The organism is Sulfurospirillum sp. hDNRA2 (genome assembly GCF_024206095.2).
GTDB lineage: Bacteria > Campylobacterota > Campylobacteria > Campylobacterales > Sulfurospirillaceae > Sulfurospirillum.
The window spans coordinates 2,354,720-2,585,405 of record NZ_CP159800.1 but is presented as its reverse complement, the minus strand read 5'-3'; the positions used below and the strand labels follow the sequence as shown (position 1 = coordinate 2,585,405).

Annotated in this window: 242 protein-coding genes, 1 tRNA gene and 1 riboswitch (1 of these 244 only partly in view); of the genes, 175 read left to right on the top strand and 68 right to left on the bottom strand. The window is 43.9% G+C overall.

Features of this window, described 5'->3' with window-relative positions; translation table 11 throughout:
- The first annotated feature begins 6 nt into the window (after positions 1-6).
- The 7 genes from rpsU to NL930_RS12770 all read left to right on the top strand — a co-directional run bounded on the left by rpsU (position 7) and on the right by NL930_RS12770 (position 4,649).
- A complete protein-coding gene (gene rpsU / locus NL930_RS12800) occupies positions 7-219 on the top strand; it encodes a 30S ribosomal protein S21 (protein ID WP_039671852.1) in 213 nt (70 codons plus the stop codon).
- Positions 220-353: 134 nt separating this feature from the next.
- A complete protein-coding gene (locus tag NL930_RS12795) occupies positions 354-1,061 on the top strand; it encodes a helix-turn-helix domain-containing protein (protein ID WP_039671853.1) in 708 nt (235 codons plus the stop codon).
- A 7-nt stretch (positions 1,062-1,068) separates the two neighbouring features.
- Positions 1,069-1,707: a UPF0323 family lipoprotein gene (locus NL930_RS12790; protein ID WP_039671854.1), complete on the top strand. Its 639-nt coding sequence runs from the start codon at positions 1,069-1,071 to the stop codon at positions 1,705-1,707.
- Between the two features lie 2 nt (positions 1,708-1,709).
- Positions 1,710-2,891, top strand: a complete 1,182-nt coding sequence (locus NL930_RS12785; protein WP_039671855.1) for a glutathionylspermidine synthase family protein — start codon at positions 1,710-1,712, stop codon at positions 2,889-2,891.
- 3 nt (positions 2,892-2,894) lie between these two features.
- The gene (locus NL930_RS12780) at positions 2,895-3,827 is read left to right on the top strand and encodes a D-2-hydroxyacid dehydrogenase (RefSeq protein WP_254376918.1); all 933 of its coding nucleotides are present in this window, start codon (positions 2,895-2,897) and stop codon (positions 3,825-3,827) included.
- A 9-nt stretch (positions 3,828-3,836) separates the two neighbouring features.
- Positions 3,837-4,334 (top strand): YajQ family cyclic di-GMP-binding protein, encoded by a 498-nt coding sequence (locus tag NL930_RS12775; protein WP_254376917.1) that lies wholly within the window; start codon positions 3,837-3,839, stop codon positions 4,332-4,334.
- 69 nt (positions 4,335-4,403) lie between these two features.
- Positions 4,404-4,649 carry a hypothetical protein gene (locus NL930_RS12770; protein WP_254376916.1) on the top strand — a complete coding sequence of 82 codons (246 nt, stop codon included), beginning with the start codon at positions 4,404-4,406 and terminating at the stop codon, positions 4,647-4,649.
- 14 nt (positions 4,650-4,663) lie between these two features.
- On the opposite strand, the gene NL930_RS12765 is transcribed toward NL930_RS12770, so the two are convergent.
- Complete coding sequence (locus tag NL930_RS12765) at positions 4,664-4,909, bottom strand: hypothetical protein (protein ID WP_254376915.1); 246 nt, start codon at positions 4,907-4,909, stop codon at positions 4,664-4,666.
- 90 nt (positions 4,910-4,999) lie between these two features.
- On the opposite strand from NL930_RS12765, the gene NL930_RS12760 reads away from it, so the two are divergent.
- The 4 genes from NL930_RS12760 (at position 5,000) to NL930_RS12745 (ending at position 10,372) form a co-directional block, all read left to right on the top strand.
- Positions 5,000-5,365, top strand: a complete 366-nt coding sequence (locus tag NL930_RS12760) for a diacylglycerol kinase (RefSeq protein ID WP_254376914.1) — start codon at positions 5,000-5,002, stop codon at positions 5,363-5,365.
- A 64-nt stretch (positions 5,366-5,429) separates the two neighbouring features.
- Positions 5,430-7,601, top strand: a complete 2,172-nt coding sequence (locus NL930_RS12755; RefSeq protein WP_254376913.1) for a malate synthase G — start codon at positions 5,430-5,432, stop codon at positions 7,599-7,601.
- A gap of 230 nt (positions 7,602-7,831) precedes the next feature.
- The gene (locus NL930_RS12750) at positions 7,832-9,169 is read left to right on the top strand and encodes a cytochrome c (protein ID WP_254376912.1); all 1,338 of its coding nucleotides are present in this window, start codon (positions 7,832-7,834) and stop codon (positions 9,167-9,169) included.
- 9 nt (positions 9,170-9,178) lie between these two features.
- A complete protein-coding gene (locus NL930_RS12745; RefSeq protein WP_254376911.1) occupies positions 9,179-10,372 on the top strand; it encodes a hypothetical protein in 1,194 nt (397 codons plus the stop codon).
- 90 nt (positions 10,373-10,462) lie between these two features.
- Here the strand turns inward: NL930_RS12745 and NL930_RS12740 are convergent, their stop codons facing one another.
- From NL930_RS12740 to NL930_RS12700, 9 genes are all read right to left on the bottom strand, one after another.
- Positions 10,463-10,759, bottom strand: a complete 297-nt coding sequence (locus tag NL930_RS12740; RefSeq protein WP_254376910.1) for a c-type cytochrome — start codon at positions 10,757-10,759, stop codon at positions 10,463-10,465.
- Positions 10,760-10,831: 72 nt separating this feature from the next.
- Complete coding sequence (locus tag NL930_RS12735; protein ID WP_254376909.1) at positions 10,832-11,167, bottom strand: hypothetical protein; 336 nt, start codon at positions 11,165-11,167, stop codon at positions 10,832-10,834.
- Positions 11,161-12,348, bottom strand: coding sequence for a HAMP domain-containing sensor histidine kinase (locus NL930_RS12730; RefSeq protein ID WP_254376908.1), 1,188 nt, complete (start codon positions 12,346-12,348; stop codon positions 11,161-11,163). The genes NL930_RS12735 and NL930_RS12730 overlap by 7 nt, the downstream gene beginning before the upstream one ends.
- On the bottom strand, positions 12,305-12,979 hold the full coding sequence (locus NL930_RS12725) for a response regulator transcription factor (protein ID WP_254376907.1): 675 nt from the start codon (positions 12,977-12,979) through the stop codon (positions 12,305-12,307). The genes NL930_RS12730 and NL930_RS12725 overlap by 44 nt, the downstream gene beginning before the upstream one ends.
- Complete coding sequence (locus NL930_RS12720) at positions 12,951-13,196, bottom strand: DUF1104 domain-containing protein (RefSeq protein ID WP_254376906.1); 246 nt, start codon at positions 13,194-13,196, stop codon at positions 12,951-12,953. The genes NL930_RS12725 and NL930_RS12720 overlap by 29 nt, the downstream gene beginning before the upstream one ends.
- 5 nt (positions 13,197-13,201) lie before the next feature.
- A complete protein-coding gene (locus NL930_RS12715; RefSeq protein ID WP_254376905.1) occupies positions 13,202-13,801 on the bottom strand; it encodes an ABC-type transport auxiliary lipoprotein family protein in 600 nt (199 codons plus the stop codon).
- 15 nt (positions 13,802-13,816) lie between these two features.
- The gene (locus NL930_RS12710) at positions 13,817-14,758 is read right to left on the bottom strand and encodes an MlaD family protein (RefSeq protein ID WP_039671868.1); all 942 of its coding nucleotides are present in this window, start codon (positions 14,756-14,758) and stop codon (positions 13,817-13,819) included.
- A 7-nt stretch (positions 14,759-14,765) separates the two neighbouring features.
- Positions 14,766-15,488 carry an ABC transporter ATP-binding protein gene (locus tag NL930_RS12705; RefSeq protein WP_060827006.1) on the bottom strand — a complete coding sequence of 241 codons (723 nt, stop codon included), beginning with the start codon at positions 15,486-15,488 and terminating at the stop codon, positions 14,766-14,768.
- 8 nt (positions 15,489-15,496) lie between these two features.
- Positions 15,497-16,630 (bottom strand): ABC transporter permease, encoded by a 1,134-nt coding sequence (locus NL930_RS12700; protein ID WP_254376904.1) that lies wholly within the window; start codon positions 16,628-16,630, stop codon positions 15,497-15,499.
- A gap of 140 nt (positions 16,631-16,770) precedes the next feature.
- Between NL930_RS12700 and msrA the strand changes: the two genes are divergently transcribed.
- Positions 16,771-17,331: a peptide-methionine (S)-S-oxide reductase MsrA gene (gene msrA / locus NL930_RS12695; protein WP_254376980.1), complete on the top strand. Its 561-nt coding sequence runs from the start codon at positions 16,771-16,773 to the stop codon at positions 17,329-17,331.
- A 26-nt stretch (positions 17,332-17,357) separates the two neighbouring features.
- Here the strand turns inward: msrA and NL930_RS12690 are convergent, their stop codons facing one another.
- From NL930_RS12690 to NL930_RS12670, 5 genes are all read right to left on the bottom strand, one after another.
- Complete coding sequence (locus tag NL930_RS12690) at positions 17,358-18,041, bottom strand: CatB-related O-acetyltransferase (protein ID WP_254376903.1); 684 nt, start codon at positions 18,039-18,041, stop codon at positions 17,358-17,360.
- 9 nt (positions 18,042-18,050) lie between these two features.
- Positions 18,051-18,464: a MarR family winged helix-turn-helix transcriptional regulator gene (locus NL930_RS12685; RefSeq protein WP_254376902.1), complete on the bottom strand. Its 414-nt coding sequence runs from the start codon at positions 18,462-18,464 to the stop codon at positions 18,051-18,053.
- Between the two features lie 111 nt (positions 18,465-18,575).
- On the bottom strand, positions 18,576-19,184 hold the full coding sequence (locus NL930_RS12680; protein ID WP_254376901.1) for a MarC family protein: 609 nt from the start codon (positions 19,182-19,184) through the stop codon (positions 18,576-18,578).
- Between the two features lie 11 nt (positions 19,185-19,195).
- Positions 19,196-20,887 carry a methyl-accepting chemotaxis protein gene (locus NL930_RS12675; protein WP_254376900.1) on the bottom strand — a complete coding sequence of 564 codons (1,692 nt, stop codon included), beginning with the start codon at positions 20,885-20,887 and terminating at the stop codon, positions 19,196-19,198.
- A 32-nt stretch (positions 20,888-20,919) separates the two neighbouring features.
- Positions 20,920-21,051 carry a hypothetical protein gene (locus tag NL930_RS12670; protein WP_256497260.1) on the bottom strand — a complete coding sequence of 44 codons (132 nt, stop codon included), beginning with the start codon at positions 21,049-21,051 and terminating at the stop codon, positions 20,920-20,922.
- Here NL930_RS12670 and NL930_RS12665 point away from each other — a divergent pair.
- Together NL930_RS12665 and NL930_RS12660 are read left to right on the top strand one after the other, a co-directional pair.
- Entirely contained in the window at positions 21,050-22,180 is a 1,131-nt protein-coding gene (locus tag NL930_RS12665) for an MFS transporter (RefSeq protein ID WP_254376899.1), read from the top strand. The two genes, NL930_RS12670 and NL930_RS12665, sit on opposite strands and share 2 nt — an antisense overlap.
- A 70-nt stretch (positions 22,181-22,250) precedes the next feature.
- Positions 22,251-22,571 (top strand): hypothetical protein, encoded by a 321-nt coding sequence (locus tag NL930_RS12660; RefSeq protein ID WP_041962724.1) that lies wholly within the window; start codon positions 22,251-22,253, stop codon positions 22,569-22,571.
- A 35-nt stretch (positions 22,572-22,606) separates the two neighbouring features.
- Here NL930_RS12660 and NL930_RS12655 read toward each other — a convergent pair whose 3' ends face one another.
- Complete coding sequence (locus NL930_RS12655) at positions 22,607-23,245, bottom strand: class I SAM-dependent methyltransferase (RefSeq protein ID WP_254376898.1); 639 nt, start codon at positions 23,243-23,245, stop codon at positions 22,607-22,609.
- A gap of 129 nt (positions 23,246-23,374) precedes the next feature.
- Between NL930_RS12655 and NL930_RS12650 the strand changes: the two genes are divergently transcribed.
- The 6 genes from NL930_RS12650 to NL930_RS12625 all read left to right on the top strand — a co-directional run bounded on the left by NL930_RS12650 (position 23,375) and on the right by NL930_RS12625 (position 28,998).
- Entirely contained in the window at positions 23,375-24,535 is a 1,161-nt protein-coding gene (locus NL930_RS12650) for an ABC transporter substrate-binding protein (protein WP_254376897.1), read from the top strand.
- Positions 24,528-26,150, top strand: coding sequence for an ATP-binding protein (locus tag NL930_RS12645; RefSeq protein ID WP_254376896.1), 1,623 nt, complete (start codon positions 24,528-24,530; stop codon positions 26,148-26,150). The genes NL930_RS12650 and NL930_RS12645 overlap by 8 nt, the downstream gene beginning before the upstream one ends.
- Positions 26,151-26,813 carry a response regulator gene (locus NL930_RS12640; RefSeq protein ID WP_041962721.1) on the top strand — a complete coding sequence of 221 codons (663 nt, stop codon included), beginning with the start codon at positions 26,151-26,153 and terminating at the stop codon, positions 26,811-26,813.
- Positions 26,813-27,337: a peptidylprolyl isomerase gene (locus NL930_RS12635; RefSeq protein WP_254376979.1), complete on the top strand. Its 525-nt coding sequence runs from the start codon at positions 26,813-26,815 to the stop codon at positions 27,335-27,337. Before NL930_RS12640 ends, NL930_RS12635 begins: the two co-directional genes overlap by 1 nt.
- Positions 27,338-27,384: 47 nt before the next feature.
- Complete coding sequence (locus NL930_RS12630; protein WP_039671875.1) at positions 27,385-27,723, top strand: P-II family nitrogen regulator; 339 nt, start codon at positions 27,385-27,387, stop codon at positions 27,721-27,723.
- Positions 27,724-27,813: 90 nt separating this feature from the next.
- Positions 27,814-28,998: an ammonium transporter gene (locus tag NL930_RS12625; protein WP_254376895.1), complete on the top strand. Its 1,185-nt coding sequence runs from the start codon at positions 27,814-27,816 to the stop codon at positions 28,996-28,998.
- A gap of 49 nt (positions 28,999-29,047) precedes the next feature.
- On the opposite strand, the gene NL930_RS12620 is transcribed toward NL930_RS12625, so the two are convergent.
- A complete protein-coding gene (locus NL930_RS12620) occupies positions 29,048-30,067 on the bottom strand; it encodes an aldo/keto reductase (protein ID WP_254376894.1) in 1,020 nt (339 codons plus the stop codon).
- 81 nt (positions 30,068-30,148) lie between these two features.
- Here NL930_RS12620 and pyrC point away from each other — a divergent pair, with 81 nt between their 5' ends.
- The 4 genes from pyrC to NL930_RS12600 are packed head-to-tail and all read left to right on the top strand — an operon-like array spanning position 30,149 to position 33,831.
- The gene (gene pyrC, locus NL930_RS12615) at positions 30,149-31,156 is read left to right on the top strand and encodes a dihydroorotase (protein ID WP_254376893.1); all 1,008 of its coding nucleotides are present in this window, start codon (positions 30,149-30,151) and stop codon (positions 31,154-31,156) included.
- Complete coding sequence (locus NL930_RS12610) at positions 31,146-31,811, top strand: response regulator transcription factor (RefSeq protein ID WP_039671879.1); 666 nt, start codon at positions 31,146-31,148, stop codon at positions 31,809-31,811. The genes pyrC and NL930_RS12610 overlap by 11 nt, the downstream gene beginning before the upstream one ends.
- 34 nt (positions 31,812-31,845) lie before the next feature.
- Positions 31,846-32,646 (top strand): sensor histidine kinase KdpD, encoded by an 801-nt coding sequence (locus NL930_RS12605; RefSeq protein WP_254376892.1) that lies wholly within the window; start codon positions 31,846-31,848, stop codon positions 32,644-32,646.
- A 36-nt stretch (positions 32,647-32,682) separates the two neighbouring features.
- On the top strand, positions 32,683-33,831 hold the full coding sequence (locus NL930_RS12600; RefSeq protein WP_254376891.1) for a PilZ domain-containing protein: 1,149 nt from the start codon (positions 32,683-32,685) through the stop codon (positions 33,829-33,831).
- 28 nt (positions 33,832-33,859) lie between these two features.
- Here NL930_RS12600 and NL930_RS12595 read toward each other — a convergent pair whose 3' ends face one another.
- The 5 genes from NL930_RS12595 to NL930_RS12575 all read right to left on the bottom strand — a co-directional run bounded on the left by NL930_RS12595 (position 33,860) and on the right by NL930_RS12575 (position 37,164).
- Entirely contained in the window at positions 33,860-34,825 is a 966-nt protein-coding gene (locus tag NL930_RS12595) for an amino acid ABC transporter permease (RefSeq protein ID WP_254376890.1), read from the bottom strand.
- 3 nt (positions 34,826-34,828) lie between these two features.
- On the bottom strand, positions 34,829-35,629 hold the full coding sequence (locus NL930_RS12590; protein ID WP_254376889.1) for a transporter substrate-binding domain-containing protein: 801 nt from the start codon (positions 35,627-35,629) through the stop codon (positions 34,829-34,831).
- A 35-nt stretch (positions 35,630-35,664) separates the two neighbouring features.
- Positions 35,665-36,405: an amino acid ABC transporter ATP-binding protein gene (locus tag NL930_RS12585; RefSeq protein ID WP_256497259.1), complete on the bottom strand. Its 741-nt coding sequence runs from the start codon at positions 36,403-36,405 to the stop codon at positions 35,665-35,667.
- Positions 36,406-36,492: 87 nt separating this feature from the next.
- The gene (locus tag NL930_RS12580; protein WP_254376888.1) at positions 36,493-36,813 is read right to left on the bottom strand and encodes a cytochrome C; all 321 of its coding nucleotides are present in this window, start codon (positions 36,811-36,813) and stop codon (positions 36,493-36,495) included.
- A 24-nt stretch (positions 36,814-36,837) separates the two neighbouring features.
- Positions 36,838-37,164, bottom strand: a complete 327-nt coding sequence (locus NL930_RS12575; protein ID WP_254376887.1) for a c-type cytochrome — start codon at positions 37,162-37,164, stop codon at positions 36,838-36,840.
- 182 nt (positions 37,165-37,346) lie between these two features.
- Between NL930_RS12575 and NL930_RS12570 the strand changes: the two genes are divergently transcribed.
- Positions 37,347-38,258 carry a DMT family transporter gene (locus NL930_RS12570; protein ID WP_254376886.1) on the top strand — a complete coding sequence of 304 codons (912 nt, stop codon included), beginning with the start codon at positions 37,347-37,349 and terminating at the stop codon, positions 38,256-38,258.
- Here NL930_RS12570 and NL930_RS12565 read toward each other — a convergent pair.
- Genes NL930_RS12565 through NL930_RS12555 form a run of 3 tightly spaced genes read right to left on the bottom strand, consistent with a single transcriptional unit; the run spans position 38,245 to position 40,696 of the window.
- Complete coding sequence (locus NL930_RS12565; protein WP_254376885.1) at positions 38,245-39,042, bottom strand: metal ABC transporter permease; 798 nt, start codon at positions 39,040-39,042, stop codon at positions 38,245-38,247. The genes NL930_RS12570 and NL930_RS12565 overlap by 14 nt on opposite strands.
- Positions 39,039-39,800 carry a metal ABC transporter ATP-binding protein gene (locus NL930_RS12560; RefSeq protein ID WP_254376884.1) on the bottom strand — a complete coding sequence of 254 codons (762 nt, stop codon included), beginning with the start codon at positions 39,798-39,800 and terminating at the stop codon, positions 39,039-39,041. Before NL930_RS12560 ends, NL930_RS12565 begins: the two co-directional genes overlap by 4 nt.
- Positions 39,801-39,811: 11 nt before the next feature.
- A complete protein-coding gene (locus tag NL930_RS12555) occupies positions 39,812-40,696 on the bottom strand; it encodes a metal ABC transporter solute-binding protein, Zn/Mn family (RefSeq protein WP_254376883.1) in 885 nt (294 codons plus the stop codon).
- 192 nt (positions 40,697-40,888) lie between these two features.
- Here NL930_RS12555 and NL930_RS12550 point away from each other — a divergent pair, with 192 nt between their 5' ends.
- From NL930_RS12550 to NL930_RS12450, 21 genes are all read left to right on the top strand, one after another.
- Positions 40,889-41,260, top strand: coding sequence for a Fur family transcriptional regulator (locus NL930_RS12550; RefSeq protein ID WP_254376882.1), 372 nt, complete (start codon positions 40,889-40,891; stop codon positions 41,258-41,260).
- Positions 41,257-41,739, top strand: coding sequence for a hypothetical protein (locus NL930_RS12545; RefSeq protein ID WP_254376881.1), 483 nt, complete (start codon positions 41,257-41,259; stop codon positions 41,737-41,739). Before NL930_RS12550 ends, NL930_RS12545 begins: the two co-directional genes overlap by 4 nt.
- A 10-nt stretch (positions 41,740-41,749) precedes the next feature.
- The gene (nfo, locus tag NL930_RS12540) at positions 41,750-42,613 is read left to right on the top strand and encodes a deoxyribonuclease IV (RefSeq protein WP_041962706.1); all 864 of its coding nucleotides are present in this window, start codon (positions 41,750-41,752) and stop codon (positions 42,611-42,613) included.
- A complete protein-coding gene (locus NL930_RS12535) occupies positions 42,610-43,851 on the top strand; it encodes an OmpP1/FadL family transporter (protein ID WP_254376880.1) in 1,242 nt (413 codons plus the stop codon). The genes nfo and NL930_RS12535 overlap by 4 nt, the downstream gene beginning before the upstream one ends.
- Positions 43,852-43,856: 5 nt before the next feature.
- On the top strand, positions 43,857-45,425 hold the full coding sequence (locus NL930_RS12530) for a fatty acid--CoA ligase (protein ID WP_373028078.1): 1,569 nt from the start codon (positions 43,857-43,859) through the stop codon (positions 45,423-45,425).
- A gap of 96 nt (positions 45,426-45,521) precedes the next feature.
- Entirely contained in the window at positions 45,522-47,255 is a 1,734-nt protein-coding gene (locus NL930_RS12525) for an ATP-binding protein (RefSeq protein WP_041962704.1), read from the top strand.
- Between the two features lie 81 nt (positions 47,256-47,336).
- Positions 47,337-47,726, top strand: coding sequence for an NAD(P)H-quinone oxidoreductase subunit 3 (locus tag NL930_RS12520; protein WP_039671896.1), 390 nt, complete (start codon positions 47,337-47,339; stop codon positions 47,724-47,726).
- The gene (locus NL930_RS12515) at positions 47,708-48,217 is read left to right on the top strand and encodes an NADH-quinone oxidoreductase subunit B family protein (RefSeq protein WP_039671898.1); all 510 of its coding nucleotides are present in this window, start codon (positions 47,708-47,710) and stop codon (positions 48,215-48,217) included. The genes NL930_RS12520 and NL930_RS12515 overlap by 19 nt, the downstream gene beginning before the upstream one ends.
- The gene (locus NL930_RS12510; protein WP_254376878.1) at positions 48,217-49,014 is read left to right on the top strand and encodes an NADH-quinone oxidoreductase subunit C; all 798 of its coding nucleotides are present in this window, start codon (positions 48,217-48,219) and stop codon (positions 49,012-49,014) included. The genes NL930_RS12515 and NL930_RS12510 overlap by 1 nt, the downstream gene beginning before the upstream one ends.
- A gap of 2 nt (positions 49,015-49,016) precedes the next feature.
- On the top strand, positions 49,017-50,243 hold the full coding sequence (gene nuoD / locus NL930_RS12505; protein WP_039671900.1) for an NADH dehydrogenase (quinone) subunit D: 1,227 nt from the start codon (positions 49,017-49,019) through the stop codon (positions 50,241-50,243).
- A gap of 8 nt (positions 50,244-50,251) precedes the next feature.
- Positions 50,252-50,494, top strand: coding sequence for an NADH-ubiquinone oxidoreductase subunit E family protein (locus NL930_RS12500; protein WP_039676275.1), 243 nt, complete (start codon positions 50,252-50,254; stop codon positions 50,492-50,494).
- Complete coding sequence (locus NL930_RS12495; RefSeq protein ID WP_254376877.1) at positions 50,487-51,323, top strand: hypothetical protein; 837 nt, start codon at positions 50,487-50,489, stop codon at positions 51,321-51,323. The genes NL930_RS12500 and NL930_RS12495 overlap by 8 nt, the downstream gene beginning before the upstream one ends.
- 7 nt (positions 51,324-51,330) lie before the next feature.
- The gene (locus NL930_RS12490; protein WP_254376876.1) at positions 51,331-53,808 is read left to right on the top strand and encodes an NADH-quinone oxidoreductase subunit G; all 2,478 of its coding nucleotides are present in this window, start codon (positions 51,331-51,333) and stop codon (positions 53,806-53,808) included.
- Positions 53,801-54,793 carry an NADH-quinone oxidoreductase subunit NuoH gene (nuoH, locus tag NL930_RS12485; protein ID WP_039671904.1) on the top strand — a complete coding sequence of 331 codons (993 nt, stop codon included), beginning with the start codon at positions 53,801-53,803 and terminating at the stop codon, positions 54,791-54,793. Before NL930_RS12490 ends, nuoH begins: the two co-directional genes overlap by 8 nt.
- Before the next feature lie 9 nt (positions 54,794-54,802).
- Positions 54,803-55,417: an NADH-quinone oxidoreductase subunit NuoI gene (gene nuoI / locus NL930_RS12480; protein WP_039671905.1), complete on the top strand. Its 615-nt coding sequence runs from the start codon at positions 54,803-54,805 to the stop codon at positions 55,415-55,417.
- Between the two features lie 7 nt (positions 55,418-55,424).
- Positions 55,425-55,979, top strand: a complete 555-nt coding sequence (locus NL930_RS12475; protein WP_060826815.1) for an NADH-quinone oxidoreductase subunit J — start codon at positions 55,425-55,427, stop codon at positions 55,977-55,979.
- A complete protein-coding gene (gene nuoK / locus NL930_RS12470) occupies positions 55,976-56,278 on the top strand; it encodes an NADH-quinone oxidoreductase subunit NuoK (protein WP_039671907.1) in 303 nt (100 codons plus the stop codon). Before NL930_RS12475 ends, nuoK begins: the two co-directional genes overlap by 4 nt.
- 3 nt (positions 56,279-56,281) lie before the next feature.
- Positions 56,282-58,138, top strand: coding sequence for an NADH-quinone oxidoreductase subunit L (nuoL, locus tag NL930_RS12465; protein WP_254376875.1), 1,857 nt, complete (start codon positions 56,282-56,284; stop codon positions 58,136-58,138).
- Between the two features lie 10 nt (positions 58,139-58,148).
- Positions 58,149-59,675: an NADH-quinone oxidoreductase subunit M gene (locus NL930_RS12460; RefSeq protein ID WP_254376874.1), complete on the top strand. Its 1,527-nt coding sequence runs from the start codon at positions 58,149-58,151 to the stop codon at positions 59,673-59,675.
- Positions 59,675-61,162, top strand: coding sequence for an NADH-quinone oxidoreductase subunit NuoN (gene nuoN / locus NL930_RS12455; protein WP_254376873.1), 1,488 nt, complete (start codon positions 59,675-59,677; stop codon positions 61,160-61,162). The genes NL930_RS12460 and nuoN overlap by 1 nt, the downstream gene beginning before the upstream one ends.
- Before the next feature lie 40 nt (positions 61,163-61,202).
- Positions 61,203-63,596 carry a hypothetical protein gene (locus tag NL930_RS12450; RefSeq protein ID WP_254376872.1) on the top strand — a complete coding sequence of 798 codons (2,394 nt, stop codon included), beginning with the start codon at positions 61,203-61,205 and terminating at the stop codon, positions 63,594-63,596.
- Here NL930_RS12450 and NL930_RS12445 read toward each other — a convergent pair.
- Positions 63,593-65,011 (bottom strand): aldehyde dehydrogenase family protein, encoded by a 1,419-nt coding sequence (locus NL930_RS12445; RefSeq protein WP_254376871.1) that lies wholly within the window; start codon positions 65,009-65,011, stop codon positions 63,593-63,595. The genes NL930_RS12450 and NL930_RS12445 overlap by 4 nt on opposite strands.
- Positions 65,008-65,925 (bottom strand): tRNA (adenosine(37)-N6)-dimethylallyltransferase MiaA, encoded by a 918-nt coding sequence (miaA, locus tag NL930_RS12440; RefSeq protein WP_039671914.1) that lies wholly within the window; start codon positions 65,923-65,925, stop codon positions 65,008-65,010. Before miaA ends, NL930_RS12445 begins: the two co-directional genes overlap by 4 nt.
- A 99-nt stretch (positions 65,926-66,024) precedes the next feature.
- On the opposite strand from miaA, the gene mqnP reads away from it, so the two are divergent.
- From mqnP to NL930_RS12425, 3 genes are read left to right on the top strand one after another with little or no spacing between them, the layout of a single operon-like run.
- A complete protein-coding gene (gene mqnP / locus NL930_RS12435; protein WP_039671915.1) occupies positions 66,025-66,894 on the top strand; it encodes a menaquinone biosynthesis prenyltransferase MqnP in 870 nt (289 codons plus the stop codon).
- 1 nt (position 66,895) lies between these two features.
- Complete coding sequence (locus tag NL930_RS12430; RefSeq protein ID WP_039671916.1) at positions 66,896-67,435, top strand: hypothetical protein; 540 nt, start codon at positions 66,896-66,898, stop codon at positions 67,433-67,435.
- Positions 67,425-67,931, top strand: coding sequence for a DUF6115 domain-containing protein (locus tag NL930_RS12425; protein WP_041962689.1), 507 nt, complete (start codon positions 67,425-67,427; stop codon positions 67,929-67,931). Before NL930_RS12430 ends, NL930_RS12425 begins: the two co-directional genes overlap by 11 nt.
- A gap of 75 nt (positions 67,932-68,006) precedes the next feature.
- Here NL930_RS12425 and NL930_RS12420 read toward each other — a convergent pair whose 3' ends face one another.
- Both NL930_RS12420 and NL930_RS12415 read right to left on the bottom strand, forming a co-directional pair.
- Positions 68,007-69,461 carry a methyl-accepting chemotaxis protein gene (locus NL930_RS12420; protein WP_254376870.1) on the bottom strand — a complete coding sequence of 485 codons (1,455 nt, stop codon included), beginning with the start codon at positions 69,459-69,461 and terminating at the stop codon, positions 68,007-68,009.
- Positions 69,427-69,939, bottom strand: coding sequence for a PAS domain-containing protein (locus NL930_RS12415; RefSeq protein ID WP_041962688.1), 513 nt, complete (start codon positions 69,937-69,939; stop codon positions 69,427-69,429). The genes NL930_RS12420 and NL930_RS12415 overlap by 35 nt, the downstream gene beginning before the upstream one ends.
- A 121-nt stretch (positions 69,940-70,060) precedes the next feature.
- On the opposite strand from NL930_RS12415, the gene moaA reads away from it, so the two are divergent.
- Positions 70,061-71,029, top strand: a complete 969-nt coding sequence (gene moaA / locus NL930_RS12410; protein ID WP_039671919.1) for a GTP 3',8-cyclase MoaA — start codon at positions 70,061-70,063, stop codon at positions 71,027-71,029.
- Positions 71,030-71,156: 127 nt separating this feature from the next.
- Here the strand turns inward: moaA and NL930_RS12405 are convergent, their stop codons facing one another.
- Positions 71,157-72,272 (bottom strand): molybdopterin molybdotransferase MoeA, encoded by a 1,116-nt coding sequence (locus NL930_RS12405; RefSeq protein ID WP_039671920.1) that lies wholly within the window; start codon positions 72,270-72,272, stop codon positions 71,157-71,159.
- Between the two features lie 81 nt (positions 72,273-72,353).
- Here NL930_RS12405 and NL930_RS12400 point away from each other — a divergent pair, with 81 nt between their 5' ends.
- From NL930_RS12400 to NL930_RS12330, 15 genes are all read left to right on the top strand, one after another.
- Complete coding sequence (locus NL930_RS12400) at positions 72,354-72,764, top strand: hypothetical protein (RefSeq protein WP_254376869.1); 411 nt, start codon at positions 72,354-72,356, stop codon at positions 72,762-72,764.
- A gap of 1 nt (position 72,765) precedes the next feature.
- Positions 72,766-73,434, top strand: a complete 669-nt coding sequence (locus tag NL930_RS12395) for a 16S rRNA (uracil(1498)-N(3))-methyltransferase (RefSeq protein WP_254376868.1) — start codon at positions 72,766-72,768, stop codon at positions 73,432-73,434.
- 101 nt (positions 73,435-73,535) lie between these two features.
- On the top strand, positions 73,536-73,736 hold the full coding sequence (gene rpmE, locus NL930_RS12390; RefSeq protein ID WP_039671923.1) for a 50S ribosomal protein L31: 201 nt from the start codon (positions 73,536-73,538) through the stop codon (positions 73,734-73,736).
- Between the two features lie 15 nt (positions 73,737-73,751).
- Complete coding sequence (rsmI, locus tag NL930_RS12385; RefSeq protein WP_254376867.1) at positions 73,752-74,564, top strand: 16S rRNA (cytidine(1402)-2'-O)-methyltransferase; 813 nt, start codon at positions 73,752-73,754, stop codon at positions 74,562-74,564.
- A gap of 90 nt (positions 74,565-74,654) precedes the next feature.
- Positions 74,655-75,338: a 23S rRNA (guanosine(2251)-2'-O)-methyltransferase RlmB gene (gene rlmB / locus NL930_RS12380; protein ID WP_254376866.1), complete on the top strand. Its 684-nt coding sequence runs from the start codon at positions 74,655-74,657 to the stop codon at positions 75,336-75,338.
- On the top strand, positions 75,331-76,266 hold the full coding sequence (locus NL930_RS12375; RefSeq protein ID WP_254376865.1) for a hypothetical protein: 936 nt from the start codon (positions 75,331-75,333) through the stop codon (positions 76,264-76,266). Before rlmB ends, NL930_RS12375 begins: the two co-directional genes overlap by 8 nt.
- Positions 76,267-76,277: 11 nt before the next feature.
- Entirely contained in the window at positions 76,278-77,075 is a 798-nt protein-coding gene (locus NL930_RS12370) for a hypothetical protein (RefSeq protein ID WP_254376864.1), read from the top strand.
- A gap of 10 nt (positions 77,076-77,085) precedes the next feature.
- Positions 77,086-78,306 (top strand): LL-diaminopimelate aminotransferase, encoded by a 1,221-nt coding sequence (locus tag NL930_RS12365; RefSeq protein ID WP_254376863.1) that lies wholly within the window; start codon positions 77,086-77,088, stop codon positions 78,304-78,306.
- Positions 78,303-79,574, top strand: coding sequence for a homoserine dehydrogenase (locus NL930_RS12360; protein ID WP_254376862.1), 1,272 nt, complete (start codon positions 78,303-78,305; stop codon positions 79,572-79,574). Before NL930_RS12365 ends, NL930_RS12360 begins: the two co-directional genes overlap by 4 nt.
- A complete protein-coding gene (locus tag NL930_RS12355) occupies positions 79,575-79,901 on the top strand; it encodes a YraN family protein (protein WP_254376861.1) in 327 nt (108 codons plus the stop codon).
- Between the two features lie 85 nt (positions 79,902-79,986).
- A complete protein-coding gene (trxA, locus tag NL930_RS12350) occupies positions 79,987-80,304 on the top strand; it encodes a thioredoxin (RefSeq protein ID WP_039671931.1) in 318 nt (105 codons plus the stop codon).
- Positions 80,305-80,431: 127 nt separating this feature from the next.
- Positions 80,432-81,370 carry a thioredoxin-disulfide reductase gene (trxB, locus tag NL930_RS12345; protein WP_254376860.1) on the top strand — a complete coding sequence of 313 codons (939 nt, stop codon included), beginning with the start codon at positions 80,432-80,434 and terminating at the stop codon, positions 81,368-81,370.
- Positions 81,371-81,381: 11 nt separating this feature from the next.
- A complete protein-coding gene (gene dapB, locus NL930_RS12340) occupies positions 81,382-82,149 on the top strand; it encodes a 4-hydroxy-tetrahydrodipicolinate reductase (protein WP_254376859.1) in 768 nt (255 codons plus the stop codon).
- A gap of 14 nt (positions 82,150-82,163) precedes the next feature.
- Positions 82,164-83,501, top strand: coding sequence for an amidophosphoribosyltransferase (gene purF / locus NL930_RS12335; protein ID WP_039671934.1), 1,338 nt, complete (start codon positions 82,164-82,166; stop codon positions 83,499-83,501).
- Positions 83,501-84,463, top strand: a complete 963-nt coding sequence (locus tag NL930_RS12330) for a TIGR01212 family radical SAM protein (protein ID WP_254376858.1) — start codon at positions 83,501-83,503, stop codon at positions 84,461-84,463. The genes purF and NL930_RS12330 overlap by 1 nt, the downstream gene beginning before the upstream one ends.
- Here NL930_RS12330 and NL930_RS12325 read toward each other — a convergent pair.
- From NL930_RS12325 to NL930_RS12305, 5 genes are read right to left on the bottom strand one after another with little or no spacing between them, the layout of a single operon-like run.
- Positions 84,460-85,002: a DUF2393 family protein gene (locus tag NL930_RS12325; RefSeq protein WP_041962676.1), complete on the bottom strand. Its 543-nt coding sequence runs from the start codon at positions 85,000-85,002 to the stop codon at positions 84,460-84,462. The two genes, NL930_RS12330 and NL930_RS12325, sit on opposite strands and share 4 nt — an antisense overlap.
- 9 nt (positions 85,003-85,011) lie before the next feature.
- Positions 85,012-85,548: a DUF2393 family protein gene (locus tag NL930_RS12320; RefSeq protein ID WP_039671937.1), complete on the bottom strand. Its 537-nt coding sequence runs from the start codon at positions 85,546-85,548 to the stop codon at positions 85,012-85,014.
- On the bottom strand, positions 85,538-86,221 hold the full coding sequence (gene hisIE / locus NL930_RS12315) for a bifunctional phosphoribosyl-AMP cyclohydrolase/phosphoribosyl-ATP diphosphatase HisIE (RefSeq protein ID WP_041962674.1): 684 nt from the start codon (positions 86,219-86,221) through the stop codon (positions 85,538-85,540). Before hisIE ends, NL930_RS12320 begins: the two co-directional genes overlap by 11 nt.
- Entirely contained in the window at positions 86,218-87,309 is a 1,092-nt protein-coding gene (locus NL930_RS12310; protein WP_039671939.1) for a prohibitin family protein, read from the bottom strand. Before NL930_RS12310 ends, hisIE begins: the two co-directional genes overlap by 4 nt.
- Before the next feature lie 13 nt (positions 87,310-87,322).
- Positions 87,323-88,237, bottom strand: coding sequence for a branched-chain amino acid transaminase (locus NL930_RS12305; RefSeq protein ID WP_039671940.1), 915 nt, complete (start codon positions 88,235-88,237; stop codon positions 87,323-87,325).
- Positions 88,238-88,395: 158 nt separating this feature from the next.
- Between NL930_RS12305 and bcp the strand changes: the two genes are divergently transcribed.
- Positions 88,396-88,860, top strand: coding sequence for a thioredoxin-dependent thiol peroxidase (gene bcp, locus NL930_RS12300; RefSeq protein WP_039671941.1), 465 nt, complete (start codon positions 88,396-88,398; stop codon positions 88,858-88,860).
- 9 nt (positions 88,861-88,869) lie between these two features.
- On the opposite strand, the gene NL930_RS12295 is transcribed toward bcp, so the two are convergent.
- A complete protein-coding gene (locus NL930_RS12295; RefSeq protein WP_254376857.1) occupies positions 88,870-91,752 on the bottom strand; it encodes a DUF748 domain-containing protein in 2,883 nt (960 codons plus the stop codon).
- 213 nt (positions 91,753-91,965) lie between these two features.
- On the opposite strand from NL930_RS12295, the gene NL930_RS12290 reads away from it, so the two are divergent.
- From NL930_RS12290 to NL930_RS12245, 10 genes are all read left to right on the top strand, one after another.
- Complete coding sequence (locus tag NL930_RS12290; RefSeq protein WP_254376856.1) at positions 91,966-93,054, top strand: epoxyqueuosine reductase QueH; 1,089 nt, start codon at positions 91,966-91,968, stop codon at positions 93,052-93,054.
- Positions 93,055-93,087: 33 nt separating this feature from the next.
- Positions 93,088-93,537, top strand: coding sequence for a 3-hydroxyacyl-ACP dehydratase FabZ (fabZ, locus tag NL930_RS12285; RefSeq protein ID WP_039671944.1), 450 nt, complete (start codon positions 93,088-93,090; stop codon positions 93,535-93,537).
- Between the two features lies 1 nt (position 93,538).
- Positions 93,539-94,330: an acyl-ACP--UDP-N-acetylglucosamine O-acyltransferase gene (gene lpxA / locus NL930_RS12280; RefSeq protein ID WP_254376855.1), complete on the top strand. Its 792-nt coding sequence runs from the start codon at positions 93,539-93,541 to the stop codon at positions 94,328-94,330.
- Positions 94,320-95,555 carry an ATP-dependent Clp protease ATP-binding subunit ClpX gene (gene clpX, locus NL930_RS12275; protein WP_254376854.1) on the top strand — a complete coding sequence of 412 codons (1,236 nt, stop codon included), beginning with the start codon at positions 94,320-94,322 and terminating at the stop codon, positions 95,553-95,555. The genes lpxA and clpX overlap by 11 nt, the downstream gene beginning before the upstream one ends.
- 16 nt (positions 95,556-95,571) lie before the next feature.
- Positions 95,572-96,606, top strand: a complete 1,035-nt coding sequence (locus NL930_RS12270) for a rod shape-determining protein (protein WP_039671946.1) — start codon at positions 95,572-95,574, stop codon at positions 96,604-96,606.
- On the top strand, positions 96,599-97,345 hold the full coding sequence (mreC, locus tag NL930_RS12265) for a rod shape-determining protein MreC (RefSeq protein WP_039671947.1): 747 nt from the start codon (positions 96,599-96,601) through the stop codon (positions 97,343-97,345). Before NL930_RS12270 ends, mreC begins: the two co-directional genes overlap by 8 nt.
- A 61-nt stretch (positions 97,346-97,406) precedes the next feature.
- A complete protein-coding gene (carB, locus tag NL930_RS12260; RefSeq protein ID WP_254376853.1) occupies positions 97,407-100,664 on the top strand; it encodes a carbamoyl-phosphate synthase large subunit in 3,258 nt (1,085 codons plus the stop codon).
- A 4-nt stretch (positions 100,665-100,668) separates the two neighbouring features.
- Complete coding sequence (locus NL930_RS12255; protein WP_254376852.1) at positions 100,669-101,109, top strand: Sua5 YciO YrdC YwlC family protein; 441 nt, start codon at positions 100,669-100,671, stop codon at positions 101,107-101,109.
- Positions 101,109-101,732: a hypothetical protein gene (locus tag NL930_RS12250; protein ID WP_254376851.1), complete on the top strand. Its 624-nt coding sequence runs from the start codon at positions 101,109-101,111 to the stop codon at positions 101,730-101,732. The genes NL930_RS12255 and NL930_RS12250 overlap by 1 nt, the downstream gene beginning before the upstream one ends.
- Before the next feature lie 43 nt (positions 101,733-101,775).
- Positions 101,776-102,777 (top strand): DUF4424 family protein, encoded by a 1,002-nt coding sequence (locus tag NL930_RS12245; protein WP_254376850.1) that lies wholly within the window; start codon positions 101,776-101,778, stop codon positions 102,775-102,777.
- Between the two features lie 60 nt (positions 102,778-102,837).
- On the opposite strand, the gene NL930_RS12240 is transcribed toward NL930_RS12245, so the two are convergent.
- Both NL930_RS12240 and surE read right to left on the bottom strand, forming a co-directional pair.
- Entirely contained in the window at positions 102,838-103,482 is a 645-nt protein-coding gene (locus NL930_RS12240) for a ThiF family adenylyltransferase (RefSeq protein ID WP_254376849.1), read from the bottom strand.
- Positions 103,482-104,267, bottom strand: coding sequence for a 5'/3'-nucleotidase SurE (surE, locus tag NL930_RS12235; protein ID WP_254376848.1), 786 nt, complete (start codon positions 104,265-104,267; stop codon positions 103,482-103,484). The genes NL930_RS12240 and surE overlap by 1 nt, the downstream gene beginning before the upstream one ends.
- Before the next feature lie 128 nt (positions 104,268-104,395).
- Between surE and lpxB the strand changes: the two genes are divergently transcribed.
- From lpxB to NL930_RS12200, 7 genes are read left to right on the top strand one after another with little or no spacing between them, the layout of a single operon-like run.
- Entirely contained in the window at positions 104,396-105,427 is a 1,032-nt protein-coding gene (gene lpxB, locus NL930_RS12230) for a lipid-A-disaccharide synthase (protein ID WP_254376847.1), read from the top strand.
- A 25-nt stretch (positions 105,428-105,452) separates the two neighbouring features.
- Positions 105,453-105,947 carry a transcription elongation factor GreA gene (gene greA, locus NL930_RS12225; protein WP_039671959.1) on the top strand — a complete coding sequence of 165 codons (495 nt, stop codon included), beginning with the start codon at positions 105,453-105,455 and terminating at the stop codon, positions 105,945-105,947.
- 2 nt (positions 105,948-105,949) lie between these two features.
- The gene (gene argC / locus NL930_RS12220) at positions 105,950-106,963 is read left to right on the top strand and encodes an N-acetyl-gamma-glutamyl-phosphate reductase (RefSeq protein ID WP_254376846.1); all 1,014 of its coding nucleotides are present in this window, start codon (positions 105,950-105,952) and stop codon (positions 106,961-106,963) included.
- A complete protein-coding gene (locus NL930_RS12215; RefSeq protein ID WP_254376845.1) occupies positions 106,953-107,690 on the top strand; it encodes a UDP-2,3-diacylglucosamine diphosphatase in 738 nt (245 codons plus the stop codon). The genes argC and NL930_RS12215 overlap by 11 nt, the downstream gene beginning before the upstream one ends.
- 9 nt (positions 107,691-107,699) lie before the next feature.
- Positions 107,700-108,650 carry a chemotaxis protein gene (locus tag NL930_RS12210; protein ID WP_039671961.1) on the top strand — a complete coding sequence of 317 codons (951 nt, stop codon included), beginning with the start codon at positions 107,700-107,702 and terminating at the stop codon, positions 108,648-108,650.
- 10 nt (positions 108,651-108,660) lie between these two features.
- The gene (locus NL930_RS12205; protein WP_254376844.1) at positions 108,661-111,006 is read left to right on the top strand and encodes a chemotaxis protein CheW; all 2,346 of its coding nucleotides are present in this window, start codon (positions 108,661-108,663) and stop codon (positions 111,004-111,006) included.
- Between the two features lie 13 nt (positions 111,007-111,019).
- On the top strand, positions 111,020-111,514 hold the full coding sequence (locus tag NL930_RS12200; RefSeq protein ID WP_039671963.1) for a chemotaxis protein CheW: 495 nt from the start codon (positions 111,020-111,022) through the stop codon (positions 111,512-111,514).
- Between the two features lie 43 nt (positions 111,515-111,557).
- Here the strand turns inward: NL930_RS12200 and NL930_RS12195 are convergent, their stop codons facing one another.
- Positions 111,558-112,472 carry a methylenetetrahydrofolate reductase gene (locus tag NL930_RS12195; RefSeq protein ID WP_039671964.1) on the bottom strand — a complete coding sequence of 305 codons (915 nt, stop codon included), beginning with the start codon at positions 112,470-112,472 and terminating at the stop codon, positions 111,558-111,560.
- Between the two features lie 163 nt (positions 112,473-112,635).
- Between NL930_RS12195 and NL930_RS12190 the strand changes: the two genes are divergently transcribed.
- The 15 genes from NL930_RS12190 to NL930_RS12120 all read left to right on the top strand — a co-directional run bounded on the left by NL930_RS12190 (position 112,636) and on the right by NL930_RS12120 (position 127,731).
- Positions 112,636-113,109, top strand: coding sequence for a bacteriohemerythrin (locus NL930_RS12190; protein ID WP_039671965.1), 474 nt, complete (start codon positions 112,636-112,638; stop codon positions 113,107-113,109).
- Positions 113,110-113,235: 126 nt separating this feature from the next.
- Entirely contained in the window at positions 113,236-113,856 is a 621-nt protein-coding gene (gene serB / locus NL930_RS12185; protein ID WP_039671966.1) for a phosphoserine phosphatase SerB, read from the top strand.
- Positions 113,857-113,873: 17 nt separating this feature from the next.
- Positions 113,874-114,872, top strand: a complete 999-nt coding sequence (locus tag NL930_RS12180) for a transaldolase (protein ID WP_039671967.1) — start codon at positions 113,874-113,876, stop codon at positions 114,870-114,872.
- Between the two features lie 17 nt (positions 114,873-114,889).
- On the top strand, positions 114,890-116,089 hold the full coding sequence (locus NL930_RS12175; protein WP_039671968.1) for a type IV pilus twitching motility protein PilT: 1,200 nt from the start codon (positions 114,890-114,892) through the stop codon (positions 116,087-116,089).
- Positions 116,090-116,151: 62 nt separating this feature from the next.
- Positions 116,152-116,688, top strand: coding sequence for a 50S ribosomal protein L25/general stress protein Ctc (locus tag NL930_RS12170; RefSeq protein WP_039671969.1), 537 nt, complete (start codon positions 116,152-116,154; stop codon positions 116,686-116,688).
- Positions 116,689-116,694: 6 nt separating this feature from the next.
- The gene (gene pth / locus NL930_RS12165) at positions 116,695-117,270 is read left to right on the top strand and encodes an aminoacyl-tRNA hydrolase (protein ID WP_039671970.1); all 576 of its coding nucleotides are present in this window, start codon (positions 116,695-116,697) and stop codon (positions 117,268-117,270) included.
- Positions 117,267-118,325 (top strand): LptF/LptG family permease, encoded by a 1,059-nt coding sequence (locus NL930_RS12160; protein ID WP_254376843.1) that lies wholly within the window; start codon positions 117,267-117,269, stop codon positions 118,323-118,325. Before pth ends, NL930_RS12160 begins: the two co-directional genes overlap by 4 nt.
- A gap of 66 nt (positions 118,326-118,391) precedes the next feature.
- Entirely contained in the window at positions 118,392-119,597 is a 1,206-nt protein-coding gene (gene lysA, locus NL930_RS12155) for a diaminopimelate decarboxylase (protein ID WP_039671972.1), read from the top strand.
- Positions 119,598-119,647: 50 nt separating this feature from the next.
- On the top strand, positions 119,648-120,715 hold the full coding sequence (gene pheA / locus NL930_RS12150) for a prephenate dehydratase (protein ID WP_041963506.1): 1,068 nt from the start codon (positions 119,648-119,650) through the stop codon (positions 120,713-120,715).
- A gap of 3 nt (positions 120,716-120,718) precedes the next feature.
- Positions 120,719-121,819: a histidinol-phosphate transaminase gene (hisC, locus tag NL930_RS12145; RefSeq protein WP_254376842.1), complete on the top strand. Its 1,101-nt coding sequence runs from the start codon at positions 120,719-120,721 to the stop codon at positions 121,817-121,819.
- A gap of 9 nt (positions 121,820-121,828) precedes the next feature.
- Entirely contained in the window at positions 121,829-123,556 is a 1,728-nt protein-coding gene (gene fliF, locus NL930_RS12140) for a flagellar basal-body MS-ring/collar protein FliF (RefSeq protein WP_254376841.1), read from the top strand.
- Entirely contained in the window at positions 123,553-124,581 is a 1,029-nt protein-coding gene (gene fliG / locus NL930_RS12135) for a flagellar motor switch protein FliG (protein WP_254376977.1), read from the top strand. Before fliF ends, fliG begins: the two co-directional genes overlap by 4 nt.
- 1 nt (position 124,582) lies before the next feature.
- Entirely contained in the window at positions 124,583-125,383 is an 801-nt protein-coding gene (gene fliH, locus NL930_RS12130; RefSeq protein ID WP_254376840.1) for a flagellar assembly protein FliH, read from the top strand.
- Between the two features lie 15 nt (positions 125,384-125,398).
- The gene (gene dxs, locus NL930_RS12125) at positions 125,399-127,237 is read left to right on the top strand and encodes a 1-deoxy-D-xylulose-5-phosphate synthase (protein ID WP_254376839.1); all 1,839 of its coding nucleotides are present in this window, start codon (positions 125,399-125,401) and stop codon (positions 127,235-127,237) included.
- 83 nt (positions 127,238-127,320) lie between these two features.
- The gene (locus NL930_RS12120) at positions 127,321-127,731 is read left to right on the top strand and encodes a Fur family transcriptional regulator (RefSeq protein ID WP_254376838.1); all 411 of its coding nucleotides are present in this window, start codon (positions 127,321-127,323) and stop codon (positions 127,729-127,731) included.
- 57 nt (positions 127,732-127,788) lie between these two features.
- Here NL930_RS12120 and NL930_RS12115 read toward each other — a convergent pair whose 3' ends face one another.
- Positions 127,789-128,385 carry a peroxiredoxin gene (locus tag NL930_RS12115; protein WP_039671980.1) on the bottom strand — a complete coding sequence of 199 codons (597 nt, stop codon included), beginning with the start codon at positions 128,383-128,385 and terminating at the stop codon, positions 127,789-127,791.
- A gap of 111 nt (positions 128,386-128,496) precedes the next feature.
- The gene (locus NL930_RS12110; RefSeq protein ID WP_039671981.1) at positions 128,497-130,467 is read right to left on the bottom strand and encodes a methyl-accepting chemotaxis protein; all 1,971 of its coding nucleotides are present in this window, start codon (positions 130,465-130,467) and stop codon (positions 128,497-128,499) included.
- A 402-nt stretch (positions 130,468-130,869) separates the two neighbouring features.
- Here NL930_RS12110 and NL930_RS12105 point away from each other — a divergent pair, with 402 nt between their 5' ends.
- From NL930_RS12105 to NL930_RS12080, 6 genes are all read left to right on the top strand, one after another.
- Complete coding sequence (locus tag NL930_RS12105) at positions 130,870-131,154, top strand: NADH-quinone oxidoreductase subunit I (RefSeq protein WP_039671982.1); 285 nt, start codon at positions 130,870-130,872, stop codon at positions 131,152-131,154.
- 143 nt (positions 131,155-131,297) lie between these two features.
- Positions 131,298-131,711, top strand: coding sequence for a nucleoside-diphosphate kinase (gene ndk / locus NL930_RS12100; protein WP_039671983.1), 414 nt, complete (start codon positions 131,298-131,300; stop codon positions 131,709-131,711).
- A gap of 5 nt (positions 131,712-131,716) precedes the next feature.
- A complete protein-coding gene (locus tag NL930_RS12095) occupies positions 131,717-132,085 on the top strand; it encodes a DNA-binding protein (protein WP_039671984.1) in 369 nt (122 codons plus the stop codon).
- Between the two features lies 1 nt (position 132,086).
- Positions 132,087-132,239, top strand: a complete 153-nt coding sequence (gene rpmF / locus NL930_RS12090; protein ID WP_039671985.1) for a 50S ribosomal protein L32 — start codon at positions 132,087-132,089, stop codon at positions 132,237-132,239.
- Entirely contained in the window at positions 132,240-133,235 is a 996-nt protein-coding gene (plsX, locus tag NL930_RS12085) for a phosphate acyltransferase PlsX (protein WP_254376837.1), read from the top strand.
- Between the two features lie 12 nt (positions 133,236-133,247).
- Complete coding sequence (locus NL930_RS12080) at positions 133,248-134,240, top strand: beta-ketoacyl-ACP synthase III (protein ID WP_254376836.1); 993 nt, start codon at positions 133,248-133,250, stop codon at positions 134,238-134,240.
- Between the two features lie 59 nt (positions 134,241-134,299).
- Here the strand turns inward: NL930_RS12080 and NL930_RS12075 are convergent, their stop codons facing one another.
- A complete protein-coding gene (locus tag NL930_RS12075; RefSeq protein WP_039671988.1) occupies positions 134,300-135,127 on the bottom strand; it encodes a prephenate dehydrogenase in 828 nt (275 codons plus the stop codon).
- 127 nt (positions 135,128-135,254) lie between these two features.
- Between NL930_RS12075 and bamA the strand changes: the two genes are divergently transcribed.
- Positions 135,255-137,501 carry an outer membrane protein assembly factor BamA gene (gene bamA / locus NL930_RS12070; protein ID WP_254376835.1) on the top strand — a complete coding sequence of 749 codons (2,247 nt, stop codon included), beginning with the start codon at positions 135,255-135,257 and terminating at the stop codon, positions 137,499-137,501.
- Positions 137,502-137,558: 57 nt separating this feature from the next.
- Here bamA and NL930_RS12065 read toward each other — a convergent pair whose 3' ends face one another.
- From NL930_RS12065 to plsY, 6 genes are all read right to left on the bottom strand, one after another.
- On the bottom strand, positions 137,559-139,031 hold the full coding sequence (locus NL930_RS12065; protein ID WP_254376834.1) for a Ppx/GppA phosphatase family protein: 1,473 nt from the start codon (positions 139,029-139,031) through the stop codon (positions 137,559-137,561).
- Entirely contained in the window at positions 139,031-139,282 is a 252-nt protein-coding gene (locus NL930_RS12060) for a YfhL family 4Fe-4S dicluster ferredoxin (RefSeq protein WP_012856037.1), read from the bottom strand. The genes NL930_RS12065 and NL930_RS12060 overlap by 1 nt, the downstream gene beginning before the upstream one ends.
- A 67-nt stretch (positions 139,283-139,349) precedes the next feature.
- Positions 139,350-140,660 (bottom strand): HAMP domain-containing sensor histidine kinase, encoded by a 1,311-nt coding sequence (locus tag NL930_RS12055; RefSeq protein WP_254376833.1) that lies wholly within the window; start codon positions 140,658-140,660, stop codon positions 139,350-139,352.
- Complete coding sequence (gene hsrA / locus NL930_RS12050; protein ID WP_012856039.1) at positions 140,639-141,310, bottom strand: homeostatic response regulator transcription factor HsrA; 672 nt, start codon at positions 141,308-141,310, stop codon at positions 140,639-140,641. The genes NL930_RS12055 and hsrA overlap by 22 nt, the downstream gene beginning before the upstream one ends.
- A 79-nt stretch (positions 141,311-141,389) precedes the next feature.
- A complete protein-coding gene (locus NL930_RS12045) occupies positions 141,390-141,725 on the bottom strand; it encodes a dihydroneopterin aldolase (RefSeq protein WP_039671991.1) in 336 nt (111 codons plus the stop codon).
- The gene (gene plsY, locus NL930_RS12040; protein ID WP_060826758.1) at positions 141,725-142,351 is read right to left on the bottom strand and encodes a glycerol-3-phosphate 1-O-acyltransferase PlsY; all 627 of its coding nucleotides are present in this window, start codon (positions 142,349-142,351) and stop codon (positions 141,725-141,727) included. The genes NL930_RS12045 and plsY overlap by 1 nt, the downstream gene beginning before the upstream one ends.
- A gap of 107 nt (positions 142,352-142,458) precedes the next feature.
- On the opposite strand from plsY, the gene nadA reads away from it, so the two are divergent.
- From nadA to ribD, 14 genes are all read left to right on the top strand, one after another.
- Positions 142,459-143,451 carry a quinolinate synthase NadA gene (gene nadA, locus NL930_RS12035; RefSeq protein ID WP_254376832.1) on the top strand — a complete coding sequence of 331 codons (993 nt, stop codon included), beginning with the start codon at positions 142,459-142,461 and terminating at the stop codon, positions 143,449-143,451.
- Positions 143,448-144,278, top strand: coding sequence for a carboxylating nicotinate-nucleotide diphosphorylase (nadC, locus tag NL930_RS12030; protein WP_254376831.1), 831 nt, complete (start codon positions 143,448-143,450; stop codon positions 144,276-144,278). The genes nadA and nadC overlap by 4 nt, the downstream gene beginning before the upstream one ends.
- Before the next feature lie 17 nt (positions 144,279-144,295).
- Entirely contained in the window at positions 144,296-145,354 is a 1,059-nt protein-coding gene (gene flhB / locus NL930_RS12025) for a flagellar biosynthesis protein FlhB (protein WP_039671995.1), read from the top strand.
- A gap of 57 nt (positions 145,355-145,411) precedes the next feature.
- Positions 145,412-146,356, top strand: coding sequence for a bifunctional oligoribonuclease/PAP phosphatase NrnA (locus NL930_RS12020; protein WP_254376830.1), 945 nt, complete (start codon positions 145,412-145,414; stop codon positions 146,354-146,356).
- Positions 146,353-147,723 (top strand): M23 family metallopeptidase, encoded by a 1,371-nt coding sequence (locus tag NL930_RS12015; RefSeq protein WP_254376829.1) that lies wholly within the window; start codon positions 146,353-146,355, stop codon positions 147,721-147,723. Before NL930_RS12020 ends, NL930_RS12015 begins: the two co-directional genes overlap by 4 nt.
- Before the next feature lie 104 nt (positions 147,724-147,827).
- The gene (locus NL930_RS12010) at positions 147,828-148,331 is read left to right on the top strand and encodes a septum site-determining protein MinC (RefSeq protein WP_254376828.1); all 504 of its coding nucleotides are present in this window, start codon (positions 147,828-147,830) and stop codon (positions 148,329-148,331) included.
- On the top strand, positions 148,328-149,212 hold the full coding sequence (gene lpxC / locus NL930_RS12005) for a UDP-3-O-acyl-N-acetylglucosamine deacetylase (RefSeq protein ID WP_039671999.1): 885 nt from the start codon (positions 148,328-148,330) through the stop codon (positions 149,210-149,212). The genes NL930_RS12010 and lpxC overlap by 4 nt, the downstream gene beginning before the upstream one ends.
- 71 nt (positions 149,213-149,283) lie before the next feature.
- Entirely contained in the window at positions 149,284-149,667 is a 384-nt protein-coding gene (locus tag NL930_RS12000; RefSeq protein WP_254376827.1) for a hypothetical protein, read from the top strand.
- 10 nt (positions 149,668-149,677) lie between these two features.
- Entirely contained in the window at positions 149,678-150,562 is an 885-nt protein-coding gene (gene thrB / locus NL930_RS11995; protein ID WP_039672001.1) for a homoserine kinase, read from the top strand.
- Positions 150,563-150,597: 35 nt separating this feature from the next.
- Positions 150,598-150,849, top strand: coding sequence for a DUF448 domain-containing protein (locus tag NL930_RS11990; RefSeq protein WP_039672002.1), 252 nt, complete (start codon positions 150,598-150,600; stop codon positions 150,847-150,849).
- Positions 150,842-153,490 (top strand): translation initiation factor IF-2, encoded by a 2,649-nt coding sequence (gene infB, locus NL930_RS11985; RefSeq protein ID WP_254376826.1) that lies wholly within the window; start codon positions 150,842-150,844, stop codon positions 153,488-153,490. Before NL930_RS11990 ends, infB begins: the two co-directional genes overlap by 8 nt.
- Positions 153,487-153,864: a 30S ribosome-binding factor RbfA gene (gene rbfA, locus NL930_RS11980; RefSeq protein ID WP_254376825.1), complete on the top strand. Its 378-nt coding sequence runs from the start codon at positions 153,487-153,489 to the stop codon at positions 153,862-153,864. Before infB ends, rbfA begins: the two co-directional genes overlap by 4 nt.
- Positions 153,857-154,285 carry a ribosome maturation factor RimP gene (locus NL930_RS11975; protein ID WP_254376824.1) on the top strand — a complete coding sequence of 143 codons (429 nt, stop codon included), beginning with the start codon at positions 153,857-153,859 and terminating at the stop codon, positions 154,283-154,285. The genes rbfA and NL930_RS11975 overlap by 8 nt, the downstream gene beginning before the upstream one ends.
- Positions 154,279-155,289, top strand: a complete 1,011-nt coding sequence (gene ribD / locus NL930_RS11970; RefSeq protein ID WP_254376823.1) for a bifunctional diaminohydroxyphosphoribosylaminopyrimidine deaminase/5-amino-6-(5-phosphoribosylamino)uracil reductase RibD — start codon at positions 154,279-154,281, stop codon at positions 155,287-155,289. The genes NL930_RS11975 and ribD overlap by 7 nt, the downstream gene beginning before the upstream one ends.
- Positions 155,290-155,294: 5 nt before the next feature.
- Here the strand turns inward: ribD and NL930_RS11965 are convergent, their stop codons facing one another.
- Together NL930_RS11965 and NL930_RS11960 are read right to left on the bottom strand one after the other, a co-directional pair.
- The gene (locus NL930_RS11965) at positions 155,295-155,642 is read right to left on the bottom strand and encodes a DUF309 domain-containing protein (protein ID WP_254376822.1); all 348 of its coding nucleotides are present in this window, start codon (positions 155,640-155,642) and stop codon (positions 155,295-155,297) included.
- Complete coding sequence (locus NL930_RS11960; protein ID WP_254376821.1) at positions 155,614-158,109, bottom strand: EAL domain-containing protein; 2,496 nt, start codon at positions 158,107-158,109, stop codon at positions 155,614-155,616. The genes NL930_RS11965 and NL930_RS11960 overlap by 29 nt, the downstream gene beginning before the upstream one ends.
- A 208-nt stretch (positions 158,110-158,317) precedes the next feature.
- Here NL930_RS11960 and NL930_RS11955 point away from each other — a divergent pair, with 208 nt between their 5' ends.
- Positions 158,318-158,533: a cold-shock protein gene (locus NL930_RS11955; RefSeq protein WP_039672007.1), complete on the top strand. Its 216-nt coding sequence runs from the start codon at positions 158,318-158,320 to the stop codon at positions 158,531-158,533.
- Positions 158,534-158,538: 5 nt separating this feature from the next.
- Here NL930_RS11955 and NL930_RS11950 read toward each other — a convergent pair whose 3' ends face one another.
- From NL930_RS11950 to NL930_RS11940, 3 genes are read right to left on the bottom strand one after another with little or no spacing between them, the layout of a single operon-like run.
- Positions 158,539-159,699, bottom strand: coding sequence for a cell wall metabolism sensor histidine kinase WalK (locus NL930_RS11950; RefSeq protein ID WP_254376820.1), 1,161 nt, complete (start codon positions 159,697-159,699; stop codon positions 158,539-158,541).
- Positions 159,680-160,345, bottom strand: coding sequence for a response regulator transcription factor (locus NL930_RS11945; protein WP_254376819.1), 666 nt, complete (start codon positions 160,343-160,345; stop codon positions 159,680-159,682). The genes NL930_RS11950 and NL930_RS11945 overlap by 20 nt, the downstream gene beginning before the upstream one ends.
- A complete protein-coding gene (locus NL930_RS11940; protein ID WP_254376818.1) occupies positions 160,342-161,316 on the bottom strand; it encodes a cache domain-containing protein in 975 nt (324 codons plus the stop codon). Before NL930_RS11940 ends, NL930_RS11945 begins: the two co-directional genes overlap by 4 nt.
- Before the next feature lie 91 nt (positions 161,317-161,407).
- On the opposite strand from NL930_RS11940, the gene NL930_RS11935 reads away from it, so the two are divergent.
- The 3 genes from NL930_RS11935 (at position 161,408) to NL930_RS11925 (ending at position 164,586) form a co-directional block, all read left to right on the top strand.
- Positions 161,408-162,412, top strand: a complete 1,005-nt coding sequence (locus NL930_RS11935; RefSeq protein WP_254376817.1) for a c-type cytochrome — start codon at positions 161,408-161,410, stop codon at positions 162,410-162,412.
- 137 nt (positions 162,413-162,549) lie between these two features.
- Positions 162,550-162,897 carry a nitrous oxide-stimulated promoter family protein gene (locus NL930_RS11930; RefSeq protein ID WP_254376816.1) on the top strand — a complete coding sequence of 116 codons (348 nt, stop codon included), beginning with the start codon at positions 162,550-162,552 and terminating at the stop codon, positions 162,895-162,897.
- A 30-nt stretch (positions 162,898-162,927) separates the two neighbouring features.
- Entirely contained in the window at positions 162,928-164,586 is a 1,659-nt protein-coding gene (locus NL930_RS11925; RefSeq protein ID WP_254376815.1) for a TIGR01212 family radical SAM protein, read from the top strand.
- 52 nt (positions 164,587-164,638) lie between these two features.
- Here the strand turns inward: NL930_RS11925 and NL930_RS11920 are convergent, their stop codons facing one another.
- Entirely contained in the window at positions 164,639-165,103 is a 465-nt protein-coding gene (locus NL930_RS11920) for a HEPN family nuclease (protein WP_254376814.1), read from the bottom strand.
- Positions 165,104-165,256: 153 nt separating this feature from the next.
- Here NL930_RS11920 and NL930_RS11915 point away from each other — a divergent pair, with 153 nt between their 5' ends.
- From NL930_RS11915 to NL930_RS11865, 11 genes are all read left to right on the top strand, one after another.
- Positions 165,257-165,721, top strand: coding sequence for an SRPBCC family protein (locus NL930_RS11915; RefSeq protein ID WP_254376813.1), 465 nt, complete (start codon positions 165,257-165,259; stop codon positions 165,719-165,721).
- Between the two features lie 396 nt (positions 165,722-166,117).
- Positions 166,118-168,409 carry a thiosulfate reductase PhsA gene (phsA, locus tag NL930_RS11910; RefSeq protein ID WP_254376812.1) on the top strand — a complete coding sequence of 764 codons (2,292 nt, stop codon included), beginning with the start codon at positions 166,118-166,120 and terminating at the stop codon, positions 168,407-168,409.
- Positions 168,410-168,424: 15 nt separating this feature from the next.
- Positions 168,425-168,997, top strand: a complete 573-nt coding sequence (locus NL930_RS11905) for a 4Fe-4S dicluster domain-containing protein (protein WP_039672021.1) — start codon at positions 168,425-168,427, stop codon at positions 168,995-168,997.
- Entirely contained in the window at positions 168,994-169,947 is a 954-nt protein-coding gene (gene nrfD / locus NL930_RS11900; RefSeq protein WP_039672022.1) for an NrfD/PsrC family molybdoenzyme membrane anchor subunit, read from the top strand. The genes NL930_RS11905 and nrfD (NL930_RS11900) overlap by 4 nt, the downstream gene beginning before the upstream one ends.
- 125 nt (positions 169,948-170,072) lie before the next feature.
- Positions 170,073-172,877 (top strand): EAL domain-containing protein, encoded by a 2,805-nt coding sequence (locus NL930_RS11895; protein ID WP_254376811.1) that lies wholly within the window; start codon positions 170,073-170,075, stop codon positions 172,875-172,877.
- 74 nt (positions 172,878-172,951) lie between these two features.
- Complete coding sequence (gene phsA / locus NL930_RS11890; RefSeq protein WP_257561100.1) at positions 172,952-175,216, top strand: thiosulfate reductase PhsA; 2,265 nt, start codon at positions 172,952-172,954, stop codon at positions 175,214-175,216.
- 2 nt (positions 175,217-175,218) lie between these two features.
- Positions 175,219-175,785: a 4Fe-4S dicluster domain-containing protein gene (locus NL930_RS11885; RefSeq protein ID WP_039672025.1), complete on the top strand. Its 567-nt coding sequence runs from the start codon at positions 175,219-175,221 to the stop codon at positions 175,783-175,785.
- Positions 175,782-176,750, top strand: a complete 969-nt coding sequence (gene nrfD, locus NL930_RS11880) for an NrfD/PsrC family molybdoenzyme membrane anchor subunit (RefSeq protein ID WP_254376809.1) — start codon at positions 175,782-175,784, stop codon at positions 176,748-176,750. Before NL930_RS11885 ends, nrfD (NL930_RS11880) begins: the two co-directional genes overlap by 4 nt.
- Before the next feature lie 8 nt (positions 176,751-176,758).
- Entirely contained in the window at positions 176,759-177,427 is a 669-nt protein-coding gene (locus NL930_RS11875; RefSeq protein ID WP_041963547.1) for a response regulator transcription factor, read from the top strand.
- Entirely contained in the window at positions 177,414-178,595 is a 1,182-nt protein-coding gene (locus NL930_RS11870; protein ID WP_254376808.1) for a HAMP domain-containing sensor histidine kinase, read from the top strand. The genes NL930_RS11875 and NL930_RS11870 overlap by 14 nt, the downstream gene beginning before the upstream one ends.
- Complete coding sequence (locus tag NL930_RS11865; RefSeq protein ID WP_254376807.1) at positions 178,592-179,443, top strand: cache domain-containing protein; 852 nt, start codon at positions 178,592-178,594, stop codon at positions 179,441-179,443. Before NL930_RS11870 ends, NL930_RS11865 begins: the two co-directional genes overlap by 4 nt.
- Here the strand turns inward: NL930_RS11865 and NL930_RS11860 are convergent.
- The gene (locus tag NL930_RS11860) at positions 179,433-180,698 is read right to left on the bottom strand and encodes a coproporphyrinogen III oxidase family protein (RefSeq protein ID WP_254376806.1); all 1,266 of its coding nucleotides are present in this window, start codon (positions 180,696-180,698) and stop codon (positions 179,433-179,435) included. The genes NL930_RS11865 and NL930_RS11860 overlap by 11 nt on opposite strands.
- A 182-nt stretch (positions 180,699-180,880) precedes the next feature.
- On the opposite strand from NL930_RS11860, the gene NL930_RS11855 reads away from it, so the two are divergent.
- The 9 genes from NL930_RS11855 to NL930_RS11815 all read left to right on the top strand — a co-directional run bounded on the left by NL930_RS11855 (position 180,881) and on the right by NL930_RS11815 (position 188,776).
- Complete coding sequence (locus NL930_RS11855; RefSeq protein ID WP_254376805.1) at positions 180,881-181,561, top strand: hypothetical protein; 681 nt, start codon at positions 180,881-180,883, stop codon at positions 181,559-181,561.
- A gap of 72 nt (positions 181,562-181,633) precedes the next feature.
- Positions 181,634-182,551, top strand: coding sequence for a manganese-dependent inorganic pyrophosphatase (locus NL930_RS11850; protein WP_254376804.1), 918 nt, complete (start codon positions 181,634-181,636; stop codon positions 182,549-182,551).
- Positions 182,552-182,562: 11 nt separating this feature from the next.
- Positions 182,563-183,330, top strand: a complete 768-nt coding sequence (locus NL930_RS11845) for a hypothetical protein (protein ID WP_039672032.1) — start codon at positions 182,563-182,565, stop codon at positions 183,328-183,330.
- A 62-nt stretch (positions 183,331-183,392) separates the two neighbouring features.
- Entirely contained in the window at positions 183,393-184,112 is a 720-nt protein-coding gene (ubiE, locus tag NL930_RS11840) for a bifunctional demethylmenaquinone methyltransferase/2-methoxy-6-polyprenyl-1,4-benzoquinol methylase UbiE (RefSeq protein WP_256497255.1), read from the top strand.
- Positions 184,109-185,368 carry an exodeoxyribonuclease VII large subunit gene (xseA, locus tag NL930_RS11835; protein WP_254376803.1) on the top strand — a complete coding sequence of 420 codons (1,260 nt, stop codon included), beginning with the start codon at positions 184,109-184,111 and terminating at the stop codon, positions 185,366-185,368. The genes ubiE and xseA overlap by 4 nt, the downstream gene beginning before the upstream one ends.
- A 207-nt stretch (positions 185,369-185,575) precedes the next feature.
- Positions 185,576-186,922 carry a COG3014 family protein gene (locus tag NL930_RS11830; protein ID WP_041963558.1) on the top strand — a complete coding sequence of 449 codons (1,347 nt, stop codon included), beginning with the start codon at positions 185,576-185,578 and terminating at the stop codon, positions 186,920-186,922.
- A complete protein-coding gene (locus NL930_RS11825; protein ID WP_039672036.1) occupies positions 186,909-187,316 on the top strand; it encodes a DUF1425 domain-containing protein in 408 nt (135 codons plus the stop codon). Before NL930_RS11830 ends, NL930_RS11825 begins: the two co-directional genes overlap by 14 nt.
- Before the next feature lie 11 nt (positions 187,317-187,327).
- Positions 187,328-187,945, top strand: a complete 618-nt coding sequence (locus NL930_RS11820; RefSeq protein ID WP_254376802.1) for a penicillin-binding protein activator LpoB — start codon at positions 187,328-187,330, stop codon at positions 187,943-187,945.
- 3 nt (positions 187,946-187,948) lie between these two features.
- A complete protein-coding gene (locus tag NL930_RS11815; protein ID WP_254376801.1) occupies positions 187,949-188,776 on the top strand; it encodes a hypothetical protein in 828 nt (275 codons plus the stop codon).
- Between the two features lie 35 nt (positions 188,777-188,811).
- Here NL930_RS11815 and NL930_RS11810 read toward each other — a convergent pair whose 3' ends face one another.
- The gene (locus NL930_RS11810) at positions 188,812-189,000 is read right to left on the bottom strand and encodes a CCE_0567 family metalloprotein (RefSeq protein WP_039672040.1); all 189 of its coding nucleotides are present in this window, start codon (positions 188,998-189,000) and stop codon (positions 188,812-188,814) included.
- Positions 189,001-189,046: 46 nt separating this feature from the next.
- Positions 189,047-190,039 (bottom strand): adenosine deaminase, encoded by a 993-nt coding sequence (locus NL930_RS11805; protein WP_254376800.1) that lies wholly within the window; start codon positions 190,037-190,039, stop codon positions 189,047-189,049.
- A gap of 73 nt (positions 190,040-190,112) precedes the next feature.
- Between NL930_RS11805 and NL930_RS11800 the strand changes: the two genes are divergently transcribed.
- Both NL930_RS11800 and ribB read left to right on the top strand, forming a co-directional pair.
- Complete coding sequence (locus NL930_RS11800; protein ID WP_254376799.1) at positions 190,113-190,997, top strand: DMT family transporter; 885 nt, start codon at positions 190,113-190,115, stop codon at positions 190,995-190,997.
- A 32-nt stretch (positions 190,998-191,029) separates the two neighbouring features.
- Positions 191,030-191,183, top strand: a riboswitch (FMN riboswitch).
- A 95-nt stretch (positions 191,184-191,278) separates the two neighbouring features.
- On the top strand, positions 191,279-191,914 hold the full coding sequence (gene ribB, locus NL930_RS11795) for a 3,4-dihydroxy-2-butanone-4-phosphate synthase (protein WP_060826722.1): 636 nt from the start codon (positions 191,279-191,281) through the stop codon (positions 191,912-191,914).
- A 1-nt stretch (position 191,915) separates the two neighbouring features.
- Here the strand turns inward: ribB and NL930_RS11790 are convergent, their stop codons facing one another.
- On the bottom strand, positions 191,916-192,797 hold the full coding sequence (locus NL930_RS11790; RefSeq protein WP_254376798.1) for a LysR family transcriptional regulator: 882 nt from the start codon (positions 192,795-192,797) through the stop codon (positions 191,916-191,918).
- A gap of 195 nt (positions 192,798-192,992) precedes the next feature.
- Between NL930_RS11790 and NL930_RS11785 the strand changes: the two genes are divergently transcribed.
- Positions 192,993-194,018, top strand: a complete 1,026-nt coding sequence (locus NL930_RS11785; protein WP_039672046.1) for a YeiH family protein — start codon at positions 192,993-192,995, stop codon at positions 194,016-194,018.
- Positions 194,019-194,022: 4 nt separating this feature from the next.
- Here NL930_RS11785 and NL930_RS11780 read toward each other — a convergent pair whose 3' ends face one another.
- From NL930_RS11780 to NL930_RS11770, 3 genes are read right to left on the bottom strand one after another with little or no spacing between them, the layout of a single operon-like run.
- On the bottom strand, positions 194,023-194,874 hold the full coding sequence (locus tag NL930_RS11780; RefSeq protein WP_254376797.1) for a YitT family protein: 852 nt from the start codon (positions 194,872-194,874) through the stop codon (positions 194,023-194,025).
- On the bottom strand, positions 194,871-195,731 hold the full coding sequence (sppA, locus tag NL930_RS11775) for a signal peptide peptidase SppA (protein ID WP_254376796.1): 861 nt from the start codon (positions 195,729-195,731) through the stop codon (positions 194,871-194,873). The genes NL930_RS11780 and sppA overlap by 4 nt, the downstream gene beginning before the upstream one ends.
- Entirely contained in the window at positions 195,725-196,951 is a 1,227-nt protein-coding gene (locus NL930_RS11770; RefSeq protein ID WP_254376795.1) for a metal-dependent hydrolase, read from the bottom strand. Before NL930_RS11770 ends, sppA begins: the two co-directional genes overlap by 7 nt.
- A 453-nt stretch (positions 196,952-197,404) precedes the next feature.
- Here NL930_RS11770 and aroQ point away from each other — a divergent pair, with 453 nt between their 5' ends.
- From aroQ to NL930_RS11695, 15 genes are all read left to right on the top strand, one after another.
- Positions 197,405-197,884 carry a type II 3-dehydroquinate dehydratase gene (aroQ, locus tag NL930_RS11765; RefSeq protein ID WP_039672049.1) on the top strand — a complete coding sequence of 160 codons (480 nt, stop codon included), beginning with the start codon at positions 197,405-197,407 and terminating at the stop codon, positions 197,882-197,884.
- Positions 197,885-198,910 carry a M24 family metallopeptidase gene (locus NL930_RS11760; protein WP_039672050.1) on the top strand — a complete coding sequence of 342 codons (1,026 nt, stop codon included), beginning with the start codon at positions 197,885-197,887 and terminating at the stop codon, positions 198,908-198,910. It abuts the gene before it with no gap.
- Entirely contained in the window at positions 198,907-199,374 is a 468-nt protein-coding gene (gene folK / locus NL930_RS11755; protein ID WP_039672051.1) for a 2-amino-4-hydroxy-6-hydroxymethyldihydropteridine diphosphokinase, read from the top strand. The genes NL930_RS11760 and folK overlap by 4 nt, the downstream gene beginning before the upstream one ends.
- 3 nt (positions 199,375-199,377) lie before the next feature.
- The gene (gene flhF, locus NL930_RS11750) at positions 199,378-200,655 is read left to right on the top strand and encodes a flagellar biosynthesis protein FlhF (protein ID WP_254376794.1); all 1,278 of its coding nucleotides are present in this window, start codon (positions 199,378-199,380) and stop codon (positions 200,653-200,655) included.
- Positions 200,636-201,511: a MinD/ParA family protein gene (locus NL930_RS11745; RefSeq protein ID WP_254376793.1), complete on the top strand. Its 876-nt coding sequence runs from the start codon at positions 200,636-200,638 to the stop codon at positions 201,509-201,511. The genes flhF and NL930_RS11745 overlap by 20 nt, the downstream gene beginning before the upstream one ends.
- 22 nt (positions 201,512-201,533) lie before the next feature.
- Positions 201,534-201,902 (top strand): hypothetical protein, encoded by a 369-nt coding sequence (locus tag NL930_RS11740; RefSeq protein WP_039672054.1) that lies wholly within the window; start codon positions 201,534-201,536, stop codon positions 201,900-201,902.
- On the top strand, positions 201,874-202,587 hold the full coding sequence (locus NL930_RS11735) for an RNA polymerase sigma factor FliA (RefSeq protein WP_039672055.1): 714 nt from the start codon (positions 201,874-201,876) through the stop codon (positions 202,585-202,587). The genes NL930_RS11740 and NL930_RS11735 overlap by 29 nt, the downstream gene beginning before the upstream one ends.
- Positions 202,580-203,635, top strand: coding sequence for a flagellar motor switch protein FliM (gene fliM / locus NL930_RS11730; RefSeq protein WP_039672056.1), 1,056 nt, complete (start codon positions 202,580-202,582; stop codon positions 203,633-203,635). Before NL930_RS11735 ends, fliM begins: the two co-directional genes overlap by 8 nt.
- Before the next feature lie 15 nt (positions 203,636-203,650).
- Entirely contained in the window at positions 203,651-204,523 is an 873-nt protein-coding gene (gene fliY / locus NL930_RS11725; RefSeq protein ID WP_039672057.1) for a flagellar motor switch protein FliY, read from the top strand.
- On the top strand, positions 204,468-205,268 hold the full coding sequence (locus NL930_RS11720) for a TIGR00730 family Rossman fold protein (protein ID WP_254376792.1): 801 nt from the start codon (positions 204,468-204,470) through the stop codon (positions 205,266-205,268). Before fliY ends, NL930_RS11720 begins: the two co-directional genes overlap by 56 nt.
- Before the next feature lie 2 nt (positions 205,269-205,270).
- On the top strand, positions 205,271-206,962 hold the full coding sequence (locus NL930_RS11715) for a hypothetical protein (protein WP_254376791.1): 1,692 nt from the start codon (positions 205,271-205,273) through the stop codon (positions 206,960-206,962).
- Between the two features lie 21 nt (positions 206,963-206,983).
- The gene (locus NL930_RS11710) at positions 206,984-207,913 is read left to right on the top strand and encodes a glycosyltransferase (RefSeq protein ID WP_254376790.1); all 930 of its coding nucleotides are present in this window, start codon (positions 206,984-206,986) and stop codon (positions 207,911-207,913) included.
- Positions 207,910-208,599, top strand: a complete 690-nt coding sequence (locus NL930_RS11705) for a WbqC family protein (protein ID WP_039672061.1) — start codon at positions 207,910-207,912, stop codon at positions 208,597-208,599. The genes NL930_RS11710 and NL930_RS11705 overlap by 4 nt, the downstream gene beginning before the upstream one ends.
- 124 nt (positions 208,600-208,723) lie before the next feature.
- On the top strand, positions 208,724-209,857 hold the full coding sequence (gene rffA, locus NL930_RS11700) for a dTDP-4-amino-4,6-dideoxygalactose transaminase (protein WP_254376789.1): 1,134 nt from the start codon (positions 208,724-208,726) through the stop codon (positions 209,855-209,857).
- Positions 209,857-210,219, top strand: coding sequence for an EamA family transporter (locus NL930_RS11695; protein WP_254376788.1), 363 nt, complete (start codon positions 209,857-209,859; stop codon positions 210,217-210,219). The genes rffA and NL930_RS11695 overlap by 1 nt, the downstream gene beginning before the upstream one ends.
- A 27-nt stretch (positions 210,220-210,246) precedes the next feature.
- Here the strand turns inward: NL930_RS11695 and NL930_RS11690 are convergent, their stop codons facing one another.
- Together NL930_RS11690 and NL930_RS11685 are read right to left on the bottom strand one after the other, a co-directional pair.
- A complete protein-coding gene (locus NL930_RS11690) occupies positions 210,247-210,543 on the bottom strand; it encodes an EF-hand domain-containing protein (protein WP_039672064.1) in 297 nt (98 codons plus the stop codon).
- Positions 210,540-211,367, bottom strand: a complete 828-nt coding sequence (locus tag NL930_RS11685; protein ID WP_254376787.1) for a DUF4405 domain-containing protein — start codon at positions 211,365-211,367, stop codon at positions 210,540-210,542. Before NL930_RS11685 ends, NL930_RS11690 begins: the two co-directional genes overlap by 4 nt.
- A gap of 168 nt (positions 211,368-211,535) precedes the next feature.
- Between NL930_RS11685 and NL930_RS11680 the strand changes: the two genes are divergently transcribed.
- From NL930_RS11680 to NL930_RS11670, 3 genes are read left to right on the top strand one after another with little or no spacing between them, the layout of a single operon-like run.
- Entirely contained in the window at positions 211,536-212,465 is a 930-nt protein-coding gene (locus tag NL930_RS11680; RefSeq protein ID WP_039672066.1) for a ribose-phosphate pyrophosphokinase, read from the top strand.
- Positions 212,465-214,258, top strand: coding sequence for a translation elongation factor 4 (gene lepA / locus NL930_RS11675; protein ID WP_254376786.1), 1,794 nt, complete (start codon positions 212,465-212,467; stop codon positions 214,256-214,258). The genes NL930_RS11680 and lepA overlap by 1 nt, the downstream gene beginning before the upstream one ends.
- A 12-nt stretch (positions 214,259-214,270) precedes the next feature.
- Positions 214,271-214,843, top strand: a complete 573-nt coding sequence (locus NL930_RS11670; protein WP_254376785.1) for a ComF family protein — start codon at positions 214,271-214,273, stop codon at positions 214,841-214,843.
- Between the two features lie 413 nt (positions 214,844-215,256).
- On the opposite strand, the gene NL930_RS11665 is transcribed toward NL930_RS11670, so the two are convergent.
- On the bottom strand, positions 215,257-215,742 hold the full coding sequence (locus NL930_RS11665; protein ID WP_254376784.1) for a hypothetical protein: 486 nt from the start codon (positions 215,740-215,742) through the stop codon (positions 215,257-215,259).
- An 84-nt stretch (positions 215,743-215,826) separates the two neighbouring features.
- Here NL930_RS11665 and NL930_RS11660 point away from each other — a divergent pair, with 84 nt between their 5' ends.
- The 9 genes from NL930_RS11660 (at position 215,827) to NL930_RS11620 (ending at position 224,846) form a co-directional block, all read left to right on the top strand.
- Positions 215,827-216,585 carry a transposase gene (locus NL930_RS11660; protein WP_254376783.1) on the top strand — a complete coding sequence of 253 codons (759 nt, stop codon included), beginning with the start codon at positions 215,827-215,829 and terminating at the stop codon, positions 216,583-216,585.
- A 78-nt stretch (positions 216,586-216,663) separates the two neighbouring features.
- A complete protein-coding gene (gyrA, locus tag NL930_RS11655) occupies positions 216,664-219,198 on the top strand; it encodes a DNA gyrase subunit A (RefSeq protein WP_254376782.1) in 2,535 nt (844 codons plus the stop codon).
- Between the two features lie 39 nt (positions 219,199-219,237).
- A complete protein-coding gene (locus NL930_RS11650) occupies positions 219,238-219,678 on the top strand; it encodes an LPP20 family lipoprotein (protein WP_039672072.1) in 441 nt (146 codons plus the stop codon).
- On the top strand, positions 219,654-220,046 hold the full coding sequence (locus NL930_RS11645) for a hypothetical protein (protein WP_254376781.1): 393 nt from the start codon (positions 219,654-219,656) through the stop codon (positions 220,044-220,046). Before NL930_RS11650 ends, NL930_RS11645 begins: the two co-directional genes overlap by 25 nt.
- A gap of 23 nt (positions 220,047-220,069) precedes the next feature.
- Entirely contained in the window at positions 220,070-221,233 is a 1,164-nt protein-coding gene (locus NL930_RS11640; RefSeq protein WP_254376780.1) for a sigma-54 dependent transcriptional regulator, read from the top strand.
- An 87-nt stretch (positions 221,234-221,320) separates the two neighbouring features.
- Positions 221,321-222,349 carry an aspartate-semialdehyde dehydrogenase gene (locus NL930_RS11635; RefSeq protein ID WP_254376779.1) on the top strand — a complete coding sequence of 343 codons (1,029 nt, stop codon included), beginning with the start codon at positions 221,321-221,323 and terminating at the stop codon, positions 222,347-222,349.
- Positions 222,349-222,861, top strand: coding sequence for a YqhA family protein (locus tag NL930_RS11630; RefSeq protein ID WP_254376778.1), 513 nt, complete (start codon positions 222,349-222,351; stop codon positions 222,859-222,861). Before NL930_RS11635 ends, NL930_RS11630 begins: the two co-directional genes overlap by 1 nt.
- Entirely contained in the window at positions 222,861-223,883 is a 1,023-nt protein-coding gene (gene hemE / locus NL930_RS11625; protein ID WP_254376777.1) for a uroporphyrinogen decarboxylase, read from the top strand. Before NL930_RS11630 ends, hemE begins: the two co-directional genes overlap by 1 nt.
- A gap of 51 nt (positions 223,884-223,934) precedes the next feature.
- On the top strand, positions 223,935-224,846 hold the full coding sequence (locus NL930_RS11620; protein ID WP_254376975.1) for a radical SAM protein: 912 nt from the start codon (positions 223,935-223,937) through the stop codon (positions 224,844-224,846).
- A 24-nt stretch (positions 224,847-224,870) separates the two neighbouring features.
- Here the strand turns inward: NL930_RS11620 and NL930_RS11615 are convergent, their stop codons facing one another.
- Positions 224,871-226,946 carry a TRAP transporter fused permease subunit gene (locus NL930_RS11615; protein WP_254376776.1) on the bottom strand — a complete coding sequence of 692 codons (2,076 nt, stop codon included), beginning with the start codon at positions 226,944-226,946 and terminating at the stop codon, positions 224,871-224,873.
- A 66-nt stretch (positions 226,947-227,012) separates the two neighbouring features.
- Positions 227,013-227,966 (bottom strand): TAXI family TRAP transporter solute-binding subunit, encoded by a 954-nt coding sequence (locus NL930_RS11610; protein ID WP_039672080.1) that lies wholly within the window; start codon positions 227,964-227,966, stop codon positions 227,013-227,015.
- Positions 227,967-228,140: 174 nt separating this feature from the next.
- Between NL930_RS11610 and NL930_RS11605 the strand changes: the two genes are divergently transcribed.
- Positions 228,141-228,215 (top strand) — tRNA-Asn (locus NL930_RS11605).
- 281 nt (positions 228,216-228,496) lie between these two features.
- On the opposite strand, the gene NL930_RS11600 is transcribed toward NL930_RS11605, so the two are convergent.
- Complete coding sequence (locus NL930_RS11600) at positions 228,497-229,381, bottom strand: AraC family transcriptional regulator (protein ID WP_254376775.1); 885 nt, start codon at positions 229,379-229,381, stop codon at positions 228,497-228,499.
- 120 nt (positions 229,382-229,501) lie between these two features.
- Here NL930_RS11600 and NL930_RS11595 point away from each other — a divergent pair, with 120 nt between their 5' ends.
- The gene (locus tag NL930_RS11595; protein WP_254376774.1) at positions 229,502-230,239 is read left to right on the top strand and encodes a MipA/OmpV family protein; all 738 of its coding nucleotides are present in this window, start codon (positions 229,502-229,504) and stop codon (positions 230,237-230,239) included.
- 169 nt (positions 230,240-230,408) lie between these two features.
- On the opposite strand, the gene NL930_RS11590 is transcribed toward NL930_RS11595, so the two are convergent.
- Positions 230,409-230,686 carry the end of a sensor histidine kinase gene (locus NL930_RS11590; protein ID WP_254376773.1) on the bottom strand. 1,699 nt of this gene lie beyond the right edge of the window, so the window shows 278 of its 1,977 coding nt (coding positions 1,700-1,977); the start codon falls outside the window, past its right edge — the gene reads right to left on this strand; the stop codon is at positions 230,409-230,411.

Sequence of the window (230,686 nt, the reverse complement as noted above, 5' to 3'; positions counted from 1 at the left end):
TAGAGTATGCCAGGAATTAAAGTACATCCTAATGAATCGTTTGACGAGGCGTATCGTAAGTTTAAAAAACAAGTTGATCGTAACTTAGTTGTTACGGAAGTACGTGCAAGACGCTTTTATGAAACTGCGACTGAAAAGCGCAAAAAAGATAAAATCAGTGCTCGTAAAAAACAACTTAAACGACTTTATATGCTTCGCCGTTACGAGTCAAGACTCTAACACACACGGCCAAGAAGTTAGCTTCTTGGCTTCTTCTTTATTGCTTCAAATCTTCTGTCTAAAATAAAACTAATTAAAGCTATGATACCATACAGTACCAATCAACTTCTTTTCGTTAGTAAAGGTCGTAATTTATGGAAAAAAAACTAACCGTTACCGAAGCGGCGAAACTTTTAGGCGTGAGTAAAGAGGCGATATACAACCGATTGCGACGAGGTTCTTTACAAAGTGTCGTCGAAGAAGGTGTGAAATATATTTTACTAACGAAAACGTCTTCAAAAGAGACTCTTTCTTCGCGTAAAGCGACGGAGAATAATGCGGCGGAGAGTGCTTATATCGAACTGCTCAAAAATCAAGTCGAAGAACTCAAACAAAAAAACGAGAAGTTAGAAAGCGATAAAGAGCGTTTGGTTGCAGACAAAGAGCGTTTGTTGATCGAGTCGAAAGAAAAAATCGAGATGATTTATAAAGAAAGAGACGAGCAGCTCAAAGCAATTCTATCACTCGCCAATCGGCAAATCGGTGTTGTTTCGGGAGTTACTTCGCCCTCATCAAATACGTTTCAAAGCGCGTCGGCGGAACATGGATACGTGGAAGAAGTCGATGTGACGGATGAAGAAGACGATGTGAGCGTGCAAGAGGAAGAAGAACTTTTAGAGTCGTATAGCGATTGGCGCGATTTGAGAAGTTATTTAAAGGAAAAAGGGTTTTCAAAGAAAGAAAAGCAGCAAATCAACGACGTATTAACAAAAAAAGCGAATCAGCTCAATGACGTTTTAGATAAAAACGGAAAAATCTTTATTAAAAAAGGTAAGAAACTCAAAGAAATTTTAGGAGAATAAAACGCGAATGAAATACGTAAGAAAAATATCCGATTATATGATCGCAGGGGGGCTCGGTGTCCTTGTTGTTGCAGGATTACAAGGATGCGATAGCAAAGACGACAATAAAAACGCGTTAGCCGAAGCGGCGAAAACGCAGGGCGCAACCGTGATTGTCGACGAAACGGCTCCGGGCGTGTATAAAATTGCCGAAGAGTATCCGAGTTCCGGCGGTACGCGAGTCGTCGTTCGAGGGCTGGACGGAACCGAGCGTTTGTTGTCTCAAGCGGAAATCGACGCGTTAGTTCAAGATGAAGCCAAAAAAATCGACAACAACACTTCGGCATTGACTAATCCTCAAATGAGTTCCGGCGGTATGGGTCTTGGCGGTGTATTGCTTTCCAGTATTGCCGGAGCGATGATTGGCAGTTGGATCGGTAACAAACTTTTTGGCAATGCCAATTATCAAAACCAGCGTGCCACGACGTATAAAACGCCCCAAGCGTATACGCGAAGCAGTACCAGTTTTAACAAGCCTGCCGCTACGACGACTCCGAGCAGCAGTGCGACGAAAAGCAGCGGATTTTTCGGCGGAAGTTCCGGAACGTCAGGCTCGTCGTCTAGCGGAACGTCAAGTTCAAGTACCCCTAGCAGTTATGGAAGTTAATCATGTTACATGTAGAAAAAATTAAACCTTTAAGCAAAGAGTTTTTAGAATCCATCGGTTTTTATTGGCATACGGATCAGGATCAAACGTCTTATGTTGCGGACGAATTAATCGTGATTACGCCGCAAGAGGCGGAAGCGTACTACGAAGCGGCAAACGAATTGTACGACATGTACGCGGAAGCAGGGCAGTACGTTATCGATAACAATCTTTTTCATGAACTCAATATCCCTTTTAATTTGGTGGAATTGATCAAAAATTCGTGGGAAAACGACGTGCATTGGCATCTTTACGGGCGTTTCGATTTCGCAGGAGGCGTGGACGGGAAACCGATTAAGTTGCTTGAATTTAACGCCGATACGCCGACTTCGTTGTATGAAACGGCGATTATTCAGTGGGCGATGCTCAAAGCAAACGGGATGGACGAAGCCAAGCAGTTTAACACCGTATTTGAAGCACTTAAAGAAAATTTCAAACGCTTGGTCGTTTTAGGCGGCGATACGGAAGATTTTGCACAGTATTACGAAGGGTGGAAAATCCTTTTTTCATCGATTCGCGGAAGTATCGAAGATGAAAATACGGTTCGTTTTTTACAAATCGCCGCCAACGAGGCAGGATTTCATACCGATTTTGCGTATGTCGACGAAGTCGGTTTCAACGGTAAAGAGGGTATTTTTAAAGGCGACGAAAATTTCGAGTATTGGTTTAAACTCGTTCCGTGGGAAAATATCGCGATCGAAGAAGGCGACTTGGCGTTATTGTTAGACGAGATCGTCCGCGAACAACAAGCGATTATTCTCAATCCTGCCTATACCCTGCTGTTTCAAAGTAAAGCATTTATGAAAATTCTTTGGGATCTTTTCCCGAACCATCCTTTATTATTAGAAACGTCGTTTGAACCGCTTAAAGGTAAAAAACAGGTCGAAAAACGTGCTTTTGGACGTGAGGGTGCTAATACCGTCATTTTTGACGAAGCGATGAACGTCATCGAAAAAACGGAAGGCGAGTATAAAGGGTTCAAACCGATTTATCAAGAATACGTCGAACTTCCCAAAGACAACGAGAACCGTTCCTATCAAGCGGGTGTTTTCTTCGCATATGAGGGATGCGGTCTTGGTTTTAGACGCGGTGGACTCATTATGGAAAACTTCTCGAAATTCGTAGGACATCGTATTAAGGATTAGGGTATGACAATAGTTTTTTTAGATGCCGGAACATTGGGAAACGATATCGATTTAAGCGCATTTCATGCATTGGGCGAGTTCAAAACATTTGATACGACGCGTACGGACGAGCGAATAGCCCATATTGCGGATGCGCAGATCGTTTTGAGCAATAAAGTCGTGATTGATCAAGAAGTGATGGATGCATGTCCCAATATTAAACTTATTTGCGTGACCGCGACGGGAACGAACAACGTGGATTTGGAATATGCTAAGGTCAAAGGCATTGAGGTCAAAAACGTAGCAGGATATTCGACCGCTTCGGTTGCGCAAACGACTGTTATGTTAGTGTTGGATCTCATCGGTAAAAGCGCATATTATAACGATTTTGTCAAAAACGGCGGTTGGGTGAAAGCCGCAAGTTTTACGCATATCGAAAAACCGTTTTGGGAAATCAAGGGAAAACGTTGGGGCATTATCGGTCTTGGAACTATCGGCAAAGAGGTTGCCAAAATTGCGACGGCGTTTGGTGCGGAAGTGGCGTATTATTCGACAAGCGGTGCCAACAACGATGCCGCGTACGAGCGTTTGCCGCTGGAAACAATGCTAAAAACGTGCGATATTATCACGATTCACGCACCCTTGAATCCTCAAACGAAAAACATAATCGATGCACACGCGTTAGCGATACTCAAAGAGGGTAGCGTACTTGTGAACGTCGGTCGCGGCGGTATCGTCGATGAAGCGGCGTTAGCAAAAATTATCGATGAAAAAGAGCTGTACGTCGGGCTTGACGTCTTAGAAATCGAACCGATGAAAGCGCATCATCCACTCTTACATGTTAAACATCAAGAACGCCTCATCATCACGCCGCATATTGCGTGGGCAAGCATGGAAGCACGCAAAAAGCTTATGGACTTGGTTGTTCAAAACATTCAAACATTTTTAAACCGATAAGGAGAACGTATGGCGAAAGAACACAGTTTTGATATTACGGCCGAGATCGATAAACAAAAACTCAAAGACGCTTACGAACAAGCAAAAAAAGTGATCACCAACCGTTGGGACTTTAAAGGGATTACATGTGAGTTTGATTATAACGAAAAGAACAAAGCGTTTACGCTGATTACGACTAGTGATAACAAAGCCGACGCGATGGTCGATGCCTTGATTTCTGAAGCGATCAAGCGTGATATTTCCGCCAAAGCGTTAAAAGAGAGCAAACGCGAACCTTCAAGCGGAGGCAATACGAAAGTAACGGTTGCGATCGTCGATGCGATTTCAAGCGACGATGCCAAAAAAATCGTTAAAGAGATCAAAGAGCTTAAACTCAAAGTTCAAGCTTCGATTCGCGGCGACGTCGTAAGAGTCGAGGGTAAGTCGATCGATGATTTGCAAGAAGCGATCAAAGCGATTCGTGGATGCGATTTTGATTTTCCGGTCAATTTTACCAACTTAAAATAGATGAGCGACGATTCTTTACCGCCTCTCATCGAGCCGGTGCCTCGTGTTCGAGGTTTTAAGTGTCGTTTGATGATGGTCGTAGTGTATACGGCGATCAGTTTTACGCCGCTTCTTTTAGGCGGTTGGCTGGGATATACGTACAACGTATGGATCGGCATTGCTTTTTTTCTATTTTTAACGCTGATTAGCGGCATTGTGAGTTCCAAGATGCGTATTGCTTCCATTCCTCCGGTGCAGCGGGAGATGAATTATTCGACTTTGGCTATCGTCAAATGGTATGTGGCAAAAAATATCTGTTTTGAGGAACGATCGTAATCGCATTGATGCAATTACGACCAAGTAGGATGTGAAAAACTGGCGGTATGCAACTCCGTATTTATCAAACCGGCCGCTACTATCGGCGGTTTTGTAACGCTGATACCTTCGATGAGGGATGAAGCCTCTTTACCGGCATTCATCAAGCCTTGAAGTGCCGTTTTCGGATTGGCTTCGCTTCCGTCGGGTTTTTTAACATTCGGTGAGGTAAACTCTTTAAGAGCCAAGTTGGCGGTAGGTCGGCAAAGCGTGATCGTCACGGCTTGTTGCTAAACGTTTTCGTACCGTCATAGTAAAAAACATAATTGAAATGATTGCTTTTATTTTGAATATCGATGCAAAGGATGTACGTGAGAAATCAACCCAAATACCATTTTATTAAAAATACTTCGTATGCGCTTAAGGGACTGAAAGACCTTTTATTAACAGAAACTTCGTTTCGAATCGAATTGGTTGCCGTGTGCGTATTGCTTCCTCTTTTATGGTTCTTTTCGTTGGAGTTGTGGTATAAACTTCTCATGTTTTCTTCGCTGACGGGCATATTGATCGCCGAAGCGATTAACAGTGCGATCGAACGCGTAACCGATCTGGTGACGCTCGAGCATCATGAAATGGCCGGACGTGCTAAAGATATGGGCAGTACAGTCGTTTTTTTGAGCATCGGCGTATGCCTAGTGATTTGGTGCTTCGGCTTATGGCAATGGTCACAGCACTGAGCGCTGGATTGACAGATTAATATCATAACGCTGTGGTAATCTTAACGGATTAAAAAGGAACGAAATGAAAAGCATCACGTACGGAACATTGCAGATCGATACGGCATTGTACGATTTTATCGGTAACGAAGTTTTACCCGACACCGGCATAAGCGTTGAAGCTTTTTGGAACGGTTTTGAAACGGCGGTGTTGGATTTTGGACCTCGTAATATCCAACTACTACGAAAACGAGACGTATTTCAGTCCCAACTTGACATGTGGTATAAGAACCATCAAAAAACGTTCAATCAAGAAGAACATATCACTTTTTTAAAAGAGATCGGCTATTACTTAGATGAAAAAGAGCCGTTTGAAATTACCGTCGGCATGATGGATCCGGAAATTTCCGAGATTGCCGCACCGCAGTTAGTCGTCCCGGCAGACAATGCGCGTTATGCGCTCAATGCCGCTAACGCGCGATGGGGAAGTTTACTCGATGCGTTGTACGGTACGGATGTCATTGAAGATGCCGAACCGTACGAAAAACGCTTCGCCTACAATCCCAAGCGCGGTGAAAAAGTTTTTGAATTCGTTTATGCTTTTTTAGACCGGATCTTTCCTTTAAATTCAGGCAGTTATGCCGACGTCGAAGCCTTTCGTTTGGATGGGAATACACTAACGGCACGGTGTTTAGGCGGAAACGACGTTTCGCTTCGTGAACCTGAGAAATGGGTCGGATATACGGGAGAGCGTTGTGACCCGAGCAGCCTTTTATTGCAAAATAACGGCTTACATGTCGAAATTCGTTTGGATCGTAACGGCACGATAGGGCAGACGAATCTTGCGGGTATTCAAGATATAATACTCGAATCGGCGCTGAGCGTAATTCAAGATTGCGAGGATTCCGTTGCCGCGGTCGATACGGAAGATAAAATCCGCATTTACCGCCATTGGCTCGGAATGATGAAAGGTGATTTAAGCGTCAGCTTTGAACATAAAGCTCAAACGATCGTACGTGCACTCAACCCCGACAAAACGTTTCTTTCCAAAGACGGTACGCCGTTTGTTCTCAAAGGACGCGCTCTTTTATTGATTCGAAACGTCGGGCTTCATATGATGAGTTCTTGCGTTACATGTAACGAAAAACCGATCGCCGAAGGATTATTAGATGCATTTGTAACGGCATTGTGCGCGCTTCACGACCTTAAAAAAGAGAGCGGATTGCGTAATAGCGTTGCCGCTAATATCTATATCGTCAAACCCAAATGTCACGGACCTGAAGAAATTTCCTACGTCAATGAAGTTTTCGCACGCGTCGAAGAGGTATTAGGACTACCTGCGTATACGATTAAGATGGGCATTATGGACGAAGAAAGACGCACGAGCATCAATCTTTTAGAATGCATCAGGCGAGCGAAAGAGCGTGTCTTTTTTGTCAATACGGGCTTTTTAGATCGAACGGGCGATGAAATCCACAGTTGTATGGAGTACGGCCCGGTTTTACCCAAAGAGGAGATGAAACAAAGCATTTGGCTCAAAGCGTATGAAAACCGTAACGTCGATATCGCACTTGAATCCGGATTTGCTTTGCATGCGCAAATCGGCAAAGGCATGTGGACGATGCCCGACGCGATGCAAAAAATGCTAACGCAAAAAATCGCTCATCTGCGCTCAGGTGCTACGACGGCGTGGGTTCCTTCCCCGACGGCAGCGACATTACACGCATTGCATTATCACGACGTGAATGTTTTTAAAAAGCTTGAAGAAATTAGAACGCGCAAAATTGCATGCGTCGAAGACATTTTAACGCCGCCGTTGTTAGATCGTACGCTTTCACGCGAAGAGGTGACGCAAGAGGTCGAAAATAACGTCCAAAGTATTTTAGGCTACGTTGTGCGTTGGGTCGAGCAAGGTATCGGTTGTTCCAAAGTTCCCGATATTCATAATATCGAGTTGATGGAAGATCGAGCGACGCTTCGTATTTCGAGCCAACATCTTGCCAATTGGTTACACCACGGTATCATCGACGAGAAAGAGCTCAAAGAAATCTTGGAAAAAATGGCACGCGTCGTTGATACCCAAAATGCGCATGATCCAAAATACCGCCCGATGGCACCGCATTTTAGCAAGAGCATCGCCTTTCAAGCCGCATGCGAACTTATTTTTAAAGGTCGATGCCAGCCGAACGGCTATACGGAATTTATCTTACATGTGAAGCGCAAAGAGGTCAAACAAGCGTTGCCCGAATATCCGTAAAACGTTCTTTCTTCGCAATGCGCCAAGGTCTCACTTTGGCGCAAATGTTTTTCTTTTTTCCTTCTTCTTTCTCGAGAGTTCTTCACATGTAAGCTTCCAAAAATGATTCTTTAAGAAAATATTCTGTTTCATTATTGATATAAAAAATTAAAAAAAATTAAAATTAACACTTATTTAACACGGTGCTTCTATAATCCTAGTTGTTAAAAATTTTACACAAAGGAGACTTCATGGATATAATAGGGCAATTCCCGTTGTTTTATTTTCCTGAATATGGAAGTGCTTGGATGATGGGTATAACGGGTACGATACACATCTTATTCTCGCATACGTCGGTCGGTGCGGCGATGCTTTTTGCCTTTTTAGCGCACAAAGCGTACAAAGAGAATCGAAGCGATTATTATCCGTATATGAAAAAATACGGTATGTTTTTGCTGATTTTCTCGTATGTTTTAGGTTCCATCACGGGACCTGGTATTTGGAATACCGCAACGGCGGCAAGCCCGAGAGGTATTAGTGCGCTTATTCATAACTTCGTATGGGTATGGGCAACGGAATGGGTCTTTTTTATCTATGAAGTCATCGGTGTTTTCGTGCTGGTCTACTTTATCGATAGAATAGATCGAAAAACACACCTCAAACTTACCTATACGTTTGCGCTAGCTTCGGTTGGAACTTTGGCGCTTATCATCGGTATTATCAGTTTTATGATGTGGCCCGGAACGCAAGCCTTCTATGCAACGGGAAGTGCAAGCGATGCCTTCTTCGGTATCAATACGTTCCCGCATATGTTTTTACGTATAGGGTTTATGATCATGATGTCGGGCGTTATCGGTTTGGTTATTTCCAGTTCGATGCGTAAAGAGAACGAAGAACTCTCCAATGAGCTCAGCCGTAAGATGGGTTATATCAGCATTATCGGCGGTTTCATAACTTTGTTTTTCTTTATTTGGTATATGGGTACGCTTCCTGAGAATGCTCATGCGGTTTTTGCTTTCTCAAAAGATGCCATTATTCAAAATAGAATTATCTTGACGATGGTATTTGTCGCTTACTTTGCCATTGCGATTATTAAGCCAAGATGGATTAATCCCGTTATTGCGAGCGTTATGATCGGTGTTATTTTGATTTCCGGTTTATGGTCTGGCGAGAAGTTAAGAGAGTCCATGCGTAAGCCTTATGTTGCAGGACAATATATCTATTCCAATCAAATTATCAGCCGAGACGTTCCCGGCAAAAATATTAAAAGCGAGCTTCCGATTATCGCCGAGAAAGGGCTTTTGCACCTCAATCCTTTCGTCCCGGCGCGCCTTAAAACGATTACCGATGAAAATAGGAAGGATGCCGGTGAACTTTTAGCCAAAATGGCGTGTTCCAACTGCCACTCTTTAGAGAAGACGGGTGTCTTCAGACCTCTCAAAGATAGGCTAACGGGTATGGACAAAGAGGGTATCAAATCCATCTTGTATGCGATGGGCGAGGGTGCATTCTCATATATGCCGACACTCAAATTACCAGAAACAGAATACGATGCGATCGCGGAATATTTTGCATCGTTACACTACTAAGGAGAAATAATGGACGCATCAGTATTATTAGCGCTTAGGGATCCCGCGGGAGTTCCATTTTATCCCATAGTTTTTCAAGTACTTTATATTTTAACGTGGGCGTTGCATGCGGCGTTCGTACTGCTTTCATTGGGCGCTATGGGTCTTTCGCTTTACGGTTCGGCAAAAGGAAATCAGGACAAACATTGGAGTATTCTTACGCCACATTTGATTCAAACGGGTAAGATCAGTGTTTCTATCTTGATCGTTTTAGGTGTAGCACCGCTTCTTTTTACACAAGTCATCTATGATCCGAACTGGTATGTCACCAATACGTTATCGGGTATGTGGATTTTTATCTTCGTGTATACGATGATCGTCGGTTATTGTATGTACTATTGGTACTATTATGCGCACAAAGCGCAACGAACAGGACATTCGTTGATCGGTTTCGTATCGTTCGGTATCTTGGTATTTGCCGGAATTTTGATGCATAGTTTTGCGGTTACGTCGATTATGCCGCACGATTGGATGAACATGTACGCACCTAACGGTATCGTCAATACGAGCGGATGGACGTTTAATATGGATATAATCCGATTGGCGTTTATGGTGAGTCTCTCTATCCCCATCGTAGGTATTTTCTTACAAAACTACAGCCGCTTCTTATCGACGCGAAAAGATTTTGACGCTTCGTTTATCAGTTATAGCGCAAAACTAGGAACCAATTTTGCGGTTGTAGGTCTTTTGATCAGTGCGGTCTTGTTTGTTTTGTGGATGTTGCAAATTAAATACCTTTTTCATCCCGTATCAATCGCAACGATAATCGGCGTATTAGTTTTGCTTGCTATGGCAAAAACGAATCGCAATAGCTACTACACAACTTTGGTTTTAGTCGTGGTTGCACTGTTGATCTCTACCATGAGAGAGTTGATTCGCTTCGATATTATGTCGGCTTTAGGATACAGCATTTACGACTATCCTATGAACTTGGAAATTCCTTCCATCGTTATGTTCTTATCGACATTCTTGATTATGGGATTTGTCGGTGTGGCATATCTTTTAACGATGGCATGGAAAGTCGGTAAACGCGAAGGTGTTTTTGACGGCTCTAAAGATGTCGTGGTCACGAAATTGGGTCAAGCAACGCTTTATATTATGATTGCGTGGATGGCTATCTATTTTGCTTGGGGCATTGTAACTTTGTTTAAAAATATTCTCTAAAATATACGATACGCCGATTCACAATAAATCGGCGTATCGGCTTTCGTTGAAGAAACGTGCCTCTTTGGAAGACAAAGAAGGCATATGTAACTATTTCAGACCTTCGATATATTTGGATAATGAAGTGATCGCATCGGCATCAAGATTTTTAACTTGTCCTGCCATCGTTGCTTTCAAAGGACCACCGTAAGTACCTGCTTTATAACCGTTGAGCGCAGCAGCAATTTTATCGGCACTCCATCCGGCAATAATCTGAGATTTATTCAAAGCGGCTTTTTCCGCTTTTGCACCGTGACATGTAGCACAGGTTTTATAAAGTGTTGCCCCATCGGCGGCAAAAATTGAGGTAGCACATAAAATGCTAGCCAAGACTAAGACCTTTTTCATAGTGACTCCTTATTAAATAATTAACGTTATTATATACAAAAAAAGTGAATTTATAGTGAAACAAAAGTGTTACTATTTCAATTTATTGAAAACTTTATACGTTTCCCAATAGGTATCTAAAGCTTCACTTAAGGCTGCATCGCTGAGCGTCGTTTTTTTCTTGACGCCGAAACGGTTAATCAACCCGTCGGTGAGGATCGAAGTCTCTTTTGTAGGATTTTTGAGATAGTGCGTCATAGCGCGTTTGACTTCGTTTTCACTGCTGTATTTTAATAAATAGCGGTAAAAAAATTTGTCGATTTTGACCGGCATCTCTTTATGACAAGGCACGCAATGACGCTCATAGACGCTTTCGCTGCCAAAAGCCCATGCAACGCAGATGAAAAAGAGACCGACTCCTTTTACCATGAAATACTCACTTTCGTACCTTCGTTGCGTTTGGATTCGATATCGACGTTGAGTCCGTACTCCTTAGCGATCGCGGCTACGATGCTCAGTCCGATGCCAAATCCGCCCACGCTTCGATCGAATCGAACGTAACGTTCAAACGCATGTTTAGTTTTTGATGCGTCCATACCGCGTCCGCTATCGCTAATTCGGATCAGTTTATCGTGGAGCTCGACGTCAATCGTTCCGCCGATATGATTGTATTTAACGGCATTGGAGAGAATATTGTCGAGCAATTTCGTGATTTTTTTACGATCGATCGACATAACGACGTTTGCTTCTAGGCACGTGCCGACACGGATTTTTTTTGATTCGCAGAGCAAAGAGAAGTATTCCAGTCGTTCTTCTAGCAATAGTTGAAGATCAACGGTTTCGTCATGGGACGATAAGCGGTGCGAAAGGATTAAGTAGGTTAAATCGTCGTATAAATTTGAAATGGTTTTGGATGCGATCGTAATACGGTTAATTTTCTTCAAAAGTGCCGGATCGAGTTGTGTCGGATCGATCATCTCGATATTGGAGAGGATCGTATTGACCGGTGTGTTGAGCTCGTGCGTCGTATCTTTGATGAAACGATCCAGTAACGAGATAGCATCTCGCATCGGGCGCAATAAGAGTTTCAATAAAAAATAACCGATCAATACCGTAAGGGCAAAAATAATACCGCCGTAGAGAAAAAGCGTGCGGTAAATCTTCTTATCCCAATGCGCAGGCTCGGGTACTTCCAGTGCGATGTAACGTGCGCCGAGGTAGTAAGACTCTAGCTCTTTGATAAAGTAGATTTTATGCTCTTTGATATAAATATCGTCGTAAAGATTGACGTTTTGCGAACGTAAAGTCGAAAAGATTTCATGCAAACCGCTGTCGTAGATGGCCGAGTTAAACCGTTCGTCTCGTGGATAAAGACGCTCTTTGTCAAAGGTGACATGTAAGGTTTTTAAACGGTTAATTTGCTCGTTGGTCAAATTGGAAAGAGCTTCTTTTTGGTGTTGTAAAAAGAGTTCCCGTTGAAGGTCGTAGTACAAAAATGCAACGAAAAAAAGGCTGATAAGCACCAAAAAAGCATAGAGAAAAAGAAACGACCAAAGCGTCTTTTTCTCACGCGAGTGTAAATTTGTATCCCAGTTTTTTAAGACTAACAATGCGCTCTTTCCCTATGATTTTGCGTAAGTTTTTAATGTAGGTGCGAAGGGTTTCGTCACTGCCGGTTTCCTCAAAATCCCATAAATGTTCCATCAACGTTTCATGACTGATAATTTCGTTCTTTTTTTGCAAAAAAAGTTTGAGAAGTTTGGCTTCTTTGTTTTGCAGTTGCACGATTTTTTGATCGATATAAAGTTGATGCGTTGCGGTATCGTACTCGACATGTTCGTCGATGCGTAAGCGCGCTTGAGGCGTATGAAAAAATTCACGTTTTAACAAGGTTTCGATGCGAAACAAAAGTTCTTTAAGCGCAAAAGGCTTGCGTAGATAATCGTCGCAACCGCTTTCATAACCCTCTTCGACGTCTTCGATCGCATTTAACGAGGTGAGGAAAATAGCCGGTGTCGTTTTACCTTCCAAGCGAAGTTGGGAGAGGAGCTGGAAACCGTTTAGTACAGGAACGTTCACATCAAGCAATAAAAGATCGAAGCGCGTTTCGTAAATTGCAACTTCCGCCTCTTTGCCGTCGTAAACCGGTATGACGTCGTAGTCTTTCGAGACTAAAAATTCGCATACGGTCTCGCTAAGATTGGTATCGTCTTCAAGGAGTAGGAGTTTGGCTTTGGGCATCTTTGCGCCTTTGAGATTGGTCTTTTTCGTAAAGTGTTTTTTGCGTTTCGTCCATTTGTGAAACGCGTTTTTCAAGTTCACGGTAGAAAGGTTCTTCTTTTTCCGCATCGACGTAGCCTATAAGTGCGATGAGCTCTTCGGTACTCATTTCGCTAAAATCGGCTTTGGCGATGAGCAAGGTTACGCTCAACATAAGGAGAGAGAAAAATCGTTTCATTGTGTTTACCGTACCGTATTGATCCATACGGCAAGGTGTTCGATAAGCTCTTTAGTAGCAAGATTAAAGGCTTCGACCGTACCTTCGGCTCCGTTTTGTTTCGTCACGGTTTTTTTCGAAGCGATACGTGTCGTACCGAGTACGTTACCGCTTTTAATATCGATTAAGCGAAAGCGGATATTGACGTAAACATAAGAATTATCGTTAGCATCGAAAACCTCTTCGAAATTTTGTAAAACGGATTCAAGTACCAAGTTATTCGATGCCATTGAGGTACCGGAGATAACCGATTCAAAATGATTTTGGTCTTGAAGGGCTTCTGCGATGAGGTATTGGAGTTTGAGCGGAGGCGTTTCGCTCCACGTACCGTATTTATAGGGAAGCATAGCTCCTTCTTGTTTGTAAAGAATCGCGCGGCTGTTCAGTCCACTTGGAGCATCGATGCGTGCAATCTTTAAAACGTCGTGATTGGGGGTGTTGGTGCGCGTAAGATTAACCATAGGCTCTAAAGAATAGGTGTAAGGTTTTAGATTCGTCTCTTTGAAACTGCAACCGCTGAGGCCTAAGAGCATGAAGACTAAGCTCAAAAATCCGACTATTTTCATATTAACTCCTTTGGTTTAGCGTTCGTGAGGTGCCGGAGCAACGGTCTCGGCTTTAAATAAAAGATCGCTCGGACTGTCTTTCAAGTTTGCAATCAGCTCTTTTGTTTCGGCAAGTACGACTTCTAAATCGTATAACGTACTTTGCAAAGGCATGAGCGTCTCTTTAACGTCGAACGCTCCCGAATCGATTTTTTGATGCAATCCGCCCATCACGTTTTTGACGCTTATAGAGGCGTCTTTAATGCCTTTCATCGTTTCTATGCCCGTCGTATCGACCGCGCGGGTTAACGAATAGGACATCTCTTTAATACCCTGAACCGCCGCGACGGATTCTGCTAAAAGACGATTGATCTCTTTGTTATGCGCTTCGAGGTTGGCTAAGGTTTTACTGGTAGATTCGGTAATTTTAGCACTGTTTTCGATAATGGCTTCAATATTTTTAATATTTTTATCGCTCATAACTTGTTCGATACGGCTAAAAATAACCTCGGCTTTTTCACTTAAAGACGTTACGGTTTTATCGAGCCTTGAAAAAGTGGAAGGATACGACGGAATGAGCGCGTACTCTTCCGGATTGGAGTTTGTTTTAAGCTCTTTAGCGTCGTTCGTACCGCCTTGGAGTTGAATGTAACTTAAGCCCGTAATGCCTTGCGCTTCGATCAATGCGTAAGTATTTTCTTTGACGGGAACGTCTTCTTGAATACGAATCGTGACCAAGACTTCTTCGGCATTTTTATGGTTAATAGCGATGCCGCGGACCTCTCCGACTTGAACGCCTTTAAATTTGACGGGTGCTTTGTCGTTGAGTCCCGATACCGATTCTTTCGTTGCGATCTTGTAAAATTTAAAGTTACCCTTTTCCGAATAGTTTCCCAGCCACAAAATAGAAACGACGCCGCCGATCAGCAAGACAAACAGAAAGAGACCTACCAAGATATAACTTAAGCGATTTTCCATCTTTCCCTCAATTTAAAAAATTTTTGAGCTCTTCGTCGGTCGTTTGACGCAATGTTTCCATTGAACCCTCGAATCGTACTTTTTGATTGCCCAAAATAATAAAACGATCCAATACGTTTTCAATCGTATCTTTATCGTGCGTGACCATGACAACGCTGATACCGAGTGTTTTTCGCAAGGTTGCGATGAGTTCGTCAAACGCACGTGCGCTTTTAGGGTCTAGCCCCGACGTCGGCTCGTCCAAAAAAAGAAGTTTAGGATCTAAGGCTAACGCCCGCGCCAACCCCGCTCTTTTTTTCATACCTCCGCTCAGTTCGGAGGGAAACATCGTAGCGACCTTTGTCGGAAGCCCCACCATGGAAAGTTTCATGCGTGCGGATTCTTGAATAATCCAATCCGGAAGGTTTGTATATTCGCGCATCGCTATCATAACATTTTCTAACACGGTTAGTGACGTAAAGAGTGCGCCGAATTGAAACAAAATGCCCCATTGACGCATGAGCTTTTGTGCTTGTACATGTGAGGCTTTGGAGACGTCGACGCCTAGCACTTTCATCTGCCCGCCTTGGATCTTTTGAAGCATAATCATCTCTCGAAGCAATGTCGTTTTACCGCTACCGCTACCGCCTAAAAGTCCGAAAATTTCGCCTTGTTGGATTTTAAAACTCACGCCGTTATGGATCGTATGTTCCCCAAAGCGGGTAATAATATCTTTGGCTTCGACGACGATGCGCTCTTTCACAATCCCATCTCCGTCAGTAAAACCGAAATTAACGCATCGACGGCGATAACCCAAAAAATAGCGTTAACGACGCTAATCGTCGTGTATTTGCCGACACTTTCGGTGCTACTATCGATTTGAAATCCGCGAAAACATCCGATCGTCGCGATAATCGCTCCAAAAATAGGTGCCTTGATGAATCCGATCACGAGGTGTTTGAGAGCGACGGTTTGTTTGATACGATCGATAAATTCGACAAAACTCACGTCAAGCTTGGTGGAAGCAATGACCATACCGCCGAAAACCGAGACGATGTCGGCAAAAAAAACAAGCAGAGGAAGCGAAACGACGAGTGCGAACAATCGGGGCAATACCAAAAAATCCCACGGCGAAAAACCCATTGAACGCATGGCATCGACTTCATCGGTAATTTTCATAACGCCGATTTGCGCGCTGTAAGATGATGCGCTTCGCCCCGCTACGACGATGGCGGTGAGTAAGGGAGCTAATTCGCGCACGGAAGAGATCGTTACCATCTCGACGATAAAAATATTGGCTCCGAATTTTTCAAGCTGCGTCGCTCCTTGGTAGGCGATGACGATACCGATCAGAAACGAGGTGAGTAAAATGATCGGAATGGCTCCGGCTCCGCTTTGTTCGATGTGATAGAGCGTGGCTTTCCATCGAATAGAAAGCGGTTTGAGAACGGCGGCGACGCATGCATGCGTAAGCTCTCCCGTGAACGAAAAAAACGAGGCGAGCGTGCGGTATCCTTCGACGCTTTGTCGTCCTACGTTTTCAAGAGAATCAAGGATGAAAATGCCTTTTTTGTCTTCAATCTCTTCGAGGGGATAATGGGTGTCACAAATGTGTAGGAGTTGTTGCATGGAAGGGCTTTCGCCTTGAAAAACGACGCTTTTACCGTGTCTCTCCAATGTTTTAGCAAAGTGCAAAATCAGCATAATACCGTGTGTATCAAAATCGGTAACGGCAGAAAAGTCAAACGTGTACGAATGCGTTGTTTGAGACGGTGCGATCGGTATATCGGTTTTACATAAAGCGGCTATACGCTCTTTAACCCAAGAGCCTTGTAAGAGCACAAGAGCGGTTTGTTCTTGGATATCAAGGCGCAAAGAGGGTTTTTGTTTCATACGACCTCTTTTTTTGAAGTATTATAACATAAATCGATTATGTCGGTCGTAAGAGGAAAAGTTTCAGCGCACCGTGTTATAATCGTACCAAAAAGGGGCGCATTATGAAATGGTTCCGAGTCGTAGCGTTTGTTTTAGGCATGTGTCACATACTTTATGCACAGGAGAATAGCGTGGTTTATGAAAAAGCGACATTCGGCGGCGGCTGTTTTTGGTGCTTGGAAGCGGTGTTTGAAGAGACGCGTGGCGTGGTCGATGTGATCAGTGGGTATGCCGGAGGACAAACGTCAAGCCCAACGTATGAACAGGTGTGTAGCGGCAATACCGGACATGCCGAGGTGGTACAAATCACGTTTGATCCTAAGCTCATTTCGTATGAGGCGCTTTTGAAAATCTTTTGGTTGATCCACGACCCGACCACACTGAATCGTCAAGGTAACGATGTCGGAACCCAGTACCGTTCGGTCATTTTTTACCATAATGAAACACAAAAAACGCAAGCCGAGGCGTCTATGAAGGCGTTTGCTAGTAAATTTACCAAGCCGATCGTAACGGAGATCAAACCCTTAGAAGTCTTTTACAAAGCTGAAGCGTACCATCAAAATTATTTTAAAAACAACCCCAATCAAGGTTATTGCATGTTTGTTGTCTCCCCAAAAGTTGAGCATTTCAAACATGAATATAAGGATTTGGTGAAATAGCTCAATCCTTTACATGTAAAATGTTTTTAGTGTCGTGGTGCGACCTTTTCGCTCAATGCTAACAACGCTTCAAGATCGTTGCCTGCGATGACATCTTTGTGCGCTTCGATGGTTTCAATCGACCAGTTCCACCATTGAATACGCTCTAACGCCTGAATGACATTAGCATCGAAGCGTTGTTTGATCACGCGGGAAGGATTGCCGCCAACGATGGTATAAGGTGCTACATCATGGGTTACAACAGATTTCGCAGCGATGATAGCACCATCACCGATTCGCACACCTGGCATGATGGTTGCGTCCATGCCGATCCACACATCATTTCCAACGATCGTATCGCCTTTGTTTTGAGCCGCTTCAAACATCGCAACAATATCTTCGCTGGTTGTTTGTGCGTTCATCATAAAATTGGCAAACGGATAGGTTGAAAATCCACTCATTGGATGATTGGCGGAACTCGTGATAAAACGAACCCCGTGCGCAATTTGCACAAATTTACCGATGATAAGACGATCCAAGCTTAACGGAAAAAGATAGGGTGCAATAAATGAAGCGTAATCTTCCAACCGTTCAAAATGGTGATAGTATGTGAATTCACCCACGCGGATACGCGGATGATCAATCACTGCTTTAAGATGGACAACGTGTTTGATGCAGGTTCCATCGGGCATGTGCATCGGGTATTTTTTGTGACTATCCAGTAATGGCATAATGATTCCTTATCGTATTTTCGTGAGCGCATTTAAAAGCAGCACTAAATTTTGCTCGTTCAGCGGTTCTAAAAAAAGATCGGCTGTTTGCAAGACACTTTGTGTGGCATAGGTGAAAAGTTCACTGCCAGCACTGGTTAGTTTCACAAGACTGACCCTTGCATCGCGGGCATTTTGTTCTTTCTCTACGATGTTTAATTTCTCCATAGGGTTAAGAAGTCTGGTAATACCCGAAGCACTCATGCCCGTTTTTTCTGCTAAATCGATCCTGCGCATTGACTGGTTGGTCATTTTTGACAACTCATACATTACCAAGTATTCGGAAAAAGAGATTCCGTGAACACTTAAGCAGCGATCCATTGTTTTGAAGATTTTGGTGTACGCCAAAGACAATCCAAGAATAAGTTCAAATTTTGAATTCATTTTATTTCCTTGCAATATATTTGATTAAGCAAGTATATTGCACGTTTCTTGTTTTGTCAAGATAGTTTACATGTAATCTTTTGTACACTGGCAAAAGCGTTACATGTAAACCTAAAACGTGTGGATAATGCCTCTCATACCATCGATGAACATCTGTACTGACATCATCAAAAGGAGCATGCCCATCAAGCGTTCAAGGGCTGAGAGTCCTTTATCTCTTAGGAGTTTGTAGAGTAAAGGTGAGAGGTACATGATGAGTGCGGAGATCAGCCATGCTAAAATCAGTGCGGCAAAGACGCTTCCAAGTTCATTGGTGTGGGATTTACCCAACACTAAAAGTGTGGCAAGCGTGGATGGTCCTGCGATGAGCGGCATGGCGATGGGCACCATAAAAGGCTCTTTGGAAGAGCCGTACAGCCCACTACTGCCCTCATCACCCGGGAAGATCATCTTTAATCCGATGACGAAAAAGATAATGGCACCTGCGATGCGCACCGCTTCGGTTTCAAGGTGGAAAATATTTAAAAAGAGTTCGCCGGCAAATAAAAAGAGCGTTAAAATTGCCAAACCGAATAGCATCTCACGCATAATGATGGCTTTACGCCTTGCAAGAGGAACGTCTTTTAAAATGGATAAAATGACGGGAACCGCACCGAAAGGGTCGATAACGAAGATCAGGACGATAGCCGTCGAAACAATTGAAAATTCAGCACTCAGCACGATGGAATTCCTTACGTTCGAAACTCGGAGAGTTTAAGATTTAAGGTTTCGGTCATGCGACTGAGATGCTCTGCTGCGCCGGCAATTTCTTCGACGCTTCTGGCATTTTGGCTTGAAATATCGTTGATTTGATTGACGTTGGCGATCATGGTTTCGATGTCCGAACCGGTTTTAAGGTAATTTTGAGTTGTTTTATCGGAGACAAGCGTTGCGTTGTTCATCACGGAGAACATACCGTTAATTTTGACCTCAACCGTGCTTGCCGCTTCCGCTAACGATTCTACTTTTTGAGAGTTGCTCGTCATACGTTCGCTACTGTCGACGATGGATTGGACGATAACGTTAATCGTCGCATTAATTTCTTGAAGGCTCTTTTGCGTACGCTCGGCAAGCTTGCGCACTTCATCGGCGACAACCGCAAAGCCTCGTCCGTGTTCTCCCGCGCGTGCCGCTTCGATGGCGGCATTGAGGGCAAGTAAATTGGTCTGATCGGCAATATCGCCGATGACGACCAAGACCTCTTTCACTTGTTCGGCGTCATGGCTGAGTTGTTGAATCTTTTGTGCTAGTTCGATTTCGGTTTGGGCACTGTTTTGAATCTCTTGCGTGAGCGTTAAAATCGCTTGGTTTGCGTCTTTTAAGAAGGCATTGGCTTTGGTAAGCTCCTCTTTCCCCTCTGTTGCTTCGTGAATGCCCGTACTCAATTCATTTTTAAGACCGAGTGCTTTGGTTGTGGTGTCGCCGACGATTTGCATGGACGTCTCGACGGCTCGTCCGACTTGTAAAGAAGTAGAGGAGAGTTCGTGCGAAATGGACGAATTCTCGTTAGAAAGCCCTTTCGCTTCACTGATCAGTAGGCGTACTTTTTCGATAAACGCATTAATACTACGGCTGGCTTGAGCAATTTCGTCGTTACCGATAATGTCTAGTTTTCGCGTCAAATCGCCCTCGCCGCTTGAAAGATTGTCGGCTCTTTGCATCAATCGTACCAGTGGATTTGAAATTGTTTTTTTGATAATAAATACGGTTGAAAAAACGCTTACAAGCACTAAGACGGTCGCAATCGCTAAGAAGGTTTTGATTTGTGAGGAGAGGGTATCGTCGATCTCTTTTTGTAAAATAGCAATCTCCTTTTCCACGTTATCGACATAGATACCCGTACCCATTGTCCAGTTGTAAGGTTCAAAAGGCATAGCGTAGGCAAATTTTAAAAGAGGTTGTCCGTCTTTGCTTTTGGGGAATTCGTATTTGACCAATCCTCCTCCTCTTTGCGCTGCATGAATAAGTTCTTGAACAAAAGGAACACCTTTGGAATCTTTCAATCCGATAAGGTTTTTTCCTTCCAAGGTTTTATTAGTCGGTAAAAGTATGTTAGTACCGTCTTGTTGATAGACAAAGAAATAACCGCTTTTATCGTTAAAAAAGCGAGGATCGTTCAGCTTTTCTAAAATAGCTTCTTTGATTTTTTCATCACTAATGCCCTTGGCTTTTTGGGAATTATAAATAGACATAGCCGTTTGGCGCATTAAATCCATAATGGTTTTGAGCTCGTTTTCATGAAACGCATAAGCACTTTTTTGATAGTGTTCAAGAAAAAATCGAGCATTTTTTTGTGTATTGAGGTAAGTCATAGCAATGATGGAACCGCCGAGAAAGCTTAACGAGAGAATCAGCGAGATTAAAATACGCGTTGAAATTTTCATATTCGATTCCTTTTTCGAAGGTATTAGTCTTTTCATTGTAGCATAAAATCGGCATAGCCCTCGTGCGGGAAAAGCGATACAATAGCGTTTTGGGAAAAAGAGGTAAAAATGAAACGGTACGTTAACGTGTTATATTCGTATGCGGCATTACGGCGATTAAGCATGATCCAACTCATTTGTTATTTCGGTGCATGGTTTAGCCATATGGCGATTTACACGTTGCTTATCGAACTGCATGCTCCGGTTTGGGCTTTAAGCGCGGCGGCGGCATTTACGTTTTTACCTTCGATGCTTTTAGCCCCTTTTAGCGGAGCGATTATCGATAAAGTCGATACTAAACGATTGATGTTAAGTTTAACGATCATTGAGATCGTCACGGTTTTTTTCTTACTCTTTATCGACTCTTTAGAGATGTTGTGGTGGCTTTTAGCTCTTATTTTTATCCGTATGGGCGTCGGAAGTATCTATTTTCAAACGGAAATGTCGCTTTTGCCGAAGCTCTTAGGAAACGACGACCTTAAAATCGCCAATGAGATTCATTCTATCATTTGGTCGATTTCGTATGCGTTGGGTATGGCTGTTGCGGGATTTTATATTCACTATTTTGGAACGACGAGCGCATTTGTCGCCGATATGCTTTTGTATTGCGTCGGATTTTACCTGCTCTTGGGGCTCAAGCTTCCTACGCTTAAAGTTCACACGCTCTTTTCTATTCAAGAGATGATCGTCGGCGGATTTTTGTATCTCAAAGCGCATCCGAAGTTAATGCACTTGATCGCCTTACATGCCAGCGTCGGGTTAAGTGCTTACGATGCTTTGATTGCCTTATTGGCGGATTACGAGTATAAGCATCTTTTGTCGATTCCTCTCGTGATGGGTTTTATCAATGCATCTCGTGCCGTTTCGTTGGTAGCGGGTCAGTTTATCTTGGGGCGCTGGATGAGTCAAAAGACGCTTTTTTACGCTTTGGTGTTGCAAGGTGTAAGTATCATCGTATGGAGTTTGTTGCAACATGATTTTTATTGGAGTTTTCTCGGCGTCGTCTTGTGCGGGCTCTTTACGACGGCACTTTGGTCGTATACCTATACGCTTTTACAGTACGAGACGCACGAAGCGTATTACGGTAGAGTCGTTGCCTATAACGATATGGTTTTTATGGGAATGAGTACGCTCGTTTCATTTGCGATCGGAGCACTTTTTGAGTGGGGAATGGCGTTGTGGATGATTACGTGTTGTTTGGGAGTCGGATTCATTGTGTTTGGGTTTTATTGGCGATGGATTCAACGGTTATAATTTCAAATTTCACGAATAGTTCACGATTTTACGCTAGAATTTCACTGTAAAAGTTAAAAAGGAGTATCCAATGAAAATCGTAAAAATGAGTTTAGTTTCTATCCTTTTGGTACTCAGTGCAAGTACAAGCTCTTATGCATGGGGTGATAGAGAACAAGGAGCACTTATCGGTGCGGGAGCCGCTATTTTATTGGGAAGCATGATTAATAATGCCGCACAACAACCTCGCTACGTTGAAAGCCGTCCCGTTTACGTCGAAAGTCGTCCCGTTTATTACGAGACAAGACCGACCGTCGTGTATCGAGAGCCGTATGTCAGAGAGAGGGTTATTGTGATCGATAGACCGTCTCATCGTTATCATGACGAGTACTATCGTCCTTATTACCGTTAATCCAAAATTTACCACCGGAAAAGGTAGCCCTCACGCTACCTTTTCCTTAAAACCGCTATACGTCTTCCATCAGTTTTAATCATTTCAAAGCCGCACCGTTTTGCCATTATTTCGATTGTTTTGGGTGTGTAAAACGTAATATGCGTCGGATCGCGACGATACCACCATTGCAAAAAATCCGCTTGCGTTTTTGGATGAAACAGCGTCATCAAAGCAACGATTCCGCCTTGATGCACATGTACAGTTAATTCGTTTAAAATTGCGATCGGATCGTCGAGGTGTTCGAAAACTTCGGTTGAGGTGATGCCGTCGTAGATTCGATCGGTGTAGACTTTTTGAGGCTGATACCATTTGTCGTAACAATCGACGCGGACGTTTCGTCTGTGTAAAAGTTCGCTTAAAACGGGAGTCGGGCCGGAACCGAAATCCAACAAACTCTCTTTGACATGTAAAGTATCCCAAAAAAAATCGATGAAGTTTTCGAACATACGCACGTAGCCTTCGTTTTCCAAAGAATTGTGATGGTTTGCGTAAACGTTTTGTTCCGTTTCCGATGAAGGATAAAACCGCGCATCAAGAAAAATACCTTCGCAATGCGGGCAGGTATAATAGTCGTGCTCGTATCGTGGATTTTTCCATAGTATGGTTTCAAAATTGCAAATTTTACATCTCATTTTTTTAACTCTTGATAGTTTTTTGCAAAAAAACGCTTTAAGTAAATATTTTTTTACTAAATTAAGCACTTTTATAAAAAATAATTGCTATTATAACGATTAAAATATTTTTTACGGACATCAACTCAGATGCGTAGACTCATCGGAGCGATTCTCGTCGCTTCTTTTTTATTGATACCCTACTATCTTTCACATGTCACGTTTGAAGGTAATGTCATACGTTTAGGTATGAGCGGTCCTTTTAGCGGTGGACTCAATAGCGTGGGCAACCAATTCCTTCTCGGTGCGGAAATTTACCTCAAAAATTTAAACGATAACGGCGGCGTGTACGGTCGCAAAATAGAGATTATTGCTAAAGACGATCGTTATGAGCCGAAAATTGCCGTGGAAAACGTGAACGAGTTGATTGAAAAAGAGAAAATTTTTGCGCTTTTCGGCATTATCGGTACGCCCGTTGCCGAAGCGATTTTTCCCATCGCCGTGGAAAAACGCATTCCATTTGTGGGTGCTTATTCGGGAGCCGAGTTTTTACGCAATCCTCCCAATCCGATCGTCTTAAACGCACGTGCCGGCGATTTGGATGAGATTGAACGTTTGGTTAAGTATTATGCCGAAGAGCAAAAATACAAGCGATTCGCACTTTTTTACCAAAACGACAGTTATGGAAGAGCCGGACTTAAAGGCGTTAAAACTGCACTTGCCAAACGCAATCTCGTCTTGGTAGGGGAGGGAAGCTATAAGCGCAACACGCTTTCGGTCGGCAATGCGCTTTATGAAATAGAACAGTGTAATCCGGAAGTTATTTTAATGATCGGCTCGACCAACGCTGCTGCCGAGTTTATCAAGCGTGCACGCAAAAGTCACAAAATCAGAAAAGAAGTACGTTTTGGACTCTCGTCGTTTATGGAGCCTAAACCGCTCATCGATCTTTTGGAAGGCAACGGAGAGGGCATCGTCTTCGCGCAAGTCGTTCCTTCGCCTTGGACGTCCGATGTCGACGAGGTCGAAAACTATCGTACGCTAATGCGTCAGTATTACCCCAAAGAGAGTTTAAGCCATGTCTCGCTTGAGGGTTACTTCGCGGCACGTATGATTGCCGAAGTGTTTAAAACCTTAGGGCCGGAATTTACGAAAGACCAATTTATTCAGGCCTTGGGGGAGTTTTCCAAAACCCTGGATGAAGACGGCATCTCTAAAAACAGGGACGAACGTTGTAAGTGCTTGCATCGCGTGCATTTGAGCGAATATGTCGACGATGATTTTTATTCGGTAGGAAAAGACGATGAGTAACGATACCCGCACGCCTTTTCATGATTTTATGAGTAGCATCGACGAGATGACGATTGCTAAAAAAACAACGCTTCTTTTTTTGATTATGGTCGTAGGGATGTTTTTTATCGGGAGTTTTGCTCATATGAGCATCAACCGTATTAAAAATAATTTCGATATTTTGTATACGAAGCGAATGCTTCCGACGATTCGATTGGAAAACTTGAAAGACATTTACACGGTCAATATCCTAGATACGATTCGTGACATCGAAAAGGGCAATATTTCCGCACATGAGGGAAAGGTCGTCATCGCTTTAGCGCAAGAATTGATTCAGATCGAACTGCAAGAATATAAAAGCAGTTTGGGAATCGACGAAAGCGATTGGTTGATTAAATTGGCGCGTTCGTGGGGCATTTTCAAAGAGAATCAACCGAACCATTTTCCGACAAAAGAAGACGACGTTCTTACCTCTAAAATTGAACAAAAAATTCATACGATTGACGGTATTTTATTAAAAATGTTCAGTTATTTTGAGACGAAGCAGACGTTTAAAGCGATTGAAACCTTGCAAAACGAACTGTATCCAAGCGTCTATTCGATCAATATCGACTTGACGGGATTGATCAATATGAATCTTGATAATGCCAAAGAAGGTTACGCTCGAACTGAAAAAGTCTACGATAATACTTTTGAATGGATCGTGGTTGCAACGATCGGTACGATCGCTTTTGCCGCCTTGCTCGCCATCGTGTTGCTTCAAAATATTCGTTTATTGCATACGAAACTTGCCAAGATGGTAGACGAAAAGACGCAAGAACTGCAACAACTGAACCGCGATTTGGAACTCAAAGTCCAGTACGAAGTCGAACAAAGCCGTAAAAAAGACCAAATCATGTTTCGCCAATCAAGACTGGCTTCTATGGGTGAAATGATCGGTAATATCGCCCATCAATGGCGGCAACCTCTCAACGCGATCGTTTTGGTGGTTCAGAGTTTTCAGATGAAACGAATGGCGGGATTGGAACTAAGCGACGCGTTTATCGATAAACAAGTCAAAGAAGGTATCGAATTGGCTTCGCTGATGTCGCACACGATTGACGATTTTCGTAATTTTTTCAAGCCCAATCACAGTGAAGAGCGTTTTAGCGTCAAATCGATCGTTCAATACAGCATCAATCTCGTGAAAGAGTATTACGAAAAAGCGGGGATCGAAATTTTGTTATACGATAGTGCTAGCGTTGAAGTGAGGGGCTATCCTAATGAATTTTCGCAAGTCATGATGAATTTGCTCTCCAATGCCAAAGATGCCTTGGAAGAGCGAGGCATTGCTACGAAACTGATCGAAGTTTCTATCACGAAAGAGGGCGATAATGCGCTTATCGGTGTTATCGACAACGGCGGCGGCATTTGCGATGAGGTTTTGGACCGGATGTTTGAACCGTATTTTACGACCAAGCACAAATCTTCGGGAACGGGAATCGGGCTTTACATGTCAAAACAAATTATCGAAAAACAGATGCAAGGGACCATCAACGGAGCGAACATCGCTTATACGTTTCAAAATGCGCAACATTACGAGCAGTGTGCGATGATTACGATCGTCATCCCTTTAGATAAACAAGAGGAGTCATAAATGGATTTTAACGGGTTAAAGGATTGCGTTGTTTTGTACGTCGAAGACGAAAAATCGGTACAGACGCAAACGCAAATGATTTTAAAAGATTTCGTCAAAGAAGTCTATTTGGCAAACAACGGAGCGGAAGGGCTTAAAATTGCCCTTGAAAAAGAGATCGACATTATCGTGACCGATATTTTAATGCCGGAGATGAACGGTATCGAGATGCTGAAAAAGCTTAAAAACGAGCATCAACGCGAGATTCCGGCGATTATCACGACGGCGTTTACGGAGACGGAGTATTTGATAGAAGCGATTGCACTTAAAGTAGACGGCTTTATTATGAAGCCGATTAACGTGAAAGATTTAATTAGCAATATTTACACCACGATGTTACCGAAACTTCACAATAAAGAGCTACAAGGATGTTCGTTTATTATTGAAGGGCTTGCGGCGTTGATCGGAGGTAAAAAAATTGAAATCTTGCGGTATATTATCAACCATTTGGATGAAAATAAGATTTTTAACGGTTCGTATCAAGACATTATCGATAATATCGGCGTGAGTAAGCCGACGGTGGTTCATATGTTTCAACAGTTAATTAAAGTCGGCATTTTGGAAAAAGTAAAAAATAAAATGTATCGTTTTCGCAATACGAAACTGATCGGAGAATCTTTATGATGGTAAGAGCATTTGTGATTTCGGCGTTATTGGGTTTTTTGACTTTGGCATCGGCGGCGCATGAAGTTGTTTTTGAGACGACGCAAGGCAAAATCGTTTTTGCGTTAAAACCCGAGATTGCGCCAAAAGCGTGTGAAAATTTCGAAGGTTTGGTCAAAAAAGGCTACTACGACGGCATCATCTTTCATCGTATTATCAAAAATTTCATGGTTCAAGGTGGAGATCCGACCGGAACGGGCAGCGGCGGTCAATCGATTTACGGACGTGCGTTTGAGGATGAGTTTAAACCGAACGTCGTTTTTGACAAAGCGGGTATTTTAGCGATGGCAAACGCCGGACGCAATACGAACGGAAGTCAATTTTTCATTACGACCGTACCCACACCTCACCTTAACGGAAGGCATACGATTTTCGGAGAGGTCGTCGAAGGGATGGAGACGCTCCGAAAACTGGAAAACGTTGTGACGGATCGGCAAGATAGACCGCTTGAGTCACAAAAAATTCTCAAAGCGTATTTAAAATAATTTAAGATACAATAGCTCAATTTTGAACGTTACGAGGAGAAATAAGGATGAAAAAGATCGAAGCAATTATTAAACCTTTTAAACTAGAAGAGGTCAAAGATGCATTGGGAAGCATCGAAGTAACCGGTATGACCGTTCATGAAGTCAAAGGTTACGGCAGACAACAAGGTCATTCCGAACTCTACAGAGGTGCGGAGTACGTGGTAGACTTTTTACCTAAAATTAAAATCGACATCGTCGTGGCTGATGAAAATGTAGACAAAGTCATCGCAACGATTACAGAAGCCGCAAAGACCGGTAAAATAGGCGACGGCAAGATATTTGTAAGCGAAGTAGAGCGCATTATTCGTATTCGAACCGGTGAAGAAAACGAGGACGCTATCTAGAAACGAGTACCGAGTGATTAAAATTTAATCACTCGAACTTCCTGCATTTTTGTACAATCCTCCATTACATTTTATTTAAGGGCACGTGTAATGGAACTCTCGCATCTTCAGTATATTATCGATACTCTCTTTTTACTTTTCACGGCGGTTTTAATTATTTTGATGGTTCCCGGATTTGCTATGCTGGAAGCGGGGCTTGTTCGCGGTAAAAACGTTTCGGCGGTCTTGACGGGAAACGTACTTTTGTACGCCATTACGTCGTTTGTCTTTTTGCTATGGGGCTACAACGTTATGTTCGGCGGAGACGGATTTTTCCTCTCGGGCGTTTCGACGCAGGGGTATAGTGCATATGCCTATTTTTTCTTTCAGATGGCATTTGTGAGCAAGAGCGTTTCAATTATGAGCGGCGGCGTAAGCGAGCGTATTCGTATCATTCCGTTTATGATTTTTGCGGTCTGTATGAGCGGATTTCTCTATCCGGTCGTCGGGCGTGCAATTTGGGGTGGAGGCTTTTTAAGCGACGTTCACGATCTTGCCGGTTGTACGGTCATCCATTCCGTAGGCGGCTGGGCACTTTTAGCGGGTATTTTGGTTTTAGGCGCACGACGAGGTCGTTACGGTAAGGAAGGGCAAGTTCGCGCGATTCCGGCATCGAATATTCCGCTCGTGACACTCGGTGCGATGTTACTTTGGATCGGATGGTTCGGCTTTAACGGCGGAAGCGCATTTCATATCGCAACCGATAAAGAAGCGGCCGATTTGGTAGGGTTGATTATCGTCAATACCAACACCGCAGGACTTGCCGGAGCGATCGTCGCGGCGTGTATCGTTTACATTCAGTACAAAAAATTGGATATTACGATGATTTTAAACGGTGCTTTAGGCGGCTTGGTTGCCATTACCGCCGGAGCGGACGTCGTAGGCCTTTGGGAGCCGATCTTCATCGGTGCTATCGGCGGAGCACTGGTCGTGTTTGCCGTACCGCTTTTCGATAAACTTCAAATTGACGATCCGGTGGGTGCGTTGTCGGTACATTTGGTTAACGGAATTTGGGGTACGATTGCCGTGGCGATTTTTGCCGATTTTTCATTGACGACGCAACTGAAAGGGATCGTTGTGACGGGTGCATTCGTTTTTCCTCTTTCCTACGTTATTTTCAAAGGCATTCAAAAAGTCGTGGGACTACGAAGCGACGAAGAACACGAATACGTCGGGCTCGACGTCGAAGAGTGCGGTTTAGAAGCCTATCCCGAATTTGTGAAATCCAAAGCTTAAATAGGCACTTACATGTAAGGATTTTTGCTTACATGTAAGTCTTCTTTCCTTAACCCAAAGGGTATAAAATCTCTTTTTGTACGGCTTCGATCTCACGCAATATCTCAGGGCTGAGTTTGAGATCAAAGGCTTTGAAACTCTCTTCCAGTTGACTCGCATAGCGCGCGCCGATGATCGTTGATGCTACAAAATCAAAATGCATACTCCAAGCAACCGCAAGTGTTACAGGGCTCATGCCATATTTTTGAGCGATTTCGATGTATTTTGCCGTCGCCGCGAGTGATTTTTCATTGACAAATCGGCTATACATCGCTCTTTGGCGTGCTTCACCTGCATTGAGGTATTCACCAAAACGTGTTTTAGGGTCGATAAACGCTTGGTTGTATTTACCGCTTAAGACGCCGCCACCGATGGGAGAATAGGGTAAAAGAGAGACTTTCTCCTTACGGCACGCACTGGCAAGTTCATCTAAAAAGCGTGGATTGAGCAGTGAAAAATTGTTTTGAATGGACTCAAAACGGGAAAGCTTTTCATACTGTGCGATGGTGTTGGATTTGGTGAGTCCGTACGTCGTGTCATTGGATGTTCCAAGGTAGCGTACTTTTCCGCTTTTGACCAGTTCATCCAGCGCTCGCATCGACTCTTCTTTGGGAACGATTTCATCGGGCCAATGAACCTGATAAAGATCGATGTAGTCGGTTTTAAGGCGTTTTAAACTTCCCTCAACAGCGCGTTGAATGTGAAAGCGATCGATCGCTGTGTAGCCATGACGAATGGGCGGTACAAACCAACCATTTGCCGCACCCGCTATTTTCGTCGCTAAAATAATGCTCTCACGTGGTTTGGTTGCAAGCCACTCGGAGATAATACGCTCCGTCTTGCCCGCGTAATCACCACGTGGAGGTACCGGGTACAGTTCTGCGGTATCAAAAAAATTGATACCCCGCTCATAAGCAGTATCGAGGATTTTAAAGGATTCTGCTTTGTCACTCCAGCTCCCAAAACTCATTGTTCCCATACAAATAGGGGTTACTCGTAAACCGGTCTTACCAATGTAGCGATATTCCATAACGATACCTTAATATTTTTGCTGAAAGTATAACATTTTGGGCTTGCTTTGCTATAATTAAAACAAAAAAGGGACTTTTTGATGACCCATACGCTGATTTCTCCTTTGGATATGCATCTGCATTTACGCGACGAAGAAATGCTTAATCTTGTAGCACCCTTAAGTGCTTACGGTTTTGCCGGAGCAATCGTCATGCCAAACCTTGTTCCTCCGATTACGACGATTGAAGCGGTTTTTGCTTATAAGGAACGTATCGTACGCGCAATCGGACAAAACCACTTTGAACCTTTAATGACGCTTTTTTTTCGTAGCGATTATACGCGGGAGTTTTTAGAAAAAGCCGCTTTACATGTTAAGGCTTTAAAACTTTATCCATCCGGCATTACGACCAATTCCGAAGGCGGCGTGGCGAGTATGGACATCGAGCTGTTGCGCCCCGTTTTAGAAGCAATGAGCGACTTGGGACTCGTCTTATGCGTTCACGGAGAAACGAACGGCTTTGTGATGGATAGGGAAAAAGAGTTTGTTTCGATTTACGAAAGTCTTGCCGAAGCGTTTCCAAAGCTCAAGATCGTTATGGAACATATTACCACCCAAGAGAGTGTAGCACTTCTAGATCGCTACGAAAATTTGTATGCCACGGTAACGTTGCATCATTTGTTGATTACGCTAGATGACGTTGCCGGAGGAATGCTTCAACCGCATCTTTTTTGCAAGCCGATCGCCAAACGTTACGAAGATCGAGAAGCCCTTTTACATGTCAGTCTCGCGGCGCATCCTAAAGTGATGTTCGGAAGCGACTCGGCACCGCATCCGATTCATAAGAAAGAGTGTTGCGGATGTGCGGCAGGTGTTTTTACCGCACCCATCGCTTTGCAAGTGCTCACGGAACTTTTTGACAAACATAACGCATTAGCTTCGTTACAAGCGTTTGTGAGTAACAATGCACAAACTATTTACGGCTATAAAGCCCTTCATAAAGAGGTTATTTTAGAAAAAACTCCTATGAAAGTAACACACGCTTACGGTAACGTTGTCCCGATGTTTGCAAACGAAACACTGGCGTGGAGCATCCAACATGTCGTATAAACTTTTAATCTTAGAGGATAATGCGCTTTTGCTCAATACGCTTGAAGATTTCTTGAGCGAAAACGATTACACCTGTGTTTTGGTTCAAAACGGCAAAGAAGCGCTGAAGCGTTGTTACGAAGAGAAGTTCGATCTGTATCTTTTGGACGTGAAAGTTCCCGAAATGAACGGATTTGATTTTTTACGAGAACTGAGGGCTTCGGGAGACAGAACGCCCGCGATTTTCGTCACTTCTTTAAACGATCAAGAGAGTTTAACGCAGGGGTTTACCTTGGGAGGCGACGATTATATTAAAAAGCCTTTTGATTTGGGTGAACTTTTGTTACGCATTCGCGCCATCTTAACGCGTGCAAAAGGAATTGTAGACGATTGGCTCGTCATCGATGAACACTATAAGCTCAATTTAGCACGTAAGCGTCTTTTTTTCGACGATGAAGAGTTAGACGTACATCTTAAGGACTTTGAGTTGCTGTATCTTTTGGTGAAAGAAAGAGGTTACGTGGTGACCAAAGAGATGATCCATGAGCGATTGTGGAGCAGTAGCGAAGAGATGAACGAGGGTTCAATTCGCGTTTACGTCAACAATCTCAAAAAAATCTTCGGTAAAGAGAGCATCTCCAATATTAGAGGAATCGGGTATCGTTTTGAGAAGTAACGATCGAAAATTTCTCATCAAAACGGCGATAAGTTTGAGCATCAGCTTATTTATTTCGATGAGCTTTACCTTTATCTTGTGTTTATGGATCGATTCATGGATATGGATATTTGCGCTTAGTCTACTCTTTGCAAGTATCGTCGGCTATGTAACCGTGACGTATTGTCTCTCGACGCTTTTGAAAACCAATCGTTTTTTGGATATTTTGCTCAAAGATACGTTACACGAGCTCAATATTCCTCTTTCGGTTATTAAAGCAAATTTGCAAATGATTAGAGATAACGAAAACGATCCGAAAAAGCAAAAGCGTTTGGAGCGGATTGCATTGGCAAGTGACGATTTGTATGCGCTTTACAAAGAAGTGGATTATTACATCAAAAAAGAGATACAAGAGGTAGTAAAAGAACATTTTATCTTGGAAGATTTGCTCAACCGCATTATTGAAAAGCAAAAAGAGATGGCGCAAGACGTTGTTATTCAAACGCAAAACGTACATGTACAACTTTATGCGGATAAACACGGATTAGGCAAAGTCGTTTCGAATCTATTGCATAATGCCGTAAAATATAACAGAAACAATCGTCCGATCTCTATCGCGTTGGATGCCGGAATCTTAACGATTCGGGATCAAGGAATCGGGATGAGCGAAGCAGAACTTTTCTTGGCTTTTGATCGCTATTACCAAGCCGATACGAGCAAAGAAGGGTACGGCATAGGATTGAGTCTTGTAAAAGCATATTGCGATGAATGTAAAATTCCTTTGCGTATTTTTTCCAAAAAAGAGGAAGGAACCAGCGTTGTTTTAGATATTTCCCGTCTCATCGATACCGAATGATAGCTCCACTAAATTTACCGTAAGAGGAACATTTTCATGGAAAAAAAGAGTATTTCTCAAGACGAAAAAGAACTTTTTCTTATTAACCTCGCTCCGTTTGATCAGGAGTTAGAAACGGTTTTTTGCGATTATTTCGCGTGTCTTTATACTGATAGTGATACAAAGATCTCACCTCACGAAGCAAAAAAGGTTGCTTTGGCGACGTATCGAAGCTTGCTCCAATGCGAAAACGAAGTTCCGCAAGAACTTTTGGAGCATTTACGTTGCGGTAGTCGTGAATTGTATTATGTCGTTGCAAGGAGTTTTTTGTTTCTTCTTGAGAAATACGGCGAATTAAGCGAGCGGCATGTCAAGTGTTCGCAACTTGGGATTTTGATCGGATACGTCAACCGTTTTGTCGATGCCCTGCCAAGCGATCTTCTTGAGAGCACAACATGTCAACCCTGCGACGCGTCGTTTGATACGGGCTTTAGTCAAGAGAGTATCTTTACGCCGAGTAACACTCTGATTGACGTGTTTCAACGTATGCGAGGAGAGAAGCAAAAAATTACGTTCTTAAATCTCTATAAAGGCGTGCCTATCAGCTCGGAAGCGGAAATTATAGAAATAGAAGATGAAAACGTTACATTTAAGATCGATCGACTGCAAGAAATAGCGATGAAACTTGAAGCGCAAGCGTTTATCGTCAAAAATGAGTGGTTCAGTAAGCACCTAAAAGCCGATATTATCGAGAGTAATTTTCAAACCAATACGATTGTACTCAGTAATTTTACCTACCTTTTAAACATGCCGGCCATTCAAAGAGAATTTGTGCGTGTTCATCCCGATATTTTGGCGAAAGTCTATTTGCGCCCTTCCCATAGCCTACCAACGTCGGGACGGCTCTACGATCTTTCAATTAACGGTCTGGGTGTCGTCAGTAGCGAAAATAACGGCATTTATGTCGGCGCAAAGGTAAGCGTAACGTTTGAGCTTAACAGTGCTACAATCGCAATTGACGGAGATAAAACGATTGAACTGCAAGGTGAAATCGTCAATATTATCGATTATCAAGGCTCGTTTCGTTACTGTATGCGAATTTTTCCCGATCGCATTATGAGCAAAAAGATTTTAAATTATATTTCCCAACGAGAAAAAGAGATTTTGGAAGATTTAAACCAAGAGTTGGAGGCGTATAGCGTATAAACAATACGGGTATGAAAGCCGGGGAAGCTTACATACCGCCTTGTTTTTTCATTCGAGATTCGATTTTGTGTCCGAGTGCCGTTAACGTAAATGTGATCGTAAAATAAACCGCAGCAACGATCAACCATGTTTCAAACGGCGAAAAAGTATTGGCAACGATTTCGCGTCCGACTTTGGTCAAATCGGTAATGGAGATAACCGAAACCAACGAAGAGTCTTTGACAAGTGCTATCATCTCTCCTACCAACGTAGGCAAAGCGCGTTTCAATGCTTGAGGCATAATGATATAAATCATTGTTTGCGTGTAGTTCATACCGAGCGATTTAGCGGCTTCGTATTGACCTTTATCGATCGATTGAATCGCTCCTCGCAATACTTCTGCGATATAAGCACCAAAGAAAAGACCGAGTGAAACGGCTCCCGCTAAAAAGCGTTCCAATTCAAAGATTGTCGCAATAATAAAATAAAAAATAAAAATTTGTACGAGAAGAGGTGTTCCGCGAATAATGGCGATGTAGACCGTAGCGATGTCTTTCAGGAACTGCAGATCGGAAATACGCATAAACGCTAAAAGCGCACCGATAGCAAATGCAAGTATGGCGGCTAATGCCGACACTTCCAATGTTACGATCAAGCCTTCGATCAGCGGTCCGGCTTTTAAGTAGGTTTTAGATGCAATAACGTCGTTTTCGTAGATATGATCGCCTTCTTGGACTTTTGATGAGAACCCTGCTTCGATAATGACTTCTTTACTATCGCTCGTACCTTGAACGATAATAGCATTGTTGCTTAAACGTACCGTACCGTCTATCGGTGAAGCAATCGTATCGGTTTGTTCGTAAGCAAAATATTTGGGAACGCTGGTCCATTTCCAAATATAGTTCATATTGGAAGCTGCCGTAAAAAGGAGATAGCCTAATGCGACGTAAAACATAACGGCCACGACGTGGCCGAATGTTTTATTGTGTAAAAGTGGTTGTTTCTCTTTTGCCACTGGTTACATTACCTTTTTTTGCCATGAAGAGTCGTTAAACCAACGATCGTAAATTTTTTGATACGTACCGTCGTGTTGTGTTTGGTTTAGGAAGTTGTTGAGCCAGTTTAAGAAATCCGGATCACCTTTGCGAATGGCAAAACCAAGAGGTTCGTATGTAAGTTCTTCATCCATATGCACGAGTTTGCCTGCGCCTTTTTCGGCAAAGAAGATAGCATTATACGGCTTATCGTATACTAAAGCGTCGGCATTGCCGTTAAGAACTTCTTGTGCGGCATCCGCTTCGGTTTCAAACGTTCTGATTTTGGCTTTTTTGAACATTTTACGTGTCGCAATTTCGCCGGTTACGCCGATTTTTGTGACGATAGTGTATTCGGGTTTATCCAAATCGCTCCATTTTTTACCGGCATGTTTTTTAGGCGCAAGAAGGGTTTGTCCGACGCTAATATAAGGGTTTGCAAAATTGATTTTGAGGTTTCTCTCTTGCGTAATCGTCATACCGGACATAATAATGTCGTATTTACCCGTAAGCAACCCCGCAATAATACCGTCCCATGCTGTTGGAACCAGCTTGAGTTTAACACCCATCGCTTTTGCCATTTCATTCGCTAAATCGACGTCAAAACCGATAATATTGCCTTGTTTATCTTTCATCTCGAAAGGCATATAACCAGGCTCCAATCCGACGGTTAATTCACCTTTTTGTAAGATGGCGTTGAGGGTTGATTTTTGCCAAAGGTTGATATCGTCAGCCGAGGCATTGAGTCCGAGCATTACGAGTAATGCGGCAAGAATTTTTTTCATTGACACTCTCCTTAAAGAATAGATTTTTATAATGATTAATGCGTAAGCACTTCTTGTAAAAATTTTTGAGCACGTTCGGTTTTCGGATTGGCAAAAAATGCTTCAGGGCTAGCTTCTTCGATAATCACCCCTTCGTCCATAAAAATCACGCGATCGCTCACTTCTTTGGCAAAACCCATTTCGTGGGTTACACAAATAATCGTATAATTTTCATGCGCTAATTCTCGCATAACGTCTAAGACGCCTCCGATCATTTCCGGATCGAGCGCGGAAGTCGGTTCGTCGAAAAGAATGATTTTAGGTTTCATCGCGAGCGTTCTTGCGATGGCAACTCTTTGCTTCTGCCCGCCGCTCAGTTCGTTGGGATATCCGTGCGCTTTATGCACCAGTCCGACACGTTCCAATAATTTGAGGGAAAATTCATTTGCTTCGTTTTTTGAAGCACCTTTCACTTTACGTTGTGCAATCGTGATGTTGTCTAAAATGGTTAAGTGGGGAAAAAGATTGAAGTGCTGAAAAACCATGCCGGTTTCGGCACGTACTTGGTTAATGTTTACTTTTTTATCGTAAAGATCGAATCCGTCGACAAAAATATCGCCGCTATCGATCTCTTCGAGTTTATTGATGCAACGAATTAGGGTTGATTTACCGCTACCGCTTGGACCGCATATAACGACGATTTCACCTTCGGTAACGGAAAAATTAATATTTTTTAGGACATGAAAATCGCCGTAGTATTTATCGACGTTCTCCATACGCACAATTGCTTGGCTCATTCAAACCTTTCTTTACGTATATCTCGCACAAACCATAATTGTAGCAATAGAATATAAAAGTAAGATAAAGCCCCTAGACAAAGATTTTTAATTGCACGAAGGCACGTTACCGCTATCGCTTGCAAACGAACTGAGGAAGTGGTAGAGGTTTAAAAGATCGTTTTGTTCTGTAATATCGGGAGCTTGCGGGCAAAGCACTTTTATGGCAAGGGAGAGTTGATTGTTTTCGTAAAATTGTTTCCATTCGCTGACGGTATGTTTTTTACCCATAACGTCACCGTTAAAGCCGCATACGGGTTTGAGAATTTTTGCATAAAAAATTTTACCTTTTACGGTGCTTGCAGATAACGAGGAAGGAATCATAACCAAAGATGCTAGTAATAAACAAAAATAAGTCGTTTTTTTCATCGGTATAAGGCCTCTCTTTGCATTTTATTTGGGTAATTTCGAAATATAATGCGCAACGTCGCTAATATCTTGTAGACTCATATTTTTGGTTTGTTTTGACATCACCAGCGATGTGCCGTGTGCTTTGAATTCGCTTTCTCGGTAAAATTTAATACTCTCCATCAAATCTTCGGCACTTTGTCCCGCGATGATACCGCTTTTACCGAAAGCTTTGTTACGACCGTCGGCTCCATGGCATCCTGCGCATTGTTTAAAAAGTTGTGCCCCGTGTTCGACGGAGGGCTCTTGCGCACAGGCGATTGAGGAGAGAAAAAGGAGTGTTCCGAATGAATAGCTTAGGAGACGCAGCATAGAAAAACCTCCAAAATATTAAATGAGTATAAAAATATTTTACTAAGTTAGGATTATAGCATGTTATTCTGAGAGATTTAAATAAATATTTCCTTTTAGCAAGTATTGACGGGATTTTGGCACGTTTTTTCCTATCGCTTATGCTACAATAACGCCTTTACATGTAATTAAGGAAAAGTCTAATGCATTATCGATGGAAAGAAGCGGGAGCCGATTTTTTATTACTGTTGGTTGCCATTTCATGGGGGAGTACCTTTGTCGTCGTCCAAACGGCCGTAGACGAAACGCCGGTATACACGTTTTTATTTTGGCGATTCTTTTCGGCGGCACTTTTAATGGGATTGATTTCGTATAAGCAATGGAAATACCTGAATTACGAAGTTATCAAAGCCGGCGTACTGCTCGGACTTTTTATGTTTTTAGGCTATGCGTTTCAAACTTTTGCGTTAACGTATACGTACTCTTCTACGGTCGGTTTTATTACGGGATTAAGCGTGATTATCGTTCCGTTTGGATCGTATCTTTTATTTAAACACAAGGCATCGTTTTTTTCGCTTGCCGGTGCGGTTATCGCCGCAATCGGGCTTTACCTCTTGACGCTTAAGAGCGAGATCGGCTTTTCATGGGGTGAAATTTATGCGTTCGTGTGTGCCATTATGTTTGCTTTGCATATCGTGTGTACGGGGCATCTTTCACGTAAAAACAATGTTTATCTTTTGGTCAGCATTCAATTTTTAACCGTTGCGGCATGCTCTTTCATCGGAGGTTTGTGGAAAGAAGGAAGCATTACGCCTCCGCACGTTAACGATACGTTCGTCGAAGCGGTAATGATCACGGTGCTATTCGCCACGATTTTTGCATTTTGGGTTCAAACGGCGATGCAACGTTTTACGACCGCGGCGAAAACCGCCATTATTTTTACGATGGAGCCCGTGAGTGCGGGTGCATTCGGCTATTGGTTCGCTGCAGAAGTTTTGAGCTTTTCTCAATTATGCGGCGCGGGTTTGATTCTTGCGGGAATGCTAATTGCCGAGGTCGGTTCGTATGCGTTTGCATGGTATCAAACGCGTCGGAGTAAACCTAGCGTTTTTTAAAAGGCAATTGAAGCAAAAAAGCACTTGTCGCGACAAGGATAATGGAAGCGCCGGCACTCAGATTGAAATGATACGACAACAAAAGTCCTATACCGCAAAATACCAGTGCCAAAAAACTTGAAAGCGTCATCATTCCGGCAATCGAGGCGGTAAATTTTTCGGCGATGTAAGGCGGAATCGTTAAGAGGGCGATGACCAAGATCAGTCCGACCGCACGAATGCTCATCACGACGCTGAGCGCGACGATTAAGATCAATAAGGTGTAAAGCAGTTCGGTATCGACACCGCGAAGTTTTGCAAATTTGGCGTCGAAACTCATCGCAATCAACTGGCGGTAAAAAACGAGAACAAACACTAAAATAAGCGCCAAGATGGATCCCATTCCGTAAAGATCTTCTAAAGAGACCGATAAAATCGCCCCGAAAAGATAACTCATTAAATCGACGTTGTATCCCGGCGTCAAATCGGTCATAATAATGCCGAATGCCATACCGAATGCCCATAAGACACCGATGAGAGAGTCGAGTCTCGTATTGTTTCGATGCGTAAGGTATGCCATAATGCCGCCTAAACCCAGCGCAAACAACGAAGCACCTACAAGCGGCGATATGCCTAAAAAGAGTGCCAATCCGATTCCGCCGTAAGAGCCGTGCGCGATACCTCCGGCAATAAACACCATACGGTTAATGACGATCAGCGTTCCGATAATGCCGCAGATAAAACTTACGATCAGCGCAGCGTAAAGCGCGTATTGCATAAATTCGAAGTGAAGGATGTCGCTCATAGGTTTTGCTTTGGATGAAGGTGGTTGCATCGTGTCGCACTAATCAGTTCGATATCGCATACGTGGGCTTTTTGGTTTTGAAAAAGTTTAAAATCGTGTGCGCTGGGAACGTCGTGCATGTAGAGCGTTTTGTTGACATGTGCCACTTTAGTCGCATAGTTCAACGCGACGTTGACGTCATGGCTAATCAAGACGATGCCGATGGTGCGGTTTAGTTCTTTAAGCAGCTCAAAAACGGCGATTTGACCTGCCGTATCGATACTCGCCGTCGGTTCGTCTAAGAAGATAATTTTGGCTTCGCATGCAAGGGCGCGCGCAATAAAAACACGCTGGCGTTGTCCTCCGGAAAGCGTATGGATTTTATGGGTTTCAAAATCGCTCATACCGACATGCGATAACATATTTAGTGCAATTTGCTTGTCTTCTTTAGAATACCTTCCGGTACTCTTAGGCGAGAGCCTGCCCATTAAAACGACGTCTAAAACGCTGATCGGGAAATCCTTATTTGCCATCGTATTTTGCGGAACATAGGCTATTTGGGAACTTACATGTAAGGGTTTTTGTCCAAAAAGAAGCACTTCGCCGCACGAAGGTTCTAAAAGGCCGATCATCAATTTTAAAAGCGTACTTTTACCGCCGCCGTTAGGACCGATGATTGCCAAGAACTCTTCTTTGGCGTATCGGAGGTTGATTCCCTCCAATACGTCCGTACCCTCATAATTAAAGCTAAGATTGTTGATTTCGATGTCGTAATGCATAAAGCATTATATCATTTTAGTTCTGATTGAAAGATTTTGGCAACGCTGAGCATATTCTCTTTCCATTCGTACGCCAAAGGATCGATGGTTAAAGTTTTTCCGTTGATCTGTTTCGCAATCGTTTCGGCACTTTTTTTAGAAAATTGAGGAGAGACGAAAACGACTTTGGCACCTTCTTCTTTTGCTTCGTCGATAATTTTAGCAAGCTCTGCCGGCTTTGGCTCTTTACCGCTGACTTCAACGGGGATTTGCTCTAAGCCGTAATGTTTGGCAAAATAACCGAAAGAAGGATGGAAAACGATAAATTTGCGATTTTTAACATCGGCAAGGGTTTGTTGAATGGAAACGTCTAACGCATCGAGCGACGTCATAAAGGCTTCATAGTTTTGAGCAAAGAGCGCTTTTTGTTCGGGATAAAGCGTTACCAAAGCTTCATAGATATTTTGTGCTTGGGTTTTGACCAAAATCGGATCAAGCCAAACGTGCGGATCGAGTTCGCCCTGCTCGTGATCATGGTCGTGATGCGCATGACCTTTATGTTCTTTGCCTTCGTCTTCGTGGTGATGTTCCGCCATCGGAATTTTTTCGATACCTTTAACCGTATCGACCATCATCAGCTTAGGATTGCTGCTTTTAAACTTCGGAAGCCATGCTTTTTCAAAGCCGTCGCCGATACTAAAATAAGCGTCCGATTGTGCCAACTCTTTCATTTGAGAAGGTTTAGGCTCGTAAGTATGAGGGCTTGAGCCCGGAGTGACCATCACGTTAACGTGTAAAAAATCTTTGGCGATTTGTTCGACAAAGTATTTTTGAGGGATGATACTGACCGTAACGGTCGGTTTGGCGCATAAAAGCGAACCTAAGAAAAGAACCAACAGAAATACAAAACGTTTCATAAGAAATCCTTTGCGACTAAGTTGCATAAATTTGTGGAATCTTAGTCTTTTGCAACTTAGTCGTGACTTAACACTTCGCGTTAAACGGGTGTCGGGACTCTTCTAAGATCGTCTCCAAATGAAGCACTTCAAAAACTCTAATTAAAAATTAGATACCATTCAAGATAATTTTTACATGTAAGCGAGTTGAAGATGAATGAGCAGATACAAACGCTTTGTAGAGAGCACAATATCAAATTTACGACCGCGCGCTCTTTGATTTTAGAAGTGCTGAAGAGGGCGTCGCATCCGCTTAGCTACGAACAAATCAAAGATAAAATGAACGCTTCGATGGACAAAGCGACGTTTTATCGTAATATCGCTTTGTTTGAAGAAGCGGGCATCGTGCATAAGTTTGAGTCGGACGATCGTAAATGGTATTTTGAGCTCTCCGGTACGACGCACGCTCATTTTATTTGCGAGCACTGTCATCAAATTACATGTATGGAGGTTGATTTGGGAAAGGTTGAAGGGGAAGTGAAAAGTATCGTTTTGAAAGGTTTGTGCAAGGAGTGTCATCAATGAAACGGCTGTGGACGATCATTGTTGCGACGGCGTTGATCCTAAGCGGTTGTGCCGTGAAAAAAGAGATTGAGAGTTCCCAAGCGTACGTGATCACCGTCAAAAACCCTTCGATCGCCCTTTCCGATACGGGTTTTGTAAACAAAGGTCCTCATTATACGAGCGTTCAAATTTTTGCGGCAGGTAACGTGTTGTTTCATCTGGAAATGATGGGAGAGTATATCTGTTTAGAGGGAAAATGCCTCGATAAAGTGGCATTCAACCGACAGTTTTTTATGCAAGAACATTACGCAGAATTGATGCAAGAACTGCTCAATAAAGAACCGATTTACCACGGTGAAAAATTGAAAAAAACCGCTTCGGGCTTTGAACAATCCCTTCAACTTGATTCGGCGGATATTTTTTATGCGGTCGATCACGATTCCGTTCTGTTTAAAGATACGAAAAACGGCGTTTTGTTTCGCCTCAAACCACTACCTTAAAGGAATTTCAATGAAATACGTCGGCGCACATGTCAGTGCCAGCGGCGGGGTTTTTAACGCACCGATTAACGCCAAAGCGATCCATGCGAAAGCCTTTGCCCTTTTTACGAAAAATCAACGCCAATGGGAAGGTAAAGCTTTGTCAAAAGAAGAGATTCTGAGGTTTAAAAACGAATTGGATAAGGCGGAGATTTTACCCAAACACGTGTTGCCTCACGATAGCTATTTAATCAATCTCGGTCATCCCGAACGTGAAGCGCGTGAAAAATCGTTGCAGGCGTTTTTGGACGAAGTCAAGCGATGCGAAGCTTTGGGTCTTGACAAGCTCAATTTTCATCCCGGAAGCCATTTAAAGCAAATCAGTGAAGAAGCCTGTTTGGAATACATCAGTGCCGCGATGAACGACGTATTGCGCCAAAGCGAGTCCGTCACGCTGGTCGTGGAAAATACGGCAGGTCAAGGTAGCAATCTAGGTTACAAAATGGAACACTTGGGCTATTTGATGGAACATTCGATCGACAAAGAGCGTGTCGGGGTTTGCATCGATACATGTCATCTTTTTACGTCGGGTTACGATATCCGAACCGAGGAGTGCTATAGCGAAACGATGGAAAAATTTGATACAATCGTCGGATTTAAGTACCTCAAAGGAATGCATCTCAACGATTCCAAGCCCGATCTTGGGACGCGCGTCGATCGCCATGAGAGTCTCGGTAAAGGTAAATTGGGACTCGATCCTTTTGCGTTTATCATGAACGATCCGCGGATGGATGATATACCTTTGGTGCTTGAAACCATTGACGAATCGCTTTGGGAAAACGAAATTGCCATGCTTTATCGTCTGATGAAATCACCTCTTAAGGAACATGCATGACACACTCTTTACGAATCGCTACGACTCTAAGCCTTTGTGCGGCGAGCCTTCTTGCTTCCGGATACCGCATTCCCGAGCAATCACTCAATTCCGTTTCTTTGAGCGCGGCATACGTCGCTAGCGCAAACGGCGCGGATGCGAGTTATTATAACCCCGCGAATATGGCGTTTATGGCGCAAGGCGCTTACAGCGAAGTCGCATTAACCTATATTAATTTACCGCAAGTTAACTACGACGCTGCGGCTACGACGCCAAGCGGTAATGCGGACGGCGATTCGAAAGAAGAAAATTTTTTAATGCCTAACTTGCATTATGTCTCTCCAAGTGTCGGTAATTGGCGTTACGGTCTTTCCATTACGGCACCGGCAGGGTTGTCGAAGCGCTGGAATGAAGCTTACCAGATGCGCACTGCCGAAGAGTTTACGCTCAAAGTCATCGAAATTAATCCGACGGCAAGCTATAAAGTGAACGATCAATTTGCGCTTGGTTTCGGCTTAAGAGGCGTTTACACCGACGGGAAGGTCGCAGCGATTCAAAATCCCGTATATGCTCAAGAATTAACGGGAGATTCGATTGACTTCGGTTACAATTTAGCACTGAGTTATAAACCGATTCAAGATTTAACGTTTGCGGCGACATACCGCTCCAAAGTCGATTTAACGGTTAAGGGCGATGCTAATGGTCAGATTAGCAGATACCTTTTGACGCATTCTCTTGCGGATTTATCGACGCGCATTCCTTTTAACACGAACGCTTCGGTCGAAATTCCGCTTCCGGCATCGCTAGTGTTGGCAACGGCGTATACGTATGCAAAAACGACGGTCGAGTTTGTCTTTGAGCGAACGTATTGGTCAAGCTATAAAGAGTTGGATTTTGATTACGGCGATAGTACTGCTAACGCGGTTTTCGGTACGGCGAAGCCTAAAAATTGGAAAGATGCCAATGCGTATCGTATCGGCGTGACGCATCAATGCACCGATAATCTTAAAATGATGCTCGGTTTTGCGATCGACAAAAGCCCAACGCCCGATTCGACTTTAGGATTTGAACTTCCAGATTCCGATGCCAAGCTCTATTCGATCGGTTTTGAATACAAAGTTAATGAAAAAACAAGTGTCGGTTTGGCCTATTTGTATGACGATAAAGAAGAAAGAACGGTTTCAAACGGTACGGTCAACGGAACGTTTACCGATTCGTCGGCACATCTTTTAACGGCATCGTTTAAGTATAAGTTTTAGCGATGTTGCAGTATACGTATCAAAATTTTTACGAGATTATCGAAGCGAATGCAAAAAATGCGCCTAAAAAAACGGCTATTTTTATCGAAGATCACAAAATTTCGTACCTGAAGCTCAAACAAAGCATCGATACGTTTTCGCGCTTTTTGGAATTTAGCGGTATTCAGCACCAAGACAGAGTTGCCATGATCGTCGGCAACTCTGAGGATTTTCTCATCGCACTCTTTGCGATTACCAAAATCGGTGCGATCGCCGTTCCGCTCAACACGTTTTTGAAAAAAGAAGAGTTTGAGTACATCTTAAACGATTGCGGTGCGAAAATGCTGGTGTGTTCTTCGGCGTATGCCAAAGAGACGCAAACCCTTTTGGATACGACGAAGATCCAAAAAATCGTTTGGACCGATAAAAACGACGGTTTGGACGAGCGTAATTACAGCTTTGCAGAAATCGATAGCTCTTTGGAAGCGTTGGAGCGTTTTTCCAAGCGACCCGTTTTGGACAATATCGCGTGTATCGTCTATACTTCGGGTACAACGGGAAAACCCAAAGGCGCACAACTCTCGTACCGCAATATTTTCTCCAACGCGATCGGCGGAGCGGAGTCGTTTCAGATTACCGATAAAGATCGTTTTATCGTCTTTTTACCGATGTTTCACTCGTTTACGCTTTCCATCATGGTTCTTTTGCCGATGTATACATGTTCTTCGATCGTGATTGTTCGCTCCGTTTTTCCGTTTGCCAAAGTTTTAAAACAAACCTTGCTCAAACAAGTGACCATCTTCTTAGGCGTACCAACCCTTTACAATGCGCTTTTAAAGGCAAAAATTCCGTGGTATTTTATGTGGTTTAATAAAGTACGCATTTTCATCTCGGGAAGTGCTCCTTTAAGCGAACAGTCGCTCAACGAGTTTAACGCCAAATTTAAAAAAGCAAAACTTTTGGAGGGTTACGGACTCAGCGAGTGCTCGCCTGCGGTGTGCGTCAATCGTTTGGATCGTCAAAAGCCGCTTTCGGTTGGTTTGCCGCTTCCGAGTTATGATGTAAAAATCGTCAACGAAGAGCGTTTAGAAGTGAAAAACGGCACGGTCGGCGAGATTATGGTCAAAGGTGATTGCGTTATGCAAGGTTATTTGAATCATCCCGACGCTACCGATGAAACGATCATGAACGGATGGCTTTTAACGGGCGATCTGGGTAAAAAGGACGATGACGGATTTATTTACATCGTCGATCGCAAGAAAGATTTGATTATTTCCAAAGGAATCAATATCTATCCAAGAGAAATTGAAGAATTGATTTACAAATTTGAAGGCGTGGATGCCGTCGCGGTTATCGGACTGAAAGACGAAACCAAAGACGAAGAGGTCATTGCTTTTATTCAGCCTAAAGACAGTATAAGCTTAAAAGAGAATGAATTACGTGCTTACTTGAAAACGCATTTGGCAAATTTTAAACTCCCAAAACAGATCTATTTCGTAGAAGAGCTTCCCAAAAATGCAACGGGAAAAGTCCTAAAACGTGTGCTTAAAGAGAAAATCGAAGCCGGCGGATTCATACGTAAACACCCAAATTAACTTTCTCGTCAAAGGGTTATTTTATTATCATCTTGTCATTATATAAACCTTATATAAAAGTACGACACTTTTTCCATAGGCTCAAAAGGGTATTCATTGCAGTATTTGGTTGATTTTCTTGAAAACAAAGAGGTACAGACCTGTCAGATTTATGAGCATTTAAAATGTTCTCCCGACGAATTAAATTTCTTAAAAATGATGACGAAAGAGTACGTTATAGGTAACGTAGATATCGTTGTTTCGGACATTTTGATTAAACTGTTCGGCGATAAAAACTATGCACATTTAAAACATCTCTCCGTGGTCAAGGAATTAATCGAACAAGGATGGATCGTTCAAAATAGTTTTTTAAACTCAAAGATCGTCGACGTTTCGAATTTAGAGCTTTTAAACAGCAGCGTTACGTTAAGTTCCGCCTTTTTAAAGCTGTTGGAAGAGGGAACGCTCGAGGTTGTGTTACCTGACGTTACGCCTTATGCCGATCATCTTGAATATTTGAAAGATCAATTTTACCGAATCGAACTGTATCAAAAGTTTACGCAAACCAAACACGGTGCGACGGAGAGCTCTCCGAGTCTCGGGCGACTGAAAAATAAATTGGAACTTTTGGAAAGCCGTATTAGCGAGCGTTTAAAAGTAACGCAAAACGACATTATCGTCGAGTCGATTTTCAAAGAGAACGAGTTAAACCCTAAAGAACAGTTAATTTTTTTAGCGCTTTTAAAAGAGGAGTATGCGGGCGAATTTGAGAGTTTGCGCGATATGAACACGCTGATTAGCTTGATTAGTATGGACGATTACGAAAAGATCAAAAATCGCTCGTTACTGGAAGAAGGTTCCAAACTTATCGAAAATATGATCATCGATTACGACGAGATGCTGAGCACTTTCGGCGGCGTAACGCGAAGTTTTTTCATTTCCGAAGAAATTTTGCAAAAAATTATGCACCCTAATAAAGAGAAGAAAAGCAAGAAAATTAAACTGGATATGCTTATCGGCGAGCAAGAACTTTTTGAATTGATCGATCCCAAAACCAATTTAGACGACGTGATTTTGCATCCTAAAACCAAGGAAGTGCTCGATAATTTACTCAAGCAAATCGATAAAAGCGTCGTAAAACTCTTACGAGAGTGGGGCATCAAAGAGCGACGTAGCGGTATCGATGCCAAAGTCATTTTATACGGTCCTCCGGGTACGGGTAAAACCATGACGGCACTTTCTTTAGCAAAATCGATGAAAAAGAGAGTTTTGAGTTTCGATTGTTCAAAAATTCTTTCCAAATACGTCGGAGAAAGTGAAAAAAACGTACGCAATATTTTTGACACCTATAAAGAGTTGTGTAAAAAAACGAAAAGCGAACCTTTGTTGCTTCTCAACGAAGCCGATCAGTTTTTAAGCGCGCGTTCTACCGATAGCGGGGCGAGTGCCGATAAAATGCATAATCAAATGCAAAATATTTTTCTAGAGCAGATTGAGCGTTTCGACGGACTACTTATTGCAACGACCAATCTTTTGGAAACGATCGACCCCGCATTTTCAAGGCGTTTTGATTACAAGATCGCGTTTGAAAAACCCGACTTTGCTCAACGCGTTTTGTTGTGGAAAAAACTTTTGCCGGACAATGCCCCTTACGAAGAGGGCTTTGATGTCGAGAAATTGGCGACTTTTTCACTGACGGGCGGACAAATTCGCGTGGTGCTCAAAAATACGGCTTTGCGCGTTGCGATCAAAAAAGAGCCGCTTTTTACCTATGAAGATTTTAAACTCTCGATCGATCGTGAAACCAAAGGAGCTTTCGGCGATACGAAGTCGGTCGGTTTCATGAGTTAAGGCACGTCAAACGTGCTATTGCGAAGCTTACATGTAAGTTTGGCAACAGCGTTGTTTTGAAAAATTATCGAAGGATTTGGTATGACCCATATGGATTTTGCGCATCCCTATTTCGGAGCGTTTTTCCTCTTTGTTTTCGGTGCGGTCGTCTTTTACGGCATTACGGTTTTAGCGCGTCGCGTCAGTCGCAATATGGCACGTCTCGATACGGAAAAATTGAAACTGACGATTTACGAATGCGGCCCTGAGGTCACCAAACAACCCAATAAAATCTCGGCGCATTTTTACCTTTTTGCCGTGCTTTTTATTTTGTTTGACGTGGAAATTATTTTTATGTTTCCGTGGGCGGTCGACTTTAAGGTCTTAGGAATGTTCGGATTTATCGAAATGATTCTCTTCGTCGTTATTTTAACGATCGGATTTGTCTATGCATGGAAAAAAGGAGCGCTTGAATGGCACAGCATAAAATAAATTACCTTCAAGAAGCAGGTCTTCCCGTTGCCTTAACGACGGTTGACAAACTGGTGCAATGGGGTCGTAGTAACTCGCTTTGGCCGCTTACGTACGGACTTGCCTGTTGTGCAATCGAAATGATGGCGACGGGTGCAAGCCGTTACGACTTCGATCGTTTCGGAACGATTTTTAGAGCGAGTCCGAGACAGTCGGACGTTTTGATTATCGCCGGAACGCTGACCAAAAAACACGCGCCGTTTATGCGCCGTTTGTATGATCAAATGCCCGACCCTAAATGGGTTATCAGTATGGGCAGTTGTGCCAATACCGGCGGTATGTTCAATACGTACGCTACCGTTCAAGGCGCCGATCGTATCGTTCCGGTCGATATTTACTTGCCCGGATGTGCCCCACGCCCCGAAACCCTTCAATATGCGTTGATGTTGTTGCAAAAGAAGATTCGCTCCGAAAAAGCATCGCGCAAATTAGCTCCCAAAAGGTTAGTGTAATGAGACCGTACAGCGATAAACAAAACGTACAAAAAAAACCTTACTATTCGGATCGCTATTTCGTAGCACCGCAAATACCCAAAGAAGCGGTAGAAAACGACGCGGTTTTTGCACAAGACCTTGCAGTGCTCCAAGCGAAATTTGAGATTAAAGAGGCGTATATTCAACGCGGACAATTGGTTGTTTATATCGATGCGCGGGACAACGTTGCACTCTTGCAGACGTTGAAAGACGAGTGTGCCTACAATATTCTGAGCGAACATAGTGCGATTGATTGGTTGGCAAAAAGTAACGAATTCGAACTTTTTTATCAACTGCTTTCAACCTCCAAACGTAAACGCCTTCGCGTCAAATGTTTCATTCACGAAACAGAGGTGCTTCAAAGTGTTTACGGCGTGTATAAAAGCGCCGATTGGGCGGAACGCGAGATGTACGATATGTTCGGTATCGTCATCAGCGGACACCCGTACATGAAACGCCTTTTAATGCCTGACGATTGGTTCGGGCATCCGCTCTTAAAAACCTATCCTTTACACGGCGACGAAGCGGCGCGCTGGTATGAAATCGATAAGATCTTCGGTAAGGAGTATCGCGATGTTATCGGCCCTGAAGAGCGCGATAGTGCCCGCGTGGACGAAAACGATACGTATCGCTTTGCGCGTTTGGGACATGAAGTGCCTTTCGGTGCCGAACCGAGCCGTGAAAAAACCTTCTACGATTACCAAGAAGAAGGCGGCGTAACGATCGTGAAGTCACTCAAGAAAAGCGAGAGTAAAATTGTGAAAGAGAGGCCCTAAATATGCAAAAAGTTAATCGTTTAAAGCCCTTTTTCGAAAACATCGCGTTTGAACGCGAAGACAATCATATGATCGTCAACTTCGGTCCGCAACATCCCAGTGCGCACGGACAGTTGCGTTTGATTTTAGAATTGGACGGCGAGAAAGTCTCCAAAGCCACTCCCGACATCGGCTATTTGCACCGCGGTATGGAAAAGATGGCGGAAAATATGATTTACAACGAATTTTTGCCGACGACGGATCGTATGGATTACATCGCGGCGACGTCCAATAACTACGGTTTTGCGTTGGCGGTCGAAACGCTGATCGGTTTGGAAGTGCCAAGACGCGCAAAAGTCATTCGTATGTTGCTGTTAGAACTCAACCGCATTACCTCGCATCTGTTTTGGCTTGCGACGCATGCCCTAGACGTCGGAGCGATGACGATTTTCTTGTATGCGTTTAGAGAAAGAGAATATGCGCTTGATTTGATTGAGGACTATTGTGGAGCACGTTTAACGCATTCGTCCGTTCGTATCGGCGGCGTACCGCTTGATTTGCCTAAGGGCTGGCTCGAAAAACTCAATGCCTACGTGAATCGTTTACCGTACGACATCGAAGATTACGAAGGTTTGCTGGATCAAAACCGTATTTGGAAAATGCGTTTGGAGGGTGTCGGTATCGTAACGCCCGAACAAGCGCAAAGTTGGGGTTGTTCGGGTCCGATGCTTCGCGGAAGTGGCATTGCGTGGGATATTCGAAAAGAAGAGCCTTACGAGTTGTACGACGAAGTGGAGTTCGACGTACCCGTCAGTACGACATGCGATAGTTACGGAAGGTATAAACTGCATATGGAAGAGATGCGTCAAAGTATCCGTATCTTAAAACAATTGATGCCGATGTACGACGAAACTGCACCGGAAATTATCGCGCATGCGCCGCAGTACGTTTCGGCTCCTAAAGAGCAGATTATGACGCAAAATTATTCGCTAATGCAACATTTCGTTTTGGTAACGCAAGGTATGAGACCGCCGGTAGGAGAAGTGTACGTACCGACCGAATCGCCCAAAGGAGAACTCGGTTTTTATATCAATTCACAAGGCGACCCGTATCCGTACCGTTTAAAACTTCGCGCGCCGAGTTTTTTTCATACGGCTCTTTTGCAAGAGATGCTCGTAGGAGAGTATTTAGCGGACGTAGTGGCGATTATCGGTAACGCCAATATCGTCTTCGGTGAAATCGACAGATAGGAGAGAGGATGCAACGTTACGATTTACGTCATTTAGGAGATGATTTTTACGGGCGAATGCTCGAAATTATCGATGAAACGAATGAAGGCGAAGTCTCTATCTTCATGTTTGAAATCGGCGATTTTTCTGCGGTACAAAAGAGTGCCGACGTGATTAAGGAAGCGGGTTGGACGCTTTTAAATTCGTTGAAATTTAACGAGACCGATTGGACGATCGTGATCAAAAAAGTCAAGGTCGCAAACGGTGAATAGAGTATTTTTAAGCGCTTTAGGTCAAAGCGATTTATCCCATTTTACAACGACATGTAAAGATTGTGACGTTATTTTCTTGATCGGCTCTTTGCCTTCGCGTCATAATCGTGCTTTAGCCCAAGAGATTGTTTCGTGCGTCGATGCGGGTGCAAAGTTGATCTATCTTTTTACGATGGAAGATCCGATTTTAAGTCCGAAAAGCACGTTTTTTAGCCGTTACGAAGTCGGTTCGGAAGAGGGTGTTTTGTCCTTGCTTGCCAAAAGCTTTTTAGCCGAAAGTAGCCTTTCTGAAGCCTATAAAACCTATTTTTCAACCTTAGACGACGGTTATGTCAGTGCCGAGAGCAATATCGGCGAAGAAGAGATCGAAGAGATCGAAACGTTATGCGCCGGTGTCACAAAGGGCGTTTTGATTTTGGGAGAAGACCTTTTTTACCATCCAAGAGCCGAGCAGATTGCACGTTTTGCGGGATTAATCGCCCGCCATACGCCGATAAAGCTTCAAATTTCGGGTACAACGCAACACGATTGGATCGTTGCGGAAGAGACGATGGTTGAAGAGGTGGAAGATATTGCTAGCTTTGACGGCGTCGTCGTGTACGAATGTCCGTGCATCGATGCGAAAGAAGAGCGTTTTTTAATCGGCTCTTCTCAATTTCAAGCGGCCGCCAAGGTTCAACACGACGAGGCGATTCACGTCGTTTCCGATCGTGAAACGTATCCTCGCGTTTTCGTACGCGACGAGCGTCTAAAAGGCGTCATCGCTTTATTGCCTTTAGTCAAAGCGAACAACGCTTATCCTTACCATGTAACAAAAATAGTGAAGTGAGAGTGCCATGAGCGAAGTAGTCATTACGATTGACGGGAAAGAGTGCAAAGCCCAAGAGGGAGAGTATGTTTTAGGTGTCGCGCGCCGAAACGGGATTTTTATTCCCGCTTTGTGCTATGTGACGGGATGTTCCCCTACGCTTGCATGTCGTTTATGCTTGGTCGATATCGACGGCAAAAGGGCGTATAGTTGCAATGCCAAAGCCAAAGAGGGTATGCAAATTATGACCTCCAGCGAAGAGATCGAAAAAGAGCGTCGCGCGATCATGGAGATTTACGATATTAACCATCCTTTAGAGTGCGGCGTATGCGATCAAAGCGGCGAGTGTGAATTGCAAAATTATACTTTGCATATGGGCGTCGATAGCCAACGCCATTGTATTGCCGATACGCATCGACCGACTAAAAACTGGGGTAAAATTCATTACGACGCTTCGTTATGCATCGTATGTGAGCGCTGTGTGACCGTCTGTAAAGACATGATCGGCGAATCGGCTTTGAAAACGACGCCAAGAGGCGGAGCGGAGCTCGATAAGGCATGGAAAGATAAAACCGAAAAAGACGCATACGCGATGTGGAACAAACTGCAAAAATCCATTATCGGCGTTGCCAGCGGCGCGGAGAGCTTGGACTGTACGCAGTGCGGCGAATGTACGGCGGTCTGTCCGGTGGGCGCGTTGGTCGGAACGGATTTTCAATACACTTCCAATGCGTGGGAGCTGAAAAAAATCCCTGCGGCAAATCCGCACAGTTCGGATTGTTCGCTTTTGTATTACGACGTCAAACATACCGGTATTCACGATGCAAAACCGAAAATTTACCGCGTGAGCAGCGAACACAATTATGCACCGCTTCATGCGGCGGCACGCTACGGATTTGATTTTCAAAACGAAGCGGAAGGTAAAGACGAAGCGGCATTTCGCAAGGTCGTCGAGTTGCTCAAAACAAAAGTCGATACGATTGCCTTTGACAGCTATATTACCAACGAAGAAGCGTTGATTTTACAAAAATTGAAAGAAAAGTACGGATACAAACTCGTCAACAAAGACGCTAAAGCCTATCAAGATTTTTTAAAAGCGTATGCTAGCACTTCGGGGAAAAGCCTCTACGGCGGAGATTTAGAGAGCGTTAAAGCAAGCAATTTCGTCGTTAGTTTCGGCGGTGCGATCAAAACCGACAGTCCCAACGCCGGTTATGCGATGAACAACGCGCTCGTTATGAACAAAGGAGCGGGGCTTTATTTTCATCCGATTTTCGACCCTATCGTAGCGGGCTATTCAAAAAACCTTCTGAGTATTACGCACAAAATCGGCGCCGAGGAAGCAATCGCGTATCTGTTACTCGATCTTTTCGGTGATAAAGAGCGTATGCCGCAAAGCTTGAAAACCTATTTGAATTCCTTTCACACGGTAGAAAAGAAAAAAATTCAAGAGAGCGTCAAAGAAGAGATCAAAGAGATGCTCAAAGACGAAGAGAGCGGTGAAGAAAAAGAGGTCGTCAAAAGCGTGACGAAAACGATCGAAAAAGAGATCGAAGTCGATACCAACGCTTTGGTCGCTATGATCGGAGCGCAAGACGACCTTCTCGAGGCGATAACAAAGTTGTTGGATAAGAAAGATCGTTTCAGTTTGATTGCAGGAGCCGACTTGTACACGCATCCGCGTGCACACAATATTGCCGCACTGCTCGGACTGATCGAGCGATTGACGCCGTTTGAGGTTTTAATCGTTCCTTCGCGAACCAACACGTTAGGCATTGCCTTGACATGTGAACTTGAGGACGCTCAGGGTAACTTTACGCTCGGCTACAACGTTCAAGGCGATGTCACGTTGAGCGCTTTGGGAAAAGGCGATTTGGCGATGCCCGCTTTAAATCAGCAAGAAGGAACGTTTACGTCGATGAACAAACGCGTCGTTCCGACCAATGCCGCATTGGCGTTTAACGGATATTGTCTGAACGACGTAGCCAACGCCTTGGGGCTGGACGCGGAATGGACGATTGATTATACGCCTCTATTACCGAGCGAAAAGGGCTTTAAAGCCGAAAAATTCGATGCTTTACCCAATCGTTTCGAAAACGACGGAACGGAACAAAGAGGGTATCTTTTAACGATGCACGATCTTACATGTCACGATGAGGTCGAGCCGATCGAAAACCTTACATGTCAGGGAAGCGATTTTGTGTATAACGCCAATCCCGTACACCAATTTAGTGCTTTTACGAACCGAGCGCACCAACTTAACGAAGCGGGAGCGTTGTACGCTTCGGCGGCGTTTTTGGAAGCAAAAAATTTAAAAAATAACGATACGGTCGTACTGGAAAACAAAGAGGGCGATCGCTTGGTGATCGCCGTGAAAGAAGATAAAACACTCGGCGGAATGATCCCTTACTTGCCGAGTTTTGATACGAAAATCGATACGACGCCGTTTTTCAAAACGGGGTATCGATTTGCCGACGTAACGATCAAAGGAGTCCATCATGTTTGATACGGCCGTTATCATTGAAACTGTCGTAAAAGCCGTTATCGTCGTTGCCGTTATCGCGGCATTGGCGGGGTTTGCGACGTTTATCGAACGTAAAGTCTTGGCCTTTATGCAGCGTCGTTTGGGACCGATGCACGTCGGACCTTACGGATTATTGCAATTGGCGGCGGACGGAATTAAACTGTTTACGAAAGAAGATATTATTCCTCAAAATGCCATCAAGCCGATTTTTATGATTGCTCCGGTTATTGCCGCAACGACGGCATTCGTCGCAATGGCGGCGGTTCCTTATTTTCCGGAATTTACGCTTTTTGGATACACGATTCATCCGATTATCTCCGACATCAACGTTGCGTTGCTTTACGTTATGGGCGTAGCGTCGGTCGGTATTTACGGGCCTCTGCTTGCGGGTATGAGCAGTGCCAATAAATGGTCTCTTTTGGGTGCGGCGCGTGCCGTGGTGCAAATGTTGTCGTTTGAAGTGGTCAGCGGACTCTCCGTTTTAGCTCCGATTATGATGATAGGTTCGCTCTCCTTGATCGATATTAACGATGCGCAAACGGGCGGTATCGGCGATTGGTTGATTTGGAAGCAACCGTTGGCGTTTGTGCTATTTGCAATTGCGGGTTTTATGGAGACTAACCGCGCACCTTTCGATACGGTCGAGTTTGAAGCCGAAATCGTCGCCGGATATGCGACGGAGTATTCGGGTATGCGTTGGGGGCTCTTTTTTATCGGCGAATATGCCAATATGATTACGATTTCAGTGTTAGTCAGCATCATTTTTATGGGCGGATACAATGCGTTTTGGTTTATCCCCGGCGGTCTTATGATGCTTCTTAAGGTCTCGTTTTGGATTTTTCTGTTCTTGTGGGTTAGAGCCGCATGGCCGCATGTACGTCCCGATCAATTGATGTGGGTATGCTGGAAAGTGTTGATGCCTTTATCGGTCGTCAATATTGTCATTACCGGCTTTGCGCTACTTTAGGAGGCGATGATGGAGCTCAAAGATTTCAAACGCAGGGATGTCGGTTCCGCGTATATTTTTTTAAAGACCGAAGCGACGCCTAACGACGGCTGGCAAGCGTTCAAACGTTTTGTTAAGCGAACGCTCAAAGGCGAGCTTTTCGTCGGTCTTTGGATCGTTTTGCGAGAGATGATTCGTTTTGATATTCATACCTTACAGTATCCTTTGGAAAAGATCGAAATGGGTTCGAGATACCGTGCGATTCATCGTTTGTTGCGCTTGTTTGAAAGCGGGAGCGAGCGTTGTATCGGGTGCGGATTATGCGAAAAGATTTGCATTTCCAATTGTATTCGTATGGACACGCACGTGGATGAAAAAAGTCGCAAAGTCGTGAGCGAATACAGCATCAATTTTGGGCGTTGTATCTTTTGCGGTTACTGTGCGGAGGTTTGTCCCGAACTTGCGATCGTTCACGGAGCGGAGTATGAAAACGCCGGTGAACAACGTGCGCATTTTGGATTGAAAGAAGATATGTTAACGCCTTTGGATACGTTCAAAGCCAAACAACAAAAAGAGTTTCAAGGCTTCGGCGCGTTAAGTGCCAATGCCGACGAAAACGTTAAACAAACACCATTAGCGTATTGAGGTTAGCATGTATGAAGTGATAGCTTTTTATCTTTTTGCCGCACTGACGATCGCAATGTTTACGATTGTGGTGATGAGTAAAAATGCGCTTTACGCCATGAGCGCGTTAGCGGGCGGTATGATTTTTATTTCGGGATTCTTTTTCCTCTTGGATGCCGAATTTTTAGGTGTCGTGCAGATCGTCGTTTATTCGGGTGCGATTATGGCGTTGTATGCGTTTGGTATGATGTTTTTCGATACCACGAGAGACGTGAGCGAAAAAATGCGTTCCAAAAAAATCGCCTACACGCTTTTTGTGTTAAGTGCGATTTTAATGGTCGTCATTTTGTCCGCACCGCTTGTTTCTTCAAGCGTGCAGGCAAACTTTCCGATCGTAGAGCATGTCGGTAACGTACAAATGATCGGATTGGTTTTGTTTACAAAATACCTCATTCCGTTTGAACTAGCGGCGATTATGCTCTTAGTGGCGATGATTGCCGGCATCGTTTTGGCGAGTAAAAAGATGGACGAACATTTAAACATTGAAGACGAAGAGATCGGAAACGTAAAGGAGAGTCGATGATAGGATTAACGCATTACCTTGTTTTGACGGGTATTTTATTCTCGATCGGGCTTGTCGGCGTGATGCGTCGAACCAACCTTTTGATGCTCTTCTTTTCAACAGAAATTTTGCTCAATGCCGTCAATATCGGTTTTGTCGCCGTGTCTAAATTTTACGGCGATTTGAGCGGTCAAATGTTTGCCTTCTTTATTATCGCCGTAGCGGCAAGCGAAGTCGCCGTCGGTCTTGGACTTTTAATTTTGTGGTATAAACGCAACGGTTCGGTCGATCTAAACAGTTTACAAATGATGAAGGGATAAGGCATGGAAAACTATCTTTATACGGCGCTCTTCTCGCCGCTTGTCAGTTCCCTGTTCGTCGCCGTGTTTGCGGCACGTCCGAAAATGCTTTTTACGGGGATCGTCGCATCGCTGCTGATTGCCGTTTCGATGGTTTGCTCGTTTGTGTTGCTCATCGACGTCAATACCTACGGACCTTTACATGTAACGATGATGGATTGGATTGCCGCGGGCAATTTGGAAATACCCTTCGGCTTCGTCGTCGATGAGGTTTCGGTCATTATGATGGTAACCGTCACGCTGGTTTCGACGATTGTGCATATTTACTCCATCGGTTATATGGATCACGATAAAAGCTTTAACCGCTTTTTCTCGTACCTTTCCGCGTTTGTGTTCTCGATGATGATTTTGGTCATGAGCGACAACTTCGTCGGACTTTTTATCGGATGGGAAGGCGTGGGACTTTGTTCATGGTTGTTGATCGGATTTTGGTATCATAAACACTCCGCATCTTGGGCGGCAAACGAAGCGTTTATTATGAACAGAATCGCGGATCTTGGAATGTTGATGGGTCTTTTCTTGATTTACTGGAATGTCGGATCGTTTCAATACGACGACGTTTTTGCCGCTGCACCGGAACTTCCCGTTAGCATCGTCGTCACGATCGGCATTTTCTTATTTATCGGTGCGATGGGTAAATCGGCACAGTTTCCGCTTCATACGTGGCTTGCGGATGCGATGGAAGGTCCGACACCCGTTTCGGCATTGATCCATGCTGCAACGATGGTTACTGCGGGCGTTTATTTGGTGATTCGTGCCGGCGAGTTGTACAGTTTAATCCCACATGTAGGATTTGCTATCGCTTCTTTAGGCGCTTTCGTCGCCGTTTTTGCGGCTTCGATGGCATTGGTCAATAACGACTTAAAACGCATTATCGCCTATTCGACGCTTTCGCAACTCGGGTACATGTTCGTTGCGGCAGGTTTGGGCGCTTACTGGATTGCACTGTTTCACTTGATGACGCATGCCTTTTTTAAATCGTTGCTTTTCTTGGGTGCCGGTAACGTTATGCATGCGATGCACGACGAGCTAAACATCAAAAAGATGGGAGGGCTTTACGGTTCCATGAAGGCCACCGCGATTTTGATGAGTGTGGCTTCGGTTGCCTTGGCGGGTATTTATCCGTTTGCGGGATTCTTCTCCAAAGATAAAATTTTGGAAGTCGCGTTTAACGAAGGGGCGTACGGTTTATGGCTCGCTTTGTTTATCGGTGCGGGCTTAACGGCGTTTTACAGCTTTCGTTTGGTTATGTTGGTCTTCTTCGGCGAAAAAGAACATGTCAAATACGGCATTCATCCTCACGATGCGCAACCTTTCGTCATTTACGCCCTTTTACCCTTAGGTTTATTGGCAATTATTGCGGGCTTTTTTGAACCGATGTTTGAAGCGTTCGTTACCCGCTTGGTTAGCGAATACCATATTCATATTCCGCACGCAACCGAGTATCTTTTAATTGCCGCAACGCTGGGAATCGCGCTAAGCGGTATCGGCTTTGCCGTGTACAAATACAAACGGGGCGGTTTTTCCAAATCGTTGGAAGAGAAGGCGTGCTATCGATTATTAAGCAATCAATACTATATTCCTAAGGTATACGAATACTATATTATGCGACCGTTTACGGTGCTCTCCAAATTCGTATGGCAAAAAATCGATATGAAAGTGGTGGATTTTACGGTAGATATCATCGCTAAATGCATTTATGCAAGCGGTCAAGAGGCGAGAAAGATTCAAAGCGGAAATCTTTCCGATATGTTACGATGGATGATCGTAGGGATGCTGGTTCTCCTTGCGTTTGCAATCGTCTATAGCGCGATGATGTAGGAGTGAGGTAATGGAGCATATTTTATCCCTTTTGGTATTTTTTCCGGCGATGGCCGGACTTTTAGGCTTTTTGGTTGTAAAAGAGAGTATTCGTGCGTACGGTATCTGCGTGAGTGCTATCGAGTTTGTTTTGTCTTTAATCTTATGGATGGTTTTTGATACGAGTAATCCGGGCTATCAGTTCGTCGAGTTTTTTCCTTTCGTCCCCAGTTACGGTATGAATTATTATCTGGGCGTTGACGGTATTTCGCTCTTTTTGATTATATTATCGACGTTTATCACGATGATCGCATTAATCGGATTGAGCATTGAAAAAGAGATTAAAAATCTCGTCATTACCGTTTTATTCTTAGAGATGACGATGGTCGGCGTTTTCGTTATTTTAGACGTCGTATGGTTTTATGCGTTTTGGGAACTCTCCTTAATTCCGATGCTCTACATCATCGGTGCGTGGGGCAGTGCCAATCGTATGTATGCGGCGATCAAATTTTTCCTTTACACTTTTTCCGGCTCGGTTTTAATGTTGGTGGGTATTTTGTATATGGGGTATTTGTACCACGATGCAACGGGTATTTGGAGTTTTGCATTGCCCGATTGGTACGCTTTACAAGTACCGTTTGACGCACAATTATGGCTTTTCGGAGCTTTCTTCGTAGGCTTTGCGATTAAAGTACCGATGTTCCCGTTTCATACGTGGTTGCCCTATGCCCACGGTCAAGCTCCGACAATCGGTTCGGTCATCTTGGCGGCGGTGCTTTTAAAAATGGGAAGTTACGGTTTCGTGCGTTTTTCACTGCCGCTCTTTCCGGACGCATCGGTCTATTTTCTGATTCCGGTTGCGATCATTTGTATTATTATGGTGATCTATGCGGCGATGATCGCTTACGCACAAGAGGATATGAAGCAAGTCATCGCGTACAGTTCGATTTCGCATATGGGTATCGTGATTTTAGGAACGTTTGCGATGAACGGCGAGGGAATTACCGGTTCGATTTTTTTAATGCTCAGTCACGGTATCGTGAGCGGCGCATTGTTTATGCTAGTGGGCGTCATTTACGATAGACGACATACGAAGATGATGAAAGACTTCGGCGGTTTGGCTTCGGTAATGCCCAATTTTGCGACGATTTACGGCATTATGCTGATGGCTTCGGTGGGACTTCCTTTGACCGTAGGTTTTGTCGGAGAGTTTCTCTCTTTGGCGGGTTTTTACCGTATCAATTGGGTGATGACGCTTTTGGCGGGAACGGGCATTATCTTAGGTGCGGTTTATATGTTGGTGCTCTATAAAAAGTCCTTCTTCGGCGAAGTCGTACATGTGGAAAACAAAACCCTCAAAGATTTAAATGCCAAAGAGCTAAGCGCACTGATTCCTTTAGTCGCTTTGGTCGCTGTTTTGGGCATTTACCCTAAACCGATTTTAACGACCATCGATGCGAGCGTCGAAAAAATGTTGGTTTTAATGGATCAAAAAGCCCTTCAAGATAAGACCAAAGAGCTCTTAATGAAAGCGAATACGATAGGAGGGAATCACTAATGTTAGAGCCTATTTCAATCGATATCGCAGGGCTAAATTTACAAGCGCTTTTGCCGATGGCAATTATGACGATCGGCGCGTTAGCGCTTATTTGCGTCGACTTGGCGGTTAAAGGGCTGAATCGTAGCTTTCTAACGATGATTACGATTTTGTTCATTGTCTTGGATTTTGGGGCGGTTATCGGATACAAAGGCGACGTGCGCGGCTTCTTCGACGTTCTGTTGATCGACGGTATTTCGCTGATCGCACAAGTCATTATTTTGGTTGCTTCCGCGCTCTTTTTACCGCTTTCCATGAGCCATCGCCATTTTAGAGAATTTAAGATGGCGGAATTTTACGCACTTTTTATGTTTATGATCGTCGGCTTTCAATGCATGGTGACCAGCGATAACTTGATTTTAATTTTTATCGGTTTGGAAACGTCAAGCCTTGCACTGTATACGCTGATCGCTCTTCACAATCGCGCCAAAGCGTTTGAGGCGGCAATTAAGTATTTTACGATGGGTGCCTTGGCGGCGGGTTTTTACGGTATGTCTGCATTGATTTTCTATGCGTTGACCGGCAGCGTCGAAATCCATCAGATCGAACATGTTTTACAAGAACGTCACTTTGAGCCGTTGGTCGGCGTTTTAGCGGCTACGATTTTTATGGTGGCGGCTCTTGGATTTAAACTCTCGTTAGTCCCTTCCCATACATGGACGCCCGACGTTTACGAAGGAAGTTCCGCACCGCTTGCCGGTTACATGTCAATCGTTCCGAAGATTGCGGGTTTCGTCGTCGCGATGCGTTTGTTTGAAATGCTCGTTGCTTCGGGCGTGGTATGGTTGGAATACGTATTGTACGCTGCGGTGGTGCTGACGATGACTTTAGCCAATATCACGGCGTTGGTGCAAGAAGACGTTAAACGTATGTTGGCGTTTAGTTCGATTTCGCATGCGGGTTCGATGATGGCGGCGATTTTGATCGGAACGACCCAAGCCAATACGGCGTTGTTTGTTTATTGGATCTTCTTTCTTTTTACCAATTTGGGTGCGTTTACGATGTTGTGGATCGTGCGACACCGCGAGAATCTATGGGACGAGCGTTATCAACATCCTTATACGAAATTTTCGGGGTTAGTGAAAATTATGCCGATGACGGCGACGATTATGGGTATTTTTATGTTTGCGCTTGCGGGAATGCCGCCGTTTTCGGTTTTCTGGGGAAAACTGTATTTGATCAGTGCCGCAATTAACAGCGACTATATTTGGCTCGCCGTCGTGATCGCACTTAACAGTGCCGTTGCCGTTTATTATTATATGAAATTGGTCGTTTACATGTTCTTGCACGAACCAGTCACGATCGATGCAAGACTTTATGCGACCAATGCTTCGACATCGCTCAAAGTCATCGTAGGTTTTGCCGCTATCGTGACGATATTTTCGATTGCTTTTGTGGAACCGCTTTTAGAAGTTATTACGCACTACGTCGCTTCCAGCGGCTTTTAGATAAGGGGAGAAAATCCCCTTATTTTGCTATAATGTAGGCATGAAATACATTTTTCTTCTTTGGGTTTTATCGGCACAACTTTTTGCTTTAGAGATCGTATTTAACAGCGGCAAAGAGAATAAAATCAATTATGCTATTTTACACCTTATCGACGCATCGCCCTTTACATGTGAGACGATTCCCGACGCTTTAGAACACAAACGCTACTTATGCAAAATCGAAAGAGCGATCGATAAACCGATTGAGCCGAAAAAGATGAAGTTTGCCGAGCTCGATTTTTATGAGAAAGAGGGTGCTTTTTATATTGCTATCGAGCCCAAGGTCGATTCTCAATTAATCGCGGTCGAAGAGAGCTTGTTCGAAACGAAAGAGGTGTTAGGTAAGCCTAAACTCAAACGTTATGCGCATTGGACGATTCTTTTTCAAGAAAAACCGCTATACACGCAAAAAAAACCGCTTGACGCTATTGATTTTCCCGTCGTTTATTCCAAACAAGAGATGCCTTACGTCGGGGCGTTGGATCTGAACGGAAAACCGATTTCGTATGCGCAAAGTAAAGACATAACCCTCTATTTGGATATTAAACAAGCCTACGAAAAAGGCGACTATGAAAGCGTCGTCAAGGACGTAACGCGCGTATTAAACGCTTTTCCCAATTCGATTTTCCGTAGTGAACTCGAGTTGTTTCAAATGCGCTCTATGGATAAAATATTAAGTGCACGGAGCGAAGATTCGGCGGAGCTTAGTTTTAACGATACGACGATTGCCGAGATCGCCAAACGTTGGAGTAAAGAGTTTACGAGCGATGAAAATTTACCCGAAGTCTTAATGCTGATGACCAAAGCGTATCTGAAAAGCGGTTCCAAATCGGACGCCAATTACTTTTTGGATATTTTAGTCAGCGAACATCCCGATAACATTTTTACAAAAAAAGCTATTTTACTGTATGCCGACCATCTCTTTGCCAAAAAAGAGAAAGAAAAAGCGATGAAGCTTTACTTAGACGTTCTGTACGGCGCGCAAGACATCGACGTTGCTTCCGAAGCCGCGATTCGACTGAGCGATTATCAAATGGATGCGGGTAAGTTAAAAGAGGCGAAAGAGTATTTACTCAAAGTCTTGAACGTCAACGCGGCGTATTTACTCAAAGATACGTCGGCAAGCTATAAATTGGCAAAGCGGTTGTACGAGCATAAATTGTACGATCTTGCGGCGTCGATTACCGATCTTTTATTGGCGAATATGTCTAAAAAAGAGGAAAATCGCGAGTTGCTCCTAAAAGAAAGCGGCGATTGGCACGCCAAAGCCAACGAAACGGAAGCAGCATACGGACGCTACCAAGAGTACCTAAGCGACTATAAAACAAACGGCGAATACCTACAAGACGTGAACGAAGCTTTGGACGAACTCTTCTTTAAACGTCCGGAAAATAACGAAACGAAATTGGAAAATTATTACGATAAATTGATCGAAAAGTACAATAACGAAATCGGTCAAAAAGCCCTTTTGGAAAAAGCCAATCTTTTGATGAAACAAAAACGGTATCAAGACATTTTGGGAATGCAAGACGCATTGGCGAAAGTTCCCGATCGTTTTGATCTTAAAGGTGAAGAACTCGTTTACGAAGCGGCAAAATCCCTTGCGCTGCAAGCGTTGGAAAAAAGCGAATGTCCAACGACGATCGACTTAATCGAAACCTATAAATTGCAATTGAGCGACGGCACGCACGACGATAAGCTTTTTGAGTGTTTTATGCGCCAATCGCGCTTTGATCGTGCTAGAGAAATATCCAGTGCGCATTTGAAAGACGCGTCGCTTCAAAAGCGTTACGAATGGACGCAAAAAGAGGTACAGGCGTTGGTGAAAACGGGACGCTTTAAAGAGGCGATCGCGTTTAAAGAAGATTTGAAAACCTTAACGTTTTCGCTGCGACAAAAGATCGACTTGGCGACGCTTCGCGATCTCTTTTTTGCTTACGCGGGGTTGAAAGACTTAGAAGGAGCTTCTTCGTTGGCGGAAGGTATTCGCATTTTATACCCTAACGAAGCCGGGACGATCGATCTGTATTATGAAATCGTTAAAATGGCAAACGACGCTAAAAACGATCTGCTTTTGAGCCAGTACGCCAAGATTATTATGCAGATGCAAGCACAGTTTAAAACGACCGCATATACGCCGAGCGTGGAGCTCTTGTATATTGATGCCCTCAAACGTTTAGAGCGTAACGAAGAGGCGTTGAGTATTGTTGAGCCGCTATTAAACGTCCATGTCGCACCTAAAGATAAAATACGCCTCTTGTACCACGCGGGAGAGCTCAGTATGAAATTGAAAAATACCGAAAAAGCAAAAGCTTATTTCACGCAATGCGTCGCGGTGAACGACCAAAGCTCGTGGAAAAGCATTTGCCAACAAAATCTCGATTTGTTGCCCTAAAAAAGGATCGACTTTATCTCGCTAAAAGCGTCCATCGAGTATCTTCCTCCCATGCGCCCCAGACCCGATTGTTTCATGCCTCCAAAAGGCGGTGTTTTAGCGTTGGACGTTGCCGTATTGATTAAAACCCTTCCGCTTCGTATCTGTTTGGCAAACGCCAAAGCTCTTTGCTCGTCGTCGGAAAAAACGTATGCCGAGAGGCCGAAAATCGTATGGTTCGCCATGCGTTGGGCTTCGGCTTCGTTTTCATACGTAAGCACGCATAACACCGGACCGAAAATCTCTTCTTGAACGATTTTGAGATCTTCGTCTTCGCAAATAAAAATCGTCGGTTTGACGAAATAGCCGCGCGTTAAGCCTTCCGCCCTCCCGAGTCCGCCGCACAAAAGTCTTGCTTTTGCGTCGATGCCGCTTTGAATATACGATTGAACGGTATTAAACTGTGTTTGCGTGATCATCGGTCCGATATGAGTCGTTTCTTCTTTGGGATCGCCGATACGAAGGCGTGCAACGGCTTCAAGAAGCAAACGTTCCGTTTCGGCAAGTCTAGCTTTGGGAACCAAAAGGCGGCTTCCGGCATGGCAGGCTTGTCCGCTATTGCTAAAAGCACTGCTTAAAACGTGCGGAATGGCTTTTTCAAAAGAGGCGTCTTCTAGAAGAACCGTCGGAGATTTTCCGCCGAGTTCTAAGGTCATACGCTTAACGCTCTTGGCGCACTTTTCAAAAATACGCTTTCCCGTTTTCGTACTTCCGATAAACGAGACGGCATTGATCAGCGGATGGGAAGTTAAGGCTTCGCCGACGCCCTCTCCGGTTCCTTGCACGACGTTGATAACGCCTTTAGGAATGCCGGCTTTGTGAACGCATTCCAAAAAGGCTTGCGTTTCGAGGGCGTTCAGTTCGCTCGGTTTAATGACCAGCGTACACCCCATGGCGATGGCCGGAGCGATATTGCCGCAAAGATGGGCAAGATTGGCATTCCACGGGATAATGACGCCGATAACGCCGACGCCTTCTTTAAGGGTAATGGAAAAAGCATCTTGCTTGATAAAATCGTAGGTTTGAAGCTCGTCTTTAATATCCAAAAAGAGGCGAATCGCATTTTTCGTGCGTCGCTTCGTCGTCGTAATCGTTGCCCCGAATTCTAAAACCGCCAGATCGATCAGCTCGCTCTCGCGTTCGCTCAATGCGTCGTGAAGGCGTTCAAGCATCTGCATTCTCTCTTCGATCGACGTCTTTGAAAACGTTTCAAACGTTTGTGCGGCACAGGTAATCGCTTCGTCCATTGCTTGGGGCGTACTCAGGTAAATTTGCGCGATGGCTTCTTCGGTCGTCGGATTTTTAAGGATAAGGCTTTCGTGAGAACGAATAGGCGTAAATGCGCCGTTGATGTAATTGTGATCGATAATTTTCATACGACAATAGACCTTGTTTCGGAAGTAAAATATCGTGTAATCGTATCGAAAAGATGTTCAATATCGCCTTTGACATGTAAGGGGAATTGTGAAGCGTTGAAGGTGCGTTGGCGCTTGGCCAAATGAATCGTATTGAAACTGATGCGCTCGACAAGATCGTTGTATTTCAAGCTTCCGTCAAAATAGTCCAAGACCTCTTTAATACCGATAGCTTTCATGCATTGAGGAGCTCTGCCGTAACGTTTTTCCAAGCCGAAAACTTCATCAACCAAGCCGAGTTTGATCATGGTTTGCGTGCGTAACGTAATCTTTTGCGCGAGAACTTCTCTTGGGACGTCGATTTCGAAGAGGGCAAGCTCCCTGATTAAAGGCGCTTGTTTAGAGTGTTCCAGATAGACGGAGGGTATCTCTGCCGTCGCGATAAAAATTTCCAACCATTTTTCGATTCGGTAGCGATCGCTAGACGCGATTTTGGAAGCATACGAAGGATCCGTGCGTCGTATGAGATCGTACGCCAACGGTATATCGCACATCAAGCGTCGAATTTCGTCTTGGGCGGAATCTGAAATCTCGGGTCTAAGACTGAGCCCTTCCATCATGGCCTTGAGGTAAAAGCTCGTTCCTCCGACGATAATCAGATTTTTTCCTTCCGCTTCGGCGCACGCTTTGGCTTCTTCGTAGAGTCCGAAGAACATCGTCACGTCAAAATGTTCATCCGGAAACAAGACGTCGATTCCCAAATGTGTGATGCCTTCTCTTTCCGGAAGGCTAGGCTTTGCCGAAGCAATATCGATGTAACGATAGATGCTTAAGGAGTCCAACGAGAGGATTAAGGCGTTATGGCGTTTAGCAAGTGCAATGGCAAGGGCGGTTTTGCCGGATGCGGTCGGACCTAAAATAGCGACGGTTTTCACGAATATCTCTTTAGTATGAGGGGTTGGTAATGGGCAATTATAACACTTTTAAAGGGTTTTGTTGTAAAATCGAGCTATCTTACTCTAAAAAGGTTTCGCGTGCAATCGTTTTGGCAAAAACTGAAAGATATCGGCGATTTGATCGTCTTTAAACACTCTATCTTCGCCCTTCCGTTTATTTTCACGGCCATGATCGTTGCCTCTAAAGCACAAAACGATACGGTTTGGTTCGGGTTTAAATTATTAATTTTAGGTCTAGCCGCCGCCGTGAGCGCGCGTAATTTTGCCATGGCGTTTAATCGATACGCCGATCGCGATATCGATCAATACAATCCAAGAACCGCCGGTCGTCCGAGCGTGGACGGGCGCATCGGAAGCTCCAATCTTCTACTGTTTATCGCAATCAATGCAGGCGTCTTTATTGGAGTCGCTTATCTTATTAACGATCTCGCATTTGGACTGAGCGTACCGATTTTGATCGTCTTAGGCGGGTATTCGTTGTTCAAACGCTTTTCGCCGTATGCCCATTTGGTCTTGGGTATGTCTTTAGGCCTTGCCCCGATCGCGGGCGTGATCGCCGTCCAAGAAGCGACGCCGCTTTGGGCGATTTTACTTTCGATCGGCGTGATGTATTGGGTCGCGGGATTTGATCTTTTGTACTCTTTACAAGATATGGAATACGACAAGGCTAACGGGCTTTTCTCGATTCCTTCGCGTTTCGGTAAAGACGCGACGTTTTTTATCTCGCGGCTTTTTCATGCCCAAACGATTCTCTTTTGGTTTTTATTTGCGTTAAGCGCCTCGTTGGGCTTTTTCGCTTACGTCGGCGTTGCACTTTCTGCGGTAGTGCTTTTTTTCGAACACCGCATCGTCGCGCGCGATTTTACGAAAATCGACCGTGCTTTTTTTACGCTTAACGGTTATTTAGGCATTCTCTTTTTTATCTGTATTTTGATCGATAGGTTTTAGCATGGATTCGATTCGCTTGGTCAACGCGTGCTTAACGCTCTTTTTTGAAGAAGGCGTCTATAAAGAAGAACAACGTTTTACGCACGAATATGAAGAGCTCTCCGTTTTAAACGACGATGCTTTGGGCGCATGGCTCAAGTCTTCGAAAACGCGCAAAGAGGTGCAAGAAAGCGATCCCGTTTTATTGGCGTTGATCATCGAGTTGCATCGAAAGGTTGACATGTTAACGCGTATGGTGGAACAAAAAGAGCAGCCTTTGCATCTTCCTTTGCGCGGTGAAGCAACGATTCATGCCGTAGGTTACGACGGTTATTTTGAATGCGACGTTCCCGTATTGCAAACGGAATATTCGTACTACGGACGATTTACGCTTCCGAGCTTTCCCAAACGCGTCACGCCGCTTTTTTTTCAAGCGTTGTCGCCCACGCTTGCCAAGATCACGACGATGCATCACGAAGACGAGCGGGAGTGGGACACCTACGTGGCTTCATGCGAGAGAGCGATGATTCGAGAGATGAAAGGATTTGACGATGAGTATTGAGACATTGGCGTTTATCGCATTGGCGGCGTTGATCGTCATTATTTTTTTGATGGTTTACATTCGAGACGTTGAAGTCAATAAAAAACTTTTGATTTACGAAAAAAGCATTGAAGAGCTCAACTACCAAAACCATGTACTCAATAAAACGCTCACGGAGATGAAGGCGCAAGAACAAACCGACCCGAAGGCGTTGGAAAAGAGGATTCTCGATCAGGCAAAACAAGAAGTGCAACACAGCCTACTTCCGGTCGTCGCTTCGCTCAAAGACGTCGAAAAGATTATGCAGCATTTCAGAGACGAACAAAGTGCGCGTATCGACCGCATCGAAAGCCGAACCAAAGAGATGAGTTTTGCTTCGGTCGTACCTTCCAGTTCGAATGAAAAGATGATTTTATCTTTATTTGCCAAAGGTAAAAGCGAAGCGGAAATCGCAAAAGATTTGCGTATCGGCGTGGGCGAAGTGGATTTGGTGCTCAAACTGGCCAACCTCAAGTAGAACGTTCGAGGGGATTTAACGCGTTACATGTAAGATTTTGACGATCGTAAAATCCTACATGTAAGCTTTATTTTTTTACGAAGAGCGGGAATGGCGACAGTGCGTCACACACTCTTCGATCATCGCATCGAGGGTTTTAAACAAGGTCATGCTCGCTTCTTCCATCTGTTTGAAATTATCGATAAATATTCCGATATTTTGAAGACGGTTACCCGTTTCACGCAACGTTTCCAGATTGTTCAAAACGCAACTATGAACGGTCTTGTGCGGTGCTTCGAGTGCCGCATACGATTTTGTAACGCTAAAGCGCTCTTTGGTAAAAGGGTTGAGGTACCATTTACCTAAGCGACAATTTTCGTGATCGACGAAATGCGTGTCCGTTTTTTCGTTGAGCACCGCGGAATAGGCGTTGGTTTTGTAGACGATGTGGTCGATTTTCGCCAAAATAGTAAAAATTTTATTTTCCAAGCGGTAAGACGTATCCGCCGTGCGGTTGGCATCGTGATTGAACGCTTTTAACGCTTCTTCGAAATGAACGACGTTTTGACCGCTGGTATCGGCTATCACGCTGATGCGTTCGGAGTTGGCATAGATGCCGTTGGTCTCTTGTTGAAGCGTTTGAATCGTCATGGCAATCTCTTGCGTCGCTTTTTGCGTACGTTCGGCAAGTTTGCGTACTTCATCGGCAACGACCGCAAAACCTCTGCCGTGTTCTCCCGCACGCGCCGCTTCAATGGCGGCATTGAGTGCTAGAAGGTTGGTTTGATCGGCAATATCTTTGATGAGGTTGACGACGGAGGAGATTTCGGAGGTGCGTGCGCTAAGTGAGGTAATGGCTTCGTTCGAGCTGTTTAAAAGTTCCAATAACTCTTGAATGCCTTGCGTCAATTCGGTAACGGTTTGAAGACTTTCGTCCGATTTGTGTGCCGTCTCATCGGAAATTTGCGTGATTTTTCCCATCTCTTCGATGCTTGACATCAAGTCTTTTTGAATGCTCACGACGCCGTTATTTCCGTTGCCCAAGTCGGCAAAAGCCGAAGAAAGCATGCCTCTGGCTTTACCTTTTTGTCCTTCTAAAATACCTTGAACACCCGAAGCAATATAACGTGCGTTCACCGAAAACAGACCGCGAAAGCCTTCGTTGAAGATATTGCGATACGTTTTTCCGGCACCCGCCAATTCGATAGACGTTTTGGTTTCCCGCATCAACGCTTCGATTTGATCTAAAAGGTCGTTAATTTCTAAGGCAATTTTTCCCATCGGTTTGTTGGCATCGACTTCAATCACGCGCGGTTCCAAGTTCCCTTGTGCGGCTTCGCGAATCACATGTAAGGTTTTTTCGTACAATGTGCTATCGCACTGCATCGTTTTTTGACTGCCCCAAAACGATCCCGCGACCAGTCCCGTAATCAAAAGAGACGAGTCGACGACGCTTGGGGTCGGATATAAAACGTTAAGTGCCAGCAAGACGACGAACAATCCCGCCAAGGGAAATTTATAAGCGTTGAAGAGCGTTTGAAAATTCGTCATAGTCGACTCCTTTTTCGTGTAAATAGTGCGTTAAATACTCTGATGAGGCATCGATGCCTCCTGTCTTTTCCAACGAAAGCAGCTTTTCGTATAAAGGTTTGATGATCTCCAAAGCTTTGGGATTGGCTTTACGTCGAATCGAATAGTATCCGACGATACGCCGATTGGAATCGGTCGATGCCGTAACGTTGGCATAAACCCAATAATAGCCTCCGTCAAAGCTAAGATTTTTGATATAGGCAAAGATTTCTTCTTGACGCGCAATCTTTTCCCACAAATATTTAAAGATAATTTTGGGCATATCGGGATGACGAATAATACGATGGGGTTGACCCAAGAGGTCGGACTCTTGCGCGCCGACGATCTGCAAAAAGGGTTGATTACAATAGGTAATATGTCCCTTCGTATCGGTTTTGGAGACTAAAAAGGCATCGAGTTTAACATCGTGCTCTTTGGATGTCGGAACAATTTTTTGCATCGTGCTTGCTCCTTAAAAATTAGGGTAGACTTTAGTATTGTAGGCGAAAACATTTTATAAATAGCTTCAAAGTGACATTTTATGTATAATACCTCTTCGGATTTAAACAAATGGGGAAAAGATGCTGATTGACGGATTTGGAAGGGAAGTAACGTATTTGCGTGTTTCGGTGACGGAACGGTGTAATTTTCGGTGTTTGTATTGTATGCCGGAAAAGCCCTTTTCTTGGGTGCCTAAAGAGAATTTATTGTGTTTTGAAGACCTTTTTTTATTTATTAAAACGGCGATAGACGAGGGGATTACCAAGATTCGTATCACGGGAGGTGAGCCGCTTTTGCGAGCCGATCTTGATCGTTTTATCGCGATGATTAACCACCATAAAAGCGGTCTTGATCTGGCGTTAACGACCAACGGATTTTTACTCAAGGACGTGGCGTTAAAACTCAAAAATGCGGGACTTCAGCGCGTTAACGTTTCGTTAGACAGCCTTAAAGCCGACGTGGCGGCAAAAATGGCGCAAAAAGATGTTCTGGGCAAAGTCAAAGCGGGTATCGAAGAGGCTTTGAAAGTCGGGCTTACCGTCAAAATCAATATGGTTCCGATTCGAGGCGTGAACGATAGCGAAGTCGTCGATATTTTAGAGTTCTGCAAAGAACGCGGTATGAGCGTTCGTTATATCGAATATATGGAAAACACGCATGCTAAAGAGAAGCTTCAAGGCTTAAGCGCGCAAGAAGTTCAAGAGATTATTGCCCAAAAATATCCGTTTAAAGCGATCGGTCGTTCCGGTCCGAGTCCGGCACATCTTTTTGAGTTGGAAGACGGGTACGTGTTCGGCATTATCGATCCGCATAAACACGATTTTTGCGAAGATTGCAATCGTATTAGGCTGACGGCGGAGGGGATGTTGATACCGTGTCTTTACTTTGATGAAGCGATGAGCATTAAAGAAGCCGTACAACACGGAAATATCGAAAAAGCTACGGAGATTTTAAAAGAGGTTTTACGCAACAAGCCCGAAAAAAATAAATGGAGCGAAGACGACCAAAACGAGACTTCCAATCGCGCTTTTTACGAAACCGGCGGATGATAAGGCTTTGACATGTAAGGATAAAAGCTTACATGTCAAGAAAGCGTAAGCAAATATTCTGCCTCGCACGAGGCAAGCTTTAGTGCATAGCGCAGCGTAGGGGTTCGGGCTTTGCCCGAGCCTCGTATTAAAAATAGAAAAAAGCGATCTCTTCTCCCTCTTCAATCACCTCTTTGTTTTCGATCAACGTATAACCGTTACACGCGCTTAAAATATTTAAACGTCCCGCTTCGTAATAAGGCGCATGAAGAAAATGCCTACCGTCGCTAAATCCGGGAACGGCATTCATACTTGAAGCCTTACATGTTAAACGTTTTTGGTTGATACACGTAATCATATCGGGAAGCATACAGGTGTAATGTTGCAAGTGGCGCAAGAGCGGAACGCCTAGCATTTCAAAGCCGAGCATGCACGAAAGAGGCAAGCCCGGAAGGTGCAAAATCGGCGTTGCGTTTAAAAGCGAAAGTGCACTCGGCTGAGAAGGCGTTAGTTTGACGCGATCAAACAGCGTCTCAAAGACGTTTTGATTGATCAACGCGCGCATAGCATCTTTATGGCTTAACGCACCGGTGGTGACGATGCAATCACACACGGAGCTTAAACGGTGTAAGTGTTCCAAAATGGTTTCGGTATTCTCCCGACAAACGACCATTGTTTCGATCGTTCCGCCAAGCTCGATAATGCGTCCAGCAAGGCTCATGGCGTTTGAGTTGGCGACATGCCCGTTTGCAAGGGCTTCTCCGATGCTAATAATACCGATAACGGGTTTTTTCAAAACTTTAATGCGATGAATGCCTTGCGACGATAAGGCGGTAATTTTATAGGCACTAATCCGTTCAAAACGTTGAAGCAGGATTTCGCCTTTGGCAATATCTTCGCCTTGGTGTTTAATATTTTGGTAGAGTGAAGGTTTAGCGTTTAAAATCATACGGTTCGTTTCGTAATCGATATGAGCGTCTTCTTCGGCAACGACGGCGTTAATGCCCGCCGGAACGAAATCGCCCGTCGAAAGCCTGACGGTTTGACTCCAAGGAATGCATAAAGCATCGTCCGTCGGCTCTTTGAGAATAAATCCGTATCCCTCTTTGAGGCTCATAGGGTATTTCGGTAGCGCAAAGTGGGCGTGTACGTTTGCCGCCGAAATGCGATGCATCGCCTTCAATAAAGAGAGCGTTTGTGTTTTTCGTAAAGGCGCAACGGCGGTTTGAATTGTTTTGAGTGCTTCTTGGTATAAAACGGGCATGGGAAAACCTTATGATTTATGCGGGATATTATACTAAAACGGGTAAAATTTGAGACTATTTTTTGTGAAGGAATTTTCATCATGGAAGAACTTATCGCACTCTCTTCCGACTTGCATCTTTTATTTATTGTTCTTTTAGTCGGTTTAATCGGAGGGAATCTTTATTTGCTTAAAAGCGATCGCTCGTTCGTTTCGTTGTCCAAACGACTCGAACTGTTGGCACCGCAATATTACATCGTATTGGCAGCAATTTTTTTTACGGGCTTGATCGTAATGGCGGTACGCCAGTTTACATTTTCGCTCTTAGTGTGGGTGATGATCGGCGTTTGGGTTTATATCGTCGCGTTTGGCATCCGAAACCATAAAAGTTATAAAAAGGTGCGCATCGCGCAAATGGATCTGAACCGTTACAAAACGCTCACGATTCGTAAGTACCTTATCGACGCCCTTTTAATCGTTATCACGTCGCTTCTGTTTTACACGGTGCGATAAAATGCAGTTTGTGTATCATTCTCATGCCGGTGAGGAAACATTACATGTAGACGTCAAAGCTTACGAGCATCTCTTTAAAGTTAGGCGTATCGGGATCGGTACGACGCTTTTTTGGCGCAATGCTGTAGACGATATTTTATACGAATACGTCATCGAGAGCATCGGAAAAAAAGAGGCTCTCTTGCGCTTAACGCACCCAACGTACGCTCCCGTTTTTTCTGCACGATCTTTACATGTCGGTTGGAGTATCGTCGATCCGAAAATCGTTGAAAAAACGTTACCGATGCTCAATGAATTGGGTGTCGAGAAAATGACTTTTTTTTACGCCGAATTTTCGCAAAAACAGTTTAAACTCGATCGTGAACGTATGGAGCGCATCGTGATCAATTCTTCGCAACAATGCGGACGAAGCCGCTTGATGCAATTTGAAATGCTTCCGACCTTAAAGGCGTTTCTAAGCGCGTATCCCAAAGCGACGATCATCGATTTTAGCGAACGTAAACTCACGGCTCAAGATGACGTTCAAACGCTCGTCGTAGGACCTGAGGGAGGTTTTAGCGACAAAGAGAGAGCGATGTTTGACGCGCACCGTATTTTGGGTCTTTCGTGCTCGAGTATATTAAGAAGCGAAACAGCGGTCACGGCGGCCGTCTCGAAAATCTTGGCATGACTTGAAATAATCAATCTTTTGTGCTATAATTTGCACCCTTTGGCAAAACATGCCAAATAACAGATTTTATTTTTATGATAAACAATTTAAGGAAAAACGTTATGAAAAAAGATATTCATCCCGAATACGTACCGTGTGTCGTTACTTGCGCATGCGGTAACAGCTTTGAGACGCTCTCGAATAAATCCGAGATCAAAATCGACATTTGTAGCGCATGCCACCCTTTCTTTACGGGCAGTGAGAAAATCGTGGATGCCGCAGGTCGCGTTGAGAAATTTAAGAAAAAATACAACTTAAAATAATTCTCGAATAAAACATTGGTCTATTTTATTCCTACTCCCATAGGAAACTTAGATGATATTTCGGTAAGAAGCCTCAAACTTCTTGCCGAATGTAAAACGCTCTTTTGCGAAGACACCCGCATTACGAAAAAACTCCTTACACTTTTAAGCGACAAACACCGCGTTACGTTTCACGTCGAACGTTTTATTTCCATGCATTCACACAACGAACAAAGCGTTTTGAACGAAATTGATTCGGCTGTTTTTCAAGAAAACGTCGGCTATTTAAGCGATGCCGGGATGCCCGGTATTAGCGATCCCGGAAGCGTTTTGATACGTTACTGTCAAGAACACGCCATTGCGTATGAAATTTTACCCGGAGCCAATGCTGCACTTTTGGCGTATGTTGCAAGCGGGTTGGGGACGCACCGTTTCATTTTCTACGGATTTTTAGCGCATAAAGGAAATGACCGCTATAACGAATTGACGGAAGTTTTAAATCTTCCTTACGCCGTTATCGTGTACGAATCGCCGCATCGTATCGAAAAGCTAATGGACGAGTTAGCTCATTTTGCGCCTGAACGTAGTATTTTTGCGATTAAAGAAGCGACGAAATTGCATGAAAAACGCTTTTTAGGAACGGCGTTAGAAGTACAAAGTGCCTTTAAAAACGCTAATTTAAAAGGCGAATGGGTCGTGATCGTGTCTCCCGAAAAAAAAGAGAATGCAGAAGCGATTACCAAAGAAGATATTCTAAGCCTCGATTTACCTCCGAAACAAAAAGCGAAACTTCTCTCGAAGCTCACCGGAAAAAGCATCAAAGAGTGGTATGTCGCGCTTCAAAAGTAAGTAACTTTTTTGCTATAAGCCTTAACGATCGATGCTACTTTTTGTGCCAAACTCGTATTATTTTAAGCCATTTTAGATACAATAATTGTCATGATTATTTACGGTAAACAACTATTTTTACATCTGTTAGAGCACTATCCTTCAAAGCTCCAAACGGTTTTTTTGTCCAAAAAATGCGATCCGAAACTTTTTTCACGCATTGCCAAAGCGACATCAAAAATTTGTAGCATCGATGAACGTAAAGCGCAAGCCTTATGTCACGGAGGAAATCATCAAGGGTTTATTGCCGAAATTGAAGCAATGAATTTAACGCCTTTTAACGAGATTAAGCACGGCTCTTTTTTGGTGGTTCTTGATGAAGTAACCGATGTCGGAAATATCGGAGCAATCGTACGAAGTGCCTACGCATTCGGTGCGGACGGATTGATTTTAAGCGGCGTCAAAAATTGTAACCTCGAAGCCATTTTACGTACGAGCAGTGCCGCGGCATTTGAACTGCCGATCGCGTTGTGCCCTTCGACGCGTGATATGCTTAACGAATTGAAACAGATGGGTTTTACGCTTTACGGAGCCGATATGGGCGGTGAGGACGTAAAAGATGTTAGTTTCCCTTCCAAAAAAGCGTTAGTGATGGGAAGTGAAGGAAAAGGGCTTTCTCCCAAAATCAAAGAGCGGTTAGATAAGATTATTTCAATCAAAATGGCAAGAGCATTCGACTCTTTAAACGTAAGTGCGGCAGCTGCGGTACTGTGTGATAGGATAGCCAATGGATAAAGATATCAGGGTATTGGAAAAAATCGGATTGCAAGAAGTTTGTAAGCGAACACATATCGAAGTCGCTCAGTTAGAGTATATGATCAACAATCAATATGAAAAGCTCAATAAGATCAATACTTTAGGATTCGTCAAAATTCTTTCTCGCGAATATAAACTGGATTTGAGCGATTGGTTAGAGGGTTTCTACGACTATTGGGCAGAACATAAATCGGAAGAAGACGAGCAAAAAGAAAAAATTTTTGTTCGTGCCAAGAGCGATCGAAGTTCTAAAAAAGCGGCAATTCTTTTTTTATTCATTGCCTTTATTGCCGGAATGTTCGGTATTTTTTCTATTTTTAAAATCGATTTTGATTTAGGGAACATGTTAGATCAAGTCAAAGGCGAAACCAATCAAACGTCCGCATTTCAAAACGCTCCCGTCGTTCAGGAAGCGGCAAGCTCTTTGGGTGTCAAAGTTGAAGAACGCAGTGTGGAAACCAATAGTTCCAATGCCACCGTTCGTGCGGTTGTCGTTCGAATCGACGAAAATTTGACGCGCGCATCGGAGGCGAATACGAGCGGTGAGCGCAATGAAAGTAACGTTTCGTTACCGCTTCCGCTTTCTCCCGTCGATACGAATGTCTCATTGGTCTCGAATATTCCTCAAAACCGAGCGATTATCGTACCGACAAAGCGTATTTGGATCGGTAGGGTCTCCTTGGACGATATGAGCCGCAAAGAGACTACGGGCGATCAAAATATCACGATCGACTTAACCAAACGCCAACTGATTAAAACGGGTAACGGTTTTTTCAAGCTCTCTTACGACGGAAGCACCGAGGATTTTGTTGAACAGGGCAGTACCCGTTTCTTGGTGGAAAACGGCAAAATACAAAAAATTTCCGAAGAAAAGTTTATCGAGTTGAATCGAGGTAAAAATTGGTAAAAAAATTATTTTTGATCCTAATAGCGAGTCTTTCGTTATTCGGCGCACAGAGCGTTCAAGAAAAAGTTAAAAGTTTTGTCGGCGCAACGCAATACGACAAACAGATCAATTTGATCCAAGTCTTATTTGCGCAACCTGCCGCTTTTACTTTACCTAACGGCGAAGTGGATAGTGTTAAGGTCATTTCCGTTTTGAAGAAAAACGGCTTAGTGCAATTGCTGTACGATAGACCGATACAACTTCGTCTGGCGTTTCGTACGCAAAGCGATCCGCTGATTTTTTTGAAAATTATTAACGAATCGCTCGAGACGATGGGATATAACTATTTCTTAACCAATAACGCTTTACGCGATAGTGCCGGATTTGTATGGGAAATTTACCTTCAAACCGAACATGTCGTCGATCCCGAAGCATTTGCCCGCGCCCTTGGGGCTAGGGGATGTACTATAACGAATATCGTGAAAAACGATGAACACTATTGGTTTTACGATATCGACTCTAGCAATGCGTATCTTGCGGCACGCAAAGTCGAGGTCGGTACGACAAGTTTAGGAAAGCCTTTAAAACCTTATTGGATCGACGTACATAATCTTAAAGAGATCAGTTTGACGGTTCAATCGGGAGACAAATGGTTTCCGGATGTTGCCTTTTTTGATGAGCACTTACACCTTTTAAGCGATATCAAATCAGAAGAGTCGACGCGTGTACTCAAGCTTAAAGTTCCAAACGGTGCCGCTTATTTGAAAATAAGCGATGCTTTTTTGCTGGAAAACATTAAGCACGGGTTGTCATTGAATGTCAAAGAGTAAAGGATAAACAATGTTTGACGAAATTCGATTTAATACGATTGAGAGATTACCGGGTTATGTTTTTGCAGAAATTAATGAGTTAAAATTAGCCGCACGTAGAGCCGGCGAAGATATTATCGATTTTTCGATGGGAAATCCAGACGGAAGAACACCGCAACATATTATCGACAAATTAGTCGAATCGGCACAAAAAGACGGAACTCACGGTTACTCTGTGAGCAAAGGTATTTATAAACTTCGTCTAGCTATCTGTAATTGGTATGCTCGAAAATACGGTGTTACGCTTGATCCTAATACCGAAGCGGTCGCAACGCTCGGCAGTAAAGAGGGTTTTGTACACTTGGCTCAAGCAATTATGAATCCGGGTGACGTTGCCGTTGTTCCCGATCCGGCCTATCCGATTCATGCGTATGCGTTTATGATTGCAGGCGGAAACGTACATAAATTTGCCTTGGATTATAACGAGCATTATGAATTGGATAAAGAACAATTTTTTACCAAACTCAAAAAAGTGTTTAAAGAATCAGCCCCCAAACCAAAATTCGTCGTCGTCAATTTTCCGCACAATCCGACGTGCGTAACGACGGATAAAGCGTTTTACGAGGCTTTGGTTGCTTATGCAAAAGAGGAGCGCTTTTATATTATTAGCGATATTGCGTATGCCGATCTCTCTTTCGACGGATACGAAACACCTTCTATTTTTCAAGTCGAAGGCGCTAAAGACGTGGCGGTAGAGTGTTATACGCTTTCCAAAAGTTACAATATGGCGGGTTGGCGCGTCGGGTTTGTCGTCGGTAATAAGAAATTGGTCGGGGCGCTTCAAAAAATTAAGTCATGGTTCGACTACGGTATGTTTACGCCGATTCAAGTTGCTTCAACCGTCGCATTGGACGGTCCGCAAGAGTGTGTCGACGAGATTCGCGCAACGTATAAAAAAAGACGCGATGTTTTGGTTGAGAGTTTCAACCATGCAGGTTGGCCGATGGAAAAACCCAAATCGACCATGTTCGTATGGGCTAAAATTCCTAAAGTTGCCGAACATTTGGGAAGTATGGAATTTGCAAAACAACTGCTCCAAGAAGCCAAAATTGCCGTGAGCCCCGGTATTGGTTTTGGAGAAGCCGGAGACGGATACGTGCGAATTGCGTTGATTGAAAACGAAAACCGCATTCGCCAAGCCGCGCGCAATGTCAAGAAATATTTGAAAAGTCTAGAAGGTACAAACGTATGATCAAAGTCGGAATCATCGGTGTCGGAACCGTCGGTAGCCATGTGGTAAAAATCTTACGTGAAAACGAGGATATTATTACTGCGCGTACCGGTAAAAAAATCGTTCCGATACTCGGTGTCGTGAGAGATTTAAACAAACCAAGGGAGGTTGACCTCCCTTTAAGCGATTCGGTAGACGCTGTTTTGGAAAATCCGGAAATCGATGTCGTCGTCGAGTTGATGGGCGGTGTAGAAGCGGCGTATGCAATCGTGACGAAAGCCCTGAAACATAAAAAAGCGGTTGTGACCGCCAATAAAGCGTTGCTGGCGTATCATCGTTACGAACTGAAAGATTTGGCGGGAGAGACGCCGATCGGATACGAAGCGAGCGTCGCAGGCGGAATTCCGATTATTAAAGCGTTAAGAGAAGGGTTAAGTGCCAATCATATTGAAGCAATTAAAGGCATTATGAACGGTACATGTAACTTTATTTTGACGAAAATGATGAATGAAAAAGCCGAATTTGCGGACGTCTTAAAAGAAGCACAAGCGTTAGGTTATGCCGAAGCCGATCCGAGTTTTGACGTCGGCGGATTCGATGCGGCGCATAAATTGTTGATCTTGGCGAGCATCGCTTACGGTATCGACGTTAAGCCCGAAGAAATTCTCATCGAAGGCATCGAGCAGATTAATAGTGAAGATATCTATTTTGCCAAAGAGTTCGGTTACAACATCAAACTTTTGACGATTGCTAAAAAAAGCGGTGATCAAGTCGAACTTCGCGTTCATCCGGCACTGGTTCCGATGCAACAGATGATTGCTAAGGTCGACGGCGTTATGAACGGTATTAGCGTTATCGGCGATCGTGTCGGCGAGACGATGTATTACGGTCCGGGAGCCGGCGGAAGTGCAACGGCAAGTGCGGTCGTATCCGACTTGATCGATATTGCCCGTCATGCACAAAATTCGCCGATGTTAGGGTTTATCAGCTCTTTGGAAAAAAGCGGCTTAACCTTAATGTGTAAAGACGATATTGCCACGCAGTACTATATTCGCGTGAGCGTTATCGATAAAATCGGTGTTCTTTCGAAAATTTCGGAAGTGTTAGGCAAACACTCTATTTCTATCAGTAGCTTTATTCAAAAGCAAGATTCAAAGAAGAGTGAATGTGCCGTTTTACTTTTTTCGACGCATACATGTAAAGAAAAAGATATTCAAAAAGCTTTATGCGAAATTAGCGATTTAGAGTTTGTCGAACGCAAACCGACGATGATTCGTATCGAGTCGTAAATGGGGCTTGAACAGGGAAAAGAGGCCGAAGAAAAAGCCTCTTTATACCTTCAATCGTTAGGTTATCGTATTTTAGAGCGTAATTTTCATTCTAAGTTCGGCGAACTTGATATCGTTGCGCTTAAAGGTGACATTCTACATTTTTGTGAAGTAAAATTTTCGCATCATTACGATCCGCTTCCGCGCATTACACCTTCCAAAATGCAAAAAATCATCAAAACCGTTCAGTACTATTTTATGCGACATCCCTCTTCTTACGATTATGAAATCGATGCGATTCTTGTCACGCCGGGAACTATAGAAATAATAAAAAATATTAGTTACTAAAAAAATAACTTTACTCGCTATGGTAATTTTAAAGTTAGAGTGAGTATAATTGAATATCTATAAAATAACGTTTTAGGGGAAAAAAATGGGTAAATATCTAGAATTAAACGCTTCAAATTTTGATAGCACCGTTGCCGAAGGCGTCGCATTAGTTGATTTTTGGGCACCTTGGTGCGGACCTTGTCGTATGATTGCTCCCGTTATCGATGAGCTTGCCGGCGATTTCGACGGAAAAGCTAAAATTTGTAAAGTTAATACCGACGAAGAACAAGACGTTGCGATTAAGTACGGTATTCGTTCGATTCCGACGATTTTATTCTTTAAAAACGGGGAATTGGTCGATCAAATGATCGGTGCGTCGTCTAAACAAGTATTAGCGGATAAAATCAACTCTCTTCTTTAATTATTAAAACCGAGGATACTAAGGAGAGACAGCACTCTTTTGTATCCTCGACTTCTTGAGACTAAATGGTAGATGACCTTTTGCCGGTCATTCGCAAAACAGTCCGAAAACGAATAAGGAAATCAGCATGTTAGATTTAGCGATTGTCGGCGGAGGTCCCGCAGGACTTAGTGCCGGATTGTACGCGACGCGAGGCGGACTTAAAAACGTGGTTATGTTTGAAAAAGGAATGCCCGGAGGCCAAATTACGAGCAGTAGCGAAATAGAAAATTATCCCGGTTCGGCACAAGTCCTTAGCGGCTTAGACTTCATGGCACCGTGGTCCGAACAGTGCATGCGCTTTGGGCTTAAACATGCAATGGACGAAGTTACGCGCATTTCAAAAAACAGTGACGGGACATTTACCCTCAGCCTTGCAGGCGGTAAAAGCGAAGAAGCTAAAAGCGTCGTTGTTTGTACCGGAAGCACGCCTAAACGTGCCGAATTTGAAGGCGAGGCCGAGTTTTTCGGTAGAGGTATTAGTACATGTGCTACATGTGACGGGTTTTTTTACAAAAATAAAGAAGTTGTCGCTTTAGGCGGCGGTGATACGGCTTTGGAAGAAGCTTTATACCTTTCCCATATTTGTTCAAAAGTCTATTTGGTGCATCGACGTGATAGTTTTAGAGCCAGTCCAAGCACCGTCGAACGTGTGAAAAATAATCCGAAGATAGAATTGGTATTAAACGTTTCGGTTAAAAAAGCATACGGCGATAAAATGGGACTTAACGGAATTATTGTTGTCGATAAAGAGGGAAAAGAGCGTGATATTGCAGTTCCGGGCGTGTTTGTTTTTGTCGGTATGAACGTTAACAACGGTATCTTAAAACAGCAAGACGGCGCGTTTCTGTGCGATATGGATGAAAACGGAAACGTGATCGTCGATCTTTCAATGAAAACTTCCGTTGCGGGTCTATTCGCCGCCGGAGATTTGAGGACAAAAGCCTCAAAACAAGTCGTTTGTGCCGCCGGAGACGGAGCAACCGCGGGTATTCAAGCCCTTGAATACGTTAATCATCATGCATAAGGAATAGACATATGATCAATGTCGGAATTCACGGCTCAACCGGTAGAGTCGGAAGATTATTAATTGAAAATCTTATGAAAGATGCTCAAGCCCGTCCTTATATTTTACATGCTATTGAGGCGTTTAGTTTTTCCGTACCTTCGGAAATTTCTACGACAAACGACGTGGGTGTTTTGTTAGAGAGAAGCGATGTCGTGATCGATTTTACGATTGCGACGGGGTCGGAAACCTTATTGGAAAATGCACTCAAATCACCTACGCCTCTTGTTATCGGTACGACCGGATTAAACGAACATCAGCATAATCTTTTAAAAGAGGCGGCTAATCATATGCCGATTTTATATTCGACTAATATGTCTCTAGGCGTTGCGGTTTTAAATCGTTTGGTTGAACTCGCTTCCAAAAGCCTTAGTGATTTTGATATCGAAATCGTAGAACAGCATCATCGTTATAAAAAAGACGCTCCAAGCGGAACGGCTTTGACGCTCGGCGAACATGCCGCACGTGCTCGCGGATTGGTCTTAGACGACGTGCGCGTTAGCGGGCGTAACGGATTGATCGGTGAACGTAGTAAAAACGAAATTGCAATTATGGCGTTACGCGGAGGCGATATCGTCGGTCGCCATACCGTCGGTTTTTATAATGACGGGGAATTTATAGAGATGAACCATACGGCGACCAGTCGCGATACCTTTGCAAAAGGCGCGATTAAAGCGGCAAAATGGATTGTCCATCAACCAAACGGTCTCTATACGATTAGCGATTGTTTGGGTCTTTAAAAAGGTAGAAGCGTATGTGTGCAATTGTCGGTGTATTTGATGTAAAACATGCTTCCAAAATAGCGTATTATGCGTTATTTGCGATGCAACATAGAGGTCAAGAGGCAACAGGAATCAGTTCAAGTGACGGAAAAAGAATCCGTACGATTAAAGATAACGGACTTGTTACCGAAGTTTTTAACGAAACAAAACTCACTTTTTTAGACGGCGATATGGCAATCGGCCATAACCGTTATTCAACCGCGGGAAGCGATTCGGTTAAAGATGCGCAACCGGTTGCGGCAAGTTATAAACTCGGCGATATTTCGATCGTGCATAACGGAAATCTGATCAATAAGCACGAAGTTCGCAGTCGCCTCATTGAACAAGGTGCTATTTTCCAATCTTCGATGGATACCGAAAATATCATTCATTTGATCGCACGTTCTCAGCAGGATAAACTTAAAGACCGTATTGTCGAAGCGTTAAACGTCATTAAGGGTGCGTATTGTCTTTTAATTCAAAGCCGTACCAAAATGTTTGCAATTCGTGATCGTTACGGGGTTAGACCGCTTTCGATCGGAAAACTCAAAGAGGGTGGATACATTGTTGCTAGCGAAACATGTGCGCTTGATTTGGTTGATGCCGAATTTATTCGAGACGTCAGACCGGGGGAAATGGTTATTTTTCGACACGGACAAGAAGCGTTTGAAAGCATTCAACTTTTTGAACCCGATCCGCATATTTGTGCCTTTGAATTTATCTATTTCGCTCGTCCCGATAGTGTGATCGAGGGTAAAAACGTTTATGCGGCACGTAAAAGAATGGGAATGAAATTGGCGGATCTCTCACCCGTGAAAGCGGATTTTGTGATTCCCGTTCCAGACAGCGGCGTGAGTGCGGCATTAGGCTACGCTCAGCAAAGCGGTATTCCTTTTGAAATGGCGATCGTGCGTAATCATTATGTTGGAAGAACGTTTATCGAGCCTACGCAAGCAGTACGCGATTTAAAAGTTAAGCTTAAACTCTCTCCGATTCATAAAATTCTAGAAGGTAAAAGAATCGTCGTAATTGACGACAGTATCGTTCGAGGAACGACGTCGCGCCAGATTGTTAAAATGCTCAAGCGTGCCGGTGCGGCAGAAGTTCACATGCGCATCGCTTCTCCTACGATCGAACATCCTTGTCTTTACGGTATCGATACTCCAAGCTACAAAGAACTAATTAGCGCCAATAAAAACGTGGAAGAAGTACGCGAGTATATCGGAGCCGATTCGTTAGCTTTTTTAAGCATCGAAGCCCTTAAAGAGAGCATCGGGAACGATATGAACTATTCGCTCGTGAGTTTTGATGGAAACTATTTTATTAAATAATGCGCGCTATTTTAACCGCAGGACGGTATTTTAGAGAAAAATTTAATGTTAACGTTTATAAAGTTCCGATTTCAATTTTTGGATTTACATGTCCGAATATTGACGGAAGTGTGGCTAAAGGCGGATGCATTTTTTGCGAAAATGAGTCCTTTAGCCCCAATTTGGAGCATAGTAAAGAGCGGCCAAAGCGCTTTTTTTTACAACCGAATACTTCCCATAACCCTTATTTAGACTTTCAGCTTTTACAGCTTGAAACACAATTTAAAAAAACTCAAAACAGTTTGCGTAAAAAATTTGGAGCAAAAAAATTTATCGTCTATTTTCAATCGTTTACCAATACATATGCTCCTTTGGAGACTCTAAAGGCGTTGTATACGAAGGCGCTTGGTTTTGAAGACGTGATCGGTTTGAGTATCGGTACGCGTACCGATAGCATTTCACCGGACATTTTAGAATATTTGGCTGAGTTGGCGCAAACACATGAAATTTGGGTGGAGTACGGCGTGCAATCGTCTTTTGATACAACGTTGCAACGCATCAATCGCGGGCATGATAGCGCTAATATCGCTTCCAGTATTAAGATGACACGTCGGTACGGATTGAACGTCTGCACGCATATGATTTTTGGATTACCGCAAGAGACACAGGAAATGATGCTTGAAAGCGTTAAATTTGCGCTTAGTCTTGATGTACAATCGTTCAAGTTTCACCCGCTTTATGTTGTCAAAAAAACGGCTCTTGCGCATGATTTGAATAAAGGGACGTTTACGCCGATCACGGAAGAGGTATATATCGATACGCTTGTCAAAGCGGTAGCGCTTCTTCCCTCACATGTCATGATTCAGCGCGTAAGTGCCGGCATAGGCGATACGTCGTTGTTAGCACCCGATTGGTGTTATGATAAACATCGACAAATGTTCAATATTCGTCAAGCGTTTGCCCATCAGGGCTGGTTATATTAGTGGCAGAAAAGTTCGTAACGCGTATAAGGTTTGCTAAAAGAGGGTGGATAGCGCATAAAGACCGTAAAGTTACGTAATTCTCCGGGGCGAAGATCTTCGGCAATGACGAATTCTTTGGTCGTCTCGACGCCGATATCATCGTCTTTGCGTTTAAATAAACTATCTAACGCCGATTTGGGCACAAAAATAGCACTATCGGTTCCCGTTTTTTCGATAGCGTTATTGGAAACTTTGACTTCTAAAGTGCATTGTGCAATCTGAAAATTTCCGATATTGCGAATTTGACCGCTGATGGCAAACGATTCGTTCACGAGCATTTTTTTCTGAATCACGTTATCAAGTTGTGCCAATTTGGTGTATTTGTCCAAAACATAAATACTGAAAAAGGTTAAAATCGACATCGCTAAAATATTGGTTAAAATAGGTGCCGCTAAAGAAGATTTTTCGTCACGGTTTTGGATTGTCAAAACCAAAAAAAGTATAAACAGTACGGCAATAATAGAAACGGCAATCCAATGTAAAATCGTAAAATAAGTCATTGGGTCTCCTTAATAACATTCCGCCTTTAAAGTGGCGTTGACATCTCCTTGATAGGTAAAATCATCAAAGAGAATGCGAATATTCGTCAACTCATTCGGGGAAAGACTCTCTTGAACTAGTATCGACTGATTTGCGATAGGCTTTAATCGAGTCATCCAAGCTTTAATTCCTTTTGCCGAAGTTTGTTTGATTGCGCTTGTTTGAACCAAACAACGTTTGAAGGGTTTTTTAGAGAGGTTTTGAAGGGTGGCTTCGACAATGAGGGTATCCGAAAAAACCAATTTTTTTACCATCGTAATTTCCGTAACATTTTGGCGTAAAAGCGTATTGAGTTTGTAGTGAATCAAAAAAGGCGAGGCTGCAAAAAAGATCAAAGAGAGAATAATGATAAGTACGGAGAGCGCTGAAGAGCGTTTAGCGATCAAAATCGCAAACGCAATCAGCATTAAAAACGTCACGATAAGCCATGCAAACGCTAGATAATCATACAAACCTAAATTTCTAAAATAGGTTAAGAGTGAAATTTTAAGCGCGTCAATGAGCATTGCGACTGTTTTTTTCCTCGATGCCGCTTAAGCCGAATCGACGCTTAAGCTCTTGTTTAATACGATCGGGGTGAATATTTTTTGCTCCGAGCGCTACAATCGTATGGAACATCAAATCCGCCGCTTCGTAAATGATAGCTTCTTGCTCTCCGTCTTTACATGCAAAACAAAATTCGCCCGCTTCTTCAACGACTTTTTTTAACATGCTATTATCGCCTTTTTGAAGCAGCGAAGCAACGTAAGAACTTTTCGGATCGGCATGTTTTCGTTCTTGAACAATGTGATAGAGCGTATCGGCGATCGAATATGCTTCGATAGTTTTTTGAGGTTCTTTAGGTGCTTCATCGATATCGACGCGATTAAAAAAGCACGACATACGTCCCGTATGGCATGCGACGCCCTCTTGTTTGACTTTGATGAGTAAGGTATCGTTATCGCAATCTAAATAAGCCTCTTTGACATACTGTAAATGCCCGCTCGTCTCGCCTTTTTTCCATAGCGTTTGGCGACTACGTGAAAAATAGTGTGCAATTCCCGTCTCCAACGTCAGTTTCAACGCTTCCTCGTTCATGTATGCGAACATCAGAACTTCTTGCGTATCATACGCTTGAGCGATTACCGGAAGAAGGGGAAATTTCCCCCAATCGATTGTTTTTAAAAGTTCGGTACTCATTTGGCGACGCTAACAGCTTTTTGGCTATCTTTCGTATCGACCCAAATGTTAGGAACCGAGCCGCCCGGCGTTAAGAAAATTTTTGCGTCTTTGTTTTCTTTTAACGCTTCGTTAAATTTGCCTTGAACTTCGATTTGACGGAGGTTCAACAAAGGAGCGGAGATACTTTCGCTAATTTTTTTATTGGCATAAGCATCAGCGTCCGCTTCGATTTTAATCGCATTGGCTTGACCTTGCGCGTTAATTTCTCTGGCTTTAGCTTGACCTTCTGCCTCTGCGGCACGTTTTAGAGCTTCTTGATTTGCACGCTCGACTTCGTATTTTGTACGTTCGACTTCTTGGCGTGCGACTTGTACGCGTTCGATTTGCTCTTTAATTTTAGCCGGAAGCACGATTTCACGGAGTTGAACCGTTAAAAGCTCGACGGGTTGACCCGGTTGGGCATCGATCGCTTTGCGAATACCTTCTTCGATATTGACGGCAATTTCATTGCGCTTTTGCGGAAGTTCCTCTGCGTTAAATTTACCGACAACGCTTCGCGTCACATCGCGAACGACGGGATTGATGATTTTATCTTCCCATGACATACCCCATGTTGCAATGGTTTGCGGTGCGGTCGAAGGCTCGAGCTTGTATTGCACGGTCAGTTCGATCGAAACGGGTAACCCTCTAGCATCCAAAACGGAAATAGCGGCATTGCGCTTAATGCCGGAACCGCGTTGTACCACTTCGCCCAAATCTTCGGTTGAAGAGTAGTTCATAATACGTACTTTCGTGTCGACGATAAAAACTTGTTGAATAAACGGAAGAAAAAGATGAAATCCAGGTTCCATCGGAATCGGTTCAAACTTACCCGTCGTCGCTTTAATTCCCATTTCACCGGAATTAATAATGACAAACGGTTTAGCGATAATAAAAATAACGATGATCGCAATGACGGCGTAAATCAATCCGGCTTTTTTCCCCAAGTTTTTCATAAAATCGGGAGGTTCAACGTTGAAAGGCGTACGATTGTCGTTGTCGCCTCCGCCTCCAAAACCGCCGCCGTTATTTTTTTTCTTAAAATAGTCGTTCAAATCTGCTGGCATATCTTTCCTTTGGTTAAATAAATGTTAAGAGGTGCTTGTATTTTGGATTGCGTCCGTAAACGACGTCAAAATAAGCCTCTTGAAGTTGGCGGGTTATAGATCCACGTTTTCCATCGCCGATGACGTAATTATCGACGTCTTTAATCGGCGTTACTTCTGCGGCGGTTCCCGTAAAAAATGCTTCGTCTGCAATATACACTTCATCGCGAGTGATGCGTCTACGCTCGATAGGAATACCCGCCTCTTTAGCCAAATCCAGTACGGTTGCTTGCGTAATACTCTCTAAAGACGTATCGTTCGGAGGCGTAATCAACGTACCGTTTCGGACGATAAAAAAGCACTCCCCGCTGCCTTCGGCGATAAATCCTTCGTCGTCAAGTAAAAGAGCTTCTTCATAACCGGCTTCCAAAGCTTCGTATTTAGCCATTTGTGAATTGAGATAATTAGCAGCCGATTTGGCTTTGCCCATCATTGATTTGGCAGGATTTCGGGTAAACGAAGAGATTTTAACGCGAATGCCGTTTTCCAATCCTTCGTCGCCGAGGTAACTTCCCCATTGCCATGCCGCAATAGCCGTATTAACGGGTGCTTGGATATGATTAAGTCCCATGACGCCGTATCCGAGATAAATCAGAGGACGAATGTAAACGTTGGCGGTAAAACGGTTGGCTCTTAAAAGATCAAGGTGAGCCTGCTCTAACTCTTCTTGTGAAAAATTGGCCTTAATCCGTGTAATTTTCGCCGAGTTCAAAAGGCGTTTCGTGTGTTCTTTAAGCTTGAAAACGGCCAAACCTTCTTTGGTCATATAAGCACGTGTACCCTCAAAAACACCGTTACCGTAGTGAAGCGTATGGGTTAAAATATGTACTTTTGCATCATCCCACGCAACTAGTTTGCCGTCCATCCAAATAAATTGTGCTTTATCCATTGTCTAGCCTTATCGTGAAGTCGTTTGTAAAGAGAAATTATAGTAGCTAAACTTTAATTAAAGATAGTTTTATGGTTAAAATCAACGCTGCAATCTTAAAGAAGATCGTGCTAATCTATGTTAAGATGCTACAAAAATTCTACATGTAAGGATGATTGATGCTTAAGATCGGCGATAATGCCCCAGAATTAACGCTTCCCAACCAAGACGACGTTGAAATTTCGCTTCGCGATTTGGCGGGGAAGTGGATTGTTCTTTATTTTTATCCCAAAGATAACACCCCAGGATGCACAACGGAAGCATGCGATTTTACGGCAACTTTGCCGCAATTTGATACTCTAGGAGCGGTCGTTTTGGGCGTTAGCCCCGATAGCACAGCGTCGCATCAAAAGTTTATCGCAAAGCAAAAACTAGATATTACGCTTTTGTCCGATTCGACCACCCAGATTGCACAACGCTACGGCGTATGGCAATTGAAAAAGTTTTGCGGTAAAGAGTATATGGGAATCGTGCGTTCGACGTTTTTGATTGATCCCGAAGGAAAAATCGCAAAGATTTGGTCCAACGTCAAAGTGAAAGATCACGCAAGTGAAGTGAAAAAAGTATTAGAGGCGCTCGTATAAAGCGCCTTCTTAATTGCTGATCGAAATGGCACAGCCTACCCATGATTCCCGTTGTGCGTCTACCGCTTGAGCCTCTTGTTTAATAAGTCTTTCGGGAGCGATGTTGTAGGAATTTGTAAGCTTTTGAACAATCGCCTCGGCGCGCTTTTGCGCAAGGGTGTGAAGGACCGCTGGATCGATTACGACCGTTTCGGCAATTTTAGTGATTAGGCGGTCGTTAATAGCGGGAGGATCGAGTTGTTCTTCCTTATACTGTTTCATCAGCGTACCGTATGCAACGTCTCCGTATTTTTGAATGAAGAGTTTTTGCACGGCTCGGGCATAAGCATCTTCCGTGCTATTTTTAGAGAGCTTTTGTTCGATTTGTGCGGTTATGTTATTTTCTTTTAAAGCCTGCATATCGAGTGTTTCGTTGTAGCTAGGAGTAATAAGCAACTTTAAGGCGGATCGTTTTTCCAAAATTTGTCGGTACTGTGCCATTTTCTCTTCTTCCGAAGCAATCAGTACGGCTTCACCCGCCGCGAAGTCGATGCTTTGAAGATTTTCGGCTTCAATGCCCAAAAGAGAGCCTAAAAGTTTAAACGGGGAGGTAACGATGCCTCCGATGAGATTGCCGAGTGCTTTCCAGACGACGCTTCCGTAACGAAACTCCGGATCGTTAAGGTCTCCGCTGACCGGAAGATCCAGATCGATTTGTCCTTTCGAATCTTTTAAAAGAGCTATCGCTAAGTCTAGCGGTAGATTGAGGGCATCTTCGCTTTCGATCTTTTCACCTAAGACCAAAGAGTCTAAATTGATTTTGTTTTGACCCTCCATAAGTCCTTTTTTAATTTTATAGTTCAAATCCAATGAAAGTTTTCCCTCTTTAATCGCATACCCGACGAATTTTCCTGAATAAGGCGTTAATTTAGGCATCGCGATATTTTTGAAGATTATTTTGAGATTGGCATGGTTTTTGATGTCAAACGGCAATAAGGTGCTGTCGATTTTTGCATAGCCGTACTTATCGACCTTTCCTTCTATCTTTAACGTGGACGGTTTCGTACTTTTCGTATCGAGCGTGGAGAGTGAGCCGTTGAGATTATCCGCAAACGTTGCAAAAGGGATCGGCAATGAAGCGTCTTGAAAATGCGCCGTTCCTCTTTTTAAAGAGATATTGCCTAAAAAAAGTGTCAAAGCACTCTCTTTGGAGACGGATTTTTGATCGTGAGTCGTCGTAGGAGGGGCTTTTTGTTGGACAAGAAGGTCGGCAAAATTCGTGCTATGGTCTTTTTTGATATCCAAATTTACGTACGGTTTGTCAAGTGCTATTTTTTGAATACGCAATACTTCAGGGTCTAAGGTATACGATAATGCGCTTAAATTCAAGCTCTCCCAGGCAACCAAAGGCGTTTTAAAACGATCTGCAAGCGAAAACTTTGAAACCGTAATATCGCCTTGAACGTCAAGCTTGGTTTGTCGATCAAACGAGGCTTTAAGCAGTGTATCGAGCGAAACGTAACCGTCTTGGATCAGTACCGTCGTAAAGGGTTTAAGATAAGGTTGTACTTTTTCTAACGAGAGCGTATCGGCAACAACACGCATATCCAAGGAGGAACGAGCGGGAAGAAACGTGCCTTTGAGCTTCAAGGAAGCATCTTGATCGATCGTGCCGTTGAGATCGAATGCAACCGTTTGATTGGTATCATTGGTGATGTTATCGACGATTAAAGAAAGCGGAGCACAATCGATGGGCGAAGATTTCACGTTTTGATCGACGACATGTACGCGAGCCGAATCGACGTAGAGTCGACGGAGCGAAAAGCTCCACGGTGAAGGCGTAGCGGAAGAGGACGAGGCTACTGTGTTTTCGCTTGCTGGGTTTGTTTTGGAAGCAGGCGTAAACAATCTTTCAAAATTGACGCGATACGCTTTTTCGAGTTGCAAACGAATATTCGGTTGTGTCAAAGATGCTTCCGCAATGTTGACATGTGAAGCCTGTAGATCAAAATCGATTCCGTCCAGCTTGAGCGAAGGGATGTGAATCACGGATTGATTTGCATCGGTAAATTCGGTATTTTCGACCAGTAAGGAGCCTTTTTCGATGAGCACGGAAGGCGAGCTTTTACTTAAATCGATCCAGAAAGGAATGCGAAGCGTTAGATCGCCTTTAGAGAGCTTTGCGGGAAGAGCGCTTAAGGTGTAACCCCAAAGCGTAGAAAGCGGTAGCTTCGTTAGGTTAAGTTCTCCGTAAAAAATAAGCGGTTCAATAATAAGGCTGCTCGCGATGGAGAGTTTTTCTTCATTTTGTAAAACGGCTTTGATCGCATGAAGGCTCAAATCGTCTTTATAGAAACTCAAATTATCGGCAGTATAGGAGATAGGTCCGATTTCAAATTGGAAAGGATGTTCACCCCTTGGGTCTTGAAAAAGCGTATGCGCATTGTGAATTTCCACATGTTTGACGATGAGCGGCATGGTAAGAGAGGTTGTCGTTTCGGATGCGTTGTTCTCTTGCTCTTGCGTTTGCGTGTTAGGAAAAAGTTTGAGAAGTTTGAGCGAACCTTCTTGATCGAGGCTTAGATCGATGTCTGGATTGTCGATGTGAACCGCTTTAATCGAAAACTCTTTTTTAAACAGAGCCGAAGGATCGTAATTGAGATAGATATGTCCGATGCTAAGGGCTTTAGCGGCATTAGAGTCTAATAGCGCTAATGACTCGAGATTGACTTCAAACGTAAAAGGGTTAAAGCGAACGTGCTCGACGTTGATAAGAATACCGACTTTTTCGTGCAGGAGCGAAGGAAGTTGCGTGCGTACCCACCATGGAAGGATCACAAAACCGCACAGTGTGTAAAACAACGGGAGGCTAATCAGCCAAAATACAATCGTCTTCATATTTTTTGTGAGCATAAAACACTCCTGTTATCGATTGAAATTATTATACACTAAAAACAAAAAAATATTTTTAAAACTATGAGTTTTATGAGGTTGCCATTGCTTTTGCTAGCGCGCTACGGTCTTTTATACATCATTACGTAAAGGAGAATACTACCTAGTGCATATACGAATGAGAGCAAAGAGATGGTATACTTTTAGCAAATTTATTCCGTAAAGAAACCATGCATGCTCGTTCATATCTGTTGCTCGGTCGATAGCCATTTTTTTCTTCAAAAATTACGTGAAGCGTACCCTAACGAACCGCTGATCGGTTTTTTTTACGATCCGAATATCCATCCTTACGACGAGTACCGTTTACGTCTTTTGGACGTTCGCCGCAGTTGCCGAAAATTGGGCATTGTTTTATGGGAAGGCTCGTACGATTATGAAGCATGGATTAATGCGGTAAGAGGCTTGGAACATGAACCCGAAAAAGGCAAACGGTGCAATGTTTGTTTTGATAACAGGTTAGAAGAGAGTGCTAAAAAAGCACTGGAACTTGGGGAAAAAATCATTACGACCACTTTACTAACAAGTCCTAAAAAGTCTTTACAACAGTTAGAACAAGCGTTAGAAACGATTGCACAAAAATATGGTTTAACAATCGTCGTACCCGATTTTCGAAAAGACGGCGGTACGCAAGCGCAATTTGCCTTAGCGCGAGACGCGATGCTTTATCATCAAAACTATTGCGGGTGCGTGTTTGCTCTTGCTAAGCAACGCGAACAGCAAAAACGTTTTGCCGACGAATTATGTTCTCCTTTGCGTCCGCAATGTTTGTCCGGTTCGATCGAAGAGCGTTTACGTCTTTACGAAGCGGTGATTTGCGCGGAGGAAGAACGTCGGCCGTTTCGTATTGTGCGGGAAAAATTTTTAAATTACCGTCTTTTGCGGGCATGGTTACAAAACGATATTCAAGAAATCGTGCCAAGTTATATCCTTTTTTATTCGACATGTCAGAAAAAAATATCTAAAACGCGAGTAGCTTTTATGGCGTCGGGTGTGGGGTACGCAACCAAAGAAGAGATACGTTTCGTAACGATCGATCGGTTTAACGAGACGGCAAATACATGCTTTTGCGATGTCAAAGAGATGCTAAGAAATCCTCCCGATCTCGAATGTGAAATGAAAGTTCGTGCGCATCTTTTCCCCTCCGCGGTACTCTCTTTAAGCCCGATCATTATTGTTGACACGCTTGATGCGAGGGAATATACGCTTTTTCTCGAGAGCGTAAGCTACCCGGACATTAGAGAAAATTTAGTATTTATTAGCTAAAATATTTGAATTTTGTTAATAAGGTTTTTAAAGATGTTAATGGATGTTGTAGAGATTCAAAAAATACTTCCCCACCGATTTCCTTTTTTGTTGATTGATCGTATTACGGGATTGACGCCGGGAGAATCCATAGAGGGATTCAAAAACGTGACGATCGGCGAACATATTTTTCAAGGGCATTTTCCTGAACACCCGATTTATCCCGGAGTCATGATTATCGAGGGAATGGCGCAAGCCGGCGGCGTGTTAGCGTTTCAAAGTATGGATAGCGAAAAACAAGAAGATACGAAAAACAAAGTCGTTTATTTTATGAGTATCGATAATGCAAAATTTAGGAATCCGGTTCGCCCAGGCGATCAGCTGGTGTATAAACTCGGCGTGATCAAGCATAGAGGAAATATTTGGGTTCTCGACGCCAAAGCGTATGTTGACGAAAAGCTTGTGGCGGAAGCGGAACTCAAAGCAATGATCGTGGATAAATAACATGTCGAACATTCATCCGACTGCTATCATCGAGGACGGGGCTTTGATTAGCGCAGACGTTGAAATAGGCGCATTTTGCTATGTTTCAAGTCAAGCGAAGATCGGGCAAGGCACAAAAATAGCGCAAGGTGCGCACATCTACGGTAATACGACGATCGGTAAACATAACCAGATTTTTTCGCATGCGGTTTTGGGGTCGATTCCTCAAGATTTGAAGTATGCAGGAGAAGAGGTCGAGCTGATTATCGGAGATTACAATAAAATTCGAGAGTTCACGCTTTTCAATCCCGGAACGGCGGGCGGCGGCGGAAAAACCGTTATCGGCAGTTACAATTTATTTATGGGATACGTGCATATCGGACATGACGTTCATGTCGGTAATCACTGTATCTTAGCCAACGCGGCGACGCTTGCGGGGCACGTCGAATTGGGAAACCACACGGTAATCGGCGGTATGACGCCGATTCATCAGTTCGTTAAAGTCGGAGATTACGTGATGATCGCGGGAGCTTCGGCCTTATCGCAAGATATCCCGCCGTTTTGCTTAGCCGAAGGCAATCGTGCGATGTTACGCGGCTTAAACCTTACGGGGCTTCGCCGTCATTTGGAACGTCAAGATATCGACGAGCTGAAGGCGGCGTATCGAAAATTGTTTGAATCGGGTCAACCGATTCAAGAGACGGCGACCTTGTTATTGCAAAGCGCTTCTAACACGTACGTCGTGCAAATGTGTCGATTTATTATGGAGTCCAAACGCGGCATTCCATTTGAGAGGAAAAATAATGGTGAATAGAGAGTGCAGTTTCTGCGGAACGAAAGAGAGCAACGATACGAGGTTGATTGCGGGCGACGATGTTTTTATTTGCGAACATTGCGTCATTTCGGCGTATAAAATTTTCTTCGGCGATATTCCGGAGACGACCGCCGCATTAAGCCATGATGAAGCGTTTAATCAAGAACTTCTCGTCCCCAAAGAGCTCAAAAAAGTTTTAGACGATTTTGTCATCGGTCAAGACCAAGCGAAAAAGATTTTTTCGGTGGGCGTTTACAATCACTATAAACGTATTTTTAAACAAAGCACGATTCAAGACGATACGGAAATTTCAAAATCCAATATTTTATTAATCGGACCGACCGGAAGCGGTAAAACGCTTATGGCGCAAACGTTGGCGCGCTTTTTAGATGTGCCCATCGCTATTTCGGATGCGACGAGTTTAACCGAAGCCGGATACGTCGGTGAAGACGTCGAAAATATTTTGACGAAGCTACTTCAATGTGCTAACGGCGATATTAAAAAAGCCGAACAAGGGATCGTGTTTATCGATGAGATCGACAAAATTGCCCGCATGAGCGAAAATCGTTCGATTACCAGAGACGTATCGGGAGAGGGTGTACAACAAGCACTTTTAAAAATTATCGAAGGAAGCGTCGTTAATATTCCTCCTAAAGGCGGACGTAAACACCCGAACCAAGATTTTATTCAAATCGATACGACCAATATTTTATTTGTTTGCGGCGGTGCTTTTGACGGACTCGAAGAGATCGTTAAACGTCGTATCGGCAAAAACGTACTCGGATTTGAGCAGGAAAAACGTACCAAAAGTCAAGACGAAGGACTTTTTGATTTAGTCGAGCCCGACGATCTGGTACATTACGGCTTGATTCCGGAGTTGATCGGTCGCTTACATGTCACCGCAAAACTTTCTGCTATTACGCAAGAAGATATGGTGCGAATTTTAACGGAACCTAAAAATGCTATTTTTAAACAATATCAAAAGCTCTTTGCCATCGATAACGTACTTCTCTCGTTTACGAAAGAAGCCTTGAGTGCGGTTGCGGAGCTTGCGATTAAACGTAAAACGGGAGCTCGCGGACTGCGAAGTATTATGGAAGATATTATGGTTGACGTTATGTACGAACTTCCCGAGCTTGCCGGTTACGAAGTCGTGATAACCGAAGACGTCGTTTTAAAGGGCGATAAACCGCTTTATGTCAAAAAAGATAAAAAAAGTGCGTAAATAAAGGATTGTAGAGATGATTTTAGACAAAGTGATAGGCTTTTTTTCAAGCGATATGAGTATTGACCTCGGAACGGCCAATACGCTTGTTCTCGTCAAAGGCAAGGGTATCATTATTAACGAACCCTCCGTTGTCGCCGTACAAAGAAATCGCATGGGAAAACAGAGTATTTTGGCTGTCGGTAAAGAGGCTAAAAATATGGTGGGTAAAACTCCCGGCGATATCGAAGCGATTCGTCCGATGCGTGACGGCGTGATTGCCGATTTTGATATGACCGAAAAAATGATTCGCTACTTTATTGAGAAAGCCCATCGCAGAAAAAGTTTTTTACGACCACGCATTATTATCTGTGTTCCTTACGGTTTGACGCAAGTCGAGCGTAAAGCGGTTCGCGAATCGGCGATGAGTGCGGGCGCGCGCGAAGTTTTCTTGATCGAAGAGCCGATGGCAGCGGCTATTGGAGCCGGACTTCCGGTACGAGAGCCGCAAGGAAGCCTTGTTGTCGATATCGGCGGCGGTACGACCGAAATAGGCGTAGTCTCTTTGGGCGGCTTGGTTATCAGCAAATCGATTCGCGTTGCCGGCGATAAAATCGACTTGGCAATCGTAGATTATGTGAAGAAAAAATACAACCTTTTGATCGGCGAACGAACCGGAGAAGAGATAAAAATTGCTATCGGAACAGCCGTGCCTATGGATGAACCGCTTTCGATGATGGTCAAAGGCCGCGATCAAGTCAGCGGACTTTTAAGCCGTATCGAGTTGACCAGCGAGGACGTACGCGACGCTATTAAAGAGCCTTTGAAAGAGATTGCCGATGCGCTCAAAGACGTTTTAGAGGTTATGCCTCCCGATTTGGCGGGCGATATCGTGGAAAACGGTATCGTATTGACGGGCGGCGGTGCGTTGATCCGTGGATTTGACAAATACCTCTCCGACATCGTCAAACTCCCCGTTTTCGTAGCGGACGAACCGCTTTTAGCCGTTGCTAAAGGAACGGGAAAAGCTTTGGAAGAGATAGAGATATTGCAACAACTATCGAATGAATAAATTTAAAATCCTTATACTTTTAGCGGCTTTCGTTTTCGTATCGTTTCGGTACGGAACGGAAGCAAAGCATTATATCGGCGGATTAAATACGAAAGTATTATCCGCTTACGTTGATCTAAAAACGAGTATCGAAAATCGTGTGAACGAGCATTTTGCCCAACAAGAAGAGATTAAACGGTTGCGTGCCGAGAATCAGACGTTGCAAAAATCGGCCGTATTATCCATCGCGTTTGCGAGCAAATTGAACGATCTTTTAAAAGAAAACAACGTTACGGCATACTCTCCTAAAATTGCATTGATTCAGTCGATCGGCTATACCGACCTTAACGATTACGGTAAAGTATGGCTTGATTTTAAAGATTTTAATCAAAGTAAAATTTACGGTCTTTTAACCCAAGGATATGCCGCGGGTATCGTCGTATCAAATGACGGGCATCCGCAAGGTTTGTTGTTAAGCGACCCAAAATCGATTTTTTCGGTTTATGTGGGAGATCAAAAAATGCAAGGCGTTTTACAAGGAAACCGCAAAGAAATTTTAGTGAAATATATTTCGCAATGGTTGCAACCGCAAGTCGGAGACGAAGTGGTCACCAGCGGACTGGACGGTCTTTTCTTCGAGGGAATTAAAGTCGGAACCGTGACGCAGGTCATTGAAGAGGAGTCATCCAAAACCGTGGTCGTTAAGCCTTATGCCAATGCCCATGTCCCTGCATTTATGCATGTAATTTTACAAAATTAGTCTTGAACCCAGAACCTAAAAGGTGTTGGGTTGAAGACTACATGTAGATTAAAGGAAAGAGATGCCAAAACGCCAAGATATTAAAACCATACTATTAATCGGATCAGGTCCTATCGTTATCGGACAGGCATGTGAATTTGACTATTCGGGAACGCAAGCGGCAAAAACACTCAAAGAACTTGGATACCGCGTCGTACTGGTCAATTCAAATCCCGCAACGATTATGACCGACCCGGAATTCGCCGATCGTACGTATATCGAGCCGATTACCGAAGAGGTTATCGCGCGTATTATCGAAAAAGAGAATATCGACGCGATTTTACCGACGATGGGCGGACAAACGGCCTTGAACGTTGCCATGCGTATGCACGATCTGGGATTGCTGGAAAACGTCAAATTTTTAGGCGCAAACCCTGCGGCGATTAAAAAAGGCGAAGACAGACAAGCGTTTAAAGAAGCCATGATGAAAATCGGTATGGATTTGCCGATTAGCGCGTATGCCTATACGATGGAAGATGCGTACGCGGCGGCGGAAAAAATCGGATTCCCTTTGATTATCCGCGCTTCGTATACCTTAGCGGGCGGCGGAAGCGGCGTCGCGTACAATATCGACGAGTTTAAAGAGTTAGCAAGTGCCGGCTTGGATGCGAGTCCGATCAACGAAATCTTAATCGAAGAGTCGCTTTTGGGTTGGAAAGAGTACGAGATGGAAGTTATTCGCGATCGTGCCGATAACTGCATTATCGTCTGTTCGATCGAAAACTTTGACCCGATGGGCGTGCATACGGGCGATTCCATTACCATTGCTCCCGCTCTTACGCTCACCGATAAAGAGTACCAACGTATGCGAAATGCCTCGTTTGCGATTTTGCGTGAAATCGGCGTTGATACCGGCGGTAGTAACGTACAGTTTTCGATTTGCCCCCAAACGGGACGCATGACCGTCATCGAAATGAATCCGCGCGTGAGCCGTAGCTCGGCATTGGCTTCGAAGGCGACGGGGTATCCGATTGCCAAAGTCGCCACGCTTTTAGCCGTCGGATTTACGCTTGACGAGATTAAAAACGACATTACGGGTACGGCGGCGAGTTTTGAGCCGGTCATTGATTATATCGTGACGAAAATTCCTCGTTTTACGTTTGAAAAATTTCCGCTTGCCGATTCGACGTTGACCACGTCGATGAAAAGCGTGGGCGAAGTCATGGCGATCGGGCGAACGTTTAAAGAGTCGTTTCAAAAAGCGTTATGTTCTTTAGAGACCGGTTTGAGCGGTTTTGAAATTCAAAAAGTCGAAGAAGAAAAACTTAAAAACGAGATTCGACGTCCCAATTGCGACCGTGCACTTTACGTTGCGGAAGGGTTTCGAAGAGGCTATGACGTTGAAGAAGTGTATCGTTTGAGTAAAATCGATCCATGGTTTCTAGGGCAAATCAAAGAGATCGTCGATTTTGAAAAAGAGATCGACATGTTTATCCTCAATAACGAAACGATGTTACGCAAAGCAAAAACGATGGGTTTTTCGGACAAGATGATCGCAAAATTGATCAACAAAGAGGACAATTTAGAGTTAACCGAAAACGATATTTACTTTGCGCGTAACAAGCTCGGTATCGACTTTGAATACAACGAAGTCGACACGTGTGCGGCGGAATTTAAAGCCTTAACGCCGTATTTGTATTCGACGACAAATATCATGAAAGTGCCTCAACCGTCCAAGACGACGGATACACAGAAAAAAGTGATGATCATCGGCGGCGGTCCGAATCGTATCGGACAGGGTATCGAGTTTGACTACTGTTGCGTTCACGCGGCATACGCGTTAGGCGATATGGGCGTGAAAACCATTATGTACAACTGCAATCCCGAAACCGTTTCAACCGACTACGACACCAGCGATATTCTCTATTTTGAACCGATCGATTTTGAACATGTCAGAAGCGTGGTCGAAAAAGAACAACCCGATGGAATTATCGTGCATTTCGGCGGACAAACACCGTTGAAATTGGCGAAGAAATTGACCGTTATGGGTGCAAAAATCATCGGAACGACCGCTCGCGTGATCGATATGGCGGAAGATCGAGAAAAGTTTTCGCAATTTATTAAAGAAAATCATATTAAACAGCCCAATAACGCAACGGCGACCAGCGAAGAAGAGGCGATCGAAAAAGCTAAGATCATTGGCTATCCCGTTTTGGTTCGCCCAAGTTATGTTTTAGGCGGTCGTGCGATGCGCATCGTTTACAATGAAAGCGAACTAAGAACCTATATGAACGAAGCGGTGAGTGTGAGTCACAATTCGCCCGTTTTGATCGATCAGTTTTTAGATCGTGCGATCGAAGTCGACGTGGATGCGATCAGCGACGGTAAAGACGTCTACATCGGCGGCATCATGCAACATATCGAAGAAGCGGGTATTCACAGCGGCGATAGTGCGTGTTCTTTGCCTTCCGTTAGCCTCAGCGAAACGATTTTGGCAAAAATAGAAACGCAAACACGCCAAATTGCTTTAAATCTCGGTGTCGTAGGACTGATGAACATTCAATACGCCATTTATCAAGACGACGTTTATATGATCGAAGTCAATCCCAGAGCCAGTCGTACCGTACCGTTTGTGAGTAAAGCCACCGGCGTTCCGATGGCAAAAGTCGCAACGCGCGTGATGTTCCAAGGCAATCTCCGCGAAGCGCTTAAATTTTACGACAAATTTAACATGGTAACCGAAGTCGGCGGACTTTTAAAACCCAAGCCGCTTAGTCATGTTGCGGTCAAAGAGGCGGTCTTTCCGTTCAATAAACTTCAAGGCGCGGACTTGATTTTGGGTCCTGAAATGAAATCCACCGGCGAAGTTATGGGCATTAGCAAGAATTTTCCGGCATCGTTCGCGAAAAGTCAGATCGCGTCGGCGAATATCTTACCGAAAAGCGGTGCGGTGTTCATCTCTTTAGTCGATATCGATAAAAGCTATGCCAAGCAGATCGGCGAAAAATTTGTTCAGCTCGGTTTTAAAGTCGTCGCGACCGGCGGAACGCATAAAGCCTTGCGCAATGCGGGCGTGGAAGCGGAATTTGTTTATAAAATCTCCGAAGGACGTCCGAATATCGAAGATAAACTCAAAAACGGCGACATCGCTTTAGTGATTAACACGAGTGACGCCAAATCGAGCAAAGACGATGCGAAAAAGATCCGCCAAGCGGTTCTTCGCTTCAAAATTCCTTATTTTACGACCGTAGCGGCGGCAGCGGCGGCAACGGAATCTATCGCGTACATTCAAGACAAAAGCGCGCTTGAACCACGTGCTTTACAAGACTATCTCAACTAAAACCATGAACCCCGACCGTGTTTATCTAGCCCAAACAGAAACAACGGCGGGGTTTCTCTCCCAAAATGCCGAGGCATTAGCAACCATCAAAAACCGCCCAAATGGTAAGCCGTTTTTGATGAGTGTGGACAGCTTACAGACACTTCGTACTTTTACCCGCGTTCCAAAAGAGCATAAAAACCGTATCCGAAGAGCCAAAAAAACCACCTTCGCCTATCCGTGTGGACTAGCAATTCGTGTGATCCAAGACACGGATCACTTGCCGTTTTTACGAAAACTGACATGGAGTTATTCCACCTCGTCTAACCCCAGCGGGAAGGGTTTTGATGAAGCTTTTGCCATCGAAAAAGCAGACATCGTTGTGTTTACATGTAAAGGTTTTTTTGAAGACAAACCCTCAAAGATTTTCAAACTCGGTAAACAAAAGATGAGGAAATTACGGTAATGAATCTGCAAAAGCTCAAAGAGGCAGAAGCCTATTTTTTGGAACTCTATCCACAAGGTTTTGAAGATGTAGGGCTTTTGCCTATCATAAAAAGACATAACACCGCTAAAATTGGTGAACAAGTCCGTGAGATGTTTGCTAAAGAGAACTTTACACAACCTGAGCTCATCTGCGAAAACTTCACCAAAATCGTCTCAAAATCGACCCTAATTTCACTCTTTGAAAAACCAAAAGTAAGAGATATGATCAAATCGATGCGCATGGAGCGAAGAGATATGTTCGCTATTGGTCTGTACGAAATGCTTTTTGGTGACAAAAAAGAGGGATTTGAGACGTTGGTAGAGGTGCTCTCTTTTTATAGTTTGGCAAAATGGTCAATCGTCACGCTTATACCTTACTACTTTTACAGAGATAAAGAATTTTTCATTAAGCCAACAACAACGAAAAATGTCATCAACTTTTTTGAGATAGAAGGTTTAGTCTATAAGCCACGACCGAGTTATGAATTTTATGTCCAGTATACAAAAGTCTTAGAAGGTATGAGAACAAAAGTCAGTCAGAAGATAAGTCCTAATGACAATGCTGGATTTACGGGATTTTTGATGATGGCGATGGAAGAGTAGACAAGTTTTTTATTTTTACATGTAAAGACAAATGGAGGAAAAATTGAAGAAGGTTATTTTAACACTGTTGGTGATTGTGACATATTTTTTTGCCAATGATGGGTATGGCGCTTTGGGTGCAGGAGGAATTATTATCGGTAAAACGGATGATATTGCGATGGCAAAAGAGGTACTTGAGATAAGTTATAACAAGATAAAAGTTGATTATGAATTTATTAACGAGAGCGATAAAGACATCACCGAGACGATTGTATTTCCTTTACCTGAATTTATGATTGGTGAAGCACCGTTTCATGACCATGTTTCATATCTTAAGTTAATTGATAGCTTTAAAGTAGTTGTCGATGGAAAACCGATTGCATTTCAGACTAAGGTTAGAACGGTAGCAAATAGGGGTGAATTTGAAGGTCAAGACATCACCGAAAAACTATTGAAACTAGGGTTTAGCGAGCGTGATATTATCGCCAGTGAAGATCAGTATAATGAGATTATCGAGCCAAAAATGAAAATTTTGCAAGAAAATGGGCTTAGTGTAGATATAAATTTCAAAGACGATGACTATATACAATGGACAAATTATATTACCTATGAGTGGAAGCAAACATTTAAAGCGCACCAAAAAGTAAAAATTTCGCATGAATATCAACCGCTTACAGGTGGAGGTGCAAGTTGGAGGTATTATTGCCATTCTTCAATGCCTGAGTCTCAAGAAGGTAGATTCTCTCGCGATTATTGTATGTCAAAAGAAACATTTAAGCTACTTGATAATTACTGTTTTAAATACTATGGCTCTCCTTCTGCAAAAGATTATTATCCAGAAAATAATCTTTGGGGAACAGATGTAAGTTATATTTTGAAAACAGCCAACACTTGGAAAGATGGCATTAGGGATTTTATATTAATAATACATAAAAAGTCTGATGAAGTTGTATCGTTTTGCTTTCCTACTCCTTTAAAGCATATCAACCCTTTTCGAGATGAGATTCATTTGGAGAATTTTAAACCAGAACAAGATTTGAATATATATTTTGGGAATGCTGATTAATTACTATAAAGCATATTGAGTGGTATTTATTAAAATACCGCTCATTTTTACATGTAAACCCTACATCTTCCCCGTAATCTTCCGAATTGCCAACGAAGCGAGCGTTAAACCAAACGAAGCCGTTACGCACATCAAACTTCCCATTTCTTTACAGATCGGTTTTTCATCGGAAAATACCGTTAAAAATGAGCCTTGAAAGCCCGTTTTTTTAAGCCCTTCACGAAAGTTTTTTGCCAGTGCATCGCCATAGGTATCCCAAATAGGGGCATAGTGAATTTTGGTTGGATCTATTTTTTTCGCGCCACCTGCGGAACTTAGAAGTTTTGCATGAGCTTTGTGTGCCACGGCGATTTTCGCTTCCATATCATCTATCGCGTCAATGACAATGTCGTAGGGTTCAAAGTCAAAACTCTCGACCCATCCAGGGGTTACTTTTGCCACGATAGGTGTAACACCTTTATAAAGGCTTGCCATATGCAAGACTTTGACTTCACCCACGGCTTCTGAGCCTAGCTGTCTGTTTTGATTCGTCACATCATAGGTATCAAAGTCAACGATGGTGATGTCACTCACCCCAGTGCGGTAAAGTGCATCTAAACAGGGGCTTCCGACACCGCCGATGCCTAAAAGAAGGATTTTTGCCTTTTGGAGTTTTTCAAAATCTTCGCCAAAAACGCGTCTGACACGAGAGTAACGATCTTCCATTATTTTATCCACTCTTTTAAGGCTTCAAGTTCATCGTGCGCGGTCATATCGAGCTTTATCGGCGTAATCGAGACGTAGCCCTCTTCGATAGCACTCAAATCGCAGTCGCTAAGTGCTCCTTTTTTCCACTCCAGCGTGTGAACGCCCAGCCAGTAGAACTCTTCGCCTCTAGGATTGCGGTGCAGATGCGCGTCGTTTCCGTACATACGGTATCCCGCGCGCGTGATTTTATAGCCTTTGCACTCTTCGGGTTTCAACGGCGGCACGTTGACGTTTAAAAAGCGACGTTCGTTCAAAGGAAAGGTTTTTTCCAAAATCTTTTTGGAAAGATCGTACACGACGCGCTCCGCCAAATCATAGCCGTGCGTCAATTCGATGTTTTGGGGGCTACCTTCGTAAACTTGCGAAATCGCGATGGACGGAACGCCGTGAAGTGCGCCTTCCATTGCCGCGCTAGCCGTACCGCTGTAGGTGATGTCTTCGCCCAAATTGGAGCCTTTATTGATGCCGCTAACGATCAGATCGGGTTTGCTCTCTCCTTCAAAAAGTGCGTTGAGCGAGAGGTAAATGCAATCGGTCGGCGTGCCGTCGTCGAGTTTAAAAAAATCGTCGCTAATGGAGATAAAGCGAAGCGGACGCGTTAAGGTTAAAGAGTGTCCGCATGCTGATTTTTCGGTGGTGGGAGCTACGATCGTGACATGTCCTAAAGGACGAAGCGCGCGTGCAAGCGCATGTAAGCCCGGACTTTCAAATCCGTCGTCATTGGTAATTAAAATACGTTTCATGAAAAGACCTGTCTTTTTTAAAACCATTATAACGAAACGGGCTTATAGTAGACTTCGTTTAAAGCTCCAAGGCGCGTCTATTTTTAAGAGATTTTTGTATAGACTTATACAAAAAAGAAGGTATGCGTTTGAAACTTTTAATCTCGGCATTGGAACCCTCCGCAAATTTGCATCTCGAACCTATTTTAGAAGGCTTGGAGTCCTGTGAAATTTTCGGTATTTTCGACGAGCGTTTCGGGAAGCCGTTTTTGTCTTCCGGTGCTTTTTCGATTATGGGCTTTTTGGATGCACTTCCTAAAATTCGCGAGGCGAAACGGGCGATTAAAGTGATGGCGCGTATGAGTTTTTTTGTGGATAAGGTTTTGCTGATCGACTCTCCGGCTTTTAATTTGCCTTTGGCGAAAGCGATTAAAACGATCAATCCGAACGTCCAGATCATTTATTACATTTTGCCGAAAGTATGGGCTTGGAGACCCAAACGCGCGGTGAAATTGGAGAAATATTGCGATATTTTGGCGTCGATTTTCCCGTTTGAGAATTTATGTTATACCAAATCGACGTATGTGGGCAATCCCTTGTTGGACGAGATACCGCACTTCAAGATACGCCATGAAAAAACGGGAACGATCGCCTTTCTGCCCGGAAGCCGCAAGAGTGAGATAAGGGCTCTATTGCCTATCTACAAAGAACTTGCGGCAAAAATCGAGGATAAAGAGAAGCTTCTGGTCATTCCGGCGCATTTTACGTATCGGGAAATCGTCGATATATACGGGGATTTGGGTATGTTCAAAATTTCACGCAATACGTACGACGCGTTTTTACAAAGCGAGTTCGCGTTTGTCTGTTCGGGAACGGCGACTTTGGAAGCGGCTCTTGTGGGGGTGCCTTTCGTGTTGGCGTACAAAGCCAAAGCGTTTGATTATTGGATTGCGAAGCAATTTGTTAAGCTTAAACATGTCGGATTGGCGAATATTTTGTTTGATTTTGAACAAGAGGAGCCTTTACATGTAGAGTTGCTTCAAGAAGAAGTCTATGCGGACAACTTGCTTCACGTTTACGAGCAAACCGATCAAGAGGTTTTTTTCGAACGTGCCACAAAACTCCGAACGCTTTTGGAACACGGAAGCAAAGAGGCAATGATAAGTATAATGAAGCTATAATAGGTGCTTTTTGAAGGAGAACTCAATGGAAAATAAAGAGCCGATGACCGAGTTCGGTTATCAAAAATTATCAAACGAATTACAAGATTTACGAAAAAAACAACGTCCCGAGACGGTCATAGAATTGGATATTGCGCGCAGTCACGGGGATCTTAAAGAGAATGCCGAATACCACGCGGCGAAAGATCGTTTAGCGTTTATCGATACGCGCATCGGCGAACTAAGCGATCTTTTGGCACGTGCCCACGTGATCGATCCTAGCTCGTACGAACACGATAAAGTACGATTTGGTTCGAGCGTGATGTTGGAAAATACGGACAGCGGTGAAGAGGTAAGCTATACCATCGTCGGCAGTACCGAAAGCAATCCCGATCGCGGGTTGATTTCGTTTCACTCTCCGCTTGCCAAGCAGCTCATGGGACGTAGCGAAGGCGAAGAAGTAACGATCAAATTACCGAACGGCTCGCAAGAATATGAAATCCTCGAAATCGCTTATCGCGAGATCGACTTTGAAGGATAAGCATGCCTAAAATCGATGTAGCTATTATAGGGGCTAGCGGATATACGGGATTGGAATTGATCAAAATCTTGATCAACCATCCTCATTTTGCGATTCGTTATATCGCAACGAGCGAAGGAGGCGTGAGCGCAAGCGAGCTTCATCCCTCGCTTGCGGGCGTTTTTGAACAAGACGTGCAAAAAGCCGACGTCAAGGAGGTGGCAAAGCATGCAACGCTGGCGTTTTTAGCGCTTCCTCACAAAGCCGCGATGGGATTTGCGAAAGAGCTTTTAGACTTACATGTTAAGGTCGTCGATCTTTCGGCGGATTATCGCTTGGAGTTGGAAGCCTACGAAAAACACTATTGCGAACACGAGGATAAAGAGCATTTAAGCGAAGCGGTTTACGGATTGCCCGAAATTCACAAAGCGCGCATCCAAAACGCTCGTTTGATCGCCAATCCGGGGTGTTATCCTACGGCATCGATTTTGGGAATTTTGCCGTTTTTGCCGTATCTAAACAAAGAAGCACCGATTTTTATCGATGCGAAAAGCGGTGTGTCGGGTGCAGGTAAAAAGTTAACGCCTACGGCGCATTTTGTTGCTATTAACGAAAATATGTTTGCCTACAATCCGCTAAAGCATCGCCACGAACCCGAAATTGCGGAAAAATTGCGCCAGATAAGCACGCATGCATTTGAAGTCAACTTCATTCCGCATTTGCTTCCCCTGACGCGCGGAATGTTGGTAAGTTCTTATTTGCAAACCGACGAGACGATTGATGCGAAGGCGGTTTTGAGGGCGTATTACGCCGATGCGACGTTCGTACGCGTGCGCGAAACACCTGTAGAGATTAAAGCGACGGCGGGAACCAATTTTTGCGATATTTTCGTGACGCAAAAAGGCAAATCCCTTTTCGTTTCGTCTGCTATCGATAACCTTTTACGCGGTGCTTCATCCCAAGCGGTGGTCAATGCCAACTTGATGTGCGGTTTGGACGAAACCGCCGGTATTCCTATGATCGCGTATGTCCCCTAATCTGTACATTCAAGAAGGAGCGCTTTTCATTGCCGACGCGCATGATTCAAGCGAGCGCTCTTTCTTCTTCGATTTTCTTTTACATGTCAAGAACAATCCTCCGCCTCAACTCTTTTTGATGGGCGACATGTTCGATCTTTTGGTCGGAAACGTGCGCTACGGCATGGATCAATACCGCCCTTACATCGACTTGATCGACGCGATTGCCGAGCGATGCGAAGTCTATTATTTTGAGGGCAATCACGATTTTAATCTAGCCAAAGTCTTTTCCCATGTCACGGTCGTCCCCATTGAACGCCAACCGCTGGCATGTAATCTTCCCGATGGCAGAACGTGCCTGCTGTTGCACGGCGACAAATACGGAACGTTGCTGAACCGTTGTTATACGAAAGCGATTCGTAATCCAACGCTTTTAAGTGTTTTAAACGTTTTGGATCGACTCTTCTCACATGCAATCTCCAAAAAGATTCAAAACGATCAACGTAAAAAAAATCTCTGCAAGAAAATCGAAGGCTTTGCAACGCAAATACAACGCAAGCTCTCTTTTTACCCTAAAACCGAGGTCATTGCCGAAGGACACTACCATCAAAACGTCGATTTTACGGTATCTAGCGTTCATTATGTCAATTTTTCTTCTTTTGCGTGCAATCAAAGCTATTTTAGTGTACAATCCTCTCCAGAGACACACTTTGCATCCATGCAATTGAGGTCATGTCCAAGTAAATAAGGGGCAGCAATGGCTAAAGAGAGTATTTTAAAAGTAGGTTCCAATGAAATGGAACTGGTGGATTTTCGTATTTTCAAAAAGGAAGAGAAGGGTGTGTATGAGGGAATCTACGGCGTCAACGTCGCCAAGGTTCGTGAAATCATCAAAATCCCCAATCTAACCGAACTCCCCGGAGTTCCCGAGTACATCGAAGGCATCTTCGATCTTCGCGGTATCGTCATACCCGTCGTTAACCTTGCGAAGTGGATGAATATTAAAGAGCCCGACGACGGATCGATTAAACCGCGTATTATCATTACCGAGTTTAGCGATATTTTGATCGGTTTTGTCGTTCACGAAGCAAAACGAATTCGTCGCATTAGCTGGAAAGACATCGAACCCGCATCGTTCGTTGCTGGCATGGGTTCTTTGGATAAAAGCCAAATTACGGGCGTAACGCGCATCGAAAACGACGACGTACTGTTGATTTTGGACTTGGAAAGCGTCGTACAGGCGTTGGGAATTTACCAGCCCAAAATGGACATCGACGACCATCAAATCGTCAAAGTCGAAGGAACGGCACTCATCTTGGATGACAGTATGACGGCGCGAAAACTCGTAAGCGATGCGTTGAAAAAAATGGGAATGCGCGTCGTGGAAGCCAAAGACGGCTTGGAGGGAATTCAAAGGCTCAATGAGCTTTACACGACCTACAACGAGCGTATCGGCGACGAAGTTAAGATTATTATCAGCGACGTCGAAATGCCGCAAATGGACGGATTCCACTTTGCCGCAAACGTCAAAGAAGATACGAGGTTTAAAAATATTCCGATCGTATTCAACTCCTCCATTAGCGATCACTTCAGCGAGATCAGAGGCAAAGAGGCGGGCGGAGAGGCTTATTTAACGAAATTTGATGCGTCGATTTTTTACAAAGAAGTTTCTAAAGTAATAAAATCGCATGTAAAAACTGCACAATAGGGGTAGAACGATGGAAGATATTCAAGAAATTTTAGAAGATTTTTTGGTTGAAGCGTTCGAACTTATTGAACAACTCGATCAAAACTTAGTGGAGCTTGAGTCCAATCCCGACGATCTGGAACTCCTCAATAGCATCTTTAGGGTTGCCCATACGATTAAAGGCTCTTCATCGTTTCTTAACTTTAACATTTTGACGCAATTAACGCATCATATGGAAGATGTTTTAAACAAAGCACGCCATGGAGACTTGAAATTGACGCCGGAAGTTATGGACGTCGTTTTGGAGTCGATCGATTTGATGAAGACATTGTTACATTCCATTCGCGATAACGGAGACGACACGTCTATCGGATTAGATATTACCGATATTTGCCGTCGCTTGGACATCATTTCAAACGGTGAAGAGGTTGTCGAAGTTTCAACGCAATCCGCAGAAGAGACGACGGCACCGGTAGCGGTAGACGACAATGCGGACTATTCTAAACTTAGCGATCAAGAGGTTGAAGAAGAGATCGAACGTTTATTGAAAATGCGTAAAGAAGAAGATCGTAAGCGTAAAGAAGGCCATGCGAAAGAAAGCGCCGCACCGACTCCGGTCGCACCGACTCCTTCTGCGGCACCTTCGTTTGCGGGACTTGGCGATCACGACGAGAGTGAAGAAGCTCCGGCGGAAAAATCGACGGCAAAACGAAGCGGCGGCGAGAACACTAACGCTCCGGCTAAAAAAGAGTCCGCAAGTACGATGGAGCAGACGATACGCGTCGAGGTTAAACGACTCGACCATCTTATGAACCTTATCGGCGAGCTTGTTTTGGGCAAAAATAGATTGTTAAAAATCTACGACGACGTCGAAGAACGTTATGAGGGCGAGAAATTCTTGGAAGAACTCAACCAAGTCGTATCGTCGATTTCACTCGTAACGACCGACCTTCAAATTGCGGTTATGAAAACAAGAATGCTTCCTATCGCAAAAGTTTTCAACAAGTTTCCGCGAATGGTTCGCGACCTTTCCCGCGAGCTCGGTAAACAAATCGAGCTTGAAATTTCGGGAGAAGAGACGGAGCTTGATAAATCGATCGTAGAAGAGATCGGCGATCCTTTGGTGCATATTATTCGTAACTCGTGCGACCACGGCATTGAAGACGCTGCGTCTAGACGTGCTAAAGGCAAACCCGAAATGGGTCTCATTCAGCTTAAAGCGTACAACGAGGGTAACCATATCGTCATCGAAATTACCGACGACGGTAAAGGTTTGGATGCCGATCTTTTACGTTCCAAAGCGATTGAAAAAGGAATGATCAGCGAGCGTGAAGCCGACGCTATGAGCGATAAAGAGGCGTTTTCATTGATTTTTAGACCTTCTCTATCGACGGCAAAAGTGGTAACCAACGTTTCAGGTCGCGGTGTAGGTATGGACGTTGTCAAAACGAATATCGAAAAATTAAACGGCATTATCGACGTTGACAGCGAGTTAGGTCGCGGTACGGTTATCAAACTTAAAATTCCGTTGACGTTGGCGATTATTCAAGCCCTATTGGTCGGTGCGCAAGAAGAGTATTACGCGATTCCGTTGGCATCGGTTTTAGAAACCGTTCGCATTCCTTTGGATGAGATTTATACGATTGAAGGCAAAAATGTTTTACGCCTTCGCGACGAGGTGCTCTCTCTTGTTAGACTCTCCGATATTTTCGGAGTGAAACAAGTTTATGAGGGCGGAGAACACACTTACGTCGTCGTTATCGGACTTGCCGAATCTAAACTCGGCGTCGTCGTCGATACTTTGGTCGGACAAGAAGAGATCGTTATTAAATCTTTGGGCGATTATTTGCAAGGCATCGAAGGCATTGCGGGTGCGACGATTCGAGGCGACGGACGCGTTACGCTGATCGTGGACGTAGCGGCGTTAATGAATCTTGCCAAAGGTATTACGGTCGATATTCGTGCAACGGCGGAAACGACGGTTAAAACGAAAAGTGTACCGAGTGATTACGTTGTACTTGCCGTAGACGACAGTGCGATGGATCGCAATATTATGAAAAAATCGATGGAACCTATCGGCTTAACGGTGATCGAAGCCAGTAACGGTCAAGAGGCATTAAATATGCTCAAATCGGCAGAATACAGTATCGATGCGGTTTTAATCGATATCGAAATGCCGCGTATGGACGGCTATACCTTGGCGAGCGAGATCCGTAAGTATTCCAAATACAAAAACCTACCGCTTATTGCGGTGACGTCGCGTACCTCAAAATCCGATCGACTCAGAGGCGTGGAATCGGGCATGAGTGAATATATCACCAAGCCGTACTCTCCGGAATATCTTGAGAGTGTCGTACGAAAAAATATTAAACTATAAGTGAGGCAAGAAGATGAACGATAAACTCAATCAAATTCTTCAAAAGCAACAAAAACAGATTGAAGAGCCTCAAAAAAAAGAGGATGACGTTGTCCAATTGGTAGGATTTATTATCGGGCAAGAAGAGTACGCCGTGCCCATTTTGAGCATTCAAGAGATCATCAAACCGATTGAATATACGCGTGTTCCGAGTGTCCCGACGTATATCTTGGGTGTCTTTAACCTCAGAGGAAGCGTGATCCCGTTGATCGATCTTCGTAGCAAGTTTAAGATGGATCCTTCTAAAGTGACCGAAGAGACGCGTTACATCGTGATGAAAGGTAAAGACAATACCGCCGGTTTCGTGATCGATCGTCTGACTGAGGCGATTCGTATTAAAAGCAGTCGTATCGGACCGCCGCCGGAAACGATTCATGCCGAGAAAGGGCTTGTTTACGGTATCGGTATGCGCGATGAAAATATTTTGACGATTCTTAAAGTCGAAGCTCTGCTCAAACGCGATTTCTAATTAAAAGAGACTACAAACCGTTTTGAGGCTTGTAGTCTCTTTCTTACGCATTTAAAATATCTGCAATCAGTTCAAAATGGTTGGCACTCATGATGTGTGTTTTCGGATGCACGCGTCGCAACGTTTGAAACGTTTGAAGCGAAAGTTCAAACCCTACTTTTTTTTCTTCGTTTTCACCGATTTTTTTTGCATGTAAAAGCTTTTCCGTCCATATATCGGGAACATGAACGCCCGGTACGTGAGCACTTAAAAATTGGGCCGTTCGAAGATGCACGATTGGGAAAAAGCCTAAAATCAATTCGCACGGAGACTCTTTCTTTCCGGAGAGTGTTTTTGCTTCGTCAAAAAGTTCCAAAAGCATACGCGCATTTTCTTCGCTGTAAACGGGTTGCGTGATAATTCCGATCGCTCCGTGGCTAATTTTTGTCGCCATTTTTTTTGCGAGATGCTTAGGCGTATTGGCATGCGCATTGCATACGGCGAACGGATAGATCGGCTTAGGTGGCGTCTTAAACGGTTTTCCGGAGTAGTCGATGCTTGCGTTAAAGCATTGGATAATCTCCATTAAAAGCGTACTGTTTCCCTCAAAAACACCCTTCAGCTGCGGCTGGTCGCTTGCGCCGGCCGGATCGCCCGTAAGGCATAAAATCGTTCGCAAATCGTGTTCATTGGCTCCCAATAAATCAGATTGCAACGCTAATTTGTTGCGATCACGCATACTCATCGTTGCAATGACGGGTTTGTGAAAACGATGCTGGAGTTTGAGGGCACCCATTAAAGCATTGTACTTTAAACGCGCTAAGGGATTGTCGGTCGTGCTAAAGCCGTCTACTTTTTGATCCAATTTCAAAGAAGCTATTTTTTCGATAATCGGTTCGAACGTCGGCTCGTGCATCGGTGTCGTCTCTAGACTTAAGAAAGTATCGCTGCGTAGTTTTTCGATGAAAGATTCAACCATTTTATATCCAATACGTATAACTTTTCCGTATTATAACCAATTGTATTCGAAAACGAAAAAAGCCGGTATCGTTAAAAATTAGGTTTGTGAGTTTAAATTATTTTTGTGGTATACTTAACCATTTTAGTACTACATTACGAGACCGGATTAAAGGAGTTTTCGCATGGCGTATTGGGTCTGGGAGCCGGCATTTTCAGTGGGAATCGCCGTGATTGATAACCAGCATAAACGTATTATCGACTACATTAACGAATTAAATAACGCACTCGTGTACCGTGATTCGGAAAAGGCAAAAGAAGTATTGTCTTACCTCGTCGATTACACGCTTTCGCATTTTTCGTTTGAAGAAAGTTTGATGCAAGAAGCCGGATATGCGATGTTGGAGCCCCATAAAAAAGTTCATGAGTCGTTTATCAAGCGAATCGATTTTTTTAAAGAGCGCTCTTTAAACGGCGAAGAAATTACGCGGCAATTGATGAACGAACTTCAAATTTGGCTGATTAACCATATTCAGCATGACGACAAAGATTATCAAGAAGCCGTGATCGACATGTTAGAAAAAAAACAGATTTCAGCCGCAAAGCAGACGGCAAATGAAGGCTGGCTTAAAACATTGGCTGATACCTTTTTCAAATAACGCCTGCACTTTTATCCCGTGCTTCTTTGCTTGTTTGTCCAATAAAGATTGTAAGCAAGCACGTGTTATAATAGTTTCTTTTATCCACATAAAAAATGCGAAGAGTCGTAAAGGAGCTTGTACGGAATGAAGTTATGCGTTTTTGATTTTGATTCAACGCTTATGGACGGAGAAACGATTGACTTTTTGGCAAAAGAACACGGAGTATTTCGCGAAGTTTCTTCGATTACCGAAGCGGCGATGCGCGGAGAACTCGATTTTTTTGAAAGTTTGAGCACGCGCGTAGGACTTTTAAAAGGGATGAACGCCAAAAAAGCGGAAGAAATTTGTGCTTCGCTTCCATTGATGAACGGTGCGAAAGATGCCATTAAGGGACTGAAAGCGCAAGGCTACAACGTTGTTGTGTTTAGCGGCGGTTTTCGCATTGCTACAACGCCGGCTAAAGCGTTTTTGGATTTTGATGCGGATTTTGCGAATGTCTTACATGTGAAAGATAATCATCTCAGCGGCCGTGTTGGCGGCGATATGATGTTCGGCTTCTCCAAAGGCGACATGTTACGCCGTCTTCAAAATTTGTTACATGTCAGCTACGAAAATACCGTTGCGGTAGGTGACGGAGCCAACGATATTTCGATGTTTGAATGCGCGGCGAAAAAAGTAGCGTTTTGCGCAAAACCGATTTTAAAAAATGCGGCCAATATCGTCATTGACGAAAAAGATATGCGCCGTCTTTTAGATTTTATTTAAGTAAGTAGGTAGTTAACATGTATAAAGACGATATCAAGTTTTCATTGTGGTGCGATTTTGTCGAACGCAGTTTTTTAGAGGGCGAATTTACGGAATTAATCGAGAAAAAAATTATCAACGCGGCAACAAGCAATCCGGCAATTTTCAAGTCGGCTTTTTTAAGCTCTTCGGCTTACGCCGAAGATAAAGCCGCTTTAAAAGGTCGACCGGCTAAGGAAATTTATGAGGCTTTAGCGATTCAAGACGTGACTTTGGCCGCAAGCAAACTTTTACCGTCTTATGAAAAAAACGATGACGGATTTATTAGTATCGAAGTCGATCCTTTTTTATGCGACGACGCTCAAAAGACGATCGAGGAAGGGAAAAGGCTGTTTAAGGCGATCGGATACCCTAACGTGATGATCAAAGTTCCGGCGACGCAAGCGGGATTCGTTGCGATGGAAGCACTTTTGAGTGAAGGCATTAACGTCAATGCGACGCTCATTTTTTCCATCGAGCAAACACATCGTTGTTTGGAAGCTTTTCGCAAAGCGAACGACGCTTTAAAGGCACGAAACGTTCATGCATTGCCGCAAGCCGTCATCAGTATTTTTGTCAGCCGTTTTGATCGTAAACTCGACGATGCGCTAAAAGCGATCGATTTCCCGACCGGAAGAGTCGGCGTCATGAATGCATTACGATGTTATGCCGCGATTCAGCACGACGCTATGCCTAACGTTAGAGCGTTATTTGCCAGTACGGGCGTGAAGGGCAATGCATTAAGTCCGGATTATTATATTAAAGAACTTTTGGTTAAAAATGCGATTAATACGGCTCCTCTTGGAACGATCTACGCTTTTGTCGCCGATACGAGAGACAATCTTGTAGTCGAGGTTCGTACGGACTTAATCGATAACTTTTTTAATGCGTTAGCGGCAAACGGTATTGCAATCGAAAGCGTTTGCGAGGAGCTAATGCACGAAGGACTTGATGCCTTTAAAGAGGCGTTTACGGAGATTTTAGACGCACTAAAATAAGACAAGGGAGTTTCAAAATGAGTGTTGAAGTCAACGTTAATGAACTCACGTTTGAAATGACGAAAAAGCTTAAATTTTATTTGAGTAAATTAGTCGAGCATGAAGGCAGCGATTTACATATCAAAACGGGAACGACGATTCGAGGGCGAATTAACGGTGAAATCGTTCCTTTTACGAAAGAAGCGTTGAGCCATGCCGACGGTTTAACGTTGGCAAAAGAGTTGTTACGAAGTCGTTTCGGCGAGCTGGTCGAAAAGAAAAACATCGACTTTACATTTAAGCTCAACGACGATTATCGTTTCCGTGTTAACATGTTCTTCCAAGTCGACGGCGTTTCGGCGGTATTTCGAACGATTCCGATGGTTTTGCCGACCGTGGAGTCGCTTCATTTACCGCCGATTATTAATACGTTAAGCGATCTTTCCAGAGGACTGATTTTGGTCACGGGACCTACGGGAAGCGGTAAAACGACGACCCTTGCTTCGATTATCAACCGCATCAATAAAACTCAAAGAAAGCATATTATCACGATCGAAGATCCGGTAGAATTTATCTATCAAGACGAAGCATGTATTGTTAACCAGCGTGCGATCGGACAAGATGCGTTAACGTTTTCGGATGCTTTGCGCGCGGCATTACGTGAAGATCCGGACGTCATTCTCGTCGGCGAGATGCGGGATTTGGAGACGATAGAAACTGCGATACATGCCGCAGAAACGGGTCACTTGGTGCTTTCAACCTTGCATACGATCGATGCCAAAGAGACGGTTGGGCGTATTATCGGAATGTTTCCCGGAAACGAACAAAACCGCATTAAGATGTCTTTATCATCGGTTTTGCAAGGCGTCATTGCGCAACGTCTGGTTAAAACCGTGAATCACGGTCGAACGGCGGCAGTGGAAATATTGGTAAAAAACGCTCGAATCGAATCGCTGATCTTGGAAGGAAGAGAGAGTGAAATTCCCGATGCGCTCAAAGAAGGAAAAGAGGTTTATAAAACGCAAACGTTTGATCAATCGCTTTTAAACCTCTATGCGGAAGGAAGAATTTCCCGTGACGAAGCTCTCAAAAGCGCAACCAGCCGCAACGATCTTACGATGGCACTCGATTTTTACGATGCCGATAAGAGTCAAAAAGAGATCCGAAAATCCGAATCTGCGACCAACATCAAAGAGTTGCAAACGTACGATAAAGATATTATCAGTCTTAAAAAATAATTTAGAGAGTTTTTAGATTTGTTTTTATATAATATCTCCCTTATTTTTTACAAAGGAAAACTATGTTAGAAGGCATCATTAGAGATAGTATCGAAAAAAAGGCTACTAAAGCGCTTCGTAGAGATGGATATCTAATTGCTAATATTTACGGTAAAGGTGAACAAAACATCAATGCTGCATTTAAAGCAAACGAATTCATCAAAGCAGCAAAGAGCAAAGACAGCCTCATTTTCCCTGTTAAAGTTGCGGGTACTGAGTACAACGTCGTGATTCAAGATTACCAACGAGATCCAGTCAACAGTAATCTTTTACATGTAGATTTGCGTATTGCACTTCCGGGCGTATTGACGAAATACCTTGTTCCCGTTAAACTTGTCGGCGTACCGAAAGGTACAAAAAATAAAGGCGTTTTGATTCAATCTAAAAAACGTTTAGCGGTTAAATGTACGGCTGAGAATTTACCGAACGACTTTACGATCGACGTAAGCGATCTTGACGTAGGCGATACGGTTCTTGTTCGCGATATTACGGTTCCCGCTAATGTTAAAATCGTTGATGAAACCCGCGTTTCCGTAGCCGGAGTTATTAAAGCGAAGTAACGCTTAATGACACTGATCGTAGGCTTAGGTAACCCTGACTTACAGTATAAAAACAATCGACATAACGTCGGTTTTATGGTCGTCGATGGACTTATCGACGGCCAAACTTCGTGTGAAAAAATTACCAAAACCAATTTTAAAGGCGAGCTTTTCAAAGCGCCTTCCATGCTTTTGCTTAAACCTTCGACCTATATGAACCTTTCCGGAGAGAGCGTACGGGCGGTAAGCGATTATTTTAAACCCGACCACGTGATCGTCATTCACGATGATTTAGACCTTCCTTTCGGAACCCTGCGTTTTAAAATCGGCGGCGGACACGGAGGGCATAACGGGCTTCGTTCGATTGACGCGCATATCGGAGTCGAGTATACGCGGGTTCGTATCGGTATCGGGAAACCGGCACACAAAAGCGATGTGGCAAAATACGTACTTTCCGATTTCTCGGCCTGTCAAAGAAAATTTCTACCCGAAATTCTTGTACATGTCACCAAAAGCGTTCAAGCATTGCTCCTGCACGATTTAAAAGAAGTTTCGCTACAATACTCCCTCAAACAAACGTTATGCGGCGGGGATGAGGTATGAAACTTTTTGAGAAATACATTGTTGTCAATTATCTCAAAAACTTTTTTATTATCTTTATCGCACTCGATCTTTTTTACGTCGGCGTCGATATCCTAACCAACTACAATACGATTCCGGATTCTGCAAATTTACAATTATTGTACGCATTGTTTCAAGGTATGAATGCGGTCAATTACGTTTTGCCTCTTTCGGTTGTTTTCGGAATGATCGTGACCTATTTTAGTATGCTGAAAACAAATGAGCTTATTTGTATGTACGCATCGAGTATTTCTCAAAGAGCGTTTATTCGCCCTTTCGTGATTACGGCGTTAGCGATTACGTTAGGCTATATCGGGCTCAACAGTACCGATTTTGCGTATGCGTATGAATACGGTTCCAATCTTAAAAAGTACAATCGTATCTCAAGCAATTCCGAAGACCTGTTTCTCAAACACAATAATCAATACGTTTATTTTAAAAAACTAGATCCGCTCAAACAAATTGCATACGATATTGCGATTTTCGAAGTCGACCACACGGATTTATCAAAAGTGATACGCGCAGATACGGCGACGTTTATCGATCATTATTGGGTATTGGAAAATGTCACGATCACGCATAAACCGCATGTCGCTTCTTTAGACGATGCGGGCTTAAAAATCGAGAAGGTCGCTAAACTGCAAACAATGCAAGATTTTAAGCCTAAAATTATGGATAACGTCTATCAAAGCGAATATGCTTTGTCCATCAGCGACGGCATCGACGCATTACATTTTTTCGATTCTCAGGGTATCAATACGAGTAAAATTAAAGCGACGCTGTTCTATCAGCTCTTTTTTCCGTTTTTCGCACCGCTTTTGCTGGTTATTTTGTATTTTAAAGCCCCTATTATGGGCAGGTATTACAACAGTGCGCTGATCGCTTCCTTGTTCGCTTTTATTACGCTAATTGTTTGGAGCGGACTTTTTTTATTGAGCCGTTTAGCCGCTAGCGGCGTTTTATTTTCGGAAGTTGCTATTTTACTTCCGATTGTTCTTTTAGTGTTTACCGCTCTTTATTTCTACACCAAACATTAAAGGGTTTAATCGTTTTTTGTTGAACTTTTCGATAAAATAAAGCAGTTATCTCTATTAAGGTTCACAATGACGAAATTTTCTGCTTTAGCTCAACAATACGGTACGCCTTTATACGTTTACGATTTTGACGTGATTTCCCAAAAATTTTTAGCACTTAAAGAGGTTTTTAAAGCGCGTAAATCGTTAATTTGCTTCGCACTAAAAGCCAATTCTAATCTTTCGGTTTTAAAGCATATGGCAGATTTAGGCGCTGGATGCGATTGTGTCTCGATCGGAGAGGTCAAACGTGCTTTAAAAGCAGGCGTTCCTAAATATAAAATTATCTTTAGCGGTGTCGGCAAACGAGACGACGAGATCGAAGAAGCGCTTAAAAGCGATATTTTGATGCTCAATTTAGAGAGTGAAGAAGAGATGAAGCGTGTTGAAACCATTGCGTCGAATTTAGGCGTAGTCGCACGTATTAGTATTCGCGTCAATCCCAATATCGATCCCAAAACGCATCCGTATATTTCGACGGGATTGCATGAAAACAAGTTCGGCGTCGATGTTGAAAGCGCAAAACGTATGTACCTTTACGCTAAAAATGTATCTTCGCTTGATCCCGTAGGAATCCATTTTCATATCGGAAGTCAAATTACCGACGTAACGCCGTTTAAAGAAGCGGCCGTCGTACTTGCGAATCTGGTGCGCAGCTTGAAAGCTTTGAACGTCGACATTAAATTTTTCGACGTCGGCGGCGGAATCGGCATTCGTTATAACGACGAAGAGACAATCGCGCTTTACGATTACGCCCAAGCGATTTTTAGTGCGATGAGTGGGCTTGACGTCACCTTAGTATGCGAGCCGGGACGCTATTTGGTCGGCGATTGCGGTTTCTTCTTAACACGGGTTTTGTACGAAAAGCAAAACGGTCATAAGCGTTTCGTGATTATCGACGGCGCTATGAACGATCTGATTCGTCCGAGCCTTTACCAAGCGTATCACGAAATTGAAGCCGAAGGAAAATCGAAGGAGCATACGAGTCTGTGCGACGTTGTTGGACCGATTTGCGAAAGCGGTGATTTTTTTGCGAAAAATATTGCATTGCCGCCTCTGGAACACGACGATCTTTTGATCGTAAAGAGTGCCGGTGCCTACGGTTTTGCAATGAGTAGCAATTATAATTCTCGTGCGCGTGTCGCCGAGGTTGCGTTGGAGCAAGGAGAAGGACGTTTGATTCGTCGACGCGAAAGTTTCGAGGATATGATCGCTTTGGAAGAAGCGTATATGTAAGGGTAAGCCTTACATGTGAAAAAAATGAGTGTATGATTAAAGGGTATGGTATGAAAGAGATCGAGACGTATCGAAAACAAATCGATGAGATCGACAACCAAATTTTAAAATTTTTAAACGATCGTATGGAAATCGTCAAAGAGATTGGACGTGTCAAGCAAACGAGCGGGACGTCAATTTACCGTCCTGAACGTGAAAAAGAGATTTTGGATCGTCTAAAATTGCTGAACAAAGGCGCACTCAATCCTCAGGCGATCGACGCTATTTTTTTGGAAGTTTTTGCCGTCAGCCGCAATTTGGAATTTCCGGAAAAGATTGCGTATTTAGGGCCGGAGGGAAGCTATACGCATCAAGTGGCGGAGAGCCGTTTCGGAGCTATGGGCAATTACATCGGCGTAAGTTCGATTGAAGCGGTTTTTCATGCGTTGGAAAACAAAGAAGCAAAATACGGAGTCGTTCCGGTCGAAAACAATACCGAAGGTGCGGTAGGAACGACGCTTGACTGCTTGGGGAAATTTAGTGCCAAAATCGTTGCGGAAATTTACATGGATATTCATCACTCGTTCGCAACCGCGTGCGAGGATATTAAAAAGGTAAAACGCATCTACTCCCATCCGCAGGGCTACAATCAGTGTCGGCGATTTTTAGAAGAACATATGCTCTTAGGCATTGAGTTCGTACCTACAAAATCCACGGCCGAAGCCGCACGCAAAGCGAGTGAAGAAGAGGGAGCTGCTGCGATTTGTTCACATATTGCGGCAAAATTGTGCAATTTACCGATACTTTTCGGAAAAATCGAAGACAATTTAGCGAATCAAACGCGCTTTTTAATTCTCAGCGATTTTAAAAATAAAAAAAGTATTCATAACAAAACGTCGATTTTGGCAAAGACGGACGATAAACCGGGCGGGTTGGTCGAATTTTTGCAGACGTTTCAAGCTCAAAAAGTGAATCTTACGAAGATTGAATCGCGTCCGACGAAAGAAAGAGGCTTTCAATCGATGTTTTATATGGATTTTGAGGGACATATCGATGATGAAAATGTCCAAAGAGTGATCGAAGAAAACAAAGATCGCTATGATATTAAATGGCTCGGTAGCTATATTTGCGGAGGATGAAAAATGCAATTTAACGGGGTTTTAGCAAATTTAAAAACGTATGAAGCGGGTAAACCGATTGAACTTGTCGTACGAGAATACGGTATTGAGGCCAAAGACGTTATCAAACTGGCGAGTAACGAAAATCCGAGAGGATGCAGCCCGAAAGTGATCGAAGCGGTACGTGCGGAAGCCGTACATATGAATCGTTATCCCGATGATAGTATGTATGAACTCAAAGAGGCTTTAGCGCACATGTATCGCGTCAAAGATAAAAATATTATCATCGGCTCGGGAAGCGACCAAGTGATTGAAATGGCGATTCATGCTAAAGCCAATGCCGGTACGAAAGTTTTAATGGCGGGAATTACGTTCGCGATGTATGAAATTTATACGTTACAAACAGGTGCCAAAGTACTTAAAACGCCATCCGCCAGACACAATTTGAAAGAGATGTTGGAAATTTACAAAGCCAATCCGGATATTTCTATCATTATGCTTTGTATTCCAAACAATCCTTTGGGCGAGTGTTTAGACGCTAAAGACGTGTACACATTTTTAGATCAGATCGATCGCGAAACCTTGGTGGTTGTCGATGCGGCGTATTTGGAATACGCACGTTTTAAAGATCCCGCTAAAAATATCGATGCACATGATTTGATTAGCAAATATCCTAACGCGATCTATACGGGAACGTTTTCAAAAGCATACGGATTGGGCGGTATGCGTTGCGGATACGGCATTGCTCAGCCTGAGATGATTCAAGCTTTTTTAAAACTGAGAGCACCTTTTAATATTACCAGTCTGACGCTCAAAGCGGCTATTGTCGCCCTGAGCGATCAAGCGTTTGTCGAGGCTTCCGTTCGTGAAAATTTTGAGCAAATGAAAGCGTACGAAGCGTTTGCCGAAGAACTCGGGTTTAAATCGATGGAAAGTTACACAAACTTTATCGTTTTAGAGTTTGATGCTACGAAAAACTCCGCAGAGATAGCACAAAAGTTGATGGAAAAAGGTATAATCGTTAGAAACTTAGGCTCGTACGGTATGAACGCGATTCGTGTCACTATCGGAACGCCGGAACAAAACGCACGCTTTTTTGAATGCTTTAAAACCCTTTATAAATAAGAGAGATCCATGGAGTTTAGAACGCTTTTAAATCAGATAGCGACGCTTATTCAAAACTTAACGTTACGCCAGCGCATCGTTGCGGCTATGTCTATTGTCGTGCTGATCGGTTTTTTAGTGTTTTTAATGTTGTATAAAAACAGCAACTCTTCCAATACGAGTGGGTATAGCGTTCTATTTGAAAATACCACAGCGGGCGATTCGGCGTTGATTATTCAACAACTCGAAAAAGATAAGGTGCCTTATAAAATTTTAAACGAAGGAACGATAGCCGTTCCCTCGGAGATGGTGCATAAACAACGTATTGCTATCGCCGCACAAGGTATCCCGAAAAACAGTAAAGTCGGCTTTGAAATTTTTGATAAAACAGAATTCGGTGCAACCGATTTTGAACAAAAAATAAAGTATATCCGCGCTTTGGAAGGTGAACTGGCTCGTACGATCGAAAGCTTAGGTCCGATTGCCAATGCAAGCGTGCATATCGCTGTACCCAAAGAGACGGTTTTTGCACAAAAGCAAGCCTCACCTACCGCATCGGTCGTCTTAAATATTCGATCGGGAATGAGCCTTTCTTTAAAACAAATTACGGGTATTAAAAACCTTATTGCCGCATCGATTGCCAATCTTACGGCAGAAAACGTCTCGATCGTTAATCAAGACGGAGAACCTTTAGGCGATAACGACAGCAATTTATTTCAAGGCGAACTTGTTAAAAGTCAAATCCGTTATAAAAAAGAGTTTGAACACAATATTGAACAGAAAATTATTAACGTATTGGCCCCCGTTATCGGCGGTATCGATAAAGTCAACGCTAAAGTAACGATTGATTTTGATTTTTCGCAACAAGATTCCGTCAGTGAAATTTACGATCCCAATTCGGTACCGAGAAGCGAACAAAGCATCGAAGAAAAACGTGAAGGCAAAGAACCTCAAGACGTCGGAGGCGTACCGGGTGCTATTAGCAATATCGGTCCGGTGCAAGGGTTAGAGAGTACGAAAAAGGGTGAAACATACCAAAAAAGTTCGACCACGACGAATTATGAAATTTCTAAAAAAGTTGTTAACTCCAAAGACGAATTTGCCAAAATTAAACGCATTACTGCCGCAGTCGTCGTTGACGGTGCGTATAAATACGGTTTAGACGAAAAAGGAAATAAAAAAAGCGAATTAGAATACACGCCTTTGAGTAAAGAGCAGATGGACGCTATTCGTGATATCGTACGCCAAACGGTAGGGTATAACGCGACGCGAGGCGATGAAGTGACCGTCAGTAATTTCGAGTTTAAACCGCTCTCAAGCGACGGAACGCGTGTTGCGACGAAAGACTTTATGGACAAAGTCTCACGCTATGTTACGCCGCTGGTTCCCTTGCTTAAATATCTTATGGTTGCAATTTTACTCTTCGTTTTCTACAAAAAAGTTATTCTTCCGTTTAGCCAAAAAATGGTTGAAACAAAGTTGGACGATTTCGAAGATGAGGTTGAACCGATTAAACTAGACGAAGAAGAGGGTGCGGAAGATACGTTAGAAAAATTCAAACAGGCGCGTAAAAAAGTCGAAGATCAATTGGGCATCGGGCAAGACTTTAATGAAGAAAGTTTAAAATACGACGTCTTGCTTGAGAAACTGAAACATTTGGCGGAACAAAAGAGTGAGGAGTTTGCCTCTTTATTGCAATCGATGATTCGTAACGAAGGCGATTTTGATACGCGTAATAGTTCAAAGGATCTTGGATAATGAAATTAACGGAAGAGCAAAAAACCCTTTACAATGAACTAACTATGGCGGAAAAAGCGGCTATTTTATTGATACAACTCGGGGAGGATTCTACGGCAAATCTTTTTTCACATATGGAAATCGATGTCGTAACGGATATCTCCAAATATATCGCAACGGCAAAAAATATTGATAAAGCCGTTGCCAATGCCGTGTTAGAAGAGTTTTACGTTATTCTTCAGTCTAATCAATATATTCGAAGCGGAGGCTTGGAATACGCAAAAGAGATCTTATACCGAACGTTCGGTGCCGAAGATGCACAAAAAATTTTAGATAAGCTCTCTAAATCGATGGAAAATTCGCAAAGCTTTGGGTATCTTTCCCAAATTAAGCCCCAACAGTTGGGTGATTTTATTATCAATGAGCATCCTCAGACCGTGGCACTTATTTTGGCGCATATGGATCCTACAAGTGCAGCAGAGACGCTCTCTTTTTTCCCCGATCAGCTTAGAAGCGAAGTAACAATCAGAATGGCAAACCTCGGCGAAATTTCACCCTCCGTCGTTAAACGTGTTTCGGCAGTATTGGAAAACAAACTTGAATCGTTGACGTCGTATAAGGTTGAAGTCGGCGGTCCAAGAGCCGTTGCCGAAATTCTTAACCGTTTGGGACAAAAAGCATCTAAAACGACGATTGCTTATATTGAGCAGGCCGATGAAAAATTAGCATCGGTTATCAAAGATATGATGTTTACGTTTGAAGATATTATGAAACTTGATGGGAATGCGGTACGAGAAATTCTAAAAGTTGCCGATAAACGCGATTTGATGATTGCTTTAAAAGGATCAATCGACGATCTCAAACGCAAATTTTTCGACAACATGTCTCAACGTGCTCAAGAAGCATTTGTCGAGGAGATGAACTTCCTTGGTGCGGTGCGCGTCAAGGACGTTGAAGAAGCTCAACGTAAAATTGTCGAAGAGGTGCAAAAACTGGCCGAGCAAGGCGTATTACAAATCGGCGAAGCCGAAGAAATGATAGGTTAAGATGGCAGATAATATTATTGATAAAGATCGCATTGACGACCATTCGATTCAGCGTTATCGTTTTAAAGTCTTAGGTACAAACGGGAACCTCGATCCTATCGTCACGACGCAAGACGAATACATGCAAGATGCTTTTGAACCGCAAGAAATTAAAACGCCTTCCGATGAAATCGTTACGATTACACGTATTGAAGAGGGTGCACAAAATCAATTTATCGAAGAACTTTTAAAAAAAACCGATGAATTGACGTCGAATGTCGTTAAATTACAAATTCAAATCGAAAAACAAGAACAAGATTTTAGCAAGCGACTCACGGAAGAGTTAACGCGTGAAAGAGAAAATGCCTATGCGCAAGGGTATCAAAAAGCAAAAGACGAGTCTGAGAGCGTGCTCTCCGAGATAAAATCGCGTTATCTTAAATCAATTATGCATTTAGATACGCTTTATAAAAGTATCGATGAAAAATTGGAAAAAATTGAAACCGATATGAGTATCAGCGCTTTTGAAATTGCTAAAGAAGTGATTAAAAAAGAGATAGCAAGCTCAAGCTCCCAAGTAGCGGCTTCTTTGTCAAAAGCTTTGCTCAAAGAAGTTAAAGAAGCGATGAAAATCGAACTCAAGGTCAATCCGAAAGATTTTGATTTTCTAAAAGAACTCTATGCGGGAGAAGAGAAAATTACGGTGGTTCCCGACGATGCCGTTACTTTAGGCGGCGTTATCGTTTTGAGCGACGTTGGGAATCTTGACGGTAATTTAGCCGTACGTTTAGAAAAAGTAAAATATTTGTTACAAGAAAATTAAGAAGTATTGGAAACTATGAAAGAGCTACGAAAACAATCGATTGAGGAATTAACCCGTTTATGTGAAGAGATTAGGCAAAAAATTATTCAAACGGTCAGTCATAACGGAGGGCATTTAAGCAGTAACGTCGGAGCCGTTGAGCTTATCGTTGCGATGCATTACGTATTTGATGCTCAAAGCGATCCTTTTATTTTCGATGTGAGCCATCAGGCATATACGCACAAGCTTTTAACCGATCGATGGGGACGGTTTGATACGCTTCGAACTTTGGACGGTATTAGCGGTTATACAAGACCGGATGAGTCTCCTTACGATTATTTTATCGCAGGGCATAGTTCGACGTCGATTTCCCTAGCCGTAGGAGCCGCTAAAGCAATTGCATTAAAGGGTGAACAGACAAAACGCCTTCCGGTCGCATTAATCGGCGACGGTTCTTTAAGTGCGGGAATGGTATATGAAGCATTAAACGAGTTAGGCGATAGACGTTATCCTGTCGTAATTATCCTGAACGATAATAAAATGAGTATCGCAAAACCTATCGGAGCTATCAGTAAATTTCTTTCTCAAGCCATGGCCGGAGATTTTTATCAAAAAATTAAAAAAACAACCGAACAGATTTTACAGTACCTCCCCGAAAGTGCCACGTATATGGCGAAAAAATTTGAAGAGAGTTTTAAACTGATTACGCCGGGAATTTTGTTTGAAGAGTTAGGTATCGATTATATCGGTCCGATTGACGGACATGACTTAGAAAGCCTTATTCGCGCGATGCAATCGGCTCGTAGCCTTAAAAAGCCCGTTATTATTCATGCACAGACCCTTAAGGGAAAAGGGTATGAAATGGCGGAAGGGTATTATGAAAAATGGCACGGCGTGGGACCATTTGACGTTGCAAGCGGCGAAGCGATCAAGCAAGGTGTAAGTAAAAATGCCACAACGATGTATTCGGAAGCATTGATGGCTCTGGCAAAAGAGCATGACAATGTCGTCGGTGTTACTGCCGCAATGCCGAGTGGAACGGGTTTGTCTCCGTTAATTCAAGCGTATCCCAATCGTTTTTGGGATGTAGCGATTGCCGAACAACATGCCGTTACGTCGATGTGTTCTATGGCAAAAGAGGGTTTTAAACCTTTCGTAAGTATTTACTCTACTTTTTTACAACGAGCATACGACCAAGTGATTCATGATGCCTGTATTTTGAATTTGAACGTTGTTTTTGCGATTGATAGAGCCGGCATTGTCGGTGAAGACGGTGAAACGCATCAAGGAGCTTTTGATATTTCGTATTTAAGCGCAATTCCGAATATGACGCTGATGGCACCGCGTGATGAAGCAAGTATGCATGAAGCGCTACGCTATGCGTATATGCATGAAGGTCCTCTTGCTATTCGCTATCCAAGAGGTTCTTTCGGCGACTGTAGTGCTTTTGCCTCTCTACCGTTTGAATATGCAAAAGCACAAACCTTACAAGAAGGAAAAGACTCGATTCTTTTGGTCGGCTATGGAAGTGGCGTGGGAAAAGCGGTTGAGGTTGCGCACCTTTTGGAAGAACAAGGCATTCAAGTCGGTCTTGTTGACTTACGTTTTGCAAAGCCGTTAGACGAAACGACGTTATTGTCACTTTCAAAGAATTACGAAACATGGTACGTGATAAGCGATAGCGCTAAAATAGGCGGTATCGGTACGCTACTGTTATCGTTTAAAGAAAAATATGATTTATCCGCTAAAATCCATACTTTTGAGTACGAAGATGCCTTTATTACACATGGAGAAACGCATCTTGTTGAAGAGCGGCTCGGCATTTCGGCACCGCAAATCGCTCAGAGAATTCTACTATTGTATAATAATAAATAAAAAATATTAATTAGAAATTTTTCATCTAATTTGAACGATCGTATGGCATGATATAGAAAATTTTTAAAGAGGAGGGGGATGAGATGAACGATTTTATTCAGCTACTCAAAAGCAAAGAACTTAAAGCAACGCCCCAACGCATTTCTGTTTTAAAAGAACTGGATAAAAAAACGCATCCGACCATCGACGATTTATACGATTCCCTTAAAAAAGAAAACCCTTCTATGTCGCTTGCGACGGTTTATAAAAACCTTGCGATGTTAAAAGAAAAAGGCGTGGTTATCGAGGTGAACGTTGCCGACGGTAAAATGCGTTACGATATTTATTCAAAACCTCATATTCACGTGGTTTGTTCGTCTTGCGGCGCAATCGAGGATAGCGATTACGATCAAAATTTATTCGATTATCAAGCGGCATTGGAAGAAAAGCAAAATATTCATATTTTACGCATGGATGTTATTGCTTCCGTTTCGCATTGTCGATTTTGTAAATAGAGAATGTTGAGAGAGTTAAAGAAAAAGAAAGAGAGCTAATGCTCTCTTTCTTAAAGATTAAAGTTTATCGGAGTTATGTGCAAGATAGTCTGCAACACCTTCAGTCGTCGCCTTCATGCCTTTATCGCCTTTTTGCCAACCGGCAGGGCATACTTCACCGTACTCGTTCGTAAAGAGCATCGTATCGATCATCCTTAGCATTTCATCGATATTTCTACCAAGCGGTAAATCGTTAATGACTGCATGTCTTACAGTACCGTCTTTGTCGATCAAAAACGATCCGCGTAGTGCAACACCTTCTTGGAATAGTACGTCGTAGTCACGGGAAATTTGTTTAGTAATATCCGCAACCAGTGGGAATTTAACTTGTCCGATTCCACCGTGGTCAACCGGTGTATTTTTCCATGCAAAGTGCGAAAATTGAGAATCGATTGATACGCCGATAACATTAATACCGCGGCTTGTAAATTCTCCTAAACGCTTATCGAAAGCGATAATTTCGGAAGGGCATACGAACGTAAAATCCAAAGGGTAAAAGAAAAGTACGGTTCCTTTGGAGCCAAAATTTTGATAGAGGTTGAAATTATCCACAATTTGATTATCGCCTAAAACAGCCGTCGCCGTAAAATCCGGAGCTTTATTGGTAACTAACATGTATATCCTTTAAATAAGAATTTTTATTGATACGGAAATTATATAGTTAAATACAAAAAATCGTTTTTAATAAATAAGACTAATTAGCTCCCATAAGCTTTTTCCCAACTTTTAAGTTCGAAATTCGCCGAGTTTTTGATTGAGATTTTCCGTCATTTTACTCAAATGATCTGCCGCAGAAGCAATCTCTTCAACGCTACGGCTATTTTCGGTTGAGATTTTATTAATTTGAGCTATTTTAGCAATAATAATTTCGATTTCATTACCTGTTTTGAGGTAATCGTCAACGGTATTTTCGGTAATTTTCGTTACAGCATCAATCAATTGGAAGCTTTCTTGTAGGCTTGATTCTACTTTATGAGCACGATTGGCGAGGTCTTCGACTTTGTGAGAGTTTTGGCTCATCTGATCGCTTGAGTTGACGATGGCTTGGACGATAACGTTAATGGTCGCGTTAATTTCAAAAAGACTTTTTTGCGTTCTTTCGGCTAGTTTTCGTACTTCATCGGCAACGACCGCGAAGCCTCGTCCGTGTTCACCCGCGCGTGCGGCTTCTATTGCGGCATTGAGAGCCAAAAGATTTGTCTGGTCGGCGATATCGCTGATAACCGTTAAGACGCTTTTCACTTGCTCCGCATCGGCACTTAATTGGCTGAGTTTTTGCGCAAGTTCTATTTCGGTCATAGAGCTTTGTTGAATTTCTTTGGTTAGTTCGATAACGGCTTGACTGGCAGATCGGAGGGATTGGTTAGCTTTTGTCATATCCTCTTTGCTGTTTTTGGCATAAGACATCGATTGCGTCATATTGTTTTTGACTTGCTCTGCTTGCGTCGTTGTTTGCAAAACAATATCGGTTGATTGCTCGACTAATTTTTCGACATGTAACGAAGTTGTTGAAAGTTCGTAGGAGATAGAAGAGTTTTCGCTTGACATAGATTTGGCATTACAAATCAAATCATGGACTTTATCGATAAATCGATTGATTTGTTCACTCGCCTGTGCGATCTCATCCGTTCCTTTGACTTCCAATTTACGCGTCAAATCTCCGTTACCGCTTGAAAGCTCTTTTGCTTTCACAATTAAATGATGAAGCGGTTTTGCGATAATGCGGTTGATAATTTGCCAAATAATTATTAACATAACGATTGTCATGATAAGCGATGCGATAATGAGGGTATTGAGCAGTTTTTGGTTGGCGACTTGAAAATCGGCTTCGTTTGCTTCTGCGACTAAAATCCAATTCCATTTGTCAAACGGTTTAAAGCTGACGATTTTTTCTGCACCGTCTTGCGAAATATGAAATAAGCCTTGTTTTTGCGTCAGAATTTTTTTATCCAATTCAGATGCGATTTTTTTCGTATCGTATTGGGGATGAATGTCGTAAGATTCGCCTTTGGTATTAATCGCGTAGAAATAACCCGATTCGCCGATTTTCATTTGGCTAATCTGTTTTTTAAGGTTTTTTAAACCGTCGGTGAAGTTGTAACCGATAAAAAGAATACCCAAGACTTGGTCGTCTTCGATAATGGGCGCATAAACGGTAATGTAGTCTTTACCGAAGAGACGGGCATTGCCGATATAGTTTTGTTTACTCATAATCGGAGTATAAGCAGGGCTGTTTTTTCCTAAAAAAGTACCCATAGCACGGGAACCGTCTTCTTTTTTCAAAGAAGTTGAAATACGGACGAAATCATCGCCGCTTTTGACGAAAACGGTTGCAACGGCATCCGTTAAACTCGTGAAAGCGTCGACGGAAGCAAAATTGTTATTGAGCGTAAAATCACCGGCGGTGATGCGCGGAGTTTTAACCCCGTTTACATTGATAGTTTCGTTAGGATGGAGTGCAAAGCTACCGAATCGGGATTCAAAGATTCTATAGAGTTTCAAAGCCGTATCTTCCAATGCACTGTTGTAGACTTGTACGGTTCTTTCAAGTTCGGTGATACTCATCGTGATTTTTTGTTCGGTCTCTTGTTTGATATACGTACCTAAATAAAAGTTGATATATACGATAAATGCGAAAATAGAAATTGAAACGATTAGGACTTGTAAAATCGTCACTTTTTTAGCTAATGAATTCATCTGGAACCTCGCATTAAAATTATGTTGGAATAATAGTATGAAAAAAAACCTTTCGATAAGTTAAACGACACGCAAAAAGATAAATTATTATTTACCTTTTTAGAAAAAAGAACCTTATAAATCGTAACATGTAAAGAAATGCAACACTTGTTTACTACAAGCATACAAAATAAAAAATGAAGTCAGTAAGCTATTTTCATGCTACGCAATTAATGTAAGATTTCTCTGATACAATAGTGTCGGGCAAGATATCTTGGTTGCTACGGAGAGAAAAGGTTCCGGTTGAAGCCGGTTAAATTAAGCCATTTGTGCGTTCAAAACGAGCATTTGGATTTAATATCAATTTTAATTTAGTTTCGATATAGTTTTTTGTGAGTAAACCCATCGAGTAAAGGAGAAATAATGGCAGTAAAGATTAGTGATATTTGTATCGCATGCGGTGCGTGTATTGATGAGTGTCCTGTAAGTGCAATCGTTGACGATAGCGATAACCCGACAGGTGCCGATATTTATTATGTTTATGCAGATAAATGCGTTGAATGCGTAGGTCATCATGATGCGCCCGCTTGTGCGGAAGCCTGTCCAACGGAAGGTTGTATCGTATGGGATGCGCCATATCCCGGTCAACCTAGCCGTGACGAAATCGGTGCCGAGATGAGAAAAGGCACGACGCCTTGTGCTGAATAAGCTCATATGCAAAGAGGGACTTCCCTCTTTGTTTTTGATCAAAAATAAAATTTAATTGATATTAAAAAAAAATTCTGCTATACTCCCACGTTCTAATTCCCTGTAAAGTTTATAAAATTTAATGATCTATTTAGGAGAAAATTGTGGAAAACACACTATCCATTATTAAGCCGGATGCCGTAGCTAAAAACGTTATCGGTAAAATTGTTGACAGATTTGAATCAAACGGATTAAAAATTGCTGCAATGAAGAAAGTACAACTAAGCCAAGCCGATGCCGAAGCTTTTTACGCCGTTCATGCCAGTAGACCGTTTTTCGGCGATCTTGTTAAGTTTATGATTAGCGGTCCGGTAGTTGTTATGGTGCTAGAAGGCGAAAACGCGGTGGCAAAAAACCGTGAGCTTATGGGTGCAACAAACCCCAAAGAAGCTGCAAAAGGAACGATTCGTGCCGATTTTGCCGAGAGTATCGATGCCAATGCGGTTCACGGAAGCGACAGTTTGGAAAATGCAAAAATTGAAATTGATTTCTTTTTTGCACGAAGAGAGATTCTCTAATCCTTATGGTCGTCGAATTCAAAAAGATTCCCGTAAGCGGAATTCATTTTGAAACACATACGGGAGACGTACATTTTTGCGGCGAAGCCGTCAAAGTAGACAAGACTCTCGTCAAATGTAACGGAAAACTTTCAGGCACGCTTCAACATGCTTGCGATCGTTGTGCCGAAACGTTTTGTTTGCCGATTGAAGAGACGGTTGAAGTCTTTGCCAGCGAGGGGTTGTATACCGACAAAGAGGGTGAAGAACTTCTAAACGTAATAGAATTTTTTGAAGGTTCTATCGATTTTGACATGATGATGCAAAGTGAGATTGAAGCATTTAAAAGCGATTACCACTATTGTGGACAATGTGAATTATTAAAAGGAGAATAAAATGGCAGTACCAAAGAGACGCGTGAGCAAAACCAGAGCCGCAAAAAGAAGAACACATTATAAAGTAACTCTTCCTATGCCGGTTAAAGACAATGACGGCACATGGAAAATGCCTCATAGAATTAACAAAACAACAGGCGAATATAAAAACTAAATGCTAACAATAGCAATTGATGCCATGGGTGGGGACTTCGGTCCCGCGCCTATTGTTGAAGGAACGCTCCAAGCGCTAAGAGAGCGTCAGTTTAAGGCTTTATTGGTTGGAAATACGACCCTTTTAAAGCCGCTTATCCCCGAATCTTTTTTTGATCGAATCTGCTTTATCGAAGCAAACGATGTTTTAGATATGCATGAAGCGGCAACTAATGCGTTAAAACGTAAAGAAACCTCGATTTACAAAGCCGTCGATTTAGTACGTGACCGACAAGCCGATGCTATCGTATCGATGGGACACAGCGGTGCAACAATGAGTTTGGCGACGCTTCGCATCGGAAGGCTCAAAGGCGTACTTCGTCCCGCTATTGCGACTATGATGCCGACGGCGATATCCGGAAAGCTCAGTTTGGTTTTGGATGTCGGCGCCAACGTGGATTGTAAAGCGGAGCATTTGGTACAGTTTGCCGTTATGGGAGAAACGTACGTTAAGGACGTTTTGAAAATTGCTAAGCCGAAAGTAGGACTTTTGTCTAACGGTGAAGAAGAAAGCAAAGGCAACGAAACAACCAAAGAAGCATTTCTTAGTTTAAAAAGATTGGAAAGTTTCGTCGGAAACGTTGAGGGTAACAATATTTTTGACGGTTCCGTCGACGTGATCGTATGTGACGGTTTTGTCGGTAATATTTTACTCAAAACAAGTGAAGGCGTTGCCGATTCGATTACTAAGATTATCAAACAGAATGTGAGGCGTTCTCCTCTTGCAATTGCAGGTGCCGTATTAATGCGTAAAGTATTTACGGTCTTGAAAAAGCAAGTCGATTATGCGGAATACGGCGGAGCACCGTTAATCGGTATTAACGGGTGTGCTATTATCGGACACGGGAAAAGTAATGCAAAAGCCGTGAAAAACGCGATTTTTCAAGCTATCAATTTTTCTAATTCCAATATTAATACCGATATTGAAACCAAGCTAGAGCGTTTAGCTCACGCATAATAAAGGAGAGTCGTGTACGCATCGTTAAAATCGATCGGAGCTTATGTCCCTTCACGCATTTTAAGTAATGCCGACCTTGAAAAAATGGTCGATACCAGCGACGAATGGATTGAAAAACGTACCGGAATCAAAGAGAGGCGTATTGCCAGTGCCGAAGAATCAACCAGTGATTTGGGAACTAAAGCTGCTGAAATAGCCATTGCACGATCCGGTATCGCAAAAGAAGAGATCGATTTGATTATCTGTGCGACACTCTCTCCCGATCATCTTTGTATGCCCTCAACCGCATGTATTATTGCTGCAAAATTAGGGATTACGAATGTTATGGCCTACGACATAAGTGCGGCATGCAGCGGATTTGTTTACATGCTTTCCATTGCAAAGGCTTATATCGAATCGGGTATGAAGAAAAATATTCTGCTTGTCGGTGCCGAAAAGATTAGTAGCGTGGTGGATTATACCGACAGAGGAACGTGTATTTTATTTGGAGACGGAGCGGGTGCGGCTATTATCGGAGCAACCGACGATAAAAATGAAGCAATCGTAGACGTACATGCGTCGGCGGACGGAAATTATGCGGATTACCTTATTACTCCCGGTTGCGGATCCAAATATCCGTGTTCTCAAGAGACCTTAAACGATCGCCTCAATTTTATTAAAATGAAGGGCAACGACGTTTATAAAGTTGCCGTAAAAACATTAACCAACGATGTCGTAGATATTTTGCAAAGTAACGGTCTCGAAGCATCGCAAGTCGATCATTTTATTCCTCATCAAGCCAATTTCCGTATCATTGATGCAGTGCGGGAAAAACTCAATTTTCCGATCGAAAAAACCGTTTTAACGGTTGAAAAATACGGCAACACCTCCGCAGCATCTATTCCGATGGCGATCAACGATGCTTATGAAGAGGGGCGTATTCATAAAGGTGATTTGATGCTTCTTGATACGTTCGGAGGCGGTTTTACGTGGGCGAGTGCTCTCGTACGATTTGGCGGAAATTAAATTAAGGAATAATCTTTACATGTAAGCTTTTCGGCATTACATGTAAAGCATAACGTGCATCAAAGAATTTTATGAAGCGTCGTAGCTTTACGCATCCATGCTTCCAACTCATCCCACTGTTCCGCTTGAATCATCTGTTTTGATTTTTCCAACTCTTCTTCAAAAATTTCAATCGAACGCAAAACATTTTCTTTATTTTGCTTAAAAATATTCGACCACATTTGCGGCGAACTCTTTGCGACGCGACTCATATCTTTGAACCCGCCGGCCGCTAATGACAAGATGCTTTTGGGGTCTTCTTGCCCCATAACCGTATTGGCCAAAGCGTAGCTAATCACATGCGGTAAGTGGGAGATAAACGAAGCGTGCGCATCGTGTGCGCTTGGATCCATAAAAACGATTTTCATACCGATATGTGAAAAGATTTGAATCGCTCTGTTTTTGTGTTGTTCGCTATTGTGATACGTGTCGCACAATACAACAATCTTATCGTGATAGAGTTCGGCGACGGCAGCACTCGGACCAAATTTTTCCGTACCTGTCATCGGGTGTGCCGCAATAAAATTTTGGCGAATAGACTCGGGAACGGAATCGACGATTTGAGCTTTCGTACTTCCCAAATCAATAATTGTCGTTTCGGGAGAAACGTCTTGCATCTCCTGCATCGCTTTGATGATACCCCCGACGGGTATAGCTAAAAAGATGACGTCGCATTGTTTGATTTCCGAGAATGAGACGATTTCTTCCACAAGACCTAATTTTAAAGCTTCTTCGCAGTGGCTGAGATTATGATCGAAACCGACGATTTTAGAGACAAATTTTGTATGTTTAAGGGCAATACCGAGCGATCCTCCCATAAGCCCAAGTCCGACAATTCCGACGACCATTTTTTCTCCTTTATGCACTCTTGCCAAGTGCCTTTTCAAGACCATTTAAAGGTTTAATAGGCACTTAATTCTAGAGATGGTATTATATTTCAAAATATCTAAAAATTATATTCTAGGGCGAATCAGTATGAAAAAAATAACTGCGTTGTCTCTTGTTGTCGCCACTTCATTGTGTGCGGCTCAACTCAAAAGCCTTCAATTTGACGGTTTGATCCATCTCTCTCCTGAGACGGCTTCGGAAATGATCGATATGCGAGCCGGCGACTCCGTCGATATGGAAAAGATCGACAAAGCGATCAAAACCCTCTATAAACAAAACTACTTTGAGGATGTGTGGGTTGAAGAAGTTAGTGAAGGAGCGCTCCTTTTTCACGTGAAAGAAAAACCGGTTATCGCCAAAGTCGATTTTTTAGGTATTAGCGATAGCGATAAAGACGAAATTGCAAAGCTTGCCGGTATTAAAAAAGGCGAAGTGTACGATGCGGAACGTGCAGAAGTCTCTAAGCTCAAAATTATTAAATTTTACGAAGACAAAGGCTATTTTGACACGGTCGTCGAAATTAAAACGTCGCCGATGAGTGAAAAACTATCGTTATCGCTTGACTTTGCCATTAACCGCGGTGAAAATATCGTTATTAAAAAAGTCACTTTATGCGGTTCCAAAGCCCTTGATTATGACGACGTCGAACCCAATATCGCCAATAAAGAGGCAGAATGGCTTCCGTGGATGTGGGGCTTTAACGACGGGAAATTGCGTACGGGCGATTTGGAACACGATTCGGCTCGTATCAAAGATACGTATATGCAAAAAGGCTATTTGGATTGTGAAGTCAGCCAGCCGTTCCTTCGAACGTATATGGACAGCTATACCGCCGATTTAGCATACAGTATTAACGAAGGCGAACAATATAAAGTCGGTACGATCAATATCGATATTCCGGACGGATTTATCGATGTGAATGCAGTAATCGAAGAGATGTTCCTTCAAAACGGTAAAGTCTTCAACGTTGCCAAATTACGTAAAGATATGACGTTGATTGAAACAAAAGTTGCCGATCTAGGATATGCTTTTGTAAAAGTCTCTCCCGATGTTAAAAACGATAAAACAAACCATATTGCCAATATCGTCTATCGTGTCGTTCCCGGTGAAAAAGTGTATATTAATAGCGTGCGTATTGCAGGTAATAGCCGTACGATCGATCGCGTCGTTCGACGTGAAGTTTATTTGGCGAACGGCGATCTTTACAGTCGTACGGACGTAGACGATACGAAAAAAGCATTAAAACGAACCGGTTACTTCGAAGACGTGGAGATTAAAGAAGAGCGTTTAAGTAAAAATAGCGTTGATTTAGTGATTAACGTTAAAGAGGCTTCGACCGGAACCATTAGCGGCGGTATCGGTTACGGTTCTTCAGACGGATTGCTTTTGAGCGCCAGCCTCTCCGACGGTAATATCTTCGGATCGGGCTTGCGTGCCGGTATTGACGTCGAAAGAAGCGATAAAGAACTTAACGGAGCGATTTCTCTTGCGAATCCGAGGTTGTTTGATTCGGTGTACAGCTTAAGCGGGAAAATTTATGCCGCCGATAACGACTACTACGACTACGACGAAAAGAAATACGGATTTAATGTTGTTTTAGGACGCAAAATTGCCCGTAACTGGGGCGTCTCTCTTGGATATATCCTCCAACAAAGTAAATTGGATATTGACAGTACCGATTTATTGTATACAAAATATAAAGACGTTTTATGGACAGACGAAACAACGATTAAAAGTTCTGTGGTTCCTGGAATCTCCTTTAATAACACCGACGATTATTATCTTCCACGTAGCGGTATGACGGCGAGTACAACATTGGAGATCGCAGGTCTCGGCGGAGATGAAAAGTTTATGAGCAGCGTGAATAAGTTTGCCATTTATTACGGATTGCAAGATTTAATCGATTACGATTTAATTTTACGCTACAAAGCGCAATTTAAATACCTTGCGATTAACGATTCTGACGAAAAATACTCTTTCGGCGAAAAGTTTTATATGGGCGGCGTGCGTACCATTCGCGGTTATGAATCCAACTCAATTTCTCCAAAAGCTCCGGAAGATCATAGTACCCTGCTTGGCGGCAACACAATGTTCGTGAATTCGATTGAGATGAGTATACCGTTGATTGAGCGTCTGAAAATGCGCGGTGCTTTCTTCTTGGATTACGGTATGATCGGCGAGGACAGCTTGGACATTAAACGAGCCGGCACCGGTTTTGCTTTAGAATGGATTTCGCCTCTTGGTCCTATTAACTTGATTTTTGCTGAACCTTTAATGAAAGAAACCGGCGATCGAACCGCAACGTTTGAATTTACGATCGGACAAAAATTTTAAATTATCTTGTAGAGGGTGAGCTTTACAAACCCTCTTCTTCTTAGTTCCCTCAATTTTTTATAAAGATTTAATAATGATTGCAAACGATGCAGGTTTCAGAAGTTGTTTGATTTGTTCTTTTGCTAAGAAAAGTTTACTTTGGCTTTGAATCGTGAGCGTATGGTTTTGATAGCTTAATACAACGGGGCTTTGCCGTAAATCGCTATTGATGGCTTTGGAAAGAGCCAGTAAAAAGCTCAGCCATTGTACAGTTTGTATATCGGGGAGCAAAGCTTTATAAATGAGCATATCTTCAACACTCGGTAATTTATTGACATGATACTTCACTAACATCGCAATCAGCATTTTTTGTTCGTGAGAGAAGCCGTAATTGAGGTTATTTAAGATGAAGTAGAAACTGTGTAGTTGGTTTTGGTAAAAGCCGAGCTTTGTTCCGATTGTATGAAGTTCGGCAGCAACACCTAGTTCTTGTTTGTAGTCCGAAGAAATACCGTGAATCGGTAAGAGTACGTCAAAAAGAGTTAACGCTGTTTGTTTAATAAAAAGATTTTCTTTTTCGGTCATACTAAAACGGTCTTTAAGGCTTCGAAGGCTCAGTTTAAATTCCGGATGAAACTTGTGGTGGCAAGAGCGTAAAAGATCACACAAATAAGCTCCTTCTCGTATGCCTGCACCGCTGGTAACGATATGCGAAATTCCCAATTTTTGATAAATGGATTGGAAAATGATACACCCCTCTCGCATCGTATCAAGACGGTCTTTACGAATTCCTAAATCTTTTAATCCTAAAACGTCCGAATTAACAATGGCATCGATAAATTCGGTATATTCGTCTACGTCGTATTCAAACCCGTGAACGGTTTTAAGAGGATAATTCATACGCTCCATAATGATTTTGGAAAGTGAACGTAAAGTACCGCCGATACCGATCATTGCATGCGCACTAAAACGTTGCGGAATTTTTTCTATCTCTTGGTGAAGAAAAGCGCGAACATTTTGAAGCGGAATTTTTTTATCGAAAAATAGTTCTTTAAGACGAACGGTACCGATATTAAGCGAGATCGTTTCAACAATCGTTCCGTTTTCGATTTTGGCAAGTTCCGTCGAGCCTCCTCCGATATCAATCGTTACGGCGTCTTGTAGCTCTTTAAGGTAATTCAGGGCACCTACGGCACCGTAATACGCCTCTTTAGGTCCTTCGATAATTTTGATTTGGATGTTGAGCTCGGAGTGAATCTTGCGAATAAAAGCAGAGGCATTGGGTGCATCGCGAAGGGCCGAAGTTGCAAGACAAAGCGTTTTCGTGCATTTAAAGCTCTTAATAATATGTCCGAACTCTTCCAACGCGATATAGGCACGTTTTAAAGCGGGCTCTTGTAAAATGCCGTTGAAATTGTAGGCACCTTCTCCGATTCTAACGCGACTTTTGGTTTCATGAATCAAATGAAAAGCAAAACGGCTGCTCTTCTCAAAAATAGCCATCCGAGCGGAGTTAGATCCGATATCAATAATGGCCGTTCGCTTAGACATTAATTGTCGCTGTTGAGTTGTTCGTATTTGAGTTTAAGCTCTTCGACGCTCTCGATATTATCGGGATCGGGGATGATGCACTCTACGGGGCACACTGAGATGCACGCCGGTTCGTCATAGTGACCTACACACTCGGTACAGACATCAGGATCGATAATATAAATCGGATCAGATTCTTCAATCGCGCCGTTTGGACACTCGTCGCGACACGCGTCACAGGCGATACACTCTTCGGTAATCATTAGAGACATTGGCTTTCCTTACGACTAAAGTCAATTTTGTTGACGAGTTTATACACTAAAAATACTTTAACGAAATTTAAAGAGCGTGTTTTCGCAAAGGAAGCAGAAGCGTAGCAATCGTACCTTGAGCATCGTCACGATTTTTGAGAGAAATGCGAGCACCGATAGCATCGGCGGCATTTTTGGCGAGAAAGAGTCCTAATCCGGCACCCGTTTGGTTACCGTAGCGTTTAAAAGGCGCAAAAAGGTCTTTATTTTCGTCGATACCGATACCCTCATCAATGACGTGAACAAAAAATCCGTCTTTATTTAGATAAGATCGAATCGTTATTTTTCCGCCTTTGGGAGTAAATTTAACGGCATTTTGGACGAAATTTTGCAAGATATGCATTAAAAGAGTCGGTTGGGTCAGGATTTTGTATTGTTCGGGTGAAATCTCTTCGACGATCTCTTTCTCTTCCATTTTCGCTAAAATCGTGTAGTTGGTGATTTGTTCTTTTAAAAAGCTTATCAAATCGATTTCGACGGGTTTTTCAAATTGGGCCCCCTCTTGGCGTCCGATCTCTAGAATATTACTGATCATTTTATTCATATCGTTGATGGTTTGGTTATTGCTTTTAAGCGTTTCGATGTATTTTTCATTTTCTCTGGGTTTTAAAAGCGTCACTTCATTTTTAGTTTTCATAACGGCAAGGGGCGTCTTAAGTTCATGTGCCGCACCGATAAAGAGCTCTTTTTGAGAGTTCACGAAAATCTGAATACGCTCAACAAGTTTATTGATACTATTGCCTAAGGGCAAAAATTCGTTAGGAAGTTTTTGCGTATTGATTTTTTGTAAAAAATTTTCGTTCATACTGGCAAGTTTACTGGTTAAAGAGCGTATCGGTAGCACTAACATACGTGAAAGAAAAAGTGCGTAAAAAAGGATGAGAAAGATTGCCGTTAAGTTGATAATTAAGATGTTTTTTAAGATTTTATCGAGTAAAACATAGGTGTTGGAGATGTTCTTGGTAATGGAAATGAAATGATGTTGGCGTTTTTCCAGCGGATAAAAAATCGTTAAGAAGTTTTCTCCGTTTTGTTCGCTCTGCTCAAAGGTCGGGACATCGGGCTGATTGACGCGTATAGCGATGGTTACTTGGACATCGGAGGGACGATTGATAGAGCTAAGGGATGGATCGAAAATATTAATTCCCATACGTTCAATCGAGCTCACGCGCGAGGTGGCAATAATATGAGCCTGCTTTGTTAATTCTTGAATAATATCTTCAAAAATGGAAATTTTGATGTAGTTGTAGAGAATAACGGAAAAAATTACAATCAGTGTCGCCGAAGCGGACACCAATTGTAAAATAAAACTATCTCTTATACTTTTTTGGGAAAGCAAAATCGGTAACCTCTTCGTCTAACGGTTTCAATCGTCGAAATTTCCAACGGTTTGTCCATTTTTTGGCGAATTTGGTTAATAGCAACTTCGATGACGTTCGGCGTAACGAGTTCGGGTTCTTCCCAAATCGCATCTAAAAGTTGTTCTTTAGAGACGATTTGATCGCTATGGCGTGCAAGATGCGTTAGCACTTCGAACGGTTTACCTTTAAGCTCGATCTCTTGACCTTTATAGGTAATTTTTTCTTCATCCGGATCGATCGTCAAATCGTCGATTTTAATCACGTTCGTACCGCCGAAGCGCAAACGTGCTTCGATGCGTGCGACTAAAATATCAAAATCGAACGGTTTGCGGATATAGTCGTCCGCACCGGCTTTAAGAGCTTTGATTTCACTCTCTTTGTCGTCTTTAGCAGAGATAATGACCGCTGCGGTACGAGGCGATTTTTGTTTAATGAGGTTGATGAGATCGACACCGTCGCCATCAGGAAGCATCCAGTCCGTGAGTACAAGGTCGTAATTTCGAATACCGATGTAGTATTCGGCGTCTTTATAATTTTCGGAACTATCGGTTTGGTAGCCGAATTCTTGCAAACCTTCGGCAATGGTTTTATTGAGGGTTACTTCATCTTCTACGATTAAAATTCGCATTATAAAATCCTTAGTTGCTAAAATTTAAACGGGATTATACCACAACTTTAGCTAGATTTAAAGTTTTTTTAATGAGAATTTAATTTTTATTACGTTTGATTTTCTGCGTAAGCCCTACGACGGCATTTGCTAAGATCGTAGGTTTTAAAAGGGTGAGTTTTACTTTCTCTATCGGCGGATATTTTTCCAACAATTTTTGCAATAAATCTTCAAGAGCTTCTTCAATCAAAGCGTAGCGTTCACGTTGCATCGTTTGCTCTAAAAAAGTTGCGATCTCGGCATAATCGATAAAAGAGCCCGTTTGATAGGTGTAGTCGATGGTGACATGTAAAACGACTGGTTGAGGCGTTACACGTTCCGTATCCAAAATACCGATAATGGTTTCAAACCGAAGCTCTTTGATGAGAATGCGCATTAAACGACTTTCGATTCTTTACCTTGAAAAAGTCGTACGATATTGGGAATATGTTTGTATACGATGATAAATGCGATCATGTAAAGAGGTGCATGCGAATGAATGCCGTGCATATCGGGTGTTATCAAATAGGACGCAACGATCAGCGTTAAAAGTGCCGATAACGAAGAGATTGAAGAAATTTTAAGTCCTTTGCCGACGATAAACCAAACGATGAAAGCAATAAGCGTCTCGAGAGGAAGCATCACGAAGAGCACGCCCGCACCCGTTGCGACGCCTTTGCCTCCTTCGAATTTAAGGTAAGGACTGTAGCAATGTCCGATAACCGCGAAAACCGCAATCGCCCAAAGCGTTTCGCTCTCGAGCCCTATCATTTTTGCAATCAAGAGAACGACGATGCCTTTCAATGCATCGCATACGACGGTTAAAATGGCTAGTTTTTTCGCCAACGAGGGGTTGCTCTCTTTTAAAACGCGAAGAACGTTTGTCGCGCCGATACTGCCGCTTCCGCTCTCTCGAATATCTTTCCCCGTAAGGCTTTTTGCGAGCAATAACCCAAAAGGTATGCCGCCGATTAGATACGCTAAAATATAAAATTGAACGTTGATATTAAACAAAAACTCCACGAATGCTGTCCTTGCATTTAAGATGATGAGGGCAGTATAGCAATTATTTTGTTATTATTCCTTTAACGCTATAATGCGGTTTTTCGAGATAGTCAAAGGATGGGAGCATGGATCATCAAGCGTTAAAAGCAGCGATTTTAGAACTCAAAAAAACCTTACATGTCAGTATCGTTGCCCATTTTTATCAAAAAGACGAAGTTTTTGAATTAGCCGATTTTACGGGAGATTCGTTGCAACTTGCCCAATGGGCCGCCAATGACACCAATCCAAATTTACTGTTTTGCGGCGTGGGATTTATGGGGCAAAGCGTCAAAATTTTAGCTCCGAGCAAACGCGTCATGATGCCTAAAATTGCCTGTTGCGCTATGGCAAGAATGATTGACGTGGCGTATTACGAGCAAAACGTTCACATCATGGAAGAAGCGGGTATCGCCAAAGAAGACATTTTGCCCGTGACGTACATTAACTCTTCGGCGGAAGTGAAAGCGGCCGTCGGGAAAATGGGCGGATTGGTATGCACCAGCTCCAATGCTAAAAAAATTATCGTTAAAGCGCGTGAAAGCGGCAAAAAAATACTTTTCGTACCCGATCGTTGCTTGGGTCAAAATATTGCGAAAGAGATGGGATTGCGTTCCTGCGTCATCGGAGACGAGACGGACGTAAAGGCAGCGGATATTATCTGTTACAACGGGTTTTGTTCGGTACACCAGCTTTTCGACGTTGAGGATATTGCTTTTTACCGTGCGAAGTATCCGGGTATTTTAATCGTCACGCATCCCGAATGCAAACCCGAAGTATGCGACCAATCCGACTTTGTCGGCTCGACCAGTCAAATTATCGATTTTGTTACCAAGCTCCCTAAAGAACAGAAGGTGGCGATAGGCACCGAATACAATATGATCAAACGTTTACGCCACGACAATACGTACGTCCTTTCATCTTCTAAGCCCGAGTGTCCGACCATGAATGAAACGACGCTTGAAGATGTCTATCGCACGCTTATCAGTATTCAAGAGGGGCGATTCGAGAATGAAATATCGATTTCGGAAGAGACGCGTTTTTGGGCGCACAAAGCACTCTACAGGATGTTTGAACTATGATTAAAACGTTTGTCAAAAAGGCGTTGGAAGAAGACGTCGGCAGAGGCGATTTATTTGCGTTGGTCGGAAAAGAGAGTTTTGCCACCGCTGCGATCATTTGCAAAGACGAAGGCGTTTTTGCCGGTAAACCGTACGTCAAAGCATTGTGTAAAATGAACAAGCTTGATATTACGTTTTATTTTGAAGACGGCGATACGCTTCACAAAGGCGATTTGGTCGCTCTTATTGAGGGAAAATCAACCCATATTTTACGGTGTGAACGCGTGATTTTGAATCTCATGCAACATGCCAGCGGCATCGCGAGCAACGTTGCTTCGTATAAAAAAGCGTTGGAAGGGTATACGCTTAAACTTTTAGATACGCGAAAAACGAGACCCCATTTACGTATTTTCGAAAAATACGCCATTCGTTGCGGTGGCGGCAACAACCACCGTATGGGACTTGACGATTGTTTGATGCTCAAAGACACGCATCTGCAAACCATCGACGATTTAAAACGATTTATCGAAGAAGCACGGGAAAAACTTCCCTTTACATGTAAGATCGAAATCGAATGCGAAACGGTCGATTTTGCAAAGTTTGCGATGCAATGCGGCGCCGATATCGTTATGTGCGATAATATGTCTCACGATACGATTTGCGAAGTGGTCGCATACAAAAAACAGTTTTTCCCGCATGTCCTTTTGGAGGCAAGCGGCAATATCACGAAGGAAAATATCGTTTTATATGCACAAACGGGCGTTGACGCGATTAGCAGCGGCAGTTTGATCCATCATGCGACATGGCTTGATTTTTCGATGAAGATTACGCACAAAACCGTAATTTAATACCTAAAGGATAATGCGTGGCGGATGACCAAGAAAAGACCGAAGAAGCCACGTCCAAGAAAATAGAAGATGCGCGCAAAGACGGAAACGTTCCCAAGAGTATGGATACGTCGGCGTTCATTACGCTGATCGTCGCGCTGGGAACGTTTTTAGCGATGCTATCGTGGATCGAGTCGCGAACGGTTTATTTGTATTACTACTATCACTCCCTCATCGGCGTCGAGATTACCAAAGAGGTTGTTTTACAAATGTCGCTTATATCGTGTCGAGAAGTGATTTTTATGGTTATTCCCTTAGCGGTTGCCGTCGCAATAGCGGGTATTTTGGCAAACGTGCTTCAAACGGGCTTTATTTTTACCACAAAACCGCTGATGCCCGATCTCAGCAAATTAGATCCGATGAAAGGGCTTAAAAATCTTCTTTCGTTAAAAAAATTGGTTGAGACGGTTAAAATTTTGATTAAAGTCAGTATCGTAATGTGGGTTGCCTACTACTTTTTATGGTCGTTTACCAAAGAATTGCCGACGGTGATCTATTTCCCTTTATATGACCAACTGGCGTGGTTGAAAGAAAAGATGCTCATTCTTGCGGCGGTTATTTTAATTATTTTTCTGGTTATCGCGCTGATGGATCTTTTATTTGTACGTTATAACTATTTTAAAAATTTACGTATGAGCAAACAAGAGATTAAAGACGAGTATAAGCAGATGGAGGGTGATCCGAAAATCAAAGCGAAAATTCGCCAAATTCAAATGCAAATGACCCGCAAGCGAATGATGCAAGAGATTCCCGAAGCCGACGTCGTCATTACCAATCCGACGCACTATGCGGTTGCAATTCGCTACAACCAAGAAAAAGAGGCTGCGCCCAAAGTGATCGCAAAAGGAACTGATTACGTGGCACTTCGTATTAAAGAGATCGCACTCAACCATCAGATTCAAATCGTCGAAAATCCTCCCTTGGCTCGCGAGCTGTACAAAAAATGCGACTTGGGAGAAATCATTCCCGAAACCCTGTACAAAGCGGTTGCCGAAGTACTTGCCTTTGTCTATCGAAGTTCTAAAAAAATGAGATAATCTACTTATTAGCAATTATTAAGTATAATTTTGGCTTTATCTCAAGGTGGTTTATCGATGTATCAAGAGGCGTGGAAGCGAATGCTCGAAGCCAATCATATCGTTATTGTTTCCCACGTGCATCCCGACGGAGATACGTTGGGCAGTGCGTTAGCTTTGTACGACGTATTGACGCGTGCCGGGAAAAAAGTAACGCATTACAATACCAATAACGAATTGCCTAGAGTGTACGATTTTCTACCCGGTTTTGCGAAAACAAAGCATGTGTTGCCGAAGACATTTGATTTGGTCGTCAGTTGCGATTGTTCGACGCGAGATCGTTTGAAATTACCCAAGGGTGATTACGAAATCATTAACATCGATCATCACATCACCAATCGGTATTTCGGGCAAATGAACCTTGTGGTCGATCGTTTTACGAGTGCCGGAATGGTCGTGTATGAGCTACTTAAAGCTAACGAAATCGAGATAAGCAAAGAGTGCGCAATATGCCTTTATACGGCGATTGCCGATGATACGGGGTTTTTCCTCTACGGCGATATGGATGCATTAACGTTTTCGATCGTATCGCATCTTGTCAAATGCGGAGCTAATCCGCAAGAGATTGCTTCGAAAGTAAAACGAAGAGAACCTTTATCGAAAATCAGGCTTTACGGCTACATGTTAAATCATTTTGATTTGCATGAAAACGGCACGATTGCCACGATTATCTTTGATAAAGCGGCATTGGAATCGACCGGTGCAAAGCGGCACGATACGAAAAATATCATTAACATGTTGCGAAGCATCGTTAACGTGACCAGTGCGATTATGATTTTGGAAGAGAAAGAGGGAGGCTATAAAGTCTCGTTAAGAAGTAAAGATATTAACGTCTCGCAAATTGCGTTGGAGTATCAAGGCGGAGGGCATAAAACCGCAGCCGGTTTTGAGGTGCCCTCGTGTGATCCGGCGGTATTGAGAGACGAAATCGTAGCAAAAATTAAAAGGATTACTGAGGTATGAAACGACAACGTAAATTTTCATTAGCGGCATTAAGCTTAGGGATGATTTTTTTGATTTTAGTCGGCGGCGTAGCGTATGTTTTTAACTCAAGCCTTTTCGAAAGAGATGCACCGCAAGTCAATTTACCCAAAGAGATCGAATGGAATTTAAAAGATCCTATTCATATTCAAATTAGCGATCAAAGCGGATTAAAACGTGTGAAAGTCTCGTTATTCGACGGTGAAAAAAGCGTCGATTTGGAAAGTAAAGAGCTAAAAACGTCCGAGGCTCTTCTTGATTTGAACGTCACGTTCCCTAAAACCGGCTTCGGTGCTAATAAAAAACTGTTTGAATTAACCGTAGAAGCGATTGATCGAAGCAAATGGAACTTTTTTGCGGGCAATGCCGCACATGTCAAAGCAATCGTCAAAGTCGACACCAAACGCCCGGAAGTGACGATAGCGGGAAGTTCGTATAAAATTATGAAGGGCGGTGCCGCCGTCGTCGTTTTTAAAGCGCAAGACGAGGCGATGAAGTCGCTTTATATCGAGACGAATTTCGGCAAAAAATTCTATCCGACGCCTTTTTACAAAGAAGGGTATTATCTCTCTTTGGTCGCATGGCCGACGCAAGTCGAAAACTTTAGTGCCTCGGTCGTCGCAATCGATCGCGCCGGAAATATCACGAAAACGCATATTCCCTATTTTCTACAAGATCGTAAATACCGCACTTCGACGATTCAATTGGAAGATCGTTTCTTAGACGGTAAAATTGCCGATTTGGTCGCCGAGATGGCACCGGAACGCTCGAGCTTAGATCGTTTGGAAAAATTTAAATTCGTCAATGAAACCATGCGCGGCGGTAATGAAGAGTTGATCTTAAACGTAACTTCCAAAGTACCCACGACGCCGGTTCAAGGATTTTTCTTAAAGCCGTTTTATCCGTTGCGTAACGGTAAAGTCGTTGCAAGCTTTGGAGATCATCGTTTTTACGAATATCAAAAACAACCGACCAGCGAATCTTACCATCTAGGATTGGATTTGGCGAGCAATGCTCAAGCGACGATGCAAACCTCCAACGACGGCGTTGTTGTTTTAGCGCGTGAGAACGGTATTTACGGCAACAATATTATTATCGATCACGGCTTGGGTGTTTATTCGCTTTACGGTCACTGTTCTAGTTTTCTCGTAAAAGAAGGTGATGTGCTTAAAGCGGGCGATGCGATCGCAAAAACCGGTATGACGGGATTGGCGTTGGGCGATCACTTGCACTTTGGCATGTACGTTCAAGGCGTAGACGTAAGACCCGAAGAGTGGATGGATGAGCAATGGCTTAAAGAGAGCGTCTTTAACGTGATCGATGCCGCGAAAAAGTTGGTCGATCGATGAAAGTAACCCAAAAGAACGTGCGGGTATTTCATATAGAAATCGACGACGAGAGTGCTTTTTTAGAATATTTTAGAAAAAACAGTCCTCTTTTGAAGGAATTCTTTTTGCTTATCGAAGGGGAAATAACGCCGAAAATCGCCTTCGTTTTAGAGCAAAGCGGCGTTTGTTACAAAGAGATCAATCAGTGCCGTATTCGATTCGGGTCGATTAAAAAAGAAGCGGTAGCCGTAGAAGAGCCGTCCCAAAAAGAGACATGTGACGAAAAACCTTTATCTAAAGAGTCGCGTGAATTAACACAACAGCGTAAAGTAAAGCTCTACGATAGAACGATTCGTTCCGGCGAAGAGTTGCACGAAACGCTTCCGACGGTCATTTTCGGACGCATTAACAGCGGCGCGAAAGTCTTTTGTGAAGAGAGTATGAGTATTTATGGTATGATAGACGGATTAGTGCAGTGTGACGGCGAATACATTGTCTTAAGCGGAATCGGTTCAAGAGGGCACTTGATCTTCAACGGCCAAATCGTGGATAGCGAACAGATTCGAGCCAATGTATTGCAAAAAATTGTTATACGCGATCATGCGTTAGAAATAAAGGAAGTAGTGTGAAGCAAACAACACTCGCAAGAGCGATTAGTAGCTTAGGCATAGGATTACACAAGGGCGAACCGATTCAAATCCGCTTAGAACCCCTAGAAGCAAACAGCGGTGTCGTATTCTATCGAAGCGATATCGGTTTGTTGGTTCAGGCTAAGCCCGAAAACGTCGTTAATACGCAAATGGCTACGGTCATCGGTAACGCAAGCGGGTCGATTTCGACGATTGAGCATTTGCTCTCGGCAATCTATTCTTACGGTATTGATAACGTGCGCGTCGTATTGGACGGTCCTGAAGTTCCCGTGATGGACGGTAGTAGCGCCAGCTTTTGCATGATGTTGGACGAAGCGGGTATTCGTAAATTGGACGTGACGAAAAACGTTTTGATCCTCAAAAAAGAAGTCGAAGTAAGTGATGGTAAAAAATTCGTACGCGTGAGTCCGAGTTTAACGCCTCATTACAGTTTTGAAATCGAATTTTCCCACCCTTCTATCGGACGACAATCGTACAGTTTTGAATTTAGCAAGAAAAATTTTCTTGAAGAGATCGCCAAAGCTCGAACATTCGGTTTTCTCAAAGACGTGCAGATGTTGCGTTCACGAGGACTCGGACTCGGTGGTTCTTTAGACAATGCCGTTATTATGGATGAGCATAAGATTTTAAATCCCGAAGGACTTCGCTTTTCCAATGAATTCGTGCGTCATAAAATTTTGGACGCTATCGGCGATTTATCGCTTTTAGGTTCGCCTTTTGCGGGAAATTATACCTCTTTCGCCGGAAGCCACCATCTCAATCACGAATTAACCAAAGCGATTTTAAGGGATCCGAGTAATTATGAAGTCAGAGCGTTGAGTGACGAAAAAGCGCAAGCGTTCGAAAAGGTTTTTGCATAAAAACATCGGTCGACATCGTCGTTATAACATTAGCGTCTCCTCTTTATATAGGCGTATACGAAAACAATCGTTTGATTCAAACATACGAATCGAACGAACAAACAAGCGATGCATTGCCTGCACTTTTTGACGTTGTATTAAAAAACTACGTACCGAAAAGACTCTTTTTTGCCCGAGGCCCCGGAAGTTTTATGGCGATAAAAATCAGCTATATTTTTTTAAAAACGATGAGCATCGGTTTGCAAATTCCTCTTTTGGCATGCGACGGTTTTGCATTGAACGGCTCTGCGCCGATTCGAGCGATGCGCAATCTTTATTTCATCAAAGAAAACGACACGATTTCAACTGTCCGTCTCGACGAGCCCGTGACGCAACCGTTTACGTTGCCGACTTTGCTCGATGTTTCGCTCTTCGGCGAGGAGACGGAACCGCTTTACATGTTACCGGCAGTTTAGGAGAAAATAGGTGAAAATTTGTATACCCGCAACCAGTGCGAATTTAGGACCGGGGTTTGATTGCTTAGGGCTTGCGATTGCCTTATACAACGAAGTGACGATTAAACCCTCACGTTATCAAAGTATCTCCGTTAAAGGAGAGGGCGAAGAAAATGCCAAACTCAAAAGCAACAATATTTTTGTCTCTATTTTTTATGAAATTTACCAAGAAATAACCGGGAAAAAAGACCCGTTTCGTTTTGAATTTTACAATCGTATCCCCTTTTCGCGCGGTCTTGGAAGCAGTTCCGCCGTTATCGTCGGAGCCATTGCGAGTGCGTATAGTATGGCGGGTATTAAAGTGTCGCGTGAAGCCGTTTTGAACAAAGCAATTCTCTATGAAACCCATCCCGATAATATCGCACCTGCCGTATACGGCGGTTTTACAAGTTCTATCGTCGAAAACGCGAAAGTCAGAACACTCAAAAAAGAGTTGAGTTCACAGTTACGAGCAGTTATGGTCATTCCCGATCGTCCGATGTCAACGGCGCACTCACGAACCTTACTTCCGAAATCCTATTTGATGAAAAACGTCGTTTACAATCTCTCTCGGGCATCGTTAATGAGTGCCGCTTTTTTTAGCGAAAATTGGGATGTTTTACGAGCGGCATCCAAAGATTGCATGCACGAACATCGCCGGATGCGTCAATTAAGAGAGTTGTTTGAGGTCAGAGAAGTCGCTCTTCAAAACGGAGCATTAATGAGTACGCTCTCAGGTAGCGGCTCTTCGTTTTTCAGTTTAGTCAAGCAAGAAAACGCCGCTAAAGTAGCGCAGGCACTCAAAAATCGTTTTGAATCGTTCCGAGTAGAAATTTTTGAGCTGGATAACGGCGGTTTTCAAATTCTACAAAGCTGAAAAACAGCTAAATTTTGATATAATCAGGCGCAAAAATGAGTCAACCTATCCGAATGTGTATTGTATGCAGAACGCGCATCGAACAAAAAGCGTTGCGACGGTTTCAACAGTTTAAGGGCGAACTCGTGCTTTTTTCGGGAAACGGAAGGAGCTTTTATCTCTGCGAAACATGTATGAAAGAAAATGAGAAAAAAGTTATAAAAGTACTCAACCATAAATGCAAAACTCACCATCAAGCATTAAGTGAATTTGGTAAAATTTTTAAGGAGACAGGGTCGAATGGATAAAGTTCGTATTACCGACGTAGCAAAAGAATTAGGCATGAATAATAAAGATATTTTGGAAAAAGCCAAAGATATCGGACTAGACGTGAAAGGGCATGCAAGCTCCATTAGCGCGGAAGATGCCGAAAAATTAGCCAACTATATTTTAACGGGCGAAGGTGCACAAACGACGAAATCCGCGGCTCCTACCAAACCGGTTGAAGAGAAAAAACCGGAGAAAAAAGAAATTCCGGTCGAAGCCCCCAAAGCGGTCGAGACAATGCCTCAGCCTAAAACCAAAACATTGAAAGAAAAAGAGCGCGAATTAGGGATTGCACCTGTAAGCGTTATGCCCAAAGAGCTTCCTAACGAAGGTAAAGCCGACGTCGTAAGCGAAGACGACGAGGGCGAAGAAAAAGTCGACCCGACTAACGTGCGTAAACGAAGAGGCCTTGTCATCGTTAAGAAAAAGCGCTCCGAGACGAAGCAAATCGAAACAGACGACGAAGATGAAAACGTATCTTACGGAGCATCTTTTAAAAGTGCGCCTAAAAGCATCGAAGCGATGTTTGCTTCCGGTAGTTTGCAAAGCGAAATGCAAAAAAAGAAAAAGAAAGTTAAAAAAGGTCCGGCAGAGAAGAAAACGAATGCGGAAAAATTAGACCTATCGATTAATATCGAAATGGCGGATACGAATATCGATGCCGAGGACGAGGAGCTGATCGTTCTTCCGGATCTCAATATGGGAATAAATATCCAAGAAGAGGTCAAAAAGAAAAAGCAGATCGACCCGAGCCAAATTCGTACGACGAAAAAAACCAATTTTGTGATGCAAAGCATTCAAAGAGAAGGACGTAAACGAAGACGTCGTCCGGTACAAGCTAAAGAGAGCGAAGCGATCAGCGCGATTGAAATCGCCGAAGAGATTCGTGTCTACGAATTTGCGGAAAAAATCAATAAACCTGTCGGCGAAGTCATTAAAGAGTTGTTCTCTTTGGGCGTCATGTTTACGAAAAACGACTTTTTAGATAAAGACTCGATTGAAATCTTGGCCGAAACGTTCGGTATTAACGTGACGACCGTCAACGATCAAGAGGCATTTGATTACGTTAAAGCTTACGACGAAGAGCAAGAGGGCATGGATGAGCATCTTGTGGAGCGCGCTCCGGTCATCACGATTATGGGACATGTCGATCACGGTAAGACGTCGCTTTTGGATTACATTCGACACGCAAAAGTCGCCGCAGGAGAAGCAGGTGGAATTACGCAACACGTCGGTGCGTATATGGTAGAGAAAAACGGACGCAATATCACGTTTATCGATACTCCTGGGCATGAAGCGTTTACCGAAATGCGTTCACGCGGTGCGAAAGTAACCGACATCGTTATTGTCGTTGTTGCCGCGGATGATGGAGTTAAACCTCAAACAAAAGAAGCGATCGAGCATGCCAAAGCGGCAAACGTACCGATTATTATTGCGGTTAATAAGATGGATAAAGAATCCGCCAATCCCGATTTAGTCAAAGCGCAATTGGCGGAACTCAGCATTACGCCGATCGATTGGGGCGGCGAACACGAATTTGTTCCGGTTTCGGCTAAAACGGGTATGGGAATCGAAGAACTTTTGGAAGTGATTTTATTGCAAGCCGATTTGTTGGAGCTTAAAGCTGATCCTACGCGTGAAGTGAAAGCAACCGTTATCGAAAGTTCGTTGGAAAAAGGAAGAGGTCCTGTGGCAACCGTCGTGATCGAAGACGGTACGATGCGCGTCGGCGACATTGTCGTTGCAGGTATTGCCTTCGGTAAAGTGAAAGCTTTACTTAACGATAGAGGTATTTCGGTTAAAGAGGCAAAACCGGGCGAGCCCGTCGTTGTTTTAGGTTTAAGCGAAGTTCCCGGTGCGGGCGAAACACTCATTAGCGTGAAAACGGATAAAATAGCGCGCGAGTATGCAAAGAAAAAAGCGGAATACCTCCGCCAAAAAGAGCTTTCCAAATCCACCAAAGTGAGCCTTGACGAGTTAAGCGATATGATTGCCGAAGGCGCGTTGAAAACGTTACCGGTCATTATCAAAGCAGATGTTCAAGGAAGCCTTGAAGCGATCAAGGGAAGCCTTGAAAAAATCCGTAACGCCGAGACCAAAGTCAATATTGTCAGTGCGGGAATCGGCGGTATCACCGAAAGCGACGTTGCTTTGGCAAGTGCCAGCTCCAACTGTGTTATTTTAGGATTTCACGTACGACCGACGGGTCCGGTGAAAGAAAAAGCGAAAAGTTCGGGCGTCGAAATTAAAACATACAGTATTATTTACGACCTTATCGACGACGTCACCAATCTTGTAACGGGTATGATGGCTCCGGTAATTCGTGAAGAAAATATCGGTCAAGCGATGGTTCGAGAAGTCTTTATGGTTCCGAAGCTTGGAGCGATTGCGGGTTGTATCGTAACGGACGGTACGATTAATCGCGGCGTGAAAATTCGCGTTATTCGCGACGGCGTTATTATTTTCGAAGGAAGTGTTTCATCACTCAAACGTTTCAAAGACGACGTCAAAGAAGTCGGTAAAGGGTATGAGTGCGGCGTAGGCATCGACGGATACAACGATATTAAGGTCGGCGACTACATCGAGAGTTTCAAAGAGGTCGAAGAAAAAGCGAAATTATGATGGATAAAAGTATTAAAATCCAACGTACCGAAAGCGTTTTACGAGAGTTGATTCCAGAGGCTTTATGCACGCTTCACGATGAGCTCTTACGCGGTGTTTGCGTCGTGGACGTGGAATGCAGTCGCGGAAAATACGATGCAATCGTCTATTTAGACGGTTCGGTATACGATGAGAAAGAAAAAAACTATATTTTATCGCATCTCGAGCGCGTGAAAAGGCATATTCAAACCCATTGTATGCAAACGGAAGGTTGGTTTCGCTGTCCGAATTTTCGTTTTCGTTTCGATGATAGTTTGGAACGTTACACGAAGATGGACGCACTGTTTGCCAAAGTAGAAGAAGAGTTGAAAAAAGGTACTAAAAGCGATGATTAATCTAGAACAAATTACAAAAATCGTCGAAAGTTGCGGCGTATCTTTATACGATACGGAAGTTGCAAGCGAATTCGACAAGAAAATTTTTCGTATTTACATTAGCTCAAAAGAGGGCATCGGTTTGGATAAATGTGAAGAGATTAGTCGCATCTTATCACCGATTTTTGATTTGGAACCGCCGCTTGAGGGCGAATATTTTTTTGAGGTCAGTTCCCCCGGTATTGAGCGCAAGCTGATTAAACCCGAACACTTTGCCGCTTCGATCGGTGAAAAAGTCAAGCTGAAATTAAACGATAAAGAAAAAATGGTCGGAGTGTTGGAGGCGTATGAAAACGGTGTCGTATCGGTTCGTATCGATAATGACGTAAGACGCATTCCCTTAGAATCGATCGAAAAAGCCCGAACGTATTTTGAATGGTAAGGGCGTGTGATACGCCTTTGATGCAAAAGGCTTTAAAAGCCGCTTGGGCGTATCAGATTCTTACCTTCCCTAATCCTGCCGTCGGAGCCGTCGTCAGCGACGATGCGGGTACTATTTTAGGTATCGGCGCTCACGTTCGAGCAGGCTCTCCTCATGCCGAAGTGATCGCGCTTAAAGAAGCGTACGTCGCATTGACGCACGATCACGCGATAGACGCTTTTGAAGATTCGCAAGAAATTCACGACTATTTAATCCTTCACCACCGTTCGTTATTTCACTCTTTAACCTTACATGTCACGTTAGAGCCGTGTCATCATTACGGAAAAACGCCTCCGTGTTCGCATTTGATTCAAACGTTGGGGATCAAGCGCGTTGTTATCGGTTCTTACGACGAGAGCGCACAAGCCAAAGGCGGCGGAGCTTATTTACAAACATGCGGCGTAGAGGTTGAATACGGGTGTGAAAAAGAGGCGTGCGATCGTTTGTTGGCACCTTTTACATGTCAGCTTCACCGACGGCCGTTTCTCTTTTTTAAAGTGGCGTTGAGTGCCAACGGCGTTGCGACGGGTGGAACAATTAGCTCTTTGGAATCTCGTACAAGAGTGCATGCGCTTCGCGATCGTTGCGATCTTTTAGTGATCGGCGGAAATACGGTACGCGTCGATCGTCCGATTTTGGATGCACGGTTGGTTCAAGGAAAAGCTCCCGATATTTTGATCTATTCGCATCACAAAACATGGGATCACAGTATCCCGCTTTTTAGCGTTGCGAATCGACATGTAAGCATTTCGGAGGAGCTAGCGTTAGATGCGTACCGTATGGTGATGATCGAGGGTGCTCAGGGCATGCTCGATGCGGTACAACAGAGCGTTCAATGGTACTTGATTTTTCGCTCGCCGCATACCAAAGAGGGAAAAGCGTTGATTTTACCGCAAGGTTTAGAGTTGTGTTATTGCGAAACCATCGGAGAAGATACGCTTTCGTGGTACTATAAACGCGCTTAAAAGCCTTACATGTCAAAACGTTTTTTATGTTGCAGTAAGCGACATGCTTGGCGATAGTAGGGCGTTAGTTCCGAAGTAGAGAGCTCAATCAGCGGGGCGTATTTCTCAAACGTCGTCCAAACGCGCTTGGCTCCCTCAATTTTGCCTTTTTTCGCCAATGCCAATGCCGTAGCACCGTTAATCAATCCTTTTAAAATAAAAGCATCGTTGAGCGATTCGGGAAGTTTTTTAAAAGCATGCCACGAAGGCTCTAAAACCTCATGTCCTTCGACAAAATCTTCGTTTTCGACGACGATCAAAAAGCGTTCTAACGCTTCGTATACTTTAGAGTTTGGTTTTGGGGGCGGGTTCATGCAGATAATATCCTTGTGCAAAGTCGATGCCTAACTCTTTCACGCGCGTTAAGACTTCGTGTTTATGAACAAATTCCGCAACGACTTGAATGCCCAAGCTTTTGGCGAACGTGACGATGGCTTTGACGGTTTCGTAGGCATTGCTATCCGTATCGATGTTCTTAATCAACGAACCGTCGATCTTGATAAAGTCTACTTGAAGTTGTAAGAGGTATTCAAAATTCGAATATCCGGAGCCAAAATCGTCGATTGCCAGTAAACACCCCTCTGCCCGCGCCGTTTGCAGAAAAGCTTTGACTTCGGGCGAATTCTCGATCCCCTCACTCTCCAGTAATTCGATCGTAATACGCTTTTTCAGCATTGGATAGTAGTGGAGCGTCGATAGCAAAAACGAAGCGATTTCAACGTTGAGAATATCTTCTTTGGCAAGATTGATCGAGACGTCGCAATGAAGTTCTAATGCCGCTTGGATCGCTTCTTGAATCACAAAGCGCGTTAGTTGGTGATAGACGTGCATACGTTTTGCCAAATCCAAAAAGTGAAACGGCGCGATAATCGTTCCGTTGTGGTCAATAAGTCGGATCAACACTTCGTATTTTTTTCGCTCTGCCGTATCGTTTAAAGGAACGATTTCTTGGAGGAAGACGGTAAAGCGGTTGTGTATTAAGGCATCGCGTAGCGTTTCGTTCCATTCGATGTCGCCTTGAAGTTTTTTGGAAAACCCCTCGTTATCGTCGTAGACGACTAAAGCTTTGTGGCTTTTACGCGCCTCTTCCAGAGCGATTTCCGCTCGATTGTAGGTATAATCGACACCGTTGGCGATGCCCATACGAAGCGTGATCGCATAGTGCTTGCCTGCGATGATGAGTCCTTCGTCGTTCAGGCGTGTCAACAAAGTGTCGCATTTTTGGAGAAAATCGTCGTAAGAAAGATTTTTGCAACATAAAAGGGCAAATTCATCGCTTTGAAGGTAGAAAAGTTGAAAACATTGCGTCAGTGCCGTTTTGATTTTAAAACAGAGAAGTTGCAGAACCGAGTCCCCAAACGCTTGTCCGTGCATAGTGTTAATATCGCGAAAGCCGCAAATATTTAAAATGGCAAGATGAGGATCGAGGCATTGCTCGACGGATTCAAAAAGCATTTTACGTCCTGGAAGATCCAAAACGTTCTCTTTTTTGAGATGCTCCATTTGTTCGAAAAGGTCCGTAATATCGTAGCGAATCGCAATAAACTCCTCGACCTCGCCTTTAGCATTGAGCATCGGTATGATGGCAGATTTGACGTAGTAGGTTTGCCCGTTTTTACGTAAATTTTTCAAAATACCTTTCCAAGTACGTCCGTGTTTAAGCGTTTGCCACATGTCGTAAAAAAATTGAGGAGGGTTGTCGGGGTGACGTACGATATTGTGAGGTTTTCCGATCAGCTCTTCTTTAGTATAGCCCGAAATGTTCACGAAAGCGTCGTTCACGTAGGTAATAATGCCTTTGGGTGTCGTTTTGGAGACGATGGCTATTTCATCGACGGCTTCGGTATAGCGGTTGAGGTGGAGGGATTGCTGGTCGTGTTCGACGATCAGCCGTGCGATTTCGCCGAGTTCGTGCTTTTGTTTTGAAAGTGCGGCAATGTACATGTAACGTTTTGTTTTAAGTGCTTTGGAAAGATAGCGAATCGGAATGAAAAACGTTTTGCGCGTTAGAAGGAAAAAAAGGAAAAATGCTACAAGAAGAATCACCGATCCCGCCGTAAATAAAACGGTTTGAAGTTCCGTCATAAAAAGCAATGCCGAGGGAAGATACTCAAAGCGCAAAAAGCCGACCGTCGTGTCGTCTAAGGCTTTTAAAGGAAGCAAAAACGGCATTTCGAGTTGTTCTTTGTCGCTCAAGGGAGGAATAATCGCGGTTTGAGCGCGCGTCAATTTAGCGATTTCATGGGAAAATGCCTGATCCCATTGCCGTACGATCATGAAAAAACCGATAGGGTGTTCATCGGAGGCATTGTGAGCGTAAAGGGGCGCTAAAAAATATTGGTTAAGTCGCGTTTGCGCGTCTAATGAAAAAAATTCTTTGAAAGCAGGCATGGGAGTTGAAAAACGATGCAAATCGGGTATCGTATAGGTAACTGACGTATCGAAGCGGTAAATCAACTCTTTACGTGCATTAAAAAGTAAAATCGCGTCGACGTCCAAACGTTTTAAAAGAGGTTCCAAATGGGAATGTCCCCATGCCGTATCGTTGGAAACGATAAAAGCTTGAAGCGCCTCTAATGCCGCATAATCGCAGACGGTTTTACGAATCAAACGGCTTTCGAGTTCCAAAACGCTTTGATACCTCTCAAAAGCACTCCACTGCTCTTTTAAAATGTTTCGATGTTCGTCCGTTTTGATGCCAAACCATACGCCCATCATCAGCAAAACGGTCAATACTAAGATGAGAAAAGTGTAAAGTGTATAGGTTTTTGTCAGTTTCATGCAAAGAGTATAGTGAATCGTGTGTTTAAATTTGCTTTATTTTTAAAAATAAGATAAACTATTTTTCTAGAAAGATGAGGTTCGAGTTCATCTTTGGTAGGTTTTGTGTCACGGCTCTTCGAAAGCTCTCTAAAACACTCCAAAAATACTCAATTTTCTACTTTTCAACCACTGCCGTGAGGGAGTGTATTTTACATAGGAGCTTAGAATGGCTTTATTAGAGGGAACCGTTAAATGGTTTAACAACGAAAAAGGTTTTGGTTTTATCCAACCAAATGATGGCAGCAAAGACGTATTCGTACACTTTCGCCAAGTAAACAGAACCGGTTACGGTCGTGTATCTTTGGCCGAAGGTCAAAAAGTAACTTACGAACTAGGTGAAGGTCCAAAAGGTCCACAAGCCGAGAACGTTACAGGTCTGTAAGCCTTTTAAGAGGGAAGCGATTCCCTCTTTAAAAATCGATACGAAAATCGACTCCCTTCTCCCATTTTTGATTCGACGTTGATCGCAATGTCATATTTATCGCAAATACTTTTCACAATACTCAAACCGATTCCGAATCCGCCTTTAAAAATATCCCCTCGATAGTGACGCGTAAAAATCTTATCGATCTCTTTAATACCGATACCGTAATCTTTCACTTCAAAAACGATACCCTCTTCGCAGGGATAAAGAAAAATCTCGATCGTGCTTTTGGGATGGGAATATTTAATCGCGTTGGTAAGGTTGTTGTCGATGAGGCGTTGTAATTCGATACGGTTCATCGTAATAAATAGTTCCGTAGCGATCGTCGCTAAGAGCGTAATCTCTTTGGACGCGGCGAGGGATTCGAAGTAGCTGATACGATCTTCCAAAAAAATCGAAAAATCCAGATATTCGTGCGTGTAGGTGATGGTTTTATTTTTGATGAGGTACTCCAAATCGTCATAAAGCGTCGCAAGCGTCGAGAGTGCGGCTAAAGAACGACTGAGGCGTTTGTCTTTGTATTTGCTGGTTAGTCCTTCGATATTAAGTTGCATGATGCCTAAAGGCGTTTTAAGTTCGTGCATCACGTCGGTAAAAAAGAGGTTCATACGAGCGGAGGTTTCGATGTAGGGTTTTAAAAGCATCTTCATCAGCAAAAACGAAATTACGAACATTCCCGCCAATACCACGCCGATCATAATCAAACTATCAAAAATAACCTGCGAGTACGAAAGCTCTTTTTGCACGACGAGAAAGCTGACATGTAAAGGATTGTCCAGTAACGTTTGTTTGTAAAAGAGCGACTGGCCGCTTTTGTAAAAAGCGTCTTCAAAGAGGGGAATCGGCTCTTCAATCAACGAAAATACGATACGGTTGGAAGCATCGAGAAGTGCCCCTTTGTAAAGAATCGAACGCGGAAAAATAAAGGTTTTTTGCATCGGAGAAATAGCGTAAATGCTTTTTTCGACCTCTTTGGCATAGAGCCGTAATTCGCGTTCTTGGTTGAATTGCGAAAGACGTAACGAAGCGGAGAGATAATTGAGCGTCGGAAACAACACGACCAAAAGCGTTAAAAACGTGACGGCAAGGGCAAAGATAAGGACGTTATGCGTGGCATTTTTCAATTTTATATCCTATGCCTTTGGCGGTTACGATGAGCTCTTTGTCGGTTTTGTCGCGCAACTTTTTGACCAGCATACGAATGTCGTTGTCGCCTACAGCTTTGTTTTCCCATACGTAGGCATGAATGTTTTCGGTCGAGATATAATTACCACGGTTCTTGACCAGCAAAAAGAGGAGTTTTTTCTCGTATTGCGTCAGCGGAATCTGCATCGCGTCAAACCATAACGATTGATCTTCCAAGCGATAGCTAAAACCGTGGCAAAGTGTGATGTCTAGGGTCGTTCGCATATGGTAGGCGTTTAAAGCCTGCGTAACGCGGTATTGAAGCTCTTTGAGCGAAAAAGGTTTTCGGATATAGTCGTTACATCCGAGCTCATAACCGAGGCTGAGGTTGTTGATGTCGGTGAGCGACGTGATAAAAATAATCGGCAGATCGAGTTTAGCTTTGCGAATCTGTTTTAAAATCTCGTAGCCGTCGACGTGGGGAACGCGAATGTCTAAAAGTGCCAGATGGTACCGGTTTTCAAACAGTGCGTCCAACGCTTTTTGTCCGTCTTCAAACGCGTCTACGGCGTAGCCCATCTCTTCGAGGGAGTCTTGAATGCTCTCTTTATAGGCATAGTCGTCTTCAAGCAGTAAAATTTTCATCGGATTAAAACCTCTTGCGTCGTTTGGGAGGAGGGCATCAGCGTTTTGGTATGCATGCTTTGCGGATGCGGGGCTAGCGTCGCGCGCAAGAGTAGGGAGTCTTTGAGCAGCGACTCGTCAAACCAAACGCCGACGTAACCGATGGGTTTGGATTCGATGTCAAAAAGCGGCGTAAATCCGAATAACATACCGTCGATGCGCGCAAATCCCTTATCCAACGTTTCGGGCGTCGCGATGGTGTATAAAGCGGTGTGGCACGAAGCGGGGCAACTGCTATTCACGACGACGAAATCGTTGATTTGTTCCAAATCTTTCATCCATGAACCGATTTCCAAGAAATCGCGGTGCATCAAAACCACAAAATCGATTTTTTTATTTTTAAGGTTTTGCGCGATCTCTTCAAAGCCTAAAATGACCTCCAGCGAGCCGATAAAAACGCCCCGATCGAAAATCGGCGTCAATGCTTTGATATTGAGGCGTTTTCCAAGTTCGATCGCGACCAAAGGCGTTTGCGTTTGATGAAGCAAGGCAATGCCTTTGCGCCATGAGGCAAGTTCGTTACCGTAATCTTCATAATCCCAGCTCCTGACCCACGCTTTGGCGTCTTTGGTATGAAACTGGACTTCCATATGCTCCATTTGAAGGTACTGCTTCGTCTTGACAATCTCTTGGTTAATAACGGTAAAAAGCGCATGCCGATCTTCGTGCCGATAGGCTTCTTTGATCGCTTCATTTTGGGAAAGCATCAACGCCACGCTGAGGGCAAGTTGTTTTTTATGAGAGATCAGTTCTTGAGTGAGATTTAAAACGCTTTCAACGCTGTTTTTGGCGTCTTCGACGTAAAGGTTGTGGTTGGTTCGATAAATTAAAAAGCCGATGATGAGCATCGATAGGCTAAAAAGTGCTAACAAAAGGGCGTAAATGCGAACGGTTTTGATGGCATCTCCTTTTGTTATAAAGATGAAAAGCATTATACCGAAAAACGCTCTGAGCGTTTTTGACGATAAATTGACGATAAATGTTTATGATTACGATAGTCTAAAAATTTAAAAGGAGGCAGAAATGAAAAGATTATCTTTAGTTTCGGCGGCATTGGCGTTAACGTATGCAAGCGGGCTTTTTGCATTGGACGTAGGCGAACTCAATAAACGTGCCGACAAAGGATTTAAACCCGTCGTCGTCAAAGATTGGAAGGCACCGGATGAAAGTACGATTCCTAACAATTTATTCGGCGATACCGTTCGTTACGGTAAGGCTCTCGTTCATGAAACGTACAAATACATCGGACCGGAAGTGAGTGACCCAAAAATGCGCTATGCGGGCAATAACCTCGCCTGTTCGTCATGCCATCAAGAAGCCGGTACGAAACGATGGTCGGCTCCGTTTATGGCGACATTCGCCAACTTCCCTCAATACCGCAATCGCGACGAGACGATCGGTAGCATCGAAGAGCGCGTCAACGGTTGTATGGGACGCAGTATGAACGGAAAGCCGCTTCCCGAAAACGGCAAAGAGATGCGTGCGATCGTAACGTACATGTACTGGTTAGGACAAGGCATTCCCGTCGGTGCTAAGGTCGAAGGAGCGGAATTTCCTCAGGTAGATCGTAAAATGGTCATGAAGCAAGCCGCCGATCCGGTCAAAGGCGAAAAAGTGTATCAAGAGTATTGTGCGTCATGCCACGGCGATAACGGGCAAGGCGTGAAACGCGAAGGCAAAGCCAACGGTTACGAGTATCCGCCGCTTTGGGGCAAAGACAGTTACAATACGGGTGCGGGTATGTACCGCGTGCTTCGTGCGGCAGACTGGATCGTTGCCAATATGCCTTTAGGCGCGGACAATCATAATCGCGTTTTAACCGACGAACAGGCGTATAACGTTGCGGCGTACATTAACAACTACGATAAACCGCGCGATATTAAAGCCAACCGCGAAAAAGATTTTCCCGATTTAAAAGTTAAAGTGCCCGATAGCGACGTTGGACCGTACGATGACGGAAAAAATCGCCATCAACATAAATTTGGACCGTACCAAGGCATTATAATTCCCGCGAAAAAAGCCGAGTAATCTTTCCGAAAAAGGGCGATTTAGGTCGCTCTTTTTTTAAAAAGAGCCGTTAAGTTCAAAAGAGAACGCCGCGTTAATGATTTTGTGATACTATTGCTTTTTGCTAGAGCACCTATTTTTATATGCAAAGAGAGATCATGACGCGCGATAAACTTGCTAGCGATAGCCAAACCCTGCACCGTTTTTTAGAACTGCATTGCGATAAAGAACACAACGACGTTCCTAAAAAAGAGGGTACGTTACAGGTTCGTTTTCACGAAGAGAACGTATGCGAAGTGCCGTATCGTTTGTGCGAAGAGTGCGAAACGCTTTTTCTGTACGCCTATGAGAGACTTCGAAACTGCACGCAAGAGCCCAAACCCAGTTGCCGCAAATGCCTCAATCCGTGCTATGAAAAACTGATATGGAAAAAGATGGCGAAGATTATGCGTTACAGCGGTATGCGTTTGGGATTGACCAAGATGCGCCAATTTCTTTTCAAGTAAATGCTTCCGTATTTAAGCCATAAAGCGTCTATGCGCGCTTGCTACGGCGAAGCGTTGTACACTATTCCCGTCAATGTGGAATTTGGTTGCCCTAATCGCGAAAAAGACGGAAGCGGCGGCTGCTCGTTTTGCCCCGAACACGGAAGTCGCGCGGCTCAAATCGCCGATGCCAAAAGTGTCGAAGAGCAGATACAAAAAGCGCTTGCTTTTGCGAAAAAACGTTACAACGCCCAAGCGTTTGCCCTTTACATTCAAGCCTACACGGGCACTTTTGTCTCGTTGATTCGGCAAAAAGAGACCTACGCCGCCTTGCTTTCGCTATACCCTTTTCGAGCTTTACATGTCGGAACCAGACCCGATTGTCTGGGCGAGGCGACGTTAGCCTATTTGAGCGAGCTCAACCGAACGATCGACGTGGTCGTGGAGCTTGGCGTTCAAAGTTTGCACGATGTGACGCTTGAAAGTCTCAATCGCGGGCATAACGCCGCGTGCTCTTTGGATGCGATAAGGCGTTTACGCGCCAAAGGGTTAAAAACGTATGCGCACCTGATCGTAGGGCTTCCGAACGAAACGCCCGAGATGTGGCGCGAAAGCGTTCGAGGCGTGGTCGACGAGCACATTGCTGGGATTAAATTTCACAACCTACATGTCATCAAAAATACCGATTTGGCGCGCCAATATGCTCAAGAGCCCTTCACGCTTTTAAACGAATACGCGTATGCCGAAGCCTTGATCGAGTTGCTTCGTTACGTGCCTTCGTCTATACCGATCGTGCGCCTTGCCACCGACACGCCCGAGCGCGAATTGGTCGCTCCAAAATGGCATATGGCAAAGGGGCAATTTAGTGAATACGTCGCTCAAACGATGCGGTATCGCGGAATCTCTCAAGGCGATCGCATCGAAAACCAAAGCGCACCAAAGAGTGTAATACCGCAAAAAATAGACTTAAAAGACGGAAGTACGACTTTTTGGAACGAAATGTACCGTGATTATTACCATCCTAAAGCGGGTGCGTACGCTCAAGCGCAAAGGCTTTTTTTGGAAAAATCGTGTTTAAAAAAGCGGCTGGAACAAGGCGACGTAAGGTTATTGGAGATCGGTTTTGGGATGGGGTACAACACGCTTGAAGCTCTTAAAGTAGCACAAATCCTCAGAAAACACACCTTACATGTCAAGGCGATCGACCACGATCGTCTGCTGTTGAGCCAAAGTGCCAAGGTTGTTTCGGATGCCTTACATGTACAATTGCTGGAGTCGCTTTTGACGGATCAACGCTATGAGGGCGATTTTACGAAGGTTGAATTTCTCAACGCCGAAGCACGTTATGCGATGACGCGTTTGGACGAGTGCTTCGACGTCATCTTTTTAGACCCGTTTATCGAGAGCAATAACGCTACGCTTGTGACGTTAGAATTTTTCCAAAACCTGCGAAAACGGCTCAAACTAGATGGCATTTTGGTCGCCTCCACCGCTTTACATGTCAGCCAAGCGGGACTCACGCTCGCAGGCTTTGACGTGCAAATCGCCAATGACGAAAACAGCGACATCAAGGGTGTCGTCGCTACGCTCTCAAAGGTTTCAAAATCCTTACATGTCAAAGAGCCGTACCGCGATCCTTACGGCGTTTGGAGCGATAAAATGATAGAAAGCGAACGTCAAAAAGTCTTGACATGTAAAGGCAAAAGTTAAAAGTTTAGTTCGGACCCCCTATTCTCCTATCTTAATCGTATAAACGTTGACATTAGTTTTGTTCTATGCATTGGGATAGCTTTAAAACAAGATTTTTGAGTTCATCAACACTGAGTTCAACTTCAAAATGATTTCTTTGGTCTTTATCTTTGAAAACGATAGAGCTAATTTCATTTGTATTGCTTGATTTTATAGACAATCTTTTATGTGCAATTGCATTTCTGATATGTCGTAAAAAATTTTTGAAATTTTTTTCTTCAAGTCTTCCACCTTCTCGATGGCAATAATTCCATACCATATCTGCGTCTGACTTTATATCTGAAAGCTGTATAGAATCAAACGATATACCTTCTTCTTTCACAAAAACGATAAGCCCTAATAAAGAGTTTATGAGTTGAGTCACTTCATATTTAAACTCATTATTGCATGTTGCATTTTGAGTGTTGTATAAGTTTAAATTGTAAATAGTTCTCTCAAAAAATTCTTTGGCAAAATTATTTTCATCTGCAAATTGCATTATTTTACCCTCCCCATCAAAACATCACTTTTATGCATTCACTTTTAGCTAAATCTTGTCTAAAAACCTTTACATGTAAAGATTTTTCACTTACCAAAAAATAAATAGCCATTTTATCCTACGAACGATGCGTAAAAAGGGTATGATTGTTTTATGAAAAAATATATATTGACGTATCATTGTTTACTTCAAGCTTCGGTTGAAGATGTTTTTGGTTTTCACACGGACACGCACAATCTTTCACTGATTACGCCGCGCTCAACTCAGGTTAGCATTGTTTCGATGGATACGCCGTTGCGTGAAGGAAGTAGGGTTGTTTTGGATATTAAACGCTTCGGCTTTACGACGAGGTGGGATATGCAAATCGCTGTGTTTTCAGCTCCAAATACCATCGTCGATGCGATGAACAAAGGGCCTTTTGCTTTTTTTAGGCATGAGCGGCAATTTATCAAGGTCGAGGATAAATTAACACGCATGGAGGAGACTATTGTTTTTTCGCCACCCCTTTCTTGGTTGAGAGGTATTCTTTTTTGGTTTTTGAAAAAAGATATGGATGCGATGTTTGCTTATCGGCATAGGGCGACACAAGCCTATTTTGTGAGTAAGGGTCAAGGGTGAAAAAATCATTCTTTTGGGTTTGGCATTTATGTTTGGATTGAGCGCTGAGTTGAAAACCGTGACACATATTGGCTTAGAGTTAAACTTTTAATTTTGCTCTATGCAATACAAGAGTACCCATTAAATTTTATCTCAATTTAGCCCAAGTATCTTTACATGTAAGGATTTTGCTCCTCCACACATCCGCCTCTAGTTTCCCTAATCTTTACATGTCAAACGTAAAAATATCAGAATTTACGTTATTTTTACGTCATTCATCTATTCAAATTCCCACAAAAAGCCTCTTAATTTAAAATAAAACAAAAAAATATGAATTAAAGTCGTCATTAAAATTTACATAAAATTTACATAGCTTTTCTAAGATTGCACTATGAAATCTTATGAAAAGGATGAAAGATGACTCAAATGCTTAGTCGAAGAAGTTTTCTCAAGCTTTCTTCAACTGCTGCGGCGGTAGCAGGGCTTTCTAGCATTCCCGGCACGCTCGGAGCGATGGAAGAGGCCAAAAAGCAATACAAGGGAAACACAAAGTTTACCCCGAGCATTTGCGAGATGTGTACGAGTTCGTGTACCATCGAAGCACGTGTCGAGGACGGTAAAGGAATGTTTATTCGCGGCAATCCCGCCGATAAGAGCCGAGGCGGTAAAGTCTGTGCAAGAGGTAGTTCGGGATTTAACCAGCTCTACGATCCGCAACGTTTGGTCAAGCCGATTATGCGTGTGGGTGAGCGAGGCGAAGGAAAGTGGAAAGAGGTCAGTTGGGACGAAGCATACACTTTCATTGCCAAAAAACTAGAGGACATCAAACAAAAATACGGCGCGCACACGGTGGCATTTACCGCACGTAGCGGTTGGAACAAAACATGGTTTCATAATTTAGCACAAGCCTACGGTTCACACAACCTTTTCGGACACGAAGCAACCTGTCCTTTGGCGTACGATTTGGCGATGGACGACGTGTTTGAGGGCGGCATAAGCCGTGACTTCGGTAAAGCAAAATACATTATCAACCTCAGCCACAACGTCTTTGAGGGTATCGTTATCTCTTATGCACGCCAATATATGGACGCACTCGCACACGGCGCGAAAGTCATTTCACTCGATCCGAGATTTTCGACGATGGCGGCGAAAGCCACCGAATGGCATCCGATCAAACCGGGACACGATCTTCCTTTCGTCTTAGCATTTATCAACGTTTTGATCAATGAAAATCTTTACAATAAAAAATTTGTCGAGAAGTATTGCGAAGGGTTTGAAGAGCTTAAAGCCAGCGTCGCCGAATACACGCCGGAAAAAATGGCGGTTGAGTGCGATATTCCCGCCGATACGATTAAACGAATGGCGCGTGAATTTGCCAAAGCGGCTCCCAAAGCCATTTTCGACTTTTGCCATCGCGTTACCCTCACGCCGCAAGAGTTGGAACTTCGCCGCGCGATTATGATGTGTAACGCATTGGTCGGTGCGATAGAACAAGAAGGCGGTTATTATCTCAATAAAAGTGCCGCGTTTTACAACAAATACTTAGGCGAAAACGATCCTAAAGCACCTGTGTTGAAAAAACCTAAAACGCCGGCGTATCCGAAAGTCGAAGTACCTCGAATCGACCGTATCGGCGAGAAAGACAGCGAATTTTTCCTTTGTAAAAAAGGAAACGGTATCGTGACCCTTGTTCCGCATGCCGCACTCAACGAATTGCCGGGTGTGGGATACAAGTTGCACGGTTGGTTTATCGCCCGTAACAATCCCGTCATGACACAAAGCAATACCGAAAACGTCATCAAAGCGCTCAAAGCGATGGACTTGGTGGTCGTGTTTGATATTCAAGTTTCCGATACCGCATGGTTTGCCGACATCGTCCTTCCCGATACGACGTATTTGGAGCGAGACGAAGAGTTTACCGCCAGCGGCAGTAAAAACCCAAGCTACGGCGTAGGTCGCCAAAAAGTGGTCGAACCGATCGGAGAATGTCGTCCGGGGTGGAGAGTCGCTAAAGAGTTAGCGGAAAAAATGGGCTTAGGTGCTTATTTCCCGTACAAAGACATCGAAGATTACCGCTTGCAACAAGTCGGCGACAATCTTGATCTTTTAGCCAAACTCAAAGCGACCGGAAGTGCGAGTTTCGGCGTACCGCTTTTGCTTCAAGATAAGAAAAGCGTTGCGGAGTTCGTGAAAAAATTCCCGAGTGCTGCCTCTAAAGTCAATGAAGAAGGAACGATAGACCTTCCGCACAAAATCAAACTTTTCAGTCCGGAACTCGAGACCGTTTCCAAAAAAGGCGCTCTTCATTACGAGCCTTACAAATACAAAGAGGCCGACGAACTCTATTTTATCAACGGTAAATCTGCCGTTCGCACCAACGGTCACAACGGCAACAACGCATGGCTCAACAATCTTTTAGACGATGCGGCGGTATGGATTCACCCTAAAACGGCAGAGCGTTTAGGCATTAAAAACGGCGATAAGATCGAAGTGTATAACAAATATGCCACGCAAAAAGGCAAAGCGCTCGTGACCAAAGGCGTGCGCGAAGATACCGTGTTTGCGTACTTCGGATTCGGACATATCAGTAAAGATTTAAAACGAGCTTACGGCAAAGGCGTGAACAGTAACTCGCTTTATTCGCCGTTAGTATCGCCCAATAGCGGTATGAACCTTCACGTCGTCGGCGTTAAAGTCAAAAAAGCGTAAGGTAAGGAGAAAACAATGGCAAAAAAATATGCAATGGTCCACGACAACAATTTATGCATCGGCTGTCAAGCCTGTAACGTTGCGTGTAGGTCCGAAAATAAAATTCCCGATTCCGTTTACCGTTTACAAGTATGGGTCAAACAAGAAGAGTATCCTAACGGAAGTTTAGGCTACGAATACCACAGACAATCGTGCGTGCATTGCGAAAATACGCCGTGCGTAAGCGTTTGTCCGACCAAAGCTTCCCATGTCAACGAAGACGGTATCGTTTTAGTCGATAACGACTTGTGCGTCGGTTGTCTTTACTGCGTCGCGGCATGTCCTTACCAAGCACGTTACGTCCATCCGGTGACCAAAGCACCCGATAAGTGTACGTTCTGCCACGAATCGCGCTTAAGCCGAGGCGAAGAACCCGCATGCGTCACGGTATGTCCGACCGAAGCCTTGGTATTCGGCGATCTTTTAGATCCAAAAAGCAAAATCAACAAAGTGCTCTCCGAACGCGTTACGTACCGCCAAAAAGAGAGACTCGGAACCAAACCGAAAATGTATATCGTACCCAACCATAAAGGAGGGATCAACTCATGAATCAAATCTGGGGCTCTATGGAGCAATACAATACGGTCGTATGGCATTGGCCGATCGCGGTTTATCTCTTCTTGGCGGGACTTTCCGCCGGTGCGATTATCTCCGCCATCGTCGTGAAATGGATGAAAGGTAACGATGTTTCCCCATGGGACGGAATTATTAAAGCGGGAGCGATCTTAGCACCCGTTACGATCGGTGCGGGTTTGTGCCTTTTGATTTTCGATCTTACCCGACCGTTGATGTTTTGGAAATTGTTGATTCATTATAACTTCGGCTCGGTCATGACGATCGGTGTTTTAGCCTTGTTTGCGTATATGCCGGTTTCCATTTTGTTCTTGCTCGGCGTTTTCAAAAAAGAGTTAGCCGTGGATGGACCGTTTAAATTCTTAGCACCGATTGCAGATTTGGCACTCAATTACGGCAAAGCGCTTGAAGCGATTACGCTTGTATTGGCGGTGGGCGTAGGTGCGTACACCGGTTTCTTGCTCTCGGCGATGAACAGTTATCCGCTTTTAAATACGCCCGTGCTTCCGGCACTCTTTTTGGCTTCGGGCGTATCGGCGGGTATTTCGGCAAACCTTGTCGTCGGACTTTTGTTCTTTACCCACTCGACGAAAGACGCCAACGTGAGCTATTTGCACGGACTGGACGTCAAAGTGATCTTTGCAGAACTCTTTTTCATCTTCATTCTTTTCGTGGGAATGATGTACCAAGGAGGCGCAACGGCACATGCGGGAGCGGCGGCACTCAGTACAGGCGGTCTTTCGACCCTTCTTTGGGTGGGCGTCATCGGTTTAGGCTTGCTTTTGCCTATCGGATTGAACTTTGCTTTGCCTCACGGAGTCAAACACTCCCACGCCTTTGTGATCTTTAACGCCCTTATCGTTCTTGTGGGCGTTTTAGCACTGCGTTACTACATGCTTTATGCCGGACAAACCTTCGTCGGATAAATAACATGTCAACCCTTAGAGTTAGGCTCTAAGGGTTTTTTTCGTACCTTTATTCAATCCTAGCGTAAGATTTTCCTTTTGTTGTGATACAATACGTCTTTCGTATTATTTTCAAAGGAATCGTCATGAAGTTGTACTCTCTTATTTATGATGATTTTAAGACCTTACAAAACTTCGTCGAGACGCGCTTCCAACCCGATCAGCATCTTTTCATACAACTTTTTAGCGGAAGCGACGATTGCGCCGTTCTTCAAAATATTTTAGATTACCTTCATACCCGTTTACCGCAAAGCGTGGTCATCGGAGCGACGAGTGCCGGAGAAATCCACCGAGCTCAAACGTCCCAAGAAACGATTGTCCTTTCGTTTTGCCTTTTGGAAACTTCACGCGCCGGCGTTTACTACCTCGACGTTGCCGATCGAAAAAGTGCGTATGAAATCGCATCGCGCGCGATAACGCCTTTGACGAAAGTCTGCATCGCTTTTACCGAACCTTTGAAAAGTAAGGAGAACGAGGCGTTTATTCAAGCCTTGGGCGAAGCCGCCGCACACGTCGTCGTCGCCGGAGGAAACGCCGCCGATAATTTCACTTTTACGCAAACGTATCTGTTTCATGCCGACCGCATTGAAGATCACGGCGTCGTTTTGGCGGTTTTGGAAGGCGACATGTTACATGTACGTCAAGATTACTCGTTCGGATGGACGCAAATCGGCAAAACGATGACGGTTACGCGCTGTAAGGGAAACGATTTGTACGAACTCGATCATCAACCGATCGAAGCGGTCTATCGACACTATTTGGGCAACGATATGATTCGAGGATTGCCCGCGAGTGCCATCGCGTTTCCGTTGGTCATGCAAAGCGAGAACGTGGAGGTGTGCCGCTCAATCGTGGGTGTTAACGAAGACCGCTCGTATCGTTTTGCCGGAGAGTTTCGCGAGGGTGATCGCGTACGCTTTGCGATCGGCAATATCGAAGAGATTATGGAAAAAGTCGAAACACTGCAACAAACCCTTTGTGAAAACACGATTGAAGCGATGTTTATTTACTCCTGTGCCGTTCGAAAATATTTTTTAAAAGATCAACTGCATTACGAGTTGGCATTATTAGAGCAAATCGCTCCTACGGTCGGGTTTTTTACCTACGGCGAATTTTTTCGCGGTTGCATTGCCAACCATCTGCTAAACGTTACGACGACGATTTTAGCTCTCAGCGAATCTTCCCAAAACCGTGTTCCTCTTAAAAAAACGATGCTTCGCCCCGCCACGGATTCGGTTTTAAAATTTTTAACGCATTTGGTCAATACGACGCAATGCGAATTGGACGAAAGCGTCAATTTTCTGCGCCAATATAAAATCGTTTTAGACCACAGTGCTATTTTTTCAAAAATGGATACGCAAGGCTACATTACCTACGTCAATGATGCGTTTTGCGCGGCTACGGGATATACGCGAGACGAAATTATCGGTACGAAACACAGCCGTTTTCGCCATCCCGAACACGATGAGTCTTCGTATAGCACGCTATGGGAAACGATTCAATCGCAACGGATTTGGCAAGGCGTTTTAAAATGCCTCAACCGCCAAGGCGAAACGTTTTACATCAAAAGTACCTTGGTTCCCGTCGTCAACGAACACGGGCAAACGATGGAGTATATTACGAGTAGCACGGATATTACGGAACAAATCGTTAAAGATCGCATCATTCAAGAACAGCTCATCGACGAATTGACGGGACTTGGCAACCGTCAGGCTCTTTTTAACGAAATACGCAGCGATACGAACGAAAAGATGTTGATGCTCATCAACCTGATCGGCTTTTCGGAGATCAACGATTATCTAGGATACGACGTGGGCGACGCATTGCTCAAAGAGATCGGAGTGTTGCTCGATCAACGCTTTGCGGAAAAACACCGCGCCGTTTTTCGCATCAACGGAGATGAATTTGCCTTGCTGATTAAAGAAAACGATCACGTATGGCAGCATAAAAACAGCGATAAACTCTACCGAATGATTCATTATCTAGAAAAGCATATTTTTCTCATTCAAGGCTATGAAATCGTCGTGCGCCTGAATGTCGGCATCGCTTCGGGATGCGACGATCATATCTACATGCAATCGCATATCGCGCTCAAAGAGGCTAAAAAACGCGATGAGGTGATTGTGACGTACAACCTCAACGAAACGCTCAAAGACAAAACAAAACATAATATTCAAATCATTCATAAAATTCAACACGCCGTCGAAAACGATCGCATCGTACCGTTTTATCAAGGCATTTACGACAACGTGCAAAAAAAAATTACCAAGTACGAAGTGCTGATGCGCTTGGAAGAAGAGGACGGGAGTTACTTAAGTCCGTACCATTTCTTGGAACAAGCCAAAAAAACGAGGCTTTACGAAAAGCTGACGAAAATCATGATTCAAAAATCCTTTGCCTACCTTCACGACAAAGGTGTCGCTTTTTCGCTGAACCTCAATGTCCGCGATATTCTCTCCGTATCGGTTAAAGAGTGTTTGTACGATGCGATTCGCACATACGGTTGCGGCGATCGGGTCATTTTGGAAATCGTCGAGAGCGAAGGTATCGACAATTTTGAAGAGATGAGCTTTTTTATTCAAGAGGCAAAAGCACTAGGATGCCGTATCGCTATCGATGATTTCGGTACGGGGTACTCCAATTTTTCCTATTTGGCACGACTCAAAATCGATTATATCAAGATTGACGGCTCGTTAATCCAAGAGATTGATACCGATTCGACCAAAGAGATGACGGTCGAGACGATTGTCTCGTTCGCACATAAAATGGGTTATAAAATCGTCGCCGAATTTGTGGATAAAGAAACGGTGCAAGCCAAGCTGGAACGCTTAAACGTCGACTTTTCTCAAGGCTATCTTTTTAGCAAACCGCATCGGGTTATAGAGCTTTAAAGCGAAAATACCTTACAATAAGACAGAATTCTTACATCATTTGCGTAAGAGAAAAATCTTTAAGCGAGCCATACGTGATAGAGTCTTATGCCCGACGACGATTCCTTCAATTCTCAACCGCCGCCCTTAGCATGCAAGGAAGTCTCCGCGCTTGGGAGCCAAGCATACTCAAAGGGGAAGACAAATGGGTGCGAAGCGTGTGTGAAATGTGCAGCAGCCGTTGCGCTATCGAAGTACGCGTGGTGGATCAAAAACCTGTATGGCTTCAAGGCAACGCGTTTGATGCACGTATACACTCGAGTATTTGTGCCAGAGGGCTTTCGGGCGTTTCGCAGTTATACGATCAAGACCGCCTGAGGACGCCGTTAATGCGCGTCGGGCGACGCGGGGAAAACCGTTGGAGGGAAGCATCTTGGGACGAAGCCTTGTCGTTTGTCGCTTCGTCGATGCAGCGTTTGAAACAAAACTACGGTGCACAGAGTATGCTGTTTTCGTCCAAAACGGGCGAATCGTTCGATCTTTTATCCTCTTTTGCCGCCAACTACGGCTCTCCCAATACGTTTTCACATTGGAGTTCTTGTCCGATCGCGATTGAGAGTGCCTTGGAGCAAACGTTCGGCGAACGGGCGTATCGGGATTTCGAGCATGCCGATTATATCGTCAATTTCGGGCATAACCTCTTTGAAGGGCTAGACATTCCCTTAAGCAAAGCCATGGCGCGTTTTGCGGCAAACCCTTCCAAAAAATTGATCGTGCTAGACCCGCGGTTTTCGATCATGGCAGGCAAGGCGGACGAGTGGTATCCGATTAAGGCAGGACAAGACCTTGCGTTTGTCTTAAGCCTTTTACATGTATGGCTCAGAGACGCTAAATACGACCACGCGTTTGTCCGGCGTTATTGCATTGGATTGGACGCTTTAAAAGCCTCTTTGAAAGAGACGACTCCGCAATGGCAAGAGCGTTACACCGGAATCGACGCGAAAACGATCGAGCGTTTGGCGGACGAAATTTACCGCGCCGCACCGCGTTGCATACTTGATTGGGGGCACAAAGCGACGACGTCTCCGGCGGAGTTTCAGCGTACCCGCGCGATTTTAATCGCCAATGTTTTGATGGGAAACGTGGAGAAAAAAGGCGGTATCTACTTTGCAAAAACGCCCGAAATGCTCAACGCATTGATTCAAGAGCCGCTTTTTCCTTTACTGCAATCGCCCTATCCGACTCCGGAAGTCGGCATTGCGCGTATCGACGGTGCGGGTGAAGAGAGAAGCGCGTATCGGTTCGTTCCGAAAAAGCACGGCGTACTCAATGCGATTGCGGACGCGATTTTAACGCAACAACCCTACGCGATTAAAGGATGGTTTTTAACGCGCCACAATCCGTTGGTAACCGTTGCCGATCCGCAAAAAATGAGAACGGCGATGGCATCGTTGGATTTGATCGTCGTGAACGACATTTACATGAGCGATACGGCGATGATGGCGGACGTGGTTTTACCCGAATCGACCTATTTAGAGCGGGACGAAAGTATTCACCTGCATCACGGGCTTGTTCCTTCCTATACGATGCGCAATCGTGCCCTAACGCCCCTGCACCGCACTCGAAGCTTGCACGAGATCGTTCGAAGCTTAGCCGATGCATTGGGTTTTTCGCATGCGTATCCGTGGAAAACGATGCAAGAGCTTCGCGCGTACCAAGCCAAAGGCAATAGCGCATTGTTGGAAAGTCTTGTGAAACGAGGCTACGTTCAAGCGACGATACCGCATCTTTTTTTACGAGAAGAGGCGAGTGCCCGTGCTTTTTGCGAACGTTATGCACACGTTGAGCCTAGACATGTCTTAGAGATGTTCGAACGCCGACGCAAAACGCCCTCAGGCAAAATCGAGCTCTTTTGCGCGCATATCGAAAAAGCGTTTGAGGGATACGGCGTACCTTGCGCGGTCGATATGGACGTGCAACAAAACTATCCGTATACGCTGATCTCGGGCAAAAGCGCGATTCATACCAACGGACATACGCAAAACGTCCCTTACCTTCACGCCCTGATGTCCGACAATCCTCTTTGGATGCATCCGAGTACGGCAAAAGCTCACGGTTTGCGTCAAAACGATACATGTTACATCGAAAACGAGATCGGCAAAGAGAAGGTGAAAGTGTTTCTTACCGAAGGCATTCGCCCCGATACGCTCTTTTTGTATATGGGATTTGGACGGCAAACACCTTTACTGCCTAAGATTGATCGTAAAGGATCGAGTGCTTCCAAACTGCTTCCGTTAAAAACCGCGCCTGTTTGCGGTGCGATGATTACCAATACCGGCGTTCGTATCGTGAGGGCATAGCGATGGCAAAAGCGTATCGACTGATTTTCGACGAAAATCTTTGCATCGGATGTCAAGCCTGTAATGTGGCGTGCCGTTTGGAGAACGACGTGCCTGAGGGTGTTTATCGTTTGCAAGTCCATGTCACGACGCAAGGCGTTTTTCCGCACCTTGGAATGCACTTTGAAAGACGCTCGTGCGTGATGTGCGACGAGCCTCCATGCGTGAGCGTATGCCCTACGGGAGCGTCGTTTCAGAGCAAAGACGGTTTGGTGCATATTCACGAGTCGCAATGCATTACATGTAAGTATTGTATTTTGGCGTGTCCTTACCATGCACGCTTTATCAATCCTCTCAAAAACGTGGTCGAAAAATGTACGTTTTGTTTTGATAGCCGGCTTTCAAAAGCGCTAGATCCTGCATGCGTCAGCGTTTGTACGACCGAAGCATTACGTTTTGGAGATGTGAGTCAAGAGAATTCGACGGTTGCGATGCTTTCACGCAAAGAGACTCTATTATTTCCCAAAGCGCATTTGGGAACGAAACCGAAAGTCTGCTTTATCCCCGCACGCAAAGGAGTTAAAGTATGAGCCCGATGTGGGGAAGTACGGCGCAGTACGAAGTGATTCATTGGTCGTGGGCGATTGCCGTTTATCTCTTTTTAGCCGGTATTAGCGCGGGCTCGATTATCGTTGCGTTGCTGGTCAAATGGAATCGACACGAACGTAGCAACTCATCGATTTGGGATGCGATGATTAAGTCTGGAACTTTGGTCGCTCCCGTATCGATTTTAGCGGGACTTTTTTTATTGGTCGCGGATTTAGGGCGTCCGTTGTCGTTTTATTGGCTTTTGATTCGTTTTAATCCTCTCTCGGTTATGAGCTTGGGCGTTCTTTTCTTGCTGATTTACACGCCGATCGTGTTGGTTTTTACGCTTTTGGTGTTTGAACGGACGATCGTGAAATACACATGGCTTTCGCCTTTGGGAAGTTTTGTCGAATGGGTCAAGAGTTTGCACTCGTATGCAAAAACGATCGAATATTTTTTAATGGCGGCGGCATTGTGCGTAGGTTCTTATACGGGCTTTTTGCTCTCGGCATTGTATGCGATTCCGCTGTGGAACAGTCCTGTCTTACCGATCGTTTTTTTAACTTCGAGTATCTCTTCGGGGATTGCGGTGAATATTTTGATCGGATTGGTGTTTTTTAAAAGTACGATCAACACGGAGAGCATCAAGTACCTTTTGGTGCTGGATTTGCGGGTTATTATGACCGAATTGCCGCTTTTGGGTATCTTTTTCATCGGTCTTTTTTACGGCGGCGGCGAAGTTTCGTCGGTGGCGAAAGTGGCACTGAGCCACGGCGGATTGGCGTTGGTCTTTTGGCTCGGAGTCATCGGCATCGGGTTGTTATTGCCGCTTGCGACGGTTATTTTGGCGTTACGAAGCCACGTCTATCGGGTGGGGTATATTTTAACCAATGCAACGGCGGTGCTTTTAGGCGTTTTATTGCTACGTTATTACATCATTTACGCCGGACAAATCTATCTTGGATAAGGACGATCATGAAACTTTTATTGCTCGAAGACGACTACAATTACAACGAAAGCATTAAAGAGTATTTGGAGTTTTTGGGCTATGAAGTCGATGCCTTTTTCGACGGAGAGAGTGCTTTGGACGCGATTATGCAAAAAACCTATTATCTGTTTTTGTTGGACGTGAAAGTTCCTAAGCTCAACGGTCACGAACTGATCAAATACATCAAAGAAGCCAAGATTACCACGCCGATTATCATCATTACCTCTTTGGTAGATATCGACAATATCGCAATCGGCTATGAGCTTGGCTGTAACGATTATCTCAAAAAACCTTTTGAGCTCAAAGAGTTGGAGCTTCGTGTTAAAGAGCTGATTAAAAAGCACTACCAAACCGGAAACGAAGGGGTGTTTAAGCTGGCATGCGGTCTTTGTTTCAATTTCGAAACGGGCGAAATCAAGAAAGACGATCAAACGATTATCTTAAGTTCCAAAGAACAAGAGTTGGTGCGTTTTTTAATTCGACGTAAAAATACGTTCTGCGATATCGAGACCCTGCGCGAAAACGTTTGGGAAGGCAAAGAGATCAGTTATGCCGACATTCGAATGTACATTCGCAAGATCAGACTCAAAGTAGGCGTCGAAGCATTCATCAAATCCTCGCGCGGTTTGGGGTATAAAATCGATGTTGACGCTTAATCCGTTTCGTTCGGTTTGGCTTTATACGTTAATCGTCATGGCACTTTTTTGCGTTCCGAGTTTTTTTGCGATTCAAAGTACGGTGACGGAAGAAAAATACAAAGCTTCGCAAGAGCTTTTCGAATGGGTCGCAACGCACGAAAAAAGCATTTTTGCCAAAGAAGAGTTTGATATTCCGCGTAGCGTACGGTTTCACCTCAATATTTACGATGAAACGCATACGCTTTTGTACCGAGGTATCGAAGCGACCTTAGAGGACGTGCAATTTAAGATACGCGTGGTGTATCCGTTTTTGTACTACCAAAAAGCGGTACAAACCGACGATAGAGGGCTTTTTTTCGTAGTGGTTCAAACCAAGCTCAATTATGCCAAGATTATTTTTGTGACGACGATGCTTTTTTTTATCGTTTTGTTTTTGATTTACCTTCTAAGCAACGTCTTCGTGCATTCGAGCATCTATCCGTATCAGCGGATGCAACGCTATATGAACGACTTTTTTAACGATTCGATGCATGAACTCAAAACGCCTTTGGGCGTCATTAACATTAACGTCGAGTTGCTCTCCAATTACGTAACCTCTTCCAAACACCTTCAGCGCATTAAAGCGGCAACGAAACAGATGCAAATGACGTACGAAGACGTGGAATATTATATTAAACACAAAAAAGTGGTGTATGCGAAAGAGCCGATCAACCTTTCGGAATACCTCGGGTTACGCATCGCATTTTTCGAAGATATTGCACGCTCGAAATCCATCGTTTTAAAGTACGAGATCGAAGAGGCGATGATGATTTTTATCAGTAAGGTCGAACTGCAACGCATTCTTGATAATACGCTTTCCAATGCGATTAAGTATTCGTTTTTTCAAGGCATCGTCGAAATATACCTTCACCGTAAAGACGAAAGCAGTTGTATTTTGAGCTTTATCGATCACGGGCAAGGCATTAAAGACCTCTATAAAGTTTTTGAGCGTTTTGAAAGAGAAGACGGCGTGCAAGGCGGCTTTGGCTTAGGACTCAATATCGTTCAAAATATATGCAATAAAAACGACGTCGATATCGATATCGAATCGTACGAGAATCAAGGATCGCGCTTTACCTACGTTTTTAAGCTCGATCACCAAAAATGGCTCGATAAAGTTGAAAACGAACAAAAGGGTTTGACATGATGAAAGAAAAACGCTTTTTCCTCAGCGCATTGGTAATGCTCTTTTTTGGGCTCTGCTTGCTTTTTTTATACAACAAATCGATTTCGTTCGAAGAGGACGAAACCCTTAAAAAACAGATGGACGCGCTGCTTTTGACGTTACACAACAAGATCGAAGAGACGACGCACGTCTCGTTGGCGAGCTCGGTTATTTTAGCCAAAAGCCCTCACGTGATCGGTTGCCTTCAAAACCAAGATCGAACGCAGTGTTTGGATTATTTGCTCGACATTAAAAATACGATGGCTCTCTCGGGCGTGTTTGAAAACGCACGCTTACACTTGCACACCAAAGAGTTCAAAAGTTTTATGCGCTTATGGGACTATCGCAATGAAAGTAACGACGATTTAAGTGCTTTTCGCCATGCGCTTGAAAAAGTTAAAGCGACCAAACGTTCTATTAAAGGGATTGAGATCGGACGCAACGGTATGTTTATGCGTGCGATCGCTCCGGTTTTTAACCAAGAAGAGTATGTCGGAACGATCGAAACGGTTGTGGATTTTAAAGATATGAGCCGTTATTTCAAAAAAGACGGCGTGGAGCTGTACGTTTTGATGAAAAACGAATACGCCGATATCGCCAATGCTTCGGAGTATGCTCCAAATCTTAGGCTCGATAATTACACGATCGTCAATCAATCAACCAACGGGCTTCATTTTATCAAAAGTGCCAATTTTCAAGGCACGGGCTATATGAAAATGGGAGACAGTTACGTGCTTTACACGCCAATAGTCGATATTAACGGCGAATATGTCGGCTTTTTCGTCTTAACGTGGAGCGAAAGCCTCTCCTTGGCGTCGTTTAAAGGATAAGATTCTTTCGCGCATTGTTGCGGATACGATCCATACCCATGTAAAACTCTTTCATTAAGACCAAAAAGAGGTAGTCGCCAAATTCCGTCGTTTTGATCGTATGCTCGTCTTCGACGACGGTTTTTGCCAAACGAAGCAACATCAGCTCTTTGCCCAACGCCTCTTCGATCTCGACGCCGAACATACTGTGAAATTTTCTCTTGGAAAGTTTGCCGTTGAAAAGATCGACCATAAGGCGGTAGTACATTTGCGAGTTTTGAGGAAAGGTTTTTTCTTTAATCACGGCACTGTTGCGGTTTTGAATATGTGCGGAGTATTGGTCGAGCGCAAACTCGTTTAAGTAAAGTGTATCTTTTAAAAAGCTAAACGAACCCGAGCCCACGCCGACGTACTCTTCGTGATCGATGATGTATTCGTCGATGATCGCGTCTTGCTCTTTGGAAAACGACCAACCGTGACGTGAAGGATAGGCGGTTTTGAGCTGCTTTTTAATCGTTTTAAAGAAAGCCATTTCATGCGCCATACTAAATTCTCCGAGGCTTTTACGCACGCTGTTTTTGACCAACGATGAGGTCATTAACGGATAAACGCTCGTTTGTTCCGGAGAGAGTTTTTTAAGAAGTTCCAAATCTCGAACGAGTCCGGCTTCGCTTTGTTCGGGAAAATTAAAGATCAAATCGACGCTCGTAATCGGTAAAATGCCGAGCATCGATTCGATTTTGCGGTACACCTCTTCGCCGGAGCCGAATTTTTCAAAACGACCGAGTTTTTTAAGAAGCGTGTCGTCGAAGGTTTGTACGCCGATAGAGAGGCGATCGATGAGCCCGTCTAAGCGTAAAACGGTTTTCGGCTTGATATGGTTAGGATCGCTTTCGCACGAGACGTGTTGAATATTGAACTGCGTTTTAATCAGCTCGATCGTTTTGATCAGTTCATCTTCGTCGATAAGCGGCGTACCTCCGCCGATCACCAAATAATCAAAATCGTACCCTAACGATTTGACATGTAAGATCTCTTGGCGCAAGTGTTGAAAGTAAACGCTTGCCGCTTCTTTCGTATAGGTAAATTTGTTGAAAGAACAGTAAGGACAAAACATCGAACAAAACGGTACGTGAACGTAGAGTAAGTAAGGTTTGTTTTCCGGAGGCAACGGCAATCCTTTGGAAGGATTGTCGACGTTTAAATAGTGCTTAGTGTATTGGTGCATAAAATAGCTGGTTGCACTCGTAATAATTTTTGAGGGATGGCGTAACATCAAATTTCCTTTCTAAAGCCCTTCTTTTGCCGCTATTATAAGTAACAAAAGTAATTTTTATGTAAATTTTTAATTCGTACGCAAGATTATAACGCTCAAGCGTGAGAAAAAGAGGGGAATTTCACGCTCAATTCACGTTTTTGTAGCATAATAGCGCGAAAGAATCCTAGAAAGGGAAATAAATGAAACGCTATTTATGGATAGTTTTGTCGGTCTTAACGGCGTTAACACTGCCGTCGCAAACGCTTTGTGCGGCGGATTTTGATTGGGTTGTCACTTTAAATTTGCGTTCGCATTCCGATCCGTACGCCTATCGTTACGGTTTGATGGATCGCTTCGGCTACAACGAAGCCGAAGTCGTCTCTATTTTGGATAGCGTCTACGAGCCGGCGGATGCGTATATGATTTTTCGTTTGGCGGAACTCTCTAACAAAGACCCGCGTTACGTGTTGCGTCTGTACCGTGAAAGACGTTTTTCGCATTGGGACGATATGGCACTTTATTTAGACATTCCCGTTTATGCGCCGCCGTTTATGGAGTTGCGCCGTCATCATGACATCGTTTATCGCTACGTACCGCCCGTGCATTACGAGGAAAATCGTTATTACGTCGTTAGACCTCGTCCGATTGTCGTCCAACCGCCGCATCGCGAATATGCGCCACGACCTTTACCGCCCCGTGAACATCAACGCGAAGAGATGCCAAGAAGGACTGAATCAAATGGGGTGCATCAAGGTCATGTGGAAACGCCTTCAGGACCTTCGTATCATGATCGCGAAGAACATCGTGCGCCTATGCATCAGCCCGAGCAACGAAGATCCGAATCACCGCACGGTCACGATCCGAGGCAAGATCGTCCCTAAAGTTGCGAGCCTCTTGTGCAAGTAAAGACGAATCGGCTATAATTACATGTAAAAAGACCAAAGGAAATTTGAATGCAAACGTATGCATGCGGACACATCAATCCCGATTCCGATTCGATCGTATCGGCGATTTCACTCTCGTACCTTAAAACCGAACTCGGCGAAGCTTGTACGCCGGCACGCCAAGGCGAAATTAGCCCCGAGACGGAGTTTATTTTAAAAACGTTCGGACTTGAAAAACCTCTTTTAAAGAACGATTTTTCAGGCGACAACCTTTACATTACCGACTATTCCGATCTTGCACAAGCACCGCACAATCTCAAAGAGACGAATATTTTAGGCATTGTCGATCATCACAAACTCGGAGACATTACGACTTCCACGCCGCTTGAGTGTTGGATTCGTCCGGTGGGTTGTACGAATACGATCGTTAAAGAGATGTATGACCACTATAAAATCGACATTCCGAAAAATATTGCGGGTGCTATGATGCTGGCAATTTTGAGCGATACGGTTTTGTTTAAATCACCCACATGTACCAAAGCGGACACCAAAGCGGTAAAAGAGTTGGCGCATATTGCGGGCGTGGAAGATTTCAAAGCCCTTGGAATGGAGATGTTTTTAGTCAAATCCGCGGTCAAAGGAGCAAGCCCTCGTACGCTCCTATTGCGTGATTTTAAAGATTTTGATATGGGCGGTCATAAAATCGGCATCGGTCAACTTGAAGTCGTAGATTTAAAAGTATTCGACGAGATGAAAGAGGCACTTTTTGCCGATATGAAGGCGTATAAACACGAAGGTCATCGCCATACCGTGATGCTGCTCTTAACCGACATCATGATCGAAGGCTCTCAATTTTTAGTCGTAAGCGACGACGAAAGCAAAATCGAAAACGCGTTTAACACCAAACTTGTGAACCATGAGATGTGGGTGGAGGGCGTTTTAAGCCGTAAAAAACAGGTAATTCCCGTCATGGAAAAACAGTTTTAAAAGCGTACTTTGTGAAAAAGTCGTTTTGGAAAAAAAAATACCTGATTGAACACCCCCATGAAGTGCTTGGCTATTTGCAGAGCACTTCGACTCCATATAAAAAAAATATCGATCAATTTTATTGCGACACGTATGCGACATTCGGTGTTTTAGGCGTACGTTATGACGACGAAGCGACGCTTGCGGTATTGAACGAAGATGCCGCTTTGCATATTCTACGCGACGTCACGAACGATCGGCGCTATAAAAACCGCTTTGTAAAGCTTTTCGGTTTTCCCGAAGAGTATGATTTTGACGAACAGACGGTTTTTGCCAAATGCGATAGATTGGCGGACGTTTCGATGGACTTTACGTTTATGGGCGGGATGAGTGCCCAAAAAGTGTTTAAAGTGCTTCTTTACCATGAAACTTTACGTTTAAAAAATGCGGTGCAAGCCTTGCTCGACGATGAAGGCGACGCACTTAAAAAAACGTATCGGCAACTCAAACGTATCGCGATGCTGCTTAAAATTTCCCGTTTCTTATTCGATACGGCGATGATCGATCGTTTGCAAAACGTCTTGGGTGTTTTGACATGTAAAGAGCGTACGGCACTGTTAGATCGTATGCAAAGCTCTGCTTATCAGGCTTTTTTATGGGATATACAGACGCTTTTAACGGAAAAAAGCGACTTTTTTCTCCAAAAAAAAGGCAATCAACCTCTACTCTTTTTCATCAAAAAAATGGTCAAAAAAGAGCCCAATGCACTGGTAAAACGCCTCAAAAAAGCGATACGCTAAGGCTATCTAAAACTTCATTCGCTACAATATTCTTTTTATGTTCGCCTTAAGAGGATTCATTTTTGGAAAATACCGACACTAAACAGCAAAAAATCGTTCAAATGTTCGATGAGATCGCAGGTACGTACGACAGGGCAAACCGTGTTTTAAGCATGGGGATCGATATTCAGTGGCGCAAAAAAGCGTGCGACGAAACGTTTAAACGCTATAACAAACCTATCGAACTTATCGTCGACGTCGCATGCGGAACAGGCGATATGATGGGCTATTGGTCAAAACAAGCGACTAAAGCAGACCGTAAGATCGGCAAAATCGTGGGCGTCGATCCTTCTGTGGGAATGAGTGACGTCGGGAAGCAAAAATTTCCGGAATTCGAGTTTTTTATCTCCGAAGCGACGGCATTGCCTTTAGCAAACGAAAGCGCGGATATTGTAAGCATCAGTTACGGTATTCGCAACGTGATGAAACGTCAAGAAGCTTTTAGAGAGTTTGAGAGGGTGCTCAAACAAGGCGGCTACGTTGTGATTTTGGAGTTTACGAAAGACGATAAAAAAGGCTTGTTTTTTACGATTAAAGATTTTTACCTCACGAAAATTTTGCCGATTTTAGGCGGACTTATCTCCAAAAATAAAGCGGCGTACGAATACCTTCCTAACTCCATCGAAGGTTTTTTAACCGCAAGTATGCTCCAAAAAGAGCTGGACGATGCGGGATTTGAAACCGAATTTTGCAAAAGTTTTTCGATGGATATTTCGACTTTGGTTATTGCTCGAAAACGATGAGTCAAACGCAAAGCGTCTCAAGCCTCAACAACCAGATCAAGTCGCTTTTGGAAGCGACGTTCTTACATGTTAGCGTCGAGGGAGAAATTTCAAGGGCAACGTACCACAGCTCGGGGCATCTTTACTTTACGCTTAAAGACGCCGATTCCGCGATTGCTTGCGTGATGTTCAAAGGCAACGCCAAAGCCCTCAAATTTCAGCTCGAAGAGGGTATGGCGGTGATCGTTCACGGCGCATTATCGGTTTTTTCTCCCAGAGGAACGTACCAAATCAATTGCCTTAGCATGGAGCCCGCCGGTAGCGGTGCGCTTGCCAAAGCATACGAACAACTCAAAGCAAAACTTTCCGCCAAAGGCTATTTTGATGCGGAGCGAAAAAAGAGGCTTCCCAAATTCGTCGAACGTGTCGCGTTAGTGACGTCGGCGACGGGGGCTGCCCTCCAAGATATGCTCAAAGTCGCTCAAAAACGCTGGCCGCTCGTGAACATAACGCTTTTGGATACCTTGGTGCAAGGCGAAAATGCCAAGTTAAGCATTGCGGAGAATATTGCCAAAGCCGATCGCTTAAACGTAGACGTGATTATCATCGCGCGCGGCGGCGGTAGTATCGAAGATTTGTGGGCGTTTAACGAAGAGATCGTCGCCGATGCTATCTTTACATGTCAAACGCCGATCGTCTCCGCGGTCGGGCATGAAATCGACTATGTAATTAGCGATTTTGTAGCGGACGTTCGCGCTCCCACGCCTTCTGCGGCGATGGAGATGTTGCTTCCCGATCAAATCGAAATGCTCCAGCGCTTAGACGACACGGCGCAACACTACGAACGTTTGGTCGAACGTTTAGTGCATACGAAAGTTCTTGCGTTAACGCGGCTTCAAGAGTTGTTTCATCAACACTCTATCGATCGTAAAATGGCATTATGGAAAAGCGAGATCGCTTTATTGCAAGGGCAATTAAACGAACGTTTCGAACGTTTATTGCGCGAAAAAGCGTATGCGCGTCAAGGTCTACTCGAACGCCTCGTCTTTCAAACGCGCCAAAATCTGAGCACGCACGAACAACTTCTTGTGACGTATCGCAATGCGTTTAGTGCAAAAGAGCCCAAACGCGAGCAAAAAGAGTGTTATGCGCAAATCGTCCGAAAGGGTAAAAAAGTAGCACTCGAAACCATTGAAATCGACGAGGTATTTGAACTCCAAACCCCCTCGACAATCCTTCTAGCCCAAGCTTTAAGCAAACGACCTTTAGACCTGTAACCTTCTTTGCGATCGACGTATAGATCGGCACCTTTTTTATAACGCAAAACGTAACGATAGTAGGTTACAATGCGGTCGTATAGCGTTCGATTCTTTTCTTACTCTAATAATAAAAATTTAAATATTTTTTGCCTATGATAGGCAAATTTTTACGGTGTAAAGGTTTAATGTTTTGCAGATTATTTATCTTCCATAAAAAGGATTGCTATGAATCGTTTTGGGGCATTGGGTATCATCAGTAGTGTTGTCGCATTTTTCTTCTTAACGGGATGTACGCCGGCGGTGTCGACGCAACAGTTACAAGCGGGGGCAAATCAAAAAGAGACGGTCGCTAAAACCATCGAACAGATGGAAAAAGATACCTCGGCACAAAGTGAAATGTGGCATTGGTTGAACTTGGGACGCTTGTATCAAAGCAATAAACAATATGAAAAATCGATCGAAGCTTTCGGTAAAGCCGAGGCGATTTTAGACGAGTACGAAGCGCGCGCGGAAGTAAGCATGCGAAACGTCGGAGCGGGTATGGGATCGTTGTTGTTCTCTAAAGGTGCGGAAACGTACTACGGCAAAGGGTACGAGCGAACGCTGATGCATACGTTAAACGGGCTTAACTATGCGATGCTGGGCAATTTTGAGGGCGCGACGGTTGAAATGCGTAAAATGGAAAAACGTCAAGAATTCTGGCTCAAAGAGTCCGAAGAAAAACTCTCCGAAACGCAAAAAAAGAAAGAAGAGGTTAAGGGCAATCCCAATACCGATCAAATTCCCGCAGGCTATTCGATGGGCGAAATGTTACAAGACCCCGACGTGAGAGCGATGGCAAACAACTATCAAGATGCTTTTTCGTATGCTCTAAGTGCCGTCGTCAGTCGCATCTCCAACGACACGCAATACTCCGAAATCAGCCAAAAAAGAGCGGTAGCACTCTCTCCGGAAGCGTCTACGGTGTTTGCACCTTCCAAACAAAAAGCAACACCCGATACGGTAGATGTTTACGTCGTAACGTTTACGGGACAAGCGCCGGTGCAAAGTATCGACAAGATTCGCTTTCCCTTACCGAGTTTAAATTATTATACGGTGCTAGACCTTCCTTCGCTCAAACACCCCAAAGACGATATTTCTTACGTCAATATCTATTCGCCGTTGATGGGCGAGAGTGCTTCTCCTAGACTTTTAAAAACGGACAAAATGGCGTATAAAACGCTCAAAGACGAGCTTCCTTTGGAAATTATGAAATCAGTCGTTCGTGCGACGACCAAAGGCGTCGTAGCCAAACAAGCGTCCGATCACGGCGGCTTGCTCGGCGGTTTGGCGGCGTCGATTTTGATGGACGTTACGTCAAGCACGATGGAGCAAAGTTATCGAAACTGGGAGATGCTTCCTAACTCCGGATACTTATCGAAAGTTTCAGCGAAAAAAGGCGATACTGTCATCGTGAAACTGGGAGGTCAAGAGTTCGGTGTTCAAATCCCTCAGGAGACCAAAAACGGCTCTTTGATTCTCGTTTCGTATCTTTCTAGTCAAAACGTGGAGGTCGATCATGTTGAATATTAAATCGTTGGCTTTGAGTGCGATCGCTCTTTTAATGCTCGGCGGATGCGCCAATCAAAATTCGCAAATGCAACGCGATGCCGTGATGGAACGCAATAAAGCACTTAGCGTCGATAAAGTCAATTACGTTGACGATATGGACGTACTCGTCAGTGATATTAAGTTGTTTAAAGAGAACGGTTTTTTGAAATTGATGGCAGAGTTTATCAATGCGGATAACGGTGAAAAACGCGATTTCGTGTACCAAGTCGAATGGTACGATCAGTACGGTCAACTCAAAGAGACGACCAGCTGGAGACCGAAAACCGTCATCGGAAATCAAAAGATTAAAGTGGTAGAAGCTGCTACAATACCTTCTATCGTTGATTATAAATTAATTATTTCAACCAAAAAATAAGGAGTACGCCTATGGGTTCTATTTCAAAAATTATCGGTAGCGCGGCGGTAGCCGCATTATTATTTTCCGGATGTGCCACGACCGGAGGAGCAGGAAAAGTAGACGGCGGCGATAGCAACGTTGCGTACGGCGATGCCAAAGCGGTTGAAACGGTCACGGCAGATTTCGGTTCGACCGATCTTCAAGCAACGGCCGAAATGATGGCACAATCGCTTTTGGAAGTTCGCTACATTGCGAAAGCGCAACAGCCTCCGAAAGTGCGTTTGATGGAAGTTAGAAACCAAAGTTACGAGCATATCGATACGCGTGCGATTACCGAGAAAATTCGATCGAAACTTCTTAAATCCGGTTCGGTTCGCTTTGTTGCGGACAGCGCCAACTTGGGACAAGTCAACGAGGCACGAGATTTCTTAGAGACTTCGACGAAGAAAAAGAACGTCAAAGCAATGACGGATTTTGATTACGTGATTACGGGAACCGTTCGCTCGATTAAAAAAGCCAACGCAAACGTCCAAGACAATTACTACAGTATTATGTTGCAGTTGGTTGACCCTCAAAGCAGCGAGATTTTGTGGGAAGACGAAAAAGAGATTCGTAAGGTTAGCAAAAAACCCTCTTTAGGTTGGTAACGTATGAAACGATTTAGCCTAAAAATAGTGGTAGCTCTTTTGCTGGCGGAATGCTTAGCGTATGCTCAGGTGGTTCCGTTTGACAAAAGCGTCGTGGTAATGCCTTTGCGTTATACGTATCAAGTGACGCGCGAGTTTTATGACGAATACGCAAGAGCCGAGTCGTCGCTCAAAGGTTATGCCCATGAAAAGGGCTCCGCTTCCTACGATGCGAATTATCGCGAGGGCTATTACAGCGGAAGCGCAAGTGCCCAATCCAAAGGGAGTTTCGACGGCAAATACGATCTCAAGTCCAAAGACGAGAGCGAATTTCACGCGAGCACCGATAAAGTGATTGTCGAGAAGAGTTTCGACTCGGAAAAATTGACCGGTATGATCGAATCGGCTTTGAGCGAAGGCGGTGTGAAACTGGGCACGCGAAATCCCGAATATATGAGTGCCAAAACGTCGGAAGAAGCGGCTAAAAAGGCGATTGCTAAACGCGCGGGAGATTATGTCTTAACCGGCGATATTGTGAAAATGCAATTGGGCGGTATTCGTAAAGTTCCCGACGGTACGCATCGACGTTATGCAATTAACGCTACATGTAAGATCAATATCAAGATTACGCGTGCAAGCGACGGAACGTCGGTATTCGCTCGAACCTTTACGGGCAAAGGATCCAAAACGTTTGACGCACGAGATTACATTCCTGCCGATGAAGTCGTCGATATGGCGGTCGAAGAGGTCGCAATGCAGATCACGGCGGCGGTTTTAGGCAAACGTATCCCCAATCCGAGCGAATCGGACGCGGAATACCAAGACTCTCCGGGCAAGCGTCTGGTAGAGTAATCATTTGGCTACGAAGGTTTTTTCTTCGTAGCCTTTTAGAGTCCGTAAGTTTTTTTAAACGCTTCAGCTTCTTTGACCGCTTCGACGACCTTAGCCGAGAGAATCGGCAGTTCTTCGTACTTGACCCATAAGGTATCTTCGACGATGTCGTGAATCTCTCCGGCAATTTCTACCGCAATGCGCTTCAGACGCGCCAACTCTTTTTTAAGCTCTTTTTCGTCCATCATTAACTCCTTACATGTCATGCAAGAAGAGTGCAAGGAGTATTCCTCAAAGCGCGTCGATGTATCGGTAAAAATACTCTTTGCGTTCTTGCGGTAAAAACGAGGCTTCAAACGAATTTTTCGCCAAAGTTTTGAGCTCTTCGGGACTGACATGTAAGCTTTGTACCAAGGCTTCGTAGTTTTCGTTGACATAGCCGCCAAAATATGCCGGATCGTCCGAATTGACCGTGACCAAAAGCCCCTCACGCAAAAGCTTGAGAATGTTATGGTTTTTCATGTCGTCCACCGCGCGAAGTTTGACGTTGGAAAGCGGGCAGACGGTTAAGGGAATGCGGTGCGCCTTAAGGTAAGCGACCAACGAGTCGTCTTCGTCGCAGCGAATGCCGTGATCGATACGGTTCACATGTAATAATCGAATCGCTTCCCAGATATAGCCACTATCTCCCTCTTCGCCGGCGTGCGCGACGATGGCGTAGCCTTCTTTTGCGCAGGCTTCAAAGAGACGCTTAAATTTGGAAGGCGGGTGTCCCACTTCGCTGGAATCGAGTCCTACGCCGATAATCTTCTCTTTGAACGGAAGGGATGCTTGAAGCGTTTCAAACGCCGATTCTTCGCTTAAATGGCGTAAAAAGCACATGATGAGATACGAGCTGATACCCAACTCCGCTTCGGCGCGCTCTAACGCACGGGTAATGCCTCTTATGACGGTTTCAAACGCGATACCGCGGGCGGTGTGGGTTTGCGGATCGAAAAAAATCTCTACATGTAAGACGTTTTGCTCTTGGCATTTAAGAAGGTACGCCCACGTCAGCTCAAAAAAATCAGACTCGCCGATAAGTACCGCCGCTCCCGCGTAATAGATGTCCAAAAACGACTGCAACGAGGTAAAACGGTAAGCTTTTTTCACCGCTTCAACACTGGGGTAAGGGATAACGACGTTGTTTTTTTGAGCCAACGTAAACAGGAGTTCGGGCTCTAAGGTGCCTTCGATGTGAAGGTGAAGTTCGGCTTTGGGGAGTTTGGCGATAAGATCGTTCATTATGGCTCTTTTTACGTAATTATAGCAATTTTGAAAGAACACGTTATAATAAAATTTTTCAAAAAGGACGTGAATGAAACCGCTTTCCAAAAAAGCGCAGGGCATCTTTTATGTGGCACTTTGTATTTTTTTATGGTCGATGATCCCGACGTTTGCCAAACTTTCCCAATCCAGACTCGATCATCATCAGTACCTTTTTTACTCCAGCGTCGTGTCGTTTTTATCGCTTTTGGCGGTGGCTACGTATCGCCGAAGAACGCATGAATTGCTCAAATATTCGGCTAAAACGTATCTTGCGCTATTGGGTCTTGGTTTTTTAGACTTCTTGTTTTATTTGTTGCTCTATTTCGGTTACGAAAGAGCCAACGGTTTGGAAGTCTTGGTCATGCAATACACATGGCCGATTTTTATCGTACTTTTGTCGCTCTTTATTTTGAAAGAACGTCTCGGATTGGCTAAGATCGTTTCGTTGATTTTGGGGTTTGCGGGCGTGGCGATCGTCATTACCAAAGGCGATTTGGCGCAAGTCGATTTTGGTAATATCGGCGTCATTATCACCGTTTTAATCGGTGCTTTTTCGTTCGCGCTTTTTTCGGTGCTCAGTAAAAAAGTGAGCATCAATCTAACCAATGCCGTGAGCGTCTACTTTTTCACGGCGGTGGTGTATTCGTTTATTTCGATGGAGACGTTTTCAAGCTTTACGTTTCCCACGGCACAAGAGTGGCTCTTTATCGCCGTTAACGGTGTTTTTTTAAACGGCATTTCGTATCTCTTTTGGATTAAGGCGCTGCAAAACGCCGATGCATCGTTTGTCGCTCCTTTTATTTTTATCACGCCCGTTTTGTCGGCAAGTTTTCTCATCGCGGTATTTGACGAGCCGATTTTACCCGTTTATTTTATCGGATTGGCGTTGGTGATAAGTTCGGGTATCGTGAATAGTCTTAAAAAGCGTTTTTAATTAAGCCAATCGGTTGTATGATTTCAACGAAACTTATTTCTCAGGGCAGGGTGCGATTCCCTACTGGCGGTAATCTTACATGTAAGAGAGTCCGCGAGCGCCTTTACATGTAAGAATGTGAAGGGTCAAGCAGATTTGGTGCAACTCCAAAACCAACGGTTACAGTCCGGATGAGAGAGAATAGAGTCCTTTATTACCATTGTTGTATGACAAGGTCGTGTCTCTAAGTATTAAACATGCCCTGATTCTGGTAAGTTTACTCATTTTCTTAGGAGTAACCCATGAATCAACCTTGCGCGCGTTTTGTCGCGCCTACCTCCCTCTCGAACGCTTTGGAAGCGTTACGCAACCGTAGCGGCGTTATCGTTACCGACCGAAACGATCGTGAAGACGAAGCCGACGTTATCTTTCATGCCGAAACGCTAACGTTGGAACAAACGGCGTTGCTGATTCGCGAATGCAGCGGAATCGTCTGTTTGTGTTTACCTCCCGAAAAAGTGGATGCGTTGGAACTGCCGATGATGGTCGCGCACAACCAATCCAAATTTCACACCGGCTTTACCGTCTCCATCGAAGCCAAAGAAGACGTCAGTACGGGCGTGAGTGCCAAAGATCGTCTGAGAACGATTCAAGCCGCAATTCATCCAAACGGTAAAACCAAAATTGTCTCTCCGGGGCATGTTTTTCCGCTTCGCGCCAAAGAAGGCGGCGTGCTGGAACGGGACGGTCATACCGAAGCTTCGGTAGATTTGATGCGTTTAGCGGGACTTTCGCCTTATGCGGTGTTGTGCGAGCTGACCAATCCGGACGGCACGATGACCAAAGGAGAAGACGTACGCGCTTTTGCGCGCAAAAGCGGTTTCCCGATCGTCTCTATCGAAGAGATTATCGACTATCGTCGCCAAAACGCGTGTTAATTTAAGAAGGACGGAGTACGTTTAGGACATGCGTTTTAAACGTACTCAAAAGTTTGCTTTGGTACTTGTCTTTGTGGTAAATCAGGTAAAACGGACGACGAATCGAGACGTTTTTGAGCTGAACTTCAAAGAGTTCGCGACGTTGAAGCTCTTTTTCGACGACGACGCGCGAGACACACGTCATAATATCCGCAGAGTGTAACAGAAGGGTTTTCGCCTCCTCAAATTCGCTAAATTCCGTGAAGACGGGCAAAGAACGCGCAATCTCCCCTAATGCTTCTAAAAAAACTTCGCGCGTACCCGATCCTTTTTCCCGTAAAATCCACTTTTTTTCGAATAATTCGTCGATGTAGACGCACCGATTTGCCAATGCGCCATCGCCGGTGACGACGATGAGTTCGTCATAGCCGATCGTCTCTTTGACGATTTCGCGTTCATCGCATGCCGATTCGATAAATCCTATATCGATGATGCCGTTTTTAACCATCTGAATGATCGTTGCCGAATTATGAATCTCTTTGTGAATGCGTACGTTTTCATGGTACAGTAGAAAATCAAACACGATGCGGGGCGTCAAATAATCGCCGATAGTTTTGCTCGAAGCGATTTTCAAAATACCCAAAAGCGCATTGCCGCTAAACAAACTCTGAGCCTCTAAAAGTGCCGTAAAAGCAGGGTAGGTTAGCTCTTTAAAAAGTCTTCCCGTTTCGCTTAAAACCAACTTTTTCCCGATGCGATCGAAGAGAGGTTCGCCGATGTCGTGCTCAAGCGATTTGATCGCTAAGGAGAGTGCCGATTGCGTGATGTTTAACTTTTGCGCCGTTCTGGAAAAATGGGGCTCTTCGCATAAACGGTAAAAAAAAGAGAGTTCTTTGAGCGTCATTTTCTTTCTTTCTTCAAAATTAGCGTCAAACGCTTTTTACGCGTTAGGAATGATGTGCTAGCGCGAAGTCTAGGGCGTACCCAATCGTTTTTACACAAAATTGATTTAAAATATTAATGATTATAGCAAATTTAATTTATTTTGTTTATGAATAAAAAGCTCCTATAATGGTTGAAATTTTTAGAAGGAAGCGGAATGTTTCGTAAAGAAAATCGGTCTCATACCCTAAGCGGTATCTTGTTTGTCGCGCTTTTTGCGACGAGTGCTACGTACTTGAGCGAGTTTGAGCTGTTTAAACATTTGGGTTTAAGCCCGTTGATCGTGGGCATTGTGCTCGGAATGCTCTATGCTAACACCTTGCGTTCCAAGTTGCCGCAGGAGTGGGTTGCGGGTATTTTATTTTCGACTAAAACGATTTTACGTACGGGGATCGTTTTTTACGGTTTTCGTTTGACGTTTCAAAATATCCTCGAAGTCGGTTTGGCGGGCGTCGTTACGAGCGTATTGGTCGTTTCATTGACGTTTATCATCGGTTATCTGGTCGGGACGAAACTGCTAAAACTCGATAAGGAGACGACGATTTTGACCGCGGCGGGCAGTTCCATTTGCGGAGCGGCGGCGGTTCTGGCAACCGAGCCCGTCGTCAAAGCCGAAGCGTATAAAAGCACGATTGCCGTTTCCACGGTCGTCGTGTTTGGAACGATAGCGATGTTTTTGTACCCCTTTTTGTACCGTGCCGGGTTTGTGCCTTTGAGTCCCTCCGAAATGGGTATTTACGTAGGAGGAACTTTGCATGAAGTTGCGCACGTTGTTGCCGCCGGAAATGCCATCGGCGATGAAACGTCGCAAAGTGCCGTGATCGTTAAGATGATACGCGTTATGTTGTTGGCGCCGTTTTTGATTCTTTTGGGACTTTGGCTAACGCGTGCCTCCAAGTCGATTTACAAAACCAAAACTAAGATTACGATACCGTGGTTTGCGGTTTTGTTTATCGTCGTTGCGGGGTTTAATTCGCTGCATCTTCTGCCCTTACATGTCGTCGATACGATCAACGCCTTGGACACGTTTTTGTTGACCATGGCGATGAGTGCTTTGGGCATGGAAACCAATGCGAGCAAGTTTAAAAACGTGGGTATGAAGCCGGTCTATTTAGCGACGATTTTATTTGTATGGTTGATTTTCGGAGGCTTTGCCATCGTTAAATTTTCTTTGACGTTGTAGCGCGTTAGTCTCTACCTAAAAATTCGCTTGCCTCGGAAATGATCAGAAACGCTTCGGGATCGTATTCACGGATAATATCTTTTAAGAGTTGAATTTTCGAGGCTTCGACGGACAGTAAAATCATCGTTTTGATCTGCTTTTCATGATGCAATCCCGTTCCCGTAAAGATCGTACCGTGCTCTTCGATGCGATCTCGAATCTGCTCGGTGAGGATTTCAACGTTGTTAGAGATGATTTTGACGACTTTTTTAGACGGACGACCCGTAATGATCGTATCGATCACTTTGGTCGTGACGTACACGCCGAACATACTGTAAAGGGCTCTTGAAATATCGCCGTAAGCAAAAATATAGACGATCATAATCGAAAGATCGATGCTCAAAAGCACTTCGGCAGCTTTGAACTTCGTCTTTTGCGCGACGATTTCTCCCACAACGGAGGTGCTTCCGGTCGAAGAACGTCCTTTGATAATCAAGCCTACGCCAAGACCGATAAAAATACCCCCAAATACCGCCGCAAGCAATAAATCGTCGCTCAGCGGTTTGAGGTGTAAGGCTTCGCGAAAAAGATCGGTAAAAAAAGAGGTTGCAAAAAGCGCGACCAAGGTTTTTAGAAAATAGAGTTTGCCGAAATAGACGTACCCTAAAACGATAAAAGGAATGCTCACGCATACGATCAGCGTTCCTAACGTGAGTTGCGTGATGAAAAAGTGCAAAATCAAAGCAATACCGATGCCCCCTCCGGTAATCACACCGTTAGGGGAGAGAAAGCATACGACGCCAAACGCCATCGATAATGCGCCTAAAAAGACGTACGCCGTTTGGAGAAGTTGCGTCGACAATAAGGCTTTTGTCATTTAAGATACCCGGTTAAATTGAGAAGCGGAAACTTGGTCGAGCTTTCGAGTTTTTTCATCCACTTGTCCATCGGGTCGGGTTTTTCCCAAACGGGATGCGCGACGTTCGCCAAAGCTTCAACCCTCTTTTTCGCCTCTTGTGCTGAACCTATTTCGTCGATGAGGTGAACGTTTAAGGCTTTAGAGGCGATAAAAACCTGTGCGTTCGCAAATTCGTCGGGTTTCGCAAGGTTCAGCCCGCGCGCGGTTGCTACGTCTTTGACGAAAAGGTCGTATGCATCGCCGATCAGACCTTTGAGTGCTTCTTTCTCTTTAGGCGTCCACTCTCTGGTAAACGTTCCCATTTGTTTGTATTCGCCGGCGGTAATAATCTGCTCCGAAATACCTAGTTTTTTAGCCAATTCGGCGACGTTGGGTGCTTGGAAAAGTACGCCGATCGAGCCGATAAAGGCACCCGGATTGGCGATAATGGTGTTCGACCAAATCGAAGCGTAATAGCTGCCGCTGGTCATGCTTCCCGCCGCGTACGCGACGACGGGTTTTTTCTCCGCCAATCGCTTAACCGCTAACGAGAGTTCGATGGAAGGAGCAAGTGCGCCGCCGGGAGAGTCGACATGTAAGAGTACGCCTTTGATTTGGTCGTTTTCTTCGGCTTTTTCGATCGTATCCAAAATTTCGTCGATGTTTAAGATTTCGCCTTCGATTTTGACGATCGCAAGGTTCGGCTCTTTGATCTCCTCTTGCGAGACGACGATCCATGCGACGATTAAGAGTAAGACGACGGTTTTAAAGTGGGTTTGAACGTAGTTTAAAATCGCACCTAAGACGATAAAGGGTTTTTTGAGTAGGTTTAACATAAGGCTTCTCCGTGAATATAAATCGCTTCCATGCGACGGGTGTGTAGGAGCGTTTGTACGATCAGCGTTTCTCGGTCGCACGCTTGCGGAAGCGTTGCGACGACAAGGTCGGCATAGCGGTCTTTTTCAAGCGATCCGCACGGAAGTTTTAAGGCGTTTGCCGCGTTACATGTCACGCTTTGCAAGAGCAGTTTTGCCAAGGTCGTAAGATCGCGCTCGTAATGCATCATCAAAGCACTTCGCATCTCGTCCCAAAGGCTAAGCGAGGTGTTGGAGCTGAGTCCGTCTGTGCCTAAGGTAAGGTTTATTTTTGCGGCAAGCACTTTGGCGATGTCAAGTTTGCCTGCGCCCAAAAGACGATTGGAAACGGGGCAATGCGTGAGCGTTGCTTTTTGATCGGAAAGGGCGTGCAGCTCTTCGGTATCGGCATAAACCGCATGGGTAAAGAGCGTCGGAACGTTTTCAAACAGGGCAAGGTATTCTAAGGCATCGCACATCGGTTTTGCGTGGGGATTAAACGCGCTTAAAAAGGGTTGAAAATCCCCCTCGGCGTTATCGAGCCAAGCACGCTCGGCAAGGCTTTCCATAAAATGCGTCGAAACGACGCACCCCTCTTCGCGTGCTTTTTGCAAGGCTTTTTTCGCCAAAATCGGATGCGTCGAATAGGGCGAATGAACCGAAATAGCCGGAATAAAACGATTGCCCGCATGGGCTTTCGAATCCTCAAAACGACTCGCAAAGTCTGCGTACATCGCATCGACCGCACTAGGAGCGGAGCCTAAAATTTCATTGAAATAAACGACGCGTTGGGGCGTTTGTACGCAAGCGTGTAAATCGGCTCCGAAACTGCTGATGGCACCTAAGGTCGTCGTTCCGCTTTGAAGCATTTCGCGAAGCGCGGCGGCGATGTGTTCGTGCGTTGCGAGTGCGCTGAGCTCTTCGCGGTGTTGAATGACGGATTGAAGCCACGGAATAAAGTCGCCGTAACGAAGCATCGTACGGTTGGCGCTAAACTCTAAATGCACATGGGCGTTAATCAAACCCGGCAAAATAATGCTATGCGGCGGCGTTTGAATCAGCGTAGCGTCCGGATAACGCGCTTGAAGCGCATCGCTTTGTCCTATGTCGATAATCGTTTCGTCGAAAACGACGCCGCCTTTTTCGATGATCTCAAACGTCGCGTTACATGTTAGGACGAAATCGGCAATCAATAACTTCACGTTTTTCCTTTATGTTCTTCCAAAGAAGAGTATTCAACTTCCTACAAAATACCTTTTCGTAAGAAAAAGCACCGAAGGGTGCGCGGGCATTGCGTCTGGCAAAACCCAGTGTTAACGTAGCTTTTAGAGCTTAGCTCTAAAGGCGTGACAAAGATAAAAAAGCACCGAAGGGTGCGCGGGCATTGCGCCGAGCAAAACCTAGTGTTAACGTAGCTTTTAGAGCTTAGCTTTAAAAGCGTGACAAAGATAACAAAGCACCGAAGGGTGCGCGGGCATTGCGTCTGGCAAAACCCAGTGTTAACGTAGCTTTTCACGGAAACTTCGTTTTAGAGCTTAGCTCTAAAGGCGTGTTCTGCGTTCTTTTGCGTTGAGTGAAATGCGAATAAAATCGCGTAATTGTATCCTAAACTAACCGCTGATATAATAAGAACAAATTTTTAATAAAGGTTATTCATGAAAATAGTCGTGATTCAAGGTCCTAATCTCAATATGCTCGGTTACCGCGAACCAAACGTTTACGGTGCGATGAAATTAGAAGAAATTCATACGCAAATGGAAGCGGTCGCCAAACAAAATAATTTTGAGATCGAATTTTTTCAATCCAACTTGGAAGGCGAAATCGTCGATAAGATCCAAGAGTGTTTGGGCGATGCCGACGGTATCATCATCAATCCGGCGGCGTATACGCACACCTCTATCGCGATTCGCGATGCGATCAGTGCGGTTTCGCTTCCCGCGATCGAAGTGCATATCAGCAATATCTACCGTAGAGAAGAGTTTCGTCAAAAAAGTATGACCGCAGCGGTTTGTACGGGACAAATCAGCGGTTTTGGACCTTTTGGCTATCACCTTGCCATGATCTCGATGATGCAAATGTTAGGCGAACTCGACGCGCTTCGCAAAGCGCAAGCCGCCGGACAAGCCAAAGCGTAAATGAATTATATCCTCAAAGACGAAAACGCACAGTATTTCGAATGCGGTTTTTCGTGCGATAACGCGATTTTTCTGAAACTCGGCAGTGAAGCGTTTTTCATTACCGATGCACGTTATACGACCGAAGCAACGCAGGCGATTCAAAATGCCGAGGTTGTTTTAGGCGACAGACGCGATTTGTTGAAAACGGTTCGTTTGCTGGTACGAAAAAGCGGCATTTCACGTTTGGTCTACAATCCCAGCGAATGGAGCGTGGACGCTTATGAGCGTCTTAGCTCCACATTGAACGTCCATTTTCAACGAAAAGCCAATTTCTCGCAAGAAAAACGTATCGTGAAAAGCGAAGCCGAGTTGGCGCTTTTAAAACAAGCGGCACGGTACGGCAAAGAGGCGTTTGCGCGCTTTGGGGAGTTTTTAAAAACGCATGAAGGACTCGATGAAAAACGTGCCTTTTTCGAAGCCGAAGCGATTTTTAAAAACGAGGGTGCGTTGGGGCTGAGTTTCGATCCGATCGTTGCATTCGGCGAAAATGCCGCCAAACCGCATGCGCTTCCTACCGGTAAGCGTTTAGAACACGGCGAACTCGTGTTGCTCGATGCGGGCGTAAAATACCGACGCTACTGTTCCGATCGTACGCGTACGAGCTATTTTAACGAACATTTCGGCTTTGAAAAAGAGCAACGTTTCAACGATGCACGCCGACAAAAAGTGTACGATACCGTCTTGTTTGCCCAAGAAGCCGCACTTAAGGCGGTACGTGCGGGCATTCAAGCCAAAGAGATCGACAAAGCCGCGCGCGACGTTATCGAAAAAGCGGGCTTTGGAGCGTATTTCGTGCATTCTACGGGGCACGGCGTGGGATTGGACATTCACGAACTGCCCGTGATCGGAGCACGTTCCTCCTCGATCATCGAAGAAAATATGGTATTTACGATCGAGCCGGGGATTTATTTGCCCGGAGAGTTTGGCGTGCGTATCGAAGATACGATCGTCGTACGAGCAAACGGCGCTGAGGTTCTGGGGTGAAATTAGAAAAAATCCGTTTTTTTCCGATGCGTTCGTCTTTGCCCAAACGGTTTAAATACGAAGCATTGATCGGTATCGGAGGCAATGAGGGAGATGTTAAAAAACGTTTTCGCAACCTCTATCGGTTTTTTATAAACGATCCGCGCTTGCGTATCCAAGAGAGTTCGCCCGTTTTGCAAAATCCGCCTTTTGGCTATTACGAACAAAACGATTTTCACAATGCGGTAATGCTCGTAGAGACTTCTTTACATGTTAAAGCGTTGCTTACGATGCTTTTACATGTAGAGAAACGATTTAAACGCGTGAGACGCTTTAAAAATGGACCAAGAACGCTTGATTTGGATATAATATTTTTCGATCGTCTTCGACGCAACGATTCACGGTTGACGCTCCCGCATCCTCGATGGAGCGAACGTTTATCGGTCGTCGTTCCGCTTTTTATGCTAAAACGTTTCAAAGGATAATGGGTGAAATTTCATACGTTTAGCGGTGAAACACCGGCAGAAGCACTCAAACTCGCTCAACGTGAGTGCGGCGAGAATGCTTTAGTCATCAGCACCAAACAACTGCGCAAAAAGACGATTAGTACGAGCGCACTTTACGAAGTGGTGGTCGCGGTGGACGAAGAACAGCTTCCAGTGCAAAAGTCAGAACCTAAGATCGAGTCAAAATACAAAAGCGGCGAGGACGTATTGTTGAGCCTCTCCGAGGCGGCGAAACAGATTTCTCAAATCGCCCAAGCAACGGGCGATACGGGAAGTTTCGGCAGCTCCTCCAAAGCCGTCGATAAAGCTCAAAATATCGAAAGCATCGGCGAAATTAAAAGCGAGATTACTAAACTTGCCGATAAAATCAAGTTGATTCAAGAGATGTTTTGGGAAGAAAAAGCGCACCATCGCAATCATTTGGCGATTCCCTCCGAGTTTGCCGAAATTTATAAACTTGCCAAAACCAGCGGCATGGGCGAAGATCATCTTGAAAATATTATGAATTTGACGTTGGAACATATGCCCAGTCGTATGAAAAACAGTTCCGAGACAATTAAACGCTATTTTCAAGTTTTGCTTCGCAAATTGATTCCCGTACGTATGGAAACCGAGCTTCCCAAAGGAAGCAAGCGCATTATGATGTTCGTCGGACCTACTGGCGTGGGAAAGACGACAACGATCGCCAAGTTGGCGGCGCGCTATTCGTATATTCAGGAAAAACGCGCCAAAGTCGGCATTATAACGCTTGATACCTATCGAATCGGAGCGGTGGAACAGCTTTTTCAATACGCTAAAATGATGCGCTTGCCGATCGAAGACGTGGTAGAACCGAACGATTTTAACCAAGCGCTTTCGTCGCTCAGCCATTGCGACGTCATTTTGATCGATACGGTCGGAAGTTCGCAGTACGATAAAGAAAAATTAATGAAGCTCAACACGTTTCTTCAAAAAAGCGATCTTCAAATCGACGTCAATTTAGTGCTTTCCGCGGGAAGCAAGCTCGAAGACCTCAAAGAGATTTATCATAACTTCTCCTTTTTAACGATCGACACGCTTATTTTTACCAAATTCGACGAAACCAAAGTTTTTGGAACGATTTTTTCTTTGATCTACGATATCGACAAGCCCGTGAGTTACTTTTCGATCGGGCAAGAGGTTCCAGACGATATCGTTCCCGCCTCCAGCGATTTTTTAGTCGAGTGTATTTTAGACGGTTTTGAGAAAAAAAGAGGTGAACATGCAAACGCAAGCAAATAAACTTCAAGAGCTCGTCGGTGCGGCATCAAGCGGCGAAGCGGCAAGCCGCACGAAATTTATCGCGATCACGAGCGGTAAAGGAGGCGTAGGTAAAAGCACTATCAGCGCCAATATGGCAAATATTTTAGCCAATAACGGTTATAAAGTCGGGCTTTTCGACGCCGACATCGGTCTTGCGAATTTGGACGTTATTTTAAACGTGCGTATCGATAAAAATATCTTACATGTACTCAAAGGCGAATGCTCTTTAAACGACGTCATCGTTCCGATTAAAAAGAATCTTATCTTGATTCCCGGAGAAAGCGGTGACGAGATTCTGAAGTATTCCGAACAGTTTTTATTCGAACGTTTTTTGGAAGAGACAAAAGTGCTTGATGATTTGGATTTTATGATTATCGACACGGGAGCGGGTATCGGAGAGCATATTCAGCTTTTTCTTGAAGCCGCCGACGAAGTCATCGTCGTAACCGTCCCCGATCCTGCCGCGATTACCGACGCGTACGCGACGATTAAAATTACGAGTAAAACCCAATCGTATATTCATCTGATTTTAAATATGGTTAAGAGCGAAAAAGAGGCGCAACTCGTTTTTGATAAGATTAATAAAGTCGCTCAAGCCAATATCGGCAACGGATTAAAACTAAATCTGATCGGAAAACTCCCCGAAGATAAAATCGTCTCAAAGAGCATTAAACAACGCACGCTGTTTACCAACGACGCACCCAATTCGTTGGCGTCTTTGGATATGAAGCGTATCGTCAATAATCTGGTGTATAAATTGGAACGAAAAGTGCTTCAAAGTGATACGAATAAAAGCTTCGGAAGCTTCTTTAAGCGTATTATAGAGCAATTTTAGATACATTTCACAAAGGTTGGGCATGGTCAAATCAGACAATTTTATCTATTTTTTTACCGTGTGCGGGTTTTTTATCGGTTTGGCGTTTTCAATTTTAAATTTTAGCGAACCCGAGGAGATGCTCTTTTACACCTTGGAGATTACGCTGACGTTTTATTTGATTATTCATGTTGCCATTATGAATTTCTTTGATTTTGATCGATTGAGCACCTATATTTTTAATAAAAAAGATCATGAAGAGATCGGGGATTATTTTATCCATGAGCTTGAGGACAGGGAAAAAATTATGGATAATTTATTAAGCGGTATCGATTTGATGAACCAACAGTATGAAAAGCTCGTGAAAGGCTCAACGGAGAGTCATGAATCCTACGTTAAAAAAGCAGCCTAACCCGTACAGTCAAAATTTAAAAAAAGAGCAAGACGAGCTTGTTTTGCAGTACCTTCCCGCGGTCAGAGCGATGGCGTATCGCTTAAGGGAACGCCTGCCTTCTTCAGTGGACGTGAACGATTTGATTTCGATCGGCACCGAAGAGATGATTAAACTTTCGCGTCGTTACGATAAAGAGCAAAACGACTCCTTTTGGGGCTACGGAAAAAAACGCGTCTACGGAGCGATGCTCGATTTTTTACGCTCTTTGGATACGATGAGCCGTTCCAATCGACGTTTGATTAAACTGGTCGATCAAGAAATTACCGCTTATTTAGGCGAGCACGGTGAAGAACCCGACGATGCTTATTTGGCAAAGATCTTAAACGAAGATATCGAAAAAATCGCCGAAGCGCGCAACAGTGCCATGATTGTTTCGGTCATGTCGCTGAATGAACAAATCACGGTACTTTCCGGTGAAGATACGGCGCAAAAAGTCGAAAAAGACCAGCTTTTAGAGATGGTTCACGCTATTTTATCGACGTTTGGCGAACGAGAGCAGATGATTATTCAACTGTACTATTTTGAAGAGCTCAATTTAAAAGAGATTAGCGAAATATTGGAGATCAGCGAGTCGAGAATTTCTCAGATTCATAAGAAGCTTTTAGCGAAGATTAAAGAACGGTTGGGACTATACCATGGCTGATATTTTAAGTCAAGAAGAGATCGACGCCCTTTTAGAAGTTGTCGAGGAAGACGGCGATTCGCTGATTAGTGAAGGCGATACCGGCGAGACGAAACAAGTCATTCTTTACGACTTTAAACGTCCAAACCGCGTTTCAAAAGAACAATTACGCGCGGTGAAAGGTATTCACGACAAAATGGCGAGAAACTTGGCATCGCAGATTTCGTCTATTATGCGAAGTATCGTCGAAATCCAACTTCACTCGGTGGATCAGATGACCTACGGCGAATTTTTGATGTCGCTCCCGAGTCCGACGAGTTTTAACGTTTTTTCGATTAAACCGCTTGACGGCAATTGTATTATCGAGATTAACCCTTCCATCGCGTTTCCGATGATCGATCGATTGCTCGGAGGCATGGGCGAAGCGTATGAGGCGACCAGAGAGCTTACCGATATCGAACTCAATCTTTTGGATGCGATTTTACGCATTATCATGCAACGTTTAAAAGAGGGTTGGGCTCCGATTACCGACATGTATCCTACCGTCGAAACCAAAGAGTCCAGTCCCAACGTCGTGCAAATCGTTTCGCAAAACGAAATCGTCATTATGGTTGTTATGGAAATTATCATAGGTAACTCCAGCGGTATGATCAACCTTTGTTATCCCGTTATTTACCTTGAACCGATTTTATCGCGTTTGGCAAACCGCGATATTATGCTTGGCGAAACGAGTGCCAAAAAGAGCCGCAACAAAGAGCTCAATACCTTGATTTCGCGTGCGGAAGTCTTTAACGAGGCGATTATCGGCAGAGCGGAACTAAGCGTCGGAGAACTTTTGGATCTTAAAAAAGGCGATATTATCCGTCTCGATCGCGCCGCAGACGATAAGGCGATCGTTATGATCGATAAAAAAGAGCTTTTCTTAGCCGAAATCGGCTTGCACCGTTTTCGAAAATCGATTAAAATCGAAGAGTTGGTTCGTACCGATAAAGACGAAATTAAAAGTGCGCTTGAAGAGTTGGAACAGATCCGCAAATCAAAAATATCGTCGTTTGAAACGCAAATATAGGCATAGGGGAAAAACGTGAATACAACATTCGTACAGTTATTGGAGCAAGAGATCGTATCGACGATCGAAGGACTTACCGGCGTTGCCCCTACGGTTGAACTCAATAAAGAAGAAAACGGCGAAAGCAAATTAAAATTGAGTCCGCCTTTAGCAAAGCTCGATGTCACGGTTGGCGGTCAAGTTCACGGACAGATGCGCGTGACCGTTGCGACTTCGATTGCTACGGCTATTGGCGATATGATGCTCGGCGGAGAAGGAAACGAAAAGGAGGAGATGGACGCAGAAGACCTCGATGCGATTAAAGAGATCGTCTCGAATATCTTAAGTGCGTTTTCACGCTCTTTGGGCAGTCAAAAAAATATGCCTAAAATTGAGTTTGAAATCGATAACGTCGAGTATATCGACGCCACGGGAGAAGTCGATTTTAAAGCGTTTGAAAAACTGTTTATCTACCACTTGGCAATTCACCATTCGCATGATGTCATCTCTTTTGCGATTACGCACGAGTTGGCACCGCTCATCGGCGAGACGGTCACCGTTCCCAAAGAAAGTCCGAGCGTCTCCTTATTCGAAGAAGCTCCCACACCCGAAATGAAACGCTCCTCGGGAGGAATGACGCAAGAAGAGCTGAATAATATCGAGTTGATTAAAGACGTTAAGCTCCCGATTCGCGTGCGTATCGGCTCAAAGAAGATGTTGCTCAAAGACGTCTTAAGCATGGACATCGGATCGGTCATCGAGCTGGATCAATTGGCGAACGATCCTCTGGAAATTTTGGTCGGGGATAAGCTGATCGCTATGGGCGAGGTCGTGATCGTCGACGGTAACTTCGGTGTTCAAATCGGAGAAATCGGCACGAAGCGCGAACGCTTGGAAAAATTACGATAAGCGCAGCATGATGAAAATACCTTCCCATATTAAAGATACCGAACACTCTAACGAGTGGAGCGTGCTTCGCATTATGTCCGATTTTGTCAAAGGCTTTGACGAATTGCAGGATTTAGGACCTTCGGTGACGTTTTTCGGCAGTGCGAGGTTTCATCCCGATCATCATTACTATCAAGAAGCTTATGCCCTTGCTCATCGCCTCGGGAAAAAAGGGTACACGATCGTGACCGGCGGATCGCACGGTATTATGGAAGCGGCGAACAAAGGTGCGTTCGATGCTCAATCGGCACAATCGATCGGGCTCAATATCAATCTTCCGCATGAGCAATCGGGCAATCGCTATACGACGAAACATCTAAGTTTCGACTATTTTTTTGTGCGGAAAGTGATGTTAATTAAATATTCACTTTCGTATGTTATCTTTCCGGGCGGATTTGGAACGCTGGATGAGCTTTTTGAAGCTTTGACGTTGACGCAAACGGGAAAAATTACGCAGATCAGTATCTTTTTGTACGGCAAAAGTTATTGGGAAAAATTGTATGATTTTATTAAAACGACGATGGTCGAAAATCGTGTGATTCGAGAGGAAGACGTGAATTTAATTACGCTAACCGATGATTTTGACGAAATCGTCAAACAAATCGACGAACGCTTGATCGTGTATACGAACGCTCTCAAAGCCGAAGGCTTGGAAGAGAGTCGCTATTATAAAAAAGCGATTGAACATTTATCGAACCAAGAATAACGATGCCTCCACACAAACTCTGTTATAAAACGCTTTTGAAAAAAAACCTCCCTTTTTTGGGTGCATTGTTGCTCTTAGGCTTTACGCTTTACGAAATTAGCTTTTATATTTTTAAAACCTATCGCGCTTTTTTCAATTCCGATGCCGCAATCGCCAATATCTTGGCCGAAGAGATCGTGCAGGCCGAGAGCTTTTTCCCAAGCCATTGGTGGTACGTCAATAATGATTTATGGGTTTTCTACAAGCAGCTTTTAGTCATTCCTTGGGTACTTGCAGGTAAAAACGGCTATTTTGCCCATGCGTTTACCGTTTTTGAAGTTAGCGTTTTTATGATCGTTTTTATTTACCTCTTTTTGCGTTCGCTGATGCTCTCGCGAGCGTCCAGCGTGATGGGAGGAGTAGTCGTCAGCATCGGCTATTCACCGATGTATTTACGCGAACTTTACGGCGAAGCGGCGTACACGTGGTATTTTATTTTTATGATCGCATTTATGTTTATTTTCCGAAAATTGAGCCCGCATGTCATTAGCAAGCGGACGCAAATTAAAGCGTTTATTGCCTTTATGATCTTGCTGTATCTGTTGGTTCTTGCCAATCCGATACGCTTTTTCGTCTATTACATCACGCCGTTTTTCGGTGCGTTAGCCCTTTTAGTCTATTTTGCACGCGACAGTCTTCGTACGTTTAAAGGAGCGATGTTGCGTATGCTTTCGATCAAGCGCATCGCAATTTCTATTTTCGCCTGTGCCGTAATGACGGGAGCGACGATTACCCATTTTACGCTTTTGGAGAGTTTACATTTTGCGGGAGGCGCAAATAACGCGCCTTTAGTGCCTTTGGAGGATTTGCCGGTTCACGCCGCGCATGCTTTATTGGGGTTGTGGAATTTTATCGGTTCGGAGTGGGGAACGAATGTCCGAGCTTCTTCGCTTGAGGGCATCGTCTCGTTGGCAAAATTTGTTCTCTTCCCGTTTGTGCTTGTCATTCCGGCATTGCACATCAAAAAAGCGTTTTACCAAATGAGCTCGACCGAGCGACTTTTCGTTTTGTTTTCTTACGTCGGTTTTGCGTTGCTTTTGGTGCTTTACTCTACGACGGCATTGCATGAACACGCATGGGCGGCACGCAATAACATACGGTATCTTTCGCCTTTTATTATGATGGTGCTCATTTGTAACGTTATTATGTGGCGCTTTTTTTCGCTTTTTATGAAACTGATTTTAAGCGTCAGCCTTACGATTGCGCTGGGCGTTTCATGGCAGTATGTTTCGCCCAAAGAGTGGCGCGGCATTGTGGATGAGCGCATCGCTTTGGTGGAAGAGCTCAAAAGCAGAGGGTTGCATTTTGGCTACGCCGAGTATTGGGATTCGCATATTTATACCGTTTTTAGCGACGGCGAGGTCGATATTCGTCCGATAGACTTTGACGAAAAAGAGGGCATGAAACTGGTTAAATGGCTCTCAAGCGACAGATGGTACCAAAAAGATACGACCGACGGTAAAGTCTTTTTTATGGTTATCCCCGAAGATATAGACGACATGTACCGAGCGATACGCGATTTTAATATGCCCGATCCGCTGGAACAATTTACGCTGGGCAAATATACCTTTTTTGTTTTCGAAAAAAATCCGCTTTACGTGAAGCGAACTAAAGCGGAAGCTAGGAAGAAAAAGCGTATAATGACGGCTCCTTAATCCCTGCTATAAAGGTTACATGTGGAGTCTGTAAAAATCAGCGTTGTTTCCCCTATTTACGGATGTAAAGAGTGTTTGTTCGAGTTATACGATCGCTTGGTGAAGACCTTAAGTCCTATCAGCGACAATTTTGAAATTATCTTTGTCAACGATGCCTGTCCTCAAGGTTCGTGGGAGCGTATCGTGATGCTATGCGCTAGGGACGAACGCGTTAAGGGCATTAATCTTTCACGCAACTTCGGACAGCATTACGCAATTACCGCCGGACTCGATCATGCTAAAGGCGAATGGGTCGTCGTGATGGATTGCGATTTACAAGATCGTCCCGAAGAAATTAGCAAGCTTTACAACAAAGTCGTCGAAGGGTACGATATTGTTTTTGCCAGACGTACAGAGCGCAAAGACGGCTGGTTTAAGCGTTTCGGCTCATACGCGTTTAACCGCATATTAGAGTATTTTACCGATACCAAGCACGATAACAGTATCGCTAATTTCGGTATTTATGCGAGAAAAGTGGTGGAAACGATCAATCGCTACCGTGAACACAGTCGCGACTTTTTGCTTTTTGCCCAAATGGTCGGGTTTAAAAAAACCGAGATCGACATCGATCATGCGGCACGTGCTTACGGAAAATCGTCCTATAGCCTCAAAAAATTAATTCATCTTGCGATCGATTCGATTATTTCGCATTCTAATAAACCGTTAAGGCTTTCGATTCAACTGGGATTTTTGATTGCTTTTGCCAGTTTGCTTTATGCAGGATGGTTGGTTATTCGCTACTTCTTCTACCACACACCGGCTGAAGGTTGGACGAGTTTGATGGTGTCGATGTTTTTTATGTTTGGACTTCTGTTTGCCATTATCGGCATTACGGGGCTTTACATCGGCAAGATTTTTGACGAGGTCAAACGCCGACCGCTTTATATTATTCAAGAAACGATCAATTTATGAAAAAAATCGCTATTTTACAATCGAATTATATCCCGTGGAAAGGGTATTTCGATATTATCGGCAGCGTAGACGAGTTTGTTTTGTACGATGATATGCAGTACACTAAAAACGACTGGCGCAATCGCAACAAAATTAAGACGAAAAACGGGCTTCAATGGCTCAGTATTCCGGTACGTCAGGAGAGTTTGCACCAAAAGATCAATGAGACAAAAATCACCGATGCCAAATGGAACGTGAACCATTGGCGAAGCATCGCGCAAAGTTATGCCAAAGCGCCTTATTTTAAAGCGTACAAAGAGTCCTTTGAAGCGTTGTATAGGAATGCGACGATGGAGACGATTAGCGAGATCAATCGTCATTTTATCGATGCGATCTGCGCAATGCTAGAGATCAAAACGGTGATTCGTGATTCTAGAGAGTTTGTCTTGGCTGAAGGAAAAAGCGAGCGGCTTTTGGCGTTATGTCAAGAGTTAGGTGCCACGACCTATCTGAGTGGTCCTGCGGCAAAAGATTATTTGGATGAATCCATTTTTGTGGAAGCAGGAATAGCGGTTGAATGGATGGATTACAGTGGGTACGCTGAGTACCGTCAACTGTTTCCACCGTTTGAACATGGTGTGAGTGTGATCGATCTCATCTTCAATGAAGGCGAAAATGCCAAAAATTTTCTTAAAAGTAGTCACTAAAGCACCAAAGGTGCGCGGGCTTTCCGCCGAGGAAAACTCAGCGTTAGCGTAGCTTGAGAAGCTTTGCTTTGAAAGCGTGTACAGAGTTGCAAAAACTCTCTAAAACTTATTCAAGAGTAAACAAATGATCCATTTCAATAAACCTCCACGAACAGGCAATGAAGACAAATATGTCCTAGAGGCGATGAACAGCCTTAAAATTTCGGGTGATGGCCCCTTTGGCAAACGCACACAACAATGGTTTGAAGAGCGTTACAAATGTGCTAAAACGCTTTTAACCCCCTCTTGTACACACGCACTTGAAATGGCGGCGTTACTTTTGGAGATCAAAGAGGGCGATGAGGTCATTATGCCCAGTTACACCTTTGTGAGCACGGCTGATGCTTTTGCCTTGCGTGGGGCGAAAATCGTTTTTGTCGATGTCCGACCTGAGACGATGAACATCGATGAGCGATTGATTGAAGCGGCGATTACACCGAAAACCAAAGTGATCGTGCCCGTGCATTACGCAGGGGTAGGATGCAATATGGATGTCATCATGGATATTGCAAAGCGTCACAATCTTTTTGTCGTAGAAGATGCGGCGCAAGGGTTTGAAGCCACCTACAAAGGAAAGCCATTAGGAACCATCGGACATTTGGGTGCCTTTAGTTTTCATGAAACGAAAAATGTCACCAGTGGTGGCGAGGGTGGACTTTTACTGATCAACGATGAGCGTTTTTTCCACCGTGCGGAGATTATTCGCGAAAAAGGAACGAACCGTAGCCAATTTTTCAGAGGTATGGTCGATAAATACGGCTGGATGGACATCGGAAGCAGTTACCTTCCCAGTGAACTTCAAGCCGCGTACCTTTGGGGGAATTTAGAAGAGGTGGATGTGATTCAAAACCACCGTTTGAATGCGTGGAAAGCGTATTACACAATGCTAGAACCTTTGGCGAAAAAAGGATTGATTGAGCTTCCGTTTATTCCTGAAGGATGTGTGCATAACGCGCATATGTTCTACTTTAAAGTGAAAGATTTGGAAACACGAACAGCTTTACTCGAGCAGTTTAAAACACACAATATCGGCGCTGTTTTTCACTATATTCCATTGCACAGTGCTCCAGCAGGGCTTAAATTTGGACGCATGTTTGGTGAAGATCTTTACACGACCAAAGAGAGTGAGCGATTGATTCGTTTACCCCTTTATTATGGCATTACCAACGAAGAGATCGAAACGGTGTGCGATGTCTTAAAACAATGGAGTGCATGCTAATGGCGCATTTATACATTTTTGGAACAATTTTTTTCACCGTTTACGGACAGCTTGTTATCAAATGGCGCATTCCTTTTCACGGTCATTTACCCGATGTGTCTGCTGAAAAGTTGATTTTTTTATTGAAACTTTTTTTAGATCCGTTTATTTTAAGTGGCTTTATCTCCGCATTTGTCGCCTCGTTGTGCTGGATGGCGGCGATGACTAAGTTTGAACTGAGCTACGCTTATCCGTTTATGGGACTCACCTTTGTCGTGGTGTTTGTCTCATCGGTTTTTCTCTTTAGCGAGAGTGTGACACTGTATAAAATTCTCGGGCTTGCATTGATTGTGCTGGGAATTTTTATTTCCAGTCGAGGGTAAACAAGAGGCGTAAAGACGCCTCTTGCGTTAATTACGTCTGTTTTTAAGCCGTTCCAACTGTTTTTGACGAAACTCGTCTTTGGTTACTTTTCCGTCGTGATTGATATCAAAATAAGCAAAATCGGGAGCATCCGCCGCATTTTTCATGCCTCCGCCCGCTTGGGCTCTTGCACTCATACGTTGCGCTTTTGCCGCATCAAATTCTTCTTGATTGAGTGTTCCGTCTTTGTTGGTATCGAAATCGTCAAAGCTCATCGGTCCTCGCGTCGTATCGGCGGCTAAGAGTAAAGAGGCAAAGGCGCATAGCCATAAAAAACGTTTCATTGGGAATCCTTTTCTAGCGTTTTAAGTTGCTCTAAGAGCATCATAGGTTTTGTATTGAGTGCGTCCGAAATCTCTTTGAGTGTCGATGTCTCACGTGCGTCAAATCCTTTTTCGCGAAGAAAAACAAGAGCACGCGGTAGCGAAAATCCTTGGCGTTTGGAAGCCTCCTCAAGGCTTAATCGACCGTATCCGCCGCCTTCTTGTAACGATGACGAAGCAGTTTTTTGTTTTGCCATCAAGCCGAACATTTGTGAGGGCGAGTAACCGTTTGATTGTGCGATATCGATAATACGTTTGGAAGGATCGACGGCTTTAAGCTGTGCATCGGTTAAGGTTTGCACCAGCTGGGAAAGCGGTGTGCCGGTACGCATCGCAAACTCTTCTAGGCTTGAAAGTTCGGCATGACCGTAAGGTGCTTTTGAATCCGCTTTTTGCTCCCAAGAGTTCTTAAGCTGATCGGAAAAGTCCAAAAAGGCATCGAAAGGTTGCCAAAAATAGAGCGTTCCGACCCAAAAGAAAAGATTGAACGCCAATGCCAGTAACAACTCTTTATTGAAAAACGAAAACGTTGATGCTTTCGTTTTAAGGTAACTCAGTAACGCCGGCACGTTCAGGTATATATGCACGATCGAGCCTATTAAAAAAAGAATCATAAAGCTTACATGTAGGTTCGTGTATTGCGTTTTATCTAAGCCTAAAAGATGCCAATCCGTCCAGTAAGCGACACGGCCTTTGGGTGCGATAAAAAGTAAAATTCCCGTATAGCTCATGGCTAGAAACGAAAAAGCGATGCAAAAAGAGATTAAACGGCGTAAACGAATCATAAAAGACTCCGATTAGGATAATTAGAGAAAGTTTTACAACAACTCTTTTGAAAGTATGGCATGAAAGTGTTAAGCAAATGTTAATGCGGCAAAATTTAATCTTAACGCTTTCTTAAGTCCCTTTGAGATAGAATAAAACACTTTTTTGATGCTAAAGGATACACAACTATGAGAGGCTACAAAGTCTTTGCCGGAACGGCGAATCCCGAGTTCGCTAAACGCGTTGCCAAACACCTTTCTCTCCCTTTGTCGGCGGCTGAAATCAAACGTTTTAGTGACGGTGAGATTAGCGTACAGATCAGCGAAAGCGTTCGCGGGAAAGATGTTTTTATCATTCAACCTACATGTGCTCCGGCCAATGTGAATTTAATGGAGTTATTGATTTTGACGGATGCGTTACGACGCAGTTCCGCGAACAGTATTACGGCAGTCGTTCCCTATTTCGGTTATGCCAGACAAGACAGAAAAGCTGCACCTCGCGTTCCGATCACGGCAAAACTCGTTGCCAACATGATGCAAACGGCGGGAATCGACCGCGTTGTCACGATCGATCTTCATGCCGGACAAATCCAAGGTTTCTTCGATATTCCCGTCGATAACCTTTACGGCTCTATTGTCTTCAACGACTACGTTAAAGCTAAAAACCTTAAAAGCCCTATTATCGCAAGTCCCGACATCGGCGGCGTTGCGCGAGCGCGTAGTTTTGCAAAACTCTTAGGCGTCGATATGGTCATTGTCGATAAACGCCGAGAACGCGCTAACGAATCGGAAGTGATGAATATTATCGGCGACGTGAACGGTAAAGACGTCATTTTAGTCGACGATATGATTGATACGGCGGGAACGATCGTCAAAGCGGCGGAAGTGCTCAAAAAAAGAGGCGCAACCAGCGTGATGGCATGTTGTACGCATGCGGTTTTGAGCGGCCCTGCGTATGAGCGAATAGCTAAAGGCGAGTTGGACGAACTTATCGTTACCGATACGATTCCTCTAAAAGAAGCGAGCGAAAAAATTAAAGTGCTAAGCGTTGCTCCGGTATTTGCCGAAGTAATTCGTCGTGTGTACCATAACGAAAGCGTTAACGGATTGTTTATTTAATGCAGAGTCGTATTCGAAACTTTTCAATCATTGCCCATATCGATCACGGTAAGAGTACCTTAGCCGATCGTCTGATTCAAGAGTGCGGTGCGGTCAGCGAACGCGAAATGACGACGCAAATGATGGACACGATGGATATCGAAAAAGAGCGCGGTATTACCATCAAAGCACAAAGCGTACGTCTGACCTACGTCAAAGACGGCCAGCCCTATATTCTGAATCTTATCGACACTCCTGGTCACGTGGATTTTTCGTATGAAGTCAGCCGTTCTTTGGCTTCGAGCGACGGTGCACTTTTAGTGGTTGATGCCTCTCAGGGCGTTGAAGCCCAAACGATTGCCAATGTATACATCGCTTTAGAAAATAACTTAGAAATTATTCCGGTTCTTAATAAAATTGATCTTCCCGCGGCAGATCCTGAGCGCGTGAAAGACGAAATCGAGCATACCATCGGACTCGATTGCTCTGAAGCGTTAAGCGTGAGTGCAAAAAGCGGTATCGGCATTAGAGAACTGCTTGATACCTTGGTGGATAAAATCCCAGCCCCCACGGGCGATGAAAATGCACCGACCAAAGCGTTGATCTACGATAGTTGGTTTGACAACTATTTGGGAGCTTTGGCTTTGGTACGCGTTTACGACGGGACGATCGTCAAGGGACAGGAAGTCTACGTCATGGGAACGGGTAAAAAACACGAGGTTTTAAATCTCATGTACCCGCACCCTTTGGCGATGCAAAAAACAAACGAAATTAAAACGGGCGAAGTAGGTATCGTCGTTTTGGGTCTGAAAAACGTCGGCGACGTCCAAGTCGGCGATACGATTACCGATGCCAAACGCAAAACCGCCGAAGCGGTCGGTGGCTTTAAAAAAGTCAAACAGTTTGTTTTTGCCGGACTTTATCCGATTGAAACCGACAAATTTGAAGAACTCAGAGATGCGCTTGATAAGCTCAAACTCAATGACTCAAGCATCTCATACGAGCCAGAAACCTCTGCCGCCCTTGGCTTTGGCTTTCGCGTCGGCTTTTTGGGACTTTTGCATATGGAAGTCATCAAAGAGCGTTTGGAGCGGGAGTTTGATCTTGATTTGATTGCCACCGCACCGACCGTTACTTATAAAGTCGTTACGACCAAAGGTACGAGCTTGGATATTCAAAATCCCAGCGAATTACCGCCGGTTAACGAGATCGAAGAGATTCAAGAGCCTTATGTCAAAGCAACCGTCTTAACGCCGAGTGAATTTTTAGGTAATATCATTATTTTAATGAACAACAAACGCGGGCTTCAAAAAAAGATGGACTATTTGAGTCCCGAGCGTGTGCTTTTGGAGTATGAGATTCCGCTCAATGAAATCGTGATGGATTTTTACGACAAGCTCAAGTCGGTCAGTAAAGGATACGCGAGTTTTGATTACGAGCCGATCGGCTATCAAGCGGGCGATCTGGTCAAACTCGACGTCTTAGTGGCGGGCGAAGTCGTGGATGCCCTTTCGATTATCGTACCTCGCATCAGCGCTCAAAGCAGAGGGCGTGACTTTGTCAAAGCGATGAAAGAGATCGTTCCCAGACAACTTTTCGAAGTGGCGATTCAAGCGAGCATCGGTAACAAAGTCATCGCGAGAGAGACCGTCAAATCCATGGGAAAAAACGTCACGGCGAAATGTTACGGCGGCGATATTACCCGTAAACGAAAGTTATTGGAAAAACAAAAAGAGGGTAAAAAGCGTATGAAATCGATCGGGAAAGTCCAACTCCCGCAAGAAGCGTTTTTGACCATTCTTAAAATCGACTGATTCTTACATGTCATGCGTTGCCATCTTTGTTTAAAGCTCAGTTGGCAACCGCTTTGCAAAACCTGTCTGCAAACGATTTTAATCCCAACACCTGCTTTTAGGATTTTAGAGAGCGGACTTAAGGTCTATTCTTTCTACGGCTATCACGACATAGCCCCACTGCTTCACACCAAACACACTTACATCGGCGCAAAGATTTTCGCACAACTTGGAAAGCACACTTTCTTTGAATTTTTAAAAACCTTTGAACTTCCAAGCGGCATTTGTGCCATTCCCATTGACGATCATGTCAGACACGGCTATTCGCACAGTGCCATCTTAGCCAAAGCTACCCACCCTTTTTTAACGCCACTGTACGGAAGTTTAAGAGCGCAAAATCATGAGAGTTATTCGGGTAAAAGCAGAGCTTTCAGACAAGCGCATAAACGCGATTTTAGTGTTACATGTAAAGATGAAATAGACGCTATTTTGATCGATGACATCGTCACCACGGGAAGTACGTTGGAAGAGGCGCATGAGACACTCAAAAAGCACGGTGTCAATGTTTTGTTTGCACTGGTGTTGGCAGATGCCAAAGAAGGGTAAATACGGAGTTTGGAGTTCAAAGCGTGTGTTGCTAAAAAAGACGACCGGAGGCGTATGCTCCCAATCATCTTGAAAGAGCTTTTATTTTCGTGATTTTAATGCTTTCATACATGAAGTGAAACATGTTTCGGCTTCTTGCATTAAAAGTTGTACGACTTCGCTATGTTTTTCATTTTTTAATTGAGAGACGCTAAAACTTGTGTTATCTCGGTAGTTGTCCGTATGGATTAAAGTCTCAAGATAAGCGGCTCTTCGGCATATTAGATCGTCCGATACTTTGGCTGAGTTGGTGACATAACTACAATCCCACCCAAACATCATTGAGTTTAATAATAGCACCAGTATTAACTTTTTCATTATACATGCCCTTTAATTTTATTTTTAATCATAGTAATAATCTGCTTAAAATCGAGTCAATCTTCACAAAGGGCGTTTTTTTGCTCTACATGTAGCTTTATCATCAGCAAAAAAATTTCATACAAATCTTTATCGTTCTCTTTGGCAATGGTTTTGAGAGAATCTTCCGTATGTTGGATGAGAACGTGATTTTCTAAGAGCTTTTGTCGGAGCAAAGAAGCATCACAATCAAACCACGTACAGAGCTCATGAAACGATTGATTTTTAGTATTACGGATTAAAAATTCGACGTTATCTTCATGGCGAATGTGCTTGTTACGCGCGATAGCGATACACTCTTGTAAAAGCCTTCGAATCGTACAGCGTCGCAAGTATGCATGAATACCCAAGAGTATTAAGACCGCCAGTGCGGCAAGTTTATGTACAAAAAGTGTGCCCATCGTCGAGTGGTTCAAGACAAAGGCAATGCCCGTGACGTAAAGAAGCACAAACATTATTAAGATCGCTATAATAACTGCGACTTTTAAAACGGTTTCATTCATCGGTTTTCTTTCAAAAGGGGTCAGGGCTAAACTTTTTACTTTTTAGCGTTTCGTGTTATAATTTTAGCAAAAAAAAGAGTCATTATGCCGCGAAGATTACGTATTGAAAATTTAGGCTACCATCATGTGTACAATCGAGGCGTTGCTAAAAGCGATGTTTTTGAAGACGAAAACGATAAAGTGAAGTTTATTGAGCTGATGGCAAGTATTGCGCGTGAGTTCAAGCTCAACATTCATTCCTTTTGTCTGATGGACAACCATTACCACCTTTTAATTGAAAACAAGCGTGAAAATCTCTCCTCGGCGATGCGTCAGCTCAATTCGCAGTACGCTTCGTATTTTAACAAGCGGCATAATCGCGTAGGACATCTATGGCAAGATCGCTTCAAGTCGTGGTATGTCTTGGATGAAAACTATCTTTTGACATTGTTTAAGTATATCGAAAACAATCCCGTTAAAGCCGGAATAAGTTCTAAAATAGGTCTTTATCCTTATTGCGCCACTTATGCGATTTTAAAAGATGCGATTCCTGCGTTTTTGCAAAATTCCTTTGTTTTAAGGGACTATCCTACAGGGGAGTTATTTAACTTATTGGCAATTCCTTTAAGCGATAACGAGCGTTCTTCGATCGAACGGTTTCATCGTACGCGGTACAAAAAAGAAGACGATGCGATTGTTGCGTTACATGTCAAAGAACTTGCGATGCATTTTGCCTATGCGACTCATAAAACAGAACGTAACGATGCTATCAAAAAAGCTTATGCGGATGGCTACAGTAAAAGCGAGATTGCACGGTATTTGATTTTAAGCGTTGCAGGAGTGAGTAAAATCCTCAAAAGTTAAAAGTTTAGCCCTGACCCCTATGGAAAACAAAAGAAAAGTAAAGTATAATCAAATTAATTTATATTGTAAGGTTAATGAATGGATACTATTTTTGATGCCAACCAAGATATTAAAACGATTAACATCGAAGAGTCGATTAAAACGAGTTACCTCGATTACTCGATGAGCGTTATTATCGGGCGTGCGCTTCCCGATGCTAGAGACGGTCTCAAACCGGTTCACCGACGTATTTTATACGCGATGAACGATTTGGCGGTATCGTCTCGAAGTCCGTATAAAAAGTCGGCGCGTATCGTGGGCGACGTTATCGGTAAGTATCACCCGCACGGCGATACGGCGGTGTATGACGCCCTTGTTCGTATGGCACAACCCTTTTCGATGCGTATTCCGATGGTTGACGGGCAAGGAAACTTCGGTTCCATCGACGGCGATAACGCGGCGGCGATGCGTTATACGGAAGCGCGTATGACACCGCTTGCGGAAGAGCTTTTACGCGACCTTGATAAAGATACGGTCGATTTCGTACCGAACTACGATGACAGTATGGTCGAACCGGACGTTTTGCCCAGTCGCGTTCCTAACTTGCTGTTAAACGGCTCTAGCGGTATTGCCGTCGGTATGGCGACCAATATCCCTCCGCACTGTTTGGACGAACTCTTAGACGGTCTTTTGTTGCTCATCGACAATCCCGAAGCCACGCTTGAAGAGATCATGGAATTTATCAAAGGTCCCGATTTCCCGACCAGCGGTATCATTTTCGGTAAAAAAGGTATCATCGAAGCGTATCGCACCGGACGAGGTCGCGTGAGAATTCGTGCTAAAACGCATATCGAGAAAAAGGGCAACAAAGACATTATCGTTCTAGATGAACTACCCTATCAAGTTAACAAAGTTCGTTTGATCGAGCAAATCGTAGCCCTCGTGAAAGAAAAGATGATCGAAGGGATCAGCGAGATCCGAGACGAAAGCGATCGCGACGGTATTCGTTTGGTAATCGAACTTAAACGCGAAGCGATGAGCGACATCGTTTTGAACAACCTCTACAAATCGACGAATATGGAAGTAACGTTCGGCGTTATTTTGTTGGCGATTTACAATAAAGAGCCGAAAATCTTCACGCTTATCGAGTTGCTGCAACTCTTCTTACGCCACAGAAAGACGGTTATTATCCGACGTACGATTTTCGATCTTGAAAAAGCCAAAGCTAAAGCGCACATTTTAGAAGGTCTGAAAATCGCGCTTGACAACATCGACGAAATCATCGCATTGATCAAAGGCAGTGCCGATACGAAAAGTGCGAAAGAGGGCTTAATCGAGCGTTTTCACTTAAGCGAAGTACAAGCAGGCGCGATTTTAGATATGCGCTTACAACGCTTAACGGGCTTGGAGCGCGATAAAATCGAAAACGAATTGGCCGAATTGCTCAAAGAGATTCAACGCTTAAGCGATATTTTACGCAGCGAAGCGTTATTGAATGATTTGATTAAAGAAGAGTTAATCGAGCTTAAAGACAAATTCAAATCCAAACGTATCACCGAAATCGTAGACGACTACGACGACATCGACGTGGAAGACTTGATTGCGAACGAGCCGATGGTCGTGACTATTACGCACCGCGGCTACATCAAACGCGTTCCGCTCAAACAATACGAAAAACAAAAACGCGGCGGAAAAGGTAAAATCGCCGTTACGACGTACGACGACGACTTTATCGAAAGTTTCTTCGTCTCCGATACACACGACACGTTGATGTTCGTAACGGACAAAGGGCAGCTTTATTGGCTTAAAGTCTATAAAATCCCAGAAGGTAGCCGTACGGCAAAAGGTAAGGCGGTCGTTAATCTTATTCAGCTTCAAGCCGAAGAAAAAATTATGGCGATTATTCCGACGACCGATTTTGACGAAACCAAATCTCTAGCCTTCTTTACGAAAAACGGTATTATCAAACGTACGAATTTAAGCGAATTTAAAAACATTCGTTCCGTAGGCGTACGTGCGATTACTTTAGACGACGACGACAATTTAGTAACTGCAAAAATCGTCACGCAAGAGGCGCAATTCCTCTTTATCGTTACGAAAAAAGGGATGTGTATCCGTTTTGAAGTTAGTGACGCACGAGAGATCGGCAGAACCGCAAGAGGCGTTACGGGAATTCGTTTTAAAGAAGAAAACGATTGCGTCGTCGGTGCGGCAGTCATTTATAACGATCAAGAAGAGTTATTGACCGTCACGGAAAAAGGTATCGGCAAGCGAACGACCGCTGAAGAGTATCGTTTACAAAATCGCGGCGGAAAAGGCGTCATCGCTATGAAACTTACAGCGAAAACGGCCGATTTAGTCGGTGTCGTTATCGTTGACGAAGACAAAGATTTAATGGCGTTAAGCAGTAGCGGTAAAATGATTCGCGTCGATATGGAAACGATTCGCAAAGCGGGACGTAACACAAGCGGCGTCAAAGTGGTTTCGATCGAAGGAAGCGACGTGGTTGCTAGTATCGCACGTTGTCCAAAAGAAGAAGACGAAGAGACGGAGATGCTTGACGAAGAAGGCGGAGAGAACAACGGAGCTTCTTTACTCTCGGAGGAAACCGGAGCGACCGATGAGGTGGAATAGTAGTTGCTTTTCATTAAAAAATTCTAAAAAGGCGTAGCTATGTTGAAAAGACTTGTGACATGTACGGCAAGCTTATGTGTATTGCTTCTGATCGTGGGATGTGCGGCGAAAAAAGAAGAACCCGTCAAAGACCCCAAAGCGGCATTGTACGATTTTAATAGCGATAAATCGATTGTCGTTTACGGTGAGGGCATTGCACCGCAAAATACGGTTTCTCCCGCACAAGCGATTGCTTTAGCAAAACGTGCGGCGATTACCGACGGGTATCGTCAACTCGGCGAGAAATTGTACGGCGTAAAAATCAACTCTACCGAAACCGTCAGAGACGCGATGTTGCGCGACTCTCGCGTTACAGCGCAAGTCAATGCGTTAATCAAAGATGCGGTTGTGACGGATGCGACGTTTAAAGACGGGTTGTATAGCGTGAGAATGGAAGTTTCCATGAGCGGACGCAGGTGGCAAGAACTTTTTGCATACTAATAGCACTCGGTACGCAAGCACTTTTTAGCGGCGATCTTTTTTGGTTTTCGTATAAAATCGCCACCTCAAACGGTCTTGTCGTTTACGAAGAAAAAAATATTGCGCCCGTCATGGTTCCTTATGACGGGCAATCGACTCTTTTATGTACGATTCCGCTACTTTTCGATACGACCTTGTCGAAAGAGGCTTTTTTTAGAAAGCATTTTGATACGATTTTGCCCTGTTTTTATCGACTCTCGACGCACATGCTCTCCTTAAACGAACGTAACCTCAAACATCAACAAGATAGAATCGAATTAATCATCGAACCGGTGCGCTTTACAGTAGACTTTAAAGATGAATTTGCTACCATAAATGCGGTTAGGTAAAACTTTTTTAGGACATACCGCATATGCATGTTGTGATTGTAGAAGACGATATTAATATGAGAAAATCCCTCGAAATAGCACTTGGGGAGTATGAAGAATTTAAAATTTCAACGTACAAAAGTGCGATCGATGCTCTTAAAAAAATTGACCAAAACGTCGATTTGATCGTAACGGACATCAATATGCCCGGTATGGACGGAATCGAGTTTATCAAAAAACTTGACGGACAATATGATATTATCGTTATTACAGGTAACGCGACGCTCAGTCGTGCCATCGAATCGGTACGTTTGGGTGTCAAAGATTTTTTAACGAAACCTTTTGAAATCGAGACCTTAGTCGAGGCGATTAAACGCCATGATAAAATCCGTACGAAAGTTAAAGAAAATCCTGAAAAAACAGAACATACGAACGAAAACGACGGCGATTTCGTCGCTACCTCTCCGGAGTTGGATAAAGCGTTGAATATCGCCAAAAAAGCTGCAAAAACGGACGTGAGTGTCTTGCTTTTGGGTGAAAGCGGCGTAGGGAAAGAGCTTTTCGCCAATTACGTGCATAAGAATTCGCCGAGGGCAAAAAACGCGTTTGTGGCGATCAATATGGCGGCGATTCCGGAAAATCTTTTAGAAAGCGAATTGTTCGGCTATGAAAAAGGCGCATTTACCGATGCGACGAGCGAAAAAAAAGGCTATTTTGAGGTTGCCAACGGCGGTACGCTCTTTTTAGACGAAATCGGCGAAATGCCGATTATGCTTCAGGCAAAACTGCTTCGCGTCATTCAAGAGCGTGTGATGGTACGCGTGGGAGGTACCAAAGAAATTCCCATCGACGTACGCATCGTCTCCGCAACCAATGCCGATATTAAAAAGAGTATTAAAGAGGGACGTTTTCGAGAAGATCTTTATTACAGGCTCAATACGATTCCCGTGGAAATTCCTCCGCTTCGTCAACGAAAAGAGGAAATTTTACCGATCGACGAGATGGTTTTGGCACGCGTTATTCAAAAATACGGTCTTGCAAGACGTTATTTTTCCGAGGAAGCGATTGAGTCGCTGATGAGCTATCGTTGGCCGGGAAATATTCGTGAGCTTATTTCGGTCGTCGAACGTGCCGTTATTTTAAGCGATAGCGAAGCGATCAGTAAAGAAGATCTCTTTTTAGAGAGTCGCAGTTGGTTTAGTGCTTAAAAAAAGCAAGATACTTTAGACTTTTTTGATAACTTAATAGCGTTATTGGGTTATTAAAAAAGTCTCACATCATAAAAAGGTAAATGGATGAAAAAGTACAATGTAGCCGTCGTCGGAGCGACGGGTGCGGTTGGCGAAGAACTTTTTAGGGTTCTTGAAGAAGTGGATTTTCCCGTAAATAATTTAGTCCCCTTGGCAAGTAGCAAAAGCGTGGGCATTGAAATCGAATTTAAAGATAAAACCTATAAAGTTTTAGAATTAACGGAAAAATCGTTTGAAGAGAACGATGTCGAGATAGCGTTTTTTAGTGCCGGCGGCGATATTTCCGCTCATTACGCACCCTATGCGGCGGAAGCGGGAGCGGTAGTAATCGATAATACCAGCCATTTTAGAATGGATCCGGACGTTCCGTTGGTTGTTCCAGAATGCAATCCCGAAGCGATCGATCAATGGCAAAATCGAGGCATTATCGCCAATCCGAACTGTTCTACGATTCAAATGGTGCAGGTTTTAAAACCTTTGGATGAACTTTTTAACATTACGCGCGTGGACGTTGCGACTTATCAAGCCGTTAGCGGTGCGGGTAAGGGCGGTATGGAAGAGTTGGTCAATCAAATGCAAGACTTTTTTGCGTTTAAATTGGATCAGTGCGAACCCAAAACGTTTGCACACCAAATTGCGTTAAACGTTATCCCCCACATCGACGTTTTTTTGGAGAACGACTATACCAAAGAAGAGATGAAAATGGTTAATGAAACCCAAAAAATCTTGGGTAAAACGATGGAAATCAGCGCAACGTGCGTTAGGGTTCCCGTTATGAGAAGCCATTCGGAAGCGATTACGATTCATTTTGAAAAAGACGTGAACGTCGAAAAAGCGGTTGAGGCGCTTCAAAACGCCGAAAACGTCGTCGTGATCGACAATCCGGCGAAAAAAGAGTATCCGATGCCGATTATTTCGACCGATACCAACGAAACGTACGTGGGAAGAATTCGTAAAGACATTAACCGCGATAACGTGCTTCATTTATGGTGCGTCGCCGATCAAATTCGTGTGGGTGCCGCAACCAATGCGGTTCGAATCGCTCAAAAATGGATTCAAAGAGAAGAGGCTTAATGTTTGAAAAACTATTTGAAAAAGGGTTGTGGTCGACAAGACTTATGACCCTTTTAGCGGTCATTTTTAGTATTTTAGCGGCATTTGCACTTTTCTTTTTAGCCAGTGCCGATTTGTACCACGTTTTGATACAGACGTATCAGTATTTCTTTGCGGGATTTCATCCCGAAAACTTTCATGCCGACATCGTCGCGGATATTATCGGTGCGATCGATCTTTATCTGATTGCCGTCGTGTTGCTGATTTTCGGTTTCGGTATTTATGAGTTGTTTGTTTCCGAAATCGACGTAGCCAAAGGTACGGGCGGCGATAAGATTTTATACGTTAGTTCTTTGGACGAACTAAAGGATAAAATCGCAAAAGTTATCGTTATGGTTTTGATCGTTAGTTTTTTTCAGCGCGTCCTTCATGCCGAGTATAAAGGCGCTTTAGAGATGCTTTACCTTTCGTTTTCGATTTTAGCGCTCTCTTTGGGACTCTATTTTCTTCATAAAAACGGAGGAAAGCACTGATGATTTTTGTCGATGCGTGTTTCGGAAAAAAAACGGCGTATACGCCCGTATGGATGATGCGCCAAGCCGGACGCTATTTGCCCGAATATATGGAAGTCAGAGCACAAGCCGGAGACTTTCTCTCGTTGTGCAAAGACCCGCAAAAAGCCTGTGAAGTCACCCTTCAACCCGTGGATATTTTGGGTGTGGATGCAGCGATTTTATTTAGCGATATTTTAGTAGTTCCTTTAGAAATGGGCATGGAGCTTCAGTTTTTAAAAGGCGAAGGACCGGTGTTTTCACACCCGATTACCAATCAAGCCGATCTTGACAAACTTGATGTTCAAAAAGCGATTGATGGCTTAGCATATGTTTATGAGACGATTAAATTGATTCGTGGAAAACTTGCTGCCGATAAAGCCCTCATTGGTTTTTGTGGGGCGCCTTGGACATTGGCAACGTATATGATTGAAGGACAAGGCACTAAGACGTATGCACTTGTGAAAAAAATGATCTATTCGAATCCTCAGTTTATGCACGCCCTTTTGAAAAAAGTGACCGAAGTACTTAAGGGGTATATGGAACGTCAAATTCAAAGTGGTGCGAATGTCGTGATGATCTTTGATTCATGGGCAGCGGCACTTGAACAGAGTGCCTATTTTGAATTTAGTTGGTCGTATATGAAAGAGATTAGTGCCTATTTAAAAGCAAAATACCCGCATGTTCCTGTCATTTTATTTCCTAAAGGCATTAGCGGATACTTGGATAAAATCGATGGTGAATTTGATGTCTTTGGCGTGGATTGGTCGACACCGATTGAGCTTGCCAAAGCAAAATTAGGTCATAAATACGTACTTCAAGGCAATATGGAGCCAACGCGTCTTTACAGTAAAGAGGCGATTGATGAAGGAATTGATCATATTGTCACGGTGATGAAAAATGAGCGACATATCTTTAACTTAGGACACGGTATTTTGCCGGACATTCCGGTTGAAAACGCCAAATATTTTATCGAACAGGTTCAAACCCGCACGAAAATCTAATAATTTGCCCTCTAAAAGAGGGCAAACTTCTTCACATGTAAAGGATTTTCCATCAGTCAGATTATTTTCGGTCCCATTACCTCTAGGCGTTTCGGGCAATCCCTCGGCATCGATTTAAGTCCTTCGACCAAACAATGTAACTTCGACTGCTTGTATTGTGAGCTCAAAGGTGCTAAAACGGTCGATACCATCCACGATGCACCGAGCGTTCAAAGCGTCTTAGACGCCTTGCAAAAAGCTTTACAAATACATCATAATCTCGACGTCGTTACGCTCACCGCCAACGGGGAACCCACGCTTTATCCCGACTTGAAACTTTTGATCGAAGCGATGCATGCGTTTGCCAATCGTCCAAAGTTGTTGATACTCTCGAACGGTTCGACAATCGGCGATCCGTTGGTTCAAGAAGCGCTTTTTCCTTTGGATATCGTCAAACTTTCGCTTGATTGCGCAACGCCTCAGTGCTTTAAGAAATTGGACCGTGCCCGCAAAGGCATTGAAATCGAAAGCATTATGGAAGGAATGCAAACGTTTCGAAAACGCTATCAAGGCGAATTGGTGATCGAGATATTGGTCGTTGAAGGGCTTAACGATACGCAAGCGGAATTTGAAGCGTTAAGTGCGGCTTTACGAAAGATACGACCCGACCGCATCGACGTAGGAACGATCGATCGTCCTCCGGCATACGCGGTCAGGGGTGTGAGTATCGAGCGTTTGGTCGAGCTTACAAGCGCGTTGGAAGGCTTACATGTCAATATTGCGTATCGGAAAAATTACGATGCGCCTAAACGTCGTTTTAGCGAAGAGGAGATTTTAGAACTTCTCAAGCGAAGGCCTCAAAGTACGGAAGACGTCGCCTTTTGTTTTGATGAGCAAAGTCTTGTTTGCCTTAATCGTTTGCTCTCCGAAAAACGCTTACATGTGAAAAATATTGCAGGGGTCGATTTTTACAAAGTCGTGTAGCGGACAGGGCTGTCCGCTACGTATTTAGGCAAGAACGCTTTGGTCTTTTTTATACTGAATGCGTTGGTTGAGGTAGATAAAGCCGTAAATGCCAAGACCGATCGCGTAAGCGACGTAATGGCTCGGCAATCCGAGCTTAGCGGCTACGAGTTTGGGTAGCATTAAAAACGGAATAACGACGATCAATCCGATACGCTCGATCACAGTGATTTTCTTTAAAATAAACCCTTGCGTCGCCGAAGTAAAGGCAAACATACCGAGTACGGCTCCGCCGAAAATAAGTGCAATTTCAAACGGATTGGTGATCCATTGCCATTTGGAAGCATCGTTCGGATCGTTCGGGTCAACACCTCCGATCAATAAAAGCTCGTTGTTGAAGAAGAACATAAACGGCAAAATACCCGTTCGTATGTCGTAGATAAACGACTGAATGCCCGTAATGATCGGATCGCTCTTCGCAATAGCCGCCGAAGCGTATGCCGCCATTCCCACAGGAGGCGTGTCGTCGGCTAAAATACCGAAATAAAAGACAAACATGTGCGCCGCAATCGTCGGAATCAAATAACCGTTATTCCCTGCCAATTCCATAATAATCGGCGCAGTCAGTGCCGCCATAACGATGTAATTCGCTGTCGTCGGAAGCCCCATTCCCAAAATTAACGATACGAACGCCGTCATAAATAACACCGCAACAATGTATCCGCCAGAAAGGTTGTCGATGACTTCGGCTAAAACCAAGCCGATACCCGTAAGCGTAACCGAACCGACGATAATGCCGGCAACTGCCGTAGCTACGGCGATAGAAACCATATTTTTCGCTCCGGCGACCATGCCGTATCCGATGTCGGCGAAACCTTCAAGGATAACGTAACGCGTAATTTTTTCTTTATTGAGGTACGCTTTAAACGGTTTTTGCACGACCATGATGAGCATTAAAAACATAATGGCACTAAAAGCGGCACTTTGTGCGGATTGCCTTAAAACGATGAGTGTGTAAATCAAAAAGAAGATCGGGATGAGATAGTGAATGCCTCGAATAAAAATAGGCCACGTTCGCCCTAGAACGCTCGCGTCTTCACCTTTCAGCCCTTGTTTTTTAGCTTCGATATGGACGATATAAAAGAGTGCCGCATAACAGGTAAACGCCGGAATAAACGCCGCAAAAACGATGTCGGTATAATCCAAACCGAGAAATTCCGCCATAATAAACGCCGCCGCACCCATAATCGGAGGCATCAATTGTCCGTTGACCGAAGCGGCCGTCTCGACGGCGGCGGCTTTATGGGAACTAAAACCGAGGCGTTTCATGAGCGGAATCGTAAACGTACCGACTGTGACGGTGTTTGCGATGGACGAACCGGAAATCATACCGAACATTCCCGAAGCCGCAACGGCAGCTTTTGCTGGACCGCCGTCGTATTTACCTAAAATGGTGTAGGAGACTTTGATAAAATATTCGCCTGCTCCGGCGCGATCGAGCAATGCGCCGAAAAGGACGAATAAAAAGACAAAGCTAGCACTCACGCCGAGCGGAACGCCGAAAATTCCTTCCGTCGTTAACACCATTTGTCCCATAATTTTAGTAATGCTAGCACCTTTGTGAGCGATCATATCGGGAAGATACGGACCCAAATAGTCGTAAAGTAAAAACAAAACCGCGGCAAGCATCAACGGAAGTCCCATGACCCTTCGTGAAGCTTCAAGGACGATTAAAATCGTTGCGATACCCACGATAATGTCAGTTTGCGTCCATGCCCCTGCGCGCATCGCAAGCTCTTTATAGGCGTACCATTGGTATAAAACGGCGGCCGCGCCGATGATCATAAAAAGAAAATCGTACCATGTAATCGTCGATCGAAGTTTGGCACTTTTGCGAATAGCATGCATCGAAAATGCGAGGATCAGTCCGAATGCCAAGTGAATTGCCCTTACATGCGCACTGTTCCCCGGATCGACGACAATGTAGAGTTGGTATAAAGACCAGCAAAAAGCGATAGCGGCGACAAACCAATAGTGCCACGTCGTGCTTTCAAAGTCTCTATGACCTTCGAATTCGCTGATGAGCTTTGCGTCATCAAGTCGTTCTTCAAGTGTTTTCACGCGTAAACCTTTCTGTCGTACATGTAAGGCTTTTAACGTACAGCCCTACATGTAACTTTTCTGGAATTATTTTAACAGACCCGCTTCTTTAAATGCTTTGATAGCACCGGGATGTTGAGGTACGCTTAAGCCTTCCAACAAACTTTCTTTGGTAATCGTTTTGTAGGAGGGATGAAGCTCTTTAAATTTGTCGAAGTTGTCCAAGATGGTTTTAACGACTTGATACACCACTTCGTCTTTGACTTTGCTGCTGGTCACAAGAACCGCTTTGACGCCGATGCTCGGAACATCGTTTGGAACACCTTTGTAGTAGGTACCCGAGATAATGCCCTTAGCGTAATAAGGGTATTTTTTGACTAAGGCGTCGATGGCGGGACCTTCAATAGGAACGATGTTAATATCTACGGAATTGGCGGCGTCTTTAATGTTGGCCGTCGGGTGACCCGCTACGAAGAAATAACCGTCGATGTGGTTGTCTTGAAGCATCGTCGGACCTTCGGTCGATTTAAGTTCGTTGGCGAGCGCCAAGTCGGAACGTTTGATGCCCAAAGCTTCAAACACGACGTCGACCGTCATATTGGTGCCCGATCCGGGAGAGTCTAAATTGATCTTTTTACCTTTCAAATCCGCCATGGTTTTAATGCCCGATTTTTGGCTGACGACCAGTGCTAAAAGTTCCGGATAGATCGCAATCGCACTGCGAAGCTCGGGTACGGATGCCGCGCCTTCAAATTTACCTTCGCCTTTATAGGCTTGATACGCCGTGTCGCTTTGAGAGATACCGAAATCCAGCTCGCCCGCTTTGATCGTATTGACGTTATAGACCGATCCGCCGGTTGATTCTACGGAACAACGAATATTGGTCTCTTTTTTGTTTTTGTTAACCATTTGGCAAATTGCGCCGCCTGTGGGATAGTACGTTCCCGTAACGCCGCCCGTGCCGATCGTAATGAATTCCGCCGCAAACATAGGAACGCTGAGTGTTCCCGCCAATGCCAAGCCGATCAGTTTCTTTTGCATGGAGACTCCTTAGTCGTTAAGAATTAAATCGTTTAATCCTACAATGTTTCGTCTTACCTTATCTTGAATGAACCGGTGACATTTTGTGCTTTTTAGTATTTTTTTAGAAGAAGCTCTTGTATGTCTTGACAATACACTATTTTTTGACTATAATTTCGACCTCATTCAGATTGTTCCGGATTAGCTCAGCGGTAGAGTAGGTGACTGTTAATCACTTGGTCGCTGGTTCGAACCCAGCATCCGGAGCCACTTTTTCTTTTTTCCTCCCAGCAAAGTTTCATAAATCCTTTGATATCAAAATAGTTAGAGTTTCGATAGTCTCTCAAGCGTAAAGAGGCGTATTTCAATACCTCTATAACGAGCCGCTTTATTCTTTGTCGCATTATTTGGCTGCGTTATCGCGATTTGCGCCACTTTTGTTCTTTACATGTCAACGTTTAGACCTTGCGTTTGATACCTTGGTCGTGAGACGCCAACGTAAATATACTTGGCTCAGAGATGACATGTGAAAAGCTCTTGCAAACCTTTTATTACCACAACCATGAAAAAGGAATTTTGTCTCGAAATGCGTCAAAGTAGTATGAAGGGGTGAGTCCCGTATAGTTTTTAAAGGTTTTGATAAAATGCGTCTGATCAAAATAATCGCATTCGTAGGCGATATCGATAAATTTGAGATGCTTTTCGCCTCGAAGAACCGCACTATTGATCTGCCTGAGCGATTTGATAAAACGTGCGTTACGTTGTATCTGTTTGAACGATTCGCCGAAAACTTCGAGGTATTGTTTTTGGAGCCAACGCTCAGAGTAACCGCACTCGCGGGATAATGCTTTGAGCGAGGCGTATTCTACTTGGTGGTTCAAATAAGGCTTAAGCTCTTTTTTCGACGAAGCTTTTTGGGCTAATCGCTTGAAAAAGTAGCGTTCAAAGACTTCGATCATTCCCTCCGTCGAGTCCATCGCTTCTAATTCTTCAAAAAGCCATGTTCCCTCTTCTTCTCCCCATACGTCTTGAATCGTAAGATCGTCGTTGCGAATTTCAAAAGGCGATAGATCGAATACTTCGTATAGAACATGCGGATAGAGCGTGACTTTAAAATTTTTGATTGAGCGCTTGGGTGATGAACTTTTTTTTTGAAAAAAATCCATCCACGTACCGATACCGCTTTTAACATACGTTCCTTTTTCGATGTTTAATAGTACGTCGTTTTGGTCGACGACCTCATTGACGCTTCCGTAAAAATCAAACACGAACTGCGTCATAAACGAGGGAAAAAAACGGGTAATGTACTGCTCTTGGGTATCGCTAATTTCGCTGATAATCGAAACGTAGGAGTGAATATAAGGTAAGAGTGCCGGATGTGCTGGAAATGTTTTGACGTACTTACCTTGGGGCGGAACCCCCGAATCTAAAAACATTGCATGATTCCTTCGCAACTTTAAACGAGGCATTATACGTATTTGTTCGTTTTTTTACTATAAAACCGATAGGACAAAGCCCTAAAATACCTCGATTTAAATTGCTATGGAGTGACGATAATGAAAAAAAAATTAATGTGCGTACTATCCGTTTTGGTCGTGAGCGCGTATGCCGGAAACGATGAGTCCTCGGTGCAAATGGGCGTGGGTATCTCTTCTGGAACGAGCCCTTATAAAGGCATTTCGAGTGTAACGCTTCCTTTGCCCGATATTGAACTGAACTACAAAAGTGCTTTTATCGAAGGCATCAATGCAGGGTATAATGTTTACGATAGCGAAAACCTACAACTCAGCGTGATGGCGCTTCCCGTACTTTTGGGATACCAAAGCAAAGACAGCGATGCGCTCAGAGGTATGGACAATCGTCACATGTCGATAGAGGGTGCTCTTCGCATGAAATATACGTTTGAAAAAAGCTTTTTTACCACGACTCTCGCGCGCGACGTTGGCGATGTATCAAACGGTTATAGCTTCAACGTCGCGTATAATTACACGCTTTTTGAAACGTTTAACCAAGGTTTGTCTTTGTATGCGGGGGCTGAATATTTAAGCGATAAAAAGAGCACGTATTATTACGGCGTGAAAGCCAAAGAGGCGACACCTTCGCGAGCGCGCTACGATGCCGAGGGAGCACTCAACCCTTTCATCGGCTTGAGCGAAGTGTTTGCGTTGAGTAAAACGTGGTCTATAATTGCCAATGTCGAATATAAACGACTGGATAGCACGATTTATAAAAGCCCTATCGTCGATGATCGTTATATGCTTGCGGGCTATTTGGCGATCATGTATCAGTTTTGACGATACGATTTTTCGCGGCGATTTACCGTTTGTTTAAAAAGGATTCACGTCTTGTTTAAGCTAAACGATTATACTTTCAAAGTCAAGACACAAACCTCCTTTTTGTGATTACCTACTTGTTTTAACCTAAACGTTCGGATTGCCCGATCCGAGCGTTTCTTCTATTTTTTCATTCAATCGTCGGAACTCGTATGATAAAAAGCGCACCTTTGGGATAGTTTCGAACGCTAATCGTACCGTGAAAACGTTTTTCGATAATCTCTTTGACCAAAAACAACCCAATCCCCGAATTACCGGCTTTGGCACAGACGTGCGGAAGAAAAATTCTCTCAATCGGACGAATACAAATCCCTCCGGCATTATCGATAATGACGATACGGCATCGACGGCATCGATGTTTGACGACGATACGAATCAGCGGATGCGGTACGTGAACGATTTCAAATT

Bases quoted from the DNA above. Each gene is read 5' to 3' on its own strand.
- rpsU (WP_039671852.1), top strand. From the start codon at position 7: ATGCCAGGAATTAAAGTACATCCTAATGAATCGTTTGACGAGGCGTAT.
- NL930_RS12795 (WP_039671853.1), top strand. From the start codon at position 354: ATGGAAAAAAAACTAACCGTTACCGAAGCGGCGAAACTTTTAGGCGTG.
- NL930_RS12790 (WP_039671854.1), top strand. From the start codon at position 1,069: ATGAAATACGTAAGAAAAATATCCGATTATATGATCGCAGGGGGGCTC.
- NL930_RS12785 (WP_039671855.1), top strand. From the start codon at position 1,710: ATGTTACATGTAGAAAAAATTAAACCTTTAAGCAAAGAGTTTTTAGAA.
- NL930_RS12780 (WP_254376918.1), top strand. From the start codon at position 2,895: ATGACAATAGTTTTTTTAGATGCCGGAACATTGGGAAACGATATCGAT.
- NL930_RS12775 (WP_254376917.1), top strand. From the start codon at position 3,837: ATGGCGAAAGAACACAGTTTTGATATTACGGCCGAGATCGATAAACAA.
- NL930_RS12770 (WP_254376916.1), top strand. From the start codon at position 4,404: ATGATGGTCGTAGTGTATACGGCGATCAGTTTTACGCCGCTTCTTTTA.
- NL930_RS12755 (WP_254376913.1), top strand. From the start codon at position 5,430: ATGAAAAGCATCACGTACGGAACATTGCAGATCGATACGGCATTGTAC.
- NL930_RS12750 (WP_254376912.1), top strand. From the start codon at position 7,832: ATGGATATAATAGGGCAATTCCCGTTGTTTTATTTTCCTGAATATGGA.
- NL930_RS12745 (WP_254376911.1), top strand. From the start codon at position 9,179: ATGGACGCATCAGTATTATTAGCGCTTAGGGATCCCGCGGGAGTTCCA.
- NL930_RS12740 (WP_254376910.1), bottom strand. From the start codon at position 10,759: ATGAAAAAGGTCTTAGTCTTGGCTAGCATTTTATGTGCTACCTCAATT.
- NL930_RS12735 (WP_254376909.1), bottom strand. From the start codon at position 11,167: ATGGTAAAAGGAGTCGGTCTCTTTTTCATCTGCGTTGCATGGGCTTTT.
- NL930_RS12725 (WP_254376907.1), bottom strand. From the start codon at position 12,979: ATGCCCAAAGCCAAACTCCTACTCCTTGAAGACGATACCAATCTTAGC.
- NL930_RS12720 (WP_254376906.1), bottom strand. From the start codon at position 13,196: ATGAAACGATTTTTCTCTCTCCTTATGTTGAGCGTAACCTTGCTCATC.
- NL930_RS12715 (WP_254376905.1), bottom strand. From the start codon at position 13,801: ATGAAAATAGTCGGATTTTTGAGCTTAGTCTTCATGCTCTTAGGCCTC.
- NL930_RS12710 (WP_039671868.1), bottom strand. From the start codon at position 14,758: ATGGAAAATCGCTTAAGTTATATCTTGGTAGGTCTCTTTCTGTTTGTC.
- NL930_RS12700 (WP_254376904.1), bottom strand. From the start codon at position 16,630: ATGAAACAAAAACCCTCTTTGCGCCTTGATATCCAAGAACAAACCGCT.
- msrA (WP_254376980.1), top strand. From the start codon at position 16,771: ATGTGTCACATACTTTATGCACAGGAGAATAGCGTGGTTTATGAAAAA.
- NL930_RS12690 (WP_254376903.1), bottom strand. From the start codon at position 18,041: ATGCCATTACTGGATAGTCACAAAAAATACCCGATGCACATGCCCGAT.
- NL930_RS12685 (WP_254376902.1), bottom strand. From the start codon at position 18,464: ATGAATTCAAAATTTGAACTTATTCTTGGATTGTCTTTGGCGTACACC.
- NL930_RS12675 (WP_254376900.1), bottom strand. From the start codon at position 20,887: ATGAAAATTTCAACGCGTATTTTAATCTCGCTGATTCTCTCGTTAAGC.
- NL930_RS12665 (WP_254376899.1), top strand. From the start codon at position 21,050: ATGATCCAACTCATTTGTTATTTCGGTGCATGGTTTAGCCATATGGCG.
- NL930_RS12670 (WP_256497260.1), bottom strand. From the start codon at position 21,051: ATGCTTAATCGCCGTAATGCCGCATACGAATATAACACGTTAACGTAC.
- NL930_RS12660 (WP_041962724.1), top strand. From the start codon at position 22,251: ATGAAAATCGTAAAAATGAGTTTAGTTTCTATCCTTTTGGTACTCAGT.
- NL930_RS12655 (WP_254376898.1), bottom strand. From the start codon at position 23,245: ATGAGATGTAAAATTTGCAATTTTGAAACCATACTATGGAAAAATCCA.
- NL930_RS12650 (WP_254376897.1), top strand. From the start codon at position 23,375: ATGCGTAGACTCATCGGAGCGATTCTCGTCGCTTCTTTTTTATTGATA.
- NL930_RS12645 (WP_254376896.1), top strand. From the start codon at position 24,528: ATGAGTAACGATACCCGCACGCCTTTTCATGATTTTATGAGTAGCATC.
- NL930_RS12640 (WP_041962721.1), top strand. From the start codon at position 26,151: ATGGATTTTAACGGGTTAAAGGATTGCGTTGTTTTGTACGTCGAAGAC.
- NL930_RS12635 (WP_254376979.1), top strand. From the start codon at position 26,813: ATGGTAAGAGCATTTGTGATTTCGGCGTTATTGGGTTTTTTGACTTTG.
- NL930_RS12630 (WP_039671875.1), top strand. From the start codon at position 27,385: ATGAAAAAGATCGAAGCAATTATTAAACCTTTTAAACTAGAAGAGGTC.
- NL930_RS12625 (WP_254376895.1), top strand. From the start codon at position 27,814: ATGGAACTCTCGCATCTTCAGTATATTATCGATACTCTCTTTTTACTT.
- NL930_RS12620 (WP_254376894.1), bottom strand. From the start codon at position 30,067: ATGGAATATCGCTACATTGGTAAGACCGGTTTACGAGTAACCCCTATT.
- pyrC (WP_254376893.1), top strand. From the start codon at position 30,149: ATGACCCATACGCTGATTTCTCCTTTGGATATGCATCTGCATTTACGC.
- NL930_RS12610 (WP_039671879.1), top strand. From the start codon at position 31,146: ATGTCGTATAAACTTTTAATCTTAGAGGATAATGCGCTTTTGCTCAAT.
- NL930_RS12600 (WP_254376891.1), top strand. From the start codon at position 32,683: ATGGAAAAAAAGAGTATTTCTCAAGACGAAAAAGAACTTTTTCTTATT.
- NL930_RS12590 (WP_254376889.1), bottom strand. From the start codon at position 35,629: ATGAAAAAAATTCTTGCCGCATTACTCGTAATGCTCGGACTCAATGCC.
- NL930_RS12585 (WP_256497259.1), bottom strand. From the start codon at position 36,405: ATGAGCCAAGCAATTGTGCGTATGGAGAACGTCGATAAATACTACGGC.
- NL930_RS12580 (WP_254376888.1), bottom strand. From the start codon at position 36,813: ATGAAAAAAACGACTTATTTTTGTTTATTACTAGCATCTTTGGTTATG.
- NL930_RS12575 (WP_254376887.1), bottom strand. From the start codon at position 37,164: ATGCTGCGTCTCCTAAGCTATTCATTCGGAACACTCCTTTTTCTCTCC.
- NL930_RS12570 (WP_254376886.1), top strand. From the start codon at position 37,347: ATGCATTATCGATGGAAAGAAGCGGGAGCCGATTTTTTATTACTGTTG.
- NL930_RS12565 (WP_254376885.1), bottom strand. From the start codon at position 39,042: ATGAGCGACATCCTTCACTTCGAATTTATGCAATACGCGCTTTACGCT.
- NL930_RS12560 (WP_254376884.1), bottom strand. From the start codon at position 39,800: ATGCATTACGACATCGAAATCAACAATCTTAGCTTTAATTATGAGGGT.
- NL930_RS12555 (WP_254376883.1), bottom strand. From the start codon at position 40,696: ATGAAACGTTTTGTATTTCTGTTGGTTCTTTTCTTAGGTTCGCTTTTA.
- NL930_RS12550 (WP_254376882.1), top strand. From the start codon at position 40,889: ATGAATGAGCAGATACAAACGCTTTGTAGAGAGCACAATATCAAATTT.
- NL930_RS12545 (WP_254376881.1), top strand. From the start codon at position 41,257: ATGAAACGGCTGTGGACGATCATTGTTGCGACGGCGTTGATCCTAAGC.
- nfo (WP_041962706.1), top strand. From the start codon at position 41,750: ATGAAATACGTCGGCGCACATGTCAGTGCCAGCGGCGGGGTTTTTAAC.
- NL930_RS12535 (WP_254376880.1), top strand. From the start codon at position 42,610: ATGACACACTCTTTACGAATCGCTACGACTCTAAGCCTTTGTGCGGCG.
- NL930_RS12520 (WP_039671896.1), top strand. From the start codon at position 47,337: ATGACCCATATGGATTTTGCGCATCCCTATTTCGGAGCGTTTTTCCTC.
- NL930_RS12515 (WP_039671898.1), top strand. From the start codon at position 47,708: ATGGCACAGCATAAAATAAATTACCTTCAAGAAGCAGGTCTTCCCGTT.
- NL930_RS12510 (WP_254376878.1), top strand. From the start codon at position 48,217: ATGAGACCGTACAGCGATAAACAAAACGTACAAAAAAAACCTTACTAT.
- nuoD (WP_039671900.1), top strand. From the start codon at position 49,017: ATGCAAAAAGTTAATCGTTTAAAGCCCTTTTTCGAAAACATCGCGTTT.
- NL930_RS12500 (WP_039676275.1), top strand. From the start codon at position 50,252: ATGCAACGTTACGATTTACGTCATTTAGGAGATGATTTTTACGGGCGA.
- NL930_RS12490 (WP_254376876.1), top strand. From the start codon at position 51,331: ATGAGCGAAGTAGTCATTACGATTGACGGGAAAGAGTGCAAAGCCCAA.
- nuoH (WP_039671904.1), top strand. From the start codon at position 53,801: ATGTTTGATACGGCCGTTATCATTGAAACTGTCGTAAAAGCCGTTATC.
- nuoI (WP_039671905.1), top strand. From the start codon at position 54,803: ATGGAGCTCAAAGATTTCAAACGCAGGGATGTCGGTTCCGCGTATATT.
- NL930_RS12475 (WP_060826815.1), top strand. From the start codon at position 55,425: ATGTATGAAGTGATAGCTTTTTATCTTTTTGCCGCACTGACGATCGCA.
- nuoK (WP_039671907.1), top strand. From the start codon at position 55,976: ATGATAGGATTAACGCATTACCTTGTTTTGACGGGTATTTTATTCTCG.
- nuoL (WP_254376875.1), top strand. From the start codon at position 56,282: ATGGAAAACTATCTTTATACGGCGCTCTTCTCGCCGCTTGTCAGTTCC.
- NL930_RS12460 (WP_254376874.1), top strand. From the start codon at position 58,149: ATGGAGCATATTTTATCCCTTTTGGTATTTTTTCCGGCGATGGCCGGA.
- nuoN (WP_254376873.1), top strand. From the start codon at position 59,675: ATGTTAGAGCCTATTTCAATCGATATCGCAGGGCTAAATTTACAAGCG.
- NL930_RS12450 (WP_254376872.1), top strand. From the start codon at position 61,203: ATGAAATACATTTTTCTTCTTTGGGTTTTATCGGCACAACTTTTTGCT.
- NL930_RS12445 (WP_254376871.1), bottom strand. From the start codon at position 65,011: ATGAAAATTATCGATCACAATTACATCAACGGCGCATTTACGCCTATT.
- NL930_RS12430 (WP_039671916.1), top strand. From the start codon at position 66,896: ATGGATTCGATTCGCTTGGTCAACGCGTGCTTAACGCTCTTTTTTGAA.
- NL930_RS12425 (WP_041962689.1), top strand. From the start codon at position 67,425: ATGAGTATTGAGACATTGGCGTTTATCGCATTGGCGGCGTTGATCGTC.
- NL930_RS12420 (WP_254376870.1), bottom strand. From the start codon at position 69,461: ATGACGAATTTTCAAACGCTCTTCAACGCTTATAAATTTCCCTTGGCG.
- NL930_RS12415 (WP_041962688.1), bottom strand. From the start codon at position 69,939: ATGCAAAAAATTGTTCCGACATCCAAAGAGCACGATGTTAAACTCGAT.
- moaA (WP_039671919.1), top strand. From the start codon at position 70,061: ATGCTGATTGACGGATTTGGAAGGGAAGTAACGTATTTGCGTGTTTCG.
- NL930_RS12405 (WP_039671920.1), bottom strand. From the start codon at position 72,272: ATGCCCGTTTTATACCAAGAAGCACTCAAAACAATTCAAACCGCCGTT.
- NL930_RS12400 (WP_254376869.1), top strand. From the start codon at position 72,354: ATGGAAGAACTTATCGCACTCTCTTCCGACTTGCATCTTTTATTTATT.
- NL930_RS12395 (WP_254376868.1), top strand. From the start codon at position 72,766: ATGCAGTTTGTGTATCATTCTCATGCCGGTGAGGAAACATTACATGTA.
- rpmE (WP_039671923.1), top strand. From the start codon at position 73,536: ATGAAAAAAGATATTCATCCCGAATACGTACCGTGTGTCGTTACTTGC.
- rlmB (WP_254376866.1), top strand. From the start codon at position 74,655: ATGATTATTTACGGTAAACAACTATTTTTACATCTGTTAGAGCACTAT.
- NL930_RS12375 (WP_254376865.1), top strand. From the start codon at position 75,331: ATGGATAAAGATATCAGGGTATTGGAAAAAATCGGATTGCAAGAAGTT.
- NL930_RS12365 (WP_254376863.1), top strand. From the start codon at position 77,086: ATGTTTGACGAAATTCGATTTAATACGATTGAGAGATTACCGGGTTAT.
- NL930_RS12360 (WP_254376862.1), top strand. From the start codon at position 78,303: ATGATCAAAGTCGGAATCATCGGTGTCGGAACCGTCGGTAGCCATGTG.
- NL930_RS12355 (WP_254376861.1), top strand. From the start codon at position 79,575: ATGGGGCTTGAACAGGGAAAAGAGGCCGAAGAAAAAGCCTCTTTATAC.
- trxA (WP_039671931.1), top strand. From the start codon at position 79,987: ATGGGTAAATATCTAGAATTAAACGCTTCAAATTTTGATAGCACCGTT.
- trxB (WP_254376860.1), top strand. From the start codon at position 80,432: ATGTTAGATTTAGCGATTGTCGGCGGAGGTCCCGCAGGACTTAGTGCC.
- dapB (WP_254376859.1), top strand. From the start codon at position 81,382: ATGATCAATGTCGGAATTCACGGCTCAACCGGTAGAGTCGGAAGATTA.
- purF (WP_039671934.1), top strand. From the start codon at position 82,164: ATGTGTGCAATTGTCGGTGTATTTGATGTAAAACATGCTTCCAAAATA.
- NL930_RS12330 (WP_254376858.1), top strand. From the start codon at position 83,501: ATGCGCGCTATTTTAACCGCAGGACGGTATTTTAGAGAAAAATTTAAT.
- NL930_RS12325 (WP_041962676.1), bottom strand. From the start codon at position 85,002: ATGACTTATTTTACGATTTTACATTGGATTGCCGTTTCTATTATTGCC.
- NL930_RS12320 (WP_039671937.1), bottom strand. From the start codon at position 85,548: ATGCTCATTGACGCGCTTAAAATTTCACTCTTAACCTATTTTAGAAAT.
- hisIE (WP_041962674.1), bottom strand. From the start codon at position 86,221: ATGAGTACCGAACTTTTAAAAACAATCGATTGGGGGAAATTTCCCCTT.
- NL930_RS12310 (WP_039671939.1), bottom strand. From the start codon at position 87,309: ATGCCAGCAGATTTGAACGACTATTTTAAGAAAAAAAATAACGGCGGC.
- NL930_RS12305 (WP_039671940.1), bottom strand. From the start codon at position 88,237: ATGGATAAAGCACAATTTATTTGGATGGACGGCAAACTAGTTGCGTGG.
- bcp (WP_039671941.1), top strand. From the start codon at position 88,396: ATGCTTAAGATCGGCGATAATGCCCCAGAATTAACGCTTCCCAACCAA.
- NL930_RS12295 (WP_254376857.1), bottom strand. From the start codon at position 91,752: ATGCTCACAAAAAATATGAAGACGATTGTATTTTGGCTGATTAGCCTC.
- NL930_RS12290 (WP_254376856.1), top strand. From the start codon at position 91,966: ATGCTCGTTCATATCTGTTGCTCGGTCGATAGCCATTTTTTTCTTCAA.
- fabZ (WP_039671944.1), top strand. From the start codon at position 93,088: ATGTTAATGGATGTTGTAGAGATTCAAAAAATACTTCCCCACCGATTT.
- lpxA (WP_254376855.1), top strand. From the start codon at position 93,539: ATGTCGAACATTCATCCGACTGCTATCATCGAGGACGGGGCTTTGATT.
- clpX (WP_254376854.1), top strand. From the start codon at position 94,320: ATGGTGAATAGAGAGTGCAGTTTCTGCGGAACGAAAGAGAGCAACGAT.
- NL930_RS12270 (WP_039671946.1), top strand. From the start codon at position 95,572: ATGATTTTAGACAAAGTGATAGGCTTTTTTTCAAGCGATATGAGTATT.
- mreC (WP_039671947.1), top strand. From the start codon at position 96,599: ATGAATAAATTTAAAATCCTTATACTTTTAGCGGCTTTCGTTTTCGTA.
- carB (WP_254376853.1), top strand. From the start codon at position 97,407: ATGCCAAAACGCCAAGATATTAAAACCATACTATTAATCGGATCAGGT.
- NL930_RS12255 (WP_254376852.1), top strand. From the start codon at position 100,669: ATGAACCCCGACCGTGTTTATCTAGCCCAAACAGAAACAACGGCGGGG.
- NL930_RS12250 (WP_254376851.1), top strand. From the start codon at position 101,109: ATGAATCTGCAAAAGCTCAAAGAGGCAGAAGCCTATTTTTTGGAACTC.
- NL930_RS12240 (WP_254376849.1), bottom strand. From the start codon at position 103,482: ATGGAAGATCGTTACTCTCGTGTCAGACGCGTTTTTGGCGAAGATTTT.
- surE (WP_254376848.1), bottom strand. From the start codon at position 104,267: ATGAAACGTATTTTAATTACCAATGACGACGGATTTGAAAGTCCGGGC.
- greA (WP_039671959.1), top strand. From the start codon at position 105,453: ATGGAAAATAAAGAGCCGATGACCGAGTTCGGTTATCAAAAATTATCA.
- argC (WP_254376846.1), top strand. From the start codon at position 105,950: ATGCCTAAAATCGATGTAGCTATTATAGGGGCTAGCGGATATACGGGA.
- NL930_RS12215 (WP_254376845.1), top strand. From the start codon at position 106,953: ATGTCCCCTAATCTGTACATTCAAGAAGGAGCGCTTTTCATTGCCGAC.
- NL930_RS12210 (WP_039671961.1), top strand. From the start codon at position 107,700: ATGGCTAAAGAGAGTATTTTAAAAGTAGGTTCCAATGAAATGGAACTG.
- NL930_RS12205 (WP_254376844.1), top strand. From the start codon at position 108,661: ATGGAAGATATTCAAGAAATTTTAGAAGATTTTTTGGTTGAAGCGTTC.
- NL930_RS12200 (WP_039671963.1), top strand. From the start codon at position 111,020: ATGAACGATAAACTCAATCAAATTCTTCAAAAGCAACAAAAACAGATT.
- NL930_RS12195 (WP_039671964.1), bottom strand. From the start codon at position 112,472: ATGGTTGAATCTTTCATCGAAAAACTACGCAGCGATACTTTCTTAAGT.
- NL930_RS12190 (WP_039671965.1), top strand. From the start codon at position 112,636: ATGGCGTATTGGGTCTGGGAGCCGGCATTTTCAGTGGGAATCGCCGTG.
- serB (WP_039671966.1), top strand. From the start codon at position 113,236: ATGAAGTTATGCGTTTTTGATTTTGATTCAACGCTTATGGACGGAGAA.
- NL930_RS12180 (WP_039671967.1), top strand. From the start codon at position 113,874: ATGTATAAAGACGATATCAAGTTTTCATTGTGGTGCGATTTTGTCGAA.
- NL930_RS12175 (WP_039671968.1), top strand. From the start codon at position 114,890: ATGAGTGTTGAAGTCAACGTTAATGAACTCACGTTTGAAATGACGAAA.
- NL930_RS12170 (WP_039671969.1), top strand. From the start codon at position 116,152: ATGTTAGAAGGCATCATTAGAGATAGTATCGAAAAAAAGGCTACTAAA.
- pth (WP_039671970.1), top strand. From the start codon at position 116,695: ATGACACTGATCGTAGGCTTAGGTAACCCTGACTTACAGTATAAAAAC.
- NL930_RS12160 (WP_254376843.1), top strand. From the start codon at position 117,267: ATGAAACTTTTTGAGAAATACATTGTTGTCAATTATCTCAAAAACTTT.
- lysA (WP_039671972.1), top strand. From the start codon at position 118,392: ATGACGAAATTTTCTGCTTTAGCTCAACAATACGGTACGCCTTTATAC.
- pheA (WP_041963506.1), top strand. From the start codon at position 119,648: ATGAAAGAGATCGAGACGTATCGAAAACAAATCGATGAGATCGACAAC.
- hisC (WP_254376842.1), top strand. From the start codon at position 120,719: ATGCAATTTAACGGGGTTTTAGCAAATTTAAAAACGTATGAAGCGGGT.
- fliF (WP_254376841.1), top strand. From the start codon at position 121,829: ATGGAGTTTAGAACGCTTTTAAATCAGATAGCGACGCTTATTCAAAAC.
- fliH (WP_254376840.1), top strand. From the start codon at position 124,583: ATGGCAGATAATATTATTGATAAAGATCGCATTGACGACCATTCGATT.
- dxs (WP_254376839.1), top strand. From the start codon at position 125,399: ATGAAAGAGCTACGAAAACAATCGATTGAGGAATTAACCCGTTTATGT.
- NL930_RS12120 (WP_254376838.1), top strand. From the start codon at position 127,321: ATGAACGATTTTATTCAGCTACTCAAAAGCAAAGAACTTAAAGCAACG.
- NL930_RS12115 (WP_039671980.1), bottom strand. From the start codon at position 128,385: ATGTTAGTTACCAATAAAGCTCCGGATTTTACGGCGACGGCTGTTTTA.
- NL930_RS12110 (WP_039671981.1), bottom strand. From the start codon at position 130,467: ATGAATTCATTAGCTAAAAAAGTGACGATTTTACAAGTCCTAATCGTT.
- NL930_RS12105 (WP_039671982.1), top strand. From the start codon at position 130,870: ATGGCAGTAAAGATTAGTGATATTTGTATCGCATGCGGTGCGTGTATT.
- NL930_RS12095 (WP_039671984.1), top strand. From the start codon at position 131,717: ATGGTCGTCGAATTCAAAAAGATTCCCGTAAGCGGAATTCATTTTGAA.
- rpmF (WP_039671985.1), top strand. From the start codon at position 132,087: ATGGCAGTACCAAAGAGACGCGTGAGCAAAACCAGAGCCGCAAAAAGA.
- plsX (WP_254376837.1), top strand. From the start codon at position 132,240: ATGCTAACAATAGCAATTGATGCCATGGGTGGGGACTTCGGTCCCGCG.
- NL930_RS12075 (WP_039671988.1), bottom strand. From the start codon at position 135,127: ATGGTCGTCGGAATTGTCGGACTTGGGCTTATGGGAGGATCGCTCGGT.
- bamA (WP_254376835.1), top strand. From the start codon at position 135,255: ATGAAAAAAATAACTGCGTTGTCTCTTGTTGTCGCCACTTCATTGTGT.
- NL930_RS12065 (WP_254376834.1), bottom strand. From the start codon at position 139,031: ATGTCTAAGCGAACGGCCATTATTGATATCGGATCTAACTCCGCTCGG.
- NL930_RS12060 (WP_012856037.1), bottom strand. From the start codon at position 139,282: ATGTCTCTAATGATTACCGAAGAGTGTATCGCCTGTGACGCGTGTCGC.
- hsrA (WP_012856039.1), bottom strand. From the start codon at position 141,310: ATGCGAATTTTAATCGTAGAAGATGAAGTAACCCTCAATAAAACCATT.
- NL930_RS12045 (WP_039671991.1), bottom strand. From the start codon at position 141,725: ATGCGCATTCTCATCAAAGAGCTTCGGTTTGAAACCATTATCGGTATT.
- nadA (WP_254376832.1), top strand. From the start codon at position 142,459: ATGGATCATCAAGCGTTAAAAGCAGCGATTTTAGAACTCAAAAAAACC.
- nadC (WP_254376831.1), top strand. From the start codon at position 143,448: ATGATTAAAACGTTTGTCAAAAAGGCGTTGGAAGAAGACGTCGGCAGA.
- NL930_RS12020 (WP_254376830.1), top strand. From the start codon at position 145,412: ATGTATCAAGAGGCGTGGAAGCGAATGCTCGAAGCCAATCATATCGTT.
- NL930_RS12015 (WP_254376829.1), top strand. From the start codon at position 146,353: ATGAAACGACAACGTAAATTTTCATTAGCGGCATTAAGCTTAGGGATG.
- NL930_RS11990 (WP_039672002.1), top strand. From the start codon at position 150,598: ATGAGTCAACCTATCCGAATGTGTATTGTATGCAGAACGCGCATCGAA.
- infB (WP_254376826.1), top strand. From the start codon at position 150,842: ATGGATAAAGTTCGTATTACCGACGTAGCAAAAGAATTAGGCATGAAT.
- rbfA (WP_254376825.1), top strand. From the start codon at position 153,487: ATGATGGATAAAAGTATTAAAATCCAACGTACCGAAAGCGTTTTACGA.
- NL930_RS11975 (WP_254376824.1), top strand. From the start codon at position 153,857: ATGATTAATCTAGAACAAATTACAAAAATCGTCGAAAGTTGCGGCGTA.
- ribD (WP_254376823.1), top strand. From the start codon at position 154,279: ATGGTAAGGGCGTGTGATACGCCTTTGATGCAAAAGGCTTTAAAAGCC.
- NL930_RS11965 (WP_254376822.1), bottom strand. From the start codon at position 155,642: ATGAACCCGCCCCCAAAACCAAACTCTAAAGTATACGAAGCGTTAGAA.
- NL930_RS11960 (WP_254376821.1), bottom strand. From the start codon at position 158,109: ATGAAACTGACAAAAACCTATACACTTTACACTTTTCTCATCTTAGTA.
- NL930_RS11955 (WP_039672007.1), top strand. From the start codon at position 158,318: ATGGCTTTATTAGAGGGAACCGTTAAATGGTTTAACAACGAAAAAGGT.
- NL930_RS11945 (WP_254376819.1), bottom strand. From the start codon at position 160,345: ATGAAAATTTTACTGCTTGAAGACGACTATGCCTATAAAGAGAGCATT.
- NL930_RS11940 (WP_254376818.1), bottom strand. From the start codon at position 161,316: ATGCTTTTCATCTTTATAACAAAAGGAGATGCCATCAAAACCGTTCGC.
- NL930_RS11935 (WP_254376817.1), top strand. From the start codon at position 161,408: ATGAAAAGATTATCTTTAGTTTCGGCGGCATTGGCGTTAACGTATGCA.
- NL930_RS11930 (WP_254376816.1), top strand. From the start codon at position 162,550: ATGACGCGCGATAAACTTGCTAGCGATAGCCAAACCCTGCACCGTTTT.
- NL930_RS11925 (WP_254376815.1), top strand. From the start codon at position 162,928: ATGCGCGCTTGCTACGGCGAAGCGTTGTACACTATTCCCGTCAATGTG.
- NL930_RS11920 (WP_254376814.1), bottom strand. From the start codon at position 165,103: ATGCAATTTGCAGATGAAAATAATTTTGCCAAAGAATTTTTTGAGAGA.
- NL930_RS11915 (WP_254376813.1), top strand. From the start codon at position 165,257: ATGAAAAAATATATATTGACGTATCATTGTTTACTTCAAGCTTCGGTT.
- phsA (WP_254376812.1), top strand. From the start codon at position 166,118: ATGACTCAAATGCTTAGTCGAAGAAGTTTTCTCAAGCTTTCTTCAACT.
- NL930_RS11905 (WP_039672021.1), top strand. From the start codon at position 168,425: ATGGCAAAAAAATATGCAATGGTCCACGACAACAATTTATGCATCGGC.
- nrfD (WP_039672022.1), top strand. From the start codon at position 168,994: ATGAATCAAATCTGGGGCTCTATGGAGCAATACAATACGGTCGTATGG.
- NL930_RS11895 (WP_254376811.1), top strand. From the start codon at position 170,073: ATGAAGTTGTACTCTCTTATTTATGATGATTTTAAGACCTTACAAAAC.
- NL930_RS11885 (WP_039672025.1), top strand. From the start codon at position 175,219: ATGGCAAAAGCGTATCGACTGATTTTCGACGAAAATCTTTGCATCGGA.
- nrfD (WP_254376809.1), top strand. From the start codon at position 175,782: ATGAGCCCGATGTGGGGAAGTACGGCGCAGTACGAAGTGATTCATTGG.
- NL930_RS11875 (WP_041963547.1), top strand. From the start codon at position 176,759: ATGAAACTTTTATTGCTCGAAGACGACTACAATTACAACGAAAGCATT.
- NL930_RS11870 (WP_254376808.1), top strand. From the start codon at position 177,414: ATGTTGACGCTTAATCCGTTTCGTTCGGTTTGGCTTTATACGTTAATC.
- NL930_RS11865 (WP_254376807.1), top strand. From the start codon at position 178,592: ATGATGAAAGAAAAACGCTTTTTCCTCAGCGCATTGGTAATGCTCTTT.
- NL930_RS11860 (WP_254376806.1), bottom strand. From the start codon at position 180,698: ATGTTACGCCATCCCTCAAAAATTATTACGAGTGCAACCAGCTATTTT.
- NL930_RS11855 (WP_254376805.1), top strand. From the start codon at position 180,881: ATGAAACGCTATTTATGGATAGTTTTGTCGGTCTTAACGGCGTTAACA.
- NL930_RS11850 (WP_254376804.1), top strand. From the start codon at position 181,634: ATGCAAACGTATGCATGCGGACACATCAATCCCGATTCCGATTCGATC.
- xseA (WP_254376803.1), top strand. From the start codon at position 184,109: ATGAGTCAAACGCAAAGCGTCTCAAGCCTCAACAACCAGATCAAGTCG.
- NL930_RS11830 (WP_041963558.1), top strand. From the start codon at position 185,576: ATGAATCGTTTTGGGGCATTGGGTATCATCAGTAGTGTTGTCGCATTT.
- NL930_RS11825 (WP_039672036.1), top strand. From the start codon at position 186,909: ATGTTGAATATTAAATCGTTGGCTTTGAGTGCGATCGCTCTTTTAATG.
- NL930_RS11820 (WP_254376802.1), top strand. From the start codon at position 187,328: ATGGGTTCTATTTCAAAAATTATCGGTAGCGCGGCGGTAGCCGCATTA.
- NL930_RS11815 (WP_254376801.1), top strand. From the start codon at position 187,949: ATGAAACGATTTAGCCTAAAAATAGTGGTAGCTCTTTTGCTGGCGGAA.
- NL930_RS11810 (WP_039672040.1), bottom strand. From the start codon at position 189,000: ATGGACGAAAAAGAGCTTAAAAAAGAGTTGGCGCGTCTGAAGCGCATT.
- NL930_RS11805 (WP_254376800.1), bottom strand. From the start codon at position 190,039: ATGAACGATCTTATCGCCAAACTCCCCAAAGCCGAACTTCACCTTCAC.
- NL930_RS11800 (WP_254376799.1), top strand. From the start codon at position 190,113: ATGAAACCGCTTTCCAAAAAAGCGCAGGGCATCTTTTATGTGGCACTT.
- ribB (WP_060826722.1), top strand. From the start codon at position 191,279: ATGAATCAACCTTGCGCGCGTTTTGTCGCGCCTACCTCCCTCTCGAAC.
- NL930_RS11790 (WP_254376798.1), bottom strand. From the start codon at position 192,797: ATGACGCTCAAAGAACTCTCTTTTTTTTACCGTTTATGCGAAGAGCCC.
- NL930_RS11785 (WP_039672046.1), top strand. From the start codon at position 192,993: ATGTTTCGTAAAGAAAATCGGTCTCATACCCTAAGCGGTATCTTGTTT.
- NL930_RS11780 (WP_254376797.1), bottom strand. From the start codon at position 194,874: ATGACAAAAGCCTTATTGTCGACGCAACTTCTCCAAACGGCGTACGTC.
- sppA (WP_254376796.1), bottom strand. From the start codon at position 195,731: ATGTTAAACCTACTCAAAAAACCCTTTATCGTCTTAGGTGCGATTTTA.
- aroQ (WP_039672049.1), top strand. From the start codon at position 197,405: ATGAAAATAGTCGTGATTCAAGGTCCTAATCTCAATATGCTCGGTTAC.
- NL930_RS11760 (WP_039672050.1), top strand. From the start codon at position 197,885: ATGAATTATATCCTCAAAGACGAAAACGCACAGTATTTCGAATGCGGT.
- NL930_RS11745 (WP_254376793.1), top strand. From the start codon at position 200,636: ATGCAAACGCAAGCAAATAAACTTCAAGAGCTCGTCGGTGCGGCATCA.
- NL930_RS11740 (WP_039672054.1), top strand. From the start codon at position 201,534: ATGGTCAAATCAGACAATTTTATCTATTTTTTTACCGTGTGCGGGTTT.
- NL930_RS11735 (WP_039672055.1), top strand. From the start codon at position 201,874: ATGAATCCTACGTTAAAAAAGCAGCCTAACCCGTACAGTCAAAATTTA.
- fliM (WP_039672056.1), top strand. From the start codon at position 202,580: ATGGCTGATATTTTAAGTCAAGAAGAGATCGACGCCCTTTTAGAAGTT.
- NL930_RS11715 (WP_254376791.1), top strand. From the start codon at position 205,271: ATGCCTCCACACAAACTCTGTTATAAAACGCTTTTGAAAAAAAACCTC.
- NL930_RS11705 (WP_039672061.1), top strand. From the start codon at position 207,910: ATGAAAAAAATCGCTATTTTACAATCGAATTATATCCCGTGGAAAGGG.
- rffA (WP_254376789.1), top strand. From the start codon at position 208,724: ATGATCCATTTCAATAAACCTCCACGAACAGGCAATGAAGACAAATAT.
- NL930_RS11695 (WP_254376788.1), top strand. From the start codon at position 209,857: ATGGCGCATTTATACATTTTTGGAACAATTTTTTTCACCGTTTACGGA.
- NL930_RS11690 (WP_039672064.1), bottom strand. From the start codon at position 210,543: ATGAAACGTTTTTTATGGCTATGCGCCTTTGCCTCTTTACTCTTAGCC.
- NL930_RS11685 (WP_254376787.1), bottom strand. From the start codon at position 211,367: ATGATTCGTTTACGCCGTTTAATCTCTTTTTGCATCGCTTTTTCGTTT.
- NL930_RS11680 (WP_039672066.1), top strand. From the start codon at position 211,536: ATGAGAGGCTACAAAGTCTTTGCCGGAACGGCGAATCCCGAGTTCGCT.
- lepA (WP_254376786.1), top strand. From the start codon at position 212,465: ATGCAGAGTCGTATTCGAAACTTTTCAATCATTGCCCATATCGATCAC.
- NL930_RS11670 (WP_254376785.1), top strand. From the start codon at position 214,271: ATGCGTTGCCATCTTTGTTTAAAGCTCAGTTGGCAACCGCTTTGCAAA.
- NL930_RS11665 (WP_254376784.1), bottom strand. From the start codon at position 215,742: ATGAATGAAACCGTTTTAAAAGTCGCAGTTATTATAGCGATCTTAATA.
- NL930_RS11660 (WP_254376783.1), top strand. From the start codon at position 215,827: ATGCCGCGAAGATTACGTATTGAAAATTTAGGCTACCATCATGTGTAC.
- gyrA (WP_254376782.1), top strand. From the start codon at position 216,664: ATGGATACTATTTTTGATGCCAACCAAGATATTAAAACGATTAACATC.
- NL930_RS11650 (WP_039672072.1), top strand. From the start codon at position 219,238: ATGTTGAAAAGACTTGTGACATGTACGGCAAGCTTATGTGTATTGCTT.
- NL930_RS11640 (WP_254376780.1), top strand. From the start codon at position 220,070: ATGCATGTTGTGATTGTAGAAGACGATATTAATATGAGAAAATCCCTC.
- NL930_RS11635 (WP_254376779.1), top strand. From the start codon at position 221,321: ATGAAAAAGTACAATGTAGCCGTCGTCGGAGCGACGGGTGCGGTTGGC.
- NL930_RS11630 (WP_254376778.1), top strand. From the start codon at position 222,349: ATGTTTGAAAAACTATTTGAAAAAGGGTTGTGGTCGACAAGACTTATG.
- hemE (WP_254376777.1), top strand. From the start codon at position 222,861: ATGATTTTTGTCGATGCGTGTTTCGGAAAAAAAACGGCGTATACGCCC.
- NL930_RS11610 (WP_039672080.1), bottom strand. From the start codon at position 227,966: ATGCAAAAGAAACTGATCGGCTTGGCATTGGCGGGAACACTCAGCGTT.
- NL930_RS11600 (WP_254376775.1), bottom strand. From the start codon at position 229,381: ATGTTTTTAGATTCGGGGGTTCCGCCCCAAGGTAAGTACGTCAAAACA.
- NL930_RS11595 (WP_254376774.1), top strand. From the start codon at position 229,502: ATGAAAAAAAAATTAATGTGCGTACTATCCGTTTTGGTCGTGAGCGCG.